211 protein-coding genes, 2 tRNA genes, 1 pseudogene and 2 riboswitches (1 of these 216 only partly in view) are annotated in these 222,133 nt (G+C 70.2%); of the genes and pseudogenes, 90 read left to right on the top strand and 124 right to left on the bottom strand.

Annotated features, from left to right (window positions below):
* Nucleotides 1-29 precede the first annotated feature (29 nt).
* Entirely contained in the window at nucleotides 30-419 is a 390-nt protein-coding gene (locus ACTIFV_RS08295) for a Sec-independent protein translocase TatB (protein ID WP_439592295.1), read from the bottom strand.
* A gap of 72 nt (nucleotides 420-491) precedes the next feature.
* Between ACTIFV_RS08295 and ACTIFV_RS08290 the strand changes: the two genes are divergently transcribed.
* Entirely contained in the window at nucleotides 492-1,127 is a 636-nt protein-coding gene (locus ACTIFV_RS08290) for an O-methyltransferase (protein WP_439592294.1), read from the top strand.
* 56 nt (nucleotides 1,128-1,183) lie between these two features.
* Here ACTIFV_RS08290 and ACTIFV_RS08285 read toward each other — a convergent pair whose 3' ends face one another.
* From ACTIFV_RS08285 to dapE, 3 genes are all read right to left on the bottom strand, one after another.
* Nucleotides 1,184-1,357, bottom strand: a complete 174-nt coding sequence (locus tag ACTIFV_RS08285) for a DUF3117 domain-containing protein (protein ID WP_248152662.1) — start codon at nucleotides 1,355-1,357, stop codon at nucleotides 1,184-1,186.
* Between the two features lie 72 nt (nucleotides 1,358-1,429).
* Nucleotides 1,430-2,665, bottom strand: coding sequence for a hypothetical protein (locus tag ACTIFV_RS08280; protein WP_439592293.1), 1,236 nt, complete (start codon nucleotides 2,663-2,665; stop codon nucleotides 1,430-1,432).
* Complete coding sequence (gene dapE / locus ACTIFV_RS08275) at nucleotides 2,653-3,723, bottom strand: succinyl-diaminopimelate desuccinylase (protein WP_439592292.1); 1,071 nt, start codon at nucleotides 3,721-3,723, stop codon at nucleotides 2,653-2,655. The genes ACTIFV_RS08280 and dapE overlap by 13 nt, the downstream gene beginning before the upstream one ends.
* A gap of 176 nt (nucleotides 3,724-3,899) precedes the next feature.
* Here dapE and dapD point away from each other — a divergent pair, with 176 nt between their 5' ends.
* Genes dapD through ACTIFV_RS08260 form a run of 3 tightly spaced genes read left to right on the top strand, consistent with a single transcriptional unit; the run spans nucleotide 3,900 to nucleotide 6,552 of the window.
* The gene (gene dapD / locus ACTIFV_RS08270; protein WP_439592291.1) at nucleotides 3,900-4,856 is read left to right on the top strand and encodes a 2,3,4,5-tetrahydropyridine-2,6-dicarboxylate N-succinyltransferase; all 957 of its coding nucleotides are present in this window, start codon (nucleotides 3,900-3,902) and stop codon (nucleotides 4,854-4,856) included.
* A gap of 33 nt (nucleotides 4,857-4,889) precedes the next feature.
* Nucleotides 4,890-5,687 carry a polyphosphate kinase 2 gene (ppk2, locus tag ACTIFV_RS08265; RefSeq protein ID WP_439592290.1) on the top strand — a complete coding sequence of 266 codons (798 nt, stop codon included), beginning with the start codon at nucleotides 4,890-4,892 and terminating at the stop codon, nucleotides 5,685-5,687.
* A gap of 25 nt (nucleotides 5,688-5,712) precedes the next feature.
* Complete coding sequence (locus ACTIFV_RS08260) at nucleotides 5,713-6,552, top strand: MerR family transcriptional regulator (RefSeq protein WP_439592289.1); 840 nt, start codon at nucleotides 5,713-5,715, stop codon at nucleotides 6,550-6,552.
* Between the two features lie 3 nt (nucleotides 6,553-6,555).
* On the opposite strand, the gene ddaH is transcribed toward ACTIFV_RS08260, so the two are convergent.
* From ddaH to ACTIFV_RS08215, 9 genes are all read right to left on the bottom strand, one after another.
* On the bottom strand, nucleotides 6,556-7,317 hold the full coding sequence (ddaH, locus tag ACTIFV_RS08255; protein ID WP_439592288.1) for a dimethylargininase: 762 nt from the start codon (nucleotides 7,315-7,317) through the stop codon (nucleotides 6,556-6,558).
* A 15-nt stretch (nucleotides 7,318-7,332) separates the two neighbouring features.
* Nucleotides 7,333-8,628, bottom strand: a complete 1,296-nt coding sequence (locus ACTIFV_RS08250) for a citrate synthase (protein WP_439592287.1) — start codon at nucleotides 8,626-8,628, stop codon at nucleotides 7,333-7,335.
* A gap of 178 nt (nucleotides 8,629-8,806) precedes the next feature.
* Nucleotides 8,807-9,919: a succinyldiaminopimelate transaminase gene (gene dapC / locus ACTIFV_RS08245; protein WP_439592286.1), complete on the bottom strand. Its 1,113-nt coding sequence runs from the start codon at nucleotides 9,917-9,919 to the stop codon at nucleotides 8,807-8,809.
* Between the two features lie 2 nt (nucleotides 9,920-9,921).
* Nucleotides 9,922-10,242 carry a ferredoxin gene (gene fdxA / locus ACTIFV_RS08240; protein WP_439592285.1) on the bottom strand — a complete coding sequence of 107 codons (321 nt, stop codon included), beginning with the start codon at nucleotides 10,240-10,242 and terminating at the stop codon, nucleotides 9,922-9,924.
* A gap of 9 nt (nucleotides 10,243-10,251) precedes the next feature.
* Nucleotides 10,252-10,635 carry a DUF6113 family protein gene (locus ACTIFV_RS08235; protein WP_439592284.1) on the bottom strand — a complete coding sequence of 128 codons (384 nt, stop codon included), beginning with the start codon at nucleotides 10,633-10,635 and terminating at the stop codon, nucleotides 10,252-10,254.
* A 77-nt stretch (nucleotides 10,636-10,712) separates the two neighbouring features.
* Complete coding sequence (locus tag ACTIFV_RS08230; protein ID WP_439592283.1) at nucleotides 10,713-11,027, bottom strand: AzlD domain-containing protein; 315 nt, start codon at nucleotides 11,025-11,027, stop codon at nucleotides 10,713-10,715.
* A complete protein-coding gene (locus ACTIFV_RS08225) occupies nucleotides 11,024-11,788 on the bottom strand; it encodes an AzlC family ABC transporter permease (RefSeq protein ID WP_439592282.1) in 765 nt (254 codons plus the stop codon). The genes ACTIFV_RS08230 and ACTIFV_RS08225 overlap by 4 nt, the downstream gene beginning before the upstream one ends.
* 115 nt (nucleotides 11,789-11,903) lie before the next feature.
* Nucleotides 11,904-13,814: a translational GTPase TypA gene (typA, locus tag ACTIFV_RS08220; RefSeq protein WP_439592281.1), complete on the bottom strand. Its 1,911-nt coding sequence runs from the start codon at nucleotides 13,812-13,814 to the stop codon at nucleotides 11,904-11,906.
* An 83-nt stretch (nucleotides 13,815-13,897) separates the two neighbouring features.
* Complete coding sequence (locus ACTIFV_RS08215) at nucleotides 13,898-15,685, bottom strand: ABC transporter ATP-binding protein (protein ID WP_439592280.1); 1,788 nt, start codon at nucleotides 15,683-15,685, stop codon at nucleotides 13,898-13,900.
* 44 nt (nucleotides 15,686-15,729) lie between these two features.
* Between ACTIFV_RS08215 and ACTIFV_RS08210 the strand changes: the two genes are divergently transcribed.
* Nucleotides 15,730-16,365 carry a PH domain-containing protein gene (locus tag ACTIFV_RS08210; RefSeq protein ID WP_439592279.1) on the top strand — a complete coding sequence of 212 codons (636 nt, stop codon included), beginning with the start codon at nucleotides 15,730-15,732 and terminating at the stop codon, nucleotides 16,363-16,365.
* Nucleotides 16,366-16,388: 23 nt separating this feature from the next.
* Here the strand turns inward: ACTIFV_RS08210 and ACTIFV_RS08205 are convergent, their stop codons facing one another.
* The 3 genes from ACTIFV_RS08205 to ACTIFV_RS08195 form a co-directional block, all read right to left on the bottom strand.
* Nucleotides 16,389-17,516, bottom strand: coding sequence for an ABC transporter permease (locus tag ACTIFV_RS08205; protein WP_439592278.1), 1,128 nt, complete (start codon nucleotides 17,514-17,516; stop codon nucleotides 16,389-16,391).
* A gap of 1 nt (nucleotide 17,517) precedes the next feature.
* On the bottom strand, nucleotides 17,518-19,044 hold the full coding sequence (locus tag ACTIFV_RS08200; protein WP_439592277.1) for an ABC transporter permease: 1,527 nt from the start codon (nucleotides 19,042-19,044) through the stop codon (nucleotides 17,518-17,520).
* A gap of 156 nt (nucleotides 19,045-19,200) precedes the next feature.
* Nucleotides 19,201-21,042 carry an ABC transporter family substrate-binding protein gene (locus ACTIFV_RS08195; protein ID WP_439592276.1) on the bottom strand — a complete coding sequence of 614 codons (1,842 nt, stop codon included), beginning with the start codon at nucleotides 21,040-21,042 and terminating at the stop codon, nucleotides 19,201-19,203.
* Between the two features lie 167 nt (nucleotides 21,043-21,209).
* On the opposite strand from ACTIFV_RS08195, the gene ACTIFV_RS08190 reads away from it, so the two are divergent.
* Nucleotides 21,210-22,043: a CPBP family intramembrane glutamic endopeptidase gene (locus tag ACTIFV_RS08190; protein WP_439592275.1), complete on the top strand. Its 834-nt coding sequence runs from the start codon at nucleotides 21,210-21,212 to the stop codon at nucleotides 22,041-22,043.
* Between the two features lie 140 nt (nucleotides 22,044-22,183).
* On the opposite strand, the gene gcvP is transcribed toward ACTIFV_RS08190, so the two are convergent.
* From gcvP to ACTIFV_RS08170, 4 genes are all read right to left on the bottom strand, one after another.
* On the bottom strand, nucleotides 22,184-25,066 hold the full coding sequence (gene gcvP / locus ACTIFV_RS08185) for an aminomethyl-transferring glycine dehydrogenase (protein WP_439592274.1): 2,883 nt from the start codon (nucleotides 25,064-25,066) through the stop codon (nucleotides 22,184-22,186).
* Nucleotides 25,063-25,446, bottom strand: a complete 384-nt coding sequence (gcvH, locus tag ACTIFV_RS08180; protein WP_439592273.1) for a glycine cleavage system protein GcvH — start codon at nucleotides 25,444-25,446, stop codon at nucleotides 25,063-25,065. Before gcvH ends, gcvP begins: the two co-directional genes overlap by 4 nt.
* Nucleotides 25,443-26,633, bottom strand: a complete 1,191-nt coding sequence (gene gcvT, locus ACTIFV_RS08175; RefSeq protein WP_439592272.1) for a glycine cleavage system aminomethyltransferase GcvT — start codon at nucleotides 26,631-26,633, stop codon at nucleotides 25,443-25,445. Before gcvT ends, gcvH begins: the two co-directional genes overlap by 4 nt.
* A riboswitch (glycine riboswitch) is annotated at nucleotides 26,617-26,707 on the bottom strand. Its footprint overlaps the gene before it by 17 nt.
* Nucleotides 26,708-26,802, bottom strand: a riboswitch (glycine riboswitch). It abuts the riboswitch before it with no gap.
* Nucleotides 26,803-26,858: 56 nt separating this feature from the next.
* Nucleotides 26,859-28,034 (bottom strand): MarP family serine protease, encoded by a 1,176-nt coding sequence (locus ACTIFV_RS08170; RefSeq protein ID WP_439592271.1) that lies wholly within the window; start codon nucleotides 28,032-28,034, stop codon nucleotides 26,859-26,861.
* A gap of 125 nt (nucleotides 28,035-28,159) precedes the next feature.
* Here ACTIFV_RS08170 and ACTIFV_RS08165 point away from each other — a divergent pair, with 125 nt between their 5' ends.
* From ACTIFV_RS08165 to ACTIFV_RS08140, 6 genes are all read left to right on the top strand, one after another.
* Nucleotides 28,160-28,897, top strand: coding sequence for an NUDIX hydrolase (locus ACTIFV_RS08165; protein ID WP_439592270.1), 738 nt, complete (start codon nucleotides 28,160-28,162; stop codon nucleotides 28,895-28,897).
* The gene (gene nadA, locus ACTIFV_RS08160; protein WP_439592269.1) at nucleotides 28,894-30,237 is read left to right on the top strand and encodes a quinolinate synthase NadA; all 1,344 of its coding nucleotides are present in this window, start codon (nucleotides 28,894-28,896) and stop codon (nucleotides 30,235-30,237) included. The genes ACTIFV_RS08165 and nadA overlap by 4 nt, the downstream gene beginning before the upstream one ends.
* Nucleotides 30,234-31,988, top strand: coding sequence for an L-aspartate oxidase (nadB, locus tag ACTIFV_RS08155; protein WP_439592268.1), 1,755 nt, complete (start codon nucleotides 30,234-30,236; stop codon nucleotides 31,986-31,988). Before nadA ends, nadB begins: the two co-directional genes overlap by 4 nt.
* Complete coding sequence (gene nadC / locus ACTIFV_RS08150) at nucleotides 31,988-32,839, top strand: carboxylating nicotinate-nucleotide diphosphorylase (RefSeq protein WP_439592267.1); 852 nt, start codon at nucleotides 31,988-31,990, stop codon at nucleotides 32,837-32,839. The genes nadB and nadC overlap by 1 nt, the downstream gene beginning before the upstream one ends.
* Before the next feature lie 2 nt (nucleotides 32,840-32,841).
* Nucleotides 32,842-33,966: a cysteine desulfurase family protein gene (locus ACTIFV_RS08145; protein ID WP_439592317.1), complete on the top strand. Its 1,125-nt coding sequence runs from the start codon at nucleotides 32,842-32,844 to the stop codon at nucleotides 33,964-33,966.
* 210 nt (nucleotides 33,967-34,176) lie between these two features.
* The gene (locus ACTIFV_RS08140; RefSeq protein WP_439592266.1) at nucleotides 34,177-35,115 is read left to right on the top strand and encodes a glycosyltransferase family 2 protein; all 939 of its coding nucleotides are present in this window, start codon (nucleotides 34,177-34,179) and stop codon (nucleotides 35,113-35,115) included.
* 3 nt (nucleotides 35,116-35,118) lie between these two features.
* Here the strand turns inward: ACTIFV_RS08140 and ACTIFV_RS08135 are convergent, their stop codons facing one another.
* Nucleotides 35,119-37,137, bottom strand: coding sequence for an ABC transporter ATP-binding protein (locus ACTIFV_RS08135; RefSeq protein WP_439592316.1), 2,019 nt, complete (start codon nucleotides 37,135-37,137; stop codon nucleotides 35,119-35,121).
* Nucleotides 37,138-37,190: 53 nt separating this feature from the next.
* Between ACTIFV_RS08135 and ACTIFV_RS08130 the strand changes: the two genes are divergently transcribed.
* On the top strand, nucleotides 37,191-37,406 hold the full coding sequence (locus ACTIFV_RS08130; RefSeq protein ID WP_439592265.1) for a hypothetical protein: 216 nt from the start codon (nucleotides 37,191-37,193) through the stop codon (nucleotides 37,404-37,406).
* A 3-nt stretch (nucleotides 37,407-37,409) separates the two neighbouring features.
* Here ACTIFV_RS08130 and ACTIFV_RS08125 read toward each other — a convergent pair whose 3' ends face one another.
* Nucleotides 37,410-38,051, bottom strand: a complete 642-nt coding sequence (locus ACTIFV_RS08125) for a DUF1345 domain-containing protein (RefSeq protein WP_439592264.1) — start codon at nucleotides 38,049-38,051, stop codon at nucleotides 37,410-37,412.
* A 117-nt stretch (nucleotides 38,052-38,168) separates the two neighbouring features.
* Here ACTIFV_RS08125 and ACTIFV_RS08120 point away from each other — a divergent pair, with 117 nt between their 5' ends.
* Nucleotides 38,169-39,683 (top strand): MDR family MFS transporter, encoded by a 1,515-nt coding sequence (locus ACTIFV_RS08120; protein WP_439592263.1) that lies wholly within the window; start codon nucleotides 38,169-38,171, stop codon nucleotides 39,681-39,683.
* A gap of 22 nt (nucleotides 39,684-39,705) precedes the next feature.
* On the opposite strand, the gene ACTIFV_RS08115 is transcribed toward ACTIFV_RS08120, so the two are convergent.
* Genes ACTIFV_RS08115 through ACTIFV_RS08105 form a run of 3 tightly spaced genes read right to left on the bottom strand, consistent with a single transcriptional unit; the run spans nucleotide 39,706 to nucleotide 41,213 of the window.
* Nucleotides 39,706-40,212 carry a hypothetical protein gene (locus tag ACTIFV_RS08115; RefSeq protein WP_439592262.1) on the bottom strand — a complete coding sequence of 169 codons (507 nt, stop codon included), beginning with the start codon at nucleotides 40,210-40,212 and terminating at the stop codon, nucleotides 39,706-39,708.
* 19 nt (nucleotides 40,213-40,231) lie between these two features.
* Complete coding sequence (locus tag ACTIFV_RS08110) at nucleotides 40,232-40,354, bottom strand: hypothetical protein (protein WP_439592261.1); 123 nt, start codon at nucleotides 40,352-40,354, stop codon at nucleotides 40,232-40,234.
* Between the two features lie 22 nt (nucleotides 40,355-40,376).
* Nucleotides 40,377-41,213 (bottom strand): DNA-formamidopyrimidine glycosylase family protein, encoded by an 837-nt coding sequence (locus tag ACTIFV_RS08105; protein WP_439592260.1) that lies wholly within the window; start codon nucleotides 41,211-41,213, stop codon nucleotides 40,377-40,379.
* A gap of 221 nt (nucleotides 41,214-41,434) precedes the next feature.
* On the opposite strand from ACTIFV_RS08105, the gene ACTIFV_RS08100 reads away from it, so the two are divergent.
* Nucleotides 41,435-41,629: a hypothetical protein gene (locus ACTIFV_RS08100; protein WP_439592259.1), complete on the top strand. Its 195-nt coding sequence runs from the start codon at nucleotides 41,435-41,437 to the stop codon at nucleotides 41,627-41,629.
* Nucleotides 41,629-42,054 carry a VOC family protein gene (locus ACTIFV_RS08095; protein WP_439592258.1) on the top strand — a complete coding sequence of 142 codons (426 nt, stop codon included), beginning with the start codon at nucleotides 41,629-41,631 and terminating at the stop codon, nucleotides 42,052-42,054. The genes ACTIFV_RS08100 and ACTIFV_RS08095 overlap by 1 nt, the downstream gene beginning before the upstream one ends.
* A 7-nt stretch (nucleotides 42,055-42,061) precedes the next feature.
* On the opposite strand, the gene ACTIFV_RS08090 is transcribed toward ACTIFV_RS08095, so the two are convergent.
* From ACTIFV_RS08090 to ACTIFV_RS08075, 4 genes are all read right to left on the bottom strand, one after another.
* Nucleotides 42,062-43,003: a diacylglycerol/lipid kinase family protein gene (locus ACTIFV_RS08090; RefSeq protein ID WP_439592257.1), complete on the bottom strand. Its 942-nt coding sequence runs from the start codon at nucleotides 43,001-43,003 to the stop codon at nucleotides 42,062-42,064.
* 95 nt (nucleotides 43,004-43,098) lie between these two features.
* Nucleotides 43,099-44,559, bottom strand: coding sequence for an aminotransferase class I/II-fold pyridoxal phosphate-dependent enzyme (locus ACTIFV_RS08085; protein WP_439592256.1), 1,461 nt, complete (start codon nucleotides 44,557-44,559; stop codon nucleotides 43,099-43,101).
* Nucleotides 44,556-44,957 (bottom strand): VOC family protein, encoded by a 402-nt coding sequence (locus ACTIFV_RS08080; RefSeq protein ID WP_439592255.1) that lies wholly within the window; start codon nucleotides 44,955-44,957, stop codon nucleotides 44,556-44,558. The genes ACTIFV_RS08085 and ACTIFV_RS08080 overlap by 4 nt, the downstream gene beginning before the upstream one ends.
* 22 nt (nucleotides 44,958-44,979) lie before the next feature.
* The gene (locus ACTIFV_RS08075) at nucleotides 44,980-45,903 is read right to left on the bottom strand and encodes a LysR family transcriptional regulator (RefSeq protein WP_439592254.1); all 924 of its coding nucleotides are present in this window, start codon (nucleotides 45,901-45,903) and stop codon (nucleotides 44,980-44,982) included.
* 70 nt (nucleotides 45,904-45,973) lie between these two features.
* Here ACTIFV_RS08075 and ACTIFV_RS08070 point away from each other — a divergent pair, with 70 nt between their 5' ends.
* Nucleotides 45,974-47,710: an L-aspartate oxidase gene (locus ACTIFV_RS08070; RefSeq protein WP_439592253.1), complete on the top strand. Its 1,737-nt coding sequence runs from the start codon at nucleotides 45,974-45,976 to the stop codon at nucleotides 47,708-47,710.
* 27 nt (nucleotides 47,711-47,737) lie between these two features.
* Here ACTIFV_RS08070 and ACTIFV_RS08065 read toward each other — a convergent pair whose 3' ends face one another.
* Genes ACTIFV_RS08065 through ACTIFV_RS08055 form a run of 3 tightly spaced genes read right to left on the bottom strand, consistent with a single transcriptional unit; the run spans nucleotide 47,738 to nucleotide 50,241 of the window.
* Nucleotides 47,738-48,352, bottom strand: a complete 615-nt coding sequence (locus ACTIFV_RS08065) for a response regulator (RefSeq protein ID WP_439592252.1) — start codon at nucleotides 48,350-48,352, stop codon at nucleotides 47,738-47,740.
* Nucleotides 48,349-49,785 carry a sensor histidine kinase gene (locus ACTIFV_RS08060; RefSeq protein ID WP_439592251.1) on the bottom strand — a complete coding sequence of 479 codons (1,437 nt, stop codon included), beginning with the start codon at nucleotides 49,783-49,785 and terminating at the stop codon, nucleotides 48,349-48,351. The genes ACTIFV_RS08065 and ACTIFV_RS08060 overlap by 4 nt, the downstream gene beginning before the upstream one ends.
* The gene (locus ACTIFV_RS08055) at nucleotides 49,786-50,241 is read right to left on the bottom strand and encodes a hypothetical protein (RefSeq protein WP_439592250.1); all 456 of its coding nucleotides are present in this window, start codon (nucleotides 50,239-50,241) and stop codon (nucleotides 49,786-49,788) included.
* 217 nt (nucleotides 50,242-50,458) lie between these two features.
* Between ACTIFV_RS08055 and ACTIFV_RS08050 the strand changes: the two genes are divergently transcribed.
* The 4 genes from ACTIFV_RS08050 to ACTIFV_RS08035 all read left to right on the top strand — a co-directional run bounded on the left by ACTIFV_RS08050 (nucleotide 50,459) and on the right by ACTIFV_RS08035 (nucleotide 53,440).
* The gene (locus tag ACTIFV_RS08050) at nucleotides 50,459-51,595 is read left to right on the top strand and encodes a 3-oxoacyl-[acyl-carrier-protein] synthase III C-terminal domain-containing protein (protein ID WP_439592249.1); all 1,137 of its coding nucleotides are present in this window, start codon (nucleotides 50,459-50,461) and stop codon (nucleotides 51,593-51,595) included.
* Nucleotides 51,592-52,251 (top strand): iron-containing redox enzyme family protein, encoded by a 660-nt coding sequence (locus tag ACTIFV_RS08045; protein ID WP_439592248.1) that lies wholly within the window; start codon nucleotides 51,592-51,594, stop codon nucleotides 52,249-52,251. The genes ACTIFV_RS08050 and ACTIFV_RS08045 overlap by 4 nt, the downstream gene beginning before the upstream one ends.
* A gap of 1 nt (nucleotide 52,252) precedes the next feature.
* Nucleotides 52,253-53,170, top strand: coding sequence for a DUF6999 family protein (locus ACTIFV_RS08040; RefSeq protein WP_439592247.1), 918 nt, complete (start codon nucleotides 52,253-52,255; stop codon nucleotides 53,168-53,170).
* Nucleotides 53,171-53,242: 72 nt separating this feature from the next.
* Nucleotides 53,243-53,440 carry a hypothetical protein gene (locus ACTIFV_RS08035; RefSeq protein WP_439592246.1) on the top strand — a complete coding sequence of 66 codons (198 nt, stop codon included), beginning with the start codon at nucleotides 53,243-53,245 and terminating at the stop codon, nucleotides 53,438-53,440.
* Between the two features lie 3 nt (nucleotides 53,441-53,443).
* On the opposite strand, the pseudogene ACTIFV_RS08030 reads toward ACTIFV_RS08035, so the two are convergent.
* The 8 genes and pseudogenes from ACTIFV_RS08030 to ACTIFV_RS07995 form a co-directional block, all read right to left on the bottom strand.
* Nucleotides 53,444-55,083 (bottom strand): annotated as a pseudogene (locus ACTIFV_RS08030) (ABC-F family ATP-binding cassette domain-containing protein).
* Between the two features lie 23 nt (nucleotides 55,084-55,106).
* On the bottom strand, nucleotides 55,107-55,937 hold the full coding sequence (locus ACTIFV_RS08025; protein WP_439592245.1) for a glycosyltransferase: 831 nt from the start codon (nucleotides 55,935-55,937) through the stop codon (nucleotides 55,107-55,109).
* Between the two features lie 25 nt (nucleotides 55,938-55,962).
* Entirely contained in the window at nucleotides 55,963-56,520 is a 558-nt protein-coding gene (locus tag ACTIFV_RS08020; RefSeq protein WP_439592244.1) for an alpha/beta fold hydrolase, read from the bottom strand.
* Between the two features lie 127 nt (nucleotides 56,521-56,647).
* Complete coding sequence (locus tag ACTIFV_RS08015; protein WP_439592243.1) at nucleotides 56,648-58,135, bottom strand: DUF222 domain-containing protein; 1,488 nt, start codon at nucleotides 58,133-58,135, stop codon at nucleotides 56,648-56,650.
* An 81-nt stretch (nucleotides 58,136-58,216) separates the two neighbouring features.
* Nucleotides 58,217-58,417: a hypothetical protein gene (locus ACTIFV_RS08010; RefSeq protein WP_439592242.1), complete on the bottom strand. Its 201-nt coding sequence runs from the start codon at nucleotides 58,415-58,417 to the stop codon at nucleotides 58,217-58,219.
* A 7-nt stretch (nucleotides 58,418-58,424) separates the two neighbouring features.
* Nucleotides 58,425-58,715, bottom strand: coding sequence for a hypothetical protein (locus ACTIFV_RS08005; protein ID WP_439592241.1), 291 nt, complete (start codon nucleotides 58,713-58,715; stop codon nucleotides 58,425-58,427).
* A 65-nt stretch (nucleotides 58,716-58,780) separates the two neighbouring features.
* Entirely contained in the window at nucleotides 58,781-59,854 is a 1,074-nt protein-coding gene (gene ychF, locus ACTIFV_RS08000; RefSeq protein WP_439592240.1) for a redox-regulated ATPase YchF, read from the bottom strand.
* A gap of 43 nt (nucleotides 59,855-59,897) precedes the next feature.
* Complete coding sequence (locus ACTIFV_RS07995) at nucleotides 59,898-60,644, bottom strand: class I SAM-dependent methyltransferase (protein WP_439592239.1); 747 nt, start codon at nucleotides 60,642-60,644, stop codon at nucleotides 59,898-59,900.
* A 59-nt stretch (nucleotides 60,645-60,703) separates the two neighbouring features.
* On the opposite strand from ACTIFV_RS07995, the gene ACTIFV_RS07990 reads away from it, so the two are divergent.
* Together ACTIFV_RS07990 and ACTIFV_RS07985 are read left to right on the top strand one after the other, a co-directional pair.
* The gene (locus tag ACTIFV_RS07990) at nucleotides 60,704-61,306 is read left to right on the top strand and encodes a 3'-5' exonuclease (RefSeq protein ID WP_439592238.1); all 603 of its coding nucleotides are present in this window, start codon (nucleotides 60,704-60,706) and stop codon (nucleotides 61,304-61,306) included.
* Nucleotides 61,307-61,340: 34 nt separating this feature from the next.
* On the top strand, nucleotides 61,341-62,666 hold the full coding sequence (locus ACTIFV_RS07985; protein WP_439592237.1) for a DNA recombination protein RmuC: 1,326 nt from the start codon (nucleotides 61,341-61,343) through the stop codon (nucleotides 62,664-62,666).
* 7 nt (nucleotides 62,667-62,673) lie between these two features.
* Here the strand turns inward: ACTIFV_RS07985 and ACTIFV_RS07980 are convergent, their stop codons facing one another.
* Together ACTIFV_RS07980 and glpX are read right to left on the bottom strand one after the other, a co-directional pair.
* The gene (locus tag ACTIFV_RS07980) at nucleotides 62,674-62,925 is read right to left on the bottom strand and encodes a UDP-N-acetylmuramyl pentapeptide phosphotransferase (RefSeq protein ID WP_439592236.1); all 252 of its coding nucleotides are present in this window, start codon (nucleotides 62,923-62,925) and stop codon (nucleotides 62,674-62,676) included.
* Between the two features lie 101 nt (nucleotides 62,926-63,026).
* Nucleotides 63,027-64,016 (bottom strand): class II fructose-bisphosphatase, encoded by a 990-nt coding sequence (gene glpX / locus ACTIFV_RS07975; protein WP_439592235.1) that lies wholly within the window; start codon nucleotides 64,014-64,016, stop codon nucleotides 63,027-63,029.
* A gap of 192 nt (nucleotides 64,017-64,208) precedes the next feature.
* On the opposite strand from glpX, the gene fbaA reads away from it, so the two are divergent.
* On the top strand, nucleotides 64,209-65,237 hold the full coding sequence (gene fbaA, locus ACTIFV_RS07970) for a class II fructose-bisphosphate aldolase (protein WP_439592234.1): 1,029 nt from the start codon (nucleotides 64,209-64,211) through the stop codon (nucleotides 65,235-65,237).
* Between the two features lie 61 nt (nucleotides 65,238-65,298).
* Here fbaA and ACTIFV_RS07965 read toward each other — a convergent pair whose 3' ends face one another.
* Entirely contained in the window at nucleotides 65,299-65,862 is a 564-nt protein-coding gene (locus tag ACTIFV_RS07965) for a DUF6264 family protein (protein ID WP_439592233.1), read from the bottom strand.
* On the bottom strand, nucleotides 65,859-66,899 hold the full coding sequence (locus ACTIFV_RS07960; protein ID WP_439592315.1) for a 4-hydroxy-3-methylbut-2-enyl diphosphate reductase: 1,041 nt from the start codon (nucleotides 66,897-66,899) through the stop codon (nucleotides 65,859-65,861). Before ACTIFV_RS07960 ends, ACTIFV_RS07965 begins: the two co-directional genes overlap by 4 nt.
* 87 nt (nucleotides 66,900-66,986) lie before the next feature.
* Here ACTIFV_RS07960 and xseA point away from each other — a divergent pair, with 87 nt between their 5' ends.
* Genes xseA through ACTIFV_RS07925 form a run of 7 tightly spaced genes read left to right on the top strand, consistent with a single transcriptional unit; the run spans nucleotide 66,987 to nucleotide 73,374 of the window.
* Nucleotides 66,987-68,270 (top strand): exodeoxyribonuclease VII large subunit, encoded by a 1,284-nt coding sequence (gene xseA, locus ACTIFV_RS07955; protein WP_439592232.1) that lies wholly within the window; start codon nucleotides 66,987-66,989, stop codon nucleotides 68,268-68,270.
* Between the two features lie 9 nt (nucleotides 68,271-68,279).
* A complete protein-coding gene (locus ACTIFV_RS07950; protein ID WP_439592231.1) occupies nucleotides 68,280-68,492 on the top strand; it encodes an exodeoxyribonuclease VII small subunit in 213 nt (70 codons plus the stop codon).
* A complete protein-coding gene (locus tag ACTIFV_RS07945) occupies nucleotides 68,492-69,139 on the top strand; it encodes a DUF4245 family protein (RefSeq protein WP_439592230.1) in 648 nt (215 codons plus the stop codon). Before ACTIFV_RS07950 ends, ACTIFV_RS07945 begins: the two co-directional genes overlap by 1 nt.
* 32 nt (nucleotides 69,140-69,171) lie before the next feature.
* Entirely contained in the window at nucleotides 69,172-69,783 is a 612-nt protein-coding gene (locus tag ACTIFV_RS07940) for a carbonic anhydrase (protein ID WP_439592314.1), read from the top strand.
* A gap of 41 nt (nucleotides 69,784-69,824) precedes the next feature.
* The gene (locus tag ACTIFV_RS07935; protein ID WP_439592229.1) at nucleotides 69,825-71,219 is read left to right on the top strand and encodes a class II fumarate hydratase; all 1,395 of its coding nucleotides are present in this window, start codon (nucleotides 69,825-69,827) and stop codon (nucleotides 71,217-71,219) included.
* Between the two features lie 41 nt (nucleotides 71,220-71,260).
* On the top strand, nucleotides 71,261-72,721 hold the full coding sequence (locus ACTIFV_RS07930; protein ID WP_439592228.1) for an ATP-binding protein: 1,461 nt from the start codon (nucleotides 71,261-71,263) through the stop codon (nucleotides 72,719-72,721).
* Complete coding sequence (locus ACTIFV_RS07925) at nucleotides 72,718-73,374, top strand: response regulator transcription factor (RefSeq protein ID WP_439592227.1); 657 nt, start codon at nucleotides 72,718-72,720, stop codon at nucleotides 73,372-73,374. Before ACTIFV_RS07930 ends, ACTIFV_RS07925 begins: the two co-directional genes overlap by 4 nt.
* Nucleotides 73,375-73,463: 89 nt before the next feature.
* Here ACTIFV_RS07925 and ACTIFV_RS07920 read toward each other — a convergent pair whose 3' ends face one another.
* From ACTIFV_RS07920 to ACTIFV_RS07905, 4 genes are all read right to left on the bottom strand, one after another.
* Nucleotides 73,464-74,051, bottom strand: coding sequence for a hypothetical protein (locus ACTIFV_RS07920; RefSeq protein WP_439592226.1), 588 nt, complete (start codon nucleotides 74,049-74,051; stop codon nucleotides 73,464-73,466).
* 173 nt (nucleotides 74,052-74,224) lie between these two features.
* On the bottom strand, nucleotides 74,225-75,577 hold the full coding sequence (locus ACTIFV_RS07915; RefSeq protein ID WP_439592225.1) for a PhoH family protein: 1,353 nt from the start codon (nucleotides 75,575-75,577) through the stop codon (nucleotides 74,225-74,227).
* Between the two features lie 183 nt (nucleotides 75,578-75,760).
* Nucleotides 75,761-76,882 carry an aminotransferase class V-fold PLP-dependent enzyme gene (locus tag ACTIFV_RS07910; protein WP_439592224.1) on the bottom strand — a complete coding sequence of 374 codons (1,122 nt, stop codon included), beginning with the start codon at nucleotides 76,880-76,882 and terminating at the stop codon, nucleotides 75,761-75,763.
* Between the two features lie 19 nt (nucleotides 76,883-76,901).
* Nucleotides 76,902-77,687 carry an isoprenyl transferase gene (locus tag ACTIFV_RS07905; protein ID WP_439592223.1) on the bottom strand — a complete coding sequence of 262 codons (786 nt, stop codon included), beginning with the start codon at nucleotides 77,685-77,687 and terminating at the stop codon, nucleotides 76,902-76,904.
* A gap of 112 nt (nucleotides 77,688-77,799) precedes the next feature.
* On the opposite strand from ACTIFV_RS07905, the gene trhA reads away from it, so the two are divergent.
* Nucleotides 77,800-78,543 carry a PAQR family membrane homeostasis protein TrhA gene (gene trhA, locus ACTIFV_RS07900; RefSeq protein WP_439592222.1) on the top strand — a complete coding sequence of 248 codons (744 nt, stop codon included), beginning with the start codon at nucleotides 77,800-77,802 and terminating at the stop codon, nucleotides 78,541-78,543.
* Nucleotides 78,544-78,545: 2 nt separating this feature from the next.
* On the opposite strand, the gene ACTIFV_RS07895 is transcribed toward trhA, so the two are convergent.
* Nucleotides 78,546-78,833: a hypothetical protein gene (locus ACTIFV_RS07895; RefSeq protein ID WP_439592221.1), complete on the bottom strand. Its 288-nt coding sequence runs from the start codon at nucleotides 78,831-78,833 to the stop codon at nucleotides 78,546-78,548.
* A gap of 77 nt (nucleotides 78,834-78,910) precedes the next feature.
* On the opposite strand from ACTIFV_RS07895, the gene ACTIFV_RS07890 reads away from it, so the two are divergent.
* Together ACTIFV_RS07890 and greA are read left to right on the top strand one after the other, a co-directional pair.
* The gene (locus ACTIFV_RS07890; protein WP_439592220.1) at nucleotides 78,911-79,303 is read left to right on the top strand and encodes a DUF4307 domain-containing protein; all 393 of its coding nucleotides are present in this window, start codon (nucleotides 78,911-78,913) and stop codon (nucleotides 79,301-79,303) included.
* A 72-nt stretch (nucleotides 79,304-79,375) separates the two neighbouring features.
* Nucleotides 79,376-79,867: a transcription elongation factor GreA gene (gene greA / locus ACTIFV_RS07885; protein WP_439592219.1), complete on the top strand. Its 492-nt coding sequence runs from the start codon at nucleotides 79,376-79,378 to the stop codon at nucleotides 79,865-79,867.
* Here the strand turns inward: greA and ilvA are convergent, their stop codons facing one another.
* Nucleotides 79,868-81,118 (bottom strand): threonine ammonia-lyase, encoded by a 1,251-nt coding sequence (gene ilvA / locus ACTIFV_RS07880; RefSeq protein WP_439592218.1) that lies wholly within the window; start codon nucleotides 81,116-81,118, stop codon nucleotides 79,868-79,870.
* A complete protein-coding gene (locus tag ACTIFV_RS07875) occupies nucleotides 81,115-82,308 on the bottom strand; it encodes an AI-2E family transporter (RefSeq protein ID WP_439592217.1) in 1,194 nt (397 codons plus the stop codon). The genes ilvA and ACTIFV_RS07875 overlap by 4 nt, the downstream gene beginning before the upstream one ends.
* A 104-nt stretch (nucleotides 82,309-82,412) precedes the next feature.
* On the opposite strand from ACTIFV_RS07875, the gene ACTIFV_RS07870 reads away from it, so the two are divergent.
* Nucleotides 82,413-83,690, top strand: coding sequence for a winged helix-turn-helix domain-containing protein (locus ACTIFV_RS07870; protein ID WP_439592216.1), 1,278 nt, complete (start codon nucleotides 82,413-82,415; stop codon nucleotides 83,688-83,690).
* Nucleotides 83,691-83,699: 9 nt separating this feature from the next.
* Nucleotides 83,700-84,596, top strand: coding sequence for a hypothetical protein (locus tag ACTIFV_RS07865; RefSeq protein WP_439592215.1), 897 nt, complete (start codon nucleotides 83,700-83,702; stop codon nucleotides 84,594-84,596).
* A 3-nt stretch (nucleotides 84,597-84,599) separates the two neighbouring features.
* Here the strand turns inward: ACTIFV_RS07865 and ACTIFV_RS07860 are convergent, their stop codons facing one another.
* The 13 genes from ACTIFV_RS07860 to ACTIFV_RS07800 form a co-directional block, all read right to left on the bottom strand.
* Nucleotides 84,600-85,697: a DNA glycosylase AlkZ-like family protein gene (locus ACTIFV_RS07860; RefSeq protein ID WP_439592214.1), complete on the bottom strand. Its 1,098-nt coding sequence runs from the start codon at nucleotides 85,695-85,697 to the stop codon at nucleotides 84,600-84,602.
* Between the two features lie 35 nt (nucleotides 85,698-85,732).
* Nucleotides 85,733-86,611 carry a M48 family metalloprotease gene (locus tag ACTIFV_RS07855; protein WP_439592213.1) on the bottom strand — a complete coding sequence of 293 codons (879 nt, stop codon included), beginning with the start codon at nucleotides 86,609-86,611 and terminating at the stop codon, nucleotides 85,733-85,735.
* A gap of 19 nt (nucleotides 86,612-86,630) precedes the next feature.
* The gene (locus ACTIFV_RS07850; protein WP_248151256.1) at nucleotides 86,631-87,200 is read right to left on the bottom strand and encodes a LemA family protein; all 570 of its coding nucleotides are present in this window, start codon (nucleotides 87,198-87,200) and stop codon (nucleotides 86,631-86,633) included.
* Between the two features lie 86 nt (nucleotides 87,201-87,286).
* Complete coding sequence (locus ACTIFV_RS07845) at nucleotides 87,287-88,600, bottom strand: D-arabinono-1,4-lactone oxidase (RefSeq protein ID WP_439592212.1); 1,314 nt, start codon at nucleotides 88,598-88,600, stop codon at nucleotides 87,287-87,289.
* Complete coding sequence (locus ACTIFV_RS07840) at nucleotides 88,597-89,826, bottom strand: alanine racemase (RefSeq protein ID WP_439592211.1); 1,230 nt, start codon at nucleotides 89,824-89,826, stop codon at nucleotides 88,597-88,599. Before ACTIFV_RS07840 ends, ACTIFV_RS07845 begins: the two co-directional genes overlap by 4 nt.
* A gap of 68 nt (nucleotides 89,827-89,894) precedes the next feature.
* The gene (locus tag ACTIFV_RS07835) at nucleotides 89,895-90,209 is read right to left on the bottom strand and encodes a hypothetical protein (RefSeq protein ID WP_439592210.1); all 315 of its coding nucleotides are present in this window, start codon (nucleotides 90,207-90,209) and stop codon (nucleotides 89,895-89,897) included.
* A gap of 102 nt (nucleotides 90,210-90,311) precedes the next feature.
* Nucleotides 90,312-90,384 (bottom strand) — tRNA-Leu (locus ACTIFV_RS07830).
* A 65-nt stretch (nucleotides 90,385-90,449) separates the two neighbouring features.
* Complete coding sequence (locus ACTIFV_RS07825; protein WP_439592209.1) at nucleotides 90,450-91,871, bottom strand: NAD(P)/FAD-dependent oxidoreductase; 1,422 nt, start codon at nucleotides 91,869-91,871, stop codon at nucleotides 90,450-90,452.
* Between the two features lie 21 nt (nucleotides 91,872-91,892).
* Nucleotides 91,893-93,176 carry a S8 family serine peptidase gene (locus tag ACTIFV_RS07820; protein ID WP_439592208.1) on the bottom strand — a complete coding sequence of 428 codons (1,284 nt, stop codon included), beginning with the start codon at nucleotides 93,174-93,176 and terminating at the stop codon, nucleotides 91,893-91,895.
* Nucleotides 93,173-93,691 (bottom strand): DUF501 domain-containing protein, encoded by a 519-nt coding sequence (locus ACTIFV_RS07815; protein WP_439592207.1) that lies wholly within the window; start codon nucleotides 93,689-93,691, stop codon nucleotides 93,173-93,175. The genes ACTIFV_RS07820 and ACTIFV_RS07815 overlap by 4 nt, the downstream gene beginning before the upstream one ends.
* 41 nt (nucleotides 93,692-93,732) lie before the next feature.
* Nucleotides 93,733-94,257, bottom strand: coding sequence for an FtsB family cell division protein (locus ACTIFV_RS07810; protein ID WP_439592206.1), 525 nt, complete (start codon nucleotides 94,255-94,257; stop codon nucleotides 93,733-93,735).
* A 22-nt stretch (nucleotides 94,258-94,279) separates the two neighbouring features.
* Complete coding sequence (eno, locus tag ACTIFV_RS07805) at nucleotides 94,280-95,560, bottom strand: phosphopyruvate hydratase (RefSeq protein WP_439592205.1); 1,281 nt, start codon at nucleotides 95,558-95,560, stop codon at nucleotides 94,280-94,282.
* Nucleotides 95,561-95,667: 107 nt separating this feature from the next.
* Nucleotides 95,668-96,336 (bottom strand): O-methyltransferase, encoded by a 669-nt coding sequence (locus ACTIFV_RS07800; protein WP_439592204.1) that lies wholly within the window; start codon nucleotides 96,334-96,336, stop codon nucleotides 95,668-95,670.
* A gap of 126 nt (nucleotides 96,337-96,462) precedes the next feature.
* Between ACTIFV_RS07800 and ACTIFV_RS07795 the strand changes: the two genes are divergently transcribed.
* Nucleotides 96,463-96,933, top strand: coding sequence for a DUF4442 domain-containing protein (locus ACTIFV_RS07795; protein ID WP_439592203.1), 471 nt, complete (start codon nucleotides 96,463-96,465; stop codon nucleotides 96,931-96,933).
* On the opposite strand, the gene ACTIFV_RS07790 is transcribed toward ACTIFV_RS07795, so the two are convergent.
* The 4 genes from ACTIFV_RS07790 to ACTIFV_RS07775 all read right to left on the bottom strand — a co-directional run bounded on the left by ACTIFV_RS07790 (nucleotide 96,914) and on the right by ACTIFV_RS07775 (nucleotide 101,017).
* On the bottom strand, nucleotides 96,914-97,705 hold the full coding sequence (locus ACTIFV_RS07790) for an SGNH/GDSL hydrolase family protein (protein WP_439592202.1): 792 nt from the start codon (nucleotides 97,703-97,705) through the stop codon (nucleotides 96,914-96,916). The genes ACTIFV_RS07795 and ACTIFV_RS07790 overlap by 20 nt on opposite strands.
* Nucleotides 97,706-97,753: 48 nt before the next feature.
* Nucleotides 97,754-99,010 carry a histidine--tRNA ligase gene (gene hisS / locus ACTIFV_RS07785; protein WP_439592313.1) on the bottom strand — a complete coding sequence of 419 codons (1,257 nt, stop codon included), beginning with the start codon at nucleotides 99,008-99,010 and terminating at the stop codon, nucleotides 97,754-97,756.
* A gap of 118 nt (nucleotides 99,011-99,128) precedes the next feature.
* The gene (locus ACTIFV_RS07780; RefSeq protein WP_439592312.1) at nucleotides 99,129-99,779 is read right to left on the bottom strand and encodes a MazG family protein; all 651 of its coding nucleotides are present in this window, start codon (nucleotides 99,777-99,779) and stop codon (nucleotides 99,129-99,131) included.
* Nucleotides 99,780-99,820: 41 nt separating this feature from the next.
* Nucleotides 99,821-101,017, bottom strand: a complete 1,197-nt coding sequence (locus ACTIFV_RS07775) for a Na+/H+ antiporter NhaA (protein WP_439592201.1) — start codon at nucleotides 101,015-101,017, stop codon at nucleotides 99,821-99,823.
* A 129-nt stretch (nucleotides 101,018-101,146) separates the two neighbouring features.
* On the opposite strand from ACTIFV_RS07775, the gene ACTIFV_RS07770 reads away from it, so the two are divergent.
* Complete coding sequence (locus tag ACTIFV_RS07770; RefSeq protein ID WP_439592200.1) at nucleotides 101,147-103,810, top strand: phosphoenolpyruvate carboxylase; 2,664 nt, start codon at nucleotides 101,147-101,149, stop codon at nucleotides 103,808-103,810.
* Nucleotides 103,811-103,877: 67 nt separating this feature from the next.
* On the opposite strand, the gene ACTIFV_RS07765 is transcribed toward ACTIFV_RS07770, so the two are convergent.
* Nucleotides 103,878-104,477 carry a gamma carbonic anhydrase family protein gene (locus tag ACTIFV_RS07765; RefSeq protein ID WP_439592199.1) on the bottom strand — a complete coding sequence of 200 codons (600 nt, stop codon included), beginning with the start codon at nucleotides 104,475-104,477 and terminating at the stop codon, nucleotides 103,878-103,880.
* Nucleotides 104,478-104,626: 149 nt separating this feature from the next.
* Between ACTIFV_RS07765 and ACTIFV_RS07760 the strand changes: the two genes are divergently transcribed.
* On the top strand, nucleotides 104,627-104,794 hold the full coding sequence (locus ACTIFV_RS07760; protein ID WP_439592198.1) for a hypothetical protein: 168 nt from the start codon (nucleotides 104,627-104,629) through the stop codon (nucleotides 104,792-104,794).
* Between the two features lie 53 nt (nucleotides 104,795-104,847).
* Here ACTIFV_RS07760 and mfd read toward each other — a convergent pair whose 3' ends face one another.
* The gene (gene mfd, locus ACTIFV_RS07755) at nucleotides 104,848-108,462 is read right to left on the bottom strand and encodes a transcription-repair coupling factor (RefSeq protein ID WP_439592197.1); all 3,615 of its coding nucleotides are present in this window, start codon (nucleotides 108,460-108,462) and stop codon (nucleotides 104,848-104,850) included.
* Nucleotides 108,463-108,519: 57 nt separating this feature from the next.
* Between mfd and ACTIFV_RS07750 the strand changes: the two genes are divergently transcribed.
* Nucleotides 108,520-109,254, top strand: coding sequence for a hypothetical protein (locus ACTIFV_RS07750; RefSeq protein ID WP_439592196.1), 735 nt, complete (start codon nucleotides 108,520-108,522; stop codon nucleotides 109,252-109,254).
* Between the two features lie 4 nt (nucleotides 109,255-109,258).
* Here the strand turns inward: ACTIFV_RS07750 and pth are convergent, their stop codons facing one another.
* Nucleotides 109,259-109,843, bottom strand: coding sequence for an aminoacyl-tRNA hydrolase (gene pth, locus ACTIFV_RS07745; RefSeq protein ID WP_439592195.1), 585 nt, complete (start codon nucleotides 109,841-109,843; stop codon nucleotides 109,259-109,261).
* Between the two features lie 100 nt (nucleotides 109,844-109,943).
* Nucleotides 109,944-110,588, bottom strand: a complete 645-nt coding sequence (locus ACTIFV_RS07740; RefSeq protein ID WP_439592194.1) for a 50S ribosomal protein L25/general stress protein Ctc — start codon at nucleotides 110,586-110,588, stop codon at nucleotides 109,944-109,946.
* A 213-nt stretch (nucleotides 110,589-110,801) separates the two neighbouring features.
* Here ACTIFV_RS07740 and ACTIFV_RS07735 point away from each other — a divergent pair, with 213 nt between their 5' ends.
* Together ACTIFV_RS07735 and gndA are read left to right on the top strand one after the other, a co-directional pair.
* Nucleotides 110,802-110,927, top strand: coding sequence for a hypothetical protein (locus tag ACTIFV_RS07735; RefSeq protein WP_439592193.1), 126 nt, complete (start codon nucleotides 110,802-110,804; stop codon nucleotides 110,925-110,927).
* Between the two features lie 93 nt (nucleotides 110,928-111,020).
* Nucleotides 111,021-112,469: an NADP-dependent phosphogluconate dehydrogenase gene (gene gndA / locus ACTIFV_RS07730; RefSeq protein ID WP_439592192.1), complete on the top strand. Its 1,449-nt coding sequence runs from the start codon at nucleotides 111,021-111,023 to the stop codon at nucleotides 112,467-112,469.
* A 55-nt stretch (nucleotides 112,470-112,524) separates the two neighbouring features.
* On the opposite strand, the gene ACTIFV_RS07725 is transcribed toward gndA, so the two are convergent.
* Nucleotides 112,525-113,847: an FAD-binding oxidoreductase gene (locus ACTIFV_RS07725; protein ID WP_439592191.1), complete on the bottom strand. Its 1,323-nt coding sequence runs from the start codon at nucleotides 113,845-113,847 to the stop codon at nucleotides 112,525-112,527.
* Between the two features lie 106 nt (nucleotides 113,848-113,953).
* Here ACTIFV_RS07725 and ACTIFV_RS07720 point away from each other — a divergent pair, with 106 nt between their 5' ends.
* Nucleotides 113,954-114,805, top strand: coding sequence for a dienelactone hydrolase family protein (locus ACTIFV_RS07720; protein ID WP_439592190.1), 852 nt, complete (start codon nucleotides 113,954-113,956; stop codon nucleotides 114,803-114,805).
* Nucleotides 114,806-114,809: 4 nt separating this feature from the next.
* On the opposite strand, the gene ACTIFV_RS07715 is transcribed toward ACTIFV_RS07720, so the two are convergent.
* The gene (locus tag ACTIFV_RS07715) at nucleotides 114,810-115,823 is read right to left on the bottom strand and encodes a magnesium and cobalt transport protein CorA (RefSeq protein ID WP_439592189.1); all 1,014 of its coding nucleotides are present in this window, start codon (nucleotides 115,821-115,823) and stop codon (nucleotides 114,810-114,812) included.
* Nucleotides 115,824-115,861: 38 nt separating this feature from the next.
* Here ACTIFV_RS07715 and ACTIFV_RS07710 point away from each other — a divergent pair, with 38 nt between their 5' ends.
* The gene (locus tag ACTIFV_RS07710) at nucleotides 115,862-116,851 is read left to right on the top strand and encodes an NAD-dependent epimerase/dehydratase family protein (protein ID WP_439592188.1); all 990 of its coding nucleotides are present in this window, start codon (nucleotides 115,862-115,864) and stop codon (nucleotides 116,849-116,851) included.
* Nucleotides 116,852-116,856: 5 nt separating this feature from the next.
* On the opposite strand, the gene ACTIFV_RS07705 is transcribed toward ACTIFV_RS07710, so the two are convergent.
* Together ACTIFV_RS07705 and ACTIFV_RS07700 are read right to left on the bottom strand one after the other, a co-directional pair.
* A complete protein-coding gene (locus ACTIFV_RS07705; protein WP_439592187.1) occupies nucleotides 116,857-117,573 on the bottom strand; it encodes an ABC transporter ATP-binding protein in 717 nt (238 codons plus the stop codon).
* 49 nt (nucleotides 117,574-117,622) lie between these two features.
* Complete coding sequence (locus ACTIFV_RS07700; RefSeq protein WP_439592186.1) at nucleotides 117,623-119,077, bottom strand: ABC transporter permease; 1,455 nt, start codon at nucleotides 119,075-119,077, stop codon at nucleotides 117,623-117,625.
* Between the two features lie 170 nt (nucleotides 119,078-119,247).
* Here ACTIFV_RS07700 and ACTIFV_RS07695 point away from each other — a divergent pair, with 170 nt between their 5' ends.
* Nucleotides 119,248-119,976: a response regulator transcription factor gene (locus ACTIFV_RS07695; protein ID WP_439592185.1), complete on the top strand. Its 729-nt coding sequence runs from the start codon at nucleotides 119,248-119,250 to the stop codon at nucleotides 119,974-119,976.
* Nucleotides 119,977-120,026: 50 nt separating this feature from the next.
* On the top strand, nucleotides 120,027-121,457 hold the full coding sequence (locus ACTIFV_RS07690) for a sensor histidine kinase (RefSeq protein WP_439592184.1): 1,431 nt from the start codon (nucleotides 120,027-120,029) through the stop codon (nucleotides 121,455-121,457).
* Between the two features lie 261 nt (nucleotides 121,458-121,718).
* On the opposite strand, the gene ACTIFV_RS07685 is transcribed toward ACTIFV_RS07690, so the two are convergent.
* The 6 genes from ACTIFV_RS07685 to ACTIFV_RS07660 all read right to left on the bottom strand — a co-directional run bounded on the left by ACTIFV_RS07685 (nucleotide 121,719) and on the right by ACTIFV_RS07660 (nucleotide 127,236).
* Entirely contained in the window at nucleotides 121,719-123,290 is a 1,572-nt protein-coding gene (locus ACTIFV_RS07685; RefSeq protein WP_439592183.1) for an FAD-dependent oxidoreductase, read from the bottom strand.
* Complete coding sequence (locus ACTIFV_RS07680; RefSeq protein ID WP_439592182.1) at nucleotides 123,287-124,138, bottom strand: FAD:protein FMN transferase; 852 nt, start codon at nucleotides 124,136-124,138, stop codon at nucleotides 123,287-123,289. Before ACTIFV_RS07680 ends, ACTIFV_RS07685 begins: the two co-directional genes overlap by 4 nt.
* A gap of 5 nt (nucleotides 124,139-124,143) precedes the next feature.
* Nucleotides 124,144-124,608: an FMN-binding protein gene (locus tag ACTIFV_RS07675; protein WP_439592181.1), complete on the bottom strand. Its 465-nt coding sequence runs from the start codon at nucleotides 124,606-124,608 to the stop codon at nucleotides 124,144-124,146.
* A 79-nt stretch (nucleotides 124,609-124,687) separates the two neighbouring features.
* Nucleotides 124,688-125,722, bottom strand: a complete 1,035-nt coding sequence (locus ACTIFV_RS07670) for a ribose-phosphate diphosphokinase (RefSeq protein ID WP_439592180.1) — start codon at nucleotides 125,720-125,722, stop codon at nucleotides 124,688-124,690.
* Entirely contained in the window at nucleotides 125,697-127,163 is a 1,467-nt protein-coding gene (glmU, locus tag ACTIFV_RS07665) for a bifunctional UDP-N-acetylglucosamine diphosphorylase/glucosamine-1-phosphate N-acetyltransferase GlmU (RefSeq protein ID WP_439592179.1), read from the bottom strand. Before glmU ends, ACTIFV_RS07670 begins: the two co-directional genes overlap by 26 nt.
* A gap of 1 nt (nucleotide 127,164) precedes the next feature.
* Nucleotides 127,165-127,236 (bottom strand) — tRNA-Gln (locus ACTIFV_RS07660).
* A gap of 80 nt (nucleotides 127,237-127,316) precedes the next feature.
* On the opposite strand from ACTIFV_RS07660, the gene ACTIFV_RS07655 reads away from it, so the two are divergent.
* Nucleotides 127,317-127,814, top strand: coding sequence for a MarR family winged helix-turn-helix transcriptional regulator (locus tag ACTIFV_RS07655; protein ID WP_439592178.1), 498 nt, complete (start codon nucleotides 127,317-127,319; stop codon nucleotides 127,812-127,814).
* Complete coding sequence (locus ACTIFV_RS07650; protein ID WP_439592177.1) at nucleotides 127,811-128,314, top strand: hypothetical protein; 504 nt, start codon at nucleotides 127,811-127,813, stop codon at nucleotides 128,312-128,314. Before ACTIFV_RS07655 ends, ACTIFV_RS07650 begins: the two co-directional genes overlap by 4 nt.
* Before the next feature lie 129 nt (nucleotides 128,315-128,443).
* Here the strand turns inward: ACTIFV_RS07650 and ACTIFV_RS07645 are convergent, their stop codons facing one another.
* Genes ACTIFV_RS07645 through ACTIFV_RS07630 form a run of 4 tightly spaced genes read right to left on the bottom strand, consistent with a single transcriptional unit; the run spans nucleotide 128,444 to nucleotide 133,630 of the window.
* Nucleotides 128,444-130,237, bottom strand: a complete 1,794-nt coding sequence (locus ACTIFV_RS07645) for an ABC-F family ATP-binding cassette domain-containing protein (RefSeq protein WP_439592176.1) — start codon at nucleotides 130,235-130,237, stop codon at nucleotides 128,444-128,446.
* Between the two features lie 26 nt (nucleotides 130,238-130,263).
* The gene (locus ACTIFV_RS07640) at nucleotides 130,264-131,574 is read right to left on the bottom strand and encodes a GNAT family N-acetyltransferase (RefSeq protein WP_439592175.1); all 1,311 of its coding nucleotides are present in this window, start codon (nucleotides 131,572-131,574) and stop codon (nucleotides 130,264-130,266) included.
* Between the two features lie 59 nt (nucleotides 131,575-131,633).
* Nucleotides 131,634-132,554, bottom strand: a complete 921-nt coding sequence (locus ACTIFV_RS07635; protein WP_439592174.1) for a 4-(cytidine 5'-diphospho)-2-C-methyl-D-erythritol kinase — start codon at nucleotides 132,552-132,554, stop codon at nucleotides 131,634-131,636.
* Between the two features lie 8 nt (nucleotides 132,555-132,562).
* A complete protein-coding gene (locus ACTIFV_RS07630) occupies nucleotides 132,563-133,630 on the bottom strand; it encodes an aldo/keto reductase (protein WP_439592173.1) in 1,068 nt (355 codons plus the stop codon).
* A gap of 199 nt (nucleotides 133,631-133,829) precedes the next feature.
* Between ACTIFV_RS07630 and ACTIFV_RS07625 the strand changes: the two genes are divergently transcribed.
* Nucleotides 133,830-135,416, top strand: coding sequence for a stealth conserved region 3 domain-containing protein (locus ACTIFV_RS07625; protein ID WP_439592311.1), 1,587 nt, complete (start codon nucleotides 133,830-133,832; stop codon nucleotides 135,414-135,416).
* On the opposite strand, the gene ACTIFV_RS07620 is transcribed toward ACTIFV_RS07625, so the two are convergent.
* Both ACTIFV_RS07620 and rsmA read right to left on the bottom strand, forming a co-directional pair.
* Nucleotides 135,364-136,281 carry a phosphodiesterase gene (locus ACTIFV_RS07620; protein ID WP_439592172.1) on the bottom strand — a complete coding sequence of 306 codons (918 nt, stop codon included), beginning with the start codon at nucleotides 136,279-136,281 and terminating at the stop codon, nucleotides 135,364-135,366. The two genes, ACTIFV_RS07625 and ACTIFV_RS07620, sit on opposite strands and share 53 nt — an antisense overlap.
* A 119-nt stretch (nucleotides 136,282-136,400) precedes the next feature.
* Complete coding sequence (rsmA, locus tag ACTIFV_RS07615; protein ID WP_439592171.1) at nucleotides 136,401-137,243, bottom strand: 16S rRNA (adenine(1518)-N(6)/adenine(1519)-N(6))-dimethyltransferase RsmA; 843 nt, start codon at nucleotides 137,241-137,243, stop codon at nucleotides 136,401-136,403.
* Between the two features lie 71 nt (nucleotides 137,244-137,314).
* Between rsmA and ACTIFV_RS07610 the strand changes: the two genes are divergently transcribed.
* From ACTIFV_RS07610 to ACTIFV_RS07600, 3 genes are read left to right on the top strand one after another with little or no spacing between them, the layout of a single operon-like run.
* Nucleotides 137,315-138,799, top strand: a complete 1,485-nt coding sequence (locus ACTIFV_RS07610; RefSeq protein WP_439592170.1) for a sugar porter family MFS transporter — start codon at nucleotides 137,315-137,317, stop codon at nucleotides 138,797-138,799.
* Nucleotides 138,800-138,808: 9 nt separating this feature from the next.
* Nucleotides 138,809-138,931 (top strand): hypothetical protein, encoded by a 123-nt coding sequence (locus tag ACTIFV_RS07605; protein ID WP_439592169.1) that lies wholly within the window; start codon nucleotides 138,809-138,811, stop codon nucleotides 138,929-138,931.
* Between the two features lie 26 nt (nucleotides 138,932-138,957).
* Nucleotides 138,958-140,253 carry an MFS transporter gene (locus tag ACTIFV_RS07600; RefSeq protein ID WP_439592168.1) on the top strand — a complete coding sequence of 432 codons (1,296 nt, stop codon included), beginning with the start codon at nucleotides 138,958-138,960 and terminating at the stop codon, nucleotides 140,251-140,253.
* A gap of 38 nt (nucleotides 140,254-140,291) precedes the next feature.
* Here ACTIFV_RS07600 and ACTIFV_RS07595 read toward each other — a convergent pair whose 3' ends face one another.
* Nucleotides 140,292-141,176, bottom strand: a complete 885-nt coding sequence (locus tag ACTIFV_RS07595) for a TatD family hydrolase (RefSeq protein WP_439592167.1) — start codon at nucleotides 141,174-141,176, stop codon at nucleotides 140,292-140,294.
* Entirely contained in the window at nucleotides 141,173-142,741 is a 1,569-nt protein-coding gene (gene metG, locus ACTIFV_RS07590) for a methionine--tRNA ligase (RefSeq protein ID WP_439592166.1), read from the bottom strand. Before metG ends, ACTIFV_RS07595 begins: the two co-directional genes overlap by 4 nt.
* A 175-nt stretch (nucleotides 142,742-142,916) precedes the next feature.
* On the opposite strand from metG, the gene ACTIFV_RS07585 reads away from it, so the two are divergent.
* From ACTIFV_RS07585 to ACTIFV_RS07555, 7 genes are all read left to right on the top strand, one after another.
* Nucleotides 142,917-144,122: an ROK family protein gene (locus tag ACTIFV_RS07585; protein ID WP_439592165.1), complete on the top strand. Its 1,206-nt coding sequence runs from the start codon at nucleotides 142,917-142,919 to the stop codon at nucleotides 144,120-144,122.
* On the top strand, nucleotides 144,119-145,069 hold the full coding sequence (locus tag ACTIFV_RS07580) for a carbohydrate ABC transporter permease (RefSeq protein ID WP_439592164.1): 951 nt from the start codon (nucleotides 144,119-144,121) through the stop codon (nucleotides 145,067-145,069). The genes ACTIFV_RS07585 and ACTIFV_RS07580 overlap by 4 nt, the downstream gene beginning before the upstream one ends.
* Entirely contained in the window at nucleotides 145,062-145,925 is an 864-nt protein-coding gene (locus ACTIFV_RS07575; RefSeq protein WP_439592163.1) for a carbohydrate ABC transporter permease, read from the top strand. The genes ACTIFV_RS07580 and ACTIFV_RS07575 overlap by 8 nt, the downstream gene beginning before the upstream one ends.
* 50 nt (nucleotides 145,926-145,975) lie before the next feature.
* Entirely contained in the window at nucleotides 145,976-147,226 is a 1,251-nt protein-coding gene (locus ACTIFV_RS07570) for an ABC transporter substrate-binding protein (protein WP_439592162.1), read from the top strand.
* 63 nt (nucleotides 147,227-147,289) lie between these two features.
* On the top strand, nucleotides 147,290-148,435 hold the full coding sequence (locus ACTIFV_RS07565) for a glycoside hydrolase family 15 protein (protein WP_439592161.1): 1,146 nt from the start codon (nucleotides 147,290-147,292) through the stop codon (nucleotides 148,433-148,435).
* Nucleotides 148,432-150,516, top strand: a complete 2,085-nt coding sequence (locus ACTIFV_RS07560) for a glycoside hydrolase family 31 protein (protein ID WP_439592160.1) — start codon at nucleotides 148,432-148,434, stop codon at nucleotides 150,514-150,516. The genes ACTIFV_RS07565 and ACTIFV_RS07560 overlap by 4 nt, the downstream gene beginning before the upstream one ends.
* On the top strand, nucleotides 150,513-150,677 hold the full coding sequence (locus ACTIFV_RS07555) for a hypothetical protein (protein ID WP_439592159.1): 165 nt from the start codon (nucleotides 150,513-150,515) through the stop codon (nucleotides 150,675-150,677). The genes ACTIFV_RS07560 and ACTIFV_RS07555 overlap by 4 nt, the downstream gene beginning before the upstream one ends.
* A gap of 19 nt (nucleotides 150,678-150,696) precedes the next feature.
* On the opposite strand, the gene rsmI is transcribed toward ACTIFV_RS07555, so the two are convergent.
* Nucleotides 150,697-151,530, bottom strand: a complete 834-nt coding sequence (gene rsmI, locus ACTIFV_RS07550) for a 16S rRNA (cytidine(1402)-2'-O)-methyltransferase (protein WP_439592158.1) — start codon at nucleotides 151,528-151,530, stop codon at nucleotides 150,697-150,699.
* 23 nt (nucleotides 151,531-151,553) lie between these two features.
* Here rsmI and ACTIFV_RS07545 point away from each other — a divergent pair, with 23 nt between their 5' ends.
* Nucleotides 151,554-153,155, top strand: a complete 1,602-nt coding sequence (locus tag ACTIFV_RS07545; RefSeq protein WP_439592157.1) for a dolichyl-phosphate-mannose--protein mannosyltransferase — start codon at nucleotides 151,554-151,556, stop codon at nucleotides 153,153-153,155.
* A gap of 1 nt (nucleotide 153,156) precedes the next feature.
* Here ACTIFV_RS07545 and hemL read toward each other — a convergent pair whose 3' ends face one another.
* The 7 genes from hemL to hemE are packed head-to-tail and all read right to left on the bottom strand — an operon-like array spanning nucleotide 153,157 to nucleotide 160,469.
* Nucleotides 153,157-154,482, bottom strand: coding sequence for a glutamate-1-semialdehyde 2,1-aminomutase (hemL, locus tag ACTIFV_RS07540; RefSeq protein WP_439592156.1), 1,326 nt, complete (start codon nucleotides 154,480-154,482; stop codon nucleotides 153,157-153,159).
* Nucleotides 154,479-155,456, bottom strand: coding sequence for a porphobilinogen synthase (hemB, locus tag ACTIFV_RS07535; protein ID WP_439592155.1), 978 nt, complete (start codon nucleotides 155,454-155,456; stop codon nucleotides 154,479-154,481). The genes hemL and hemB overlap by 4 nt, the downstream gene beginning before the upstream one ends.
* Complete coding sequence (gene hemC / locus ACTIFV_RS07530; protein WP_439592154.1) at nucleotides 155,453-156,361, bottom strand: hydroxymethylbilane synthase; 909 nt, start codon at nucleotides 156,359-156,361, stop codon at nucleotides 155,453-155,455. The genes hemB and hemC overlap by 4 nt, the downstream gene beginning before the upstream one ends.
* Nucleotides 156,358-157,494 (bottom strand): ferrochelatase, encoded by a 1,137-nt coding sequence (locus ACTIFV_RS07525; protein ID WP_439592153.1) that lies wholly within the window; start codon nucleotides 157,492-157,494, stop codon nucleotides 156,358-156,360. Before ACTIFV_RS07525 ends, hemC begins: the two co-directional genes overlap by 4 nt.
* Nucleotides 157,491-158,138: a hydrogen peroxide-dependent heme synthase gene (gene hemQ, locus ACTIFV_RS07520; protein WP_439592152.1), complete on the bottom strand. Its 648-nt coding sequence runs from the start codon at nucleotides 158,136-158,138 to the stop codon at nucleotides 157,491-157,493. Before hemQ ends, ACTIFV_RS07525 begins: the two co-directional genes overlap by 4 nt.
* Before the next feature lie 38 nt (nucleotides 158,139-158,176).
* The gene (locus ACTIFV_RS07515; RefSeq protein WP_439592151.1) at nucleotides 158,177-159,409 is read right to left on the bottom strand and encodes a protoporphyrinogen/coproporphyrinogen oxidase; all 1,233 of its coding nucleotides are present in this window, start codon (nucleotides 159,407-159,409) and stop codon (nucleotides 158,177-158,179) included.
* Nucleotides 159,399-160,469, bottom strand: a complete 1,071-nt coding sequence (hemE, locus tag ACTIFV_RS07510) for a uroporphyrinogen decarboxylase (RefSeq protein WP_439592150.1) — start codon at nucleotides 160,467-160,469, stop codon at nucleotides 159,399-159,401. The genes ACTIFV_RS07515 and hemE overlap by 11 nt, the downstream gene beginning before the upstream one ends.
* Nucleotides 160,470-160,535: 66 nt before the next feature.
* Here hemE and ACTIFV_RS07505 point away from each other — a divergent pair, with 66 nt between their 5' ends.
* On the top strand, nucleotides 160,536-161,777 hold the full coding sequence (locus ACTIFV_RS07505) for a glutamyl-tRNA reductase (protein WP_439592149.1): 1,242 nt from the start codon (nucleotides 160,536-160,538) through the stop codon (nucleotides 161,775-161,777).
* Nucleotides 161,778-161,779: 2 nt separating this feature from the next.
* Here the strand turns inward: ACTIFV_RS07505 and ACTIFV_RS07500 are convergent, their stop codons facing one another.
* From ACTIFV_RS07500 to ACTIFV_RS07485, 4 genes are all read right to left on the bottom strand, one after another.
* Nucleotides 161,780-163,984 (bottom strand): hypothetical protein, encoded by a 2,205-nt coding sequence (locus ACTIFV_RS07500; RefSeq protein WP_439592148.1) that lies wholly within the window; start codon nucleotides 163,982-163,984, stop codon nucleotides 161,780-161,782.
* Between the two features lie 128 nt (nucleotides 163,985-164,112).
* Nucleotides 164,113-165,933, bottom strand: a complete 1,821-nt coding sequence (locus ACTIFV_RS07495) for a thioredoxin domain-containing protein (RefSeq protein ID WP_439592147.1) — start codon at nucleotides 165,931-165,933, stop codon at nucleotides 164,113-164,115.
* 17 nt (nucleotides 165,934-165,950) lie between these two features.
* The gene (gene msuE / locus ACTIFV_RS07490; protein ID WP_439592146.1) at nucleotides 165,951-166,529 is read right to left on the bottom strand and encodes an FMN reductase; all 579 of its coding nucleotides are present in this window, start codon (nucleotides 166,527-166,529) and stop codon (nucleotides 165,951-165,953) included.
* Between the two features lie 63 nt (nucleotides 166,530-166,592).
* Nucleotides 166,593-167,474: an aldo/keto reductase gene (locus ACTIFV_RS07485; protein ID WP_439592145.1), complete on the bottom strand. Its 882-nt coding sequence runs from the start codon at nucleotides 167,472-167,474 to the stop codon at nucleotides 166,593-166,595.
* A gap of 57 nt (nucleotides 167,475-167,531) precedes the next feature.
* Here ACTIFV_RS07485 and hrpA point away from each other — a divergent pair, with 57 nt between their 5' ends.
* Nucleotides 167,532-171,416, top strand: a complete 3,885-nt coding sequence (gene hrpA, locus ACTIFV_RS07480; protein WP_439592144.1) for an ATP-dependent RNA helicase HrpA — start codon at nucleotides 167,532-167,534, stop codon at nucleotides 171,414-171,416.
* Nucleotides 171,417-171,444: 28 nt separating this feature from the next.
* A complete protein-coding gene (locus ACTIFV_RS07475; RefSeq protein WP_439592143.1) occupies nucleotides 171,445-172,392 on the top strand; it encodes a quinone oxidoreductase family protein in 948 nt (315 codons plus the stop codon).
* Between the two features lie 105 nt (nucleotides 172,393-172,497).
* Here the strand turns inward: ACTIFV_RS07475 and ACTIFV_RS07470 are convergent, their stop codons facing one another.
* Nucleotides 172,498-173,826 (bottom strand): M20/M25/M40 family metallo-hydrolase, encoded by a 1,329-nt coding sequence (locus tag ACTIFV_RS07470; protein ID WP_439592142.1) that lies wholly within the window; start codon nucleotides 173,824-173,826, stop codon nucleotides 172,498-172,500.
* Between the two features lie 33 nt (nucleotides 173,827-173,859).
* On the opposite strand from ACTIFV_RS07470, the gene ACTIFV_RS07465 reads away from it, so the two are divergent.
* From ACTIFV_RS07465 to ACTIFV_RS07425, 9 genes are all read left to right on the top strand, one after another.
* Complete coding sequence (locus ACTIFV_RS07465) at nucleotides 173,860-174,843, top strand: Gfo/Idh/MocA family protein (protein WP_439592141.1); 984 nt, start codon at nucleotides 173,860-173,862, stop codon at nucleotides 174,841-174,843.
* Between the two features lies 1 nt (nucleotide 174,844).
* Complete coding sequence (locus ACTIFV_RS07460) at nucleotides 174,845-175,705, top strand: NYN domain-containing protein (protein WP_439592140.1); 861 nt, start codon at nucleotides 174,845-174,847, stop codon at nucleotides 175,703-175,705.
* A 22-nt stretch (nucleotides 175,706-175,727) separates the two neighbouring features.
* Nucleotides 175,728-176,915 (top strand): ROK family transcriptional regulator, encoded by a 1,188-nt coding sequence (locus tag ACTIFV_RS07455; RefSeq protein ID WP_439592139.1) that lies wholly within the window; start codon nucleotides 175,728-175,730, stop codon nucleotides 176,913-176,915.
* Between the two features lie 24 nt (nucleotides 176,916-176,939).
* Nucleotides 176,940-178,004, top strand: a complete 1,065-nt coding sequence (locus tag ACTIFV_RS07450) for a sugar ABC transporter substrate-binding protein (RefSeq protein WP_439592138.1) — start codon at nucleotides 176,940-176,942, stop codon at nucleotides 178,002-178,004.
* A 63-nt stretch (nucleotides 178,005-178,067) separates the two neighbouring features.
* The gene (locus ACTIFV_RS07445; protein WP_439592310.1) at nucleotides 178,068-178,988 is read left to right on the top strand and encodes an ATP-binding cassette domain-containing protein; all 921 of its coding nucleotides are present in this window, start codon (nucleotides 178,068-178,070) and stop codon (nucleotides 178,986-178,988) included.
* Nucleotides 178,989-179,032: 44 nt separating this feature from the next.
* Nucleotides 179,033-180,229 carry a sugar ABC transporter permease gene (locus ACTIFV_RS07440; protein ID WP_439592309.1) on the top strand — a complete coding sequence of 399 codons (1,197 nt, stop codon included), beginning with the start codon at nucleotides 179,033-179,035 and terminating at the stop codon, nucleotides 180,227-180,229.
* 306 nt (nucleotides 180,230-180,535) lie between these two features.
* Nucleotides 180,536-181,615 carry a sugar ABC transporter substrate-binding protein gene (locus ACTIFV_RS07435; protein WP_439592137.1) on the top strand — a complete coding sequence of 360 codons (1,080 nt, stop codon included), beginning with the start codon at nucleotides 180,536-180,538 and terminating at the stop codon, nucleotides 181,613-181,615.
* Nucleotides 181,616-181,748: 133 nt separating this feature from the next.
* Nucleotides 181,749-182,555, top strand: coding sequence for an ATP-binding cassette domain-containing protein (locus tag ACTIFV_RS07430; RefSeq protein ID WP_439592136.1), 807 nt, complete (start codon nucleotides 181,749-181,751; stop codon nucleotides 182,553-182,555).
* Nucleotides 182,552-183,823 (top strand): sugar ABC transporter permease, encoded by a 1,272-nt coding sequence (locus ACTIFV_RS07425; protein WP_439592135.1) that lies wholly within the window; start codon nucleotides 182,552-182,554, stop codon nucleotides 183,821-183,823. Before ACTIFV_RS07430 ends, ACTIFV_RS07425 begins: the two co-directional genes overlap by 4 nt.
* 60 nt (nucleotides 183,824-183,883) lie before the next feature.
* Here the strand turns inward: ACTIFV_RS07425 and ACTIFV_RS07420 are convergent, their stop codons facing one another.
* Genes ACTIFV_RS07420 through ACTIFV_RS07390 form a run of 7 tightly spaced genes read right to left on the bottom strand, consistent with a single transcriptional unit; the run spans nucleotide 183,884 to nucleotide 191,377 of the window.
* Complete coding sequence (locus tag ACTIFV_RS07420) at nucleotides 183,884-184,582, bottom strand: NAD-dependent deacylase (protein WP_439592134.1); 699 nt, start codon at nucleotides 184,580-184,582, stop codon at nucleotides 183,884-183,886.
* Nucleotides 184,579-185,199 carry a hypothetical protein gene (locus ACTIFV_RS07415; protein WP_439592133.1) on the bottom strand — a complete coding sequence of 207 codons (621 nt, stop codon included), beginning with the start codon at nucleotides 185,197-185,199 and terminating at the stop codon, nucleotides 184,579-184,581. Before ACTIFV_RS07415 ends, ACTIFV_RS07420 begins: the two co-directional genes overlap by 4 nt.
* Before the next feature lie 14 nt (nucleotides 185,200-185,213).
* Nucleotides 185,214-186,737 (bottom strand): ATP-dependent DNA ligase, encoded by a 1,524-nt coding sequence (locus tag ACTIFV_RS07410; protein ID WP_439592132.1) that lies wholly within the window; start codon nucleotides 186,735-186,737, stop codon nucleotides 185,214-185,216.
* A gap of 56 nt (nucleotides 186,738-186,793) precedes the next feature.
* On the bottom strand, nucleotides 186,794-187,174 hold the full coding sequence (locus ACTIFV_RS07405; protein WP_439592131.1) for a DoxX family protein: 381 nt from the start codon (nucleotides 187,172-187,174) through the stop codon (nucleotides 186,794-186,796).
* Nucleotides 187,171-187,926, bottom strand: coding sequence for an LLM class flavin-dependent oxidoreductase (locus ACTIFV_RS07400; protein ID WP_439592130.1), 756 nt, complete (start codon nucleotides 187,924-187,926; stop codon nucleotides 187,171-187,173). Before ACTIFV_RS07400 ends, ACTIFV_RS07405 begins: the two co-directional genes overlap by 4 nt.
* Complete coding sequence (locus ACTIFV_RS07395; RefSeq protein WP_439592129.1) at nucleotides 187,923-188,786, bottom strand: LLM class flavin-dependent oxidoreductase; 864 nt, start codon at nucleotides 188,784-188,786, stop codon at nucleotides 187,923-187,925. The genes ACTIFV_RS07400 and ACTIFV_RS07395 overlap by 4 nt, the downstream gene beginning before the upstream one ends.
* A 32-nt stretch (nucleotides 188,787-188,818) precedes the next feature.
* Complete coding sequence (locus ACTIFV_RS07390) at nucleotides 188,819-191,377, bottom strand: ATP-dependent Clp protease ATP-binding subunit (protein WP_439592128.1); 2,559 nt, start codon at nucleotides 191,375-191,377, stop codon at nucleotides 188,819-188,821.
* 177 nt (nucleotides 191,378-191,554) lie between these two features.
* On the opposite strand from ACTIFV_RS07390, the gene ACTIFV_RS07385 reads away from it, so the two are divergent.
* Nucleotides 191,555-191,929, top strand: a complete 375-nt coding sequence (locus ACTIFV_RS07385; protein WP_439592127.1) for a VOC family protein — start codon at nucleotides 191,555-191,557, stop codon at nucleotides 191,927-191,929.
* A 16-nt stretch (nucleotides 191,930-191,945) separates the two neighbouring features.
* Here ACTIFV_RS07385 and ACTIFV_RS07380 read toward each other — a convergent pair whose 3' ends face one another.
* A complete protein-coding gene (locus ACTIFV_RS07380; protein ID WP_439592126.1) occupies nucleotides 191,946-192,410 on the bottom strand; it encodes a DUF3817 domain-containing protein in 465 nt (154 codons plus the stop codon).
* A gap of 72 nt (nucleotides 192,411-192,482) precedes the next feature.
* Here ACTIFV_RS07380 and ACTIFV_RS07375 point away from each other — a divergent pair, with 72 nt between their 5' ends.
* Entirely contained in the window at nucleotides 192,483-193,592 is a 1,110-nt protein-coding gene (locus tag ACTIFV_RS07375; protein WP_439592125.1) for a class I SAM-dependent methyltransferase, read from the top strand.
* On the opposite strand, the gene ACTIFV_RS07370 is transcribed toward ACTIFV_RS07375, so the two are convergent.
* Together ACTIFV_RS07370 and ACTIFV_RS07365 are read right to left on the bottom strand one after the other, a co-directional pair.
* Nucleotides 193,582-193,938, bottom strand: a complete 357-nt coding sequence (locus ACTIFV_RS07370) for a PLDc N-terminal domain-containing protein (protein WP_439592124.1) — start codon at nucleotides 193,936-193,938, stop codon at nucleotides 193,582-193,584. The genes ACTIFV_RS07375 and ACTIFV_RS07370 overlap by 11 nt on opposite strands.
* Nucleotides 193,939-193,948: 10 nt before the next feature.
* Nucleotides 193,949-194,335, bottom strand: coding sequence for a DoxX family protein (locus tag ACTIFV_RS07365; RefSeq protein ID WP_439592123.1), 387 nt, complete (start codon nucleotides 194,333-194,335; stop codon nucleotides 193,949-193,951).
* A gap of 189 nt (nucleotides 194,336-194,524) precedes the next feature.
* Between ACTIFV_RS07365 and ACTIFV_RS07360 the strand changes: the two genes are divergently transcribed.
* A complete protein-coding gene (locus tag ACTIFV_RS07360; RefSeq protein WP_439592122.1) occupies nucleotides 194,525-194,872 on the top strand; it encodes a hypothetical protein in 348 nt (115 codons plus the stop codon).
* A gap of 51 nt (nucleotides 194,873-194,923) precedes the next feature.
* On the opposite strand, the gene nrdF is transcribed toward ACTIFV_RS07360, so the two are convergent.
* The 4 genes from nrdF to nrdH are packed head-to-tail and all read right to left on the bottom strand — an operon-like array spanning nucleotide 194,924 to nucleotide 198,746.
* Entirely contained in the window at nucleotides 194,924-195,898 is a 975-nt protein-coding gene (nrdF, locus tag ACTIFV_RS07355) for a class 1b ribonucleoside-diphosphate reductase subunit beta (RefSeq protein WP_439592121.1), read from the bottom strand.
* 26 nt (nucleotides 195,899-195,924) lie between these two features.
* The gene (gene nrdE / locus ACTIFV_RS07350; protein ID WP_439592120.1) at nucleotides 195,925-198,081 is read right to left on the bottom strand and encodes a class 1b ribonucleoside-diphosphate reductase subunit alpha; all 2,157 of its coding nucleotides are present in this window, start codon (nucleotides 198,079-198,081) and stop codon (nucleotides 195,925-195,927) included.
* Nucleotides 198,063-198,500 carry a class Ib ribonucleoside-diphosphate reductase assembly flavoprotein NrdI gene (gene nrdI / locus ACTIFV_RS07345; protein ID WP_439592119.1) on the bottom strand — a complete coding sequence of 146 codons (438 nt, stop codon included), beginning with the start codon at nucleotides 198,498-198,500 and terminating at the stop codon, nucleotides 198,063-198,065. The genes nrdE and nrdI overlap by 19 nt, the downstream gene beginning before the upstream one ends.
* A 12-nt stretch (nucleotides 198,501-198,512) precedes the next feature.
* Nucleotides 198,513-198,746, bottom strand: a complete 234-nt coding sequence (gene nrdH / locus ACTIFV_RS07340) for a glutaredoxin-like protein NrdH (protein ID WP_439592118.1) — start codon at nucleotides 198,744-198,746, stop codon at nucleotides 198,513-198,515.
* A gap of 439 nt (nucleotides 198,747-199,185) precedes the next feature.
* Here nrdH and ACTIFV_RS07335 point away from each other — a divergent pair, with 439 nt between their 5' ends.
* Both ACTIFV_RS07335 and ACTIFV_RS07330 read left to right on the top strand, forming a co-directional pair.
* A complete protein-coding gene (locus tag ACTIFV_RS07335; RefSeq protein WP_439592308.1) occupies nucleotides 199,186-200,346 on the top strand; it encodes an MFS transporter in 1,161 nt (386 codons plus the stop codon).
* A 54-nt stretch (nucleotides 200,347-200,400) separates the two neighbouring features.
* On the top strand, nucleotides 200,401-201,267 hold the full coding sequence (locus ACTIFV_RS07330) for an intradiol ring-cleavage dioxygenase (protein WP_439592117.1): 867 nt from the start codon (nucleotides 200,401-200,403) through the stop codon (nucleotides 201,265-201,267).
* Here ACTIFV_RS07330 and ACTIFV_RS07325 read toward each other — a convergent pair.
* Nucleotides 201,264-201,668 carry a pilus assembly protein CpaE gene (locus ACTIFV_RS07325; RefSeq protein ID WP_439592116.1) on the bottom strand — a complete coding sequence of 135 codons (405 nt, stop codon included), beginning with the start codon at nucleotides 201,666-201,668 and terminating at the stop codon, nucleotides 201,264-201,266. The genes ACTIFV_RS07330 and ACTIFV_RS07325 overlap by 4 nt on opposite strands.
* A gap of 152 nt (nucleotides 201,669-201,820) precedes the next feature.
* Between ACTIFV_RS07325 and ACTIFV_RS07320 the strand changes: the two genes are divergently transcribed.
* From ACTIFV_RS07320 to ACTIFV_RS07310, 3 genes are read left to right on the top strand one after another with little or no spacing between them, the layout of a single operon-like run.
* Nucleotides 201,821-201,970, top strand: coding sequence for a hypothetical protein (locus ACTIFV_RS07320; protein ID WP_439592115.1), 150 nt, complete (start codon nucleotides 201,821-201,823; stop codon nucleotides 201,968-201,970).
* A 38-nt stretch (nucleotides 201,971-202,008) separates the two neighbouring features.
* On the top strand, nucleotides 202,009-202,764 hold the full coding sequence (locus tag ACTIFV_RS07315; protein ID WP_439592114.1) for an alpha/beta fold hydrolase: 756 nt from the start codon (nucleotides 202,009-202,011) through the stop codon (nucleotides 202,762-202,764).
* A complete protein-coding gene (locus ACTIFV_RS07310; protein ID WP_439592113.1) occupies nucleotides 202,761-203,921 on the top strand; it encodes an acyl-CoA dehydrogenase family protein in 1,161 nt (386 codons plus the stop codon). The genes ACTIFV_RS07315 and ACTIFV_RS07310 overlap by 4 nt, the downstream gene beginning before the upstream one ends.
* A 74-nt stretch (nucleotides 203,922-203,995) precedes the next feature.
* Here the strand turns inward: ACTIFV_RS07310 and ACTIFV_RS07305 are convergent, their stop codons facing one another.
* Nucleotides 203,996-204,808 (bottom strand): type IV toxin-antitoxin system AbiEi family antitoxin domain-containing protein, encoded by an 813-nt coding sequence (locus ACTIFV_RS07305; RefSeq protein WP_439592307.1) that lies wholly within the window; start codon nucleotides 204,806-204,808, stop codon nucleotides 203,996-203,998.
* A gap of 216 nt (nucleotides 204,809-205,024) precedes the next feature.
* On the opposite strand from ACTIFV_RS07305, the gene ACTIFV_RS07300 reads away from it, so the two are divergent.
* The 4 genes from ACTIFV_RS07300 (at nucleotide 205,025) to ACTIFV_RS07285 (ending at nucleotide 208,084) form a co-directional block, all read left to right on the top strand.
* The gene (locus tag ACTIFV_RS07300) at nucleotides 205,025-206,296 is read left to right on the top strand and encodes a DUF445 domain-containing protein (protein ID WP_439592112.1); all 1,272 of its coding nucleotides are present in this window, start codon (nucleotides 205,025-205,027) and stop codon (nucleotides 206,294-206,296) included.
* 78 nt (nucleotides 206,297-206,374) lie between these two features.
* Complete coding sequence (locus tag ACTIFV_RS07295) at nucleotides 206,375-206,716, top strand: gamma-glutamylcyclotransferase family protein (protein WP_439592111.1); 342 nt, start codon at nucleotides 206,375-206,377, stop codon at nucleotides 206,714-206,716.
* A gap of 67 nt (nucleotides 206,717-206,783) precedes the next feature.
* Complete coding sequence (locus ACTIFV_RS07290) at nucleotides 206,784-207,617, top strand: arginase family protein (RefSeq protein WP_439592306.1); 834 nt, start codon at nucleotides 206,784-206,786, stop codon at nucleotides 207,615-207,617.
* On the top strand, nucleotides 207,614-208,084 hold the full coding sequence (locus tag ACTIFV_RS07285) for a SixA phosphatase family protein (RefSeq protein WP_439592110.1): 471 nt from the start codon (nucleotides 207,614-207,616) through the stop codon (nucleotides 208,082-208,084). The genes ACTIFV_RS07290 and ACTIFV_RS07285 overlap by 4 nt, the downstream gene beginning before the upstream one ends.
* Nucleotides 208,085-208,201: 117 nt before the next feature.
* Here the strand turns inward: ACTIFV_RS07285 and hutI are convergent, their stop codons facing one another.
* Genes hutI through hutH form a run of 3 tightly spaced genes read right to left on the bottom strand, consistent with a single transcriptional unit; the run spans nucleotide 208,202 to nucleotide 212,585 of the window.
* A complete protein-coding gene (hutI, locus tag ACTIFV_RS07280) occupies nucleotides 208,202-209,365 on the bottom strand; it encodes an imidazolonepropionase (RefSeq protein WP_439592109.1) in 1,164 nt (387 codons plus the stop codon).
* 14 nt (nucleotides 209,366-209,379) lie between these two features.
* A complete protein-coding gene (gene hutU, locus ACTIFV_RS07275) occupies nucleotides 209,380-211,023 on the bottom strand; it encodes a urocanate hydratase (protein ID WP_439592108.1) in 1,644 nt (547 codons plus the stop codon).
* A complete protein-coding gene (hutH, locus tag ACTIFV_RS07270; protein ID WP_439592107.1) occupies nucleotides 211,020-212,585 on the bottom strand; it encodes a histidine ammonia-lyase in 1,566 nt (521 codons plus the stop codon). The genes hutU and hutH overlap by 4 nt, the downstream gene beginning before the upstream one ends.
* A gap of 61 nt (nucleotides 212,586-212,646) precedes the next feature.
* Between hutH and ACTIFV_RS07265 the strand changes: the two genes are divergently transcribed.
* On the top strand, nucleotides 212,647-213,435 hold the full coding sequence (locus tag ACTIFV_RS07265; RefSeq protein WP_439592106.1) for an IclR family transcriptional regulator: 789 nt from the start codon (nucleotides 212,647-212,649) through the stop codon (nucleotides 213,433-213,435).
* A 42-nt stretch (nucleotides 213,436-213,477) separates the two neighbouring features.
* On the opposite strand, the gene ACTIFV_RS07260 is transcribed toward ACTIFV_RS07265, so the two are convergent.
* Nucleotides 213,478-214,488, bottom strand: a complete 1,011-nt coding sequence (locus ACTIFV_RS07260; protein WP_439592105.1) for a LacI family DNA-binding transcriptional regulator — start codon at nucleotides 214,486-214,488, stop codon at nucleotides 213,478-213,480.
* Nucleotides 214,489-214,665: 177 nt separating this feature from the next.
* On the opposite strand from ACTIFV_RS07260, the gene ACTIFV_RS07255 reads away from it, so the two are divergent.
* Genes ACTIFV_RS07255 through ACTIFV_RS07240 form a run of 4 tightly spaced genes read left to right on the top strand, consistent with a single transcriptional unit; the run spans nucleotide 214,666 to nucleotide 219,881 of the window.
* Nucleotides 214,666-215,928 carry a sugar ABC transporter substrate-binding protein gene (locus ACTIFV_RS07255; RefSeq protein WP_439592104.1) on the top strand — a complete coding sequence of 421 codons (1,263 nt, stop codon included), beginning with the start codon at nucleotides 214,666-214,668 and terminating at the stop codon, nucleotides 215,926-215,928.
* Nucleotides 215,929-215,932: 4 nt separating this feature from the next.
* Nucleotides 215,933-217,057, top strand: a complete 1,125-nt coding sequence (locus tag ACTIFV_RS07250; RefSeq protein WP_439592103.1) for a carbohydrate ABC transporter permease — start codon at nucleotides 215,933-215,935, stop codon at nucleotides 217,055-217,057.
* Nucleotides 217,054-217,971 carry a carbohydrate ABC transporter permease gene (locus tag ACTIFV_RS07245; RefSeq protein WP_439592102.1) on the top strand — a complete coding sequence of 306 codons (918 nt, stop codon included), beginning with the start codon at nucleotides 217,054-217,056 and terminating at the stop codon, nucleotides 217,969-217,971. Before ACTIFV_RS07250 ends, ACTIFV_RS07245 begins: the two co-directional genes overlap by 4 nt.
* Nucleotides 217,968-219,881 (top strand): glycogen debranching N-terminal domain-containing protein, encoded by a 1,914-nt coding sequence (locus ACTIFV_RS07240; RefSeq protein WP_439592101.1) that lies wholly within the window; start codon nucleotides 217,968-217,970, stop codon nucleotides 219,879-219,881. The genes ACTIFV_RS07245 and ACTIFV_RS07240 overlap by 4 nt, the downstream gene beginning before the upstream one ends.
* Here ACTIFV_RS07240 and ACTIFV_RS07235 read toward each other — a convergent pair.
* Nucleotides 219,865-220,341 (bottom strand): YbaK/EbsC family protein, encoded by a 477-nt coding sequence (locus tag ACTIFV_RS07235; protein ID WP_439592100.1) that lies wholly within the window; start codon nucleotides 220,339-220,341, stop codon nucleotides 219,865-219,867. The genes ACTIFV_RS07240 and ACTIFV_RS07235 overlap by 17 nt on opposite strands.
* 56 nt (nucleotides 220,342-220,397) lie before the next feature.
* Between ACTIFV_RS07235 and ACTIFV_RS07230 the strand changes: the two genes are divergently transcribed.
* Nucleotides 220,398-222,133, top strand: partial view of a heavy metal translocating P-type ATPase gene (locus ACTIFV_RS07230; RefSeq protein ID WP_439592099.1) — the 5' portion only. Its footprint extends 163 nt past the window's final position; the window shows 1,736 of its 1,899 coding nt (coding positions 1-1,736); the start codon lies at nucleotides 220,398-220,400; the stop codon falls past the right edge of the window.

The raw sequence follows: 222,133 nt of genomic DNA, 5'->3' as shown, positions 1-222,133 counted from the left end.
CGCGTTCACAACCTCACGGGGAAGAACAGCTAGGTCGCTTCGGAGTCGTACGGCGGCACCGCGCCCGCGCGGAACGGCGACGGCACAGGAGCCTCGAGCGGGGGCGTCGCCACGGCCGGCGCCTTCGTCATCGCGTTCGGCGAGACGGGCTTCACCACGGGCGAATCGTCGAGCAGCGCCTCGCGGATGATGCGGCGCGGGTCGTATTGACGGGGGTCGAGCGTCTTCCAGTCGACGTCGTCGAACTCATCGCCCATCTCGTCGCGCACCCGGGTGCGCGCGGACGAGATCCAGTCGCGCGCGCGCTTCGTGAAGGTGGCGAGCACCTCGGCGTAGCGGGGAAGTCGTTCCGGGCCGATCACGAGCGCTGCGACGAGGCCGATCAGCAGCAGCTTCTCGATCGTGAGCCCGAAGAACATGAAGCAAGGTTACCGCCGCGCCTGAGCGGGAGGCGCACCGGCGACGCCTAGGCTGTGCACGAAGGAGCCACCATGAGCGGACAGGATGCGAACCAGCGGTTCGCCGAAGAGGCGACGATCGAGCCGGAGCACATCTCGAGGGCGCGAACGCACGCCCTCGAGCTCGGCGCGTCGCCGATCAGCCCTGCCGTCGGGGCGCAATGCGCCGTGCTGGCCGCGGCATCCCAGGCCCTCAACATCGTCGAGATCGGCACAGGAGCCGGCGTGTCCGGGCTCTGGCTGCTGCACGGCTCGCCTCGCGCGACCCTCACGACGATCGACAAGGAGCCGGAGCACCTGGGCGCCGCACGCCAGGCGTTCGCCGACGCCAGGATCCCCGCGGCCCGCGCCCGGTTCATCACGGGGCGCGCCGCCGAGGTGCTCCCCCGCATGAACGAAGCGTCGTACGACATCGTGCTCGTGGATGCCGATCCCGAGGGCGTCATCGAGTACGTCGAGCACGGCCTGCGGCTCGTGCGCGCCGGCGGCACGGTGCTCGTTCCGCGGGTGCTCGCCGGCGGCGCGGTCGCAGACCCCGTCCGCCGCGACGCCGTCACGACGGCGTACCGCTCGCTCATCCAGGAGACGCAGTCCTCCCCCGCCGTGATCGGCGCCCTGTCGATCGTCGGCGAAGGGCTGCTGCAGCTGACGACGCTGCCCCGGGACTGACGGAGCATACGCGAAACGGCCGGTCAGATGACCGGCCGTTTCGTGTCGACGACGTCTCAGACGGGAGCGACGACTCCGCCCAGAACGTCGTAGAGCTCCTTGGCCTCAGCGTCGTTCACAGAGACGACGAGACGCCCTCCTCCTTCGAGCGGCACACGCACGATGATGAGGCGGCCCTCCTTGACGGCCTCCATCGGCCCGTCTCCGGTTCTCGGCTTCATGGCTGCCATAGCGGCTCCCTTTCGTCAGGTCTTGACTGACAGTTTACCGAACGCACGGACACGACGAGGCGCTCTTGCCTCTCAGGGGATCTGCCAGTAGGCGTTCGCGAGCGCGTACATGTTGTAGATCCACCACCATTGCAGCGCTATTCCGACGACCAGCACGCCCACCCGCCACGGCCGCGAGCGCGGTATCGCGACCGCTCCCCACAGGGGCGAGAGCGGCACGAGCAGCCGGAACACGCTCGACTGCGGGAAGAACACGAGCAGCAGATACACCAGATAGCTGGCCGACCAGAGCCGGATATCGGGTCCGAGGCGCTTCACGTGCGGCTCGAACAGCAGCAGCGCCGCGAGGCCGAGGACCAGGATGCCCAGCGCGACATACCCCGTGACGGCCGTGAGTCCCCAGGTCTGGAACCAGAATCCCGCGGCGAGCACCCATCCCTCGAACGGGATGAAGTGCGCGGAGGCGTCGCCGATCCAATTGCGCCGCCACGCGAGTTCGGTCGCGAGGTAGGCGCCGGCATCCCCCGTCACGAAGCCCGCGATCAGCTGCCATGAGAAGCCCACGACGACGGCGAGCAGCCCGGCGAGCACGATGTGCACGATCTGCCGGGTCGGCAGAGGCTCGGTGCGTCGCGTGAGCCAGCGATGGATGCCGTGCAGTCCGAGGAACAGGGCGAACGCCAGCACGCCGGGCCGCGTATAGCCCATGAGCGGGATCAGCAGGTACAGCCATGCGTACCGGCGGCGCATCACCGCCAGGATGCTGAGGAACAGCATCAGGAGGAAGAGCGATTCGGCGTAGCCGACCTGGAAGAGCGCGGCGAGGGGCCCGGAGGCGAAGAACAGCACCGCCCAGAGCGCGGATCCCTCGTCGAGGCGCGGCCGCAGCATCCGGAACAGCACGAGGCAGGCGAAGAACCCCGCGACCAGCGAGATGAACACGGCGCCGGCTCCCCACGCACCGAGCGGGATGCCGATCAGCCGAGCGAGATATGCGTAGATCGGCATGAACGCCCACGCGTTCTCGGCGACCTGACCCGCGTCGTTGGTCGGCAGGTCGACGGGGTACCCGTTGACGGCCGCGTACCAGTACCACTGCGCGTCCCAGCCCAGGGCGAGCGAGCCGAGTGTCGCGTTCTCGCCGAAGCGCGACGTGGGCCCGGAGAGCTCGGCCGCGATCAGGAAGAAGCCGGTCGTCACCAGTCGCGAGAGGACGTAGAGGATGCCGATCCGCACCGGGATCGGACTCTCCCTCCACGAGAGGGCGAATCGTCGCCGGGGTGGTGCCGGTTCGATCAGGTCAGCCACGCACGGAGTCCGCGCTCGACGTCCACGATGTGGGCGAGCGGCACGCGTTCCTCGTCGTGATGGGCGAGGTGCGGGTCGCCCGGACCGTAGTTGACCGCGGGGACGCCCATCGCCGAGAAGCGCGCGACGTCGGTCCAGCCGTACTTGGGACGCGGGTCCCCGCCCACGGCCGCGAGGAACTCCTGCGCCAGCGGCGCGTCCAGGCCCGGGCGTGCTCCGGGCGCGATGTCGACGACATCCACCTCGAAGCCGTCGAACACGCTCCGCACGTGGGCGACCGCCTCGTCGGCGGAGCGGCTCGGCGCGAAGCGGTAGTTGACCTCGATCTCGCACAGGTCGGGGATCACGTTGCCCGCGATCCCGCCGTCGATACGGACGGCGTTCATGCCCTCGCGGTACTCGAGACCGTCGACGAGGATCTCGCGCGGGCGGTATTCGGCGAGACGGGTGAGCACGGGAGCGGCCTTGTGGATCGCGTTCTCGCCGATCCAGGCGCGGGCGCTGTGGGCGCGGACGCCGTGCGTGCGCACGATCGCACGGAGATTGCCGTTGCATCCCCCCTCGACGGTGCCGTTCGACGGCTCGCCGAGGATCGCGAAGTCGGCCTCGAAGAGGTCGGGTCGTGTGCGGGCGAGTCGCGTCAGGCCGTTGAGGTCGGCGTCCACCTCCTCGTGGTCGTACCACATCCACGTGAGGTCGACGCGAGGGTCGGAGAGATCGTGCGCGAGCTTGAGCTGCACCGCGACACCGGCCTTCATGTCGACGGTGCCGCGACCCCAGATGAACGGCTCGCCGTCGATCGCGATGTCGCGGGTGGGCACGTTGCCGTTGATCGGCACGGTGTCGATGTGCCCCGCGATCGCGACGCGCTGCGCGCGGCCCAGATTCGTGCGGGCGACGATCGTGTCGCCGTCGCGGTAGACCTCGAGGTGGGGCAGCGCGAGCACGGCCTCGTGGATGAGGTCGGCGAGCGTCGTCTCGTCGTCGGAGACGCTCGGGATGTCGCAGATCGTGCGGGTGAGGTCGATCGAGGGCGCTGTCAGATCGAGCTTCGGCATCCCCCGAGTCTAGTTTTGCCGCCGGCCGTTGCGAACCCACGCTCCTCGCGCGCCCGCACACCGTCGCGAACCCACGCACTTTCCGCGAACCCACGCACATGCGTCGACGAAAGCGAGTGGGTTGGCGACGATCGGGTGGGTTCGGCAGCGGTCAGTCACCCCGGTAGCGTTGAGGCATGAGCGACGAGCGTTGGGTGTGGGGTTTCGGACTCGCGACGAGTGCAGCGGACGGCACCGTGCTCGACACCTGGTTCCCGGCTCCTGCGCTCGGGCGCATCCCGCTCGGACTCGACCCCGCGATCGCCCCCGACGAGCTCGACCGCCTCGCCGTGCCCGACGAGCGTCGGGCGGTCTCGGTCGACGTCGTGCTCATCGAGTCGGACCTGGATGCCGCGCCCGAATCGACGTCGGACGCCTACCTGCGCCTGCAGGCGCTCTCGCACCGGCTCGTGCGACCGAACGACGTCGATCTGACCGGCATCTTCGGCCACCTGCCGAACGTCGCGTGGACGAGCGCGGGCCCGATGCATCCCGACGACCTGACGCGTCTGCGGCCCTTCCTGCAGCGCGACGGCATCCAGGTGCAGGGGCTCGACAAGTTCCCCCGCCTGCTCGACTACGTCACCCCGCCGGGTGTGCGGATCGCCGACGCGAGCCGTGTGCGGCTGGGGGCCTACCTCTCCCCCGGCACGACCGTCATGCACGAGGGCTTCGTCAACTTCAACGCCGGCACGCTCGGCGCCTCGATGGTCGAGGGGCGGATCTCGCAGGGCGTCGTCGTCGGCGACGGCAGCGACATCGGCGGCGGGGCATCCATCATGGGCACGCTCTCGGGCGGCGGATCGCACCGCGTGTCGATCGGCGCGCGCTCGCTGCTCGGGGCGAACGCGGGCGTCGGCATCTCGATCGGCGACGACTGCGTCGTCGAGGCCGGCCTCTACGTCACGGCGGGCTCGAAGATCGTGCTCGCCGACGAGGCTCCACGCGCCGACGGCGCGAAGCCCGTCGTCAAGGGCGCGGAGCTCTCGGGGCGCAACGGCATCCTCTTCCGCCGCAACTCCGTGACGGGCGCGATCGAAGCCGTCCGCCGGGCCGGCGCGGGCGTCACGCTGAACGAGGCGCTCCACGCCTGAGGGCGCAGCGCACACGGGGCCTATGCTCAGGGAATGAGCAAGCGTCTCGACAAGAAGATCTACGAAACCGAGCTGAAGGCCCTGCAGGCGAAGCTCGTCGACATGCAGGCGTGGGTGCAGTCGTCCGGCGCCCGTATCGTCGTGATCTTCGAGGGGCGGGATGCCGCGGGCAAGGGCTCCACGATCAAACGCATCACCGAGTACCTCAACCCCCGTGTCACGCGCATCGCCGCTCTCCCCGCGCCGACCGAGCGCGAGAAGACGCAGTGGTACTTCCAGCGCTACATCGCGCAGCTCCCCGCCGCGGGTGAGATCGTGCTGATGGACCGCTCCTGGTACAACCGGGCGGGCGTCGAGCACGTCATGGGGTACTGCTCGAACGCCGAGTACCACCGCTTCCTGCACCAGGTGCCCATCTTCGAGCGGATGCTCGTCGAGGACGGCATCATCCTGCTGAAGTACTGGTTCAGCGTCTCGGACGTCGAGCAGGAGAACCGGTTCCAGTCCCGCAACGAGGATCCGATGCGCAGGTGGAAGCTGAGCCCGAACGACGTGCTGTCGATCACGAAGTGGGAGGACTACTCCCGCGCGAAGGACACGATGATGGTCCAGACCGACATCCCGGAGGCGCCGTGGTTCGAGGTCGACAACGAGGACAAGCGCCGGGGTCGGATCAACATGATCCATCACCTGCTGTCGAAGATCCCCTACGCCGAGGTCGAGCGTCCCGAGATCGAGATCCCCGAGCGTCCGGAAGCCGGAGGCTACGAACGGCCTCCCCGCGACCGCGGCGAGATCGTGGACGACTACGCGTCGAGCCTCACCGCTTGACCTTCACACGGTGTCAGGGTCGAACGTGGTCTCCATCATGTACACCATCGGAGAGTTCGCCGCCTACGGACGAGTGAGCGCCCGGATGCTGCGCCACTACGACAAGATCGGGCTCCTCGAGCCCCATCGCGTCGACGAGTACACGGGCTACCGCCGCTACGACCCCGCTCAGCTCGCACAGCTGCTGCGGATCGTCGAGCTGCGCGAACTCGGCTGCTCGCTCGACGACGCCGCCGCTGTGCTGGGTGCCGATGACGAGGAGGCGGCCCTGCGGGTCGTCCTGGCTCGCCGCCGGAACGAGCTCGCGGAGGCGGTGGCAGCAGACACCGAACGCATCGCCCGCATCGACGCGCGGCTCTCCCTCACGGAAGGAACCACACCCATGCCCGACATCACCTACACGAGCCTGCCCGCCGTGACCGTCTACGCCGCGACCGCCGTCGCCGGAGGGATGGGACCGCAGTTCGTCTCCCCCGTCGTCGACGAGATCCTGCCGCCGCTCCTGCGCGCGCTGCAGGAGTCCGGCGTCGAGTTCCACGAGCCCGGAACGTTCTGGTACGAGCCGGTCGAGGGCACAGACGGACTCCGGGTGTGGGTCTCCTGGATCGCGGGCGACGAGCCGGTCGAGAACGAGGCCTGGCAGATCGTCGAGCTTCCCGCCGTCGAACACGCGGCGATCTACGACTACCGCGGCGACATGCCCGGCATCGGCGGCGCGTACCACGAGTTCATGACGAGCCTCGCTGAGGCGGGCGTCGAGCTCGCGGGCCCGAGCCGCGAGGTCTACCTCGAGTCCGAGCCGCTGCCGCAGTCCGAGTGGCTCACGCAGCTGCAGCAGCCGATCGTGTCTCCGCCCGCGCGTTGACGCTCAGTCCCTCAGCCGTACCGACAGGCACGTGACGCAGCCCTCGAGCTTCTCGAACTCACTGACATCGGCCGTCACGACCTCGAGGCCGCGCGCGCGATACAGCGCCGCGGTCTCGGGGGCGTCCGACGACATGAGCACCGTGCCCTCGTCGAGCACGACGACCGCCGTGCCGTGCTCTTCGGGGACGCCGAGGAAGACCGGGAACAGCGCCGCGTCGTCGACCAGCGGCTCGAAGCCCACGACCGTCCCGTCCGGCAGAGCCGTCACGCCCGACTTGAGGTGCAGCACTCTCGTGACGGGGATCTCGACGACCGTCCAGCCGCGAGGTGCGAGCAGGTCGCGCAGCTGCGCGATGCCCGCAGCGTTCGTGCGGGATGACGCGCCGACGTAGACCGTGCGCCCGACCTTCAGCACGTCGCCGCCGTCGAGCGTTCCGGGCGCGTCGATGGTGGCGTAAGCGATTCCGGATGCCTCGACCGCCGCCCGCACGGTGGCGGCCTCGCCGCGGCGCGACTCCGCTCCGGCCCGGCACAGGGCCGCGAAGTCGCCGAACACGACCACGGCGTCCTCGACGAAGACGCCGTCCGGGTGCGCATCGGCGGGGTCGACCTCGATGACCTCCCACCCGCGCGAGCGGTAGACGTCGACGTACGCCTCCCACTGCTTCCGGGCGAGCGCAGGATCGACCGCGACGCGATCGAGGTGGGTCAGCTCCCCCTCGGCGAGCAGCGGCGACGGAGGGCGGACGAGAAGTCGGGGCATCCCCCGACCCTAGCGTCAGACGCCCGGGTAGTTCCGCTCGGGAGCGCCCACGTAGAGCTGCTGCGGACGGCCGATCTTGGTCTGCGGGTCGTGCTGCATCTCGCGCCAGTGTGCGAGCCAGCCGGGCAGCCGGCCGATCGCGAAGAGCACCGTGAACATGCGCGTCGGGAAGCCCATCGCCTTGTAGATCACGCCCGTGTAGAAGTCGACGTTCGGGTAGAGGCGACGCTCCTTGAAGTAGTCGTCGTTGAGCGCGATCTCCTCGAGCTCCTTCGCGAGATCGAGGAGCGGATCGCTCACGCCGAGCGCCGAGAGCACCTCGTCGGCGGACTCCTTCACGAGCTTCGCGCGCGGGTCGTAGTTCTTGTAGACCCGGTGTCCGAAGCCCATCAGCTTGACGCCGTCCTCCTTGTTCTTCACGCGCTCGACGAAGCGCTGCACGCTCTCGCCCGAATCGCGGATGCGCGCGAGCATGTCGAGCACGGCTTCGTTGGCGCCGCCGTGGAGCGGGCCGTAGAGGGCGTTGATGCCGGCGGAGATCGAGGAGAACTGATTCGCACCGGTCGATCCGACGAGCCGGACCGTGGACGTCGAGGCGTTCTGCTCGTGGTCCTCGTGCAGGATCAGCAGACGCTCGAGCGCGCGCGACATGACGGGGTCGACCTGATAGACCTCGCTGAGCACGCCGAAGTTGAGCTTGAGGAAGTTGTCGACGAAGCTCAGCGAGTTGTCGGGGTAGAGGAAGGCCTGGCCGATGCTCTTCTTGTGCGCGTACGCCGCGATGACGGGCAGCTTCGCGAGCATGCGGATCGTGTTCAGCTCGACGTGCTCGGGGTTGTGCGGGTCGGACTGGTTCTCGTAGTAGGTCGACAGCGCCGACACGGCCGACGACAGCACCGACATGGGGTGCGCCGTGTGCGGGAGCGCGGAGAAGAAGCGCTTGAGGTCTTCGTGGAGCAGCGTGTGCCGGCGGATCTTCTCGTCGAACTCGCCCAGCTCGTCTGCGGTCGGCAGCTCGCCGTACAGCAGGAGCCACGCGACCTCGAGGTAGCTGGAGTTCTTCGCGAGCTGCTCGATCGGGTACCCGCGGTAGCGCAGGATTCCCTGGTCGCCGTCGATGAAGGTGATCGCCGACTTGGTGGCCGCCGTGTTCACGAACCCGTAGTCGAGGGCCGTATGCCCCGTCTGGCGCGTGAGCGTCGAGACGTCGATGCTCGGCACGCCGTCGGTGCCGCGCAGCACCGGGAACTCGGCCGTGCGATCGCCGACGGTCAGAACGGCCTTGTCGTGCTGGGTGCTCGCGTCGGTCACGCCGCCTCCTCGCGCTGGTGTGGTCTGCGGGGGTGTCGCCCCTCCGGACAGCCGATGACGACCCGGGGGACGGACGCGAGGACACGGGATGCCGCGTCAGCGCGCTATTACAGCCTAACGGGCCGAGGAACCTATCGCGGACACCGCCAAACAGACAGGGGATCGCCTGTAGGAACCCTTAGAGTGCCACTGAACGCAGTCGGTCGGCGGCCGCGTCGATGCGCTCGTCGGTCGCGGTCAACGACAGACGCACGTGCCGCGGATAGTGCGACCCGTAGAAATGCCCTGGTCCTGCCAGGATGCCGAGGGCCGCGAGACGACCCATGCTGTCCCACGCGTCGCGCCCCTCGGTCGCCCACAGGTAGAGTCCGCCCTCGCTGCCGTCGATGCGGAAACCGGCCGCCTCGATGGCGGGCTTCAGCACCTCGCGACGCCGGCGGTACCGCTCCTTCTGCGTCGCGACGTGCTCATCGTCGGCCAGCGCGACCGTCATGGCCCGCTGCACCGGAGCAGGCAGCATGAGCCCCAGGTGCTTGCGTCCGGTGAGCAGTCGCTCGACGATCGCGGGATCGCCGGCGAGGAACGCCGCACGGTACCCGGCGAGATTCGACTGCTTGCTGAGCGAGTACACCGACAGGATGCCGCGCAGCTCGCCGTCCGTGACCCGCGGGTCCAGCACCGACGGAATCGGCTCGGCATCCCACGGGGCATCCCACCCGAGCTCGGCGTAGCACTCGTCGGACGCGATGACGGCGCCGAGCTCGCGTGCCCGGGTCACCGCGGCGCGGAGGGATGCGGCATCCATCACCCGTCCGTCGGGGTTGCCCGGCGAATTGATCCAGACGAGCTTCGTACCCGTGGGCCACTCGGCCGGGTCGTCGGCGGCGAGAGGTGTCGCGCCCACGAGCCGCGCGCCGACCTCGTACGTGGGGTATGCGGCGCGCGGGTGGACGACGACGTCGCCGGATCCGAGGCCGAGGAGGAGCGGCAGCAGAGCGACGAGCTCCTTGGACCCGACCGTCGGCAGAACGTTCTCGGCGCCGAGGCCCGCCACTCCGCGACGACGCGCGTACCAGTCGGCGATCGCGGAACGCAGGGCGGGCGTGCCCATCGTCTGCGGGTAGGCATGGGCATCCGTCCCCGCGGCCAGCGCCTCGGCGATGAGGGCGGGCGTCGCGTCGACAGGTGATCCGATCGACAGATCGACGATGCCGTCCGGGTGCCGGCGCGCCTCCTGCGCGTAGGGAGCGACGGCGTCCCACGGATAGTCGGCGAGGTCGGCGACCCCCACGCTCAGTGCTCCTGCGGAGGGAGGGCCGCGATGATCGGGTGGTCCTTGTGGATCACACCCACCTTCGCAGCGCCGCCGGGCGAGCCCACGTCGTCGAAGAACTCGACGTTGGCCTTGTAGTAGTCCGACCACTCTTCGGGCAGGTCGTCTTCGTAGTAGATCGCCTCGACGGGGCAGACCGGTTCGCACGCACCGCAGTCGACGCACTCGTCGGGGTGGATGTACAGGCTCCGTTCACCCTCGTAGATGCAGTCGACCGGGCATTCGTCGATGCAGGCACGGTCTTTGACATCCACGCACGGGAGGGCGATCACATACGTCACGGGTTCAGTCTAATTCGCTTCGAGGGGCACATCGGCCCGGCGCGGGGGAAGCGCCGGCCAGGCGACCACGAGAAGGACGAGGATGGGGATCGCGATCGTCCACACCTGTCCGAGCACCGAGTCGGGCACGATCACCGAACCGCCCGGCCCACGGCCCGAGAAGACGAGCGTCGCGATCATCATGCCCATCCCGGCCGCGAGCGCCGACCAGCGGTCGGCGGTGAGAAGACGGACGGCGGCGAGGATCGCGGCACAGCCCAGGAGCGACAGGATGAGCCCGAGGGGCAGCCATCCGATCGCGAACGAGTGCGCGATGGTGCCGGCCAGACCGTAGACCGCGCCGACGATGAACGCGATCAGCCATGTGCCCGCGCGCGCCCAGGAGAACTTCACCCGGCAAGCCTACGCCGACGCGTCCTCGCCCGGCTCCGCACGGCCGAGCAGCTCGCTCGGAATGGCCGGGGTCGTCGTCACGCGGCGAACCCCCAGAGCCGCAGGAGCGCCGCGACGCCCGCCGCCGCGATGACGACGACGAGGAACGGCGCGCGCATCATCAGCAGGCCGGCGGCGACGAGGACCGCCGGGATGCGCGCGTCCACGACGATCGCCTGCCCGGCTCCCAGCGTCTGCACCGCGACGAGGGCTGCGAGGAGGGCGACCGTCAGAAGGTCGGCGATGCGCGCCGGGCGCGGCGCCTCGAGCCATCTCGGCGGCACGAGGTAGCCGAGCGTCTTGAGCGCGACGCAGACGATGGATGCCACGAGCACCGCGGTCCACAGGGTCACGGCAGTCCCTCCCGCTCGGGGACGTCGTCCGGCTCTGCGGGCGGCGCGGGGTCGGGCGTGCCGAGCCAGTTGAACCAGCCGACCACGATCGCGACGACGGCCGCGAGCAGCACGGGGAGCCCCGGCATGAGCACGGGCGTCAGCAGCGTCGCGACGGTCGCCGCTGCCAGCCCGACCGCGATCGGCTGCGCGCGCCGCAGGCGCGGCCAGAGCAGCGCCAGGAAGGCGGCGGCGGCAGCGGCATCCAATCCGTACGTCTTCGGGTCGCCCAGCACATCGCCGAGCAGTCCGCCGAGAAGGGTCGACAGGTTCCAGCCGACGTAGATCCCGATGCCCGTGACCCAGAAGCCGAAGAGCCGCGCCCGCCGCGACGTCTGGGCGAGCGATACCGCCGTGGACTCGTCGATCGTGAACTGGGCCGCCGCCGTGCGCTTCCAGAACCCCTCTCCGATGACGGGTGACATGCGCATGCCGTACGCGATGTTGCGGACGCCGAGGAGCGATGCCGACGCGATCGCCGCGGGAGCCGCGGTCAGTCCGCCCGCGCCGATGACTCCCACGAAGGCGAACTGCGAGCCGCCCGTGAACATCAGCAGGCTCAACACGCACGTCTGCCAGATGTCCAGCCCCGCCGCGACCGACAGCGCGCCGAACGAGATGCCGTAGGCGCTCGTCGCGAGCGCGACGCCGAGGCCCTCGCGCACGGCGCGGCGCGACTCCCCCGGCGCGTGCGCGTCGTGGAAGGGCGGATCGGAGCTCACCGATCGAGCCTACCGAGGGGCGCTCACCCGTCCCGCGTGCCGCTCGGTCATCCGTGGACCGATCACTGCCAACGCGAAAGGGCAGGGTCTCCCCTGCCCTTTCTGCGGAATCCGATCAGACGCCGGCGTCCTGGCGCTTGAGGCGCGCGGTCGCGCGGGCGCGCTCCGTCGCATCCAGGTTCACCTTGCGGATGCGCACGATCTCGGGCGTCACCTCGACGCATTCGTCGTCGCGCGCGAATTCGAGGCTCTCCTCGAGCGAGAGCTGGCGCGGAGGGGTCATCGACTCGAACGAATCCGACGTCGAAGAGCGCATGTTGGTGAGCTTCTTCTCCTTCGTGATGTTCACATCCATGTCGTCGGCGCGCGAGTTCTCGCCGATGACCATGCCCTCGTAGACCTCCTGCGTGGGCTGCACGAAGAACGACATGCGCTCCTGCAGCGCGATGATCGCGAAGGGCGTCACGACGCCCGAGCGGTCGGCGACGATCGAGCCGTTCTGGCGCGTCACGATGTGGCCGGCCCACGGCTCGTAGCCGTGCGAGATCGCGTTCGCGATGCCCGTGCCGCGCGTGGTCGTCAGGAACTCGGTGCGGAAGCCGATGAGACCGCGCGAGGGGACGATGAACTCCATGCGCACCCAGCCCGTGCCGTGGTTGGTCATGTTGTCCATGCGGCCCTTGCGGGCCGCGAGCAGCTGCGTGATCGCGCCGAGGTACTCCTCGGGCGCGTCGATCGTGAGGTGCTCGAAGGGCTCGTACGTCTTGCCGTCGACCTTCTTCGTGACGACCTGGGGCTTGCCGACCGTGAGCTCGAAGCCCTCGCGGCGCATGTTCTCGACGAGGATCGCGAGAGCGAGCTCACCGCGGCCCTGGACCTCCCACGCATCCGGACGCCCGATGTCGACGACCTTGAGCGACACGTTGCCGACGAGCTCGCGGTCGAGACGGTCCTTCACCATGCGCGCCGTCAGCTTGTGACCCTTGACCTTGCCCACGAGCGGGCTGGTGTTGGTGCCGATCGTCATCGAGATCGCGGGGTCGTCGACGTGGATCGGCGGAAGCGCCCGCACGTCGTCGGGGTCGGCGATCGTCTCGCCGATCGTGATGTCCTCGAAGCCCGCGATCGCGACGATGTCGCCGGGGCCGGCGCTCTCGGCCGGGTAGCGGTCGAGAGCACGGGTCTTGAGGAGCTCGGTGATGCGGGCGTTGCTCGTGGAGCCGTCGGCGCGCACCCACGCGACCGTCTGGCCCTTCTTGAGCGTGCCGTTGAAGACGCGCAGCAGCGCGAGACGGCCGAGGAAGGGGCTCGAGTCGAGGTTCGTGACCCAGGCCTGCAGCGGCGCCTCGTCGTCGTACTCGGGGGCCGGGACGTGCTCGAGGATCGCGCCGAACAGCGGCTCGAGGTCGTCGTTGTCGGGCAGCGAGCCGTTCTCGGGACGGTTGCGGGATGCCGCGCCCGCGCGACCCGATGCGTAGACGACCGGCACGTCGAGCAGGGCGTCGACGTCGAGGTCGGGCACGTCGTCGTGGAGGTCGGAGGCGAGGCCCAGGAGCAGATCGTGCGCCTCCTCCTCGACCTCGGCGATGCGCGCGTCGGGACGATCGGTCTTGTTGACCAGGAGGATGACGGGAAGCTTCGCCTCGAGCGCCTTGCGCAGCACGAAGCGGGTCTGCGGCAGCGGCCCCTCGGAGGCATCCACGAGCAGCACGACGCCGTCGACCATCGACAGACCGCGCTCGACCTCGCCGCCGAAGTCTGCGTGACCCGGGGTGTCGATGACGTTGATCGTCACGGGGACGTCGGAGTGGGCCCCGCTGTACGTGATCGCCGTGTTCTTGGCGAGGATCGTGATGCCCTTTTCGCGCTCGAGATCGTTCGAGTCCATCGCGCGCTCTTCCATGTGCTCGTGCGAGCCGAACGAGCCGGTCTGGCGGAGCATGGCGTCGACGAGGGTCGTCTTGCCGTGGTCGACGTGAGCGACGATCGCGACGTTGCGGAGGTCGGGACGGAGGGCGCGCGCCATGAATGATCCTTGCGGTGGGGTGGATGCGTCGAGAAGCCGACGTACCAGCCTACCGCAGGGCTCCTGGGAGCCCGCCCTCCGACCTACGCGTGCGGGAGCTGAGGAGGCGGGGTGACCTCGCCCGGCGTCTCGTGCGTGAAGGTCTCGGTCTCGTCGTTGGCGTCGATCTTCTCACCCGAGGACAGCTGTGCATCGAGCACACGGCGTCGTTCTTCGCGACGGACGGCCTGCTCGGCGGGATCGGGCACGGGGATCGCCGCGATGAGGCGCTTCGTGTACGCCTGCTGCGGATTGCGCAGGATCTGGTCGGGCGAGCCCTCTTCGACGAGCTTGCCGTGGTTGAGCACCACGATGCGGTCGGCGAGGCGATCGACGACCGCGAGGTCGTGGCTCACGAACAGGCAGGCGAAGCCGAGCTCCTCCTGAAGCGCCTCGAGCAGATCGAGGACGCGAGCCTGGACAGAGACGTCGAGGGCGCTCGTCGGCTCGTCGGCGACGAGGAGCTTGGGCTTGAGCGCGAGGGCGCGGGCGATGCCGATGCGCTGGCGCTGACCGCCCGAGAGCTCGTGCGGATACCGGTTGCGGAACGACCGGGGCAGCTCCACCTGATCGAGGAGCTCCTCGGTCCGGGTGCTGATCTCCTTCTTGGTGAAGTCGCCGAGGAGCTGCAGGGGCTCTCCGATGGACTCGCCGACGGGCCAGCGCGGGTTGAGCGACGAACCCGGGTCCTGGAACACGATGCCGATGTCCTTGCGGAGCTCGCGCAGCGCGTTCGGCTTGATGCCGACGAGCTCGACGCCGTTGACCTTGGCCGAGCCCTCCTTGAACGGGAGCAGGCCGATCGCTCCGCGAGCGATGGTCGTCTTGCCCGAGCCCGACTCGCCGACGAGGCCGACGATCTCGCCCGGGTGGATCGCGAAGCTCACGTCGTCGACGGCGCGGAACGCCGGCACCCGGCGGCGGCCGGGGTACTCGATCACGGCGTTCTTCAGCTCGAGCACGGGCTCGCCCGTGCGAACCGTCTTGCCCTCGGTGGTGTACCCGAGCTTGGGCACGGCTGCGAGGAGTTCCTTCGTGTAGTCGTTCTGAGGATCGGTGAAGATCTCGTGCACCGATCCGCGCTCGACGACCTCGCCCGTCTTCATGACGATGACGTTGTCGGCGAGGTCTGCCACGACGCCGAGGTCGTGGGTGATGATGATGATCGCGCTGTTGAGGCGCTTGTGGAGGCTGCGCAGCAGATCCAGGATCTCGGCCTGGATCGTGACGTCCAGCGCCGTCGTCGGCTCGTCGGCGATCAGCACGTCGGGGTCGCACGAGATCGACTGCGCGATCATCGCGCGCTGACGCTGCCCACCGGACAGCTGGTGCGGGAAGGAGTTGTACGCCTTCTCGGGATCGGGCATCTCGACGAGCTTCAGCAGCTCGAGCGCGCGCTCCTTGGCCTGCGCCGGCGGCATGTTGCTGTGGACGCGGATCGCCTCGGTGATCTGGAAGCCGATGCGGTACACGGGGTTCAGGGCCGTCATCGGCTCCTGGAAGATCACCGCGATCTTGTTGCCGCGGATCTTGCGCAGCGACTCGACGGGGGCGTTCAGGATCTCGCGACCGTGCAGCTTGACGCTGCCGCGCGAACGGGAGTTCGGCGGGAGGAGTCCGAGGAGCGACATCGAGCTGACCGACTTGCCCGATCCCGACTCGCCGACGATGGCGAGCACCTCGCTCGGGTGGACCTTGTAGTCCATGCCCTTGACGGCGTTGACCCATTCGCCGTTGACCCAGAAGTCGACGGCGAGGCCCTTCGCCTCGATGATGGGGCGGTCGCCGGATGCCTCGGGCGCCGCAGTCGCAGTGGTGTCGACCGTGCTCATGCGAAAGCACCGTCCTCTCGAATGGTTCGTGGAAGCATGGGATCGTGGATCAGCCTGAAATGCCCCGGATCGTCTTCCGCTCCCGCTTCGGAATCGGCCTGACGCTCGTCGTCTGGGCGATCTGCATCGCCGGCATGGTGTCGAGCATCATCGTGGGGGCGGGACTCGCGCCGGTCGTGCTGCTGGCGAGCCTCGGCTGGTTCGTATGGCTCGCCTTCTGGCGTCCGAGCGTCGTCACGGACGCTGAGGGCGTCGAACTGCGCAACCTCGTTCGCGACGTCGAGGTGCCGTACAGCGCCATCGACGACGTCGACACCCGCTACTCGCTCGTCGTGCGCTCGGGCGGCAGGAGCTTCTCCGCGTGGGGCGCTCCCGCACCCGGCGGCGCGTCGTCGCTGCGCGACTCGATGAGCCGCCGCCGCGCGACCAACCGCACCGACTGGAGCGACGCTCCGCATTCCGTCCGCGCCGGCGGGGCGGCGCGGCCCGGTGACACCGTGGATTCGGCCTCGGGCGCTCCCGCGACGGTCATCCGCCGAGAGCTCGCGCGCCGCGAGCACGAAGGCGTTCGCCGCGACACGACGGCACGAGCCGTCGTGACGGTGCGTCCTCTGCTCGTCGCCGTGAGTCTCGTGGCGCTCGCCGCGAGCATCGCGGTGATCGTCTTCCCGGGACTGTGATGCCCGGAGTGTGACGAGCACCACTAGTTCGATTCCTTGCGCAGTTCGTCGTCGGCGTACGTGACCTCGACGACGCCCGGGTTCCGGGCGTCCTCCTGATCCGTGTCGTAACGACCGCCACCGGAGAACCCGCCGAACATCGCGCCGAACGCCTGTCGATACGGACCGCGCTTGCCCGGCATCCGTCGCTGCCGCGGGTCGAAGGCATCCCGAAGGCCGTCGCCGATGAAGTTGACGCAGAGCGCCAGCAGGATGATGAAAAGACCCGGCCACCAGAACAGCCACGGACGCGTCGAGAACGCCCCCTGGTACTGGTTGAGGATCTGGCCGAGCGAGACGTCGGGCGACTGGACGCCGACGCCGAGGAAGCTCAGCGCGGCCTCCGTGAGGATCGCACCCGACATGAGGAGCGAGATCGCGACGATCACGACGCCCATCGCGTTGGGGAGGATGTGGCGGAACAGGATGTGCGGATTGGACGCACCCGCGACCCGCGCCGCGTCGACGAACTCGCGCTCGCGGAGCGAGAGGAACTCGCCGCGGACCAGACGCGCGAGCGCCGTCCAGCCGAAGAGCCCGAGTGCGACGGCCAGCGCGAACGCTCCGAAGTCACCCGTCGCGCGACCGATGACGGCGGCGAGGATGAGGAACGGGACGATGATGATGACGTCCGTGATGCGCATGAGCACGGCATCCACCCACCCGCGGTAGAAGCCCGCGATGGCGCCGACCACGATGCCGAGCACGCCGGCGACGAAGCCGTAGACGACCATGACCGTGATCGACTGCTGGGCGCCGCGCATCACGAGCGCGAAGATGTCGCGGCCGATCTCGTCCTGTCCGAACGGGAACTCGCCGAAGTCGAACGGCAGCACCCATGTGGGCTGACCGCCCGGGAGCGCGACATCGAACCGCTGCAGGTAGGTGTGCGGATACCAGCCCGGCACCTTGATGCCGAAGATGTCGAAGCCGATGGACGAGTAGATCAGGATGAACAGCAGCCCGAGGACGATCATCGCCGAGACGGCACCGCGGTGACGGAAGAAGCGGCGGCGGACGATCGTCGCCTGGCTGAGACCCTCGACCTCCCGCTGCTCGATCGTGAGGACTTCGTTGAGGGACTCGGTGGGAGTCGGTTCTTTGGTTGCCATGTCAGTTCACCCGGATCCGCGGGTCGAGCGCCGAGTACGAGAGGTCGGCGAGGAGGTTGAAGACGAGCGTCACGATCGAGGTGATGAGGAAGACCGCCATCACGGTGTTGAGGTCGACCTGCTGGACGGCCTGGACGAACATGCGTCCGACGCCGTTCCAGCCGAAGACCGTCTCGGTGATCGCCGCGCCGCCGATGATGCCGCCGATCTCGAAGGCGACGAGCGTCGCGATCGGGATCATGGCGTTGCGGAAGGCGTGGCGCATGATGACCGTGCGCTCGCTGAGGCCCTTCGCCCGCGCGGTGCGCACGTAGTCCTGGTTCATCACCTCGAGGAGGCTGCCTCGCGAGTACCGGCTCCACGCGGCGAGCGAGAGGAGCATGAGCGCGATCGTCGGGAGGAGGAGGTGCGTGAAGTTGTCGAGCGTCTGGATCCAGACGCTGCCCTGGAGGTTCGGGGTCGACGATCCGATCGTGGCGATCGGGCGGCCGTTCGTGAGCTGCACGTAGTCGGGCCACGAGGCCATGACGCGATCGACGATGATGAGGATCGACGAGATGATCGCGACGATGACACCCGCGCGGATCGACGAGGGACGCTCGTCCCCGCCGAAGATGAACGCGGCACCGACGGCGATGGCGATCATGACGACGAAGACGACGAGCCAGGACAGGTACCCGGGCACGTAGAAGAACAGGTAGTTGAACGGGTACCACAGAGCCGCGCCCGCGACAGCCGCCACGAGGGCCGTGTAGATGACCTTGCGGTTCGAGAAGCCCGCCGTGATCCAGGTGACCGCGAACGCCGCGGCGAGACCGATGATCAGGATGCCGATGACGCCCAGCGACGGGGCATCGAGCCATCCGGTGTAGAGGATGAAGAAGAGACCGGCCCCCGTCACCACGGTGGCGATGCCGAAGTTGAGGAAGTACTTCTTCGCCGCGCCGCCGACGATGCTCGCCCAGGCGAAGCCGACGACGACAGCCGACACGATCACGATCCATGGGGCTACGACCGGGTCTGCCAAGAAGTTGTTGAACCCGATCGCGACGTACATCTTGAGGATCTGCGCGACCCAGAACACCGGGAGCGAGAAGAAGAGGAACGCGATGAAGGTCACGCTGTAGTCGAAGCCGCTGTACTGGCGCAGGGCCGTCGCCATGCCGATCGCGACGCCGAGCAGGATCGCGAGCACCGTTGCCGCGACGACGAGCTGGACGGTCTGGCCGATGCCGATGCCGACCTGAGCGGCGACCTCCTGGCCCTTGATGTTGTAGCCGAGGTCGATGTTGCCGGTGAAGCCTTTGAGGACGCCGCCGAGCCAGATGAAGTATCTGAGGTAGGGCGGGACGTCGAGGTGCAGCTGCTGCACCTTCGCAGCGATGAGCTGCTCCTTGTTGGGTGCGGTGGAGCCGCGCAGATCTTCCAGGGGGTCGCCGGCGTTGGCGGCCAGGATGTAGATCATGTAGCTCGCCGCGAAGACGATGAGGACGGCTGCGATGAGCCGCCGCACGATATAGCTGAACACGTGGGGGTGTGCCCTCTCTCGCTGGGCTCGTTCGGAGCCACGCGTAAGACACTACGGCACGGGGTAGAAGGCCGCAGTGACCAGGGGAAGGGGGGCGCCGGGCATCCGGCGCCCCCCTCTGACTTGCAGAGCTATCTGCTGGTCATACTCCGTGGATCACTCCGCGGCAGCGTCGACCGGCTTCCAGTCCCAGAAGTTCCAGAAGTAGGTCGGGCTCAGGAAGCCCGGAACCACACCCTCCGTCTGGTCGCTCCACGCGGTGATACCGGGGAACTGGAAGATCGGAACCGACCACGCCTGGGCGCCGACGATCTCCTCGGCCTGCACGCGCAGGTCGGTCTGCTCATCCGGGTCCGACGAGCTCGAGAGCTTGTCGAAGAGTCCGTCGAGCTCTTCGTTCGACCAGCCGTAGAAGTTGTTCAGGCCGGTCGTCTGGTAGTTCGCCGCCGACTCGCCGACGGCGGTCGAGGTGGACTGCCAGCCGAAGAGCGCTGCGTCGTACTCGGTCGTGGCGGCCGAGAGCGCGTTGCTCCAGTCCTGACGCGACGAGTCGACGAGGTTGAAGCCTGCCTCCGCTGCGTAGGGCTGGATGAGCAGGAACTCCTGCTTGCGGCGCTCGTTCGTGTTCGAGAACAGGAAGCGGACCGTGGGGTTGGTGACGCCGGCCTCGGCCAGGAGCGCCTTCGCGCCCTCGACGTCGGGCTCGGTCATCTCGGCGTAGCCGTTGACCTCGGCAGCAGCCTCGGCACCGTCCGTACCCGGGAGGAAGATCTGCGAGTTGCGCAGCTCTGCATCGGGCTGGAGCGGCTGGATGAGCTTCTCGAGGATCTCCTGACGGGGGATGATCTTCAGGAACGCCTGGCGGACCTTGAGAGCCTTCTCCTCGTCGCCACCGTAGGTCGCGGGGTCGAACGGACCGCCGTTGCCGACCTGCAGGTCGATGTGCTCGTACGTGCCCTCGGGCGAGCCCGAGTACTCGACACCCTCGACGCCCGCGCCGAGAAGCGCGGCGATGTCAGCCGTGGGCTGGCCCGACGCGATCGAGATCTCGCCGTTCTCCAGCGCGGTGATCTGCGCCTGCATGTCGGGGATGACGCGAACCGTGATCGATTCGTACTTGGGCGAGGGGCCCCACGTGAAGTCGGGGTTCGCCGTCAGCGTCGTGTAGCCGTCGGTCGCGTTGACCTCGGTGATCGTGTAAGGACCGTTCGAGAGCAGCTGCAGCGGGTTGTCGGGCGTGCCGCTCGAGAACTTGTAGTCCTGGTTGAACGCCTCGGAGACGGGCGCGAGCCACTCGAGGTCGTTGTCCTGGACGGCCTTGACGAAGTCGTCCTTCGCCTTCTGCTCGTCGCCCTCCTTGTACTCGTCGGGGTACGCGAGCATGACGGTGCCGTGGGTCGAGATGCCGGGGCCCGAGAACGCGAGCTCCCAGTCGACGTAGAAGTTGTCGTAGGTGAAGGTGAGCGAGCGGTTGTCGTCGCCGAGCTCGGGAACCTCGGTGACGTTGTCGAGGCCGTAGCCCTCGGTCGCGCCGGTGTTCCAGAAGGTGCCCGTCTGGCCCGTGAGCTCGCCGGTCTCTTCGTCGGCCGTGCCCTCGCCGTCCTGGCGGTGGGTCGTGAACGCCGTCCAGATCAGGAGGAGGTCGGCGCCGTCGACGGCGGTGCCGTCGGTCCACTTGACACCCTCGTTGACGGTGTACTTGACCGTGAGCGGGTCTTCTTCGACGACCTCGTAGGTGCCGAAGTCGGTGTCCTTCACGAGCTCGCTGTCGGCGTTGTAGTGCCAGAAGCCCGACTTCGCCATGTAGTTGACGACGGCGTTGGCCGTCGCGTTCGTGTCGGCGAGGCCGTCGTTGAGGGCGTAGTAGAAGTCGTTCCAGGCAACCGTGATGCTGGTGCCTTCGATGACCTCCGACTCGCGCGGGGGCGTGCATCCGGCCAGGACCATGGCCCCGACCGCAACGACGCCTACGCCCGCTGCCAGACGTGTGATCTTCACTCTTGATTCCTCCTGTGCAGGGATGAGGTTGTGCCAACGACAGCCGGCTACGGCGTCGGGCACGGGTAGGGAAACAATAAGCAGACGTTCATCTTCGATCAAATCAAAGCGGGAAAACGTTACAAGCCCTTTACTCAAAGTCGCTCAGATGTGACATTCTGACAATTGTGAGCACGTCGGAGCCTCTTCCCCCGGAGGGTATCCACAAGCCCGCGTCGAACGCGCGGCTGTGGTGGGAGATCGGGATCGTCCTGGCGCTCTCGGTCGGGCGATCCGCCCTGTATTCGGTGCTCCAGCTCGTCCGCGCACTGCAGCAGGAGCAGTCGCTCGGCGATCAGCAGACCTCCCTCAACCCCGGCGCGAGCGCTGCGGCGTTCTGGGACGTCCTGTACCAGTTCCTCTCGCTGCTGTTCGCTCTGGCTCCCGTGGCCCTGGTGGTCTACCTGCTGTGGGAGCCCGGGATGTCGGCGTTCCGGCGCATCGGCCTCGACTTCCGGCGCTTCGGCGGCGATGTGGGGCGCGGCATCCTGCTCGTCGCCGTCATCGGCATCCCGGGACTCGGGCTCTACGCCCTCGGCCGCGCACTGGGGATCACGGTGCAGGTGGATGCCGCGCCGCTCGATCCCTCCTGGTGGACGATCCCCCTCCTCCTGCTGGCCGCACTGCGGGCCGGGCTCACCGAAGAGGTGATCTTCCTCGGCTACCTGTTCGACCGCCTGCGGCGCATCGGGTGGGGCTGGTGGACGATCATCCTCTCGACGGCCGCCCTGCGGGCGACCTACCACGCCTATCAGGGCTTCGGTCCCATGGTCGGCAACTTCGCGATGGGCGTCGTCTTCGGCTGGTGCTACAAGCGCTGGGGCCGAGTCATGCCGCTCGTGATCGCCCACACGCTGATCGACATCATCGCGTTCGTCGGCTACCCGCTCGCGGCCGCCTGGTGGCCCGGCGTCTTCGCTCCCGCTCCCACCCCCGCCCCAACCCCGACCCCGACGCCCTGACGCACGCGCCCCGGCGCCGAACCCGAGCGATCCCGTCGAACCCGGGCCGTGACGGTGGGGTTCGACGGGATCACTCGGTTTCTACGGCGGACGCGAGGCCGAGGCGCCGATCGACGGGATGACCCGGTCGACGGCGGATGCTAGGCGAAGGCCTCGATCGGCGGGCAGGCGCACACGAGGTTGCGGTCGCCGTACGCCTGGTCGATGCGGCGCACGGGCGGCCAGTACTTCGTGCGCACGAGCGTGTGCACGGGGTAGACGGCCTTCTCGCGGGAGTAGGGGTGGTCCCACTCGCCTTCGATGACCGTCTGCGCCGTATGCGGCGCGTTCACGAGGGGGTTGTCGTCGGCGGGCCACTCCCCTGCCGCGACGGCGTCCGCCTCGGCCTTGATCGCGATCATCGCCTCGATGAAGCGCTCGATCTCGGCGAGGTCCTCGGACTCGGTCGGCTCGACCATGAGCGTGCCCGCGACGGGGAACGACATGGTCGGGGCGTGGAAGCCGTAGTCGATGAGCCGCTTGGCGACATCGTCGACGGTGACGCCCGTGGCCTCGCGCAGGGGCCGCAGGTCGAGGATGCACTCGTGCGCGACGAGTCCGCCCTCGCCCGCGTACAGGACGGGGTAGTGATCCTTCAGCCGGTGCGCGATGTAGTTCGCCGACAGCACGGCGGCGGCCGTGGCATCCCGCAGCCCCGCAGCGCCCATCATGCGGACGTACGCCCACGAGATGGGGAGGATGGATGCCGAGCCGTACGGGGCTGCCGAGATCGGCCCGCCGTCGAAGACGAAGCCGCCGGCGTGGTCGGCGCGCTGCGACAGGGGGTGCGACGGCAGGTAGGGCGCGAGGTGCGCCTTCGCCGCGACCGGTCCGACGCCCGGCCCGCCGCCGCCGTGCGGGATCGCGAACGTCTTGTGCAGATTCAGGTGCGATACGTCGCCCCCGAGGTCGCCGAAGCGTGCGAATCCGAGGAGCGCGTTGAGGTTCGCGCCGTCGACGTAGACCTGTCCTCCCGCGTCGTGCACGGCCTGCGTGATCTCGAGCACGTCGTGCTCGTAGACCCCGTGGGTGGACGGGTACGTGATCATCAGCGCGGACAGCTCGTCGGCGTGGGCCGCGATCTTCGCGCGCAGGTCGTCGAGGTCGACGTTGCCGGCCTCGTCGCACGCGACGACGACGACCTTCATGCCCGCGAGCACGGCGGAGGCCGCGTTCGTGCCGTGCGCCGACGACGGGATGAGGCAGACCGTGCGGTCGAGGTCGCCGTTCGCGCGGTGGTAGCCGCGGATCGCCATGAGCCCCGCGAGCTCGCCCTGCGAGCCGGCGTTCGGCTGCAGGGACACGGCGTCGTAGCCCGTGACCTCGGCGAGCCACGACTCGAGCTGCTCGACGAGCGCGAGGTAGCCGCGCACGTCCGCCTCGGGCGCGAAGGGATGCACGCGCGAGAACTCGGGCCACGAGACGGCGGCCATCTCGGTCGCCGCATTGAGCTTCATGGTGCACGAGCCGAGCGGGATCATCCCGCGGTCGAGTGCGTAGTCGCGATCGGCGAGCTGCTTGAGGTAGCGCATCATGGCGGTCTCGGAGCGGTGCGAGTTGAAGACGGGATGCGTGAGGTACTCGTCCTCGCGGAACAGCCCGACGGAGACGCCCGCAAGCGCCTCGGCATCGGCGAACGGCAGGTCGCGCACATCGTGCTCGTCGGCCGCGGGAAGGCCGAACGCCCACGCGACGGCGGCGAGGTCGTCGGCCGTGGTGGTCTCGTCGACGGAGACCCCCACCGTCGCGTCGTCCACCCAGAAGAGCTGGTAGCCCTTCGAGCGGGCCCGCTCGATGACGCGCTGCGACGGTCCGGGCGTATGCACGCGGATCGTGTCGAAGAACGCGTCGCTCACGAGCGTCAGGTCGTGGTCGCGCAGGCGGGATGCGAGCGCCTCCGCCTTGCGCGCGACGTCGGTCGCGATCGCGCGGAGCCCATCGGGCCCGTGGTAGACGGCGTACATCGCCGCCATGACGGCCAGCAGCACCTGTGCGGTGCAGATGTTCGAGGTCGCCTTCTCGCGCCGGATGTGCTGCTCTCGCGTCTGCAGCGAGAGGCGGTAGGCGGGATGGCCCGCGGCATCCATCGACACTCCCACGAGACGCCCCGGCAGCTGACGCTCGAGTCCCGCGCGCACCGCCATGTAGCCCGCGTGCGGTCCGCCGAAGCCGAGCGGCACTCCGAAGCGCTGCGTCGTGCCCACGGCGACGTCGGCGCCGAGCGAGCCCGGCGAACGCAGCAGCGTGAGCGCGAGCAGGTCGGCCGCGACGACGACGAGGCCGCCCTGGGCCTGGACGGCGCCGATGACCTCCGTCGGGTCCCACACGCGCCCGGAGGCACCGGGGTACTGGATGAACGCGCCGAAGACGTCGATGTCGCTCGGCGGCGGCGAATCGCCGTAGGGCGTGTAGTGCAGCTCGATCCCCACGGCCGCTGCGCGGTGCTCGAGCAGCGCCTTCGTCTGCGGGAGCGTGTCGGCATCGACGAGGAACACGTTCGACGACGACTTCGACGCGCGGCGGGCGACGAGCATGCCCTCGACGACGGCGGTCGACTCGTCGAGCATCGACGCGTTCGCCGTGGCGAGTCCCGTGAGATCGGTGACCATCGTCTGGAAGTTGATGAGCGCCTCGAGCCGGCCCTGCGAGATCTCGGGCTGGTAGGGCGTGTAGGCGGTGTACCACGACGGGTTCTCGAGCACGTTCCGCGCGATGACCGACGGCGTGAAGGTGTCGTAGTAGCCGAGACCGATCATGGGGCGCGCGGTGCGGTTCTGCGACGCGAGTCCGCGGAGCTCGGCGAGCGCCTCGGCCTCGGTCGCGGCGGGCGGGATGTCGCTCGTCTCGCGCGGGCGGACGTGGATGGATGCCGGAACAGCGCGCTCGACGAGCGCGTGGACCGTGTCGTAGCCGAGCGCGGCGAGCATGGTCGCCTGGGCCGCGGCATCCGTCCCGATGTGACGGTCCCGGAACGCGCCCGTCATTCGTCGCCGCCCGTGAGCGCGACGTACGCCTCGCGGTCGAGGAGACCGTCGAGTGCTGCTGCGTCGATCGAGATCTTCACGAGCCAGCCCTCGCCGTACGGGTCGGAGTTGACCAGCGACGGGTCGGCGACGACGGCGTCGTTGACCTCGACGACCTCGCCGTCGAGCGGCGCGTACAGCTCGCCGACGGACTTCGTCGACTCGATCTCGCCGACGACCGTCGACGCGGCGACGCCGGAGCCGACCGACGGCAGCTCGACGAAGACGACGTCGCCGAGCTTGTCGGCCGCGTAATCGGTGATGCCGACGGTCGCGACATCGCCGTCGACGGCGATCCACTCGTGCTCGGCGGTGTACTTGAGGCTGGTGAGATCGGTCATTGCGCGGTCCTCTTGTAGAAGGGAAGGGTGGTGACGGTCGCGGGGATGCGGGTCCCGCGCACGTCGATGGACAGTTCGGTTCCGGGTTCGCTCACACGGGGCGAGACGAAGGCCATGGCGATGGGATGCCCGAGCGTCGGGCTCAGCGCGCCGCTCGTGATCTCGCCGACGCGGGTGTCGCCGTCGAACACCGCGTACCCCGCGCGGCCCGCGCGCTTGCCGTCGGCCACGAGTCCGACGAGGACGGGGGCGTCGGCGGCGATGACGCTCTCGAGCGCCGCGCGGCCGACGAAGTCCGCCTCTTTCGTCTTCAGCGGGACGACGCGCCCGAGCCCCGCCTGCGCGGGGACGATGTCGAGCGACAGTTCGTGACCGTAGAGGGGCATGCCCGCCTCGAGACGAAGGGTGTCGCGTGAGGCCAGACCCGCGGGAGAGAGACCGAACGGCTCGCCGGCGACGGTGATCGCCTGCCACAGCGCCTCGACGGCGTCGGCGTCGACACTGATCTCGAAGCCGTCCTCGCCCGTGTAGCCCGTGCGGCTGACGAGCACGGTGCCGCCGGCGAAGCGCATGCCCATCGCCGTGTAGTACGGAAGCGACGCGAGCGTGTGCCCCATGGCGAGGTCGTCGTCGTGGACGAGTCCGTCGACGGCCTCGAGGATCTCGCGCGCACGCGGGCCCTGGACGGCGATGAGCGCGTCGTCGAGCTCGACGAGCTGCGCGTCGAATCCCTCGAGGCGCTCCTGGAGCGCTTCGCGCACGGGTTCGCGGTTGCCGGCGTTCGCGACGATGAGGAACCGATCCTCGGCGTTGCGGGTCACGATGAGGTCGTCGATGATGCCGCCGCTCGGGGCGAGGATCATCGTGTACTTCGCCTTCGACAGCGCGAGCTTCGACGGATCGAACGCGAGCGCGTAGGCGAGGAACGCCTCCCGATCCGGCCCCGCGACGCCGAACTGCGCCATGTGCGAGATGTCGAAGAGGCCGGCCGCCGTGCGCACCGCGTGGTGCTCGGCGAGATCCGACGTGTAGCGGACGGGCATCATCCATCCGCCGAAGTCGGTGAAGGCGGCGCCCAGTGCTTCGTGACGGGCGCGGAGCGGGGTCGAGCGAGGTTCGGACACGAGTTCTCCCGAGGTCGGCGGGGCGTCGCCGGGACCGGCGACGGTGAACTCCCCCTCTGTCATTGGCCTGAGAGCTTCGCCCGTGCGGGCTTTCACCTTCGGCAGACGCCGCTGAGCGGTGCCTTTTCCAGAGCGGCCGGACGTGTGCGGTACGGGACCTGAGAGATTGGCGGGGAGGCTTGCTCCTTCGGTACTCCGCGGATGGATGCCGGAGTTCTCCCGCACACGTCATGCGGCCTGTCTTCGATTGTGGGTCCAGCATATCGGCGCGCGGCCGTCATCGCGGTGTCAGTCCACGCACGATCCGGAGGACACGGGCTCCGAGAGCGCGGGTGCGCGTTCGGCGACCGGAGCGAGCTCCGCCGTCGTCATGGCGTACCCGCGATCCGGGTCGTCGATCGCGCGCGCGAACACGACGCCTGCGACACGTCCGTCGCCGGTGACGAGAGGGCCGCCCGAGTTGCCGGGCCGCACCGAGGCCTGCAGCGAGTAGACCTCTCGCAGCACCTGGCGCTGCCCGTAGACATCGTCGACGGGCACCGTCGCGAGCGAGAGCACGCCGGCCGGCGAGGAGGTGAACGGGCCGCCGAGGGGATAGCCGAGAGCGACAGCGGCTGCTCCCGGCGCGAGCGTCGGCGCGACGACGAGCGGCGCCACGCCCAGGTCGTCCACCGCGATGACGGCGAGGTCGTCCTCGGGGTCGAAATAGACGATCCGACCCTCGCGAGCGCCGAGCCCCGGGAGCTCCACGACGGGGGCATCGACGCCCGCCACGACGTGCGCGTTGGTGACGATCCGGTCGGGGCTCACGACGAAGCCGCTCCCGGTGAAGCTGCGGCCGCACGAGAAGGCGGTGCCCGACACCCGAGCGACCGATGCGGCCGCCGTCTGGAGCGCGGGGTCGTCGAGGACGACGGGAGGAGACGGCTCGACGGAGGCATCCGGAGCGAGCAGGCCCCCGAGCCGCGGCAGTCCGTCGTCGAGCACGGCCGAGCGCAGCTCGGCGAGCGCCGAATCGACCATCGGGGGCGTGAGCACGTCGATCGTCTGGATCACTCGCGACGACGCGACGGCGGAGGACACCCCGGGCATGCCGATGGCCGTGATCGCGGGGGCGACGAGAACGAGCGACAGCGCCGCGATGACGACGCCGGCGACGCCTCCGAACAGTCGATCGACGACGCCGAGCCGGAGCTTCTGCACTCCCCCGCGCAGAGCCGAGCCGATGGCCGCGCCGATCGCCGCGCCGCCCGCGAGCAGCACGCCGACGGTCACGAGGACGGCGACCGTGCGCCACCCGGGCGAAGGCACCCATGCGCTCACGAGAGGTGTCAGCCAGAAGGCCGCGACACCGCCGGCGATGAGCCCCAGGAGCGTCCCGATGCTCGCGAAGAATCCGCGGGAGAGACCCGAGACGAGCGCGACGACGAGGATGACGATGACGAGCACGTCGACGATCAGCATTCCTCCCCCTCCCTTGTCGGCCGAGCCAGCGTAGAACGCGAACCTATGCGTCCGCGTCGTGTCCGGACACCGGTTTGCCTTCTTGTCGTGATGACTATAAGATCGATTCGACAGTTAGAGTCACCATGACACAAACAACCGCCGCCTCCTCCCTTACCCCAACGCCCGTCGCGGACGACGTCACGCGCGTCGCCGTGTCGACCGTCATCTTCTCGCTCCGACGCGAGCCGGGGAGCGACCGATCGACGGTCGTGCTGCCGCTCGTGCGGCGGACGAGGGATCCGCACGAGGGACGGTGGGCGCTGCCCGGCGGCTGGCTCGACGTCGCCGAGAGCCTGGATGCCGCGGCATCCCGCACCCTCGGCGAGACCACCGGCCTCGCGCCGAGCTACCTCGAGCAGCTGTACGCCTTCGGCGCCACAGACCGTTCGCCGACGCGGGTCGTCTCGATCGTCTACTGGGCGCTCCTGCGGGCTGACGAGGTCGAAGGCTCGAAGGATCTCGAGAACGTCGAGTGGTTCGACGCGGCATCCCTCCCCCGCCTCGCCTTCGACCACAACGAGATCGTCGAGTACGCGCTGTGGCGCCTGCGCAACAAGGTCGGCTACAGCCGCATCGCGCACGGCCTGCTCGCCGACGAATTCACCCTCGCCGAGCTGCGCGAGGTGTACGAGTCGATCCTCGGCCGCCGCCTCGACCCCGCCAACTTCCGCCGGCAGGTCGAAGGATCCGGCACTCTGCTGCCGACCGAGCGCTTCCGCACGGGCAGCCACCGGCCCGCCCGCCTCTACCGCTACAACCGCGACGTCGAGCTCGCCGATCTGGGCCCGCTCGCCGACTCCGCCCGAAAGGGGTCATCATGACCGCCATCGCGCTCCAGCCCCGGCCGACCGATCCGTCCGTCGACCACGCCATCCAGGCGATCGTCGACGGCGCCTCGACGGCCGAGACGTGCAACACCGACCTCGCGCAGGGGCCGTGGACGTTCGACGCACGGCCGGGCTACGGTCCGGGATCCTCCATGGGCGATGTCATCCCCGCGGGCTCACCGCGCCAGGGCGAGCTGCCGCAGTCCTATCGCGACGCTTCGGCCGAGGAGCTCGACGCGCGGATCATCGCGGCGAAGGCGACCCTCGGCGATCGCGTGGTCGTACTGGGGCACTTCTACCAGCGCGAAGAGGTCGTGCGCCACGCGGACTACGTCGGCGACTCGTTCCAGCTCGCGAACGCGGCGCTCGAACACCCCGACGCCGAGGCGATCGTCTTCTGCGGCGTGCACTTCATGGCCGAGACAGCCGATCTGCTGTCGCAGCCGCAGCAGTCGGTCATCCTCCCCAACCTCGCGGCGGGCTGCTCGATGGCCGACATGGCCGACATCGATCAGGTCGAGGAGTGCTGGGAGCAGCTCGAGGACGTCTACGGAGACATGGATGCCGTGGACTCCGACGGACTCGTCCCCGTCATCCCGGTCACGTACATGAACTCGTCGGCGGCCATCAAGGGGTTCGTCGGGCGCCATGGCGGCATCGTGTGCACGTCCTCGAACGCGCGGACCGTGCTCGAGTGGGCGCTCGCGCGCGGCCGCCGCGTGCTGTTCTTCCCCGACCAGCACCTCGGGCGCAACACCGCGAAGGCGATGGGCGTCCCGCTCGAGCAGATGCCGATGTGGAACCCGCGCAAGCCGCTCGGCGGCTCATCGGCGCAGAAGCTCGACGACGCGCGCGTCATCCTGTGGCACGGCTTCTGCTCGGTCCACCGGCGCTTCTCGGTGGGTCAGATCGACAAGGCGCGCGCCGAGCACCTGGGCGTGCGGGTCATCGTGCATCCCGAGTGCCCGATGGACGTCGTGGATGCCGCGGACGAGTCCGGTTCGACCGACTACATCCGCCGGGCGATCGAGGGCGCGACAGAGCCCACCACCTTCGCGATCGGCACCGAGGTCAACCTCGTGCAGCGCCTCGCCGCCGTCAACCCGCAGCACGAGATCTTCTGCCTCGATCCCGTCGTCTGCCCCTGCTCGACGATGTACCGCATCCACCCGGGCTACCTCGCGTGGGTTCTCGAGGGTCTCGTCGAGGGCGAGGTGCGCAACCGCATCGTCGTGACCGACGACGTCGCCGAGCCCGCGCGGCTCGCGCTCGAGCGGATGCTCGCGGCCAAGCCGCCCGAGGCGCGCCCGAGCGATTGGACGCACGCGTCATGACGATCGATGTCGTCGTCGTCGGCTCGGGCATCGCGGGCCTGACCGTCGCGCTTCACGCGCTCGATCACGGGTGTCGCGTGACGCTCGTCACGAAGGACGTCCTCGATCACGCCAACACGCGCTTCGCCCAGGGCGGCATCGCGGGCGTCATGTTCGCCGACGACAAGGCGGAAGACCACATCCGAGACACCCTCGTCGCCGGAGCGGGACTCGGCGATCCCGAGGCCGTGCGCGTGCTCGTCGAGGAGGGTCCCGCGCGCATCCGGGAGCTCGTCGACGTCGGGGTCGCATTCGATCGCGGCGCGGACGGCGCGTACGTCAAGGGCCTCGAGGCGGCGCACTCCTATCCGCGCATCCTCCACGCGGGAGGGGATGCCACGGGCACCGCGATCGAGAAGGCTCTCGTCGCCCGGCTGCGCGCGAGCGACGTCCAGGTCGTCGAGCACGCCTTCCTCGTCGACCTGATCGTGGGGGACGGCGCGACGACGCCGAACCCGAGCGATCCGGTCGAACGACACCGCGAGGGCACCGGTCTCGACGAGAGCGCTGCGGTTCGGCGCGTGCGCGGTGTCGAGCTCCTCGTGGGGGATGCGCCGGGCGTCGCCGGCGTCCGACAGACGGTGGAGGCGGATGCCGTCGTCCTGGCGACGGGCGGTGCGGGCGAACTGTACGCCCACACCACGAATCCGCCCGTCGCGACGGGTGACGGGATCGCCGCTGCACTCCGTGCCGGCGTCGAGGTGCAGGACCTCGAGTTCTTCCAGTTCCACCCCACGATCCTCGGGGTGGGCGACGCCTTCCTCGTCTCCGAGGCCGTGCGCGGCGAGGGCGCGACGCTCATCGACGAGCACGGGCGCCGCTTCGCCTTCGACGCGCATCCCGACGGCGAACTCGCCCCGCGCGATGTCGTCGCCCGTGCGATCGCCCATCAGATGGAGCTCCAGGGCGGACGCCCGGTGTTCCTCGACGCGACGCATCTGCGAGAGACGGAGGCCGAGGCCCGCGCGTTCCTCGCGCGGCGGTTCCCCACGATCGATGCCGCCGTGCGGGCACGCGGACTCGACTGGGCCGCCGATCCGATCCCCGTGACCCCCGCGGCGCACTACCTGATGGGCGGTGTCACGACCGACCTGCACGGACGCACGTCGCTGCCCGGCCTCTACGCCGTGGGCGAGGTGGCGCGCACCGGCGTGCACGGCGCCAACCGGCTCGCCTCCAACTCCCTGCTCGAAGGAGCGGTGTTCGGAGCGCGCGCGGGCGACCGGATCGCGACGGATGCCGCATCCGGAATATGGCCGCGCTTCCCGGCGCGGCCGTCCGCGTCCGCTGCCGTCGAGCCCGGCTGGCGGATGAGCGCCGCCGCGGTGGCGCATTTCACACGAGCGGCCCTTCAGCAGCTGATGTGGGAGTACGCAGGTCTCGTCCGCGACTCCGCCGGACTCCGCACCGCCGCGGCCGTGCTGGACGCGTGGCGCAGGCAGGAGCGGAACCCGCACACGGAGGCCGAGTTCGAAGACGAGAACCTTCTGATCGTCGCGAGTGCGATGGTGGATGCCGCGTATGCGCGGTCGACATCCGCCGGCGCCCACTTCCGCTCCGATGAGAACCCGCCGACGGTGGCCGACGCGATCGCGGGCACCGTCACGATCGACCAGGTGCTCGCAGCCAATCCCTATCCGTCCGGTTCGATGGTCGCCCGCTGGTGGATCGACGACGTGCAGCGGGCGTATTTCGCGAAGGAGAGCGCCTGATGCTCACCCGTGCTGTGATCGACCGCACCGTCGCCGCCGCTCTCGAGGAGGACGCACCGTGGGGCGACCTCACGAGCGAGTACCTCATCCCCGCGACGGCGACCGCGACGGCGGAGCTCGTCGCGCGCGAAGCGGGGATCTTCAGCGGGGGCGAGGTCTTCGCGGCCGCCTTCCGGCTCACCGATCCGCGGGTCGACGTGCAGCTCGTCGCCTCGGACGGCGAGGTCTTCGAGTCGGGAGCCGTGCTGGCGGTCGTGAGCGGTCCGGCCAGATCGGTCCTCACGGCCGAGCGCATCGGGCTGAACTTCGTGCAGCGCATGAGCGGCATCGCGACGCTCACTGCGCGGTACGTCGCCGAAGTCGCGGACACCGGCGCCCGCATCGCCGACACGCGCAAGACGACCCCCGGCCTGCGCGCTTTCGAGCGGCACGCCGTCGTCGACGGCGGCGGCCGCAATCACCGTCACTCGCTGTCCGACGCCGTCATGGCGAAGGACAACCACCTCGCGGTGCTGGGAGGCGCCTCGGTCACGGCCGCTCTGCTCGCGGCGAAGGCCCGCCTCCCCCACACGATCCACATCGAGGTCGAGGTGGACCGCCTCGATCAGATCGAACCCGTGCTCGCGGCCGGGATCGGCACCATCATGCTCGACAACTTCTCCCTCGACGACCTGCGCACCGGCGTCGCGCAGGTCGCAGGACGCGCCGTGGTCGAGGCCTCGGGAGGCGTGAGCCTCGACACCGTGAAGGCCATCGCCGAGACGGGGGTCGACGTCATCTCGGTCGGCGCGCTCACGCATTCGGCGCGGGCACTCGACCTCGGACTCGACGTGCGCATCGACGCGGCATGAGCATGCTCTACCTCGACAGCGCCGCCACGACGCCCGTGCGTCGCGAAGTGCTCGAGGCGATGATGCCGTTCTTCACGACGTGGTTCGGCAACCCGTCGAGCCATCACACCGTGGGCGAAGCGGCGGCGGGGGCGCTGGCCGACGCCCGCGCGCGCGTCGCGAAGGTGCTCGGGATGCGGGCCTCCGATGTCGTCTTCACCTCGGGCGGCACCGAAGCGAACAACCTCGCCGTGAAGGGCATCGCGCTCGCGAGCCGCGGAAAAGGTCACCTCGTCACGACGCCGATCGAGCACGAGTCGATCCTCGAGTCGGCCGACTACCTCGCGCGCCTGCACGGCTACGACGTCACGCTCGCGCCGGTCGACGGCGCCGCGCGGCTCACTCCCGACGCCCTTGCCGGGTCGCTGCGCGACGACACGGCTCTCGTGACGTTCGGCTTCGCGAACAACGAAGTGGGAACGGTTCAGGATGCCGCGGCCCTCGCCGCCGTCGCGCACGAGCGCGGCATCCCGGTCCATCTCGACGCCGTGCAGGCGGCCGGATGGCTCGCGCTGCGCGAGACGGACGCAGATGCGATCTCGATCGCCGGCCACAAGCTCGGAGCGCCGAAGGGCACGGGCGTGCTCGCGGTGCGCGGACGCATCCCCCTCGAGCCGCTCCTGCACGGCGGCGGACAGGAGCGCGGTCGCCGCAGCGGCACCGAGGACGTCGCGGGCGCCGTCGGCCTCGCCGTCGCGCTCGAGCTCGCCGAGGGCGAGCGAGCCGAGGCATCCCATCGCATCTCGGCGCTGCGCGACGGCGTCATCGCCGAAGTGCTCGGGCGTTCGCCGCGCGCGCGCCTCACGGGCGATCCGGTCCACCGCCTGCCGGGTACCGCGAGCTTCACCTTCGCCGGGGTGAGCGGCGAAGCCGTGCTGCTCGAGCTCGAGCGGCGCGGTGTGATCTCGTCGAGCGGCTCAGCCTGCGCCGCCGGGAGCGATGAGCCCTCGCACGTTCTGCTCGCCATGGGTGTTCCGCCCGAGGTGGCGCAGACCGCGGTGCGCTTCACGTTCGCCCATGACGCCGCGTTCGATCCGGCGATGCTGGCGCACGCGGTCGCGGCATCCGTCGACGCGGTGCTCGGCTGAACGCCGGTAGCCCCGCCCGTGGCGCTCGCACGGGACTCGATGCGGGCGGCCCGGCGACACTCCTGAGATGAAGGACGCGCTGCTCGTCTCGGCACAGTCCTTCATCTCAGGAGCCTCTCGAACCAGCGCGCGAGATCCGCACGACCCGACGCGCGAAGCCGCCCGCAACGGCAGGGCCGCGGGGGTCCTGCGCGCTCATAGGATCGCTGTGTGACATCCCCGCCCGCGATCACCGTCATCGTGCCCGGGTTCGATGTCGCCCCCTATGCGGCCGAGGCGATCGAGTCGCTGCGCGCGCAGACCCGCGAGGACTGGACCGCCGTCCTCGTCGACGACGGCTCGACCGACGGCACGGGTGCGATCTTCGACGCGGCCGCCGCCGCAGACGACCGCTTCCATGTCGTGCACCACGACCTGCAGCAGGGCCTGAGCGCGGCGCGCAACACGGGACTCGACCTCGTCACGACGCCGTACGTCGGCTTCCTCGACGCGGACGACGTCATGACGCCCAGCGCGATCGACGCGCTCGTCGGCACGCTCGAGCGCACGGGCAGCGACCTCGTCGCGGGCGCCTACGTGCGGCTGCGGCCCGACGACCGCGGCGGGTACGCTCCGGGCGAGGTGCAGCCGTGGGTGGCCGCGGCGACGGATCCGGCCCGAGATGCCACGACGCTCGCCGAACACCCGGATGCCTCGGGCAACATCGTCGCGTGGTCCAAGGCCTCCCGCGCCGCGCTGTGGCGCGAGGTGCGGTTCCCGCTCGGCAAGGCGTACGAGGACCAGCTCGTCGCGCAGCTGCTGTACACACGGGCCCGCGCGTTCGACGTCATCCCGGACGTCGTCGTCCAGTGGCGCGAACGGGCCGAGGGCACGTCGATCACCCAGCGCAAAGACATCCTGCCCGTCCTGCGCGACTACCTCGAGGCGCTCGACGGCGGCATGGGGATCCTGGATGCCGCGGGCGCGGCGGATGCCGTGGCATCCCGCGTCCGTCTCATCCAGCGACTCGACCTGCCGCCCCTGCTCGCGATCGCGCAGACACATCGGGACCCCGCGTATCGAGCCGAGCTCGGCGCCTTCGTCCGTGCCCTCGCGGCGCGCTCCCCCGACGCGCTCTCGCCGTCGGTCGCGCCCGCGCTCCACTGGTGAGGATCAGGACTCCGGGAGGCCGGGCGGGGTCCAGACGCGCGGCTCGGGGACGGTGATCGGCACGGTCACGGCAGGCTCGGGCGCGGCGCCGGAGGGCGCGCGATCGGCGCGGCGGTCGGGAAGATCCGCCGGCGGATCGGCCTCTTCGACCTCGAGGATGCGGGATGCCGCGAGCTGCTGAGCGGCGAGCTCGGCGTAGAGGCCGCCCTCGGCGAGCAATGAGGAATGCGTGCCCGACTCGACGATGCGTCCCGCCTCGACGACATGGATGACATCGGCGGCGATGATCGTCGAGAGCCGATGCGCGATCGAGAGCGTCGTCCGGCCGCGGGCCGCGGCATCCAGCGCCTCCTGCACGACGCGTTCCGAAACCGTGTCGAGGGCCGAGGTCGCCTCGTCCAGCAGCAGCACGGGCGGGTCTTTGAGCAGCACGCGCGCGATCGCGATGCGCTGCTTCTCGCCGCCCGAGAGGCGATACCCGCGCTCGCCCACGACGGTGTCGTAGCCCTGCTCGAAGCCCTCGATGATGTGATGGATGTTGGCCGCCCGGCACGCGTCCTCGAGCTCGGCGTCCGTCGCCTCGGGCTTGGCGTAGCGCAGGTTCTCGCGGATGGTCGCGTGGAACAGGTAGGTCTCCTGCGACACGATCCCGACGCTGTCGATGATCGACTCCTGCGTCAGGTCGCGCACATCTGCTCCCGCGAACAGCACGGCACCCCCGGACGCCTCGTACATGCGCGGAGTCAGGTAGAGCACGGTCGTCTTGCCCGCGCCCGAAGGCCCGACGAACGCGACGTGCTGACCGGGCTCGGCCGTGAAGCTCACGCCGCGCAGCGTGGGCCGCGCGTCGGCCGAGGCATCCGGATACCGGAAGGACACGTCGCGGAACTCGATGCGCCCGAGCGGACCGGGCGCCTTCGCGACCGGGAAAGCGCGCGGCGAGTCCTGGATCGCCGGCACGAGGTCGAGGTACTCGAAGATGCGGGCGAACAGGGCGGCCGAGGTCTGCAGATCGAGCGCGACGCGCATGAGACCCATGAGCGGCATGAGAAGACGCGCCTGGACGGTCGTGAAGGCGACGATCGTGCCCGCCGTGATCGTGTCGGTGCCGCCCGTGATGAGATACCCCGCCACGAGGTAGATGACAGCCGGCACGCTCGCCATGAGCACCTGCACGACCGCGAAGAACCCCTGGCCGCTCATGGCGCGGCGCACCTGCAGGCGAACCTGGTTGCGGTTCTCGTCCGAGAAGCGGGTGGATTCGGTGCGCTGGCGGTTGAACGACTTCGACAGCAGGATGCCCGACACGCTCAGGGTCTCCTGCGTGATCGAGGTGAGCTCCGAGAGGGACTCCTGCGTCTCCCCCGCGATGCGCGCGCGCACCTGACCCACACGGCGCTGCACGAGCACCAGGAACGGCATCAGCACGACGGCGATGAGGGTCAGGCGCCAGTCGATGATGATCATCGCGACGAGGGACGCGATGACCGTGACGACGTTGCCCAGGATGCTCGTGACGGTGTTGGTCAGCACGCCGGCGACACCGCCGACGTCGTTCTGCAGGCGCGATTGGATGACGCCGGTCTTCGTTCGCGTGAAGAACCCCAGCTCCATCGCCTGCAGGTGGTCGAAGAGCTTCACCCTCAGATCGCCCGTGACCTGGTTGCCCACCGTGGAGGTGAGCCACGTCTGCCCGACGCCCAGCGCCGCTGACAGCAGGAACAGGGCGATCATGACGACGACGAGGCGCCACAGCAGCGGCAGGTCGACGCCGCCTCCATCGGTCGGGAAGAGCGCGTCGTCGAAGATGCGCTGCACGAGAAGGGGCGGGATGACGGCGATCGCCGCGCCCGCGATGACGAGGAAGGCCGTCCAGGCGATGCGCCACCGGTAGGGGCGGAAGAGCACGACGACGCGTCGACCGAGGTGCGGGATCTTCGGCGCCTCGGCGTTGAGCCTCTTCTGCGCGTCGATGTCGACGCCGCGGAATCCGCCTCCCGGCCCGCCTCGTCCGCCGCCCATGCTCATGGCCCGAGCCTACTGAGCCGCCAGGACACCGGGGCTAGGCTGAGGGCATGACCTCCACGCCCGAGAACCCCGCCCACGACGGCAGCGACCTCGCCGAGCTCCGCGAGGAGATCGATGAGCTCCAGGCGATCCCCGAGGACGAGCTGCTCAGCCCCCTCCCGAACGCGGTCGAAGAGCACGAGCCCGAGGCGACGCCGTCCGACGCGATCGGCTCGGAGAAGTGGGACGAGCCCGCCGAGGACGAGTCGCTCGACCAGCAGTGACCCTCAGCCGAGGTCGAGGACGAGGTTGACCACGGTGCCGATGATCACGGCGCCGAACAGATAGGCGATCAGCGCCTGTGCCGTCACCATCCGACGGATCGCGTTCGTCTTCACATTCGTGTCCCCGACCTGGTAGCCCATGCCGACACCCAGCGAGAAGTACAGGAAATCCGAATAGCTCGGCTCCTGCTCATCGTTGAAGTCGATCCCGCCGACAGGGTCCGAGTAATACATCCGCGCGGTGCGCAACGCGTAGTCGACCTGGATGAGACCCCATGACGACGCGACGCTCACGAACGCGATCGCCGCCAGCACGTAGGATTCCAGCTCGGCCTCGATGCCCGTCTGGATGAGCACGATGAACACGGCCGCCAGGCTCGCCGTGCTTCCCGCGAGCGACACGATGCGGGCGACAGATCTGCCCGGGTCCTCGGCGCTCGCGTGAAGGCGGGTCTCGGCGCCGGACATCGGCCAGACGATCGAGAGATTCCAGATGATCAGGATGCCGCAGAACGTCGACCAGCCGGCGAGGAGCCCTGCGGCGAGGCCGAGGATCGGCGAGACGACGAACGCCACCGCGATCGCCGCGACGACGGAGACGATCGATCGCGGAAGAAGCGAGGCGCGGTTCGCTGACCTGGACATAGGCGAATGTTTTCACGGCATCCGGGAATGGGATGTCCCACCCCGCCGTTATCTTGGAAGCTTGCCATCCTCGGGTGGCGCTCTTGCTGCACCACCCGAGCCTCGAGGAGACGACCTATGGCCGCGACCGACATCCATCCCGTGACCGGGAACGTCTCGGTGCCCGCAGGGCCGATCCTCAAGCCCGAAGAGAGTCGCATCATCTGGCTGCTCCTCGGAGCGGCGTTCGTCGCGATCCTCAACGAGACCACGATGGGCGTCGCGATCCCGCACCTGATCGGCGACCTCGGCATCACGGCCGTCGCTGCCCAGTGGCTCACGACGGCGTTCATGCTGACGATGGCCGTCATCATCCCGATCACGGGATTCCTGCTGCGCCGGTTCACGACGCGCGCGATGTTCATCTCCGCGATGTCGCTCTTCTCGGCCGGAACCCTCATCGCCTTCCTCGCCCCCGGTTTCGAGGTGCTGCTCGTCGCCCGCGTCGTGCAGGCCTCGGGCACCGCCATCATGATGCCGCTGCTCATGACGACGCTCATGACGATCGTGCCGCCCTACGCGCGCGGTCGCATGATGGGCCGCGTCTCCATCGTCATGTCGCTCGCCCCCGCGATCGGGCCGACGCTGTCGGGCTTCCTGCTCGACACGGTCGGGTGGCGCTGGATCTTCGGCATCGTCCTGCCGATCGCCCTCGTCGCCCTCGCGGTCGGGGCACGCTGGATCCACAACATCGGCGAGACGACGAAGGCGCCGATCGACGTGCTCTCGGTCATCCTCTCGGCTTTCGGCTTCGGCGGGCTCGTCTTCGGTCTCAGTCAGATCGGCGGCGGTGCGGGGCACGGAACGGGTGCGGATGCCGCGGCGGCGGGAGCCGCGTCGCAGCTGACGCTGATCATCTCGCTGTCGGTGGGCGCCATCGCGCTCGGCCTGTTCATCTGGCGCCAGCTGCGGATGCAGCGCACGGATGACGCGCTGCTCGACCTGCGGGTCTTCCGCTCGGTGAACTTCTCGCTGTCGATCGGGCAGATGACGATCCTCTCGCTCGCCTTCTTCGGCGCGATCACGGTGCTCCCGCTCTACATGCAGCAGGTGCTGCAGGTCTCCGCGCTCGAGACCGGCCTCGTCGTGCTGCCCGGGTCGCTCGCGATGGGCCTCGCCGGGCCCTTCATCGGGCGCATCTACGACCGGTACGGCACACGAGTGCTGCTCATCCCCGGGTCGATCATCACGGTGGGCATGCTGTGGTTCTACACGTCGCTCAACCAGTTCACCCCGGTCTGGGTCATCGCGATCGCACAGACGGTCCTCTCGATCGGACTCGCGCTGTCGTTCACGCCGCTCTTCACCGCGTCGCTGGGCTCGCTCGCGCCGAAGTTCTACTCGTACGGCTCGGCTGTGCTGGGTACGATCCAGCAGGTGGCGGGCGCCGTCGGCATCGCGCTGCTCGTGACGGTCATGTCGAGCGTCGCAGCCAGTGCCGAGGCATCCGGAACCGAGGCCATCGCCGCGGGCGCCCAGGGCGCGCAGACGGCGTTCCTCATCGCGGCGATCATCTCGCTGCCGCTTCTCGTGGGCGCGTTCCTCATCCGCAAGCCGGCGGACTCGATCGAGGGCGCCCCGGCCGGGCACTGATGCCGGGGCGGTGACGCACCGATCAGTGGTGGATGAAGGCCTTCAGCGCGACCAGCACGAAGCCGAAGGCGGACGTGACGAGCGCGCTCACGAATCGCGGCCAAAGCCTCACGGTCCAGCGCGCGACGGCGAACCAGCCCAGCAGGCCGAGCAGGACGGCGTCGAAGATCAGGGCGGTCCAGATGGCGGTGTCGTCTTCGACGGCCTTCGTGGCACCCAGGAGCAGGATGACGAGTGCCGGGATGGTGGCGACGAGCATCCCGAGCGAGTGCACGACCGACGCCCGCACGGACGGCCAGAATCCGGCGGCGCCTTCCGTGGCAGCCATGCGCGCGAGCGTGCCGGCGAACACGTGTGCGCAGAAGAACACGACGACGGTGACGACGACGGTGAGGAGCGCGTTGATCGACGAGCCGGTCGCGCTGCCGCTCACGACGATCATCCCCGAGACGAGGATCAGACCGTAGACGGCCTCTTCGGACTGCAGAACCCTCGTGACGGAGGGCTTGAGAAGCTGCTCGTCGGTCATGACGGGCGCGTGTCGCGGATCAGACGGTGCTGCAGGAGCCCCCGCCGCAGCACGACGAAGAGCTCTCCACGACGGTCAGCAGGTTCTTGTCGTCGCCGACGGGCTGCAGAGTCGTGGGCGTGGTGAGGGGCGAAGTCGTCATACGGGCCATGCTACCCGGGCGTTCACCCGTCGGCGCCCAGCAGCGCGCCGTCGGTCTGACACGTCGGGCAGTACTCGGCCGTCGTGCTGCCGAAGGAGAAGGACCGCACCGTGTCGCCGCACACGGAGCAGACCTCGCCCGCGCGACCGTGCACGCGCATCGACGCGACCTTCGCGGACTTGAGCTGGTCGATCGGGATGCCGCGCCGAGCCGTGATGGCGCCGCGGATCGTCGATGTCGTCGCGTCGAACAGTCGCTCCCGTGCGCGCTCGTCGAGGGCGGCGGCGTGCACGACGGGCGAGAGCTTCGCGAGGTGCAGGATCTCATCGGAGTAGGCGTTGCCGATGCCGGCCAGCGACTCCTGCTCCTGCAGGACCGCTTTGAGCTGCTTGCGGCGGCCCACCGTGACGGCGTCGAGGTCGGCCTGCGCGAATGCGGGATCGGCAGGATCGGGGCCGAGCTTCGCGACCGCAGGCACGTCGCGCGGCTCGTCGACGACGAACAGGCCGAGTGAGACCCAGCTGCCGGCATCCGTCAACGACACCTCGGAGCCGTCGTCGAGAGAGAGAACCGCGAGCGCGGGCGGAGCGCCCTCGGGCGCCGGCTGGTCGGGCCTCGACCACCGCGCCCACCCGTGCCGACCGAGCGAGACGCCCAGGTGCCGGCCGCCGACCGCGAGGTCGAGGTGCTTGCCGAAGCGCTGCGCGCCCGTGATCTCGGAGCCGACGAGCGACTCGGGCGGCGCGGCGCGGGTCTTGATCGTGCGGAACTCGAGCACATCGACACTCGTGATCGTGCGGCCGCTCGCGCGTTCGTTCAGGAACTCGGCGAGCGCCTGCACCTCGGGAGACTCCGGCATGCCGTCATCCTGTCATGCCCTTCCGACGCTCACGAGGTGTGGTGCGGAGGGTGCGTGCGCTCCAGATCCGCGCCTTCGACGTCGACGTTCGGGATGACGCGATCCAGCCCCCGCCCCCCTGCCGCCCGGGTAGCGCAGGGCGCCGACCGCGTCAACGGGCATGCGGGGCGACGATGTCGGGGGCATGCTCGAAGCTGACTCATGAATCGAAGGACGGTCCCATGCGCAAGTTCATCGTCATCCTCCTCATCGTCGGTGCGGCCTCGGCGGCGTACGTCGCGGGCACGAAGGCCGGGCGGTCGAAGTACCGCAAGATCCGCAGCGCTGCCGACGCGGTGTGGAGCGATCCCGAAGTGAAGAAGCTCCGCAAGCGCGTCGAGAAGCGCGTGAAGAAAGCGGTGAGGAGCGTCGGCTGATGGCAGGGCTCGGCAACATCACCTTCTACGCCGACGACCCGGTCGCGCTCGCGCGCTTCTGGTGCGGCGTGTTCGGCTACCCGGAGCAGACGTTCGAAGAGCCGCTCAAGGGCCAGCTGCTTGCGGCGGGACTCACCGAGGCCGATCTGACCAGTCGCGCCCTCGCCGAGGATCCGGAGGGCACGGGCCCGAGGCTCTTCTTTCACCACGCGTCCGAGGGCAAGAGCGGGCGCAACCGCATCCATCTCGACATCAGCTCGACGCCCGGTCGCCGACCGACGCACGAGGAGCTCGAGACGGAGAAGGACCGCCTCGTCTCTCTGGGAGCGAGCGTCGTCCGGCTCGTCGATCAATCGTGGGGACCGTGGCCCGAGCACTACTACCAGATGGCCGATCCCGAGGGAAACGAGTTCTGCCTGCAGTAAGAGGTCGTCAGCGCACGCGCACCGCGGAGGGCTGGATGCTCACCGTGAACGAGCGGGTCTCGCCGATCTCCTCGCCGTCGATCTCGAACGCGCGGGCATCGGGAAGCGTGACCTCGAGCTTCTTGGCACGACCGTGGTTCACGGCATCCGTGCTCGTCGTCTCGGCGTCCTTGTTCAGCATCTTCTTCAGGCCGTTGTCCCACACCATCGTCTTGAGGGTGCCGGCCCACTGCGCCACGCCCTCGGCGCTCAGCACGAGGTAATCCAGCTCACCGTCGGACGGGTCTGCATCGGGCAGGAGGGTGACCCCGCCCTGGATCATGCCGCAGTTGCCGATGAGGAGCGTGTGCCCCTGCTCGTCGCGCGCCGGCTCGTCGTCCTTCGTGATGTGGAAGGGCACGACCTCGCTGGCCTCGAGGGCGCGGCCGAGGGACTCGACATATGCGAGCCAGCCCGCCTTGTCTTTGAGGTCCTCGTCCGTCTCGGCGATCATGTGCGCATCGATTCCGAAGCCGACCATCACCACGAAGGCATGCCGTTCGCTGCCTTCCTCCACGTCGACATCGACCCAGCCGACGTCGATCGGGCGCGCCGGCTCGCCGAGAGCACGAGTGAACGCCCCGGGAACGTCGTTGATCGGCACGCCCAGGTTGCGGGCGAGCAGATTGCCGGTGCCGAGCGGCACGATGGCGAGCTCGACGTCGTTGCGCGCCTCGGCGAGGTACTCCGAGACCGCGCGCACCGTGCCGTCGCCTCCGGCCACGATGAGCAGATTCGCACCGGCGTCGACCGCCTCCTTCGCGACGCCCTGCCCGGGGTCGTCCTCGCTCGTCTCCCACCAGCGCACGCGCGCACCGGCATCGGGATCGGCTGCCGCGGCGAGCCCCTTCTCGAGGGTCTCGCGGTCGGTCTTGGTCGGGTTCCAGATGACTGCGATGTCTGAGTTCACGCCGATCCGTTCTCACGCCCGGAACGTGTGCCCGGCTGCCGTAGACGATACGCGCCCCGCGCGACCGTCGTCCCGCCTTGACAAAGGCCGAGTGCTCAGCCCTCCGCGACGACCACCTGGATCGTCGCGAGCGTCGCGTCCGCGGCGTAGGCGATGCGACCACCGTCGGCCCGCGTCGCACGGAGGGCGTCGAGCGCCTCGCTCGTCACGATCTCGCCCGGCGCGAGCACGGGGACCCCGGGCGGGTACGGCGCGATGAGCTCGGCGCAGACGCGGCCGATCGCGTCGCGCGCGTCGACCGTCTCGTGCCGCGCGAAGAACGCCTCGCGCGGATCGAGCGCCGCCTCGGCGCGCACGCTCCACGCCGCGGAGGCCGTGACGCGACGCGGCTCGCCGCGGTGGCGTTCGAGCACCGCGGCGAGGGTGTCGACGAAGAAGTCGATGGATGCCTCGTCATCCGCGACGGTGACCATGGGAACCAGAACGTCGCGATCGGCCATCTCGAGCGTGATGCCGTGCACGAGGAGTTCCTTCTCGACCTCGTGACCGTGGGCGCCCGTGCCGGCGAGCAGCACGACGAGCTTCGCAGGATCCACGCGCACGTCGCCGTGGTCGGCGAGGATCTCGAGCCCGGAGACCCGCGACAGCCGGTCGCGCGCGCGGTCCACGAGACCGACGAGTCGTCCGACGAGCTCCTCTCCGTCGCGTTCGAGGAGCGCCCGGGATGCATCGATGCTCGCGAGCATGGCGCCCGACGAACTCGTCGTGAGCGAGGCGTCGAACGCGCGCTCGAGTCGGTCGGGATCCAGCAGACCTCCCGATCGCGTCGTGCGGGCGAGGAGGAGCGCGGCCTGACTCCACGCGGGGAGCGACTTGTGCGCACTCGTGATGAGCGCGTCCGCGCCCTCGGCCAGCGCGTGTGCGGGCACGCGCGACGAGAATCCGAAGTACGCCGCCCACGCGGCATCCACCACGAGGGGCACGCCGAAGGTGTGCGCGACGTCGGCGAGCGCGGGGATGTCGGACAGCGTGCCGACGTACGACGGATCGCCGATCAGCACGCCGCAGGCGTCCGGATTCGCCCGGAGCGCGGCCTCGACCTCGTAAGGGTCCACGGCGGACGGGAGCCCGGTCACGGCGTCGATGGCGGGATTGACCCACACCGGTCGCAGCCCCGCGAGCACGATCCCGAGCAGCACCGAGCGGTGGAGCGTGCGCGAGACGACGACGGACTGCCCGGGTCGCCCGAGCGCGAGGACCGACGCCTGGTTCGCGTGGCTCGAACCCCCGACCGAGAAGCGGCACCAGTCCACTCCCCACGCGCGCGCGGCGCGCGCCTCGGCATCCGCGAGCAGTCCGAGGTCCTGCTTCATGGTGTCCAAGCCCGCGAGCATCGGGACGTCGCCCACGATCAGGTCGCCCACGAGGTCCGTGCGGTGCTTGTGGCCCGGGATGCTGAAGGGCCGCATCCGGTCGTCGCGCACGTCGTTCATGTAGCGCAGCCACGCCGCGAAGAGCGGAGCATCGGCGGCGTATCCGCGCGGATCGGCGCTCATGATTCGCGAGGCGGGTTGTGCATGAACTCGAGTCGGATGCCGCTGTCGTCCTCGACGAAGGAGGCGAAGTAGCGCTCGTTGAACCGCGGGAAGACCTGAGGCGGACGCACTTCGGTCCAGCCCGCCGCCAGGGCGATGGCGTGCAGCCGCTCGACCTCGGCGCGTGAGTCGGTCGCGAACGCGAGATGCTGCCAGCCGGCTCTCCCGTGCACGTGCCGCTCGTCCGCCGGTTCGCGCGCCGGGAAGAGGATCAGTTCGACCTCGCCCTCTCGCCACCAGGCGACGGATGCCGCCGCATCCTCACGCCCGAAGCCCAGCGCCTGCATGACGGGGTCGAACTGCGCGATCCCGCGTGCGAGATCGTTGACGGTGATCCCGAGATGATCGAAGACGGTCATGCAACCAGTGTGTCGTGGATCGTCACGCGAGGCGCATGGTTCGACTCATCCGGCCCGCGAGCGCCGTCGCGGTGCGGGTGATCGTGGCCTGCATGGCCTCCGCCGCCGCGCTCGCCTCGATGCCGGCGACGCGGGCGATGCTGATCGTGCGGCTGAGCGTCGGCTCCGACAGCCGCACCGACCGCAGCCCCGGCCGCTCGATGAGCACCATGGCCGGCACGATCGCGACGCCGAGTCCGCGCTCGACGAAGCGCAGCACGGCATCCATCTCCACTCCCTCGACGATGGCGTGCGGCGTGAGCCCCGCTGCGAGGAACGCGGCATCCGTCGTCGCACGAAGGTCGTACGACGGGCTGAAGACGACCTGGGGAAGACGCGCGACATCTTCCAGACGGATGCTGTCCCCCGCCGCGATCGGCGGGGCCGCGCTCGCGGCGATGACGACCAGCTCCTCCACGAGGAGCGGTGCCACGGCGAAGCGATCGGACGACGCGGCGACGGAGGTCGTGATGAGCGCGAGGTCGAGCTCGCCCGCGTCGAGCTCGTCGAGCAGGCGCCGCGACCCGTGCTCGGAGATGTGCAGCTCGACGGCAGGGTGGGCGACGTGGAAGTCGCTGAGCACCTCGGCGACGAGGCTCACGCACAGCGTCGGCGTCGCGCCGAGCCGCACGCGTCCCCGCCGGAGGCCCGCGAGCTCGTCGATCGTGTGCCGCACCGAGTCGGCATCGGCGAGCATGCGCCGAGCGAGCGGCAGGAGCGCTTCGCCCGCTGCCGTGAGGGTGCTGCCCGCGCGCACGCGATCGAACAGCACGGTGCCGAGGTCGTGCTCGAGCGCCGCGATCTGACGGCTCAGGGATGGCTGGGCGAGATAGAGCCGCTCGGCCGCGCGGGTGAAGTTGCCGGTCTCGGCCACCGTGACGAATCCGCGCAGCTGTTCGAGGTTCATGCTTGCAGGCTATCGTAGGCAGGAGAAAGATGCATTGGAGTAATGGAGTGCGCCAACCTACCGTGGAGGGATGACCACTCCCGAGAAGCGCCTGTCCACCTCCGTCCTCGTCATCGGCACCGGTGGGTCGGGGCTGCGCGCCGCCATCGAGCTCGCGGAGGCGGGCGTGGACGTGCTGGCACTCGGCAAGCGCTCCAAGTCCGACGCGCACACGTCGCTCGCGGCGGGCGGCATCAACGCCGCACTCGCGACGATGGATGCCGACGACTCGTGGCAGCAGCACGCCGCCGACACGCTGAAGGAGAGCTACCTCCTCGCCGATCCGCACACGGTCGAGATCGTCACGTCCGGCGCTGCACGCGGAATCGAGGACCTCGAGCGCTACGGCATGCCGTTCGCCCGCGAGGACGACGGGCGCATCTCGCAGCGCTTCTTCGGCGCGCACACCTACCGCCGCACCGCCTTCGCGGGCGACTACACGGGCCTGGAGATCCAGCGCACCCTCGTCAATCGGGCCGCGCAGCTGGGCATCCCGATCCTCGACACCGTCTACGTCACGCGGATCCTCGTCAACGAGGACGGCGCCGTCTTCGGCGCCTACGGCTTCGATCTCGAGGACGGCACGCGGTACCTCATCCACGCGGATGCCGTCATCCTCGCCGCCGGCGGCCACAACCGCATCTGGCGGCGCACGTCCTCGCGCCGCGACGAGAACACCGGCGACTCGTTCCGTCTCGCCGTCGAAGCGGGCGGGCGCCTGCGCGACCCCGAGCTCGTGCAGTTCCACCCGAGCGGCATCATCGAGCCGGAGTCGGCCGCGGGCACCCTCATCTCGGAGGCCGCGCGGGGCGAGGGCGGAATCCTGCGCAACGGCCTCGGCGAGCGCTTCATGCACAAGTACGACCCCGAGCGCCTAGAGCTGTCGACCCGCGACCGGGTCGCGCTCGCCTGCTACACCGAGATCAAAGAGGGGCGCGGCACGCCCAACGGCGGGGTGTGGCTGGATGTCTCGCACCTTCCGCGCGAGACGATCATGACGCGCCTCCCCCGCGTGTACCAGACGATGCTCGAGCTGCAGATGCTCGACATCACGAAGGATCCGATCGAGATCGCACCCACGGCGCATTACTCGATGGGCGGCGTGTGGGTGCGCTCCGAGGATCACTCGACAGACGTTCCCGGGCTCTACGCGATCGGCGAGGCGTCGTCGGGGCTGCACGGCGCGAACCGCCTGGGCGGCAACTCGCTCATCGAGCTGCTCGTGTTCGGCCGCATCGTCGGCCGTGCGGCAGCGGCGTATTCGGCCGGCCTCCCCGCGCAGACGCGCTCGGCCGCGGCGGTCGAGGTCGCTCGCGACGAGATCGCGGCGCTGCTCGCGGCATCCGGACCCGAGAACGTGCGCGCCCTGCAGCGCGCGATCCGCGACACGATGACCGCGCACGCCGGCGTCGTGCGCGACGAGGTCGGCCTGCTGACAGGACTCGTCGAGCTCGATGCGATCGAAGCGCGGATGGCCGACATCGGCGTGCATCCCGACATCGCCGGCTTCCACGACCTCGCGCACGCGTTCGACCTCAAGTCCGCCGCACTCGCCGCGCGCGCGACGCTCGAAGCAGCGCTCGAGCGGCGCGAGACGCGGGGATGCCACAACCGCAGCGACTACCCCGACACCGACCCCGCGCTGCAGGTGAACCTCGTGTGGTCGCCGTCCACGGGGGTCACGCGAGAGGCGATCGCGCCGATCCCCGACGAGATCGCCGCACTCATGCGCGAAGAGGTCTCGGTCGCGGGCAAGCTCGTCGAGTGAGCTGCGGGCGCGAGCGTGCCACGCAATTCACGGCGCCTCGAGATGATCGCGCGCCCACATCGCGGCGCTCGTGCGGTCGGCGACGCCGATCTCGCGGAAGATGCTCCCGAGGTGCGCCTTGACGGTGCGCTCGGCGATCCCCAGCTGCGACGCGATCTGCTTGTTGGCGCGCCCGTCGGCGACCAGTCGCAGCACCTCGACCTCGCGCGCGCTGAGCCGATGGGCGGGCCGGGGCGACGGCAGCAGCACACTCGCTATGCGCGGATCGAGCGGCGCATGCCCCGCCGCCACGGCCCGCACGGCGTCGCGGAGCTCGGCGGGCTCGGCATCCTTCAGCTGGTAGCCCGTCGCGCCGGCCTCGATGGCGCGGCGCACGCGATCACGGTCGGTGAAGGAGGTCAGCACGAGCACCGCGGTCGCGGGCGAGGCATCCCGCACCCCCTGCGTGGCGGCGACGCCGTCCATCACGGGCATCGAGAGGTCCATGACGGCGACGTCGGGGCGGTGCCGCTCAGCGAGCGCGATGCCCTGGGCGCCGTCGCCGGCCGTCGCGACGACCTCGATGTCGCCGTCTGCGGCGAGCAGCGACGCGAGCCCCTCGCGCACCATCGCGTGGTCGTCGACGACGATCGCGCGGATCACGAGCCGGCTCCCGGGATGCGCAGGCACCAGCGGGTGCCGAGGCCCGGACCGCTCGCCACCGACAGCTCCGCTCCGGCGTCGTTCGCGAGATCCATCAGCACGCGCGTGCCGAGGTGACCGTCGGCGGGCTTCTGCGTCAGGATGCCCGCGTCGAATCCCCTGCCGTCGTCGTCGACCGTGAAGACGACGTCGCCGTCGACGCTGCGCAGCAGGACGGTCACGCGGCACGGTGCGGCGTGGGTCGCGGCGTTGCGCAGGGTCTCCTGAGCGACACGGTAGATCAGCTGCTCGTGCGCCCCGGAGAGCGGCAGCGGTTCCTGCACGTCCAGGTCGATCGTGACCTCACGACTGCGCATCGTCGCGGCGAGGTCGTGCAGCGCATGCGCGATGCCGGCGGCGGTGAGGCTGGGCGGGTAGATGTCCATGAGCAGGGACCGCAGCACGCGGATGTTCCCGCGGACGGATGCCGCGACGTCGCGCAGCTGCGACGCCGCCACGTCGTCATCCCGACGTGTCGCAGACTCCGCCGCCGTCTCGGCCGCGAAGCTGGTCGCCACGAGCTCCTGCACGGGGCCGTCGTGAAGGGTGCCGGCGATACGCCGCCGCTCGGCGTCGGAGGCATCCACCGCCCGCTGCAGGAGGTCGGCCCGCGCGCGCTCCTCACCGCGCAGACGCCGCAGCAGGCCCCACACGATCGGGGCGGTGAGCACGACCAGCAACAGGAGACTGCTCGTCGTGACTCCCGCGAATCCGCGCTGCAGGTCGGCTGAGCGCGCCGCGACCGGCTCGTACGGCAGGTAGATCTCGAAGAGCAGCTCGCGCCCGTCGGGCGTCCACACCGGCCGGTACACCTCGAGCAGGCGCCCGCCGGACTCGAAGACGTTCTCGTCCTCGGACAGATCCGACACGGCGGCGCGGGTCGTCGGATTCGCCAGAGCCTCGCGCTGAGCGTCGTCGAGGTCGAACGAGCGCCCGATCAGCTGCTCCTCGTCGGCGTAGAGTACGACTCCCTCGGGACTCCACAGCTTGACGCGTACGACGTCGTCGCCGAGCACCTGGTCCCGGATGACGCGGTCGAACGCGTCGACGGCATCCGGATCCCCGTCGGCGAGCGCGTCCGTCAGGTTCGGCTGCACGACGGCGTTCGCGAGCACGTCGGTCACGTTCGCGGCGTCGTTGACGGCCTCGCGTTCGGCGAGCCACTGCGCTGCGAAGGTCGCGAGGACGCCGACGACGACGAGGACGGCGACGAGACCCGCGGCCAGACGGATGACGATCGCGCGGGTGCTGGCCGGTGGCCTGCGGCTCGGCTCCGGGGCTCGGGCTGCGACCAGCGTCGTCCACGGCGCCCGCGCATCACGGAGCGTGGGCGCGCGCTCGGCCGCACCCGCGGAGTCCGCGGGTGCGGCCGTGCTCGTCTCGCCGGGTCTCACTCAGTCGTCTCCGCCGTGGCCGCTGTCGTCTCCGCCGGAACCCCGCCCGCTCGAGTCGTCCGAACCGCGGCCGGAGTCGTCCGAGCCGCGGCCGCTCGAGTCGTCAGAACCGGAGCGTCGGTCGTCTCCGGGCTCGGTGCGCTGGTCGCGGGGTGTGTCGCCGCCGTGATCGTCGGCACCGCCCTGCGAGGGCGCCGGGGCGGGACTCTGCGTGCCTCCGCCGTTCGCATCGCGATCGTCTCCGGGCTCGGTGCGGTCGTCGCGGGGCGTGTCGCCACCGTGGTCGTCGACGGAGCTCGACGGAGAAGGTGTCGGCGCGGGCGTGGCGATCTGTCCCGACGCGGGCACGCGCACGGGCACCGATTGCGCGAACGACGCATTGCCCCACAGCCCGATCATGGCGGGCACGGCGACGAGCACGAGGGCTCCCGCCCCGAACAGGATCTGCTTCTTCATGGTTCAGCCTTCCGCTCATTCTGTCGTGGGAAGCGCATCCGGCGAAGTCCTCGCCGCGTTCCCGTGTATCCAGAGTCGACGACGCGGATGTTCCGTGCCATCGGACGATGGTCGTACGACCACACGCCGTGCCGACGTATTCCGTCGCGTTCATGGGCTCTTGGAAGATTCCGACAACTCGCAGGTGCACGTCACCGAGGTCGCCTAGTCTCAACGCATGCCCTCGACCGCGACCGCCTATCTGACCGGGTTCGGCAGCTACCTCCCGGGCGATCCGATCGACAACGACGGGATCGTGGCGCGGCTCGGGGGCGAGGATGCCGTGACCGAGCGCATCCGCCGGCGCATCCTCGCCGACAACGGCATCCGGCAGCGCCACTACGCGCTCGACGAGCACGGCGAACCCACCGAGTTGAACGAGGAGCTCGCCGTCAAGGCGCTGCGCGCGGCCCTCGACGATCGCGGGATCGCGCCATCCGACCTCCGCATGCTCGCGTGCGCGACGACGATGGGCGACGTCCTCGTGCCGGGTTTCGGCTCGATGGTGCACGGGCGGCTCGGCGGCGGCCCGATGCAGGTGCTGTCGGCGTCGGGCGTGTGCGCGTCGAGCCTCGCAGCGCTGGATGCCGCGGTCAGCAAGATCCGGCTGGGCGATCACCCGCGCGCCGCCGTCGTCGGCTCCGAGCTGTCCAGTCGCAGTCTCCGGCAGCGTCGATTCGACGGTGTGCGGGCGGGCATGGACGCGCATTTCCTGCGATGGATGCTGTCGGACGGCGCCGGCGCCGTCATCGTCGAGTTCCAGCCCCACCCCTCGCGGCCGTCGCTGCGGGTCGACTGGGTGCGACAGGTGTCGCTCGCCCACGAGCACGACGTGTGCATGCGGGCGGGCATGGCCGGCGATGATCCGGTCGTCGGCGGCACGTGGCAGGACCTCCCGGTCGACGAGGCGCAGGCTGCCGGCATGTTCGTGCTGCGACAGGATGTCGGCGACCTCGATGACCTCGCGCAAGCCGGTATCGCCCAGTTCGAGGAGCTCGTCGACATCGGCCTCGTCGACGTGAAGCACCTCGACCACGTCGTCTGCCATTACAGCACCAACCTCTTCCGCGACGTCGCGTTCGAGGCGCTGCAGCGCCGCATCCCGACCCTCGACACCGACCGCTGGTACTCCAACCTCGAGACGCGCGGCAACACGGGCTCGGCCAGCATCTTCATCGCGCTCGAAGAGGCGTGGCGCACAGGCCGGTTCCAGCCCGGCGAGACGATCCTGCTCGCCGTACCCGAGTCGGGTCGGTTCTCGTTCGCTTTCGCGCATCTCACCGTCGTCGCCCCACCAGAAGGAGCCCCCGTATGAGCACAGCATCCCTCACCGATCGTCTCGCCGAGGTCTGGGCCGACTTCGAGGATCGGCTCACCCGCGTGCCCGTGCTCGAGCGACTCGCCGAGGGCACCGTCACGCTGCACGACTACCAGCGGCTGCTGTTCAACCTCCGCCAGCAGGTCGTCGACGGCTCGCCGTGGATCTCGCGCGCGGCGTCCAACTTCGACATCCCCCACTTCGAGCTGCGCGCGGCGGCGATCCGCCACGCCGAGGAGGAGCACCGCGACTACCTCATGATCGAGCGCGACTACGTGGCGATCGGCGGCTCGCTCGAGGAGCTGCGGGCCGGGCGCAAGAACGTGGGGTCGGAAGCACTCTCGGGCTACATGTTCACCTACGCCGATCGCCCCAACCCCACCGGGCTGCTCGGGGCGATGTTCATCATCGAGGGTCTCGGCGCACGTCGCGCGGCCGGGTGGGCGGCGCGCTTCCAGGAGGTCCTCGGGCTCGCCGACGCCCAGGTGCGGTTCATGACCTACCACCAGGAGGCAGATGCGCAGCACACGGGCGGCCTCGAGACGATCCTCGAATCGGGCATGCTCACCGACGACGACGCCGACGAGGTCGTGCGCTGCGCCGAGGTCGTCGCGCGCCTGTACGCGCTGCAGCTGGAAGAACTGGACCGCTGAGATGCCGTCGTTCCCGAAGCTCCCCGATCTGACGGCGGTGCCCGACAGGGTGACGGAATTCGTGCGCGTGCCCGAGTTCGTGAAGTCCGACCCGAGCATGTGGGAGGCGATCTACTCCGATCCCTCGGTGCCGCTGGACCGCTCCGTCGTCCGCCAGATCATCAACGACCAGCGCCGGCTCTCGCGCCGCTGGATCTACCCGATCGCGCGCGTGCTGTCGCGCGTGCTCGTCGCGATCATCTCGGTCGTCAAGCGCGTGCTCCCGTTCCGGTGGATGACCCTCCACACGATGGACACCCTCTGCGTGTGGTTCCTGCGCACCTTCGTCTCCCCCGACGCCGTCGAGCTGCTCATCCGCCACTTCGTCGTCGAGACGAACCTCGTGAACTTCATCATCCGCAACACCGACACCACGATGGAGCCCGTCACCCTGCGCCCCGAGTCGCTCTCGGGCCTGGGAGACTCCGCCGTGGTCGAGCACGACGTCAATGTGTACGACGTGCTCATCGCGCTCGACGGCGTCGAGCTCAAGCCTCCGACCGTCTTCGACTGGAGCCAGCTCGACATCCCCCGCCTCGACGCCGAGCGGCACCACCGACGGCTCATCCGTCTCGACATCCAGACCGCACTCTGCTTCATGAACATCCCGTTCTCGATGGCGCTCACGGTCGAGGAGTACCGACGCGCCGTGCACAGCATCCGCTTCGACGACTCGTTCCTCGAGATCCTCGCCGTCATCTGCGACGACGACACGTTCCGGCACTGGAAGCTCGCGGGCATGAGCCTGTGGATGGACTCGAACGTCGACGTTCCGCGGATGGTCTATCGGCACGCGCTGGTCTGCGAGTATGCGCATGCGCGCCTGGTGAAGCTCGCGCACGGCGAGTACCCGCGCGCCACGCCTGCGCGCTTCGACTGATCACGGGCTGTCAACCCCTTGGCGCCCGCTCGGCCGTCGGGCGACGCTGGATCATCGACCGAAGGAGATCCCATGCCCGATGAAGACGCCGAGAAGACTCCCGAGACGAAGGATCTCGAGGAGCCCAGCACCGAGAAGGATCCCGGCGAGGAGCCGAAGAAGGCGACCCCGACCGAGGGGTCCGAACCGAGTCACGAAGCGGTCGGCATCGGCGTGATCGGCGGCGAGCTGAACGACGCGATGCCGCACGCCGACCCGCCGCAGGACTGACGCTCAGAGCTCGGTCACGACGCCTGATTCGACGCGCCAGCGGCGGTCGGTGCGGACGGACTGCAGCATCCGGCGATCGTGCGTGACGAGCAGGAGCGTGCCCTCGTAGGAGTCCAGCGCCTGCTCCAGCTGCTCGATCGCGGGCAGGTCGAGGTGGTTGGTCGGCTCGTCGAGCACAAGCACGTTGACGCCCCTCGCCTGCAGCAGTGCGAGGGCGGCGCGTGTGCGCTCTCCGGGCGAGAGGTCGTCGACGGGCCGCAGCACGTGATCGGCTTTCAGCCCGAACTTCGCGAGGAGCGTGCGCACCTCGGCCGCCTCGAGCGCGGGCACGAGGTCTTCGAACGCGGCGGCGAGCGGCCTCGACCCGACGAAGAGAGACCGCGCTTGGTCGATCTCGCCGATCTGCACGTTCACGCCGAGCGACGACGTGCCGGAGTCGGGATGCTGCGTGCCGAGCAGTGCACGTAGAAGCGTGGATTTGCCTGCGCCGTTCGGACCCGTGATGCCGATGCGCTCCCCCGCGTTCACCTGCAACGAGACCGGCCCGAGCGTGAACGAGCCCTGCCGGAAGACGGCCTCGGCGAGGGTCGACACGACGGTGCTCGATCGCGGCGCGGCGCCGATCGTGAACGCGAGCTGCCACTCCTTGCGCGGCTCCTCCACCTCGTCGAGCCGCGCGATGCGGCTCTCCATCTGGCGGACCTTCTGCGCCTGCTTCTCGCTCGACTCCGTCGAGGCCTTGCGCCGGATCTTGTCGTTGTCGGGCGACTTCTTCATCGCATGCGCACGCCCTGGCTCGACCACTCACGTTGCGTGCGGGCGCGCGCCACGAGATCGGCTTTCTTGTCCGCGAATTCGTCGTAGGCCTCGCGCGCATGCCGCCGAACGGTGGCGCGCTCCTCGAGGTACGCGTCGTAGCCGCCGCCGTACACGCGGTTCGTGTGCTGCGCGAGATCGAGTTCGAGCACACGGGTCACCGAGCGCGCGAGGAACTCGCGGTCGTGGCTGACGAGTACGACGCCGCCCCGGATGCCGCGCACGAAGGCCTCGAGTCGCTCGAGCCCGTCGATATCGAGGTCGTTGGTCGGCTCATCCAGCAGCACGATGTCGAAGCGGCTGAGCAGCAGCGCCGCGAGACCCGCTCGCGCGGCTTGGCCGCCCGAGAGCGTCGTCATCAGGGCTTCCCGGCCGACGTCGAGTCCGAGATCGGCGAGCACGACCGGGATGCGCTCGTCGAGGTCGGCCGCGCCGCTCGCGAGCCAGCGGTCCAGCGCCGCCGAGTAGGCGTCGTCGGCTCCGGATGCCGTCGGATCGCCGAGGGCTGTGGCCGCGGCATCCATCTCCGCCGTCGCCTGCGCGCAGCCCGTGCGACGCGCGATGTACGCGGCGACCGTCTCGCCCGCGATGCGCTCGTGCTCCTGCGGAAGCCAGCCCACGAACGCGTCGGCGGGCGCGAGCGAGATCGAACCCTCCTGGGGACGGTCGATGCCGGCGAGCAGCCGGAGGAGCGTCGATTTGCCCGCGCCGTTGGCGCCCACGAGTCCGACGACATCGCCGGGTGCGACCGTGAGGTCGAGCGAATCGAAGAGCGTGCGATGGCCATGGCCGCCGGCGACGCCGCGTGCGACGAGCGTTGCGGTCATGATTCCATTCTCACGCGTCGCCGTCAGTCGGCGAGCGCGTTCCGTCGCTCCTCGATGCGATGCTCGATCTTCCGCTGGACGTGCAGCATCGGGTAGATCCCGAGCAGCACGGCCATCGGCGCGAGAGCGCCCGGATCGTGGATGTCGTGCGCGCGATAGGTGCGCTCGAATCGATCCACGTAGAAGTGGAAGTCGCGCGGCGACGTGTCGAGGCGGCGAGCCGAGATGCCGGCGACCATGCCCGGTGCGTAGCCGACCTTGAGCCCCGCGAGCGCGAGATGGACCGACAGGTCGAGGTCTTCGTGCATGAGATCGGCGCGATCCGGGCACACGGATTCGCGCACGGCAGCCCACGCGTCCGCGCGGAGGGCCATGTTGCTGCCGAACAGGAAGACGTACTTTCCCGCGAGCTTGACGGTGGCCTTGCGCACCGTGTCGTCCGCATGGAGTCCGAACGAGCGCAGCGGCATGTCGTAGTAGTCGACGGGTCCGCTCACGGCCGCGACGTCGGTTGCCGCGAACGCCGCGCGCATCTGCTCGACCCAGTCCGCCTGCACGACCGAGTCGGAGTCGATGCGACCGATCAGATCACCCGTCGCGGCGTCGAAGCCGGCGTTGCGCGTCGGCGTGATGCCCTGTTCGTCGTTCTGACTGAGGAGACGGATGCCGGCATCCGGGAACGCCGTCACCAGTCCTTCGACGATCTCTCGCGTGCGGTCGGTCGAGCGGTTGTCGACGACGATGATCTCCTCCGCCGGGGCGGTCTGCTCGATGAGGGCGACGAGGCAGCGCGCGATGGTGTCCTCTTCGTTGTAGGCGGGGATGACGACCGAGACGGTGGCGGCTGAGCTCATGGCACGACCCTATCGATGGAGCGCGTCAGTCCCAGTCGAGGTACTCCTCGATGAACACTGCGGTGTCCATGATGTGGGTGAGTGGGAAGAGGTGGCCGGCGCCCTCGACCGTGCGGATGGTCGCCCGCTCGGGAGCCGTCGCCTGCAGCCGCTCGGCGTTCGCGACGGGGGTGACGGCGTCGTCCGTCGCCTGCACGATCAGCACCGGGATGACGGGCGGAAGCGGGATGTCGACGTCTTCGACGCCGAGCAGCAGGAGCCCGTTCGCGCGCTCGGGGTGCGCCGCGACCGTCGTGCGGGCGACGGTGCCGCCGAAGCCGTGACCGCCGATCCAGGTGTGGTCGAGCTCGAGGTGATCGATGACGGCCATGACATCCGACGCGCGGTCGTCGAGGGAGCGCTCGCCCGGACCGTAGCCGATGCGGATGATGTGGAACCCCGCCTCTTCGGCGAGGTAGTGGCCGACCACGCCGAGCGCGTCCTGACCCGGCTCGGCGATGAGGACGAGCGGGACGGGACCTTCGCCTTCGACGACGTACGGGATGGCGCGGCCCTCGGGCTCGAAGGTCTGGGTGTCCGTCATCGTCGTGCGTCCTCTCGCGGTGCTGGCTGCTTCCAGCGTATTCGGCCGGTCGTGTTCCCACCCAACCGCGAACACCGGCACCATCACACCGCCTGCGGCGTTGCGCCCGTCGGGCCGCGCCGCGCCATCACGCCGCGCGGAAGCGTCGAGCTGACTTCGACCTCAGCTGGGTCGGCTCAGCGATCTCTCCTGTGACCGGATCGGGCGGGGCGTGCAGCCAGTACGCGTCCAGCCCCGTCATCGGATCGCGAGACCGCGCGATCCGCCAGCCCTGATTGTGGAGCCTCATGTGGCAGTTGCGGCAGAGCGGAACGCCGTCGTCGACGTCGGTGCGCCCGTGATCCGCCCACCAATGAACCGTGTGGTGGAACTCGCACTGCGAGATCGGCGCGACGCACGACGGCCAGACGCACCCGCCATCTCGAATGCCGATCGCGATCCGCTGCGTTCTCGTGAACAGGCGATGCTCGCGCCCCACGTCGAGTGGACGGCCGAACGAGTCCAGCCCGACGGTCACGGCGCCCGCGTCGCAGAGCAGCTTTTCGACGATCCCCGCAGGCACCGCGACCCCGGAGTCTTCGAAGTGCCCCATGCCGGTGACCCGCATCCCGCCGCGCTCGTCGGCGGCCCCGATCGCGGAGGCATCGACGATCACCCTCACGCCCGGCTGTCGGTCGCCGAACGCCTGGCCGGGATCGGCGTTCGCACCCGTGCGCAGGATGGCGAGGAGGGTGTCGTACTGCAGCTGTTCGTTCGAGCGGTCGTCCGCCAGGGCATCCGCGGTCTTCTCCCCCGCACCCGAGCCCACGAATCGCGGGCCTCGCCGCGGGCGGAGCGCGGCTCCGAGGATCGTCTGCACCCACGCGGCCGCCTCGTCATCGAAGGAGATCCGCGCCTGATGCTGGCCGTGTTCATCGACCCACGACCTGAAGGACCGGGCGCGGAATCGCTCCTCGAATCGGAGCGTCACTCCGACCGGGTCCAGACGATCCCGCGCGATGCGCGCCGCGTTCCGCAGCTCTTCCACCGGCATCGACCTCGCCTCGTCGAGGAGGATCTCGACCGCCTCGGCCCAGGCTGCGGGGAGGAATGCCACATCCAGTTCGGGGTACCGATCGACGGGCGGTTCGCCCAAGCCCGCGCGGATCGCGTGGAACACCCCTTGACCCACCTGCCCCGAGGCGAGCGCTTCGCTCAGCAGCACGAGCCACCGCCCAACGGGCGGTGCCGACGCCGCAACGGGAGCGACATCGATCGTCGCGGGCGTAGCAGGGACGAGGTCCTCACCGGCGCGGAGCGCCCTGAAGACGTCGCCGCGCGACTGCCCGGTGATGTTCTGCACCAGCGATGTCACGTTGCGGTGGCCCTTGCGCTGCGCCAAGCCCGAGTACCCCAGTTCGCGCGCCGATCGACGCCCGGCCTCGGCCGACATCGCCGCGAGCAGAACCTCTGCCGCATCGCGGGCGGCCGCGGCATCCCGCATCAGACCCAGCAAACCCTCGTCGTCGAGACCGCCGACGACCTCGGCGAGCATCCGGCCACCGCACACGCCCGCAATCGTCGTCGCCGCGGCACTCAGCCGCACGTCGGGAGACGACGCCGAGGAGATGTTCATAGAACAAAGATACGAATGACTACCGACATTCGAAGGGGAATGAAGACGCCCCGATGATCGCAGAACGATAACGAACGCGAATCAGCGCGCGCGCCGGCGCCGCGCGATCGCCACCACGATCAGCACGAGCCCCATCACGAGCACGATCGGCCCGATCACTGCCCACAGCGATGACCCGCTCATCACGGATCCACCCAGGATGTTGAGCCCCTGCAGCGTCCACACGATCCCGATGACGCTCGCGAGGGCTCCGACGACCAGCAGTACCCAGAAGCCCTTCATGTGTCCTTCATTCGTCGTTGCTGATCTGTTCGACCCAGTCCACGCTCGAGTCGGAGAGATAGCGCAGGTCACCCTCGTCCTCGAGCTCCTCGCCGTCGTCATCGTCATCCGCGGGAGTTGCGGGCACCGCGGGCCCGAGCGCGTCTTCGGCGAGCGCCCAGATATCGTCCGCGCTGACGGCATCCGCCAGGTCATCGATCTCGTCGGCGAAGTCCTTCGGCACAGCGTCGCCGTTGTTGGCTGCGAGCCAGTCCTGCGTTCCGGGAGCGAGTCGATCCCAGATCTCATCCATTCCCATGCACGCGAGTGTCACACACTGCTCCGTCGCTGTCGATGCCGGTCGGCATCCCTCCGCTCAAAGGCCTAGTTGTTGAAGCGGAACTCCACGACGTCGCCGTCCTGCATGACGTAGTCCTTGCCCTCGAGGCGGGCCTTGCCCTTCGAGCGGGCTTCGACCACCGACCCGGTCTCGATGAGGTCGTCGAACGAGATGACCTCGGCCTTGATGAAGCCCTTCTCGAAGTCGGTGTGGATCACACCGGCCGCCTGCGGAGCCTTCCAGCCCTTGCCGATGGTCCACGCTCGCGCTTCCTTCGGACCGGCAGTCAGGTACGTCTGCAGCCCCAGCGTGTCGAAGCCGATGCGCGCGAGCTGGTCGAGGCCCGACTCCTCCTGGCCGGTCGAAGCCAGCAGCTCCGCCGCGTCCTCCGGGTCGAGGTCGATCAGCTCGGACTCGATCTTCGCGTCGAGGAACACCGCCTTCGCCGGGGCGACGAGGGCCTCGAGCTCGGCCTTGCGACCGGCATCCGTCAGCACGGCCTCGTCGACGTTGAAGACGAAGATGAACGGCTTCGCGGTGAGCAGGCCGAGTTCGCGGATGGGGCCGAGATCGATGGAGGATGCCGAGAGCAGCTCGCCGCGCTGGAGCGCATCGCGCGCCTCGATGGCGGTGGAGAGCACGGACGGGTCGAGCTTGCGGCCCTTGACCTCCTTCTCGTACCGCGTGATCGCCTTCTCGAGGGTCTCGAGGTCTGCGAGCTGCAGCTCGGCGTTGATCGTCTCCATGTCGTTGCGCGGATTGACCGCGCCCTCGACGTGGACGACGTCATCGTCGGTGAAGCCCCGCACGACCTGCGCGATGGCGTCCGCCTCGCGGATGTTGGCGAGGAACTTGTTGCCGAGCCCCTCGCCCTCGGACGCGCCGCGCACGATGCCGGCGATGTCGACGAACGACACGGCGGCGGGAAGGATCCGCTCGGAGTGGAACACCTCGGCGAGCTTCTCGAGGCGCGGGTCGGGCAGGTTCACGACGCCGATGTTGGGCTCGATCGTCGCAAACGGGTAGTTCGCCGCGAGCACCGCGTTCTTGGTCAGCGCGTTGAAGAGGGTGGACTTGCCGACGTTGGGCAGGCCGACGATGCCGATAGTGAGAGCCACGTCGGACGAGTCTACGCGGGAAGGATGCAGCGGAACGCGGCGGTCACGGGCGAACCAACCGGAACGCCTCGGTGCGGTAGGGCAGCTCGGCGATGCCGTCGGAGTTGGCGTTCGCGTCGAACAGCGCTTCGACCTCGGCGAAGATGCGCTCGCGATCGGCGGGCTCGGCCGTGATGATGTAGCTGCGCGAGGCGACCATGTCGAGAAGCGCCCCGCGGGTCATCGTGCGCGTCCACGTCCAGGTGCGGGATTCGAGGGCGCCGAACGGCTCCCCTGCCCGCACGCCGTCGCCGGCGAGCATCATCTCGGCGTGACTGCCGTGCATCGCCTGCGTGAGGGCGGCGACCCACGGCACCGATTCGTCGCGGATGTTCCAGATCAGCCCGAGCACGCCCCCGGGACGCAGTACTCGCGCGGCTTCCGCCGCACCGAGCTCGGGATCGACCCAGTGCCACGCCTGGCCGAGCACGACCGCATCGACGGACGCATCCGGCAGCGGCATCCGCTCCGCCGTTCCCACGAAGGTCGGGATGCCGTGCACCGCCGCACGGAGCGACGCGAGCATGACGGGGTCGGGGTCGATCGCGACGGCCTCTCCCCCGGCCTCGACGACGACGCGTGTGAGCTTGCCCGTGCCCGCGCCGACATCGGCGACCCGGAGCGCGTGACCGTCGCGGCGGGCGGGCTCCAGCATCCATTCCACGGCGGCCAGCGGGTAATCGGGCCTTCCCGCCTCGTACGCGCCGGCGGCGGCGCCGAACGAGGTGGACATCTCATCTCGACCGGGCATGCGGCCAGCCTACGGCGTGGCATCCGGGCGATGTCGGGACGCCAGGCGAGAGTGGTGCCGTGCCACTGGACTTCACCGCGATCGACTTCGAGACGGCGAATTCCAGCAATGCGTCGGCCTGCGCCGTCGGCCTCGTCCGGGTGCGCGATGGCGAGATCGTCGCCAAGACGGGCTGGCTCATCCGCCCCCCGGCGGGACACGACCGCTTCTTCGAGCTCAACACGCGCATCCACGGCATCCGCGCCGAGGATGTCGTCGGCGCGATGTCGTGGAGCGAGCAGCTCGTCGAACTCGCGGCCTTCGCGGGCGATGACGTGCTCGTCGCGCACAACGCCGGATTCGACATGGCCGTGCTCAAGCGTGCGTGCGAGGCGACGGGCGACGACTGCCCGCCGTACCGCTACGCGTGCAGCCTGCAGGTCGCCCGGAGCGTCTACCAGCTGGAGTCGTACCGACTGCCGTTCGTCGCGGCCGAGGCGGGCTTCCCCGACTTCCCGCACCACAATGCGACGGCGGATGCCCTGGCCTGCGCCCACGTCATGGTCGACGCCGCCCGGCGGGTCGGTGCCGATGACATCGAGTCGCTCGCTGCCGGAGCGAGCGTACGCGTATCGCAGATCCGGCTCGCGCCCGCGCCCGACACGACGGTCTTCGCAGCCTGACGGCGATGTCGGAGGCGCCGGGCACGATGAGCACATGGATGCACTGACTGTCTCGCTCCTCGTGATCGGCTGCCTCGCGCTCGGCGCGCTCGCCGGCTGGGTCGCCGGTCTCTCCCGGGCCACGACACGAGCCACGCGCGAGCACGCCGAGCTGCGCGCGCGGCTCGCCGCCTCCGATGCCGCGCGCCAGGGCGTGCAGGCCCAGCTCGACCACCAGCACGTGCTCTACCGCGAGCTCGCAGCCCAGACGAGATCGGACCAGGCTCAGCGCGAAGAGCGCGAACGTCGCGAGCAGACGGTGCTGCGCGCCCTCGCGCCCGTGCAGGAGTCGCTCCAGTCGATGCGCGCGAAGGTCGACGAACTCGAGCGCGATCGGCAGGAGCAGTACGGCTCCCTCGCCGAACAGCTCCGCCGTGCGCACGAGTCCGACGAATCCCTGCGCGCCACGACCGAGTCGCTCGCGAGCGCGCTGCGATCGGGCACCACCCGCGGGGTGTGGGGCGAGACGCAGCTGCGCCGGGTGGTCGAGGCGGCCGGGCTCACGAGGTACGTCGACTTCGATCTTCAGCAGGCGGTGTCGACGGATGCCGGAGCCGGCCGCCCCGACATGGTCATCCGCCTCCCCGGCGACAAGGCGATCGCCGTCGACGCCAAGGTGCCGCTCGACGCCTATCTCGAGGCGAGTGCGATCCCGTTCACGGCGCAGGGCGCCGAGGCGTCGCGCCGTCGTTCGCTCCTCGAACGTCATGTGAAGGCCGTGCGCGCGCACGTCGACGCGCTCGCGAAGAAGACCTATTGGGCAGGACTCGCCTCGAGCCCCGAGTTCGTCGTGTGCTTCGTTCCGAGCGAGTCGCTCCTGGCGGCGGCGCTGGAAGAGGATCCGTCGCTGCTCGACTACGCCTTCACCAAGCGCGTCGCGCTCGCCTCACCCGTCAACCTGTGGGCCGTGCTCAAGACCGTCGCGTACACCTGGACGCAACAGGACGTCTCGCAGGAGGCCCGCGCGCTTTTCGATCTCGGCAACCAGCTTTACGAACGCCTCGGCGCCCTCGCAGGGCACGCCGACGACCTCCGCCGCGCCATCGAGCGCACGGTCGACAGCTACAACCGGTTCGCCGGCTCGCTCGAGTCTCGCGTTCTCGTGACGGCGCGCAAGTTCCCGGGCATCGACGAGACGAAGCTCGGCGCGGCAGCAGCTCCCGAAGCGATCGAGAAGTCTCCACGCCGGCTCGTCGCACCCGAACTGCTCGACGCCCTCGCCGAAGAGCCTGAGCCCGGACAGCCCGGCCATCGCGCCGAGATCGGCGATCTGCGCGAGCGGCTCGACGGCCTCGACATCATCGAGGTCCCCGCCGACTGAGCCGCGGTCAGGAGCCGCCGGGCACGAAGCTCAGCAGCGCGATGACAGCGCCGGAGATGAAGACGAAGGCGCCGATCAGCCACCATGCGCTTACCTCGTGCCCCTCGTCGCGCCGGACGCGCAGCAGCACGTCGGGGCGCCGAGCCGGGTCTATCGCGTCGGCGACGACCGCCTGTGCGCCGGTCCTCGCCTCGGGTTCGGCCGAGGTCGGGCTGACCGTCGGCGGAACAGCGGTCGGGCCGCTGGCCGGTGCAGACATCGTCGACCTCCTGGTGCGTGTGAACGTGAGCATCGCCTCTGACACCGTTACCGATTGTGCCAGACGACTGCGCACAGCGCAGGAGGCCGAGCCCCGAAGGGCTAAAGCCACTTGGACGTCAGGTGCTCCGAGGAGATGCGGCGGAGGGTGCCGGATGAGCCGCGCAGCACGACGCTCTCGGTGTAGACGAAGCCGCCTTCGCGGCGGACACCGGCGACGAGCTGTCCATCCGTCACGCCCGTCGCGACGAAGATCGTGTTGCTGCCCTTGACCAGTTCGTCGGCCTCGTAGACGTAGTCGTCGAGCTTGAGCCCGGCATCCAGCCCCTTCTGCTTCTCGTCGTCGTCGCGCGGCCACAGGCGTCCCTGGATGTGCCCGCCGAGCGCCTTGATCGCGCACGCGGTCACGATGCCCTCCGGGCTGCCGCCGACGCCGACGCACATGTCGGTGCGGGCGTTGTGGCGTGCCGCGTTGATCCCGCCCGCGACGTCGCCGTCCGACATGAGGCGCGTGCCCGCTCCCGCCTCGCGGATCTCTTCGATCAGCTGATCGTGGCGGGGGCGATGCAGCACCGACACGACGATCTCGTCGACGGGCTTTCCGAGTGCGGCGGCCAGCAGGCGGATGTTCTCGCCGATGGGGAGCCGGATGTCGACGACGCCGACACCCGCGGGACCGGTCACGAGCTTGTCCATGTAGAAGACGGACGACGCGTCGAGCATCGTGCCGTGCTCGGACACCGCGATGACCGACAGCGCGTTGTTGCGGCCTGCGGCGGTCAGCGACGTGCCGTCGATGGGATCCACGGCGACATCGCACCTCGGTCCGCGGCCGTTGCCCACCTTCTCGCCGTTGAACAGCATGGGGGCTTCGTCCTTCTCGCCCTCGCCGATCACGATCGTGCCGTCGAAGTTGACCGTCGTGAAGAACGCGCGCATCGCGTCGACCGCCGCACCGTCGGCGTCCTCCTTGCGACCGCGGCCGATGAAGGGCACGGCGCGGATGGCCGCGGCCTCCGTCGCCCTGACCAGCTCGAGAGCGAGATTTCGATCGGGATGCAGGGGGCTCATGTCGGCCGTCAGACTCACCATGCGGCAAGCCTAGCCAGCATGCTCCTGCCTGTCCGGGGTTTACCGGTACGGGGAGCGGAAGGAATCGCAGTTCTTTCATGAACGACCAGATCGGGCCGGACGGGAGGGCGGAGCATCGACTCGTCTCCGCTCTCGTCGCGTCGCTTCGCTAGGCTGTGCGGAGACCGCGAGCCTTTGACGTCAGGAGTCCTCATGCCCGTCGCAACCCCCGAGCAGTACGCCGAGATGCTGGACCGCGCGAAGGCCGGTGGCTTCGCGTATCCCGCCATCAACGCTGCGAGCTCGCAGTCCGTCAACGCCGTGCTCCAGGGGCTCACCGAAGCAGGGTCCGACGGCATCCTCCAGGTCACGACCGGCGGCGCCGACTACTTCGCCGGCCACACCGTCAAGGGCCGCGCGACCGGTGCGCTCGCCTTCGCGGCATTCGTGCACGAGGTCGCCAAGAACTACCCCATCACGGTGGCCCTCCACACCGACCACTGCCCGAAGCCCGCCCTCGAGGACTTCGTCCTGCCGCTCATCAAGGCCTCCGAGGCCGTCGTGGCCGACGGCGGCAACCCGATCTTCCAGTCGCACATGTGGGACGGCTCGGCCGTGCCGCTCGCCGAGAACATCGAGATCGCGAAGGAGCTGCTCCCCCGCCTCAAGGCGATCAACGCGATCCTCGAGGTCGAGATCGGCGTCGTCGGCGGCGAAGAGGACGGCGTGCAGCACGAGGGCTCGAACGACGCGCTCTACACGACGACCGCCGACGTCTCGCAGGTGGTCGAGGCCCTCGGTCTCGGCGACCAGGGGCGCTGGATCGCCGCGCTCACGTTCGGCAACGTGCACGGCGTGTACAAGCCGGGCAACGTCAAGCTGCGCCCCGAGCTGCTCGGTGAGATCCAGGAGGGCATCGCGTCGAAGTTCGGCACGGATGCCAAGCCGCTCGACCTGGTGTTCCACGGTGGCAGCGGTTCGACCGACGAGGAGATCGCCCTCGCCGTGAAGAACGGCGTGGTGAAGATGAACATCGACACCGACACGCAGTACGCCTTCACGCGCTCGGTCGCCGGCTTCATGTTCCAGAACTACGACGGCGTGCTGAAGGTCGACGGCGAGGTCGGCAACAAGAAGGCCTACGACCCGCGCGCCTGGGGCAAGATCGCCGAGTCCGCGATGGCCGCCCGCGTCGTCGAGGCGACGCAGCAGCTCGGCTCGGCGGGCAAGTCCGTCTCCTAGTCCGACGACGGATGCCCCGGCCCGCCGTTCGCGGTGGCCGGGGCATCCGTCATTCTCGGCGTCAGCCCGCCATGGAGCGGATGTACTCCTGGAAGGCGGGGTCGCTCGCGAGCGGCACCGAGAGGCAGAGCACGATCAGCACGTAGGCGACGACCGCGCCGACCACGGGGATCCACCACGAGAGCTTGCCCGCGCGCAGCCGACGCCACGCGGCGAGCGCCGTGATGAGGTACGTCGCGAGCAGCAGGACGCCCGCGATCCCGCCCCACATGTCGGCGGCGGGCGTGTTGGTGAACTCACCGGGGATGCCCATGGCGTCGAACGTGCTCGCGAACGCGGCACCCAGATCGAAGAAGCTCGGCACCGAGAAGATGACGTTCACGGCGCCCATCGCGAGCAGCACGATCGTGATGATCCGATCGGCCGGGGGTCGTGTCGCGACCGGCGCCGATGCCGGCGCGACCGATGTCGGCGCGGGCGCGGGCGCAGGGGCGATCCCGGCGGACAGCGCCTCGGTCACATCGGGCTGCTGGATCCTCGACCGCTGCTCTTCGGGGCTCGCATATTCGCCGTAGCGGGGGCGCTGCCGCCCGTCCGGGCCGGACTCGGGCGCGAAATCGCTCACGCGGGGCCTCGGCCACCGAGGGCGCGCGCATCGTGCTTGCCCGCGGCATCCTGTCGCAGCTCCTTCGGCAGCGAGAAGATGAGGTCCTCCTCGGCGGTGCGCACCTCTTCGACATCGAGGTAGCCCGCGTTGGCGAGGTCGGAGAGCACTTCATTGACGAGGACCTCGGGAACGGATGCCCCCGATGTCACGCCCACGGTCCTCACACCGTCGAACCAGGCCTGCTCGATCTCGTCGGCGTAGTCGACGCGGTAGGCGGCCTTCGCGCCGTACTCGAGGGCGACCTCGACGAGGCGCACGCTGTTGGAGGAGTTGGCCGAGCCGACGACGATCACGAGATCGGCGTCCTTGGCCACCTTCTTGATCGCCACCTGGCGGTTCTGGGTCGCGTAGCAGATGTCGTCCGACGGCGGGTCCTGCAGCTGCGGGAACCGGGTGCGCAGGCGCCGCACGGTCTCCATCGTCTCGTCGACCGAGAGCGTCGTCTGCGAGAGCCACACGACCTTGCTCGGGTCGGCGACCTCGACGACGTCGGCGTGCTCGGGCGAGTTCACGACCGTGATGTGCTCGGGCGCCTCGCCGGCCGTGCCCTCGACCTCTTCATGGCCCTCGTGGCCGATGAGGAGGATCTCGAAGTCGTCGCGTGCGAAGCGGACGGCCTCGCGGTGCACCTTCGTGACGAGAGGGCAGGTCGCGTCGATGGCCTGGAGTCCGCGATCGGATGCCGCGCTCACGACGGCCGGCGACACCCCGTGCGCGCTGAAGACGACGTGGGCACCCTCGGGGACCTCGTCGACCTCCTCGACGAAGACGGCGCCCTTGCTCTCGAGCTCGGTCACGACGTGGATGTTGTGGACGATCTGCTTGCGCACGTAGACGGGCGCGCCGAAGCGCTCGAGCGCCTTCTCGACGGCGATGACGGCGCGGTCCACGCCGGCGCAGTAGCCGCGCGGGGATGCGAGCAGCACCCGCTTGTGTCCGTCGACCGGGATATCCTTGAGGCGCTCGCGCCGGCGGGGCACGCGCGGAATTGGCATGCGGACGGCCGGGGCTGCGGGGGCGACACTCACCCTCTGATTCTACGGGGGTGTCCTGAGCAGAGGCCGAGGAGGCACGAACAGCGCATGACGACCTTCCAGCCCGCAGCCGTCGCCGGCGAGGCTCCCCCGCCCGATTCGGTGGCTCCCCGCGATTCGAAGCCGGACGCACCGACGTCGGTCGCGCGGCTCAACGACACGATCCGCGGCTTCGTGCAGAACTGGGGCGTCGTCTGGGTCGAGGGCGAGATCACGCAGTGGAACCTCCGCGGCGGCAACGTCTTCGGTCGCCTCAAAGACCTCGCGACCGACTCGGCGATCTCCTTCCGGCTGTGGTCGTCGACCCGCGATCGCATCCCCGACGACCTCAAGGTCGGCGATCACGTCATCGCGTGCGTGAAGGCCGACTACTTCGTCAAGACCGGCGATTTCACCTTCACGATCTCGGCGATGCGCCACGTCGGTCTCGGCGACCAGCTCGAGAAGCTCGAGCGCCTGCGCGCGCAGCTGCGGTCCGAGGGCCTGTTCGATCCGGCGCGGAAGAAGCCGATCCCGTTCCTCCCCCACCTCATCGGTCTCATCACCGGCGAGAACTCGGATGCCGAGAAGGACGTCCACCGCAACGCCGAGCTGCGCTGGCCGCAGGTGCGATTCCGCACGAAGCACGCCGCGGTGCAGGGCGACCGGTGCGTCCCCGAGACGATCGCAGCGCTGAAGGCGATGGATGCCGATCCCGACGTCGACGTGATCGTGATCGCCCGCGGCGGCGGTGATCCCCAGTCCCTCCTCGGGTTCAGCGACGAGAGGCTGCTGCGGGCGGTGGCCGCGGCATCCACCCCCGTCGTCAGCGCCATCGGCCATGAGAACGACCATCCGCTCCTCGACGACGTCGCCGATCTGCGTGCGTCGACGCCGACGGATGCCGCGAAGCGGGTCGTTCCGGATGTCGCGGAGCAGCGCTCGCTCGTCGGCCAGCTGCGTGCGCGGCTGACCTCGCGCCTCACGCAGCGCGTGAACCACGACATCGCTCAGCTCGAGCAGCTGCGCTCTCGGCCCGTACTGCGGGCGCCCGAGACGCTGCTCACGACGCGCGCGCACGAGGTGTACGTGCTCGCAGGGCGCGGGCGCGAGCGCATCGACCGTGCCCTCGACGTCGCCCACCGCCAGACCGCCGAGCTGCGGGCGACACTGCGCGCCCTGTCGCCCGCATCGACCCTCGCGCGCGGGTACGCCATCGCGCATCTGTCCGACGGCGTGATCGTGCGGGATGCCGCGCAGGCTCCCGCGGGGGCGCAGGTCGTCGTGACGGTCGGCGAGGGGTCCTTCGCGGCCCGGTCGGAGGGGCGGATCGCCGAGGAGCGCCCGACCTAAGATGGAAACATGACCGACGCGGTGGAGACCCTCTCGTTCGAGCAGGCGCGGGACGAACTGGTCCGCGTCGTCGCCGAACTCGAGCAGGGCTCGCCGACCCTCGAGCAGTCGCTCGCACTGTGGGAGCGCGGCGAGGCGCTCGCCGGCCGGTGCGAGGAGTGGCTGCTCGGCGCCAAGAAGCGCCTCGACGCGGCGCGTCCGGCCGCGGGCGGCGAGCAGTGATGGCGGAGCGTCAGCGCGTCGTCGCCGAACTCGGCCGGCCCGAGACGCCCGATGAGACGGCGGCGCGCAAAGCCGAGTCATCCCGCATCTACCGCTCCAGCCAGACGACCCGCAATCTCATCGCGGCGCTCATCGCGACGCTCATCGTGGTCGTGGTGATCATCTTCGCCGTCCCGCGCGGCACGCCGGCTCCGCAGGCTCCGCTCGACGTCGTCGCGGCGGCGGAGCGCGTCTCATCGGCGGAAGGACGCATCGCGATCTCGCCCGAGCTGCCCGCCGAATGGGCCGCCACGCGCGCGACGATCGACGGCGACGGATCGGTGCGAACGTGGCTGATCCTCACGACGCCGACGGACGAGGAGACCCCCGGATTCCTCCGTATCGCGCAGGGCTTCGACGCCGACGAGGCGTGGCCGTCGCGGGTGCTGTCGGGCGCGGCGCCCGAGGGTACCGTCACGATCGACGGGGTGGAGTGGGATCGCTACGACCTCGACCCGTCGCGCACGGGCAACATCTCGGTCGCGCTCGCCACGACGGCCGGCGCCGACACGATCCTCATCTACGGTCAGGCCGACGACGAGACGCTCGAGCTCGTCGCAGGGTCCGTGACCGACCAGGTGCGAGAACTCCGGGAGGCGGCGCAGTGACCGAGAGGACACCTCAGCAGGTCTGGGACGAGATGCGGCGCGGCAACGCGCGGTTCGTGGCCGGCGAGCCGCGGCATCCCCGTCAGGACGTCGAGCGACGGAACGAGCTCGCGGGTGGGCAGCGCCCCACCGCAGCCCTGTTCGGCTGCTCCGACTCGCGGCTCGCGGCCGAGATCATCTTCGACGAGGGCCTCGGCGACCTGTTCGTCGTCCGCAACGCGGGCCAGGTGATCTCCGATTCCGTGATCGGCAGTCTCGAGTACGCCGTGGCGGTGCTCGAGGTCCCGCTCATCGTCATCCTCGGCCACGACGCGTGCGGCGCCGTCAACGCGGCGATCGAGAGCACGCAGCTGGATGCTCCGCCCCTGCCCGCTCTCATCTGGCGCCAGATCGCACCGATCGTGCCGGCGGCGCGTCGTGTCATCCGCGAATCCATGGTCGACGGCGTGCCACCGGCGACGATCGACGCCGAAGCGGTCGGACGCGAGCACCTGCGCGACACGGTCGCGGCGCTCCTGCACTCCTCGGAGCTCATCAGCCAGGCCGTGGCCGAAGGCCGGCTCGGCATCGTCGGGGCGAACTACCGCCTCGCCGAGGGCACCGCAGTGCCCTCCATCAGTCTGGGCGTCGACTCCGCCGCCTGAGAATCCTCACGCCACCGCTACACACGAGAAGGAACGACGACGTGACCGACATCGAGTACCGCATCGAGCACGACACCATGGGTGAAGTCCGCGTCCCCAAGGACGCCCTGTACGCCGCGCAGACGCAGCGCGCCGTCGAGAACTTCCCGATCTCGGGCGACCCGCTCGAGGCGGCCCAGATCGTGGCCCTGGCCCGCATCAAGAAGGCCGCGGCGCTCGCCAACAAGGAGCTCGGCACGCTCGACGGTGCGATCGCCGATGCGATCGCCCGCTCGGCCGACCGCATCATCGCGGGCGAGTTCGTCGACCAGTTCCCGATCGACGTCTACCAGACCGGCAGCGGCACCTCGTCGAACATGAACATGAACGAGGTGCTCGCGACCCTCGCGACCCAGGACCTCGGCGCGAACGTCCACCCGAACGACCACGTCAACGCGTCGCAGTCCTCGAACGACGTCTTCCCGACCTCGGTGCACATCGCCGTCACGCAGGAGCTCATCGACGACCTCATCCCCGCCCTCGACCACCTCGCGGTCGCCTTCGAGAAGAAGGCCGACGAGTGGAAGAGCGTCGTGAAGTCCGGCCGCACCCACCTCATGGATGCGACACCCGTCACGCTCGGCCAGGAGTTCGGGGGCTACGCGCGTCAGATCCGGCTCGGCATCGAGCGGGTGCAGGCCGTGCTGCCCCGCGTCGCCGAGGTGCCGCTCGGGGGCACCGCCGTCGGCACCGGTATCAACACGCCGCTCGGCTTCCCGCAGAAGGTCCTCGAGCTCATCGTCGCCGACACCGAGCTGCCGATCACCGAGGCGAAGGACCACTTCGAAGCACAGGCCAATCGCGACGGGCTGGTCGAGGCATCCGGCGCCCTCCGCACGATCGCCGTCTCGCTCACCAAGATCAACAACGACATCCGCTGGATGGGCTCGGGCCCGAACACGGGGCTCGGCGAACTCCACATCCCCGACCTGCAGCCCGGTTCGTCGATCATGCCCGGCAAGGTCAACCCCGTCGTGCCCGAGGCGACCCTCATGGTCTGCGCCCGGGTCATCGGCAACGATGCGACGATCGCGTGGGCCGGGGCATCGGGCTCGTTCGAGCTCAACGTGGCGATCCCTGTCATGGGATCTGCGCTGCTCGAGTCGATCGAGCTGCTCGCCAACGTGTCGCGCCTGCTCGCCGACAAGACGATCGACGGCCTCGAGGCCAACATCGAGCGCACCTCGGCCCTCGCCGGCATGTCGCCTTCGATCGTGACGCCGCTCAACAAGCTGATCGGCTACGAGGCCGCGGCGAAGATCGCGAAGCACTCGGTCGCGAAGGGCATCACGGTGCGCGAGGCGGTCATCGATCTCGGCTACGTGGACCGCGGCGAGATCACGCTCGAGCAGCTCGACGAGAAGCTCGATCTGCTCTCGATGACGCATCCGGGCTGAGCCTCGCGCGCGAGGGGCCCTGCGGGCGTCATAATCAGTGAGTGGCCCGAACACCTCGCCCGATCTCGGCCCGCGCCCGCATCCTCGCGGCCGTGCTGGCTGTCGCCTGCGTGGGGCTCGCGATCGTCGGCAGCGTGACCTTCCTCGTGCAGCGCGAATGGGTGCTGCGCGAGATCGACGATCGACTCATGACCCAGGTGCAGGTTCTCGAGCAGATCGTCGACGAGATCGACGAGGCGCCCGACAGCGTCGAGGACTTCCTGCGGGATGCCGTGGCCGGCCTCGTTCCGGGCGCCAATGAGGCATCCCTCGCGATCATCGACGGCGCACCGCGATTCATCCCCTCGACGCTCTCGGGGTTCGACATCTCCGACGAGCAGGCGTTCATCGACCGAGTCGTGGCCGAGACGGATGCCACGGGCGAGCCGGTCACGGGAACCGCCGTCACCGACCGCGGTTCGCTGCGCTACATCGCGATCCCCGTCACCATCGAGGGCGATGACGAGACAGGCGTCTACGTGCGAGCGGTCGATCTCGAGGCCGAGCTGGCTCCGGTGTCGGCGGCGATGACGACCTACGGCATCGCGGCGCTGGTCGTGCTCGTCGCGATGGGCGTCGTGGGCTGGTTCGTGACGGGGCGCCTGCTGTCGCCGATCCGGCACCTGCGCGAGACAGCGGATTCGATCACCCTGACCGACCTCTCCCCCCGCTTGAGCGCGGAGGGCAACGACGACATCGCGGATCTGTCGCGAACGGTCAACTCGATGCTCGATCGACTCGAGGGCTCGGTCGACGTCCAGCGCCAGCTCCTGGACGATGTGCGCCACGAGCTCAAGACGCCGATCACGATCGTGCGCGGTCATCTCGAGCTGATGGACCCTGCCGACATCGTCGATGTGCAGAGCGCCCGGGCGCTCGGGATCGCCGAACTCGACCGCATGACGCGCCTGGTGGAGGACATCGATGTCCTCGCTACCGTCGAGGGCGGGTCGTTCGCGACGGATCGTCTCGAACTGCGCGGTCTGACGCATCGCGTGGGCGAGCTCGTCTCGGTCATCCCGGGCCATCGCTGGAGCGTCGAGACCGCCGCCCGTGCTCAGCTCGTCGGCGATTACGACCGGCTCCTCCAGGCCTGGCTGCAGCTCGCCGAGAACGCCGCCAAGTACACGCCCGAAGGCACACCCATCGAGATCGGCAGCGGCTTCGACGGCGACGGCGCGCACCTGTGGGTGCGCGATCACGGTGCCGGCATCCCTCCGGCCGCCCGTCATCGCATCTTCCGCCGCTTCGACCGCGCGCACGGCAAGCGAACGGTCGGCGGGTCGGGCCTGGGGCTGGCCATCGTCGACGCCATCGCGAAGGCGCACGGCGGCCACTGCGGCGTCACCGACACACCGGGCGGCGGAGCGACCTTCACGATCCACCTCCCGGCCGCCACGACGGCGTTCCCCGCGCCCGTTCGCGCCGGCGACGTCGTTCTCCAGAGGGATGCAGCAGGATGAGCCGGATTCTCATCGTCGAGGACGAGCAGCACATCGCTGCGTTCATCAGTCGCGGACTGACGAACGCGGGGTATGAGACGACGATCGCCGAGGACGGCCCGGAGGGTCTCGAGCTCGCCCTGGGCGGCAGCGCCGACCTCGTGCTCCTCGACGTGGGCCTGCCGACGATGGACGGGTTCGAGGTTCTTCGCGAGCTGCGGGCCCGGGACACGCTTCTGCCGGTGATCATGCTGACCGCACGGTCGAGCACGCGCGACACGGTGGAGGGACTCGATGCCGGGGCGAGCGACTACATGGCCAAGCCGTTCACCTTCGAGGAGCTGCTCGCGCGGGTGCGCTCGCGCCTGCGCGAGTCGGGCTCTTCGGCGAGCGTCTCGATCACGCAGGGGGACGTCGTGCTCGATGTGCTCGCGCGGCGGGCGACCGTCGCCGGGGTCGAGATCGAGCTCTCGACGCGCGAGTTCGCGCTCGCGGAGCAGTTCCTGCGCAATCCCGGCGAGGTGCTCACGCGCGAGCTTCTGCTCAGCAGGGTGTGGGGAATGGATTTCGATCCGGGTTCGAACGTCGTCGACGTGTACGTGCGCTATCTGCGCGCGAAGCTGGGCTCGCAGCACATCGTCACGGTGCGCGGCGTGGGCTACCGCTGGGAGTGAGACCGGGGCATCCCGCAGGCACGAAGAAGCCCCCGACGCTGGGGGACGTCGGGGGCTGAGAAGGGCCTGGTTCTGGGGAAACCGGCCGTTCAATCGCGGGGGTCTGGGGTACCGTGCGATCGATTCTTCTTCGATCCGTCACCCGGCGTCGTCGCCTCGGTGTCGGACAGGCCCGCAGAGGCGGGCGTCTGGGGGGTCTTGTGGCTCATCTCGGGGGCGAGCACGTCGCTGCTCCGAGTGAGCTCGTGAGTACTGCTGAAGGTCGAGATCCACTCGTCGACCTGGCCGGCCGACCAGCCGTGCTCCGCCGCCCACTCGTGCACGGCATCGAACGAACCGGTCGCGAGGATCTCGTCCTCGACGGCGACGGGCGGTGCCGCGGCGATCGTCTGCGTGGGGGCGACGACGACGGGCGCGGGCGCGGGAACCGTCTCGGTGACGGGAGGAGCGGATGCCGCGGCAGTCGGCGTGTCGACGACCGATCCGGAGCCACCAGCCACGGGCGCGGAGGCCGGTGTGGTGGAGGGTGCGGGAAGGCGCACGGCGTGCGCACCGATGCGGGCACCCGGTGCGTCGGCGAGAGCGACGGCACTCGTGGCGATGACCGAGGCGACGACGGAGACGCTGACCGCGATCACCGCGGCGCCGCCGAGAGCGAGTCTCGTGCGTGCATCCATGTCACCCTCCCTTCGGTCACCCAGCCGACGTTCCTCCTCAATGTTGACAGATGCCGCGGCCCGAAAAGGGCTCAGGAGATGAGACTCTTCTCATACCTATGCATCGATTCGCGCCCGTTCCGACGCGGAAAACGGGGCCGGATGACGGCATCCGGCCCCGCTTCGAAACCCGCTCAGGCGAGCTCGCCCGCTTCCAGCAGATCCGTCACGAGCGCGGCGATCGCGGACCGCTCCGAGCGCATGAGCGTCACGTGCGCGAACAGGTCGTGCCCCTTGAGCGTCTCGATGACCGACGCGACGCCGTCGTGGCGTCCGACCCGCAGATTGTCACGCTGACCGACGTCGTGCGTGAGGACGACCCGCGAGTTCTGACCGATACGGCTGAGCACCGTCAGAAGAACGTTGCGCTCGAGCGACTGCGCCTCGTCGACGATCACGAACGCATCGTGCAGCGACCGACCGCGGATGTGCGTGAGCGGCAGCACCTCGAGGAGCCCGCGAGCCACGACCTCCTCGACGACGTTGCCCGACACGACCGATCCGAGGGTGTCGAAGATCGCCTGACCCCAAGGGTTCATCTTCTCCTGCGCGTCGCCGGGGAGATAGCCGAGCTCCTGCCCGCCGACGGCGAACAGCGGGCGGAAGACGATGATCTTCTTCTGCTGCTGACGCTCGAGCACGGCATCCAGCGCCGCACACAGCGCGAGCGCCGACTTGCCGGTGCCCGCACGACCGCCGAGCGACACGATTCCGACCTCGGGATCCAGCAGCAGGTCGATCGCGATGCGCTGCTCCGCCGAGCGCCCGTGGAGCCCGAAGACCTCGCGATCACCGCGGACGAGCTTGTACGACCCGTCGCCGGTGACGCGACCCAGGGCCGACCCCCGCTCGGAGTGGATGATGAGGCCCGTGTTGACGGGGAAGCCCCGCACATCGTCACTCGTCGCGATCTCGCTCTCGTAGAGGTCGCTCATGTCGTCGCCCGACACGGCGATGTCGGCGATGCCCGTCCAGCCGGAGTCGATCGCCTGCTCGGCGAGATACTCCTCGGCGATGACTCCGAGCGATGCCGCCTTCACGCGCATCGGGAGGTCCTTGGAGACGACCGTGACCTCCTGCCCGTCCTGCGCGAGATTCATCGCGACGGCCAGGATGCGGGTGTCGTTGTCGCCGAGGCGCATGCCGGCCGGGAGAACACTCGCATCCGTGTTCGTGAGCTCGACGCGCAGTGTGCCGCCCTCGCCGACGGGGACGGGGAAGTCGAGTCGACCGTGCTCGATGCGAAGCTCATCGAGGTGACGCAGGGCCTGGCGGGCGAAATAGCCGATCTCGGGGTCGTGGCGCTTGCCCTCGAGCTCCGTGATCACCACGACGGGGATCACGACGTTGTGCTCGGCGAATCGGAAGAACGCTCGCGGATCGCTCAGGAGGACCGACGTGTCGAGGACGTAGGTGCGCAGATCCTGCTCGACCTCGCCCTCGGTCTCGACCGTGCTGCGCTGATCCGTTGTAGCTCGTGTGGTCACAACCCACTCCCGCCCCGGGTGGGAAACCCGGCAGTCACGAGTCGACCAGGGTCACGAGTCGTGGTCCGTACGGCCGACTCGAACGGGCTCCTTGCCCGATGAGATGAACGTACGTCCGCCCACCGACACCGACCCACTCCGACACGCGGTGCGCGGGTTACGAGTATGTGAACTCCGGATGCCTCACCACACGCGCGACGACGAGAACGCCGCGAGGGCATCGCCGAACAGGCGCAGCGTGTCGGCAGCCGTGCCCACATGCGGCGACACGCGCACGAGTCCGGCGCGCAGGGTGACGGCGAGCCCGTGATTGGCGAGGGATGCCGCGAGCGGCGCCGCATCCTGCGGCGCGGGCGCCAGGGTCACGATCCCGGCGCGCTGCGCCGGCTCCCGCGGAGTGATCACGGGCACCTCGTAGCGGTCGGCGAAGTACATCACGTCGCCCGTGCGCTGTGCGATCTCGCTCTCGATGGCGCCGATCCCGGCATCCCGCACCTCGCGGAGGGCCGTCGCGAGGCGGGCTGCCGCGAGGCTGTCGGTGCGCGACACGGTGAACGCCGCCGACGATGCGGAAGGCACCGGGACCACGCCGAAGGACAGCTCGCCGTCGATGCCGACGTACCCCGAGAGGACGGGGGCGATCCGCTCGAGCGCGCGCTCGCCGAACCACGCGAATCCCGTGCCGCGGCCCGCGCGCAGCCACTTGTAGCCGTTCGAGCACACCACATCCGCCGCCGCGTAGTCGACATCGACAACGCCGAATCCCTGGATGGCGTCGACGATGAGGAGTCGGTCGCCGATCACGTCGCGCAGCGCAGGAAGGTCCGCGCGATAGCCCGTGCGGGCGTCCACGAGGCTGACGGCGAGCGCGGTCGTGTCGTCGGTGAGCGATTCGCGCACGAGGTCGGGAGTGACGAAGCCGTCGTCGGAATCGAGCCACTGGAGGTGGAGGGAGCCCAGTGCATTGCTCGCGCGCGTCGCCGCGACCGTGAGGTTGGGGAATTCGGTGCGCGACAGCATGAGGCCGCCCGCGAGCCCGTAGAACGCCTGCATGATGCCGTAGGTCGTCGACGGCTGCAGCACGACCTCGTCGACCGGGGCGCCGATCAGCTCCGCGACGAGCTCGCGCGCCTCGGCTACGTGCGCGTCGACGAGCTCGATGCTCGAGCGCCTACCCGAGCCCAGCAGCTCCGTGTCCGCCTGGGCTTCGGCCCGCACGGCGGGAGACAGCGGTCCGAACGCGGCCCAGTCCAGGTAGCCGGGTTCGCCGTCGAACGAGGCGTGGAAGCCCTCGAGGTCCGTCACGCTCACATTCTGGCACTGCTCAGCCGCCGAAGCGGCGGTCGCGGTCCGCGAAGGCACGGATCGCACGCAGGAAGTCCACCTCGCGCAGATCCGGCCCGAGCGCTTCTACGAAGTAGAACTCGCTGTGGGCCGACTGCCACAGGAGGAAGTCGCTCAGTCGCTGCTCCCCCGATGTGCGGATCACGAGGTCGGGATCGGGCTGCCCGCCGGTGTAGAGGTGCTCGCCGATCTGCTCGGGCGTGAGGGATGCCGCGAGCTCTTCGAGCGATCCGCCGCCCTCGTCGTGCTGGGCGATGATGCTGCGCACGGCATCCACGATCTCGCCACGGCCGCCGTACCCGACCGCCAGGTTGACGTGCATCCCGGTGTGGTCGCGCGTGCGGTCCTGTGCCGCGACCAGGACGCGCGCGAGCTCGGGCGGGAGGCGGTCGGACCGACCGACGTGCTGCACGCGCCAATCGCGCTCGTGCGAGAGCTGCTCCGCGAGTTCGGCGATGATCTCGATGAGGTCCGAGAGCTCCTGCGAGTCGCGCTTGACCAGGTTGTCGTTGGAGAGCAGGTACAGCGACACCACGCGGATGCCGAGGTCGTCGCACCATTCGAGGAACTCGCGCATCTTGGCCGCCCCCGCGCGGTGACCGTGCGCCGCCGAGTCGTAGCCGAGCTGGCGCGCCCAGCGCCGGTTGCCGTCGATCATCATCGCGAGGTGGCGAGGCACGGCGGCGGGGTCGAGGCGTCGACGCAGCCGATTGATGTAGAGCCGATAGAGGGGTCCCCTGCCCTCGTTCGACGATGCCCGCGCCACACGCCTACGCTACCCGTCCCGCGCCTGTCACGCGGCTGTGAAACTGAGTACCGCTGTCTATGAGACTGAGTATGTACGCCCCCGGGCATGAGGATGGGCCTACCCTGGGGACATGAGCCGCCGCACCCGCCTTCCGAAGGCCCCCGAGGTCCCCGTGCTGCCGCTCATGGAGGTCGCCGACGACGAGGCGGCGGTGCCCGAGATCAAGCCCACGTGGCGAGGCTGGATCCACGCGGCGATCTTCCCCGTCGCGATCGCCGCGGGGATCGTGCTCATCGTCCTCTCCGACGGCGCTCCGGCGAAGTGGGCCGCAGCCGTGTTCATGGCATCCTCGCTCCTGCTCTTCGGCAACTCCGCCGTCTACCACCGGTTCGACTGGGGTCCCAAGACCAAAGCGGTGCTGAAGCGCATCGACCACGCGAACATCCTGCTGCTGATCGCGGGCACGTACACGCCGCTCGCGACACTCGCGCTCCCGCCCGATCAGGGCACCATCCTGCTCGTGGTGGTGTGGTCGGGCGCGCTGCTGGGCATCCTCTTCCGGGTCTTCTGGATCAACGCCCCGCGGTGGCTCTACGTCGCCCTCTACCTGGCGCTGGGCTGGGCCGCCGTGATGTACATGCCCCAGTTGTTCGCCGCGAACTTCGCGATGGTCATCCTCGTCATCGTCGGCGGACTGCTCTATACCGGCGGCGCGATCGTCTACGCCCTGAAGAAGCCCAATCCGTGGCCGGGGCACTTCGGTTTCCACGAGATCTTCCACGTGTGCACGGTGCTGGCGTTCCTGTGCCACTGGACGGCATGTCTGCTCATCGCGCTCCAGCCAGTGAGCCCGTCGCTGGGCCTGCCGGGCTGACCTCAGGCCCTGCGGTCGGGGTCGTCGGCGGGATCGACGTCCTGGTCGTCCACGTCGCTCGCGCGCACGGCATCCGCCGCCTGCTGCTCTGCGAGGAGCTCTTCGCGGATGTCGGCACGCACGCGGCCCCGGCGGATGCGGCGGAGCATGTCCCACACGAGCACGATCACCGCGATCGCGATGAACACGATGAGGGCGAAGCCCCAGAAGCCGGGGGTCACGAGGTTCGGATCGACAGGCGTCCCCGTGGGCGTCGGGGTCTGGAGGCCCGCGAAGAGCGCGTCGTGCATGGGTTCCTTCTTCCGCGCCGAAAGCGCATAGCCTGGAACTCCAGCCTAATCTTCCCGATCCCCCACGACGGACGGCCATGACCACTCAGCAGATGCTCGACGAGCGCTACGGGCGCACCCGCGCCGGCGGGCGCCGCTGGGGTCTGTGGATCGGGATCGCACTCGGTGTCGTGGCCGCGATCGTCGTCGGCTGGATGACCGTCGCGTCGGCGTCGACCGCCGTCGACGCCGACACCACCGGGTTCCGTCTGGTCGACGATCGCACGGTCGAGGTCACGTTCCAGTTCACCTCGCCCCCGGGTCGCGGCGTCGCATGCGCCATCGAGGCGCAGGATGCCGAGCACGGCACCGTGGGCTGGAAAGTCGTGGAGTTCGCGGCGTCCGACGACCACGGTCAGGCCCATCGTGCGACGCTTCCGACGACCGCCGTCGCGGTGACCGGTTTTGTCAACGACTGCTGGGTGACGTAGTCTGGCCGGCAGTGACGCCCCGGCAGGAGCCCGGGGCGTTCGCCGTACCGCCCCCGAACCAAGGAGATCGACGTGTCCAGCGATGCCCCGGTGACCTTCCTCACCCAGGATGCCTTCGACCGTCTCGCATCCGAACTCGAGCACCTCTCGACGACCGGCCGCGAAGAGATCGCGAAGCGCATCGAAGCCGCCCGCGAAGAGGGCGATCTCAAAGAGAACGGCGGCTACCACGCGGCCAAGGACGAGCAGGGCAAGCAGGAGGCCCGCATCCGCACGCTGCAGCACCTGCTGAAGACCGCGACCGTCAGCGAGGCGCCCGAGAGCCACGGCGTCGTCGAGTCGGGCACCGTCATCACGGCCGTCGTCGCCGGTGGCGAGGAGCGCTTCCTGCTGGGCAACCGCGAGATCGCCGTCGGATCCGAGCTCGACGTCTACAGCGAGGCGTCCCCGCTCGGCGCGGCCATCCTCGGTCTGAAAGAGGGCGACAAGACGTCGTACACGGCGCCCAACGGCCGAGAGATCGCCGTCGAGGTCCTCAAGGTCGAGACCTACAACGGTCAGTGATCAGTCCGGCATGACCGTCGGCGCGTAGCCGGCGGCCTCGAGCGTCGCGATGACGTGCGCACGGTGCTCTTCGCCGCGCGTCTCGACGCTGAGCTGCAGGATCACCTCGCTGATCTGCAGGCCCTGCCCGTGCCGCGTGTGCAGCACCTCGATGACGTTCGCGCCCGCCTGAGCGAGCAGCTCGGACACGCGGGCGAGCTGGCCGGGACGGTCGGGCAGCGGGATCTGCAGCGACATGTAGCGTCCGGATGCCGAGAGTCCGTGCGCGACGACGCGCTGCAGCAGCAGCGGGTCGATGTTGCCACCCGACAGCACGCTGACCGTGGGGCCGGAGGCATCCACCTTCCCGGCGAGGATCGCGGCGACGCCGACGGCACCCGCGGGCTCCACGACCTGCTTGGCCCGCTCGAGGAGCATCAGCAGAGCGCGGGCGATGTCGTCGTCGGACACCGTGACGACCTCGTCGACGAGTTCGCGGATGATCTCGAACGGCAGGTTGCCCGGCCGCGCGACCGCGATGCCGTCGGCGATGGTCGGCTTGGTCGCGACGTCGAGCGGGTGCCCCGCTGCCAGGGACGACGGGTACGCGGCCGAGTTCTCGGCCTGGACGCCGATGATCCGGATGCTGCGCCCGTCCGCCGCTGCGCGCGCCTTGAGCGCCGCGGCGACGCCGGCGATGAGCCCGCCGCCGCCGATGCCCAGCACGACGGTCTCGAGGTCGGGCACCTGGTCGTACAGCTCGAGGCCGAGCGTGCCCTGTCCGGCGATGATGTCGGCGTGATCGAAGGGGTGGATGAGCACCGCCCCCGTGCGCTCGGCGAACTCGGCGGCCAGGCGCAGCGGGGTCTCGACCGTCGCCCCTTCGAGCACGACGTCGGCGCCGTAGCCGCGCGTCGCGAGGAGCTTGGGGACGGGCACGCCGAGAGGCATGAAGATCGTCGCCGGGATGCCGAGCTCCTGGGCCGCGAGCGAGACGCCCTGCGCGTGGTTGCCGGCGGATGCCGCCACGACGCCTCGGGCGCGCTCTTCGGCCGTGAGTCGCGAGAGACGGTACGTCGCTCCGCGGATCTTGAAGGAACCCGTGCGCTGCAGATTCTCGAGCTTGAGGTGGACGGGGACGCCGAGCAGATCCGAGAGGTGCTGCGACTGATCGACGGGGGTGCGCGAGATCACGCCGCGCAGGGTGGCGGCGGCATCCTCGATCGCGGCGAGGGACGGGGCGGCGCTGGGACTGCGGGTCTGCGGGGTCACGCGGGGGTCCTTCTCTGACGCGGCACGGTGGTCCAGATGAGATCGCCGCGGGGCGGTGGCGCGCCCGACTCCCAGCCGCGTTCGCTCAGATAGACCGCGACGACATTGACGAACGCGGCCAGCGGCACGGCGAAGAGTGCTCCCGGGATGCCGGCGATCATCGCGCCGCCGGCGACGACGAGCACCACGGCGAGGGGGTGCACCTTGACGGCGGAGCCCATGAGGATCGGCTGGAGCACGTGCCCCTCGAGCTGCTGGACCCCCAGCACGACCACGAGCATCCACAGCGCGATCCACGGGCCGTTGTAGACGAGCGCGAGGAACACCGCGACGGCACCCGTGACGACGGCACCGACGATCGGGACGAACGCCCCGAGGAACACGAGGACCGCGACGGGGATCGCGAGCGGCACCCCGAGGAAGAACGCGCCCAGACCGATGCCGATCGCGTCGATCGTCGCGACGAGCAGCTGCGTGCGGGCGTAGTTGACGACGGTCACCCAGCCTGCCCGGCCCGCACCGTCCACGGCGGGGCGCGCCCTCTTGGGGAAGATGCGCGTCGTCCACTTCCAGATGCCGCCGCCGTCGGCGAGCAGGCAGAGCAGGATGAACAGCGTCAGCACGGCGCCGGTCGCGACATGGCCGAGGGTGGATCCGAGCGCGAGGGCACCGGACCAGAGCAGCTCGGCCTGCTGCTGGATGAGCGTCCAGGCCTGCGCGAGGAGGTCGTCGATCTGACCCGAGGTCAGGTGCAGAGGGCCGTCGATGAGGTACTGCCGGAACTGCTCCACCGCCTCGACCGTGCGCGCCTGCACCGAACTCCACTGACGCGTGACCTGCCAGACGACGAGCCACAGCAGTCCCCCGACGATCGCGAGGGTGCCGATGATGGCGATCACGATCGCGATCCACTTCGGCACGCGGTGGCGCAGGAGCCAGCTGAAGGCGGGCCACAGGAGCGCCGTGATCAGCACGCCGAGCAGCAGCGGGATGACGATGAGCTTGAGCTGGATGACGAGCCAGACGATGATCCCGGCGGCGATGGCGATCGCGATGAGGCGCCAGGAGTATGCGGCGGCGACGCGGAGCCCGCGGGGAATCGAACCGGCGAGATCGGACGACACGACGCGGCTGCGATCGCGGAGCGCGTCGAACAGCGAACCGCGGGGCTTTTCGTCGGAGCCGCTCATCACGCCAGTCTAGAGTCGCCGCATTCCGGGGCGGTCATATGGTCGCGCCCGCGCCCGTCGAGCGGCCGGTCGGGGTGTCGGCGCGCGTGACTAGGCTGACGCGCATGCCACGGCCCTCCACGCTCACGAACGCGCAGGCTCGGCGCATCGCGCTCGCGGCGCAGGGTTTCGCGCGCACCCGGCCCGAGAAGGCCGGCACCCGCCAGCTCACCGCGGCGCTCGCGCGGATGAGCACTCTGCAGATCGATTCCGTCAACGTCTTCGCACGCTCCCACTACATGCCGCTGTTCTCGCGGCTGGGCGCCTACGACACCTCGCTGCTCGACCGGCTGCTGTTCGCGCGCCGGGCGCCCTACGTCGAGTACTGGGCGCACGTCGCCGCCTTCATCCCGGCCGAGGACTGGGGGCTCTTCCGATTCCGGATGGACGACCTGCGAGCGAAGCACGGCACGCCCGAGTGGTACGACGCCCACCGCGCCGTGGTGGACTGGGTGCGCACCGAGCTCTCCGAGCGCGGGCCGCTGCGGCCTGCGGAGATCGAGTACGACATCCCCCGCGGCACCGGCGGCGAGTGGTGGAACTGGGATGCCGTCAAGAACGCCCTCGAGCATCTGTGGCTGTTCGGCGAGGTCGCGATCGCCGGCCGGCGCGGGTTCGAGCGGGTCTACGCCCTCGCCGAGCACGTGATCCCGGCATCCGTCCTCGCAGCGCCCGTTCCACGCGCCGATGCGATCCGCGAGCTCGTGCGCCGAGCCGCACGCGCCCACGGCGTCGCGACGGCGTCCGACATCGCTGACTACTGGCGCATCAAGGACCGCCGCGCGATCATGACTGCCATCGCCGAGCTCGTCGACGCCGGCGAGATCGAAGCCGTCGCCGTGCAGAGGTGGCTGAGCGCCGGGCGCCCCGCCAAGGCCTGGCTCCACACCGAGGCCGCGATGCCCCGGCGTCTCGATGCCGCCGCGATCCTCACCCCCTTCGACCCCGTCGTCTGGTTCCGCGACCGCGCGGTGCGCCTCTTCGACTTCGAGTACCGCATCGAGATCTACACGCCGGCCGCGCAGCGTCGATACGGGTACTACTCGCTGCCCGTGCTCGTCGGCGACGACATCGTCGGGCGGGTCGATCTGAAAGCCGATCGGGCAACCTCGCGACTGCTGGTGCAGTCGGCGTGGTGGGAGCACGGCAGATCGACGGATGCCGCGTCCCGCCTGGCGGGCGAGCTGCGCACGGCCGCGGCCTGGCAGGGGCTGGGCGGGATCTCGATCTCGCGCTGGGGCGATGCCGTCGACGATCTCGCGGCGGAGCTGCCCGAGGCCGCTCGCCACGAGGCCGGCACCGCCGAGCCCGTCGCACTCGCCGACGACGAGCCGGCGGGCTAGCGTGGAGGAGTGAAGCGCGGCGCCGTCATCGGGATCGCGGCCGGCGCCCTGGCGCTCGTCGTGGCCGGTGGCGCGGCCTGGTGGCTGCTGAGCCGGCCTGCGACGGCAGAGCAGACGGCGGAGGCGTACCTGCACGCGCTGTCCACCGGCGACGCCGCGGGCGTTCGCGGGCTGCTCGCGCAGGAGCCCGACGGCTTCGACGCCATCGCGGCGTCGTTCCAAGACGCGGACGCCTACCTCCAGGAGTACGACTTCGAGGTGCAGGACGACGACTCCGTGCGCGCGGAGGGCACGCTGGGCGGCGAGCCGGCCGTGATCGGCTTCACCCTCACCGAGACGGGCGAGGGGTGGCGGGTGGATGCCGACTACCTCGCGACCCTCGACGTCACGACGACGATCGGCGACGCCGTCCGGGTGGGTGGCGCGCTCGTTCCCGCGGGCGCGGTGTCGCTTCTGCCAGCGGTCTACACCGTGGAAGCGGCGCCCGCGGGCCTCGTGGACGGGTCGACGAGCGTCGTCGTGACGAACGCGGCTCCCGCGACGGCCGCGGTCGACGCATCCCTCTCCCCCGACGCCGCCGCGAGCATCCAGGAGCAGCTCGACGCGTACATCGCCTCCTGCACCCAGAGCGCGGCGACCGTGCCCGCGCACTGCGGCATCCGGGTGCCGTGGGCGGCCGACCTCGCGACGCTGGCGTCGGTCTCGTTCCGCGTCGACACCGCGCCGGTCCTCGCACTCGCGCCCGACGCGCGCACGTTCGCTGCGACCGGTGGCGTCCTCGTCGCGACCGCGACCGGCACGACGCGCGACGGATCGCCCGGGACCTTCACCTACCGCGCCGACGACTGGGCGCTGCGCGGCACGGTCGAGATCACCGGCGACACGATGACGCTCGCGGTCGGCTGAACCTCACTCCCCCGCGAGGCCGCGCACGTCGAGACCGAGCCACCGGGCGAGTTCTCGGATCTCGGCGTCGACGTCGGCGGCGACCTCGGCCGAGAACGGCAGATCCTCGTGGATCGCGTGCACCTGCAGCACACCGGCCTTGCGATCCGCCTTCGCATCGAGCTTGCCGACGAAGCGGTCGCCGTGCAGGATCGGGAGCGCGAAGTACCCCCATCGCCGTTTCGCGGCCGGCTTGTACATCTCGAGCAGGTACTCGTAGCCGAACAGGTCGCGCAGGCGGTCGCGATCGAACACGAGGCGGTCGAACGGCGAGATCAGCGCGGTGCGCGGTGCGAAGGAGTCGATGGATGCGAGGGCCCCGGCATCCACCCTCCACTCCCCCTCGACGCCGTCGACGACGGCCGCTTCGCCGACCGTCCCGACATCGACCGGCTCGAAGGGCTGCTTGATGCCCTTCGCCCGCGCGATGCCGAACGCGGCGAGGCGACGTTCCGTGCGCTCGCGGGCGGCGGCTTCGAACGAGACGTCGGGCAGATCGCTCGGATAGACCCGCTCGGCGAGGTCGAACGATCGCCCCTTCGCATCGCGGCCGGAAACGGCGACATCGCCCGTCGTGACGAGGATCTCGAGCATCTGCGAGGAGTTGCGGTTGTTCGTCCACCCGGACGAGCGCCACGAGACCTGCGCCGTGTCGGGCACGTCTGCCGCATGGAGGGGACCCTCGGCGCGCAGGCGATCCATGACATCGGCGCGGAACACGGCGTTCGCGGCGAGCCACTCACGGGCTTCGGCGTAGGCCGGGCGCTGCGCCATCTCGTGCCGCAGCAACGGCAGGTCGGACATCAGGCGGTAGAACCCGCCCCATTCGAAGACGTCGCGGTCGACCTCGACCGCCTGCTTCAGATCGGCCGGCTGATACGGCCAGCCGATCCGGCTCCACAGGATGTGGTCGGCACTCGGCATGATCGCAGCCGTGGGTTCGATGTTGACGACGGTGAGCCCGTAGACCGTCTCGACGATGCTCGTCGGGCGGTCGGCCGTCAGCAGCTGCGCCCGTACGGCGATGCGCCGCGCCTGCTCGCGCGAGAGCTGGTGGACCATTCAGCGAGGGTAGCGCGCGGTCCCGACACCGAGGTTCAGAACGAGCCGCCGATCTCGCGGAGCCGCTCGATGCGATCGGCGATGGGCGGGTGCGTCGAGAAGAGGCGCGCCATCGCCCCGGGCTTGAGGGGGTCGGAGATCCACAGATGCGCCATCGAGGTGTTGGCCTTCTGCAGCGGTCGGCCGTACTCGCCGAGCTTCTGGAGCGCCGAGGCGAGGCCCTCGGGGTCGCGCGTGGTCATCGCGCTCGTCGCATCGGCGAGGTACTCGCGCTGGCGCGAGATCGCCGCCTGCACGGCACCGGCCAGGAGCGGGGCGACCAGGGACGCGACGATCCCGAAGAGCAGGAAGACGACGTTCGACCTGCCACCGCCCCGACCGCCGAAGAACGAGAACCGCAGCACGAGATCAGCGAGGACCCCGACGGCGACGACGAGCCCGAACACGATCAGCGAGACGCGGATGTCGTAGTTGCGGATATGACCGAGCTCGTGGCCGAGCACTCCCTCGAGCTCGCGATCGGTCATCAGCTCGAAGAGTCCCGTCGTGACGGTGATGGATGCCTCTTCCGGCGTCCGCCCCGTCGCGAACGCGTTCGGCGCCGGGTCTTCGACGACGTAGAGCCTCGGCATCGGCGTGCCCGTCGTGATGCAGAGGTTCTCCACCAGGCGGTAGAAGCGCGGAGCGTCCGTCTGCGTCACCGGCACGGCACCGCTCATCGCGATCGCCTCGCGGTCGGCGAAGAAGTACTGGAACGTCGCATAGCCCGCGGCGAAGACGAGGATGAACGCCGTCACCCACCAGTTGTTGCCGGCGAGCCAGCCCGCGAGCAGACCGATCGCGCCGAGGAGGACGACGAAGCCGATCAGGATGAACCACGTGTTGCGCTTGTTGCGCGCGATCGCCGTGTACACCGTCAGGGCATGCGACGTATCAGAACTGCACGCGCGGCGGCTCGCTGATCGCCGCGCCGTCGACGACCTCGAAGAACTCGCGCTCGTGGAAGCCGAGGTTGCGCGCGAACAGGTTGTTCGGGAACACCTTGATCTTGGTGTTCAGCTCGCGCACACCGCCGTTGTAGAACCGGCGGGACGCCTGGATCTTGTCCTCGGTGTCGACGATCGATTGCTGCAGCTGCAGGAAGTTCTGGCTCGCCTGCAGCTGCGGATACGCCTCGGCGACGGCGAACAGCGACTTGAGCGCCTGCTGCATGTGGCCTTCTGCGACACCCGCCTCGGCCGGGCCGCCGGCCGTCAGCGTTTCGGCTCGCGCGCGTGTGACGTTCTCGAAGACCGCCTTCTCGTGCGCCGCGTAGCCCTTGACCGCCTCTATGAGGTTCGGCAGAAGGTCGGCGCGCCGCTTGAGCTGCACCGTGATGTCGCTCCACGCCTCGTCGACGCGCACATTGAGCGCGACGAGGGAGTTGTACGTCGCCCACAGGTAGATGCCGCCGATGATGATGATCGCGACGACGATCAGGACCGGGATCAGCCATTCCCACATAGCGAAGGACTCCGTTCGAGGGGTTGTGCCCTCATCCTACTTACCGCGATACGCCGCGCGTGAGATAAGAGGATTACTCTCAGCCCCTACTCACCGAGGACGCGATCCAGGTAGTCGTTGCGGAACATCCGGTCGGGATCGAGTCGATCGCGCAGCGCCGTGAAGTCGTCGAAGCGCGGATACCGCTCGCGGAGGGTCGCGGCATCCAGCGTGTGCATCTTGCCCCAGTGCGGCCGCCCGCCGTACGACAGCATGATCTCTTCGACGGCCTCGAAGTACTCCGTCGGGTCTTCGCGCCAGTAGCGGTGCACCGCGATGTAGCCGGATGCCCGCCCGTGGGCGGTCGACAGCCACAGGTCGTCGGCGGCCGCGAAGCGCACCTCGACGGGGAACGAGATCTTCCATCCGCGCGCGTCGATGAGGGCGCGCAGCGCGTCGAAGGCGGGCCGCACATTCTCCGCGGGGACGGCGTACTCCATCTCGCGGAAACGCACGGTGCGGCTCTGGGTGAGCACCTTCGTCGACCGGTCGGTGTACTCGCGATCGCCCGTGAGCTTCACCGCCAGCCGCGAGAAGCGAGGGACGATGGCCGGGATGCCGGTGCCCGCGCCGCACGCGACGCGGTATACGCCGTTGGCGAGCAGGGTCTCGTCGATCCACTTGCCGACCTTCGGGAGCGGGTGCCGCACGGCGCTCTCGGGAAGCCGGGTGTCGACCTTCGTGAGCCCGACCTCGGTGTGCGGGAACCAGTAGTACTCGAAGTGATCGGATGCCGCAGCCCACCCATCGAGCGACGGGAGCAGCTCGCTCAATGGCACCGGCTTCTCGACGGCGTGCAGCAGGAACGCCGGCACGCACTGCAGGGTGACCTCGACGAGGATGCCGAGAGCGCCGAGTCCCAGTGCGACGGCCGGCAGCAGCTCGGCGTTCTCGTCCTCGCTCACGGCGATCAGCTCCCCCGAGGCCGTCACGAGCCGCGCGCCGACGACCTGCGTCGAGATGCCCCCGAACTGCGCCCCCGTGCCGTGGGTGCCCGTCGAGATCGCGCCGGAGATCGACTGGCGGTCGATGTCGCCGAGGTTCTGCATCGCGAGGCCGTACGGGGCGAGCAGTGCCGGCACCTGGTGCAGGCGCGTGCCCGCGAGTAGGGTCACCCGCCCGCGGTCCCGATCGACGTCGACGACACCCGTCAGATCGGTGAGATCCAGCAGCAGACCCGGCGCCACCGCGATGCCCGTGAAGCTGTGCCCCGCGCCCACGGCCTTGACCGGCATTCCGCGCTTCGCCGCCGCCGTCACCGCGCGCCGGACCGCCTCGACCGTCCGAGGGAACTCCACCAGCTGGGGGCGGACGCGCTGCGACCGTCCCCAGTTCTGCCACACGCCGCCCGGACGCGTCATAGGAAGGCCTTCCCTTCGCCACGGTAGGTGGGCAGCTCTGCGACGATGCGGTCACCGTCGATCAGCAGATACCGGTCGATGCGCTCTGCGAGCTCTCCCGACTTCGAATGACGGAACCACACGCGGTCGCCGACGCCGAGGCTCCGCGCCGACTCCCCCTGCAGCGGCGTCTGCACCTCGCCCGCCCCCTCGCGGCCGTTGGTCTTGAGACCCGCGGGCCACGACGGCAGAGGCTGGCGGGATGCGACGGGCGGGCCCGAGGCGATCCATCCGCCGCCCAGGACCGTCGCGATGTCGTGCTGCGGCTTGCGCACGACGTCGAGCGCGAACGCCGCAGCCGGTGCGAGGTCGAAGACGCGATAGCCGTCGAAGAGGTGCCCCGCGAGCAGACCGCTGCCCGCCGTGAGCTCGGTGACCGACAGGTCGGATGCCGTGTACTCGAGCGACCCGGTTCCGCCGCCGTTGACGAACTCGAGGGGCGCGATGTCGCGCAGCGCCGCGACGATCGCCGTGCGTCGCTCGAGAAGCTCGTGGCCCGAGCGACGCTGCATCCACCGGATGACGGCATCCGCCGAACCCGTGGCATCGCCCTGCCCGGCGATCTGGGCCTCGTACATCATGAGACCCGTGAGCCGGAACCCGGGGCGCTCCGCGATCGCTCGGGCGAGACTCGCGACCTCCCCCGGCTCGTGCACGGGCGAGCGGTGCACGCCGATGTGGCCGAGGCCCGGGGCCCGCCACGAGGCGTCGGCGTCGATCGCGACGCGGATCTCGGCGCGGGAGCCGGGTGCCGCGACGGCATCGACCAGATCGAGCTGTGCCAGGTCGTCGACCATGAGCGTCACGCGCGACGCGAGCGCCTCGTCGGCGGCGAGCACGGCGATGGCCGCGCGGTCGGCGGTCGGATACCCCAGCACGACATCGTCGTGCGTCTCGGCCAGCCACAGGGCCTCGGGGAGCGTGAACGCGAGGATGCCGGCGTAGCCCGGCAGCGCGAGCGTCGCGTCGATCACCTCGCGCACCCGCACGGACTTGCTCGCGACGCGGATCGGGACACCGCCCGACCGCACGAGCATGTCGAGGGCGTTGTGTCGCAGGGCCGCGAGGTTGATGACGCCGACGGGACCGGAGACGGAGGCGATCGCATCCGTCATCCCGCCCCAGTACGAGGCAGGATCCTGCCACGGCTGCGATGCCGGGGCGGAGGAGAGCAGGTCGAGGCTCATGCGTGCCTCTTCGGGGGGAAAGACATGCGCAACAGCCTACGACCGCGCGGGCGGCGCTGATGACGCCATCAGGCGGTCGGTTCGACCACATCGACGGCGTCGTGGCGCGTTCGCCACAGCTGGTCGACGCCGTGGATGATGGCCGCCCACCCCGCGATCATCACGACGAGGCCGCCCGCCACCCACAGTGCCGGGACGACGAAGACGCTCGCAGGTGCATCGGGCACCGCGTCGCCCAAAAGCAGGCTCCACATTCCCTGCCAGAGCACACCGGCGGGCGCGCGCACCATGCCCATGCCGAACGAGATCGCGAACCCGCTCGAGATCACGACAGCGGCGCCCGCCGCGAGCGCGATGATCCCGCGACGCGCGCGTGTCTTCATCTGGGGACCTCCTGCGATCGATCGCTGACAGCAGGCTTGCATGCGGCGGGGCACACGGATGATTCTTTGTGCGATCTCGACAGCGGACGGCGCGTCCGGACGTACCCCCGCCGGGACTCGAACCCGGACTGAAGCGATTTTAAGTCGCCTGCCTCTGCCATTGGGCTACGGGGGCCAGGTATGCCGAAGGCCCGGGGCCGACAGACGTCGACACCCGGGCCCAGGGTAGCGTGATGCGGCTCAGCCGACCTTCGCAGGCTTCTTCGCGGCGGCGCCGGCGACCGGTGCCTTCTCGCCGGCGACGCTCTTCGGGTCGATGGCGGGAGCCGCCGGGCGCGGGCGTGCCGCGAACTCCTCGAAGACGTAGCGAGGGTTCTGCACCGCCTCGAGGTTGACCAGGTCGCGACCGAGCCAGAGGTTGTTCCACCAGCCCCACAGCACGCGCCACTTGCGCTCCCACGACGGCATCGCGAGACCGTGGTAGCCACGATGCGCGAACCAGGCGATGAGACCCTTGAGCGCGATGTTGCCCGACTGGAAGACGCCGTTGTAGAGCCCGAGTCCCGCGACGGCGCCCATGTTCTTGTGGAAGTACTCGCGCGGCAGCTCACCGCGCAGGACCGCGACGAGGTTCTTCGCGAGCAGCTTGGCCTGGCGCACGGCGTGCTGGGCGTTCGGCACGCAGTAGCCGCCGACACCGCCGCCCGAGAGATCGGGGACGGCCGAGACGTCGCCGGCCGCCCATGCGCCCTCGACGATCTCGTCCTCGGACCCGACGCGCAGGTCGGCGCGCGTGCGGATACGACCGCGCTCCTCGACCGGGAGGTCGCCGCCGCGCACGACGGTGGGGTTCGCCATCACTCCGGCGGTCCAGACGATCAGGTCGGTGGGGATCGTCTCGCCCGTCGAGAGTTCGACATTGCCGTCGACGGCACTCGTCAGCTGCGTGTCGAGGTGCACGGACGCACCGCGCTGGGCCAGGTCCTTGAGCACCCACTCGCTCGTCTTGAGCGACACCTCGGGCATGATGCGCCCCATCGCCTCGATGAGGTGGAAGTGCGTGTCGTCGAACGTGATCGTCGGGTAGTACTTGATGAGCGACGATGCGAGCGAGCGCAGCTCTGCGAAGACCTCGATGCCGGCGAAGCCGCCGCCGACGACGACGACCGTCAGCAGGCGATCGCGCTCGGGCCCGTGCGGCAGCATCGACGCCTTGTCGAAGTTCGACATGAGCTTGTCGCGGATCGCGACGGCCTCTTCGATCGTCTTGAGGCCGATCGCGTTGTCGGCGATGCCGGGGATCGGGAAGGTGCGCGAGACGGCGCCCGCGGTCACGACGATCTGGTCGTACTCCTGCTGGTACGGCTCGCCCGCGATCGGCGTGATCGTCGCCGTCTTGTGCGCGTGGTCGATGCCGGTCACCTTGGCGGCGATGACGGTCGTCTTCTTGAGGTGACGGCGAAGAGCCACCACCGAGTGACGCGCTTCGATGGAACCGGCCGCGACCTCGGGAAGGAAGGGCTGGTAGGTCATGTACGGCAGCGGATCGACGATCATGACGTCGGCCTCGCCCTTGCGGAGGTGCTTCTCGAGCTTCCACGCAGTGTAGAAACCTGCGTAGCCACCACCGACGATGAGGATCTTGGGGACGGTGTTCGTCACGGTTCGGAGTACTCCTACGTGTCAGCGGCTCGGCGAACGCGCCGATCGGATGCGTCGGACAGCAGCAGTGACGCCGAGCGCCACCAGTATAGCCGTGACCGTGAGCATCAGGAGCGGGAGCGTGCCGTACAGGAGGGTGTCCCGCGACGGCAGGAGCGGCGACGCCGCCTGAGGCGCGGGTTCCGCGGCCGGCAGAGGAGCCACCACGACGGGCGCCGACGTCTGCACCGGGGCCGGACCCGAGTCGGCGCGCCGGTACAGGCGGATCCACTCCTCGAGACTGCCCATGGGGTTGGTCGACACGGACGGCACGCTCGTCGAGACGGCGGCCGCGGCATCCACCAGTCCGTATCCGTAGAGCAGGTCGGGGGTCGCCTTCATGGCGGGCGTGGGCTTCGCGGTCTTGATGAGCCGGTTGATGACGTTGTTCGCGTCGAGTTCGGGATGCGCCGACCGCACGAGTGCGGCGATGCCTGCCACGATCGGCGCGGCGCCGCTCGTGCCGCTCCACTGGACGAGCTGCCCGTCGGCCGAGACGCCGAGGAGCTGCTCGCTCGGCGCCGAGACGCCGATCGTGATGCCCTGCGTCGAGGCGTCGATGCTCGCGCGGCCCGACGGATCGACGCCGCCGACGGTCAGCACGCCGGGGATCGTCGCCGGTGCGCCGACGCGGGTCGTGCCGCTGGCGCGGTTGCCGGCCGCGACGATGACGACGACGTCGTTCTCGTAGGCGTAGAGGAAGGCGTCGTCCCAGCTCTCGTCCCAATCGGGCACGTTCGTCGTCAGCGACATGTTGATGATGTCGGCGTCGTTGTCCACGGCCCACCGCACCGCCTCGGCGATCTGCTCCGTGAACGGAACGATCGCGGACGACCCGAAGCCGACCGAGATCGACAGCAGCTCCGCCTCGGGCGCCACCCCGATCATGCCCGTATCGGCGCCCGTGCCGCGGCCGGCGGCGAGCGAGCCCACCCAGCTGCCGTGATTGGAGTCCACAGCGCCGACGGGAGTTCGGCCGTCGGGCGTGCCGGCGCCCGAGACATCCGTTCCGCCGGCGACGGCGCCCGCGAACTCGACCGGACCGCGCGCGATGCCCGTGTCGATCACCGCGATGCGCACGCCGGCGCCGCGCGTCGACTGCCACGCCGTGCGGATGCCGTAGTCGTCGAGCCAGTACTCCGCGGCCCGCACGGGGTCGGCCTCGGTCGTCGACGGCGCGACGGGCGCGGCAGCAGCCGCGGGGGCTGCGACGACCGCGAGGGCGAGCGCGACAGCCGTGCTCGCGAGCGCGGCGCGGCGGATCATCCGCGCGGTCCCGGTTCGGCGCAGACGCAGCGCTCAGGAGACCACGACGACAGCGCGAGCGCACGGTCGCCCATCGGGTTGACTCCGGGGCCCGCGGCGAGCGTGTGGCCGAGTACGGCGTGCAGGCACTTGACGCGCGTGGGCATGCCCCCGGCCGAGATGCCGTCGATCTCGGCGACGTCGCCGTAGGGCGCTCGGTCGGCGAGGTAGGCCTCGTGCGCCCGCGCATACGCGGCGCGGAGCTCCTCGTCGGCGGCGAGCTCCTCGTTCAGCTCCCGCATCACCTGACCTGCCTCGAGCGTCGACATCGCCGCCGTCGCGGCGGGGTGCGTCAGGTAGTAGAACGTCGGGAACGGCGTGCCGTCGGGCAGTCGCGGGGCGGTCGCGACCACCGTGGGGTTGCCGCAGACGCACCGTGCCGCGATGCCGACGACGCCGCGCGAGGGACGGCCGAGCTGTGCACGCAGCACCTCGAGGTCGCGCTCGGTCGCGGGGGCGTAGGGCGGAGTCGGCACGGTTCCAGGCTACCGGGCGGCACCTGAGCGGCGCCTGGCGATCAGGGGCTCGGCGTCGGGTCGGGCACGCCGATCGTCGGCGCCTTGACAGTCTGGGCCAGCCCCGCCTCGGTGACCGATCGCACGAACTGCGACATCCAGTCGGTCTGCGTCTGCTCGACGTCGTCGCTGACCGCCGCCTGTTCCTGCGGGATGTCCTCGATCGGCAGGTCGTTGTCGACGAGATAGACCACCTCGCCGGGCTTGACGTAGTACAGACGCTCGCGGGCCTGCGTCGTGAGGAACGCGGGATCCTTCCAGCGCTCCCGTTCGGCCTCGAGCGCCGCCACGTCCTCTTTGCTCAGCTCGACGGCCTGTTCGAGCGCCGCGATCTGCTGACGCTGGCCCAGGTAGGTGCCGATCGTCGGCACGAGCACGAAGGCCGCCAGCACGACGAGGCCCATCATGATCACCATGAACCCGGAGAGCCGGATGCCGCCGAGCCACTCGCGCACGTCGAGTCGGCGCCGCGGGGCCCTCTGCGACGTGCGCCGGGCACGAGGAGGGGGAGCCGTCGTCTTCGCCACGGCTCCCCCTCTCGACAGGCTTCTACTTCTTGAAGCGCGGGAACGCTCCGCGGCCCGCGAAGACCGCGGCGTCGCCGAGCTCCTCTTCGATGCGCAGAAGCTGATTGTATTTCGCGACGCGCTCGCTGCGAGCGGGCGCGCCGGTCTTGATCTGACCCGCGTTGACGGCCACCGCGAGGTCGGCGATCGTGGTGTCCTCGGTCTCACCCGAACGGTGCGACAGCATCGACCGGTAGCCGTTCTGCGTGGCGAGGGCGATCGCATCCAGCGTCTCGGACAGCGTGCCGATCTGGTTGACCTTGACCAGCAGCGCGTTGGCGACGCCGAGGTCGATGCCCTTCTGCAGGCGCTCCGGGTTCGTGACGAAGAGGTCGTCGCCGACCAGCTGCACCTTCGAGCCGATCTTGTCGGTGAGCGACTTCCAGGCCTCCCAGTCGTCCTCCGCGAGGGCATCCTCGATCGTGACGATCGGGTAGTTGGCGACGAGGTCGGCGAAGTAGTCGGTCAGCTTGTCGGCCGACCACGCGTTGCCCTCGACCGTGTAGACGCCGTCCTTGAAGAACTCGGTGGCCGCGACATCCAGCCCCACCGCGATCTCTTCGCCGGGCTTGAAGCCGGCCTTCTCGATCGCCTGGATGAGGAAGTCGAGGCCCTCGCGGTTGCTCGGCAGATCAGGGGCGAAGCCGCCCTCGTCGCCCAGCGCCGTGTTGAAGCCCGCGGCCTTCAGCTCGCCCTTGAGGACGTGGTAGATCTCGGTGCCCCAGCGCAGCGACTCGGCGTACGTGTCGGCGCCGATCGGCGCGAGGAAGTACTCCTGGAAGTCGATGCCGTTGTCGGCGTGCTCGCCGCCGTTGATGACGTTGAACAGCGGCACCGGCAGAACGTGGGCGTTGGGTCCGCCGAGGTAGCGGAACAGCGGCAGGTCGGCGGCGTCCGCCGCCGCCTTGGCGACGGCGAGCGAGACTCCCAGGATCGCATTCGCGCCGACGCGCGACTTGTTGTCGGTGCCGTCGACCTCGATGAGGATCTCGTCGATGATGCGCTGCTCGCTGGCATCCACACCCTCGATCGCGGGCCCGAGCTCGTCGATGACGGCCGCGACGGCCTTGAGCACGCCCTTGCCGCTGTAACGGGTCTTGTCGCCGTCACGCAGCTCGTACGCCTCGAAAGCGCCGGTCGACGCGCCGGAGGGGACGGCCGCACGCTGGACGATTCCGTCGTCGAGGAGCACCTCCACTTCGACGGTCGGGTTACCGCGCGAGTCGAGGATCTCGCGCGCGCCTACAGCCTCGATCAGTGCCACAGGGGACTCCTTGGTTCGTGGAGAGTGGATCTTGCGGAGCGTCGTCGGTCCGGTGTCGAGCTTAGTGAACCGGATGCCCCGGCACAGGCATCCGGTCCATCCGACGATCAGACGACGAGGGCGATGGCGACACCGTCCCAGCCTTTGCGGTCGAGGGTCTGCAGCGCCGTCGCATCGAAGCGCGGGTCGCGGGCCAGCATCTCGAGGCCGCGCTGCGTGCCGATGACCTGTGGATTCTCGGTGGCGGGGTTCGCGACCTCGCCCCCGCGGCCGATGTTGTCGACCACGACGACCGCACCCGCACGCCCGAGCCGCGCGGCCCAGTCGAGGTAGATCGTGTTGGACTCCTTGTCGGCGTCGATGAAGACGAGGTCGAAGGGCTCGCCGCCCTCGAGCGTCGGCAGCACGTCCGACGCGCGACCGATGCGGATCTCGACCTTGTCGCCGACCCCGGCGCGGTCGAGATTCGCGCGCGCGACCGCCGCGTTGACGGGCTCCGCCTCGATCGTGACGATGCGGCCGTCGTCCGGGATGCCGCGGGCCATCCAGATCGTCGAGTAGGCACCCAGCGTGCCGATCTCGAGCACGCGGCGCGCCCCCGACATCCGGGCGAGCAGGTTCAACAGCTTCCCGTTCACCGGTGCGACCTCGATCGCCGGCATCCCGGCGGCGTTCTGGTCGTGAACCGCGGCCTCGAGCAGCGGGTCGTGCCCGACGAGGGTCTCGGTGAGATACGCGTCGAGGCGGTGCCAGGCATCGGGAGTCGGATCTGTCATATCACCACCCAACAAGTGCGCGGATGCCGCGTCAAGCACAGGCCCTGCGGTGCTCGTGCCGCGTGCGATTGTGGCCGCGCGACAATCGATTCCGGCGCGTTCCGACCGCACCGGCACGATGAAGTCATGCGCGTGACTCCTCGACGTCTGGCCATCGGCATGAGCCTGTGGGCTCCGAACCTGTGGAGCGGCATCCGCGTCCGCCGCTTCGCCGAGGACTGGACGAGCGCGACCGTCGAGCTGCATGTCAACGTCATCACGCGCAATTACGTCAAGACGGCATTCGGCGGCTCGATGTCGGCCATGACGGATCCGTACTTCTTCATGCTCGTGATGCACCAGCTGGGGCGCGACTACGTCGTGTGGGACACCCGTGGCGAGATCGAGTTCGTCAAGCCGGGTCGCGGCGTGCTGACGGCGCATTTCGCTGTGCCGCCCGAGAAGGCGCACGAGCTGCGCGAACGTGCGAAGGACGGCGCGAAGGTGCTCGAGTGGTTCGAGACCGAGATCACGGATGCCGCGGGCGACGTCGTCGCGCGCGTGCGCCGCGAGGTGTACGTGCGCGAGAAGAAGCGGGTCACGGCGTCCGGGCGCTGAACGCGGCGAGAATCGCGGGAAGGAGCGCCTCGGCCGTGCGGCGGTAGCCGAGCGCGCTCGGGTGGAACCGATCGAGGCTGAACATCTCGTCGGGCTGAGAGATGAAGAAGGCGCCCACCGCCGTACGCAGCGATACCGCATGCGCGCCGACGCTCTCGACCGCGTCGGCCTGCGCGGCCGCGAGCAGACGCGACTGCCGCGAGCCCAGGGCGCGCAGCGGCTGCGGAACGGGGCGGAGTGCGCCGAGGTCGGGGCACGTGCCGACGACGACCGCTGCCCCGAGGGCCTGCAGTCGGCGGATCGCGCCGGTCAGATGACGCACGGACTCCGACACGGGGATGCGGTGCGTCACGTCGTTCCCGCCGACGACGATCACGGCGATGTCGGGACGGTAGTCCGGCGGCAGATCGTCGAGCTGTGCGGCCAGCGCGGACGACTCCGCCCCCACGACGGCGGCCGTGCGCAGCCGCACAGGGCGATGCAGGCGCCGAGCCAAGCCTTTCGCGATCCGCCCGCCGAGTGTGTCCTTGCGGCGCCCTGCGCCGAGGCCTGCTGCGATCGAGTCCCCGAGGAGCAGCAGGTCGATCGGTTCGCCCTCGCGCCCCCGCTGCCACACGCGGTCCGCGTCGATCGCGTCCTCGCCGAGGGGCTTGCCGATGCGGCGACGTGCGATCGCGGCCTGACGGGCGAGCACGACCCGGCCCGTCACGGCGAACGCGGTGAATCCCACGACGGCGCCGGAGGCGATGGCGACGGTCCGCACGTGTGCCATGCGTGGGATTCCACACCGCCCGGGTGAACGGCGGCTGACCGTCGGGTGTCAGCCCAGGGGCTTGACCTCGAGGTCCGTACGCGTCGCGCCGGCCGATACCGTCGCGAAGGCCGTGTATCCGTCGGCCTCGGCCCGCTCCAGCAGCGCCTTGAGGTTCTTCGTGCGCTGCTCGAGCCGCACCCGCGATCCTTCCGCCACGAGAGCCGCCTTGACCGCGAGGAGCTCGCCGGTCGGCACGTCGCGGTCGTGGACGAGGACGACGGCGGATGCCGCGGCATCCGCTCCTCCCTCCAGCAGGTCGACGATGCGCTCGAACCCGATCGAGAAGCCCACGGCGGGCACGTCCTGGCCGAGGAATCGGCCGATCATGCCGTCGTAGCGCCCTCCCCCGCCGAGCGAGTACGACACGGACGGGTGCGCGAGCTCGAAGATCGTGCCGGTGTAGTAGCCCATTCCGCGCACGAGGAACGGGTCGAAGACGAGTGGGATGTCGGCGCCGCCGCGGGCCGCGGCCACCGCGTCGCCGATGCCGACGAGGTGGGCGACGATCTCGTCGGGCGCCCCCTCGGGCAGGGCTTTGCGGATCTGGCGCTCGCCGTAGGGGTTGTACTCCATCGTCATCGGCCGGCGCAGGAACGCCGCGAAGGCATCGGCGGCCGCGGCGGTCGCGTTCCGCTCGCGCAGTTCGGCGACGACGCCGTCGGGACCGAGCTTGTCGAGCTTGTCGATCGTGATGAGCACGCTCGGGCGCTCGCTCTCGCCGAAGCCGAAGGACTCGAGCATCCAGTCCAGCACGCGACGGTCGTTGATCCGGATGCTGCCCCCCTCGAGTCCGAGCGCATCGAGTGTGTCGAGGGTCGCGACGGCGAGCTCGGCCTCGGCGCGCGCCGACGCGTCGCCGATGATGTCGATGTCGCACTGCACGAACTGGCGGTAGCGACCCTTCTGCGGGCGCTCGGCGCGCCAGACCGGCGCGATCTGGATCGAGCGGAACACGGTCGGCAGCTGACCGCGGTGCGTCGCGTAGAACCGCGCGAGCGGGACGGTGAGGTCGTAGCGCAGGCCGAGATCGGTGAGCGCCGCGGGATCGTCGGCCGCCGCCCGGATCGCCTCGGCGTCGAGCCCGCGCGCGAGCACGTTGAACGCGAGCTTCTCGTTGTCACCGCCGATGCCGGCGTGCAGACGCGCGTACTCCTCCATGACGGGCGTCTCGATCTCGTCGAAGCCGTGCGCGCGATAGCGCTCGCGGATGACGGCGAGCACGCGCTCGCGACGGGCCTTCTCGGCGGGGAGGAAGTCGCGCATGCCGCGCGGCGGGTTCACGGATGCCACGGGGCTATTGTTCCAGGTCGATCCCCTGCACGACTCCTCGAGCGACGGCGCAGACCTCGACGCGAGGGCCCGGCGACCCAGCCGTCCCGGACTATGCGCGCTCCGCGTCGCGGATGTCGTCCTCGAGCGCGCGCAGGCGCTCGCGCAGCGCGCGCTCGGCATCCCACCCGTGCGCCCGCGAGACCGCGACGAGCGCGAGCAGCGCGTCGCCGAGCTCGCGCTCCGAGCGCGGTGCCCCATCGTGAACACGGGTGATCCCGTCGAACGGCACGTCGCCGGGGTCGGGCTCGACGAGATCGGTGGGGTTCGGCGCACCGATGCTCGCCGCCTTTCCCAGGAGCTTCTGCGCGAGCGCGAGCGACGGCATATGGCGCGACACCCCGTCGAGCACACTCGTGCGGGAGTTCTTCTCGGCCGCCTTGGCCGCATTCCAGTGCACGAGCACCTCTTCGGGCGTCGTGGCGACCGCGCCGGCGAAGACGTGGGGATGCCGGCGCACCATCTTGTCCGTGAGCCCTCGTGCGACGTCGTCGATGTCGAACGGATCCTCGGTGTCGCGCGAGGCGATCTCGGAGTGGAACAGGACCTGCCACAGCAGGTCGCCCAGCTCCTCGCGCAGTTCGTCGCGCGAGCCGTCCTCGACGGCGTCGATGAGCTCGGCGCTCTCCTCGATGAGGTACGGCACGAGAGCGCGATGGTCGATCTGCTGCGTCCAGACGCATCGATCGCGCACGGCCTTCATGGTGTCGGCCGCTTCGCGCAGGGCGTCAGGGTGATCGTGGCTCACGTGATGCGACTCTCGTTCGGATCGGCGTGGACGGGATCGGCGTCGGCGGCGGCGTCACCCCGCCGACGGTAGTACCTCGCGCGCTGCGACACGAGGATCGCCGCGATCACGAGCGACACGGCAGAGCCGGCCAGGACGCCGAGGGTCGCCTCGTCACGGATGAGCGGACTCCCCGCGAAGGCGAGCTCCGACAGCAGGAGGGACACGGTGAAGCCGATGCCGCCGAGCGCGCCCGCCGTCAGAAGATCGGCGATCGACAGATGGGGCGCTGCGCCCCTGTTCCCGATGCGCAGCGACAGCCAGCCGAAGAGCGTGATCCCGACGACCTTGCCGACGGGCAGCGCGACCAGCACGCCCCAGAACGCCGGCGACAGCTGGCCCGCCGAGACGGCGGGTATGACGACGAGCGCCGCCGAGAAGGCGAAGAGCGGCAGCACGATCGCATTCACCCAGGGCTCGAGCGCGTGTCGCGCGCGCAGCGCGGGCTGCTGGGCCATCGCGAGCCCCAGCGCCACTCCGGCGATCGTCGCGTGGACGCCCGAGAGGTAGACGAGCACCCACGCCGTGATGGCGAGCACGACGAGAGCGAGAGAGATCGCGACGCGACCCCGACCGCCGGAGGCGCGACTGAGCACTCCGAACAGTGCCACGGCCACGAGGGCGAGCGCCAGCATCCCGATGTCGACGCCGTCCGTGAACAGCACCGCGATGAACACGATCCCGACGATGTCGTCGAGGATCGCCAGTGCCAGGAGGAAGATCCGGATGCCGGAGGGGAGGCCCTTGCCGAAGACCGCGAGCACGCCGAGGGCGAACGCGATGTCGGTGGCCGTCGGGATCGGCCAGCCGGAGGCCGCGTCGGACCCGGCCGCGAAGGCGAGGTAGACGGCGATGGGGATGACGACACCGCCCGCTGCCGCGATCGCGGGCTGCAGGGCCTTGCGGGCGGAGTTCAGCTCTCCGTTGGTGAGCTCGAACTGCAACTCGACGGCGACCACGAAGAAGAAGATCGCGAGGAGTCCGTCCTGGACCCAGTGCCCCACCGACATCTCGAAGACGCCGGGAACGCCGAGGTAGGTCTCCTTGACCCCGACGATGGCGGCGCCCCACGGAGAATTCGCGAGAAGGAGGGCGAGGATCGCGGCGGCGAGCAGGACGATAGCGGGAAAGCGGGCAGAACGGAGCAGATGCATCCTGTTCCTCTCGTGGGGTCGGGTCGGTGCCGCCGACCAGACTTCCCGGCACTCCGCACACCACTCTAGCGGGGTCCTCCTGCGTCCCCCCGTGACATTGATGTAACACGGCGGCGATACCGTTGACGGATGCGCGAACTGACCCAGACCGAGGCGATCGACCTCGTCGGCCGCTACGAAGCCGAGCAGGAGATCCCCGAGCAGATGCGCTCGGATGTGCGCATGCTCGGGGCGCTTCTCGGCAAGGTGCTCCGGGAGAGCGGCTCGCCGGGTCTGTTCGAAGATGTCGAGAGCCTGCGGGTCGCGACGATCCAGGCCTACACCGACGAGAGCGACGAGGCGTTCGCCCGCGCGGCCGCGATCGCCGACTCGTTCACGATCGCCCGTGCGGACGAGGTCGCGCGCGCGTTCACGGCGTACTTCCACCTCGTCAACCTCGCCGAGGAGCACCAGCGCGTGCGCATCCTGCGCGAGCGCGACGGGCGCCCCGACCGAGAGGAGGCCGGTGACTCGATCGCCGCCGCCTTCGTGCACCTCGCGGCCGAGGTCGGCGACGACACGGCCCTGGCCCGCCTGCAGGCGCTGCGGTTCCACCCCGTCTTCACCGCGCATCCCACCGAGGCTCGTCGCCGAGCCGTGTCGTCCAGCATCCGTCGCCTCGCCGTCCTCCTCGAAGAGCACGACGCGTCTCTGCGAAACGGCGCCGACCAGCGCCGCGCCGAGCGTCGCATGCTCGAGGAGATCGACACGCTGTGGCGCACCGCGCCCTTGCGCCCCGAGAAGCCCGCGCCCACCGACGAGGTGCGCGCCGTCATGGCGATCTTCGACGAGACGCTCTACACCGCCGTGCCGCACGTCTACCGGCGGGTCGACGACGCCCTGCAAGGACCGGCCGCGGGCGGACGCGCCCCCGTCGTCCGGCCGTTCGTGCGGGTCGGGTCGTGGGTCGGCGGCGACCGCGACGGCAATCCTTTCGTGACGGCCTCGGTCACCCGCAAGGCGGCCGGGATCGCCAGCGAGCACGTGCTGCTCGGCCTCGAGCGGACGGCGGCGCGCATCGGGCGGACGCTGACGCTGGATGCCTCGACCACTCCCCCGTCCGCGGCGCTCACCGCTCTGTGGCAGCGGCTCAAGGACGCCGACGAGGATGCCGCCACCGAGATCGCGAAACGCTCGCCGAACGAGCCGCACCGCCGCATCCTGCTCCTCGTCGCTCGCAAGATCGCCGCGACCCGCACGCGCGACGCCGACCTCGCCTACCGCGACCCCGAGCAGCTGATCGCAGATCTGCGGGTCGTGCAGGACTCCCTCATCGCGGCCCGCGCGCCGCGGCAGGCCTACGGGCACCTGCAGCAGCTGATGTGGCAGGTGGAGTCGTTCGGCTTCCACCTCGCCGAGCTCGAGGTCCGCCAGCACTCCGCCGTGCACGCGAAGGTGCTCGCAGAGCTCGACGCCGGCGCGCCGCGCAGCGAGCTCGCCGAAGAGGTGCTCGAGGTCTTCCGCACGATCGTGTTCCTGCAGGAGCGTTACGGCCCCCGCGCAGCCGGGCGCTACATCGTCTCGTTCACGCAGTCCGCCGAAGACCTCGCGAACGTCCACCGCCTCGCGCGCTACGCCGTCGGGCCGGACGGCACCCCTCCCGTGCTCGACGTCATCCCGCTCTTCGAGACCTTCGCCGACCTGCAGGCGGGGCCGGCGATCCTGGCGGAGATCGTGCAGCATCCCCTGTTCGCCGCGCGACTGGATGCCACGGGCCGCCGTCTCGAGGTGATGCTCGGCTACTCGGACTCGTCGAAGGACGTCGGGCCGGTCGCGGCGAACCTCGCGCTCTACGATGCGCAGGCGCAGATCTCGGCGTGGGCACGTGAGAACGCGATCGAGCTGACCCTCTTCCACGGCCGCGGCGGAGCGCTCGGTCGTGGCGGAGGGCCCGCCAACTCGGCGATCCTCGCGCAGCCGCCGCACTCGGTCGACGGGCGGTTCAAGCTCACGGAGCAGGGTGAGGTCATCTTCGCCCGATACGGCGATCCCGCGATCGCGATGCGCCACATCGATCAGGTCGCCGCCGCCGTGCTCCTCGCGTCGGCCCCCTCGATCGAGCGCCGCAACAGCGAGGCCGCGGAGCGCTACGCCGACGTCGCTGCGGCGATGGATGCGGCATCCCGCGCGCGATTCTTCGAACTCGTCAAGGCGCCGGGCTTCGCACCCTGGTTCGCGCAGGTGACGCCCATGGAGGAGCTCGGCCTGCTCGCCCTCGGCTCACGACCCGCGCGGCGCGGCCTGTCGGTCGAGTCGCTCGAGGACCTCCGGGCGATCCCGTGGGTCTTCGCCTGGACGCAGGCGCGCATCAACCTGGCGGGCTGGTTCGGCCTCGGCACGGCGCTCGACGCCGTCGGCGACGAAGAGCGCCTCGTGCGCGCCTACGGCGAGTGGCCGCTCTTCCGCACCCTGATCGACAACGTCGCCATGAGCCTCGCGAAGGCCGACGACCGCATCGCACGGCACTACCTGTCGCTCGGCGATCGCGACGATCTCGCCACCCTGGTGAGCGACGAGATGGCGCTCACGCGCTCGTGGGTCGTGCGCCTGACGGGCGGCACCGAGCTGCTCGGCAACAAGCCCGTGCTCCAGCGCGCGGTGAAGATGCGCAGCCCCTACGTCGATGCCCTGTCGCTCCTGCAGCTGCGGGCGCTGCGGGGCCTGCGGTCGGCCGAGGAGGTCGATCCCGACCTCCAGCGTCTGCTGCTGCTGTCGGTCTCGGGCGTCGCCGCGGGTCTGCAGAACACCGGCTGAGCGACCGCGCCTGCTTCTCGCTTTCGCGCCACAGATCGGCGGCGCGCGAGCGAGAAGCAGGCGCGCGTCAGTCGACCCGGCGGTCGTGCTCGTGGCGGGCGAGACTGCGTCCGTAGCGCTCGGTGAGCTGCACCATGAGGTCGGGCGTCTCGCGATCGAGGCCGAAGACGTAGCCCGGGAAGTCGAGCTCGCGCTGCGCCGCCCAGATCTCCTCATGCCTGTCGGGCGAGAGGAGCTGCACGGGGTCGCCGACGGCGATCCATCCGATCGGCACGGTCGATTCGGGCGGCAGGGTCGTACGCAGGTGCACAACGGCGTTGATGCGCACCTCCGACCGCTCTCCGATGCGCGCGCCGTTGAACACGCGCGTGCCCGTCGCGAGGAAGACCTCCTCCTCGACGACGGCGCCCGAGACGCTCGCCATGGGGCCGACGAGCACGTGGTCGCCGATGTGGACGGGGTTGGTGGCCGTCGCGCGGATCAGAGCGTTCTCCATGACGATGACGTTCTCGCCCAGCGTGATCGCTCCTCCCTCGGCCGTGATGACGGCACCGTGGAGGATCTGGCAGTCGGGGCCGATCTCGACGTCGCCGCTGATCACCGCGGTGGGCGCGACGATGGCCGTCGGATGGATGCGGGGCTCCGCCCCGAGATGCTCGAACCGCACTGTCCCACCTCTCTGCTGGTTGCGGCCAGCGTAGCGCCGGCCGTCAGCCGATGCGCGGGAGCTGCTCGCAGGTCATGCCACGACTGCGGGGCTTGTCGGGGCTGCGTGTCGCGCCGCACCGGCGCGCGAGCCGGGGCTACCGTGACGTCATGGCACGGATCATCGTCGCCGAAGTCTGCCCCGCGTGCGGGTCGCTCGACGTGCAGCCGCGGGAGCGCTGGTTCCACGTCGATGTCGAACGTCGCGACGCGATCGACGAGGGCTGGATCGACGCCCTCGAGTTCGCGTGCCGGGACTGCCTCGCGGTCTGGATCTGACAGGGATCGGATGAACCCGAGGTCTCGACAGAGTCCTCGGCCGGATCCGCGCGTCAGTCGGCGGTCGTGGGCGCGGCGTCCTTCACGGGCCACAGCTGGTCGATGAGCTGGGCGACCCACGCGATGAGATCGGCATCCGCCACCGCCTCGCCCCCCGCCGTCGGCAGCGGCACGACGAGCGCCTCGCCGCCCGCGACGACCTTCGCCTTCGGGTGCAGACGCTGCAGCCGGACACGCATCGAGTCGGGCAGGTTCGCAGGTGCGAGCCGCAGGTTCGGCCCCATCGCGACGACGTCCGCGAGCCCCGCCTTGGCGGCACGACGCCGCAGACGCGCGACGGCGAGCAGGCCGCCGACCTCGGCGGGCGGGTCGCCGTAGCGGTCGGTGAGCTCCTCGATGACGAGGTCGAGGGCGTCGTCCTTGGACGAGATGGATGCCGCGGACGACAGCTTCTGGTACGCCTCGAGCCGCAGGCGCTCGCTGTCGATATAGGAGTCGGGGATGCGAGCCTGCACGGGCAGCTCGAGGCGGAGCTCGGTGGGCCCCTCGATCTCGTCGCCGCGGAATGCCGAGACGGCCTCGCCGATCATGCGGAGGTAGAGGTCGAACCCGACGCCGGCGATGTGCCCGGCCTGCTCGGCGCCGAGCAGATTGCCCGCGCCGCGGATCTCGAGGTCCTTGAGGGCGACCTGCATGCCCGAGCCGAGGTCGTTGTTGACGGCGATCGTCTCGAGACGGTCCGCCGCCGTCTCGGAGAGCGGCTTCATCTCGTCGTAGAGGAAGTATGCGTACGCGCGCTCGCGTGCGCGCCCCACACGGCCGCGCAGCTGGTGCAGCTGCGACAGACCGTACTTGTCGGCGCGGTCGATGACGATCGTGTTTGCGTTCGAGATGTCCAGGCCGGTCTCGACGATCGTCGTGCACACGAGCACGTCGAACCGGCGCTCCCAGAACGCGTCGACGACCTCTTCGAGCGCGTGCTCGCCCATCTGGCCGTGCGCGACCGCGATCCGCGCCTCGGGCACGAGCTCCTGCAGCTCCGCCGCGACCCGCTGGATGGACTGCACACGGTTGTGGACGAAGAAGATCTGCCCCTCGCGCAGCAGTTCGCGACGGATGGCGGCCGCGATCTGCTTGTCGTTGCGCGGGCCGACGAACGAGAGGATGGGATGCCGGTCCTCGGGCGGCGTCTGCAGCGTCGACATCTCGCGGATGCCCGTGACCGCCATCTCGAGCGTGCGAGGGATCGGCGTCGCGCTCATCGCGAGGATGTCCACGTTCGTCTTGAGCTTCTTGAGGGCGTCCTTGTGCTCGACCCCGAAGCGCTGCTCCTCGTCGATGATCATGAGGCCGAGGTCCTTGAAGATCACCTTCTCGGTCAGGATGCGGTGCGTGCCGATCACCATGTCGAGCGTGCCGTCGGCGAGCCCCGCGAGGATCTCGCGCGCCTGCTTGTCGGTCTGGAACCGCGAGAGCGCCTTGACCTTGACCGGGAACCCGGCGAACCGCTCGGTGAAGGTTTCGAGATGCTGCTTGACCAGGAGCGTCGTCGGCACGAGCATCGCGACCTGCTTGCCGTCCTGGATGGCCTTGAACGCGGCGCGCACGGCGACCTCGGTCTTGCCGAAGCCGACATCGCCCGACAGCAGGCGATCCATCGGGATCGGCTTCTCCATGTCGGCTTTGATCTCGTCGATCGTCTGCAGCTGATCGGGCGTCTCGGCGAAGGGGAACGCCTCTTCGAGCTCGCGCTGCCAGGGCGTGTCGGGGCCGAACGCGTAGCCCTTGGCCGCCATGCGCGCCGAATAGAGCTTGACGAGCTCGACCGCGATGTCGCGGACGGCCTTGCGGGCGCGGCCCTTCGCCTGCGCCCAGTCGCTGCCGCCCATCTTCGACAGGGTCGGCGCCTCGCCGCCGACGTAGCGCGAGAGGAGATCGAGCTGATCGGTCGGCACGAAGAGCTTGTCGCCCGGGAACCCGCGCTTGGAGGGCGCGTACTCGAGCACGAGATACTCGCGCGTCGTCTTGACCGGATTGCGGCCGCCGCTCGAGACCTCGCGCTGCGTGAGCTCGACGAAGCGGCCGATGCCGTGCGTCGCGTGCACGACGGTGTCGCCCGCCTTCAGCTGGATCGGGTCGACGACGTTCTTGCGTCGCGACGCGAGCTTCTTGACGACCCTCTGGTCGCCGCCGATCGTGCGGCCGTAGAACTCGGTCTCGGTGAGCACCGCGAGCTTGGCGTCGGCGGACTCGAAGCCCCGCTCGAGGGTCGAGAGGACGACGTGCGCGACGCCCGGTTCGGGGGCTGCGAGCAGATCATCGACCTTGCGCGCCGCGATGCCGCGGTCAGCGAGCACATCGCGTGCGCGCTCGACGAGTCCGATTCCGGATGCCGCGACCACGACCCGCCAGCCGTCGGCGAGCAGCGAGCCGACGTGGCCGATCGCCCCGTCGACGTTGCCCTGGAAGGACGGCACCGCCGCCCCCGGCACGCGGACGACCGCCGCCGCTTCGAGTGCGACATCGATGTCGGCGTCGATGAGGCCTTCAGCGGCGGCATCGGCCGCCCCCGAGTCGAACGCGCTGAGCGTCCACCACACGTCGCCGCGCGCATGCGCGTCGTCGCGCAGCCGGGGCAGGGTCACGAAGTCGCCCGCTCCGAGGTCGATGGGCGTCTCGGCTCCCGCCGTCGCGGCGCTCCACGCCGCCTCGAGGAACTCGCGGTTGGTCTCGCCCAGCGTCATGGCGCGGGTGACGGAGCGCTCCGGGTCGACCAGGGCGACGGCGGAGGACTCGGGCAGATACTCCACGAGCGTCACCAGCCGATCGACGACCGCCGGGAGGAGCGACTCCATCCCCTCGACCGGGATGCCCTCGCTCATCTTCTCGAGCATGCCGCGCAGGCCCGGGAACTCGTCCTTCAGCTGGAGGGCGCGCGCCCGCACCGCCTCGGTGAGGAGCAGCTCGCGGCTCGCGATGAGCTCGACCGCCGGGACGTCGCCGGGCAGCGATCGCTGGTCGGCGACCGAGAAGGCTCGGATCTGGTCGACCTCGTCGCCGAAGAACTCGACGCGGTACGGATGAGGTGCGGTCGGCGAGAAGACGTCGAGGATGCCGCCGCGCACCGCGAACTCGCCGCGGCGCGAGACCATGTCGACACGGTGGTAGGCGAGCTCGACCAGCCGCCGTGCGACGTCGCCGAGGTCGTGGCCGCGGCCGCCCATCTCGAGTGCGATCGGTGCGATGTCCGTGAGACCCGCCGCCAGCGGCTGGATCGCGCCGCGCACCGATGCCGTCACGACGAGCGGCGTCTCGCCATCCCATCTCGCGACACGGCCGAGCACCTCCAGGCGACGGCCCACGATCTCGGCGGACGGGCTCAGCCGCTCGTGCGGCAGGGTCTCCCACGCGGGGAAGTGCAGCACCTCGGCGCCCGGCAGCACGGAGCCGATCGCGGGGCCGAGCGCATCGGCGCGACGCCCGGTCGGTGTCACGACGAGCAGCACACCGGGCTTGCCCGCCCGCCGACGCCGCTCGAGGAGAGCCGCGAGCATCGGGGCGGCGAGCCCCTCGACGAGGGAGAAGTCGGCGTCGATGGATGCCGCAGCCCCGGCATCCTGGAACGAGTCCGCCTGCTCGAGGGCGCGGACGATCCCGGGAACTGTCACCGCAGAAGTCTACGGCGCACCACGGACACCCCGCCGCGTCGCTCATAGGATGAAGCCGTGAGCGATCCCGTCGTGCCGCCCGTGCCGCCTCTTCCCGCGCGCCCGGCCGCGCCCGTGCCTCCGCAGCAGCCGGCAGCTCCCGTCTCCGAGGAGCGGGCGCCGCAGCCCCCTGGCCCCGCCTCGCACGCGAGCGCCGCGCCGGTAGGCCCGCAGGGCTACGCGCCACCGCAGGGCTACGCGCCACCGCAGGGCTACGCGCCACCGCAGGGCTACGCACCTCCCCAGGGGTACGCTCCCCCACCCGGATACGCGGGGCCCGCGCCGGCGTCGTACGCTGCGCCGTACACGTACCCGGGAGGCGCTGCGCGCCCCGCTGACCTCCCCGCGGCGCCGGTCGCGGAGCGGCCCTCCTCCACGCTCGGACTCGTCGCCCTGCTCGCCGCGATCGTCGCCGCCGTCGTCACGCCGATCGTGGCAGCCATCGCCGGCTTCGCCATCGGAACCGGCGCCGGCCGCGAGATCGCGCTGCGCCCCCTCGACGCCGACTTCGACTGGTCGGTGCTGACACCCGTGCGCGATCAGGTCCTCCTCGGCGAGATCGCGTTCTGGGTCGGCACCGCGCTGGGCATCTGGGCGCTCGTGCAGGGCATCATCGCGATCGTCAAGAACCGCGGTCGTGTGCCCGCGATCGTCGCGGTCATCGCCGCGACCCTCGGCCCGATCGTGTTCGCGGTCGCCGTGCAGGCGAGCCTGGCGATGGGCTTCGCGGCAGGGTCGTCGATCGGCGGGTGAGTGCTCAGTCGCGCGGAGCGTGATGCTTCTGCTGCGCCGCCAGAAGCCCCTCGGCGATGAGCTGCTCGACCGCGTCGGCCGCATCGTCGATCAGGATCGGAAGGTTCTTCCGCTCGGCGGCGCCGAACGGGTCGAGCACCCAGTCCGCGGCGTCCTGACGTCCCATCGGGCGCCCGATGCCGACCCGCACGCGCGGGAACTCCGGGGTGTCGAGGGCCTTCGCGACATCCCGTACGCCGTTGTGGCCGCCGTGCCCGCCCCCGGTCTTGAGCTTGATGGTGTCGAAGGGGATGTCGAGCTCATCGTGCACGACGATGATGTGGTCGGGGTCGACGCCGTAGAACTTCGCGAGCCCCGCGACGGGCCCACCCGAGACGTTCATGAACGAATTCGGCTTCGCGAGGACGATCTTCGCGCCGCCGGGGCGCAGCCACGTCTCTGCGACGCGCGCGTGCGCCTTGTGGGCCTTGAAGCCCTCGCCGCGACGCGCAGCGAGCTCGTCGACGACCATCTGACCGATGTTGTGCCGGGTCGCCTCGTAGCGGGGACCAGGATTGCCCAGCCCGACGACGATCCACGTCTCAGCCATGCATCCATCCTTTCAGAGCGGCACCGCCGCAGACGACGGATGCCGCGCCGCCCCGGTGACCGGTGACGACGCGGCATCCGCGCGGTGTCTGCTGCTGAGATTACTCGGCGGCCTCTTCGGCGGCCTCGGCCGACTCCTCGGACTGCTCGGCCGCGACCTCGGCGTCAGCCTCGGCGATCTCGTCCTCGGCGGCGAGCGTCGCAGCCGGGACCGAGATGGCGACGATGAGCAGCTCGGCGTCGGCGACGAGGGACGCGCCCTTCGGGAGCTTCAGGTCGCCGGCGGTGATGTGCGTGCCGTCCTCGAGGCCCTCGACGTCGACCTCGATGTTCTCGGGGATGTGCGTGGCCTCGACCTCGAGCGCGACGGTCGCGTTGTCGAGGTTGGCGATCGTGCCGGCGAACGGCTCGCCCAGGACGACGATCGGGACGTCGACCTGGACCTTCTCGCCCTTCTTCACGACGAGGAGGTCGATGTGCTCGATGATCTGGTGCACGGGGTCCTTCTGGACGTCCTTGACCAGCGTGAGCTGCTCGGTGCCGTTGACGTCGAGCTCGAGCACGACGTTCGCCTTGCGGATCAGCAGGGCGACCTGGTGACCGGGGAGGGCGACGTGCACGGGGTCGGTGCCGTGCCCGTAGATGACGGCGGGGATCTGGCCGGTCGCGCGCAGGCGGCGGGCGAAGCCCTTGCCGAAGTTCTCGCGGAGTTCGGCGTGGACCTTGGTGTCGGTCTCAGTCGACATGGTGTTCTCCTTGCAGGGTTGTGAGGTCTGGTTTCGACTCGAACGCGCACGCGTGAGGAAAGCCGTGAAGCCTGCAACACCGCGTCGATCACGGATGCTCCGAGCCGGCCGATGCGGCGGCTCGAGCGATCCCTCGCCGAAGTTCAGCGTCAAGTCTACCAGCGGCCCCGCTACGATGAGGAACGCACCCTGTACGCCCCACGGAGGACTCCCATGATCGACAGCCAGCTCGCATCGAACCTGCTCCTGGGCGTCATCGGTCTCATCACGCTCGTCGGCTTCTTCGGCGTCGTCGGAGCCTTCTGGTCGATGGGCCGCTCGGGCTACCGCCAGGACTGACCGCCGCCGTTCTGTGACGCGCCGCCCGGCGCCCCCGCGGACGAACCTCTAGGCTGGGGGCATCCCCCGAACACAGCGTCTTGAGGAGTGCACGTGACCGAGCAGGCAGCGAACATCGGAGTCGTCGGGCTCGCGGTGATGGGGTCGAACCTCGCCCGCAATCTCGCGAGTCGTGAGGGCAACACGGTCGCCGTGTACAACCGCACACACGCCAAGACCGAGGAGCTCGTCACGGAGCATCCCGAAGCCGGCTTCGTTTCCACCGCTTCGTACGAGGAGTTCGCCGCATCGCTCGTCAAGCCGCGCACGGCGATCATCATGGTCAAGGCCGGGGGCCCGACCGATGCCGTGATCGACGAGCTCGTCCGCGTCTTCGAGCCGGGCGACATCATCGTCGACGGCGGCAACAGCCTGTTCACCGACACCATCCGACGTGAGAAGGCCGTCCGCGAGACGGGTATCAACTACGTCGGCATGGGCGTCTCGGGCGGCGAGGAGGGCGCCCTGCTCGGCCCCTCGCTCATGCCCGGCGGCTCCGACGAGTCGTGGGTCACGCTCGGCCCGATCCTGCGCTCGATCGCGGCGATCGCCGAGGGCGAGCCGTGCGTCACGCACGTCGGCCACGACGGCGCGGGCCACTTCGTCAAGATGGTGCACAACGGCATCGAGTACGCCGACATGCAGCTCATCGCCGAGGCGTACGACCTCATCCGCCGCGGCACGGGGAAGACGCCGGCCGAGATCGCCGAGGTCTTCGCCGAGTGGAACAAGGGCGAGCTCGAGTCGTACCTGATCGAGATCACCGCCGAAGTTCTCAGGCAGGTGGATGCCGCGACCGGCCGGCCCCTCGTCGACGTCATCCTCGACCAGGCCGGGGCGAAGGGCACGGGCGCCTGGACGGTGCAGACCGCGCTGTCGCTCGGCACCCCGGTCTCGGGCATCGCCGAGGCGACCTTCGCCCGCTCGCTGTCGTCGCACCCGGAGCAACGCGAGATCTCGCGCGACCTGCCCGGCCCGACGGAGGGCTTCACGGCGGAGGATCCCGACGCGTTCATCGAGCAGGTGCGCCTCGCGCTCTACGCGTCGAAGATCGTCGCCTACTCGCAGGGTTTCGACGAGATCCGCGCCGGCGCCGCCGAGTACGACTGGAACATCGACCTCGGCAAGATCGCCGCGATCTGGCGCGGAGGCTGCATCATCCGCGCCCGGTTCCTGAACCGCATCACCGACGCCTACGCCGAGACTCCCGACCTTCCCGTCCTGCTCACCGCGCCGTTCTTCGTCGACGTGTTCACGCGCGCGCAGGACGCGTGGCGCGAGATCGTCGCGACATCGGCGAAGGTCGGCATCCCGGCGCCCGCGTTCTCGTCGTCGCTCGCGTACTACGACGGCCTGCGCGCCGAGCGGCTGCCCGCCGCCCTCATCCAGGGGCAGCGCGACTTCTTCGGCGCCCACACGTACAAGCGCATCGACAAGCCCGGCACGTTCCACACCCTGTGGTCGGGCGACCGCACCGAGGTCGAGGCGGAAGACACCCACTGAGGCTGTTCTTCGCCCGCCGCGCACGTCTGCGCGCGGCGAGCGAAGCGCCGTCCGGTCATGGGCAGATGTTGTGGTTCCGTGAGAAGAGGTTCTCGGGATCCCACGCGCGCTTGATCCCGGTCAGGCGGGAGAGCGTCGCGGGCGGATACATCCGCGGCACCCAATCGGGATCGATCGACGTCGTGAAGTTTCCGTAGACGCCCACACCCAGGGGCTCGATGGCATCCCACTCGGCGACCGCCGCCGCGCGCTCGTCGTCGTCGAGCATGCCCGGGATGTCGAAGGCGCCGGCCATCGCGAACCATGTCGCATCGCGCGCGGCGAAGGCCGTGGAATCCTGGGCCGCATCGCCGTAGGCGCCGCCGAGCGACCGCAGGAACAGCACCGAGGCGGGATGCGCTTCGCGGAAGGCGACGAGGCGGTCGATCGCGTCGTCACCGAGGTCGGCGATGAGCGCGTTGCCGCCGACGAACCCCGGCATCGGCTGAGCGGGGTCGAAGTCGGGAGCGTCGAGGAGGATGTCGGGGTACGCCCGGACACCGAGATCGATCTCGGTCACGCCCTCGAGCGCGAGGAGCGGAAGGAGCGCCGCACGCGCGGCGATCTCGTCGGGGCCGATCCAGCACGCCGTGATCGTCGCCCCCTCGGGCGCGCTCGGGTCCATCGGCGGGACATCCATGAACGTGACCGTGAGGTCGCGCGGCGCGTCTGAGAGAGCGTCGCGCATCGCGCGCAGGACGGGGCGCGCGTCGCCCGAGACGCCGAGCGTGGCGAAGACGACCGAGGGCAGAGCGTGCGCGCGGAAGTCGAACCGCGTGACGACGCCGACGTTGCCGCCGCCACCGCGCAGGGCCCAGAGGAGATCGGGATGCGAGGCATCCGTCGCCTCGACGACCTCACCTGCCGCCGTCACCAGCTGCGCGCTCTCGAGCTGATCGGATGCGAGGCCCCACGCACGCACCATCCAGCCGATCCCGCCGCCGAGGGTGAGACCGCCGACGCCGACCGAGGCCGTGTCACCGGAGCTGACGCCGAGGCCGTGCGCGGCGAGTTCATGCGCGACCGCGCCCCACGTCGCACCGCCGCCGACGCTCACGAGGCTGCCGTCGACGGCGACGTCGGCGAGCGCCGAGAGATCGATCGTGAGTCCGCCGGGCACACTCCCCCACGCACTGTGCCCGCCGCCCCGGACCATGACCGGCGCACCGACCGCCGACGCCCAGCGCACCGCGGCCTGCACGTCGGCGACCGATCGAGCGCGCACGACGGCGTCGGGCTCGCCGATGCCGGAGTGGAAGAGTCGGGCGGCGTCCCAGCCGTCGTCGCCGGGCGCGACGACGGCCGAGGGCAGGGCGGAGCGGAGACCTTCGACGTTCATGTGCGCCACCATAGCGAGCGCAGCCGACATCGGCGGCGCCGCTACCGAATCGCTCCGGCGCGGGCAAGCCCTTTCGACGGCGCGCGGCTCGACCTACGATCGCGGCATGAACCGCACCGCGAAGCTGGCAGGCGCCGCCGTCGTCGCCGCCGCACTCCTCCTCGCCCCCGCGGCCGCGTCCGCACAGACCGGGCTCGCGTCACCTGCCGCCGTGTCAGCCGTCGTCGCCGGGCTCCCGGTCGCGACCACCACGGTCACGGTCTCAGAGAACGGCCGCCGCTTCTCGGCACGCCTCGTCCAGCCCACGGCTCCGGGCGTCTATCCGGTCATCGGGTTCGGCCACGGCTTCACGCAGTCGGCCAGCCGCTACCAGTCGACGCTCGCAGCGCTCGCCTCCAGCGGCTACATCGTCATCGCTCCCAACACGCAGACGGGGCTCCTGCCCAGCCACTCGTCGTTCGCGGACGACCTCACCGTGGCGATCACGTGGGCTCAGCGCACGCTGCCGAACGCCGATCGCGCGCTGGACGCCGTCGCCGGGCACTCCATGGGCGGCGGTGCCGCGGTCCTCGCGGCATCCCGCGCGCCCGGCATCGACGCCGTGGCGACGCTCGCGGCCGCCGACACCCGGCCCTCGGCCGTCGCTGCGGCGCCCGGCATCGCCGCCCCGTCGCTCTTCGTCGTCGGTTCCTCCGACACGGTCGTGCGCCCCGCATCCACGCGCTCGATCTTCGCCGCCGCTCCCTCGCCGTCGGCCTTCGTGTCGATCACCGGCGGGTACCACTGCGGCTTCCTCGACTCGTCGTCGTTCTTCGGATTGGGCTGCGACCGCGGCGCCATCCCGCGGGGAGCGCAGCTCGCGCTGTCGAACGGACTGCTCGTGAGGTGGCTCGACGCGACGCTGAAGGGCGGACCCGCGCTCGCGTTCCCGCCGGGGACGACCGGCGAGACGAAGTAGCGCCCTACAGCCAGTCCTTGCGCTTGAAGACGATGTAGAGCGTGACGCTCGTCGCGACCATGAGGCCGAGTGCGACGTAGTAACCGTACGTCCAGTGGAGCTCAGGCATGTTGTCGAAGTTCATGCCGTAGATCGTGCCGACGAGCGTCGGGGCGAACAGGATGGCCGCCCACGACGAGATCTTCTTGACCTGGTCGTTCTGCTGCAGCCCGAACTCCGTCATCCGGCGCATCTCCTCGTTGCTCTGCTGGTCGACGAGGCTCGCGTGCACCGTCAGCGCGTTGTCGAGCGTCTGCCGCAGGCCGTGCACCTTGTCGATCACGTGCCGGGCGCGGTCGTCGAGATCATGGAAGGCGGGCGCGGCGGCGGTGTGCGTCGATGCGCGCACGACGTCCTGGAGGCGGTCGAGCATGTCGCGCAGAGGGTCGGTCGCGTGCTGCAGATCGATGACCTCGCGCTGGAGACTGAAGATGCGTCGAGACACCTTGGGCTTGTCGGAGAAGATCTCCTCCTCGATCTCGTCGATGTCGTTCTCGACGCCGTCGAGCACCGGCGCGTATCCGCCGATCACCGCCGACATGATCGCCCACACGATGCCGAAGGTCCCCTTGCGGAGCACTTCGGGGTGGTCTTCGAGATCATCGCGCATGCGCGCCGGGTCGATGAGGTCGTCACTCTGGACCGTGACGACGTAGTCCGGGCCGACGAACAGATCGACCTCGGAGCACTCGAGACGTTCGGTCTCGTCGATGTAGCGCGCCGGCTGCAGGACGAGGAAGACCATGTCGCCGAATTCCTCGAGCTTGGAGCGCTCGTGGCCGCGGAGGGCGTCGCGGACGGCGAGGGGATGCAGCGCCAACGGCTCGACGAGGGATTCGAGCTCGGCGGGCTCGGGCGAGCGAAGGCCGATCCACACGATCCCGCCGCGCGCGCGGGCGTCGGCGATCGCCTCGGCCGGACTCGCACCGCGGGTGACTGCGGCGCCCTCGACGTAGACGGCGGTGTCGATGACGGACATGGCGTTCAGCCTACGGTCGGCACCGTATCGTGAGGGTCATGACGAGCATCCTCTACCTCGGCGGAACCGGAACCATCAGCGCGGCGAGCGTGCGCCGATCGCTCGAACGCGGTCACGACGTGACGGTCCTGAACCGCGGCACGGCACGCCGGCCCGTCCCCGACGGCGTGCGCGAGGTCGTCGCCGACGTGCGCGATCCCGCAGGGCTTCGCGAGGCGCTCGGCGGCGGAGAGTTCGATGTCGTCGCGGACTTCCTGTCGTTCGTGCCCGAACACGTCGAGAACATGCTCGGCGTCTTCGAGGGTCGCACAGGCCAGTACCTCTTCGTGAGCTCCGCGTCGGCGTACGAGAAGCCGCCGTCGCACCTGCCCGTCACCGAGCGGACACCGCTCGTGAACCCGTTCTGGCAGTACTCGCGCGACAAGATCGCCTGCGAGGACCTGCTGTTCCGGGCGCACGCCGAACGGGATCTGCCGGTCACCGTCATCCGCCCGTCGCACACCTACGACCGGCAGTTGCTCCCGACGATGGGTCACTGGACCGACATCGCCCGCATGCGGGCGGGCAAGCCCGTCGTCGTGCACGGAGACGGCACGACGCAGTGGACGATCACGCACGCCGACGACGTCGCGGTCGCCGTGACGGGGCTTCTCGGCAACCCCGCCGCGATCGGCGAGGCGTTCACCATCACGGGCGACCACGCCCCGACCTGGAACAGCATCTACGGGTGGCTGGCGGATGCCGCGGGCGTCGCCGACCCCGATCTCGTCCACGTCACGAGCGACGCGATCGCCGCCTTCCGCCCCGAGCTCGGCCCGACGCTTCTCGGAGACAAGGCGCACTCGATGGTGTTCGACAACGCCAAGGTGCGCGCACTCGTGCCCGAGTTCGAGACGACCGTGACCTTCGACGAGGGCGCGCGCGGCATCCTGGCGTACTACGACGGCCATCCGGACGCGCAGGTCGTCGACGAGGATCTCGACGCCGCGTTCGACCGGATGGCCGCCTTCGCCCGCTCCGCGGGCTGACGCGCTCAGCGCGTGATGTCGCGCACGGTCCCCTTCTCGAGTCGCAGCCGGCGCGACGCGCGGCGGGCGACCGCCGAGTCGTGCGTGACGACGATGAGGGTGAGCCCCTCGGCGTTGAGCCCCTCCAGGAGCGCCAGGATCTCGTCGCGCATGCTCTCGTCGAGGTTGCCCGTCGGCTCGTCGGCCAGAAGGACGCGCGGGCGCTTGACGATCGCGCGCGCGATCGCGACGCGCTGCTGCTGACCGCCCGACAGCTCGCCCGGCCGGTGATCGGCACGATCGGCGAGCCCGACGTGCGCGAGGGCCTCGGCGACGCGCTCCGCGCGCTCGGTCCGAGCCAGACCGAGCGGTTCGAGCGCCATGTCGACGTTCTCGGCGGCTGTCAGGGTCGGAATGAGGTTGAACCCCTGGAAGACGAAGCCGATCTCGCTCGCGCGGATGCGCCCGAGCTCGGCGTTGGATGCCGTCGCGATGTCGATCTCGCCGAGCTGCACGGCGCCCGTGCTCGGGCGGTCGAGAGCGCCGAGCAGCTGCAGGAGCGTCGACTTGCCGCCGCCCGTCGGCCCTTGGATCGTGACGAACTCGCCTGCCGCGATCTCGAGGTCGACGCCGGCGAGCGCCTTCACGACGCGATCCTTCTGCCGATAGGTGCGCGTGACGTCTGCGAGTCGGTAGAGGCGGGCGAGCGGCGCCTCCACGGGCGGCTGCTGGGTCTGGGTCATGGACACGGTGTCTCCTTCACGGATGATGTTCTGACTGGTCATGGATGCCTCACCCCACCGATCGGAGGGCTTCGGCCGGGCTGAGCCGCGCTGCGCGCCAGCCGCCGAACGCGCCGGCGATGAGGCCGGCCGCCACGGCGAGTCCGACCGCCGCGACGACGACCCACAGGGTGAACGGCGCGTTGAGCACGACGTCCGCGGATACCTGAGCGGTGCCGCCCAGGAAGCCGGGGCCCCCGCCCTGCGTCATGCCGCCCGGCCCGCCCGGCATCGTCTCGGCCGCAGGAGCGGTCGAGATCGTCGGCGAGACGAGATTGATCGCCCAGATGCCCGCGAGGCCGATCACGAGGCCGACGGCACCGCCGATGAGGCCCTGGACGAGGGATTCGCCGGCGACCTGGCCGACGACGCGGCCGTTGGACCAGCCGATCGCCTTGAGCGTGCCGAACTCCCGCGTGCGGCGCGAGACGCCCGAGATCGTGAAGAGCACGGCGAGCAGCACCGCGACGGCGAGCACGATGATCGACAGCCACGTGCCGAGACTCGTGATGAGCGACGAGGCGCTCGAGAGCGAGCCCGACACCGTCGAGGCGAGGTCCGACTGCGAGCTGACCGTGGCATCCGGAACCGCGTCCTCGATCGCCGCCTGGACGGTCGCGATGCCGTCGGCGGACGCCGCCTGCACGTACACGGTCGAGAGCACGTCGCCGGCGCCCGAGAGCTCCTGCGCCACGTCGAGGGGGATGTACGCGTTCGACGCGGTGTCCGCGCTGCTCGACGTGGACGAGACGACACCGACGATCTCGAACGAGGTTCCGCCGAGCTCGATCGTGTCGCCGACGCCGAGGTCCGCCGTCGTGGCGTAGGTGGCGTCGAGCACGGCGACGAAGGCGCCGTCGTCCGACGACTCCAGAGCGCGGCCGTCGTCGACCGACACGGCCGACAGGGGCCCCACCGCGTCCGCCGCGGGGTCGATGCCGAGCACCGTGACGGAGTCGACGCCGAACGACCCGCCGCCGAATCCGCCCTGCGCCCCGCCCTCCGGCGGCGCCTGCTGCGTCTGGTCGGTGCCCTCGGCGGGGCGCTGCGGCAGCTCGCCCGAGAACGTCATGTTGGTGAGGCTGAGGGCGCCGGATGCCGCGGCCACCCCGTCGACGCCGGACACGGTGTCGAGGATCGACGCATCGAGGGTCGAGCGCATCGGCTCGGTCATGAGACGCGACTGGCTGAGCTCGGTCGAGCCGTCCTCGCCCGTCGTCCCGGCGTCCTCTCCGAAGTCGAATCGCTGCCCGCCCTGACCGGGCTCGGCCTGAGCGCCCGTCACGGTGAGGTCGGTGCCCACCCCGTAGACCGACGCGAGCGCCTGGGCTTGGGCATCCCGCACCCCTGCGGCCAGCGAGTTGACGATGATGACGAGGGCGATCGCGACCGCGAGGCCCGCGGCCACGATGATCGTCTGCTTCTTGCGGCCGGCGAGCTCGCGCCGGAGATACGTGCCGTACATGCGGCTCCTTCCAGGCCCGCCTCGGGCCGTCGACACCGAAGCTAGGGACGCCGTCGATGCGACGGATCAGCGGAGCCTATGAACCGCTGATGGATGCCGCGGCACGGACTCACAGCGAGCGCATAGCCCGCTCCATAGGAACCGCATAGGAACACGGGCATCATGTGATCATGACGACGCCCGCCACCGCCCTCACCCGTCCCGACGGCACCCCCCTGCGCGTGCTCGTGGTCGACGACGAGCAGATGCTCACCGACCTGCTGTCGATGGCGCTGCGCATGGAGGGGTGGGAGGTCAAGACCGCGGCATCCGGCTTCCAGGCGCTGCAGACGGCTCGCGAGTTCGCCCCCGACGCCATGGTGCTCGACATCATGATGCCCGACCTCGACGGCATGGCCGTGCTGCAGCGGCTGCGTCAGTCCGGCGACGACGTGCCCGTGCTGTTCCTGACGGCGAAGGATGCCGTGAGCGACCGCGTGGCAGGACTCACGGCCGGCGGCGACGACTACGTCACGAAGCCGTTCAGCCTCGAAGAGGTCGTCGCACGCTTGCGCGGCCTCATGCGCCGCGCGGGCACGGCGTATGCGAGCGGCGCCGAGCCGATCCTGCGGGTCGCCGACCTCACCCTCAACGAGGACAGTCACGAGGTCGAGCGGTCGGGAGCCGAGATCGAGCTGACGGCGACGGAATTCGAGCTGCTGCGCTTCCTCATGCGCAACCAGCGCCGAGTGGTCTCGAAGGCGCAGATCCTCGACCGCGTCTGGAACTACGACTTCGGCGGTCGCTCGTCGGTCGTCGAGCTGTACATCTCGTACCTGCGCAAGAAGATCGACGCGGGTCGTGAGCCGCTCATCCACACCGTCCGCGGCGTCGGGTACATGATCAAGGCCCCGCAGTGACGTCCGACGCTGCTCCACGACGGAGGCGGTGGAGCCTCCAGTCGCGTCTCATGGTCACGATCATCGGGATCGTGACGTTCATCATCGTCGCGATCGCCTTCGCGACGAGCGCGATCCTCGGTCAGATCCTGCAGACGAATCTCGACGCGAAGCTGCGGTCGACCGCGACAGAGACGGCGCAGAGCCTCTTGCGCCAGTTCCCGCCGACGGGTGAGGAGCTCACGGCGCAGGATGTCCTCGATCAGGGATGGCAGGAGCGGGGCACCGTGCTCGTCCTGCAGTCGTCGTCTTTGAACACGACCGGCGCCTTCGTCGCTGAGCCGGGCGATGTGCGCGAGCTCTCGGCTGACCAGCTGCAGGAGGTCGTGGACGCCTTCACCGCGCCAGGCCCCTCCCCCGTTTCGATCTCGATCTCGGCGCTCGGCTCGTACCGCGTGACGGGCGTACCGTCCCAGAGCTACTACGCCGTCGTCGGCGTCTCGCTGGGCGAGGTCCAGTCGACCGTCGCGCAGATCATCACGACCGTGGCCCTCGTGACGGCCGGCGGCCTGCTGCTCCTCGCGGCGACGATCGCCTTCGTCGTGCGCTCGGGACTGCGCCCCCTGCGCAGTGTCGCCGACACCGCCGAGCGGGTCGCGACGATGCCGCTGGATCAGGGCGAGGTCACGATCACGGAGCGGGTTCCGGATGCCGAGACCGACGACCGCACCGAGATCGGCCGCGTCGGGCTCGCGCTCAACACTCTGCTCGATCATGTCGGGACATCCCTCGACGCGCGCCAGCGCAACGAGGAGCGCATGCGACGCTTCGTCGCCGACGCGAGCCACGAGCTGCGCACGCCGCTCGCCTCGATCCGCGGGTACTCGGAGCTCTCGCTGCGCGACCGCTCGCTGAGCGAGACGACCGAGTCGTCGCTCGAGCGCATCCAGGCGCAGTCGCTGCGGATGACGTCGCTCGTCGAGGACCTGCTGCTCCTGGCACGGCTCGACGAGGGTCAGGAGCTCGTCTACGGATCCGTCGATCTCTCTCGTCTGTCGATCGAGGCGGTCGGCGATGCGCAGGCCGCGGGACTCGACCACGAGTGGGTGCTCGAGCTCGACGACGAGCCGGTCGTCGTCGCGGGCGACTCCGGGCGCCTCACGCAGGTGCTCGCGAACCTGCTCGCGAACGCGCGGGTGCACACGCCCGAGGGCACGACCGTGACCGTGAGCGTCGCGCATGAGGCCGACGAGGCCGTCGTGCGCGTGCACGACGACGGCCCCGGCATCGATCCCGACCTCGCCGACGAGCTGTTCGAGCGCTTCGCGCGCGCCGACCGCTCCCGAGCGCGCAAGACCGGGGGCACGGGACTCGGACTCTCGATCGCCCGCGCGATCGCCGAGGCGCACGACGGGTCGCTCTCGGTCGTCAGCGAACCGGGCGACACGACGTTCGAGCTGCGGCTTCCGGCCGTCAAGCCGGCGCAGCCCGCGGCATCCTGAGCTCCCCACGCTCTGCGCGTCATCTCGGTTCGGGCGGCCGCCATGTCCCCTTTCCAGCGCTACGTGTCCCACTTCACATCGGAATGAGCCTCGCATAGCGGCGTGTCGTGGGACACGCCGGAGCAGCAGCCTGACCTCGTGGCACCGGAGCCAGGCATGTCCCAGTTCATGCCGGAATCGACTGCCGGTAGCGGCGTGTCGTGGGACACGCCCCGGAGATGCCCGACCGCAATTGGCCCGCGCGAATAGCGCGGAAAGCGCTCAGTAGCCGCTGAAGGCGTCGGTCGTGATCGACCGCGCGCGCTCCAGCGCCGGCGCGAGGTCGGCGATGAGGCCGGGCGGGCCCGAGATGTAGGCGTGGCGGGCCGAGAGGTCGGGCACGACGCGCAGCAGGCCGTCGGCGTCGAGTCGGACGCCCTGCGCCCAGACCCAGTGCCGCGGCAGATCGGCGGGCCGATCGCGCGTGAACACGATCGTCGGCACACCGGTCGCCTCGAGTTCTGCGCGATACACGAGCTCGGACGACTCGGATGCGACGTACACGAGCACGATGTCGCGGTCCTCGCGCGCCGCCTGCGCCTGCCGCAGCTGCGACACGAACGGCGTGACGCCGATCCCCGCGGCGACCATGAGCAGCGGAGCGGCCGTGCGCTTGGGCAGCACGAAGTCTCCCCAGACACCCGTCACCGGCAGTCCTGCGCCGGGTTCGACCAGCGCGAGGGCGCGCTTGAACGAGCTCTGCGGCTTCGCCCCGGGCCCGGATGCCTCGCGGAACGCGACCTTCACGAGCGGAAGATCCTCGGGCGCCGACGAGATGCTGAACTCTCGCCGCGTGCCCCGCGCGTCGGGGTGGCGGTGCGGCACCTCGATCTCGAGATACTGCCCCGGAACGAACTTCAGCGGCCGCCGTGCCCGGAAAGTGAGCTCGCGCACGGTCGGCGTCAGGTCGGTGCGCGACTCGAGCGTCAGGCGCACCGCCGAACGGACGGCGAAGGCGAACGCGACGAGGTTGCCGATGATGAGCGCGCGCTCCTGGCCGAGACTGATGGCGCCGAGGTCGATGGGCCATCCGGCGAGCACGCCGACGACGCCCGCGACGGTGAACTGCTGCCAGCGGCGCGGCGGGAGCGTGAGCGGCTCGGACAGCATGAACGCACCGAGGAAGAGGAAGGGCGACGACCACAGGATCGGCCAGAAGACGTCGCCGATCGGGACGGAGACTCCTGCGGCCTGGTACTGCGCGGTCGTGCGCAGGACGGCGACCGCGACCGCTGCGACGAGGAACACCGCCACGACACGGAGCTTCTCGGTGCGCCAGAGGACGGCGATGCCGAGCAGGATGACGGGTCCGGCCATCGCCGGCGTGCCGACCCACCAGGACGGCGCGCCGAGAGCGGGCGCCGCGAGACTCACCAGCGTGAGGACGGTCGCGCCGACGGCGGCGGGGTTGAGGATGTGTCGTCCCTGCCATGCGATGACGTACTTCGAGAGGGAGGCCACGGCGCCCGCGAGCGCGATGCCCGCGATCCCGGCGAGGTCGAGCGTCGGGCGCAGCACGAACAGCAGGATGTGCGCCGTGATGAGCGACGACTCGATGCGCCAGGGCAGTTTCAGGACGCGCTGGGCCGCGGCATCCACTCCCGAGCACACGATCGACAGGACGACGAGCGTCACGACCAGCTCGAGGGGGCCGGGCGCGACGAGCCCGAAGAACGAGAGCACCAGCGCGATGACGGCCAGCGTGCCGAGCGAGAGCAGCACGAGACGGTACATCGAGACGCGGCCGAGCACCGCGAACACGCGGTTCCACAGGGCGGTGAGGGATCCGATCACGTGAACAACTCTGCCTTACTCCCGGGCGACCACTCGACGCGACCGTCTGTCGTCATGCGCACCCATGAGACTCCCCAGTCGTGCGCGAGGCACTCTCCGCCGTCGAAGAAGAGCGCCGTCGCGATCGCGTCGGCGCGCATCGCGGTGGGCGCCACGGCCCACGTCGCCGCGATCGTGCGCACCGGCTCCCCCGTGCGCGCATCGAGCACGTGGTGGAGGCCATCGCCCCACGCGCGCCGATTCGTCGCCGAGGCGCACAGCGCGGCATCCCGGATCTCCCACACGCCGATCGCGCGACGCGGATCGAAGGGGTGCTCCAGCCCGATCCGCTGGGTCCCGCCGCGCACGGCGAGGTCACCGCTCGCATCGACCACGACGTCGTCGCTCCCGACGGCATCGAGCACGAGGTCGACGAGGCGTCCCTTGCCGAGCGCGCCGACGTCGATGACCGATGGATGCCGCAGCCGCAGCCGTTCGTCGTCCCACGCGAGCAGCGACCGCCAGTCCGGCGACGGCTCGGCTCCGCGATCGACGAGCGAGAGCCCCGCGTCGTAGCCCCGGCGCGCGAGCGCCCAGCCGATGAGCGGATTGACGGCGCCATCTGTGGCCGCGGACAGCTCGGCGTAGGCCTCGAGCATCGGGGCCGCGTCGGCCGGTGCCGCGACCTCGCCGCCGTCACGGGCCAGCTGCGAGACGAGCGAGTCCGGCCGGAAGCGCGACCACTCCGCGTCGAAGTGCTCGATGACGGCCTCGACGGCGCGCCGCGCGATCACATCGAGCGGCTCGGGCGTCTCGATCTGCCACGGCACCCCGATCGCGTCGAAGCGCCAGACGGCGGGACCCGCCATCGTGATCAGGCGGCCGCTTCGGACTTGATCGTCTCGATCGCCTGGTTGAAGCCGCCGCTCGTGAGCGACGAGCCCGCCACACGGCTCACCGAGATGTCGTCGATGGACTTGCCGACCACCTCGTCCGAGATGCCGCCGATGAACTTCGCCTGATACTGCTCCGACTCGGCCTTCTGCGGGTCGCCCTCGACGTCGACCGCCGTCACGACGCCGTCGGCGAGCGTGACGGTGACCGAGATCGTCTCGACCGACTCAGGAGTCTGGTACGTGCCGTCGGCGGTATACGTGCCGTCGGTGTAGGTCGTGGTGGACGAGCCGGAATCGGTGCCGGTGTCCGTCCCGGCATCCGTCCCCGAACCCGTCGTGGCCGGTGACGTGCAGCCAGCGAGTGCGATCGCGCCGGCGAAGCCGACGGCCGCGACCGTGCCGAAACGGACGGCGGTGCGGGATGCTGCGGTGGTGCGGATCATGATGGTCCTCCTTCTGCGAGCGTCCCACCATCCTCACGGACGACTCTATGAACGACCTTTGAAGCAGTGACGAGCCGGCTCAGGCATCCCCGCCGAACATGCTCGTCACCGAGCCGTCCTCGAACACCTCGCGGATCGCGCGCGCGAGCAGCGGCGCGATCGGAAGGATCGTGAGCGTCGAGAAGCGCTTCTCCTCGGGGACCGGGATCGTGTCGGTGACGACGACCTCGTCGATCGCATCGCTCTGCAGGCGCGTCGCGGCGGGATCGCTGAAGATCGCGTGGGTCGCCGCGACGATGACGCGCTCGGCGCCGTTGGCCTTGAGCGCCTCGGCCGCCTTCACGATCGTGCCGCCGGTGTCGATCATGTCGTCGACGAGCAGGCACACGCGTCCGTCCACGTGTCCGACGATCTCGTTGACGGTCACCTGGTTGGCGACGTTCGGGTCGCGGCGCTTGTGGATGATGGCGAGCGGCGCATCGAGGCTGTCGGACCACTGGTCGGCGACGCGCACACGACCCGTGTCGGGCGAGACCACCGTGAGCTTCTCGCGGTCGGCCGCGCTCAGGTTGTCGCGGAAGTACTCCAGCAGCACGGGCTTGGCGAACAGGTGGTCGACGGGTCCGTCGAAGAACCCCTGGATCTGCGCCGCGTGCAGGTCGACGCTCATGACGCGGTCGGCGCCCGCGGTCTTGAGCAGATCGGCCACCAGGCGTGCGCTGATCGGCTCGCGGCCGCGGCCTTTCTTGTCCTGACGCGAGTAGGGGTAGTAGGGAGCGACGACGGTGATGCGCTTCGCCGACGCGCGCTTGGCCGCGTCGAGCATGATGAGCGTCTCCATGAGCCATTCGTTGACGGGCGGACCGAAGCTCTGGATCAGGAAGAAGTCGCACCCGCGGATCGACACCTCGAACCGCGTGAGGATCTCTCCCGACGCGAACGTGCGGTACTCGGTCGGCACGAGCTCGGTGCCCAGGTGCCCGGCGACTTCGATCGCGAGCTCCGGGTGCGAGCTGCCGCGAGCGACGACGAGGCGCTTCTTGGTCTTGGCGACGAGCCCGGGTGCGATGTCGTGTTCGCGATCGAGTTCAATCGTCTTGTTCTTGCGACCCATCGTCCGCCTTCGTTGCGGACCGGGCCTTGGCCGCGGCATCCGCAGCACCCGTGCCCGGTCGGTTGGTCTCGACCCACCCCTCGACGTTGCGCTGAGGGGCCACGCTCAGGGCCAGGGCACCTGCGGGGACGTCCTTTCGGACGACTGCCCCCGCCCCGGTCTTCGCTCCGTCTCCGATCCTAACGGGCGCGACGAACACGTTGTGCGACCCCGTGTGCACCTCGTCGCCGATCTCGGTGCGGTGCTTGGCGATGTCGTCGTAGTTGGCCGTGATGGCGCCGGCTCCGATGTTGACGTGGGCGCCGATCGTGGTGTCGCCGATGTACGACAGGTGCGGGACCTTGCTGCCCTCGCCGATCGTGGAGTTCTTCGTCTCGACGAACGTGCCGATCTTGCCCCCGGCCGCGAGATAGGTGCCGGGCCGCAGGTACGAGAACGGTCCGACGGATGCTCCGGCGCCGATGACGGCGAGGGTGCCGTCGGTGCGCTTGACCGAGGCATCCGGTCCCACCTCGCAGTCGACGAGGGTCGTGTCGGGACCGATGACGGCGCCGGACTCGACGACCGTCGCACGCAGCAGCTGCGTGTTCGGGAGGATGGTGACGTCGGGCGCGAGCGTGGCCGTCACATCGATCCACGTCGTCGCGGGGTCGACGATCGTGACACCTTCGAGCTGCCAGCGGCGCACCGTGCGGGCGTTCAGCAGACGCCCGGCCTCGGACAGCTGGACGCGGTCGTTGACGCCGAGCGCGGCCGCGGCATCCGGAGCCGCCGACGCCGCGACGGACTCGCTCGCGCTCCGCAGCAGTCCGACGACGTCGGTGAGGTACTTCTCGCCCTGCGCGTTCGCCGTGCCGACGAGCGCTATCTGGGTGCGGAGGGCCGGCGCGCGGAAGACGTAGACGCCCGCGTTGATCTCGGTGACGGCCGCCTCGTCGGGGGTGGCGTCCTTCTGCTCGACGATCCGCAGCACCGCGCCCGAGGCATCCCGGATCACGCGTCCGTACCCGTGCGCGTCGTCGACGACGGCGCTCAGCACGGTCGCGGCGGCCGCCGACGCACGGTGCGCGGCGATGAGCGCACCGAGCGTCTCGGCCTCGAGGAGGGGCACGTCGCCGCTCAGCACGAGCACGTCGCCCTCGAAGCCGGGCAGCGCGGCGAGCGCGATCTCCACCGCACGACCCGTGCCGGGGATCTCGTCCTGGTCGACGACGACCGCTGCGGGCTCCTGGTCGACGACCGCGGCCGCGACCCGGTCGCGCTCGTGCCGCACCACGACGACGACCGACTCCGGCGCGAGTGCGCGGGCCGTCGCGAGGACGTGACCGACGAGCGGGCGACCCCCGATGGGGTGCAGGACCTTCGGCATCGTGGACTTCATGCGCGTGCCCTGCCCGGCGGCGAGGACGACGACGGCGAGGGGGGTGTTTGTGTGGGACATGCTCCGCCGCCAGGATTCGAACCTGGGCCTCACAGCTCCAAAGGCTGTCGTGCTGCCGTTACACCACGGCGGACCGGCCGCGTGCGCGACCCCGTCAAGTCTGCCAGACGGGGTATCGCACGCCGATCCGCCCCGACCGGCAGAATGGCAGACATGCCGCACGAGTCCGACGAAGTCGACAGGATCGTCGAGGCGTGGACCCGCCAGCGGCCAGACCTCGACTTCTCCCCCCTCGAGGTGCTCTCGCGGGTCGATCGGCTGTCGCGGCATCTGGACCGCGCGCGCAAGGACGCCTTCCGCCGCAGCGACCTCGAATCCTGGGAGTGGGACGTCCTGTCGGCGCTGCGCCGCGCGGGCGAGCCCTTCCAGCTGAGCCCCAAGCAGCTCCTCCAGCAGACGCTCGTCTCGAGCGGCACCATGACCAACCGCATCGACCGACTCGTCGCGCGGCGTCTCGTGCGGCGCGAGGCCGATCCGGGCGACGGTCGCAGCGTGCTCGTGACGCTGACGGAGGATGGCCAGTTGAGGGTGGATGCCGCGATCACCCGCCTCGTGGACGCCGAGGCCGTGCTGCTCGGCGCTGTGTCGCGCGGCGATCGCGAGCGCCTCGCCGGCCTGCTGCGCAAGCTGAGCCTGGGGTTCGACGCGTGACCGAGCCGGCACCGGAGAAGACCCGTTGGGGTGCGTGGCTGGACGCGCGTTTCCGCAGCCCCGCGGCGATCTACGGACTCATCGTGTTCGCCGCGTTCGTCACGATCTCGTCCGACCACGCCGACGACGCATGGGAGATGCTCAACACCGCCGCCTGGACCCTGATCGTCTTCTTCATCGCCCACGTCTTCGCGCACACGCTGACCGATCACGGGGAGCGGGGGCTTCGAGCATCCATCGCCCACTCCGTCTCGCACGCCGCGGGCATGCTGTGGGCCGCGCTGCCGGCCACGATCGCGCTGATCGTCTGCGGGATCAACGGCCTCAGCGCCGACGACGCCTACGAGGCGACCATGTGGGTCACCTGGGTCGTGCTGGCCGTCCTCGGGTACGTCGCGTACTGGCGTCGCGGCGCGCACATCGTGATCCGACTGCTCGGCGCAGCGGGAACGGCGGCACTCGGCATCGCGATCGTCCTGCTCGAGTACGCCGTGCACTGATGCGCCTCGGCGATCGCCGACCGTGCGCGCGCGAGCCAAGGAGACAATGCCGAGGTAAGGAGGATCGCGGCGTCCGGCTCCTTGTCTCGCGGCATTCCCCTTACGTCACGGCACTCGAAGCGCTGAACCTCAGCCGATCTGCTCGGTGAGGGCGAACCAGCGCTCCTCGACGTCGTCGCGCTCCGTCTCGAGCGTGCCGATCCGCGCCATCTCGACGCCGATGCCCGCGTAGTCGGACTGATCGTGGTCGGCGAGCGCCGCCTTCGCGCCGGCGATCTGCTTCTCGAGCTTCTCGAGCCGGCGCTCGAGCGCCGCGAGCTCCTTCTGCGCCGCGCGGAGGTCGGCTCCCGACAGACCCGGTGCAGAGACGGGGGCGGATGCCGCGACCGCTGTCGCGGGGGCGTCCCGCTCCCTCGTCCGCAGGCGGAGGTACTCGTCCACGCCTCCCGGAAGGTGCCGCAGGTGGCCGCCGAGGATCGCGTACTGCTGATCCGTCACGCGCTCGATGAAGTAGCGATCGTGCGAGACGACGAGCAGCGTGCCCGGCCACGTGTCGAGGAGGTCCTCCATCGCGGCGAGCATGTCGGTGTCGAGGTCGTTGGTCGGCTCGTCGAGGATCAGCACGTTCGGCTGCTCGAGCAGGATCATGAGCAGCTGCAGCCGACGCTTCTGACCACCGGAGAGGTCCTTCACGGGTGTCGACAGCTGCGCGCTCGAGAACCCCATGCGCTCGAGCAGCTGTCCCGGCGTGAGCTCTGCCGCCTTCGACCCGGTACCGAAGGTGTAGGTCGTGCGCAGACCCGCGATCACGACCCGCACCGGATCGTCGAGGTGATCTTCGAGCTCGTCGAGCCGCTGCGTGAGGGTGGCGACCTGCACGGTCTTGCCGCGCTTGACGCGGCCCGTCGTGGGTTCCACGGTGCCCGAGACGAGCCCCAGGAGCGTCGACTTGCCGGCGCCGTTGACGCCGAGGATGCCGGTGCGCTCGCCGGGCGCGATGCGCCACTCGACGTCCTTCAGCACGGCGCGGTCGCCGTACGCCACGGAGGCGTCGAGCAGATCGACGACATCCTTGCCGAGGCGTGTCACGGCGAGCGACTGCAGCTCGGTCTTGTCGCGGATCTCGGGAACGTCGGCGATCAGCTCGTTGGCCGCATCGATGCGGAACTTCGGCTTGGACGTGCGGGCCGGCGCACCCCGCCGCAGCCACGCGAGCTCCTTGCGCGCGAGGTTCTGCCGGCGCGCCTCGATCGACGCCGCCTGCCGATCGCGCTCGACGCGCTGCAGGATGTAGGCCGCGTATCCGCCTTCGAAGGGCTCGACGATCTGGTCGTGCACCTCCCACGTCGTGTTGCACACCTCGTCCAGGAACCACCGGTCGTGGGTGACCACGAGCAGACCGCCCTGGCTCGCGGGCCAGCGCCGCTTGAGGTGCTCGGCGAGCCACGCGATCGCCTCGACGTCGAGGTGGTTGGTCGGCTCATCGAGGAACACGACGTCCCAATCGTCGATGAGCAGGTGCGCGAGCGCGACGCGACGTCGCTGCCCGCCGCTGAGCCCCGCGAGAGGGGCGTCCCACGGGATGTCGGACAGCAGGCCGGCGATGACGTCGCGCACGCGGGCCGACCCGGCCCACTCGTGCTCGGGCAGGTCGCCGACGACGGCCTCGGCCACCGTCCCGACGTCGCCGATCGTGTCGGCCTGGTCGAGCACCCCGACGCGGACGCCGCCCCTGACCGTCACGCGCCCGCTGTCGGGCTCCAGGCGACCCGCGAGCATCGCGAGCAGGGAGGACTTGCCGTCGCCGTTGCGGCCGACGACGCCGATGCGATCACCCTCGTCGATGCCGAGGGAGACGCCGTCGAAGACGACGCGCGTGGGGAACTCGAGATGCAGGGCTTCCGCCCCGAGAAGATGCGCCATGTCTCCTCAAGGCTAGGCGACCCGGGTCAGTACCAGATGCTCAGGCGCGGCGGCACGTGCCAGCTGAAGACGCGGGATGCCGCGGCGACATCGCTCGACGACACGCGGCCCGCGGCGGCGAGAGTCGCGAGCGAGACTCCGCCGAGGTACACCGCCGACAGCTCCTCGATGCCGAGTGCCACCTCGACGGCATCGGCGGGCGCCGCACCGTCGAGAGCGGCGACAGAGCCGTGGCCCGCGGCATCCACCGTCAGCAGCCATCGCCCTCGCGCGAAACCGAGCGGATCGGTCACGTCGAGGGCGAGGACGCCCGAGGCACCGTAGCGGCGGGCCTCGAGCGCGACCGGCACATCGAGGATGCGCACGTACTGGTGATCGGTCACCGTCACCGTCGCCGCGCGCTGGTCCGCGATCATCCACAGGAGCGGCTCGGCGACCGACAGCAGTTCCGCATGCACCTCGGCGATGAGGTCGAGTTCGAGGAAGAAGCGCCAGAGCGCGGCGTAGGCGTCGTCGGTCACGGCCGCGAGGTAGCCGATCGAGACCGTCGACTTCGTGAAGTCGTCGTGGTTCTCGCGCACGGTGTACACCGCCACCCCGCGCACTTCGCCGGTCGCGTCGGCGTACCTCACGGCACGCTTGGCGCCCGCGTGCTCCGCGCCGGGCCGCAGACCCGTGAAGCCGTCCCACCATGCCGGATCGAGACCGATCTCGCCCGCGGCGCTCCCGCGCACGCCGGGGTGCAGCTGCGCCAGCAGTTCGCGCGCCGTCTCGCGCGTGACGAAGTCGAGCCGGCCCTCGGGCCGCGGGCCGATCCAGGCGGCCCGTTTGGTCTCGATCTTCCACGTCGCCGCGGCGGCCGCCGGTGCGAAGCCGTACCGTCCGTAGAGCGTCGACTCGCTCACCGTCAGCATCGCGACGGGCACCCCGGCGGAGGACGCGGCCCGCAGCTCGCCCTCGAGCATGGCCCGCGCCACCCCGCGACGCCGATGGGTCGGCGCCACCGTGACGGCCGAGATCGCGCACGAGGGGATGCTCGACCCGCCCGGTACCGTCAGCTCGGCGACCCACGAAGCGATCGACGCGACGGGCGAGTCCGCCATCGGGCCGGAGGCGTCGTAGACCCCCGTCGTGCGCCGATAGCCGCTGCGCTCCTGAGCAGCCGCGATCTGCTCGTCGGTGCTCTCGGGATCGAGGAAGCCGCGCGCGACCACCTGCAGCCACCGCGGATAGTCCTCGGATGCGACGTCGACGAGTCGGTAGTCGAGCCCGCCGTCGGCGAGGCGCGACCGCGAGGTCTCGTCGACGGGGATGGTGCGGAAGTCGTCGGAGCTCATGACGAGAGCCTAGGGAAGCGGGCGGACACCGTCATCCGGGCGCACGGCGCACGACGCCTTCACGACGAGAGGATGCGGGCGCCCGCGACCGGGCCGTGCACGTGCAGCGCCTCGTACCCCTCGGCGGACAGCGTCACCTGCAGATCGAGTGCCGACTCGGGATCCGCGGCGAGGAACGCGATCGTCGGACCCGAGCCGGAGACGATGCCCGCGAGCGCCGACGGCCGCGCATCCCCGCGCTCGAGCAGGTCGCGCAGGTCGGGGCGCAGCGACAGCGCGGCGGCCTGCAGATCGTTGCGCAGCGCCTCGGCGAGACTCACGGGGTCGCCCGCGCGCAGCGCGTGCAGCACCCCGGGGTCGACATCGGGCACGCGGACGGCGGGCCGGATGTCGGGATGCGCGCGCAGCTCGTCGAGGTGCGCGTACACCTCGGGTGTCGAGAGCCCCTCGTCGGACGGCACGACGACCCAGTCGAAGCGCCCCTTGGCCAGAGCGGGGCTCAGCTGATCACCGCGGCCGGTGCCGATCGCCGTGCCGCCGAGGAGCGAGAACGGCACGTCGGCGCCGAGGCGCGCCGCGAGCCGATGCAGCTCCGCCGGCCCGAGGTCGGTGCCCCACAGCGCGTCGCACGCGACGAGTGCGGCCGCGGCATCCGCCGATCCCCCGCCCATCCCCCCGGCGACCGGGACGTGCTTGACGATGTCGAGGTGCACTCCCCCGCCGAAGCCCGCCTTCTTCGCGACGAGACGGGCGGCGCGCAGCGCGAGGTTGCGATCGTCGGCGGGCACCCCCGACACGTCGACGGTGCCGGACACGGCGATCGTGAACTCGTCGGACGGCGTCGCCCAGACGTCCTCGTAGAGCGATACGGCCTGATAGGCCGACGCGACGTCGTGGTACCCGTCGTCCTGGACCCCGCCGACCTCGAAGAAGAGGTTCAGCTTTCCAGGCGCGCGCACGTGCACGCGGTCGACGGACACCGAGCGACTCACAGCTGCGTCGACTCCGCCCAGAGGTCGACGTCGACGCCGTCGGACAGGGCGTCGATCCGCTCGAGCTCCTCGGTCGTGAAGGCGGGGCCGTCGAGCGCGGCGATGTTCTCGTCGATCTGCTCGGTGCGCGACGCGCCGATCAGCGCCGAGGTGACCACGGGGTCGCGCAGCACCCACTGGATCGCCAGCTGGGCGAGCGACTGACCGCGCTCCTTCGCGATGACATCCAGGCCCCGGAGCGTGGCCAGACCCTTCGCGGACAGGGCCTCCTGCGGCAGCGACGAGCGCTTCTGGGCGCGATCGGCGGTGCCGTCGCCGAGGTACTTGTCGGTGAGGAGTCCCTGCGCGAGCGGAGTGAACGCGATCGCGCCGAGGCCCTCCTGCCTCAGGACGCCCGTCAGGCCGTCCTCGACCCAGCGATTGAGGATCGAGTAGGCGGGCTGATGGATGACGAGCGGCGTGCCCAGGCTGCGCGCGACGGCCGCGGCCTCGGCGGTGCGTTCGGCCGAGTACGACGAGATGCCGACGTAGAGCGCCTTGCCCTGGCGCACGAGCGTGTCGAGTGCGCCGATCGTCTCCTCCACCGGCGTCACGGGGTCGAACCGGTGCGAGTAGAAGATGTCGACGTAGTCCAGGCCCATGCGCGTGAGCGACTGCTCGGCGCTCGAGAGCAGGTACTTGCGCGAGCCGAACTCGCCGTACGGACCCGGCCACATGTCCCAGCCGGCCTTCGACGAGATGACGAGCTCGTCGCGGTACGGGCGGAAGTCCTCGGCGAAGATGCGGCCGAAGTTCTTCTCGGCCGAGCCGTAGGGCGGGCCGTAGTTGTTCGCGAGGTCGAAGTGCGTGATGCCCTTGTCGAACGCGTGGCGCAGCAGGGCCCGCTGGCTGTCGATCGGGAAGTTGTCGCCGAAGTTCCACCACAGGCCGAGCGAGAGGGGCGGCAGATAGAGGCCGGATGCCCCGACCTGGCGGTACTCCGCGACGCGGTAGCGGTCGTCGGCGGCGACGTACGGGCGGTGGGTGTCGGGCATGTCGGTGCGGAACCGCGGCGCTTCGGTCATGCGTCCAACGCTATCGCGCAGGCCGGGTGCGCGCAGGGCGGAGTCCACGTGGAGACTGCACGCGACGAGACCGTTGTCAAGAGACGGGCCACGAAACGTCCGGGAAACGATCGTCGCCTATGGTGACGAGACCGGGTCCCCCGCCGGCCGAGCCATCGCCCGCGCCACGAGGCATCCGCAGAGGAGGAACATGACGTCGATCGCCGCGCTCTCCGCGCTCCCCCCGCAGGGTCCCGACTGGACGGACCTCCTGCTGCGCGCGGACACCGTGCTCGACGACGGCGTCATCCATCTCGTCCACGACACCGTCACGCCCGACGAGGCGCGCACGGCGGATCTGCTCCTCGTGGCGGATGCGCTCGAGAGCGCCGGCGTGGGGATCTCCCTCGTGCGCCACAGCCGCGGCATCCACGCCCTCGCGATCGACGTCGCCCAGCGTCGCCTCGCGATGGCCGCGCTCGCGGCGCTCGGCTCGCACGAGCCGGTCTACATCAAGGCGAAGCGCCGGGTACCCGTGCCTGCGCCCGAAGCCGTCGACCCCGGCGCGGACCCCAGCACGCTGCGTGTCTACCGCCCCCGCATCAGCCGCCGCGGAACCCTCCGCTACGGGGCGTCCCTGGGCGCCCGGGTGGAGTTCTGGCGCTTCGACGAGCGCCTCGTCGAAGCACCCTCCGACAACGCGCTCACGCGCCGCCGCATCGCGACCGAAGACCTCGAGTGGACGACCGTCGAGCGCTTCGGTCGCTCGTGGCGGACGATCGACGGCATGTTCGCACCGCAGCCGCACGAGTTCACCGAGGACGTCGACATCGTGTTCTCGTGGGTCGACGGCTCGTCGAGCGAGTTCCAGCGTCAGCGCGCGGCCCAGCTCGAGCAGTACGTCGTGGGGGAAGGGGATGCCGGCCCCGCCCGCTATCGGCACGTCGACGAGCTGCGCTACGCCCTGCGCAGCGTGCACCAGCACGCGCCGTGGGTGCGGCGCATCTTCATCGCGACCGACTCTCCCGCGCCCGCGTGGCTGCTCGACCACCCGAAGGTCACGATCGTGCGCAGCGAGGACTTCTTCGCCGACCCGTCGACCCTCCCGACCCACAACTCGCACGCCGTCGAGGCGCAGCTGCACCGCATCCCCGGGCTCGCCGAGCACTTCCTCTACTCGAACGACGACATGTTCTTCGGCCGTGCCGTCGAGCCCGAGCTCTTCTTCACGCCGTCGGGCATCACGAAGTTCGTCGAGTGCGACGTGCGCATCGGGATCGGGGCGCCCGACGTCTCGCGCAGCGGCCACGACAACGGCCTCCGCGTGAACCGGGAGCTCCTGCGCGAGCGGTTCGGGCGCACGATCGCGCGCGATCTCGAGCACTGCGCGACCCCGCTGCGCCGCAGCGTGCTGGCCGAGCTCGAGCAGACCTTCCCCGACGACTTCGCGCGGACCGCGGCATCCCGCTTCCGCTCGTCGTCGGACATCTCGGTGACCAACAGCCTCTACCACTACTACGCCCTCATGACGGGCCGTGCGGTCGCGACGAAGGAGCCCCGCACGCGCTACGTGCAGACGACGATGACCTCGGGGCTGCGGCGCATGGCGCGAATCGCCGCGCGGCCCGACGTCGACATGTTCTGCCTGAACGACGGCGGCGAGACCGAAGTGCCCGAGGCCGTGCGCGTGCAGACGCTGCGGGCGACGCTGGAGCGGATGTTCCCGATCGCGGCGCCGTGGGAGCGCGTCGAGCTCAGCGCAGCAGAGGAATCGGCTCGGTCGGCGCATCCCGCCGGTCGGCGCTGAGGGGCACGACCCCGGCCTCGGCGAGGCGGCGGCGTGCCTCGTCAGCATCGATGTACTCGAGCGTGCGCGGCACGTCGATCGGCACGACCGAGTGCACGACCGTGTCGTCGTAGAGGTGGATGAGGTTGTAGGACTGCGCGCCGTCCTGCGGTCGCGTGCCGCCGACGGGGACGGTGAGGTCCTGCGCGTAGCAGGTCGACGAGGCGACCGAGACCGGGATGCCGGCGAACGTCGCGAACGTCGAGTAGTGCAGGTGCCCCGCGATGATCGCCCGCACGTCGGTGCCGCGGAGCACGCGCGCGAGGCGCTGCTGGTCGCGCAGCTCGACCGACGCCGCGAGCGGCAGCACGCTCGGCACGGGCGGGTGGTGCATCGCGAGGATCGTTCCGAGGGGCGCCGGAGTCGACAGGATGCCGGCGAGCCACGCGAGCTGGGCGTCCGAGACCTCGCCGTGGTGCGCGCCGGGGACGCTCGAGTCGAGCGTCACGATGCGCAGGCCGTCCAGCTCGTCGACGCGGTCGATCGGGGCGAGCTCGGGAGCCTCGTCGAGCAGCTGAGCGCGGAACGACCCGCGGTCGTCGTGGTTGCCCATGACCCACAGGATGCGTGCGCCCAGCTCGGCCGCGAAGGGCTCCACGAGCGCTCGCAGATCGCGATAGGCGTCGGCCTCTCCGAGGTCGGCCAGATCGCCCGTGAGGATGATCGCGTCGGGGCGGATCCCGCTCGCCGCGATGACGTCGAGGGTCCGGCCGAGGCGGTCGGTGCCGTCGACCAGATCGAAGAGCCGGGATCCGCGCGCACGCAGGTGCGTGTCGCTCAGGTGGAGCAGGATCTGCTCAGGAGCCGGATACTCCGCCGTGCGCATGATGTGCCTCGTTCTCGGAATGCGAAGGCCCCCGGAGGTGGCGAGGCTCGCCGAAATGTTACCGGCATGTTTCGTGCGAACCTGGGACGACGCGGTGAACGCGGAGAGAACAGCGTGGGTCAGAGCTGGTGCGCGATGCGTGCGAAGTCGTCGATCGAGAGCTCCTCGCCGCGCGCCGTCGGGGCGACGCCGGCGCGTTCGAGCACGGACGAGGCCTCGGCGGAAGACCCGCCGAGCACCGCCGACAGCGCCTGACGGAGCATCTTGCGACGCTGCTGGAACGCGGCGTCCACGATCCGGAACGTCGCGAGGCGCTCCGACTCGGTGCCGCGCGGCGACGTGTCGCGCTCGAAGGCGACGAGGACGCTGTCGACATTCGGCACGGGCCAGAACACCTGGCGCGACACGGTGCCGGCGAGCCGCCACGACCCGTACCACGCGGCCTTCGCGCTCGGAGCGCCGTACGTCTTCGAGCCCGGCGGGGCGGCGAGGCGCTCTCCGACCTCGGCCTGCACCATGACGACGCCGCGCTGGAGGCTCGGGAACGTCTCCATGAAGTGCAGCAGCACGGGCACGCTGACGTTGTAGGGCAGGTTCGCGACGAGCACCTCGGGATCGCCGGGCAGCTCCGTGATGCGGAGGGCATCGGCATCCACCACCGTCAGCGCGCCGTCCCGGACGCCGTGCGCCGCCGCGGTCGACGGCAGACGCTCGGCGAGGCGGTGGTCGATCTCGACGGCGGTCACGGATGCCCCGGCCTCGAGGATCGCGAGGGTGAGCGATCCGAGTCCCGGCCCCACCTCGACGACCCGATCGCCCGACACGACCCGCGCGACGTGCACGATCTTGCGCACCGTGTTGGCGTCGACGACGAAGTTCTGCCCGAGCTTCTTGGTCGGAGTGACATCGAGCTCTGCGGCCAGCGCGCGGATCTCCGCGGCGCCGAGGAGGGTCACGGGCATGCGTACACCCTATCGAGCGTCCTCCGAAAGGCCCCTCCCCCTCGCGCGCGCGGAGCGATAGCGTGACGAGCATGAGCACCCCAGACTCGATCCCCACGGGCTCCTTCAGCCTCAAGAGTCCGTACGGCAAGCGAGCGATCGGCCTCGCCGTCGCGGCCGCCGTCGGCGGATTCCTCTTCGGCTTCGACTCGTCCGTCATCAACGGAGCCGTCGACTCCATCGACCAGAACTTCGAGCTCGGCAGCGTCCTGACGGGCTTCGTCGTCGCCGTCGCCCTGCTGGGCTGCGCCGTCGGCGCGGTGCTGGCCGGCAACCTCTCGGATCGATGGGGCCGCCTGAAGGTCATGATGCTCGGCTCGGGGCTCTTCCTCGTGAGCTCGATCGGCGCGGGTCTCACCTTCAGCGTGCCGGACCTCATCCTGTGGCGCGTCCTGGGCGGCCTCGGCATCGGCATCGCCTCGGTCGTCGCTCCCGCCTACATCGCCGAGATCGCGCCGCGGCAGATCCGCGGCGGCCTCGCCTCCCTCCAGCAGCTCGCCATCACGCTCGGCATCTTCGTCGCACTGCTGAGCGACGCCCTGCTCGCGTGGGGCGCGGGCGGCGCGTCGCAGGACCTGTGGCTCGGACTCGAGGCGTGGAGATGGATGTTCCTCGTCGGTGTCATCCCCGCCGCGGTCTACGGCATCCTCGCGTTCACGATGCCGGAATCGCCGCGCTATCTCATCGCGAAGGGGCGCGTCGACGAGGCGAAGGTGATCTTCGCGACGCTCGTGCCGCCCGCCGACCTCGACAAGACGGTGAACGAGCTCGTCCACACGATCGACGAGGACCGCAAGAACGCCGGCGTCTCGCTCAAGGGGCCGGTGTTCGGCCTGCAGGGCATCGTGTGGGTCGGCATCATCCTGTCGGTGTTCCAGCAGTTCGTGGGCATCAACGTGATCTTCTACTACTCGACGAGCCTGTGGCAGTCGGTCGGATTCCCCGAGTCCGCATCCCTCGGGATCAGCGTCGTGACGTCCATCACGAACGTGCTCGTCACCCTGGTCGCGATCTTCCTCGTCGACCGCGTCGGACGTAAGCCGATCCTCCTGACGGGGTCGGTGATCATGACCCTGTCGCTCGCCGCGATGGCGGTGTGCTTCATGTTCTCGACGACCGACGCCGAGGGGGCGGTCTCGCTCCCCGCGCCGTGGGGACCCATCGCGCTCGTCGCGGCCAACCTCTTCGTCATCGGCTTCGGCGCCTCGTGGGGTCCCCTCGTGTGGGTGCTGCTGGGCGAGATCTTCCCGAGCCGCATCCGCGGCAAGGCGCTCGGCGTCGCGGCCGGTGCGCAGTGGCTCGCGAACTTCCTCATCACCGTGTCGTTCCCCGCGATGTCGGCCTGGTCGCTCCCGCTCACCTACGGCATGTACGCCGCGTTCGCGGCGCTGTCGTTCATCTACGTCGCGTGGAAGATCCCCGAGACGAAGGGCATGGACATCGAGCAGACCGAGACGCTCTTCACGAAGCGCAACGCCTACAGGGATCGGGATGCCGCGCAGCGGGCGGGCTCCTAGGATCGGGCCATGACGAACAACTCGAAGTCGCACGAGAAGATCCGCGAAGAGCGCGAAGACGCTCAGAAGGAGAAGGACCGCCTGGCGGCCGCCGAAGAGCGTCGCCTGGACGACGAGGACCGCGCGGAGTAGTCCCACCCCCGTCCTAGGATGACGGGATGCCCTCTCTCGGCGAACTGATCGCACCACGCCGCCTCGGGAGGGACTTCCGGTGGCTGCTCGCGTCGTCGTGGACGAGCAATCTCGGTGACGGGATCGCCCTGTCGGCCGCCCCGCTGCTGATCGCGTCGCTGACGTCGTCGCCGCTGCTCGTGGCATCCGGCGCCATGATGCAGTTCCTGCCGTGGCTGCTGTTCGGCCTGCTCGCGGGGTCCGTCGCCGACCATCACGACCGGCGCCGCCTCGTCATGATCGCGAACGGATCGCGAGCCGTCGTCGTGACGGCGCTCGTGGTGTTCCTCGTGACGGGGCACGTGACGGTCTGGATCGTGCTCGCGGCGGCGTTCCTCTACGGCACGGCCGAGGTGTTCGCCGACTCGGCCGGTGCGACGCTCCTGCCGATGCTCGTGCGGCCCGTCGACCTGGGCATCGGCAATGCGCGGCTGCAGGCGGGGTTCCTCGTCGGCAATCAGCTCGCCGGTCCGCCGCTCGGAGCCTTCCTCTTCGCCGTCGGCTCGTTCTGGCCCTTCCTCGTGCAGATCCTGTGCGTGAGCCTCGCCGTCATCCTCATCTCGCGCATCGCGCGCACGCCGGTGCCCGCGCAGGAGCCGCGCCACGAGGGCGTGAGAGCGCGTCCCATCCGCGAAGGTCTGCACTGGCTGCGGCACAACGCGCCCGTGCGCACGCTCGTCATCATCATCCTGGTCTTCAACGTCACGTGGGCGGCGCCGTGGGGCATCCTCGTCCTCTACGCCACAGAGCATCTGCACATGGGCGCCGTCGGCTACGGGCTGCTGACGACGGCGTCGGCCCTCGGCGGACTCGTGTCGACGGGATGCTTCGGCTGGCTCGAACGGCACGTGTCGTTCGCGACGCTGATGCGCGTGTGCCTGTCCCTCGAGGTGCTCATGCACCTCGGATTCGCCCTGACGACGTCCCCCGTCGTCGCGCTGGTCATCATGTTCGGCTTCGGCGCGTACGCGTTCATCTGGGGCACGATCTCGACGACCGTGCGACAGCGCCTCGTGCCGCTGCACCTCCAGGGCCGCATCGCCTCGGTCAACATGGTCGGCGTCTTCGGGGGTCTCGTGATCGGCCAGCTCCTCGGGGGCCTCATCGCGCAGACGTGGGGCCTCACGGCGCCGTGGTGGTTCGCGTTCGGGGGGTCCGCGATCACCCTCCTGCTCGTGTGGCGCTCGATCTCGCACATCGCCGCGGCCAAGCCCGTCATCGCCGACGACGAGACCGAGGCCGGCGGCGAGCCGGGCGATGGGGGCGCGCCGCTGCGGGACTGACGGTCAGCCGACCTCGCCGCCGCAGGGGCGGGCGCTCGTCACTCGAACGACCCGTAGACCTCGAGCGTGTTGGCGGCGAGCTGGGCGCAGAACTCGTCGACGTCGACGCCGAGCTCCTCGGCCATGAACCGGACCGTGACGGGGATCAGGTACGGCGCATTCGGGCGACCGCGGTGCGGCGTCGGCGTGAGGAACGGCGCATCCGTCTCGACGAGGATCCGCTCGCGCGGTGTCACGGCGAGCGCATCGCGGAGGTTCTGGGCGTTCTTGAACGTCACGTTGCCCGCGAAGGAGAGGTGGTACCCGCGGTCGGCGGCGATCCGCGCCATCGCCTCGTCGCCCGAGAAGCAGTGGAACACCGTACGCTCGGGGGCGCCGACCCGTTCGAGCGTCTCGAGCACGGCGTCGTGCGCGTCGCGGTCGTGGATCTGCATCGCGATGCCGTGCTTCTTCGCGAGCGCGATGTGCGCCTCGAAGCTCTCGAACTGCGCCGGGAGCCCGGCCTCGTCGGTGCGGAAGAAGTCGAGCCCCGTCTCGCCGATCGCCCGCACGCGCGGCTGGGCCGCGAGCTCGTCGACGACGGCGATCGCCTCGTCGAGCCGCCCGGCATCCTTGTACGCCGGCGCTTCGTTCGGATGGATCGCGACCGCCGCGAGCACGCAGGGGTGGGTGGACGCCGCCCACGCCGACCAGCGGCTCGACTCGATGTCGCCCCCCGCCTGCACGACCCCGATCACGCCGACGTCTCCAGCGCGCTGGAGCTGGTCGTCGAGCGACAGCCCCATCTCGCCGTCCTCGATCTCGAGGTGCGCGTGGTTGTCGTACACCGGCACGGCGAGCGGCTCGGGTGCCGCGGGCCAGCGCACGTCGCCGCGGCCTTCCTGCGACCGCGACCGCACGTACTGCGAGGGGTCGTCGTTCATACGCTCTGTTCGACACGCGGGAAGAGCGGCGCCAGGCCGTTGACCGACGAGCCGGGCGCGAGCACGCCCCACTCCCCTGCCTCACGGATCGGCTGATCGACGAGTCGGCCGGTCGCGCCCAGGGCGACCCAGAGCTTCTCGGTCGCGACGGGCATCACGGGCGAGAGCAGCACGGCGAGCGCGCGCAGCCCTTCAGCGGCCGTGTAGAGCACGGTGCCCAGGCGCGCGCGCTGGGCGTCGTCCTTCGCGAGCGCCCACGGCTCGTTCTCGGTGATGTAGAGGTTCAGGTCGTCGACGATCGTCCAGATCGACGAGATCGCCTCGTCGATGCGGAAGCGCTCGATCGCCGCGTCGGCGACGGATGCGGCATCCCGAACGATCTTCTGCACCCGCAGGTCGCGCTCGGAGTACTCCACCGGCGGCGGCACGACGCCCTCGAAGTACCGCTCGATCATCGCGGTCGTGCGCGATGCGAGGTTGCCGAAGCCGTTGGCGAGCTCCGCCTGGTAGCGGGCCGAGAGGTCCTCCCACGAGAACGAGCCATCCTGCCCGAACGCGATGGCCGAGAGGAAGTAGAAGCGATAGGCGTCGGATCCGAAGACATCGGTGATCTCGGTCGGCGCGATGCCCGTGAGCTTCGACTTCGACATCTTCTCGCCGCCGACGAGGAGCCAGCCGTGCGCGAAGACGCCGCGCGGCACCTCGAGACCGGCGGCCATCAGCATCGCCGGCCAGATCACGGCGTGGAACCGCAGGATGTCCTTGCCGACGACATGGAACGCCGGCCAGCGGCGCGCGAACTCGTCCGCGTCGGCGCCGTAGCCGACGGCCGTCGCATAGTTCAGGAGCGCGTCGACCCACACGTAGATGACGTGGCTCTCGTCCCACGGCACCGTGATGCCCCAGTCGAACGCCGAGCGCGAGATCGAGAGGTCTTTCAGGCCGTTCCTGACGAACGACACGACCTCGTTGCGCGCCGACTCGGGGCGGATGAAGTCGGGCACGCTCGAGTAGAGCTCGAGCAGCTTGTCCTGGAACTCCGAGAGCTTGAAGAAGTAGTTCTTCTCCTGCAGCAGCTCGAGCGGCTTCGAGTGGATCGCGCAGACCTTGAGCCCCTCGAACGCCCCCGTGCCGTCGACGATCTCGGACTCGGGCTTGAACTCCTCGCAGCCGACGCAGTAGAGCGCCTCGTACTCGCCCGCGTAGATGTAGCCGCGGTCGAAGATCGCCTGGACGAACTGCTTCACACGCTCCTCGTGACGCGGCTGCGTCGTGCGGATGAAGTCGTCGTTCGCCACGTCGAGCGTCTCGAGCAGGGGGAACCACGCCTCGGTGACGAGCTTGTCGACCCACTCCTGCGGCGTCACGCCGTTCGCCGAGGCCGCGCGCAGCATCTTCTGCCCGTGCTCGTCGGTGCCCGTCAGCATCCAGGTGTCGTCGCCAGCCTGGCGGTGCCAGCGCGCCAGGGTGTCGACCGCCACGGTCGTGTACCCGTGGCCGATGTGGGGCACGTCGCTCGGATAGTAGATCGGCGTCGTGATGTAGAAGCTGCGGCCGTGTGTCACTCGTGAATTCTAGTTCGGGTGGATGCCGCGCCCGGCCGTGTGACGAGGGCCGCGCGATCGGCACCTCGGGAGCATCGCTTCGTCACATTCCGCGTCGGCGGGTCAGCGACCCGACTGTTGACATCGCTCCGAGCTTAGTTCTAATGTTTATTTAGTCCTGAACTAAGGGGAATCAATGGCGCTCACCCCGTCCGCTCGCACCGACGTCAACCGCTCGGCGATCCTGGCGCGCCTCGGCGCGACAGGCCCCGCGTCGCGCGCCGAACTCGCCCGCACTCTCGGTGTGTCGCCGGCCCTCATGACACAGCTCACACGCGATCTCATCGCCGACGGTCTCGTCGTCGAGGTCGAGCACGCACCGTCCAGCGGAGGGCGGCCCGCTCAGCTCCTCGGCCTCGCCGAGACGGCCGGTCACGCCATCGGCGTCAAGGTCGTCGCCGGCCACGTCGCGCTGGTGGAGATGGCGATCGACGGTCGGGTCGTGCGATCCGCATCCGAGCCCTTCGATGCCTCGGCATCCACTTTCCTCGCCGAGCTCGTCGGCCGCGTGCGGCACTTCGTGGCGGGCGGGGCCGGCGAACGGCTGCTGGGGGTCGGGGTCGGAGTGCCCGGCACCGTCGACTCCCCCGGCAGCGGCGTCGTCGACGCCATGACCCTGGGCTGGCAGCAGGTGGCGGTCGGCGAGACGCTGCGCCGGGCCCTCGCGCTCCCGGTGATCGTCGAGAACAACGTCAACGCGCTCGCGACCGCCGAGCGCCTGTACGGGCTCGGGCGCAGCAGCGAGGACTTCCTGGTCGTGACGATCGGAACGGGAATCGGGGCCGGCATCGTCATGGACGGCTCGATCGTGCGCGCGGCGGGCGGCGCCGGCGAGATCGGGCACATCCCGGTGACGGATGACGGGCCGGTGTGCCTGTGCGGGAACGCCGGATGCCTCGAAGCGCTCATCGGCGAGGCGGCGCTCGTCCGCAGCGCGCGCGAGCAGGGCATCCTGTCCGCCGGCGGGGGGATCGACGCGCTGCGCGCCGCGGCCGACGCGGGCGACGAGCGCGCCGTGGCCGTCTTCAGCGCCGCCGGGCACGTCCTCGGACGCACGCTCGCCGGCGTCGTGCACATCCTCGACCCCTCGCTCGTCATCGTCGCAGGCGAGGGGACGCTGGACTGGCGGCACTGGTCCTTCGGCTTCGAACCGGCCTTCCGCGCACACCTCATGGCCCATCGGCGGGGCATCCCGGTCGAGGTCGAGCAGTGGCGCGACGACGCGTGGGCGCAGGGCGCCGCGGCCCTCGTGCTGGCCACGCCGTTCGACGCGGGCGACGGCGCCGGCGACCAGGGGCGACTCATCCGCGAGCGGATGACCGGTCGATCGGGACGCCCATGACACAGCTCGCCGCGCCGCTCGTCGGCGCCTCCGCCGGAGCGCGGGTCCCCGAACCCCCGCGCCGCGCACGCCGATCCAGCCGCGTGCGCTACGCACTGGTGGTCGCGGCATTCCTGCTGCCGAGCGCCATCCCGATCGCGGTCTTCGTCCTGCTGCCGATGATCCAGGCCGCGTGGATCAGCATGACCGAGTGGAATCTGCTCACGCCGCCGGAGTGGGTGGGCCTGAGCAACTACGCGACGCTCCTCACCGACCCCGAGACGGGCGAGATCTTCCTGCACACGGTGTACTACATCGTCGGCTACCTGCCCCTCGTCTACGTCGGGGGACTCGGCATCGCGCTGGCCCTCAACACCGCGCTGAAGGGTCGATCGCTCCTGCGCGGCGTCTACTTCCTGCCGGTCGTGACGAGCTGGATCGTCGTCGCCCTCGTCTGGCGCTGGCTGCTGAACCCCTCGAACGGCGTCGTCAACACCGCGCTCTCGTGGTTCGGCATCGACGGCCCGGGGTGGTGGACGGATCCGGCCTGGGCGATGCCCTCGATCATCCTGGCGTCCGCGTGGAAGGACCTCGGCTTCGTCATGGTGATCCTGCTCGCCGGCCTGCAGGCCATCCCGCAGGAGCTCATCGACGCCGCGAAGGTCGACGGCGCGGGGTGGTGGCGCAGGCTTCGCTCCGTCACGCTTCCGCTGCTGTCGCCGTCGACGTTCTTCGTCGTCGTCATCTCGCTCATCAACGGCTTCCAGGTCTTCGACCAGGTGTACGCGATGACGGGCGGAGGCCCGGGCGGGGCGACGACCGTGGTCGTGCAGCAGATCTACGACCTCACGTTCCGCTACGGCAGAGCCGGCGAGGCGTCCGCGCTGTCGTGGCTGCTGTTCCTCGTGATCCTCGCGGTGACCCTGGTGCAGGTGCGCGGGCAGAGGAGGTGGGTGAACTATGGCTGAGACGGTCACCGCCGGCATCGGCGCCTCCCGGCCCGTCCCGACGGCCGCGCGCGCCCGCAGCATCCTGCTGCACGTCGTCATCGTCGTCGGCGCCCTCGCGATGTTCTTCCCGTTCTACTGGACGGTCGTGACCTCGCTCACCCCCGGCACGGGACTGACGGCGGCGCCCGCGCTGTGGCCCGCCGAGCCCAGCATCGCCGCGTACCTCCAGCTCTTCTCGGAGCTGCCCTTCGCGCGCGTCGTCGGCAACAGCATGCTGCTGGCCGCCGTGACCACGATCGCGCAGCTGTTCACCAGCGCGACGGCCGCGTACGTCTTCAGCCGGCTGCCGTTCCGCGGACGCTCCGCCGTGTTCGCGGTGTACCTCGCGACGATGATGATCCCGCTCCAGGTGCTGGTCGTGCCGCTCTTCGCACAGCTGAAGTCGTTCGGACTCATCGACACGTACCTCGGTGCGCTCCTGCCCACCCTCGCTTCGGCGTTCGGGATCTTCCTGCTCCGCCAGGCGATGAACCAGGTGCCGCCCGAGCTCGACGAGGCTGCCACGCTCGACGGGGCCGGCCACTTCCGGATCTTCTGGCACGTCATGCTGCCGAACATCCGCCCCGCACTCGCGACGCTCACCGTCTTCGCCTTCATGGGCAGCTGGAACAGCTTCCTCTGGCCGCTCATCGTCCTGCGCTCCCCCGAGCTGCAGACGCTGCCCGTCACCCTGGCCGGACTGCAGGGTCAGTACACGACCCAGTGGGACATCGTCATGGCGGGCTCGGTCGTCAGCATCCTGCCGATGCTCGCGATCTACATCTTCGCCCAGAAGTACGTCATCCAGGGCGTCGCCAGCACCGGGCTCAAGTGATCCCGGCTCCACCCGCAACACCTCGCATCGAATCGAAGGAGATACCCACCATGCGACACACAGCACTGTCCGCCGCCGCCCTCACCGGGGCCGCGATCCTCGTCCTCGCCGGCTGCTCCGCCGGCGAAGGAGGAGGAAGCGGAGGCGACGAGAAGGTCACCATCACGTACTCCAACTTCATCTCCAACGGCGGCAATGAGGAGAACCTCCAGAAGATCGTCGCGGCGTTCGAGGAGGAGAACCCCGACATCACGGTGGATGTCACGACCCTCCCCTACGGCGACTACGGCACGGCGCTCCAGACCGATCTCGCCGCCGGCACCGCGGCCGACGTGTTCGATCTCGAGTACGCGCAGTACGCGCAGTTCCAGTCGTCGGGCGTGCTGGCGCCGCTCGAGCTGAGCGACCCGGCGGTCTACCGCCCGTCGGTGCTCGAGGCCTACCAGACCGACGGTGTGAACTACGCCGCGCCGACGTCGTTCTCAACGGTCGTGCTCTACTACAACAAGCGCCTGTTCGACGAGGCGGGCCTCGACTACCCGACCGACGACTGGCGGTGGAGCGACGTGCAGGACGCGGGCGAGGCCCTGACGGACACCGCCGCGGGCGTGTGGGGTGTGCACCAGCCGGTGAGCTTCTACGAGTTCTACAAGGTGCTGGCCCAGAACGGCGGCGAGTTCCTCGACGACAGCGGCACCAAGGTCGCCTTCAACAGCCCCGAAGGCCTCGAAGCGGCATCCTGGCTCGTCGACAAGAGCGGCACGATCATGCCGACGATCGAGGACGGTCAGGGCACGCCCGACTTCGACACCAACCTCTTCAAGGACGGCAAGCTCGGCATGATGTACTCCGGCATCTGGGTGTTCGGGGCACTGGCCGACATGGCCGACGAGTGGGACATCGCCGTCGACCCGTGGAACACGGATCAGGCCAGCGCCCTGTTCTCCAACGCGGTGGGGGTGAACGCCGACTCCGACAAGATCGCCGCCGCCACCAAGTGGGTCGAATTCCTCACCTCGAGCGACGTCATGGTGCAGACGCGCCTCGACGCCGGATGGGAGCTCCCGCCGATCGCGGACGACGCCGAGCTCGGCGCCTACCTCGACAAGGGCGATCCCGCCAACCGCCAGGCGGTCTTCGACTCGCTCGACGGCGTGGCGCTGCCTCCCGTGGTCGAGAAGGGCCAGCAGGAGATGCAGGACATCATGACCGAGGAGCTCGTCGAGGCGCAGGCCGGCCGCAAGACCGTCGAGCAGGCACTCACGGATGCCGAGAGCCGCATCAACGCGGCCATCGGCTGATGTGCCGGGGCCGGCCGGACGGCCGGCCCCACCCCCCTCCCGACTCCACCCGGATTGCGAGCCATGACGACTCCCACCCCCCTCACCGACACCGACCTGCAGCGCCTCGCCGTGACGAGTCTTCGTGTCATCCTGACGCTTCAGCACTCGGGCGGCGCGTACCCCGCGAGCCCCGACTTCTCGGCTTACGTCGGCTACAGCTGGTTCCGTGACGGCTCCTTCATCGCAGACGCCGCCTCCGCGGCCGGAGCGGTGGACTCGGCGGAGCGCTTCCACGACTGGTGCGCCGAGATCATCCGCGAACGTGCCGCGCGCATCGACGAGATCGTCCGGCGCGCGGACAGCGGCGACCCTGTCCCCGATCAGGACATGCTCGCGACCCGCTTCACGTTCGACGGGCGCGAGGGCACCGACGAGTGGTGGGACTTCCAGCTCGACGGCTACGGCACATGGCTGTGGGCTCTCGGCGCGCACGCGGACCGACACGGCGCCGGGACGGCGCAGTGGTCCGACGCGATCGAGCTCTGCGCCGCGTACATCGCGTCGTCGTGGCGGCGCCCGTGCTTCGACTGGTGGGAGGAGCACCGCGATCAGGTGCACGTGTCGACTCTCGGATGCATCGCGGCGGGCCTTCGGGCTGCTCTCGCGCTCGGCACGCTGTCCCCCTCCACCGCGCACGCTGCGCGGACTGCCGAGCGCGAGATCAGCACGATCCTCGAGACCGGCGCCGTCGCGGACGGCCATCTGTCGAAATGGATCGGCTCGTCCGCCGTCGACGGGAGTCTCGGCGCGCTCGTCGGGGTGCTCGGAGTCGTGGATGCCGCGTCACGGATCGGCGCCGACACGATCACCGCACTCGAGCACGACCTCGTCCGCGATGCGGGCAGCTTCCGCTACCTCGGCGACACCTTCTTCGGCGGCGGTCAGTGGCCGCTCCTGAGCTGCATGCTCGGCCAGGCGCACTTGGCGGCCGGCGATCCCACCCGCGCCCGCGAACTCCTCCTCTGGGCCGCCTCGACGGCGGATGCCGAGGGCATGATGCCCGAACAGGTGGATCGGCACGTGAACGACGCATCGTTCATCGACGTCTGGATCGATCGCTGGGGACCCGTGGCCCGTCCGCTCGTATGGAGTCACGCGATGTTCCTGCGTCTCGCACTCGACCTGGGCCTCGTGCGGCCGACCGATCTCGCGGAGGCCGCACGATGATCCGCCACCGTCCTTTCGGATCCGGCCACCCCTACTCGGTCGACACCGATCAGCGCGCGCCGATCGATCCCGTCGCGGGCGAGCCGCTCACGCTGGGTGCGCGGACCACCGCCGACGTGACCGCAGTCGACCTCGAGCTGGTCTCGACCGCACCCGACGGCTCGGAGCGACGGGAGAGCATGCCCCTCGCGAGCGTCACCCGGCGCTCGCGCGGCGAGACGGTCGACGGCGGCCATCTCGCGTCCGCGCAGGCTCGACTCGCCCGCTCGAGCGGGGGCTGGGCGACGACGCTCGTCGCGCCGCCCGCGGGAACACGTCTGCGCTATCGATTCGTCTCGCGGACGACCGCGTCGGCCGAGGGCTCGACGCGCTGGTTCGAGACGACCTCGCACGCCTGGCGCGCAGACGCGGAAGGCGTCGGGGTCGTAGGCGAGGATCGCATCGCGCCGGGGACGGTCTCCGTCCTGACGGACGGCACCGCCGTCGCTCGGGTCCGTTTCGCGCTGGACCTCGCCGAGGGCGAGCACGTCGTCGGGTTCGGCGAGCGCTACGACCGGCTCGACCAGCGCGGGACGAGCCTGGACTCCGTCGTCTTCGAGCAGTACAAGTCCCAGGGCGCCGAGCGCAAGACCTACCTGCCCATGCCGTTCGCGCACGTCGTCGGCGGCGACGGGTGGGGCTTCCACATCCGCACGAGTCGCCGCGTCTGGTTCGACATCGGCGAGTCCGATCCGGCACGCCTGTGGATCGAGGCCGAGGTGCAGGCCTCCGACGACGGATCGGCGGTGATCGACGTGGACTTCTTCCGCGGCTCCCCCACCGACGTGCTCCGCGCCTTCCTCGACGATGTCGGCACGGCGCAGGAGCTGCCGCCCTGGGTGTTCCGGCTGTGGGCGAGCGGCAACGAGTGGAACACCCAGGCAGAGGTCCTGCGGCAGGCCGAGCTGCACGACGCGCACGGCATCCCCGTCGGGTCGATCGTCATCGAGGCCTGGAGCGACGAATCCACATTCACCGCCTTCCGCGACGCGCAGTACGCACCCACGCCCGACGGCGCCCCCCACCGCCTCTCGGACTTCACCTTCCCGCCCGACGGCGCGTGGCCCGACCCCAAGGGCATGGTCGACGATCTCCACGAGCGCGACATCCGCGTTCACCTCTGGCAGATCCCGCTTCTGAAGGCGCGACCGCATCCGACCGGGCAGGCGAAGGCGGATGCCGCGGCCGCGGTGCGCGAAGGTGTGCTCATCCGCGAGCCCGACGCCCGCGGCGGGCTGCGGCCCTACCGCAATCGCGGCTGGTGGTTCCCCCTCTCGCTCATGCCGGACCTGACGGACGAACGGGCGGCCCGGTGGTGGACCGAGAAGCGGCGCTATCTCGTGGACGAAGTGGGCATCGACGGCTTCAAGACGGACGGCGGAGAGCACGCGTGGGGCCGCGAGCTGGTCTACCTCGACGGACGACGCGGCGACGAGAAGAACGCGACGTCCCCCGTCGCCTACGCCCAGGCGTACGGCGATCTCCTGCGGTCCTCGGGCAAAGCGCCGGTCACCTTCAGCCGCGCGGGCTTCACCGGCTCGCAGACACACGGCGCATTCTGGGCCGGCGACGAGAACTCGACGTGGGACGCGTTCCGCTGGTCGCTCTATGCGGGCCTCAACGCCGCGGCGAGCGGGATCGTGTACTGGGGCTGGGACATCGCCGGGTTCTCGGGAGACCTGCCGTCTGCAGAGCTGTACCTGCGCGCGATGGCCGCCTCGGCATTCGTGCCGATCATGCAGTACCACTCCGAGTTCAACCATCACCGCTCGCCCTCGCGGGACCGCACGCCGTGGAACATGGCCGAGCAGACGGGCGATGATCGCATCATCCCGGCCACGCGACGCATCGTCCGGCTTCGCGAGCGCCTCGTGCCCTACCTCGCGCGCGAAGCGCGTCACACCATCGCGACAGGATCGCCGCTCATGAGGCCGGTGTGGTTCGATCACCCCGCACTCGAGAGCGCGTGGACGGACCCGCTCCAGTGGTTCCTCGGTCGCGATCTGTTCGTCTCACCCGTCGTCAAGGACGGGGAAAGGTGACGCACGTCGTGGCGCTCCCGCCCGGCGAGTGGATCCACGCCGCGACGGGCCGCGCCGTCTGGGGGGCTCACGAGGTGCACGTTCCGCTCGACGACGTCCCGGTCTACGTGCGGGCGGGGGCGGAGCCCGACCTCCTCGCCGTCCTCGCGGGGGGTGAGTGAGCGGGTCGCCGCGGTCTGCTCAGGAACCGTCGGGATTCGCGCGCCGCGCGAGCGCCGACTGGTAGAGCTCGCGCGAGGAGTGCCCGGTGTGCGCCGACACCTCGGCCGCGGCATCCTTCAGCCTCGTTCCGGCGCGCACCTGCTCGAGCACCTGCGTCACGGCGTCGGGGAACGCGACCTCCTGCGCCGCCGCACCGCCGACGACGATGACGAGCTCGCCGCGCACCCCGCCCGAAGCCCACGTCGCGAGCTCGGCCAGCGGGCCGCGCACGACCTCTTCGTGGAGCTTCGTGAGCTCGCGGCACACCGCGGCCGCCCGCTCGTCGCCGAAGACCGCGGCCATGTCGGCGAGGGTGGCTGCGACGCGCGAGGGCGCCTCGAAGAAGACCATCGTCCGCTGCTCGTTGGCGAGCGTGCGGAACGCGGAGAGCCGCTCCCCCTGCTTGCGCGGGGTGAACCCCTCGAACGTGAACCGGTCGGTCGGCAGCCCTGAGACGGCGAGCGCCGTCAGCACGGCGCTCGGCCCCGGGATCGCGGTCACGGTGACGCCGGCCGCGGCGGCGGCCGCGACGAGCCCGTAGCCGGGGTCCGAGACGGTGGGCATGCCGGCATCCGACAGCACCAGCACATCGGACTCGCGTGCGAGCTCTACGATCTCGGGCGCGCGGTCCTTCTCGTTGTGGTCGTGCAGAGCGAGCAGGCGCGGCCGGTTCGCGACACCGAGCGCGGCGAGCAGCCGCTGCGTCGTGCGGGTGTCCTCGGCGGCGACGACCGTCGCCGACTCGAGCGCTTCGATGAGGCGCCGGGAGGCATCGCCGAGATTGCCGATCGGCGTCGCCGCGAGGATGATCACGCGGCCCAGCTTAGGCTTGTCCGGTGACCGAGACCCCGCAGCAGCACCAGCCGCCCGCGCCGCTGCTGCCCGCGCCGGCCCCGCGCGCGGAGCGCCCGACGCTCTACGACGGCTGGGTGGTCCGCGTCACGAGCGACCCGCGGCTCATGCGGCTGTGGCGCTGGCTCGCCCCGACGGTCATCACGGTCGTCGCCGGCATCCTGCGCCTGTGGAATCTCGGGACGCCGCACGAGCTGGCGTTCGACGAGACGTACTACGTGAAGGATGCCTGGAGCCAGTGGAACCTCGGCTTCGCCTCGACGTGGCCCGAGGGCGCCGACGAGAGCTTCGAAGCGGGTGACACAGACATCTTCACGGGCACCGGAAGCTTCGTCGTGCATCCGCCCCTCGGCAAGATGCTGATCGGAGCCGGAATGGCGCTGTTCGGCGCAGATTCCGCGTTCGGCTGGCGGTTCGCGACCGCCGTCTTCGGCACGGTGCTCGTGCTGCTGCTCTACGTGGTCGCCAAGACCCTCACGAACTCCCTGCCGTTCGCCGTCGTCGCGTCGGGGCTGATGGCGATCGACGGCCTCGCGATCGTCATGAGCCGCATGGCGCTCCTCGACGTGTTCCTCGCGTTCTTCGTGCTCCTCGCGTTCTGGTTCGTGCTGCTCGATCGCGGACGATTCCTCGCACGGCTGGATGCCGCGGTCGAGGCGCGCACCACCGACGACGGGCCGCCCGACTGGGGACCCGTGCTGTGGAACCGGCCGTGGATCATCGCGGCCGGAGCCGCGGCCGGCGCGGCGACCGCCGTGAAGTGGTCGGGCCTGTACGTCGCCGCCGCGCTCGGGGTCTACCTCGTCGTGACGGATGCCCTCGCCCGTCGCCGGGCCGGGGTGCATCAGTGGCCGATGGATGCCGCGCGCCAGGCGTGCGCGACGTTCGTCCTGCTCGTGCCGGTCGCCTTCGTCGTCTACCTCGCCTCGTGGACGAGCTGGCTCGTGACCGACGGCGGCTACGGACGCCACGCGATCACCGAGGCGGGCGACGGCTTCTGGTCGTGGGTGCCGCTGCCGCTGCAGAACCTGTGGAAGTACCACGAGGCGATGTACAGCTTCCACGTCGGCCTCACGGCGCCGCACGGCTACGCGAGCCCCGCATGGCAGTGGCCGCTGCTCTGGCGACCGACCTCGATGTACTTCCACCGCGACGACGCGCTGAACGGCGCCGTTCAGAACGTCTACAGCATGCCGAACCCGTTCATCTGGTGGGGCGCGGTGGCCGCCGTGATCTACCTCATGTGGCGGTTCGTCGTGCGCCCCGATTGGCGGTACGCGTTCGTGCTGACGGGAGTCGTGGCGACCTACGTGCCGTGGCTGCTCTACCCCGAGCGCACGATCTTCCAGTTCTACACGATCGCGATCCTGCCGTTCATGCTGCTCGCCCTCACCTTCGCGCTGCGCGACCTCGCCGGCCGGCGCGCGAAGGACGACTACCGGCGCCGGACCGGCCAGCACCTCGTGTGGCTGTACCTGGGTTTCGTGCTGGCGCTGTCGATCTTCTGGTACCCGGTGCTGACCGCCACCCCCGTGCCGTGGTGGTTCTACCAGATCCACAACTGGCTGCAGCCCGGCTGGGTCTAGCTCACGCCGGTGCCGTGGCGGATGCCGCGGCACGCGCGGCGGCGGGGAGCGCCGCGAGGACGCGGTCGATCGCCGCATCGTCGTGCGCGGCGGTGAGGAACCACGCCTCGAAGACGCTCGGCGGCAGCGAGACGCCCTGGTCGAGCATCGAGTGGAAGAACGGCGCGTACCGCCACGACTCCTGAGCCCGGGCGTCGTCGTAATCGCGGATCGGCTGCGCGCGGAAGGCAACCGAGAACAGACTCCCGGCGTGCGAGACGACGTGCGCGACGCCGGCGGCCGAGAGCGCGTCGTCCAGGGCTGACGAGACGATGGATGCCGCGGCATCCACCCTCGCGTAGACCTCGTCGTCCGCGAGCCGAAGGGTCGCGACGCCGGCGGCGACGGCGAGCGGATTGCCGCTCAGCGTGCCGGCCTGATAGACGGGCCCGAGGGGTGCGAGCAGCTCCATGAGATCGCGCCGACCGCCGATCGCGGCCAGCGGCATGCCCCCGCCGATGACCTTGCCGAACGTCACGAGGTCGGGCGTCCATCCCGCTCCCCCGGTGCGCTCGAGGCCCCACCAGCCCGCGGGACCCACGCGGAACCCCGTGAGCACCTCGTCGAGGATGAGCAGCGCGCCGTGCGCGTGCGCCGTCTCGGCGAGGAAGGCGTTGAAGCCGGGCTCGGGAGCGAGGATGCCGGCGTTGGCGCCCGCGGCCTCTGTGATGATCGCGGCGATGCGGCCCTGATGCGCCGCGAACGCCGCGCGCACGGCCTCGCGATCGTTGTACGGCAGCACGAGCGTGAGCGCGGCGATCTCGGCGGGGACGCCGGCGGAGCCCGGCAGACCCAGCGTCGCGACGCCCGACCCCGACTCGGCGAGCAGGCCGTCGGAGTGGCCGTGGTAGTGACCCGCGAACTTGATGAGGATGTCGCGCCCCGTCGCGCCGCGCGCGATGCGGATCGCCGTCATGGTCGCCTCGGTGCCGGTCGAGACGAGCCGGAGGCGCTCGATCCCGCGCACACCCTCGACCGTCAGACGTGCGATGACGGCCTCGGCGAGCTCGCTCTCGGCCGGCGTCGACGCACCGTACGAGAGGCCGCGGGATGCGGCATCCTGCACCGCCGAGACGACCTCGGGATGCGCGTGGCCGAGCAGCGCCGGACCCCAGGATGCGACGAGGTCGACGTACTCGTTCCCCTCGACGTCGCGGACGGTCGCGCCCTTGGCCGAGACGATCGAGAGCGGGGTGCCGCCGACCGATCCGAACGCCCGCACCGGGGAGTTGACTCCGCCGGGGATGACGTTCCGGGCGCGGGCTGCTGCTTCGTCGTTCGTGGTCATGAGCGCGCGGCCCTTTCGGCGGCCTCGACGGCCCAGTAGGTGAGCACGGCGTCGGCCCCCGCGCGCACGATGCTCGTGAGCGACTCGTCGATCGCGCGTTCGCGGTCGATCCAGCCGTGAGCCGCGGCGGCCTCGATCATCGCGTACTCGCCCGACACCTGATACGCCCACACAGGCACGGGCGACATCGCCGCCGTGTCGGCGAGGACGTCGAGGTAGCTCATGGCGGGCTTTACCATCACGATGTCGGCGCCCTCGGCGAGGTCGAGCTCGACCTCGCGCGCCCCCTCGCGGCGGTTCGCGGGATCGAGCTGATACGTGCGGCGATCGCCCTGCAGCGACGACTGCACCGCTTCGCGGAACGGGCCGTAGAAGGCCGAGGCGTACTTCGCGGCGTAGGCGAGGATCGCGAGATCGCCGCGCCCCGCGTCGTCGAGGGCGGAACGCACGGCCGCGACCTGGCCGTCCATCATGCCCGAGAGCCCCAGGAGCTGAGACCCCGCGTCGGCCTGCGCGAGCGCCATGTCGCGGTAGCGCACGAGGGTCGCGTCGTTGTCCACCGCGCCGTTCGCGTCGAGCACGCCGCAATGGCCGTGATCGGTGAACTCGTCGAGGCACAGATCGGTCTGGACGACGAGCGCGTCGCCGACCTCGGCCACGGCGACGCGGGTCGCGACGTTCAGGATGCCGTCGGCATCGGTCGCGCCGGAGCCATCGGCGTCCTTGTGCTCGGGCACGCCGAACAGCATGACTCCCCCGACGCCCGCGGCGGCCGCGCGGTGCAGCCCTGCCTTGAGCGAATCGAGGGAGTGCTGCACCACGCCCGGCATCGACGAGATCGGAATCGGCTCGGCGACCCCTTCGCGCACGAAGATCGGGAGCACGAGCTGCGCGGGGCTCACGCGGCTCTCGCTCGTCAGGCGACGCCAGGCGGGAGTCGCGCGCAGGCGGCGAGGGCGGATCGGCAGGTTCATTCGGATGCTCCGAGCGGGGCGAGCTCGGCGGCCCCCGAGGCGAGCAGCTCGTCGGCGACGCGCGCCGCCATCTCGTCGGCGGTCGTGTCGTCGAGGTAGGCCGCGTGGGAGCTCGTGACCCGCGCGCCGCCGTCGGGTCGGTACACGCGCGCCGACAGGAACAGCATCCCGTCGTCGACGAAGGCGTGCGCGCCGATCGGCGCGGCGCAGCCGGCCTCGAGTCGGGCGAGCACTCCGCGCTCGGCGTCGGCCGCGAGACGCGAGAGCCTGTGGTCGATGCGCTTCGCGAGGCGCTCGTCTCCGCTGCGGGTCTCGACGGCGAGGGCGCCCTGCGCCGGTGCGGTCGGCCAGCCGTCGATGCCGAGGATCTCGGTCGCCGCGCCCAGGCGTCCGAGGCGCTCCAGCCCGGCGGCGGCGAGCACGACCGCGTCGAGCGCGCGCTCGTCGGTCGCGTCGAGGGCGAGGCGACCGAGGCGGGTGTCGACGTTCCCGCGGATGTCGACCAGCTCGAGGTCCGGGCGCTTCGCGGCGAGCTGCGCACGACGACGCGGCGAGCCGGTGCCCACGCGGGCCCCCTCGGGCAGCGTGTCGAGCGTGAACCCGTCGCGGGCGCACAGCGCGTCGCGGGCGTCCGCGCGCTTCGGCACGGCCGCGATGGAGAGTCCGGGCTCGGGAGCGACGGGGAGATCCTTGTACGAGTGGACGACGGCATCCACCTCACCCGCGAGCAGCGCGTCGCGCAGGGCCTTCGCGAAGACGCCCGTGCCGCCCAGCGACGCGAGCGACGCCGTCGAGGTGTCGCCCTCGGAGGAGATGACGACGAGCTCGCCGTCGAGTGCCGCAGCCACCGTTCCGGCCTGCGCGAGCGCGAGGGCGCTGCCGCGCGTGCCGATCCTGAGGGTCATGGCGCGAGCCCGGCGACGGCGGGCTTGAAGCCGAGACGGATGTTCTCGCAGCATCCCGGCCGGCACACGTCGAACCACGGTCCGAGCGGCGTCAGGGCCGGGCGCTCGGCGGTGGGCACGCCGTCACGGCGCTCGAGGACGAGGTCGACCAGTCCGCTCACGAACGCCGCGTGGACGCCGGGGGTCGGCACCCGGACGGCGAGCATGCCGTTCTCTTGGGCGGTCTCGAGGGCCTCGGTGTCGAGGTCCCACTTGACCTCCATGTGGTCGGAGATGAAGCCGAGCGGGACGATGACCAGGCCGGTGACGCCCTCGGCCGCGAGCTCCTCGATGCGGTCGTTGATGTCCGGCTCCAGCCAGGGCTGGGTGGGCGGACCCGAGCGCGACTGGTACACGAGGTCCCACCCGATGCCGGGGTGGTCGCTCATGATGACCTCGGCGACGGCGAGGTGCTGCGCGGAATACGCACCGCCCTCGCCGAAGTCCCGATCGCGGGGACCCGAGCGCACGGCGTCGTCGGTCGGCACGGAGTGCGTCGCGAACAGCACATGCACCTTCGAGGCCTCCGCGACCTCCGCGAGCCCCGCGTTCACTCCGTCGATGAACGGCTGCACGAAGCCCGGGTGGTCGAAGAACTGGCGCACCTTGTCGATCTCGATGACGCCTTCGAGGCCCGTCTCGGCGAGCGCCATCGCGTAGTCCTCGCGGTACTGACGGCAGCTCGAGTACGACGAGTAGGCGCTCGTGCCGATCGCGAGGAGCTTGGTGTAGCCGCGCTCGTTCGCTTCGCGCAGGGCGTCCGAGAGGTACGGGTCCCAGTTGCGGTTGCCCCACAGGACGGGCAGATCGATGTCGCGCGCGGCGAGCTCCGCCTCGAGGGCGGCCTTGAGCTCGCGGTTCTGGTCGTTGATGGGACTCACGCCCCCGAAGGCGCGGTAGTGGTGCGCGACCTCCTCGAGTCGTTCCTCCGGGATGCCGCGGCCGCGGGTGACGTTCCGAAGGAACGGGATGACGTCATCCTGTCCTTCGGGTCCGCCGAAGCTCGCGAGCAGGATCGCGTCGTAGGCGACCGGGGTCTCGACGTGCTCGGGGCCGTCAGCGGCAGCCGGCGTGGCGGCGCGCACGGCGGTCACGAGAGCACCTCCGCGACCTCGTCGAAGCCGATGAGCCGGCCCGTGAAGAACGGGACCTCTTCTCGCACATGGCGACGGGCCTCGGTCGCGCGCAGGTGCCTCATGAGGTCGACGAGATCGACCGGGTCGTCGGCTTCGAGTGCGAGCAGCCACTCGTAGTCGCCGAGCGCGAAGCTCGCGACGGTGTTCGACTGCACCTGCGGGTACTCGCGACCCTTCAGGCCGTGGTCGGCGAGCATCGCGCCGCGCTCGGCGGCGGGCAGGATGTACCACTCGTAGCTGCGCACGAACGGGTACACCGTCACCCAGCCCTTCGGGCCGAGTCCCTGCGAGAAGGCGGGCGCGTGGTCGCGGCTGAACTCCGCGTCGCGGTGGACGCCGAGGGCGTTCCACGTCGGAAGGAGGGGCGCGAGCTCGGCGCTGCGTCGCAGGGAGCGGAGGTCGGCCTGCAGCCCCTCGGCCGTGTGACCCGTGAGCCACAGCAGCAGGTCGGCGTCGGCGCGCAGGCCCGAGACGTCGTAGACGCCCCGCAGGCTCTCGACGCGGGCTGCCGCGTCGGCGAGCGACGGGCCGTCGGATGCGACGGCGTGCGGGTCGCGCCGGAGCACGGCGAACAGGGTGAAATGATCTGTCGCGGAAGTCACCCCTCCATCCTCCCCCGGATCTCGAGGTCGAGGCGAACTCAGGGCGTCTCGAGCAGCCCGGCGGCGATCCGTTCGGCGTGCGCGACGACCGCGGCGAGCCCCGTTCCGGATGCGCCCTCTCCGACCTCGGCGACGTCGTCGCCGTATGGACGCACCCCGCGGGCCCACGTGCGCACGGCCGAATCGAGGACCGCGCCGACACGGACGCCGAGAAGGGCTTCGGCATCCTTCGTCGCCTGCTCCACCGGATCCCGGGGATCGCCGTCGTACGACAGACGGACGGCGTGCCGATCCGGCAGCGCCTCGGCGATCCAGGCCCACTTCGCGCTGAGATGGGTGAGGGCGCGCGCCCTGACGCCGGGCGCCCCGGCGGCGACGAGCAGCCCCGTGCCGCGCGGCACCGCGTCGAGCGCCGGCGCGTCGACCACGAGCGTCACGAGGGTGAGTCGGCGCTGATCGCGGGCGGGCTCCGCGAAGGCGCGGACGACAGCGCCGTCGATGCGCTCCCCGTCGGCGACGACCCCGTCGGGCCGCATCGGTCCGACATCGACTCCCGTGCGGATGTCGACCCCGAGCCGGCCGGCATCCTGCACGAGCGCCGTCACGAGCCGATGCATGCCGCCACGCAGGCCGCCCACCTGCGACCCGGCGGGAGCCTGGGCGTGGAGCGCGCGCACGGCGCCGGCGAGGGAGCCTCGGGCCGCGAGCTCCGACCGCAGGCGCGGAGACGCGGTGTCGACGGGAAGATCGCGGGGCTCCTTCGAGTGCACGCCGCGCACGATCGGAGCGACGAGCCCCTCGGCGACGCCCGCGCCCATGCGGGTGCGCACGAGATCGTCGAGGGAGGCGGCATCGCGCCCCACCCGCGCCGGCAGCAGGCGGTCCGCCCACGCGCGCAGTGCGCCACGACGGCCGATGGCGCGGACGACGTCGGCGGCGAGGGGATGCCCCGGGATGCCGAGCACGCCGGTCGCGGGGAGCGGAACCGCGGTGCCGTCGGCGCGGTGCAGCCACGCGGACGCCCGCGAGGGGACGACGAGATCCGCGCCGAGCCCGAGCTCCTGCGCGAGGGCCGCGACCGCTCCTCCGCGGGTCGCATAGGACTCCGCGGCCGCGTCGAGCTCGATTCCCGCGATCGGCAGCGGCACGACCTGGCCGCCGAGGTGGTCGGCACGTTCGAGCAGCACGACCCGCGCGCCGCCGAGCGCGAGGCGACGCGCCGCGACCAGACCCGCGACGCCCCCGCCGACGACGATCGCGTCAGAGGCCATGCACGAGCTCGACGATGCGCGTCAGGGCATCGGGGTCGGTCTCGGGCGGCACGCCGTGACCGAGGTTCAGGATGTGCGCGGGCGCCTCCGCGCCGCGCGCGACGACGTCGAGAACGTGCTTCTCGAGAACGCGCCACGGCGCGCCGAGGAGGGCGGGATCGATGTTGCCCTGCAGCGGCTTGGTTCCGCCGAGCCGTCGGCTTGCCTCGTCGAGCGGCAGGCGCCAGTCGACCCCGACCACATCCGCACCGACGGTGGCCGCGGCATCGAGCATGTCGCCCATTCCGAGACCGAAGTGGATGCGGGGCACGTCGAGTCCGCGCAGGTGATCGAACGCGCGGCGCGAGTGCGGCGCGACGCGGCGGATGTAGTCGTCGCGGGACAGCGAGCCCGCCCACGAGTCGAAGAGCTGCACGACGCTCGCCCCGGCGAGCACCTGGGCTTTGAGGAACGCGCCCGTGACGTCGGCACACCAGTTGAGCAGCGTCGCCCAGGTCTGCGGATCCGTGCGCATGAGGGCACGAGCCCGCAGCTGCTCCTTCGACGGGCCGCCCTCGATGAGGTAGCTCGCGAGCGTGTACGGGGCTCCGCCGAAGCCGATGAGCGGCGTCGGGCCGAGCTCGGCCACCGTGAGCGCGACCGCCTCGGTGATCGGGGCGAGCGCGTCCGGATCCATCGGGCGCAGCGCCAGGACATCGGAAGCGGTGCGGATCGGGCTGTCGATCACGGGGCCTCGACCGGCCACGATGCGCACGTCGACGCCCGCCAGCAGGACCGGGACGACGATGTCGCTGAAGAAGACCGCGGCATCCACACCGTGCCGGCGCACCGGCTGCAGCGTGATCTCGGACGCGAGCTCGGGCGTCAGGCAGGAGTCCAGCATCTCGGTCCCGGCCCGGCTCGCACGGTACTCGGGCAGCGAACGCCCGGCCTGCCGCATGAACCAGACGGGCGGCGAGCTCTGCCGCTCTCCCGTCGCGGCGCGCACGAGGGGTGCGGAGGTCGTCCGACCGTCGCGCAGCGGGTGGGTCTCGGGCAGGGCGATCACGTCGGGAAGCACTCCACCAGGCTACGACGCGCGGCGCACCCGGCGACCGCCCTCGGAGGCTCCGGGTAGACTCGGCGGGTGCTGTTCTGTCTGACGGCGAATCATCGCAACACCGAGTTCGACGTTCTCGACCGCATCTCGCGGGTCGCGACGTCGACCGCCGCAGACCTCACGAACACTCACTCCTTCGTCCGCGGAGCCGTCGTGCTGGCGACCTGCAACCGCTTCGAGGCCTACCTCGAGATCGACGAGCCTCTCACCGGCGGTGCGGCTCTCGCGCGAGAAGCCGTCCTCGATGTCCTGCGGGGTCCCGCGGGCGACGACGCCGACGCGCTGCGCGCATCGGCGGTGAGCCTCGCCGGCGATGACGTCGTGCGCCATCTCTTCGCCGTGAGCTCGGGCCTCGAGTCGATGGTGGTGGGCGAAGAGGAGATCAGCGGCCAGGTGCAGCGCGCGCTCGTCGCGGCGCGCGAGGTCGGCACGACGAGCACCGAGCTGGAGCGGGTCTTCCAGCGCGCGGCGCATGCGACGCGCTCGGTCCGCGCGAAGGCGGACGTCGCCGCGGCGGGTCGCTCGCTCGCGCGGATCGCCCTCGACCTCGCGGACTCGCGCGTGACCGACTGGGCCACCGTCCGCGTGCTGCTCGTCGGCACGGGTCAGTATGCGGCGACCACGATCGCGGCCCTCCGCGCACGGGGCGCCGGCGACGTCCGCGTCTACTCGTCGACGGGCCGCGCCGAGCAGTTCGCCGCGAAGTACGGCATCCGTCCGCAGCGCGACCTGCGCGAGGCGATCGGCGACGCCGACATCGTCATGACCTGCACGGCGCGGTACACCGTGACCCCCGACGACATCCCCGACACCGCTCGGCGCCTGATCATCGACCTCGGCCTGCCCCGCAACGTCGACCCTCGCGTGGCCGACGTCCCGGGTGTCGAGCTGCTTGACCTCGAGCTCATCGGTCGCCACGCATCCCTCCCCGAACTCGGCCCCGGCCTGCACGAAGTGGTCGGCTCGGCCGCCGCCGTGTTCACCGCGGAGCGGGATGCCGCACCCGCCATCGTCGCGCTGCGCGCACACATCCAGTCGGCGCTGGATGCCGAGCTCGACCGCGTGCGCGCCCGCGGCGGCGACGCGCGGACCGAGGCATCCCTGCGTCATCTCGCCGGCGTGCTGTCGCACACCCCGTCCGTCCGCGCACGCGAAGCGGCAGCCGACGGACGCCTGCGCGAGTTCGAAGCCGCCCTCGAGACGGTGTTCGGCGTCGAGGTCGACACCTCCTCCGCCGAGGACGGCTTCGAGGGGCTCGCGGCGGTCTGAGGTCAGACCCTGGCCCGGCGGATCACGATCGCGCCGGCTGCGAGCAGCAGGCCCGCACCGATCATGGCCCAGATCGACCCGATGCCGTCCCCGCCGGTGAGCGGCAACTCCGGGATCCCGGGCTTCTCGGGAACGCTGGGCACCTCGACGATCGTCGTCTCGTGCGCGAGTCCGCACTCGCCCTGATCGAGCAGGATCGCCTCCGCCGAGGCATCCGCCCGCCACCAGAGGTACTCGATGCTGTAGTGAGCGCCTGCGGACACCGGACGGATGCCGGGCGAGACGTACTCGCCGGCCGCCGCGACCGCGACGGGCTCGGTCGAGGTGTCGCCGACGAGCGTGTCAGCCGTGCACGACCCGATCGGCTCGACGCCGGGCAGCGCCTCGTACAGCTCGAACGTGACGAACGTCTCGCCGATCGCAGGCACGGGTCCCGAGACGATCGCGACGTCGTGGACGAGCTCGCCGAGGACGATCGTCTCGGGTGCCCGCGAATCCACCGTCGGCGCGGGGGCGCTCGTGAGCTCGCTCGCGATGCCGCACTCGCTCGTCATGATCTCGGCTCCATCGACGTCGAACGCGCGGTGCTGCCACGCGTACTCGCCGAACGCGGGCACCGAGGGCGCCGTGAAGATGTAGCGGCCGACGGCGTCGATGCGCATCGCGTCGCTCCCCCACACGAGGTTGTCGGCGATGCACGCGCCGACGACCTCGGTGCCGTCCGGCACGCGGTAGAGCGCGGTGGAGATGTCGGCGCCGCCCAGCGGCAGGACGTCCGCGACGATGACGGCGTCGGTCGCCGCACCCCCGACCTGGGCGATCTTCTGGGCTTCGGACGTGATGTTCGGCACCATCGTCATCTGCGTCTTCTCACCGAAGAGCTCCTGCCGGTGAAACGCCGCCCCGCCGTCCAGCAGTGCGACCGTCGACGCGGCCTGGTCGGCGCCGTCGATCGTCCACACAGCCGTGTAGTGGCCGGGGCCGGGCAGCTCCCAGTCCGACGCGACGCGGTAGGGCTGCGCCGGCCCGATCGCGGGGTCGCTCGTGAGGGTGAGGGCGCCCACCGGCTCGGCGTCGGCAGGAACGTCCGGCGTCGCGGACGCGGGCTGCTGCGCCGTGCGATAGACGACGGCGGATGCCTCGACGACGGCGTACGAGCCGTCCTGGGATCGCGGCCACTCGTTCTTGGACGTCGCGAAGGTCACGTGGTCGACGAAAGCGCCACCGGGGCTGTAGCGCTGCTCGACCTGCGTGGTGATGTACGGCGCGAAAGACGTCGATCGCGGCGCCGCGTCGGCGCCCTTCGCGGTGAAGGTGCCGCCGCCGCCCGGGCCGACGGTGGCCTGCTGGCCCGGCGTCTCCCACAGGTGGAGCTGCGCCGCGTAGCCCGCGCCGAAGGTCCCGGAGCCGCTGATGCGATAGCCGGACCCGTCGGAGGTCGGCGGCACGCCTCGCACGGGGTACGCGACACCCTGTCGCATTCCGGCGAGGGAGGCGCTGCCGTTCGCGGCGAAGACGCCGTTCGTGAGGGTGACCGTCCCCGTCGCGGCCGTCCCGTTCATCCGCACGGTGCCGAGGAAGTCGTTCGCGGGATCGGTCGTGAACGCCAGCGCGCCGCTGCCGCTGGAGTTGCCGGCCGTGACCCCCGCGACGGAGTTCACCAGATACCGTGCGTGACCCTGGACCTCCGCGACGACCGCCGGGCCGACCAGTCCGACGAGCTTGTAGTTGATGAAGCCCTCGAGATCCACGGTGCCGTTCCATCCGCTGGAGCGATACAGCGCGCCCGGATTCGCGAGGTGCTTCACCGCGAACGACACACCCGACGCGACGGCGTTGTTCGACGTCTGGCCGTTGAGAGTGACGATTCGATTGATCTTGGCAGCGATGTCCGCCGTGATGACGGCGTGTCCGAACGGGCTCAGCGAGCCGATGACGGAGTGGAATCCCGCCGATGTCGTGGCGCCCGTCGGATTCGCCGCACCCGGGACGATGCAGTAGACGAGCGAGCCGTCCGGCGCGACGAACGCGCCCTCCCAGCCGATCTCGCTGCCCGGCCAGCTGCCGTATCCCGGCCCCTGCATCGCGGCCTGCGCACCCTGCGGCCCCATGACGACGGCGCCGACCGACACGATCGCCGCTGCCATCACCGCCCCGATCACGCGCAGCATCCATCGCCGGATGCCTCCGATCCGATCCCCCTGCATGACTTCTTCCCTTCGTCGTCTTCTCGGATCGACGGTAGGAAGGGACGGACAGGCGACCGCGCCCCCGGCGGCGCAGGCAGTATGGGAAGGCCGGGACTTGCGTACTCCCGGCCGCCGTCTCCGTGGCTTCAGGCCGTGGCGCGCGCAGCCGCCAGCACCTGCGGATCCGTCGTCGGCAGGCGGCAGGCGAAGTCCCGGCAGTCGTACGCCACCGCGAGATCGCCGTGCATGGTCTTGAGCGCGAAGAGCTCGAAGCCCCGATCCGACCACGCGTCCGCCTGCGCGGGGGTCGCCACGACGACGACGTCGGCGTCGAGGCCGACGGCGGTCCGGGCGAGAGGATCGTCCCGGTCGGTCGCGATCACGACGACCTGGCGCGGCGGGGTGATGAGCTGCGCCGCGGTCCGCAGCAGCGCTCCGTGCGCGAACGGCTGTGCGAGTGCGCCCGCCGTGTGCGCGGCCACGAGCCGTTCCGCGCGGGCCCGGTACGGCTCTCCTGCACCCAGTCTCCACAGCGCCAGGGCGGCGTCGGCGAGAGCCGCCGGACCCGAGGGCTCGTCACCGTCGGATGCGGCATCGGGCGCACCGACGCCCTGCGCCGCGAGGACGGGATCGCCGCCTCCCGGCGGACCCTCGTCCGTGCAGGCGTCGACGAGTTCGCGCGCTCGGGCGGCATAGGCGACCTCGCCGGTCGCGACGGCCAGCGCCACCAGCCCTCCCGCGAACTGGCCGTAGTCGGCCAGCGTCGCGACGGCACGCGAGGGGATCTCGTCGAGCGATGCGCGCACGAGGACGCCGTCGCCCGTCGTGTTCGCTTCGATCACGGCATCCGCCGCCCAGCGCGCCGACTCGATCCAGCCGGGTGCGCCGAGCCGCACGCCGGCACGCGCGAGCGCTCCGATCGCGAGGCCATTCCACCCGGTGACGATCTTGGCGTCGACAGCGGGCGGCTCCAAGCCCTCGCGATCGCGCCTTCGGTAGTAGCCGCCTTCACTGCGCTCACCGTCGATCCACGACTCCGAGTCCTGCGCCGCACCGAATCCACCCGACGGCTGCTGGAGCACCTCTATGAGGAACCCTGCGATTCCGCGGGCCGACTCCTCGTCGGCCTCGGCGACGGCGACCTCGAGAAGCTGCGCGTTGTCGGTCAGCATCCGCTCGTAGTGCGGCACGGTCCAGTCCCGGCGCGTCGCGTAGCGGAAGAAGCCGCCCTCGACCGGGTCGCGCAGCTCCGAGGCGGCCATCGCCGCGAGCGCCCGCCGTGCGACGAGCGATGCGTCGCCGGCGACGCTCGTCTGCAGGAAGCGGAGCGCCGTCGCAACGGGGAACTTCGGCCCGTCCGTCGCGCCGAAGCCCCCGAATTCGCGATCCTCGCGGTCGGCGATGGCAGCGGCAGCGGTCGCGAGCTCGTCGGGGGTGGGGATCGTGCGGACCGGGGATGCCGCGGCCCGCACCTCGGCGAGCGCGTCGAGGATCGCCGCCCCCGTGCCGTCGACCTGGTCGCGGCGCTCGGTCCACGCCTCGCGCACGGCCGCGAGCACCTGCCGGAAGGCGGGGATGCCGCCGCGCGGCTCGGGCGGGAAGTACGTGCCCGCGAAGAACGGGCGCCCTTCCGGTGTCGTGAAGACCGTGAGCGGCCAGCCCAGGCTCGGAGTGAACGCGGCCGCCGCTGCGAGGTACGCGGCGTCCACCTCGGGATGCTCCTCCCGGTCGACCTTGATCGCGACGAAGCCGGCGTCGATCTCGGCGGCGGTCGCGGCGTCGGCGAACGACTCGCGCGCCATGACGTGGCACCAGTGGCACGTCGAGTAGCCGATCGAGACGAGCACGGGCACGTCGCGCCGCCGTGCTTCGGCGAACGCCTCGGCACCCCACGCGAACCACGCGACGGGGTTGCCCGCGTGAGCGCGCAGGTACGGACTCGAGGATGCCGCGAGACGCTCGTTCACGCGTCCCACGCTACGGCCTACCAGGTCGCGACGTACTCCGACGACCGGACCGCGGATGCCTGCTCGACGAGCGGGAGCGACCGCGAGACGGCCTGGTCGATGCGGGCGCGCACGGCTTCGGAGGTCAGGACGCCGGCGGTGAAGTCGGTGTCGGACGCGTACACGCCGACGGGGAGCGTCAGCGCCTGGAAGAAGCCGAACAGCGGACGCAGCTGGTGCTCGAGGATGAGCGCGTGGCGCTCGCCGCCGCCGGTCGCCGCCAGGATCACGGGCGTGCCGACGAGTGCGTACTGGCCGACGAAGTCGAAGAGGTGCTTGAACAGGCCGGTGAACGACGCCCGGTAGACGGGGCTCGCGGCGATGAGCAGATCCGCCGACTCGATCGCCTGCAGCGCATCCTCGACCTCCGGTCCCGCGTCTTCGCGGCGCAGGGCGCCCGCGAAGCCGGGACCGAGAGCCGTCAGCTCGATGAGACGGGCATCGACCTCGGTGCGGCCGGCGACCTCGTCGATGAGCTCTCGCACGAGGGCCGTCGTCTTGCTCGGCTCATGGAGAGAGCCCGAGACTCCGACGACGCGCAGCGGTGTGGTGGCCATGCTCCGAGGCTAGGCGCGCTGCCCGGCCCCGCGCCGGTGAACCGACACGGGGCGTCATACGCGTCAGTTCACTTCGGTGGGGTGTGCGCTCACACGACCGGAACCGTCGCCCGGGTCGAGCGCGTCTATGGCGGCCATCTCGGCGTCCGACAGCGTGAAGTCGAAGATCTCGAGGTTCTCCTTCAGTCGATCGCGGTTGACCGACTTCGGGAACACGATGTTGCCCTTCTGGATGTGCCAGCGCAGCACCGCCTGGGCCGGGGTCTTGCGGTGCGCGGCTGCGGCGTCGTGCACGGCGGGGGTGCCGAAGAGGTCGTACTTGCCCTGTCCGAGAGGGCCCCATGCCTCGATGTGCACGCCCTTGTCGGTGCACCACTCGACGATGTCGCGCTGCTGGTACGCGGGGTGCAGCTCGATCTGGTTGACCGCGGGCAGCTTCCCCGTCTCGGCCTCGAGCCGCTCGAGATGCTCGACGAGGAAGTTCGAGACGCCGATGGAGCGGATGGATGCCGTGTCGCCGAGCGCGATGAGCTGCTTCCACGCGTTGACGAACTGGTCGTTCGCGGGAGCGGGCCAGTGGATGAGGTACAGATCGACGAACTCGAGCTGCAGCTTGGTCAGGCTCTCTTCGAGCGCCGTCGCCACCTCGGCCTGCCGGTCGTTCCACACCTTGGTGGTGATGAAGAGCTCGTGACGCGGGATGCCGCTCGCCGCGATCGCGCGGCCCACGCCCTCCTCGTTGCCGTAGATGGCGGCCGTGTCGATGTGGCGGTAGCCGAGCTCGAGAGCTTCGGTCACGACCCTCTCGGTATCGGCGGGCGGCACCTTGAAGACGCCGTAGCCGAGCTGCGGGATGTCGTAGCCGGAGTTGAGGGCGATGCGCGGAACGTCGGAGAGGTGCTCCGCCTTGACGTCCGCCCGGTGGTCTGCGTGGTGCTCTGCCATGCGTCAAGCCTAGAACCCGCCGCCTCCCGGGGGCGCGGCGGGATACGATCGAAGGCTATGTCTGCGATCGAACCCGTCATCTCGTACCCGCCGGAGCTGCCCGTCAGCGCCGCGCGCGACGAGATCGCCGACGCGATCGCGCATCACCAGGTCGTGATCGTCGCGGGCGCGACGGGGTCGGGCAAGACGACGCAGCTTCCGAAGATCTGCCTCGAGCTCGGTCGCACGAGCATCGCGCACACGCAGCCGCGCCGCATCGCGGCGCGCACGATCGCCGAGCGCATCGCGGAAGAGGTCCAGGTGCCGCTCGGCTCGGCCGTCGGCTACAAGGTGCGCTTCACCGACAAGGTGTCCGCCGATACGCGGGTCGCGCTCATGACCGACGGCATCCTCCTCAACGAGATCCACCGCGACCGGCTCCTGCGTCGCTACGACACGATCATCGTCGACGAGGCCCATGAGCGATCGCTCAACGTCGACTTCCTCCTCGGGTACCTCCACCGCATCCTGCCGAAGCGTCCCGACCTCAAGCTCATCATCACGAGCGCGACGATCGACCCCGAGAGCTTCGCGCAGCACTTCTCGGACCGCGACGGCCGGCCGGCGCCGATCGTCGAGGTGTCGGGGCGCACCTACCCCGTCGAGATCCGCTACCGCTCGTCGGTCGTCGACCAGGGCGACGGCGAGGCGAGACGCGGCGCGCGGGTCGACGACACCGACGACGTCGACGGCATCACCGCCGCCCTGCGCGAGCTCGATCGCGAGCCCGCGGGCGACGTGCTCGTCTTCCTTCCGGGCGAGGCCGAGATCCGGGATGCCGCGGATGCCGTGCGCGGCATGTACGCGAAGGATGCCGCACCCACCGAGGTCCTGCCGCTCTACGGGCGGCTGAGCGCCGCCGAGCAGCACCGCGTCTTCGAGCGATCGAGCGTCCCGGGCGTGCGACGGCGCGTCATCCTCGCCACGAACGTCGCCGAGACGAGCCTGACCGTGCCGGGCATCCGCTACGTCGTCGACACCGGCACCGCGCGCATCTCCCGCTACAGCAACCGCACCAAGATCCAGCAGCTGCCGATCGAACCGGTGTCGCAGGCATCGGCGCAGCAGCGCTCGGGGCGCGCGGGCCGCACGAGCGACGGCATCGCCATCCGCCTGTACTCCGAAGAGGACTTCGCCGGCCGACCGGAGTTCACCGAGCCGGAGATCCTGCGCACGAGCCTGGCCGCCGTGATCCTGCAGATGCTGTCGCTCGGGTTCGGCGAGATCGCGGAGTTCCCGTTCCTCACCAAGCCCGACTCGCGCGGTGTGAAGGCGGCGTTCGACCTGCTCGTCGAACTGGGCGCCGTCGACGGCTCGAGGCTGACCGACCTCGGGCGCGAGATCGCCCGTCTGCCGATCGACCCCCGTTTCGCACGGATGCTCGTCGAGGCCCGGCGCACGGGCGTCCTGCGAGACGTCCTCGCGATCATCGCCGGGATGTCGATCCAGGACGTACGGGAGCGCCCCTCCGCCGACGACCCGAAGGGCCGCGAGGCGGCGGATCGCCTGCACGCGCGCTTCGCCGACCCGACGAGCGACTTCCTCGGCATCCTGAATCTCTGGAACCATCTGCAGGAGCAGCAGGGCGAGCTCGGTTCGAGCGCGTTCCGGCGGCTCTGCCGCGCCGAGCACCTCAACTACGTGCGCGTGCGGGAATGGACCGATGTGCACCGCCAGCTCTCGCAGCTGCTCGGTCGCCCGAAGCACGACGACGGCACCGCGGATCCCGACGCGATCCACAAGGCGATCCTGTCGGGCCTGCTCTCTCACATCGGCATCCTCGACGAGCGATCGACCGCGAAGCGCGACCCGAAGCGCCCTCCCGCGGCGGAGTACCTCGGCGCGCGCGGCGCGCGGTTCTCGATCTTCCCCGGTTCCGCGCTCAAGAAGAAGCGCCCGACCGCCGTCATGGCCGCCGAGCTCGTCGAGACGAGTCGCCTGTTCGCCCGCACGGTCGCGATCATCGACCCGGCGTGGGCGGAGCCCCTGGCAGGCGACCTCGCGAAGCGCTCGCTCAGCGAGCCGCACTGGTCCAAGTCATCGGGCGCGGCATCCGTCTACGAGAAGATCACGCTCTTCGGCGTCGACATCGTGCCCCGCCGTCGCGTGCAGCTCGCGCGCTTCGACCGCCCCTTCGCGCGCGAGCTGTTCGTGCGACACGCGCTGGTCGAGGGCGAGTGGGACGTCTCGCATCTCGACAAGCGCGTGACGGCGTTCGAACGGCGCAATCTCGAGCTCCGCCGCCGTCTCGAGAAGGTCGAGGAGCGCGAGCGCCGCCGCGACATCCTCGTCGGCGACGAGGCCGTGTACCGGTTCTACGACGCGCGCATCCCGCGGGACGTCTTCGATCTGCGGTCGTTCGAGACGTGGTGGAAGGATGCCGCGGCCAAGACCCCGCGCCTGCTCGACATGTCGGAGGCCGACCTCGTCGACGAGGCGTCGCGCGGCGACGAGCGCGACTTCCCCGCGCGATGGACCCAGGGCGACCAGGTGCTGTCGCTCGCCTACCGCTTCGAGCCGGGCGCGCCCGATGACGGCGTCACCGCCGTCGTGCCCGTCGCTCTGCTCGCGCAGCTGCGCCCAGACGGCTTCGACTGGCAGGTGCCCGGCATGCGCGACGAGCTCATCACGGCCCTCCTGCGCTCGCTTCCCAAGGCGATCCGTCGCCACGTCGTGCCGGCGGCGGATTGGGCCGCGACGCTCGCGGAAGAGCTCGTGGGCCAGGGTCCCGAGTCGCACGATGGGCTCCCGCCCTCATCGCTGCTCGACGCGCTCGCCGCGCGCATCCAGCGCGTCGCCCATCAGCGGGTGTCGGCAGCGGACTTCGAGCTCGAACGCGTGCCCGGGCATCTGCTCGTGTCGTTCCGCGCCGTCGACGAGCGCGGCCGGGCGATCGGGTCGGGACGAGATCTCGCGGCCCTCCAGGCGAAGCTCGCAGACCGGTCGCGGACCGCCGTCTCGCGCTCGCTGACCGACCGCCGGGAGCCGAGACGCGGCCCCGCGGACGTCTCCCCCCGCCCGACGGCCGACGCCGGATTCGCGGAGCGGTCGGGACTCACCGACTGGTCGTTCGGCGATCTCCCCGAGGTCGTCGACTCGCGCGTCGCCGGCGGCATCGTGCGCGGCTATCCCGCGATCGTCGACGAGGGGTCCACGGTGGCCGTGCGGATCGAGGCGACACCGGATGCCGCGGCGTCCGCCACGCTCGCGGGTGCGCGCCGTCTCGTGCTCCTCGCCGTGCCATCCCCCTCCGCCTACGTGCTCGACCACCTCACGGCTCCCGAGAAGCTCGCACTCGCCGCCTCGCCGTACCCCTCGGCGCGGGCGCTCGTCGAGGACGCCCGCGTCGCCGTCGCGGACGACGTCATCGCGCGCACGGTCCCCCGCGGCATCCGCACGCGCGCGGACTTCGACGCCGCGCGCGACGCGCTGTCGGCCGTCGTCGTGGACGAGCTGTTCCGGACCGTCTCGCTGTGCGCGCGCATCCTCACCGCTGCGCGCGACGTCGAGCGCGCCGTGCGGGATCAGAACTCGCTCACACTGCTCGGTGCGCTCAACGACATCAAGGGACAGGTCGCGGGGCTCGTGCACCCGGGGTTCGTCGCGCGCACGGGTACGGCGCGCCTGGCGCAGCTCCCCCGGTATCTGCGGGGCGCGCTCGACCGCACGCGGCTCCTCGCCGACAACCCCGGCCGCGATCGCCAGAGGATGACGGAGTTCGAGCGCGCCGCGGCGCTGTACGCCGACGCGGGAGGAGTCATCCCGGTCGCGGCGGGAGCCCCGGCATCCCTCGTCCACACCCGATGGCTGCTCGAGGAGTACCGCATCAGCCTCTTCGCGCAGACCCTCGGCACGGCCGAGCCCGTCTCGCTCCAGCGCATCCAGAAGGCGCTGCGGGAATAGCCGACACGCGCGCGGTACTTTCGTCAGCATGGCTCAAGCGATCGTCTACACCGAGTTCGGCGGACCCGAGGTCCTGCACCTGACCGAGATCCCCGCCCCCGTCCCCGGCACCGGCGAAGTGGCGATCCGCGTCGAGGCGGCGGGCGTCAATCCGATCGATGCGAAGCTCCGCAAGGGCCTGCGCGCATCCGACCCCATCACGGCGCCGCGACGCGTGGGGGCGGACGGCGCCGGTGTCGTGACCGCCGTCGGCGAGGGCGTCGACGGCTTCCGCGCCGGTGACGCGGTCGCATTCTCCGGCGCCTCGGGCGCGTACGCGACCGACATCGCCATCGCGGCGGACAGGGTGCATCCCCTTCTTCCGGGCGTGACGTCCGCGCAGGGCGCGGCCCTGGGCATCCCGATCGGCACGGCATACCAGGTGCTGCGCTCGCTCGACGTGGGCAGCGGCGACACGGTGCTGCTGCACGGCGGTTCGGGCTCGGTCGGCCAAGCGGCGATCCAGTTCGCCGTCCTCTGGGGTGCGACAGTCGTCGCGACGACGTCCGAGCGGCGTGCGGATCGCGTCCGCGAGCTCGGTGCGATCGCCGTGCCCTACGGCGACGGACTCGCCGACCGCGTGCGCGCCGCCGCGCCGCAGGGTGTGACCGTCGCCGTCGATGCCGCCGGCACCGACGAGGCCATCCACACCTCGCTCGAACTCGTGGCCGACAAGGCGCGGATCGCGACTCTCGTGCGTGGGCGGGATGCCGCGGGCTTCGGCATCCGCGCCTTCTCCGGCGGCGGACCGAAGCCCCTGACGGCGCAGGAGCTCGCCTGGCGCGCGGAGGCCGTCCCCGTCACGCTCGCGCTGCTGGCGGTCGGACGCTTCTCGATCGAGCTCGGCGCGTCGTACGCGCTGGCCGACGCCGCCGAAGCGCACGCGGCCGTCGAGGCCGGGGCGGACGGCAAGGTCACCCTGACGCCGACCGCGTAGGCGGGGGCCCGGGTTCGATTCGACGCCCGCGCGTCAGCTCGCCGAGAGCCCCGCGCGTCAGCTCGCCGAGAGCCCTGCGCGTCAGCTCGCCGAGAGCCCTGCGCGTCAGCTTGCCGAGAGCAGCGTCCGGTAGAAGCCGATTCCGCGCAGCCACACGTCGACGCGGATGCGCTCGTTGTGCGAGTGCAGCGCGTCGCGCTCGGCGCGCGTGAGGTGGAACGGCGTGAAGCGGTAGACGTGGTCCGAGATCGCGGTGAAGTAGCGGCTGTCGCTCGCCCCGAGCTGCAGGTAGGGGGTCGTGACGACGTCGTCGCCCAGCGACGACGACACCGCGGTGGCGATCCGCCGCCACGCCTCGCCCTTCCACGGCGACACCGGCGACGGGTCCGAGCCGTGCCGCACCTCGAGCTCGATCTCGGGATCCGCGATGACGCGGCGCGCTCGATCGGTCGCCGATGCGACCGAGTCGCCCGTCAGCAGCCGGATGTTGACGGCGGCCTTGGCAGTCGTCGCGAGCACGTTCTCGCCGGGCGCGCCGGACAGCTGCGTCGCGACGGCTGTCGTGCGCACGATCGCGTTTATCTCCGGGCCGAGCTTCGCGAAGACGGCCGTGAGCAGCGGGCCGGTGAGCGCCAGGTTCTGGAAGACGGCGCGCAGCGGCTGCGGCGCGTGGGGCGCGATCGTGGTGAGCATGGCCCGGACGGGCGCCGCGATGCGGCGGGGGAACGGATGCCGGTGCAGTCGGTCGATCGCGCGCGCGAGCCGCGCCGTCGCGGGCACGGCCGGCGGCGTCGACGCGTGACCGCCGCCTTCGCGCGCCGTGAGCCACAGCGTCATGACCCCGCGCTCGGCGACGCCGACCATGGCGGTGGGCACCGCGACCCCCGGGATGACGCCGTCGACGACCGCGCCGCCCTCGTCGAGCACGAGGGACGGGCGGATGCCGCGGCTCCTCAGCGCGTCCACCATCGCCCGCGCTCCGCCGCCGGCGGTCTCCTCGTTGTGCCCGAAGGCCAGGTAGACGTCGTGCGCGGGCTCGAAGCCCTCGGCGGCGAGCGCTTCGACGGCCTCGAGGATCGCGACGAGCGAGCCCTTGTCGTCGATCGCGCCGCGCGCGTGGATCGCGGCATCCGTCCCCTCGCCCACGATGAGCGCCTCGAACGGCGGGTGCTCCCATTCCGATTCGACGATCGGCACGACGTCCTGGTGGGCCATCAGCACGAGCGGGGACGCCCCGTCCTTCCCCTTCCAGCGGTAGAGCAGCGAGTGGCCGTCGACGAGCTCGCGCTCGAGCACGCGGTGCGTGTGCGGGTAGAGGCGCTCGAGCGCCGCGCGGAACTCCGAGAACCGCACCCAGTCGACCTCCGCCTCGTCGGCGTGCGAGACGGTCGGAATGCGCAGGAGCTCGCGGAAGCGATCGACGGGCGATGTCACCCGACGAGCCTACGTCGGCGCTAGCCTCGGAGGATGACTGGACTTCGATGGGGCATCCTCGGCCCCGGTGGCATCGCCCGAGCCTTCGCGAGCGACCTGCGGACCGCAGGACTCGACCTCGTCGCCGTGGGATCCCGCAGCGCCGACACGGCGAGCGCCTTCGCCGCCGAGTTTGACGTGCCGCACGTGCACGACTCGTACGAGAAGCTCGTCGCCGACCCTGAGGTCGACATCGTGTACATCGCGACGCCGCATCCGTTCCATGCCGAGCAGGCGGTCCTCGCGCTCGAAGCCGGCAAGCACGTGCTCGTCGAGAAGCCGTTCACGATCAACGCGGAGGAAGCGGCGCGCGTCCGCGACGTCGCCCGCGCGAAGGGCCTCCTGGCGATGGAGGCGATGTGGACGCGGTACCTGCCGATGATGGTCCGCGTGCGCGAGATCATCGACGAGGGCACTCTCGGCGACATCCGCGCCGTGACGGCCGACCATACGCAGAAGATCTCCCGCGATCCGGGCCACCGCCTCAACGCCCTCGAGCTCGGCGGAGGTGCCCTCCTCGACCTCGGCATCTATCCCGTCTCCTTCGCGTGGGACGTCCTGGGCGAGCCGGCCTCGGTCTCGGCCGCAGCGGTGCTCGGCGAGACGGGCGCCGACGCCGAAGTCGCGACGATCTTCACGTACGCCTCCGGCGCGATCGCGACGACGCTGTCGGCCGCCCACTCGGCGGGCCCCAACACGGCGCACGTGATCGGGACCGAGGCGCGCATCGACATCGACCGCGTCTGGTACAACCAGACGTCGTTCCGGGTCGTCGCCCCCGACGGCTCGGTGCTCGAGTCCTACGACGCGAAGATCGACGGGCGCGGGATGCAGTACCAGGCCCTGGCCGCCGAGCGGTACGTCCTCGACGGATCGCTCGACAGCGGCATCCTCCCCCTCGACGAGACCGTCGCCATCATGAAGACCCTCGACGACGTGCGCGCGATCATCGGCGTGCGCTACCCGACGGAGGGCTGAGATGCCCGATCTGCAGAATCCGCGCGTCGCCGTCTACCTCGACTTCGACAACATCGTCATGAGCTGGTACGACCGCGTCCACGGGCGCAATTCGTACTCGCGCGATCGGCAGCGGATCGCCGAGAGCCCCGACGACCCCGAGATCGTCGAGCGCCTCTCGGCCGCGACGATCGACGTGGGCGCGATCATCGACTTCGCGGCGTCGTTCGGCACGCTCGTGCTGACCCGCGCCTACGCCGACTGGTCGTCTCCCGTGAACGCCGTCTACCGCTCACAGCTCGTGGCGCGCGCCGTCGATCTCGTGCAGCTCTTCCCGGCCGCCGCCTATGCGAAGAACGGCGCCGACATCCGTCTCGCCGTCGACACGGTCGAGGACATGTTCCGCCTCCCCGACCTGACGCACGTCGTCATCGTCGCGGGAGACAGCGACTACGTGCCGCTCGCGCAGCGATGCAAGCGGCTCGGCCGGTTCGTCGTCGGTGTCGGCGTCGCCGGCTCGACGGCGAAGTCGCTCGCCGCCGCATGCGATCAGTTCGACGCGTACGACGCTCTCCCGGGCGTCAAGATGCCCGCACAGGCGAAGGTCGAGACGCCCACGCGGTCGCGCTCGCGCAAGAAGACGGCCGACCCCGAGGCCGAGCTGCTCGATCGCGCGCTGCGCCTCGAGAGCGACAAAGAAGGTGGCGACTGGCAGCACGCGTCGGCGGTCAAGAGCCTGATCCGCCGCCTGGATCCGTCGTTCAGCGAGAAGGCGCTCGGATTCAAGAGCTTCACCGACTTCGTCAAGGCGCACCCGGGCGTCGCCGAGGTCGACGAATCGACGAACATCGTGCTGATCAGGCTGGTCCCCGCACAGCGGTAGCGACGTCAAGTACCATGGCGCCATGGCACGCCGCCTCTCCCAGCCGGGCTCGCAGACCTCGCTCCGCGAGGCGAACCGCGCGCGCGTCGTCGAGTCGCTCAAGCGCCACGGCCGGCTGACGCAGGTCGAGCTCGCCGGCAGCACGGGCCTGTCGCCCGCGACGGTGTCCAACATCGTGAAGGAGCTCACGGCATCCGGACTCCTCCACACGTCCTTCACGTCGCGCAGCGGTCGGCGCGCGACCCTCGTCTCCCTCGCGCGGCAGCTCGGTCTCGTGGCCGGCGTCCACTACAGCGCACGACAGCTGCGGATCGCGATCGCCGACGCGACGCGCACCGTCGTGACCCAGACATCCCTCCCGCTCCCCCTCGATCACCGGCACGACGCCGAGCTCGATCGCCTCAGCATCCTGCTCGCCGACCTCATGGAGTCTCTCGGCGGCAGCGTCGCCGACCTGCTCGCGGTGGGTCTGGCCCTCCCCGCGCCGATCGATCCGCGCACGGGCATGGTGTCGACTCCGGGTCTGCTGCGCGGCTGGGAGGGGGTGGATGTCGCGGCGAGTCTCACCGCGCGCATCAACCGGCCCGTCCACGTCGACAGCGAAGCCAACCTCGGCGGCCTCGCCGAGGCGCGCGAGGGCAGCGCCCGGGCCGTGTCGTCGTCGGTCTACATCCGGGTCGGACACTCGATCAGCGCCGGACTGGTGGTCCGCGGCGACCTCTTCCACGGCGTCAACGGCAAGGCCGGCCAGATCGGCCACGTGACGCTCGACGAGAACGGCCCGATCTGCCGCTGCAGCAACCGCGGCTGCCTCGAGTCCTACGCGGGCGGGCCCGCGCTCCTCTCGCTCTTCCCGCCGCAGGACGGCATGCGCCGCATCGGCGACCTCCTGCAGTCCGCAGAGGCCGGCGACGGCAGCTCGCGCCGCGTGATCGCCGACGCAGGTCGGCACATCGGCGTCGCCGCCGCGAGCCTGTGCAACCTCTTCGACCCGGAGCTCATCGTCGTCGGCGGCGAGCTGGGCCTCGCGGGCGAGATCCTCATGGCGCCCATGCGGCACTCGCTCGAGCGCTCGGCCCTCGCCGGTCCGGGCGGACTCCCCGAGATCGTCGGAGCGTCGTTCGGCGAATGGGCCGAGACCCGCGGCGCGATCGCGGTCGCCCTCGAACACGTGACCGTCGAAGCCGACGCGCTCTCGCACACGGCGTAGGTCGCCGTGGCACTCTCGGCGTCGATGCGACGCTTCCTCCGGCGGGCGACCGCGACGCTCACGGCGCTCGGGCTCCTGGCGAGCGCGCTGACCGCGTGCACGACCACCCCCACCGGCACCGAGGGCACGATCGCCCTCCTCCTGCCCGACGCCAAGACCGCCCGCTACGAGACGTTCGACCGGCCGTTCTTCGAGGCCCGCGTCGCCGAGCTCGGCGACTACCGCGTGCTGTACTCGAATGCCGATCAGGATGCCGCGAAGCAGCAGCAGCAGGCGGAGTCCGCTCTGACCTCGGGCGCCGGCGTGCTGGTGCTCGATCCGGTCGACGTCGCGGCGGCCGTGTCCATCGTGACGGCGGCGAACGAGAGAGACGTGCCGGTCGTGTCGTACGACCGTCTCGTCGCGGGGGGAGAGCTCGCCTACTACGTCTCCTTCGACAACGAGAAGGTCGGCGTCCTGCAGGCGACGGCCTTCACCGAGGCGCTCGACGCGCGCGGAGACCGCACGGGCGGCATCCTGATGGTCAACGGATCGCCCACCGACAGCAACGCGACGAGCTTCGCCGTCGGCGCGCACAGCGTGCTCGACGAGACGAGGCTCCGGATCCTCGCGGAGTACGCGACACCCGATTGGAGCCCCGACAAGGCGCAGTCCTGGGTCGCCGGCCAGATCGCGCAGTACGGCGACGAGATCGTGGGCGTGTACGCCGCGAACGACGGCACCGCCAGCGGAGTCGTATCGGCGCTGAAGGCGGCGAACGTCGATCCGTGGCCGATCGTGACGGGACAGGATGCCGAGCTCACGGCGATCCAGCGGATCCTCACCGGCGACCAGTACATGACCGTCTACAAGGCGATGAAGCCGCAGGCGGAGCTCGCGGCGGAGGTCGCCGTCGCCCTCCTGCACGGCGAAGAGGTCACGGCCCCGATGGAGATCGAGGGGACGCCGACGACCCTGCTCGATCCGGTGGCCGTCACGATAGACAACATCCTCGAGACGGTCGTCGCGGACGGCTTCTGGACGATCGACGACATCTGCACGCCCGACTACCGCGACGCGTGCATCACCGCCGGCCTGCTGGACGAGTGACGACGGTCGTGCGAGCGCCGGGTATCGTCGATGCGGACGACCGCCGAGGATGAGGACGTGACGATGTCGATGCCCGCACCCCGCACGGGTCGCGCACGCGAGCGCGTGCTGACGATGCGCGGCATCGGCAAGCACTTCGGCGCGGTCAAGGCGCTCTCGGGCGTCGATTTCTGGGTCGACGAGGGCGAGGTGGTCGCGCTCGTCGGCGACAACGGCGCGGGCAAGTCGACGCTCGTCAAGGTGCTGTCCGGGGTCCACGCACCCGATGCCGGCACGATCGAGTTCGACGGCGATGCGGTGGAGATCCACGCCCCCGCCGACGCGCAGGAGCTCGGCATCGCGACGGTGTTCCAGGACCTCGCACTGTGCGACAACCTCGACGTCGTGGCGAATCTGTGGCTCGGGCGCGAGCTCGTGGCCGAGGGGATGCTCGACGAGGTCGGCATGGAGGAGCGCACGTGGACGCTCCTGCGCGAGCTCTCGGCGAAGGTGCCGTCGGTGCGGATCCCCGTGGCATCCCTGTCGGGCGGGCAGCGCCAGACCGTCGCGATCGCACGCTCGCTCATCGGCGACCCGCGCGTCATCATCCTCGACGAGCCGACCGCCGCTCTCGGCGTCGCCCAGACCGCGGAGCTGCTGAACCTCATCGAGCGCCTGCGCGAGCGCGGCCACGGGGTCGTCCTCATCAGCCACAACATGGCCGACGTCATGGCCGTCGCCGACCGCGTCGTCGTGCTCCGGCTCGGCCGCAACAACGGCGAGTACAACGTCGCCGACATCACGAGCGAGACGCTCATCGCGGCGATCACGGGGGCGACCGACATCACGATGCGGCGGATGGTGGAGGATGCCGCGCGCAAGCATCCCGCTCCCCTCCCCGAGCCGGCGCCCGACGACACCCCCGCCGGGATCATCCGGCTGACCGACGGCAGGTCGAAGGACGGACGCGCCAGACGCGCTCCTCGCGGACGGGGCGACGCGTGACGGGCCGAGAGACGGGCACGATTCCGACGGACCCCGAGCAGAGTCTGCTGAGCCCCGAGGGCATCCGGGCATCGTTCGCCCTCCTCGTCGCGCGCGTCCGTGGCGGCGATCTCGGCTCGCTTCCGGTCGCCGGAGGGCTCGTCGTCATCTGGGCGGTCTTCCAGATCCTCAATCCCGTGTTCCTGTCGGCTCAGAACCTCGTGAACCTCACGATGCAGTGCGCCGCCGTCGGCACGATCGCCCTCGGAGTCGTGCTCGTGCTTCTCGTCGGCGAGATCGACCTCTCGGTCGGATCGGTATCGGGGCTCGCGTCCGCCGTCCTCGCGGTGACGTTCGTGCAGTTGCGGTGGAGCCTCGAACTCGCCCTCCTCGCCGCGATCGCGATCGGCTGCGCCGTGGGATTGCTGTACGGCTTCCTGTACAACCGTTTCGGCGTGCCGAGCTTCGTCATCACCCTCGCGGGTCTTCTCGGGTTCCTCGGGCTCCAGCTGTGGGTGCTCGGCGCGACGGGCTCGATCAACCTGCCCGAGTCGTCGTGGATCGTCTACTTCGCCCGGCAGCTCTACCTGCCCGCGTGGGCGTCCTACGCGATCATCGTGGTGGGGGTGGCGGCGTATGCGTGGATGCGCGTGCGACAGGCCCGGCGGCGCGCTCGCGCCAACCTCGTGAGCCAGGGCTACGTCGAGATCGGTGTGCGCGCGGGCGTCCTCCTGATCGTGCTGCTCGGCATCGCGTGGTACCTCAACCTCGACCGAGGCGTCGGCGTCATGTTCCTCTTCTTCGTCGCGCTCGTCATCGTGGCCAACGCCGCGCTCACACGCACGCGGTGGGGCCGTGCCGTCTACGCCGTCGGCGGGTCGGTCGAGGCGGCCCGGCGGGCCGGCATCCGCGTCGACCGCATCTACCTCTCCGTCTTCGCGCTGTGCTCGACCCTCGCAGCGACGGGCGGGATCCTCGCCGCTGCCAGGCTCGCGGCGGCGAACCAGAGCTCGGGCGGAGGCGACATCAACCTCAACGCGATCGCCGCGGCCGTCATCGGCGGAGCGAGCCTGTTCGGCGGTCGCGGCACGGCCTTCGCCGCGCTGCTGGGCATCTTCGTCATCCAGTCGATCTCGTCGGGGCTCGCGCTGCTCACCCTCGGCTCGTCGGTGCAGTTCATGGTGACGGGCGTCGTGCTGGTCCTCGCGGTCATCATCGATTCGCTCTCGCGCCGCAAGCGCGCAGCCTCCGGCCGCGCCTGACGTCGCTTCGCCCCGGCGTGTCGTCGCTGGCTTCATTTACCGAACGCGCTCGACGGCCTCGCCGGTGGCGAAACGATTCGAGTGATCACTGTGCGCTACGTGAGCGATCCTTGCACTGCACAATGCGCATCCGACGGGCAGGACCGACCGAACCATGAGGCCGGTTCGCGAACCCAAACCCTGCGTTGCAAAAGCGTTACGTTCAAGACTTGACGACAAGCGATCCGCTGAGCATGATCGTTGACAGCGCGATGCCGCGTCAGGGCAGACCTGGGGCTCGCATGTTCAAAGACGAAAGGCGAAACGATGAAGAAGTCTTCACTCCTCGCCGCTGCAGCCCTCACGGGTGCGGCGGCGATGCTGCTGGCCGGGTGTTCCGGATCACCCAGCACCACTCCGACCGGTGGCGGCGAGGGATCCGGCGAAGCCGGCCGCGCGTGCGTCATCCTCCCCGACGCGGCGTCCTCGCCCCGCTGGGAGAACTTCGACCGCAAGTACCTCCAGGAGGGCCTGGAGGGCGCCGGCTTCGAGGTCGACATCCAGAACGCACAGGGTGACGTCAACAAGTACTCGACGATCGCCGACCAGCAGCTCACGCAGGGCTGCGGCGTCATGCTGCTCGTGGACTACCAGGGCGCCGCCGAGGCGGTCGCCACCAAGGCCAAGGCCGAGGGCATCCCCGTCATCGCCTACGACCGTCCGTTCTCGGGCGCCGACTACTACGTCTCCTTCGACAACGTGAAGGTCGGCGAGCTCGAGGGCCAGACCGTCCTCGACGGCCTCGAGGCCGCCGGCAAGGACCCGGCGACCGCCACGGTCGTCTACATGGGTGGAGACCCGACCGACGGCAACGCCGCGATGTTCAAGGAGGGCGCCGCCAAGGTGATGGAAGCCGCAGGCATCAAGCCGGCGGCCGAGCCCACGGGCGTCTGGGACCAGGCGAAGTCGCAGACCAACTTCGAGCAGGCCCTGACGAGCCTGGGCGGCAAGGTCGACGGCGTCTGGGTCGCGAACGACACCAACGCCGCGGGCGTCATCAAGGTCCTGCAGGACAACAACCTGACCGGCGTGGCCGTGTCGGGTCAGGACGCCAACGTCGCGGGTCTGCAGAACATCCTGCTCGGCTGGCAGACCGCCACGGTCTACAAGCCGGTCAAGGACGAGGCCACGGCCGCCGTCGAGACGGCGATCGCGCTGCTCAAGGGCGAGGACGTCTCGACCGACGCGAAGCTGGACGACGGCACGCCGTACATCCAGGTCACGCCGATCCTGATCACCCAGGACAAGGTCAACGACGTCGTCGCCGCCGGCGACGCCGCCTACGACGACGTCTGCACGCCCGATGTCATGGCTGCGTGCGAGGAGTTCGGCGTCGTCGCGCCGTAATCCGCATCCGTGAGGGGGCGCCGCGTCCACGTGACGCGGCGCCCCTTTCCCACGCGAGACATCCCTCCTGCCCCACCGGGTCACCCGGGTCTACGATTCCCGTAGATCGAACCCAGATCGCAAGGAAGCGAGCATGCCAGACACGATCATCGAAACCCAGCCGATCATCCAATTGGTCGGAGTCAAGAAGTCCTTCGGCCCCGTCAGCGTCCTCAAGGGCGTCGATCTCAAGGTCTACCCCGGCAAGGTGACCGCCCTCGTGGGCGACAACGGCGCCGGCAAGTCCACCCTCATCAAGGGTCTCGCCGGCGTCCAGCCGTACGACGAGGGCGAAGTCCTCATCGACGGCGAGCACCGCGACCTGCACGCACCCCGCGACGCGTCGGGCCTCGGCATCGAGGTCGTGTACCAGGACCTCGCACTGTGCGACAACCTCGACATCGTCCAGAACATGTTCCTCGGGCGCGAGGAGCTGTCGGCCGGCACGTTCGACGAGGGCCGCATGGAGAAGGATGCCTCCGACACGCTCCGCTCGCTGTCGGTGCGGACCGTCAAGTCGGTGCGTCAGAAGGTCTCGTCGCTGTCCGGCGGCCAGCGCCAGACGGTCGCGATCGCGCGCGCCGTGCTCAAGAAGGCGCGCGTGGTGATCCTCGACGAGCCGACCGCGGCACTCGGCGTCGCACAGACCGAGCAGGTGCTCAACCTCGTGCAGCGCCTGAAGGAGCAGGGCGTCGCGGTCATCCTGATCAGCCACAACCTGGCCGACGTGTTCCAGGTCGCCGACGACATCGCCGTCCTCTACCTCGGTCAGATGGTCGCGCAGATCGATGTCGCCGACACGACCCGCGACGACGTCGTCGGGTACATCACGGGCACCAAGACCCTCGGAGGCGTCGAGCACATCGGCACGACCAACCTCCCGACTGGAGGAGCGGAATGAGCACCAACGCACCCCGCAGCAGCGCCGCCCCCGATCCGGCCGCGAGCGACCTCATCGGCAGCGGCGTCGAGGGCGGCCTCGTCGATCAGATGCGGGCGTGGTGGTCGCGCGTCCGCGGCGGCGACATGGGTGCCCTGCCGGCCATCGGCGGTCTCGTGGTGCTCGGCGTCATGTTCTCGATCCTGAGCCCGTTCTTCCTCACGGAGCGCAACTTCGCGAACCTGATGAACCAGGCCGCGACGCTCGTCGTCCTCGGCATGGCTCTCGTGTTCGTGCTGCTGCTCGGTGAGATCGACCTGTCGGCGGGTGTCACGGGCGGCGTGGGCATGGCGCTGTTCGTCATCCTCTTCGCCAAGTTCGGACTCCCCTGGCCGCTGGCCCTCCTCATCGGATTCGGGTTCGGATTCGCCACGGGCGCGCTCATAGGCTTCTTCGTCGCGAGGATCGGAATCCCGTCCTTCGTCGTGACGTTGGGTCTGTTCCTCGGATACCAGGGTCTCGCGCTGCTCATCATCGGCGACGGCGGCCTCTACCGCATCGAGGTGCCCGAGCTCATCGCGATCCAGAACGGCAACCTGCCGCCCTGGGGCGGGTGGGTCATGGTCGCGATCATGCTGATCATCTCGGCGGCGACGTCGTTCTGGGACCGCGCACGGCGCACCCGGGCGGGCGTGCCGAACCGCGCGATCTCGCTCGTGTACATCAAGCTCGCCGTCATCGCGATCCTCGGCGGCGGGGTGGTCTACATCCTCAACCAGAACCGCGGTCAGTCCGTCGTGGCGGTCGAGGGCGTGCCCATCATCGTGCCGATCGTCCTGGTGATCATCTGGCTGGGCACCTTCCTGCTCGACCGCACGAAGTTCGGCCGCTACGTCTACGCGATCGGCGGCAACGCCGAGGCAGCCCGTCGTTCCGGCGTCAAGGTCCGCTGGATCAAGTGGTGGGCGTTCGTCATCTGCTCGAGCCTCGCGGTGTTCGCGATGCTGCTCAGCGTCTCGCGCGTCGGGACGGTGGATGCCACGGTCGGCCGCGACATCGTGCTGTCGGGCGTCGCGGCGGCGGTCGTCGGCGGTGTCAGCCTGTTCGGCGGCCGCGGTCGACTCGTCCACGCGGCGATCGGCGCGCTCGTCATCGCGACGATCACGAACGGGCTCGGCCTGCTCAACCTCGGCGGCGGCATCAACCTCATGGTCACCGGCGGCGTCCTGATCCTCGCCGCGACCGTGGACGCCCTCTCGCGGCTGCGCGGCGGCGGAGCACGCACCTAGGGGCCACGGTCCCGTTCCCGTAGAACCGCCCGGTGGCGCAGTGAGCGCGGCCGGGCGGTTCTACGTCGCGGCGAGGATCTCGTCCACCCACTCGGGCACGAGGATGCTCGCAGGGCCGATCCGCACGTCGTCGAACGGCACGGCGGCCTCCGACGGCACCAGGTTGAGCTCGACCGTCCGTGCGCCGAAGGCGGTCGCGAGCGCGACGTAGCCGGCCGCCGGATAGACCTCCCCCGATGTGCCGACCGAGACGAAGACTTCGCACTCGATGACGGCCTGCTCGATCAGGTCGAGACCATAGGGCATCTCGCCGAACCACACGACATCGGGTCGCAGGGTGCGTTCGCCGCAGCGTGGGCAGGCGGGCCGGTCGAGCAGGTCGACGGACCACTCGGGCCGGGCGGCGCACGACGTGCACAGCGCGCGCCGGAGCTCGCCGTGCATGTGCACGAGGTGCCGCGTCCCCGCGCGCTCGTGCAGATCGTCGACGTTCTGGGTGACCACGAGCAGATCGGCGCCGATCACGGATTCGAGACGCGCGAGCGCCGCGTGGGCGGCGTTCGGTGCGACGGATGCCACGGCCCGCCGCCGATCGTCGTAGAACCGCAGCACGGTGTCGGGGTCGCGGGCGAAGCCTTCGGGCGTCGCGACGTCCTCGATGTCGTGCCCCTCCCACAGCCCACCGGCGTCGCGGAACGTCGCCACGCCGCTCTCGGCCGAGATGCCGGCACCGGTGAGGACGACGATCCGCGTCGTCACCGACCGGTTCCCGGAGCGCAGAAGGACAGCACGCGCGTCCAGACATCGCCGAGCGACAGCCGCGGATCGCCCTCGCGCGTCGACGGCACCATCTCGACGCGCGCGTCGGGGAGGTGATCGCGGTGCCAGGATGCCGCGGCGGCCGCGGCATCCGGATCCTTCTGTCCGTTGAGGAGCAGGGTCTTCGCCGTCACCGTCTCGAAGAGGCCTTCGGCGAGGTCGCGCTGAGCGGCCGTGTCGGGAAGGGGCACGGCGATCAGGACCAGACGGTCGACGAGGCCCGGCGACTCGGCGGCGACGCGAGCCGCCACCGCGCCGACGGCTCCGACGCCGACGAGCGCGACCGCGACATCGGGCGACTGCGCCCGGATGAGCTCGATCACGGAAGCGGTGGCGGTCTCAGCGGGCGTCTCACCGCGGTAGGCGGCGGGATCGTCGAGCTCGGCCTCGCTCAGGCCGACGGCGAGCACCCGCACATCCCGACGGGCGGTGTCGGCGGGACTCGGATCGCTCTTCGCGGTGGCGCCGTGGCGCAGCACGACGATCGTGCGGGTCGCCCCGGGCGAGCCGAAGGTCGCGGCATCCAGTGGCTCCTGCGGACTCTGCGCGCGTGTCACGTGCTCATCCTCTCTCAGCCGCGCAGGAGAGCGCGCAGCGTCTGGATCGTGTCGGCGTCGGCGGGCGGCTTGTCGGGCCGGTAGCCCTTGACGCGGGCGAACCGGAGGGCGACGCCACCGGGATAGCGGGTCGAGCGCTGCACGCCGTCGATCGCGATCTCGACGACGGTCTCGGGACGCACGTGCACGGCGTGGGCGCTGCGGTGCGTCTCGATCGTCGGGAAGTGCTCGGTCTGCCACCGCAGCAGCGCATCGGTGAGCCCCTTGAACGTCTTGCCGACCATGACGAACTCGCCGGGTGCGCCGAACTCGCCCGCGGCATCGAGTGCGCCCAGGTGCAGATTCGAGAGCTGGCCCGAGCGCCGGCCGGACCCCCATTCGACGGCGAGCACGACGAGATCGTAGGTGAGGACGGGTTTGACCTTGATCCAGGACTTCCCGCGCCGGCCCGCCGTGTAGGTCGACGCGACGCCCTTCACGACGACCCCCTCGTGGCCGGCGGCGAGCGCGTCGCGAGACAGCTGCTCCGCTGCGGCGGGATCGCCCGTCACGATCCCCGGCATGCGCCACTCCCCCGCGATGCGCTCGAGCTCGGCCAGACGCCGCGTCAGCGGCTCGTCGACGAGGTCGCGCCCTCCCGCGTGGAGGATGTCGAAGAACCACGGCTTGAGCGCGAGCTCGCGCGGCGAGTCCGCCCCGAATCGCGACATGGTGTCTTGGAACGGCCGCGGACCGCCGTCCTCGTCGAGGGCGAGGGTCTCGCCGTCGAGGATGAGATCGCCGCCGGGGAACCCGCGCACCACCTCGACGATCTCGGGCACGCGGTGCGTGATGTCGGCGAGATTGCGCGTGTACACCCCGACGTCGTCGCCCCGCCGGTGCACCTGGATGCGCGCGCCGTCCAGCTTGTACTCGACGGACGCCTCACCCGCGACCTCGATGGCCTCGGCGACGGATGCCGCGGTCGACGCGAGCATCGGAAGCACGGGGCGCCCCACCACGAGCCCCACGGCGTCGAGGTCTTCGGGCGGTGCGCCGAGCGCGATGACGGCGGTCTCGCCGAGATCGCCCGAGAGCATCGCCGCGCGGCGGACCGCGGCCACGGGGCGGCCCGAGGCCTTCGCGATCGCGTCGAGCAGCACGCCCTCGAGGGCGCCCGTGCGCATCTCGCCCATCATGACGCGCGAGAGGAAGTCCCACTCCTCGGTCGTGGCCGCACTCGCGAGCGACTCGAGCTCGCCGCGCCGCGCGGCGACCGAGCCTGCGCCCTCGGTCGTCGCGAGTCGCGTGAGCGCCGCGTCGACGTCGGCGACGGAGAGGGTGGATGCCGCGGCGTGATCGACCCCGAGGCTCGACAGACGGCGCCAGCCGATCCCGATCCGGCCCTGGCGCGGCTTCGCCAGAAGCAGGCCTACAGCCGGCGCGATCTCCCCCGCATCGAGCGACCGCAGGGCTGCAGCGAGGGCATCGACCTTGGCGAGCCTCGAACTCGTCGCGGCCGCGGCATCCGTCGCCGTGACGAGTTCGTGGAGCAGCATGCCTCCATCATCCCCCCGGCCACCGACGTCGCCCACGATGTCGCAAGGAGTTGCAGCTATCCGCGCGTGGACCACCATGCCCACGCGACGAGCAGGGGCTGCAGCAGGAGCCGGACGAACCTCCTGGCGTCGGTGTCGAGCATCGGCGCCGACCGCTTCGTGCGCCACTGGTGGACGTTGCCGGGGAACACCGCGATGAAGAACGCCGCGACGAGCGCGCCGATGCGGGAGCGGTCGCGGGGCAGGGCGACGACCGCTGCCCCGAGCATGATCTCGACCGCTCCCGACGCGACGACGATCATGTCCTTGTCGGTGCGCAGGAGCTTCGTCGCCCAGTCGGGCACGACGATGCGGTACCCGCGGCGACCCCACGTGAGATGCGAGACTCCCGCGACGAGCAGCAGAGCGGCGAGCGCGTACCGCGCGACGGCCCTCACGCCGGCACCGCCTCGACGAAGCGCAGGTAGTCCGCAGCGGTGTCGCCCGCCGTGATGGCGCGGAGCACGACCTCGTCGGCGCAGGAACGGTAGGCGGCGAGCCGGTCGTGTTCGGGCTCGATGACCGTGTCGAGCGGTCCGATGCCGAGACGGGCGAAGTTGGCGGCGTACGCGGGGTACGACCCGTAGCGCGCGGACTCCGTGCGAAGCCGCGGGACGGATGCCGCATCCATCGCCGTCCGCACGTACAGCGCCACGTGCGCGTCGCGCGACAGCTGGTGCGCTTCCTCGCTCTGGGCGGCGGCGTCGTCGGGAGTCAGCCAGCTGAGCAGGAGTCCGTCGGATGCCTCGGCGCCGAGCGCGCGCATCTTCGGACCCAGAGCGCCGACGACGATCCGGGCGGTCGTGCCCGCGCGCAGCGACCTGGCCGCGTCGCGCACGCGGTCGAGCGCCCCCTTCGCCTGCTGACCCGCGCCGATGCCGAGCACGAGCCGGTCGACGGGAAGCCCGAACGTCTCGACGCGCGTCAGGATCTCGTCGGCCGAGCGACGGTCGACGGGCAGGACCCCGGTCGCGAGCACGAGCCGATCGCTCGCCCGCGCGGCCGCTGCGAGCACATGGAGCGCGTCGGCATCGGGAGTGTCGTTGACCCAGAGCGCATGGAATCCGCGCTCCTCGAGTTCGGGCGCGAGCGCCCGGGCGACGTCCGGCCCGGCGGCCGCCGCGATGCCGATCGAGAGCTTCGCCGTCATGCGATCACCCGGGCGACCTCGCCCGCGTAGCGGTAGAACCCGAGGAGATCGGGCTCGTCCGCTGCCGGCAGGAGCACGACGCTGTCGACGCCCGCGGCGGCGAACGCCTCGGCGCCTCGCGCGACGTCGTCGACCGACCCCACGAGCGCCCGGCCCTCGGCGGAACGATCGGGAGCGTTCGCGGCGAAGTCGGCCCGCACGCGTTCCTCGGCGTCGTCGCCGAACGCGGCCACGACGAAGGCGACGACATCCCGTGGCGCCGAAGCGGCGCCCTGGCGGATTCCGGAGATCTTCTCCGCGACCTCGGCCGGTGAGCGGCGGCTGTCGAGCACGGTCCCGTCGGCGACCTCGCCGCTGAGCACCAGAGTCTTGGGTCCCTCCGCCGCCGCGTAGACGCGCGGCGGCACGGCGGGCGGCCAGGCCAGCTGCACGTCGTCGAGCTGCACGTAGCGCCCCGCGAGCGTCACGCTCTCACCGTCGACCAGCCGCCGCACCGCCGGCACGTACTCGCGCATCAGGGTCAGCGGCGAGGCGACCTTGACGCCCGCCTGCGACATCCACGCCTGGACGCCGTGCCCGAGACCCGGTAGGAACCGACCGGGGAAGGTGCGCGCGATCGTCGCGATCTCCATCGCCGTGAGGGCGGCGTTGCGCAGCGGCATCGGCGCGATGCCGATCCCGATGTGCAGGCGCTCGGTCCACGCGAGCGCCGCCGCGGCGGGCGCGAACCCCGATTGGCGGAAGCAGTCCTCCCACAGCCAGAGCTCGGCGAGCCCCGCGTCCTCAGCCGCGAGCACCGCGTCTCGGAAGGTCTCGGGAGGATTGGGGTACGGACTGAAGATCGCGCCGATACGGGTCATGCCTCCAGCGTGGCATGACCCGTATCGATCCGTCAGGCGGCGAGCGGGACCGAGACCCCGGATGCCACGACGATGGCGCCCGCAGCGGCATCCACCGTCACCGATCCGCCGTCGACGAGCGCACCCGTCACGAACAGCTCGGCGATGCGGTCATCCACCTCCCGCTGGATGAGGCGGCGCAGCGGACGCGCCCCGTACTCGGGCTCGTAGCCGTTCTCGGCGAGCCATTCGGTCGCCGCATCGGTCACGACGAGGTCCACCTCGCGCCGTGCCAGGCGGGACTCGGTCGCGTGCAGCAGCAGCGACACGATCTCGGTCAGCTGCGGCTTCTCCAGCTTGCGGAACAGCACGATGTCGTCGATCCGGTTGAGGAACTCGGGCCGCATCGCCTCGCGGAGCTTGCCCATGACGCGGTCGCGGAGGTCCTTCTCGGAGCCGAAGCCCGTGGATCCGCCGCCGGCGGCGAGGAAGCCGATGGCTCCACCGCGCGACGCGAGGAACTCCGAACCGAGGTTCGACGTCATGACGATCACCGTGTTGCGGAAGTCGACCGTGCGCCCCTGACCGTCGGTCAGCCGCCCGTCGTCGAGCACCTGCAGCAGCAGGTTGAACACGTCGGGGTGCGCCTTCTCGATCTCGTCGAACAGCACGACCGCGTAGGGGTTGCGCCGCACGCGCTCGGTGAGCTGCCCGGCCTCGTCGTAGCCGACGTATCCCGGAGGGGCGCCGACGAGCCGCGACACCGTGTGCCGCTCGCCGAACTCGCTCATGTCGAAACGGATCACGGCGGAGTCGTCGTCGTCGAAGAGGGAGGATGCCAGGGCCTTCGCGAGCTCGGTCTTGCCGACGCCCGTGGGGCCGAGGAACAGGAAGGAGCCGACGGGGCGGTGGGCGTCGCCCATGCCCGTGCGGTTGCGACGGACAGCCTTCGCGACGGCGGTCACGGCGTCGTCCTGCCCGATCACGCGGGCGTGCAGTTCGTCCTCGAGGGACGAGAGGCGCTCGCGCTCCGTCTCGGTGAGACGGTTGACCGGGATGCCGGTCGCCCGGCTGATGACGGCCGCGATCTCGGGCTCGTCGACGACGGCGAGGGCATCCCCGGCCGGGCGGGAGGTCGCCTCGTCCAGCCGCGTCTGCACGGTCGCGATCTCGTCGCGCAGGCGCATGGCGTCCTCGTAGTGCTCGGCCGACACGGCGGCGTTCTTGTCCGCCTCGAGCGTCGCGAGCTGCTCGACGAGTGCGCTGACGTCCACCTTCGCGCCCAGGCGCAGCCGCAGCCGCGCACCGGCCTGGTCGATCAGGTCGATCGCCTTGTCGGGCAGGACGCGCTCCGACAGGTAGCGGTCGCTGAGCTCGACGGCGGCGCGGATGGCGTCGTCGGTGTAGACGATGCCGTGGTGCTCCTCGTACGCGGTCTTCAGGCCGCGGAGGATCAGCACGGCGTCCTCGACCGAGGGCTCGCCGACGCGCACGGGCTGGAACCGCCGCTCGAGGGCGGGGTCCTTCTCGATCGTCCGGTACTCCTTGAGGGTCGTCGCGCCCACGAGGTGCAGCTCGCCGCGCGCGAGACGCGGCTTCAGGATGTTGCCGGCATCCATCGCCCCCTCGCCTGCGCCGCCGGCACCCACGACGGTGTGCACCTCGTCGATGAAGACGATGAGGTCGTCCTTCAGCGTCGCGATCTCGTCCATCGTGCTGGTGAGGCGCTCTTCGAAGTCGCCGCGGTAGCGCGTGCCCGCGAGCATCGCCGGCAGGTCGAGCGAGACGACGCGGCGGCCGAGCAGCTGCTCGGGCACATCGCCCGCGACGATCGCCCGCGCGAGCCCCTCGACGATCGCGGTCTTGCCGACGCCCGCCTCGCCGACCAGGACGGGGTTGTTCTTCGTGCGGCGGCTCAGGATCTCGATCGTCTGCTCGATCTCGTCGGTGCGGCCGATGACGGGGTCGAGCTCGCCCGCAGTGGCGCGTGCCGTCAGATCCGTGCCGAATCGATCGAGCATGGGGGTGGTGGATGCTGCGGCGCTCTCCTCGGCGATGGGCCCTCCGGTCGGTGCGACGGTCTCGCGCGCGCTCTGCGTGAGCGCCTCGGCCGTCACGCCCGCACGGGCGAGCACCTGGCCGGCGGGGGTGTCCTGCGCCAGGACGAGGGCGAAGAAGAGGTGCTCGGGGTCGACGTAGGTGGACCCCGACGAGCGCGCGACCTGGAACGCGTGGAACAGCGCGCGCTGCACAGACGGGGTGATGACGGCGCCGTCGACATCGGCCGCCGCCGTGGCAGTGGGCAGCCGGTCCTCGGCGGCACGGACGATCGCCACCGGATCGGCGCCGATCCGCGCGACCGCGTCCTTCGCGGGCGCCTCGGCGGCGAGGACGCGCAGCACGTGAAGCGCGTCGAGCTCGCGCTGGCCGCGACCGAGCGCGTAGGCGCCGGCGCGCTGCAGGATCTCCTGGGTGCGGGCGCCGAGGAAGCGGCTGAGATCGATCGAGCGCTCGGCACGGGCGCGTTCGCCCGCCAGATAGCGGGCGAGGAACTCGTCGAACGAGCCGTCGTTCTCGCCGGACGAGGCTGCGGGGGTGAAGTCTTCGGGCATTCCGACTCTCCTGGAAGTTGAGTTGAGGACTGTCAAGTCTACGAACTTGAGCACAGTCGTATCAACTTCAACGGCAGGGATGCGGGTCTATTCCCAGGGGCTCGTTCGCGGACAGCGGATGTCCGCGGTCGGGCGTAACGTCGCTCTCAACGGGGAGAACTTCGAGGAGGAGAGCCCATGGACTGGAAGATCGAACTCATCCACGTGCCGGTGAGCGACGTCGATCGCGCGAAGGACTTCTACGTCAAGATCGGCTTCCACGCCGATCACGACCAGGTCCCGTTCGAGGGGCTGCGGTTCGTGCAGATGACTCCCCCGGGCTCGGCGTGCTCGATCGCGTTCGGCACGGGGCTGGGCACGACGCTCGAGCCCGGTCAGCAGAACACCATCCAGGTCGTCGTGCCCGACGCCGACGAAGCCCTCGCGCACCTGCGCGGACTCGGCGTCGAGGCCCAGGGCGTCGACGAGCAGGCGTGGGGTCGCTTCGTGTCGTTCGACGACCCCGACGGCAACACGTGGACGCTGCAGCAGCTTCCGGACTACGGCGGCTAGGCCGACCGCACGTCCGTCAGTCGCGGCCTCCCGGCGGACCGAGGATCAGCAGCACGACGAAGATCGCGACCACGGCGAGCACGAGCAGGATCGCGAGCACCCACGGGCGGTTCAGGAACCAGCGCATGAGCCGGTCATGCCACGCGCCGTCGCGCGGGTCATCGGTCTGCGCGAGTCGCCACGCGCCGTCGAGCCTTCCGGAGCGATGCAGCCAGAGCTCGGTCGGGATCGTCGCGTACGGCACGATCGCGCTGCCGATCGCGACGACCGTCGGACCGGCACCCCAGCGCTGGTTCTTCGCGACGAGGATCGCCGTCGCGCCGTAGGCGAGGAACACGAACCCATGGATCCCGCCGCCGATCGTGACCGCGATCGCGAGGTCGCTCGTAGCCCGCAGGATGAGTCCCCCGATGAGGAGGGTCCACGTGATCGCCTCCACGACGGCGAGCGTGCGGAAGAGGTTCAAGGGCGTGCGGAACACGGGTCTCCTTCGGGGCCGGGTCTTCCAGCGTATGCGGACGGATCGACCGCGTCGGACGGCTAGCGTGGAGCGGTGACCTTCTCGCCCGATGCGCTGCGGCGCTGGCCCGACGTCGAGGGCGACGGGCTGGTGGCGATGGATGCCGCGGACCGCCTGATCCTCGATGAATCGGCCCACGCCCGGTCGGGCGCGGCCTCCGGCGGCCTCGTCGTGATCGGCGATGCGTACGGGGCCCTCACGCTCGCCGCGGCGGACGGCGGAGCCCGCGGCATCCGGGTCCATCAGGATCCGCTGACCGCAGAACGCGCACTGGAAGCGAACGCCGTCGTCACGGGCCTCGAAGGCACTTTCACGTCCCTGCCGTTCGCGGCGGAGCTCGTGCGCGACGCGACGATCGTGCTGCTGCGACTGCCGCGCGCGCTGGATGCCCTCCGCGACATCGCGGCGCTCGTCGCGGCGCACGCCTCGCCCGAGGTCGTGGTCTTCGCCGGCGGGCGGCTCAAGCACATGACTCCCACCATGAACGACGTGCTGCGAGCGCACTTCACGCGGGTGGACGTCACGCACGCGCGGCAGAAGTCCCGGGTTCTCGTCGCGCGCGGTCCGCACGACGGCCATGATCCCGCGCCCGCGCAGGCCGAGGTCGACGGCGTCGCGGTGTGCGCATACGGCGGGGTGTTCGCCGGGGCGTCCGTCGACATCGGCACGCGACTGCTCCTCGATCATCTGCCGACCCAGGCGCCCGGAGGCGGCATGGTCATCGACTTCGCGTGCGGCACGGGCGTGATCGCCGCAGCGCTCGCGACGAGGCATCCCGGACTCGACGTCTACGCCACCGATCAGTCCGCCGCCGCCGTGGCCTCGGCGCGCGCCACCGCCGCGGCGAACGGCGTCGCCGACCGGGTGAGCGTCGTGCGCGACGACCTCCTCTCACGCGTTCCCGACACGAGCGCGTCGTTCATCGCGCTCAATCCTCCGTTCCACACCGGAGCGGCCGTGACTCCCGACATCGCGCCGCGCTTCTTCGCCGATGCGGCGCGCTCCCTGACTCCCGGCGGTGAGCTGTGGACGGTCTGGAACTCGGCGCTGCGGTACCGACCCGCACTCGAGCGGCTCGTCGGACCGACGCGTCAGATCGCGCGCACCGCGAAGTTCACCGTTACGGCGTCGGTCAAGAACTAGGGTTCTCGCGCTGCCGCCGACGCAGTTCGTCGCGCAGGCGGTCCTCTTCGATCTCGCGCTCGAGGTCTGCCAGCTGCTGCTCGGTCGAGCGGGTGTCTCGCGCGTAGGTCGGCGCCGGTGCGGGTGCGGTCGTCGCCGTGCGCGGGGGCCTCGGCATCCGCGGTCCGTCCTCGGGATACACGCGGCCGAGGGTGAACCACAGGACCGAGCCGATGAGCGGCAGCAGGATCACGATGATGATCCAGAACGTCTTCGGCAGGTGCTTCACCTGGAAGTCGTCGCGGCGGATGATGTCGACGAGCGAGAAGACCATCACGCCGATGACGAGGAGCGAGAGAAGAGGCATCGACGACAGCCTATGCAGAACCCTTCGGCCTCGTCGAGAAGATCGCCCACGCGACGAGGACCGGCTGGAAGAACAGGCGCGCGAAGCGCTTCTCGTCGGTGTCGAGGCCGAAGCCGCTGCGCTTCTTCGCCCACTGCTCGAGGTTGCCGGGGAAGATCGCGGTGAAGAACGCCGCCAGGATCCAGCCGATCGTGCCGCGCGACTTCGGCAGAGCGACGAGCGACGCGCCGAGCATGATCTCGACGACGCCGGATGCCACGACCACGGCGTCTTTGTCCATCACCTCGCCCGCGAAATCGGGCACCTGCGCCTGGAACTCCTTGCGCGCCCAGAACAGATGGCTGAGCCCCGCGAACACCATCGAGCCGGCGAGCAGCCAGCGAAGGAGAGTCCTCATGCGATCAGACAACCAGATGTCGGATGCCTCGGCACGGGCTTGACAGCGCGTCATCCGGTCCCGTCGGCGCCGAGGCAGACCCTGAGCGAGAACTGAGTTCTCGTGCCGGTGCTGTTAACCGGGCATTGAGATCGACGCGACAGGCTGGGGCATGTCGGCGAAAGGCGCCGCGGAGGGACCACCGGCACCATGGCGAACTACACCGTCACCGAAGAGGGCATCTATTTCGACGCACCGATCGAGGCGCACGGCCGCGTCGACGTCCGCTGGCAGAGCGGCTCGAAGGGCGTGCACTTCAGCCCCGACGACAGCCAGCCCGGCAGCGCCTGGATCGGCAAGGACTTCATGCCGTGGTCGGCCTTCGACGTGCCCGACGGCGCGCGGATCGAATGGGCGCGGTACAGCGGTTCGGACGACTGCTACGGCGAACGGTCGTATCCCGCGACCGATGTGCGCGCGGCTTCGCTGGCCGGCGGAATCGGCGTGTTGTGGGTCACGGCCGCGCCCGCAGGGAGCCGTCGCATCGTCTGCGTGTGAAGAAGGGGCGGGATGCCGCGGCATCCACGCCCCCTCGTCAGATGACCCCTGTCAGAAGTCCCAGTCCTCGTCCTCGGTCGCTTCGGCCTTGCCGATGACGTACGACGAGCCGGAGCCCGAGAAGAAGTCGTGGTTCTCGTCGGCGTTCGGTGAGAGCGCCGAGAGGATCGCGGGGTTCACGTCGGTCGTCGTCGACGGGAACATCGCTTCGTAGCCGAGGTTCATCAGCGCCTTGTTGGCGTTGTAGTGCAGGAACTTCTTGACGTCCTCGGTCAGGCCGACGCCGTCGTAGAGGTCCTGCGTGTACTGGACCTCGTTGTCGTAGAGCTCGTAGAGCAGCGAGAAGGTGTAGTCCTTGATGTCGTCGCGCTCGGCCTGGCCGACCTTCTCGAGACCCTTCTGGAACTTGTACCCGATGTAGTACCCGTGCACGGCCTCGTCGCGGATGATGAGGCGGATGAGGTCGGCCGTGTTGGTGAGCTTCGCCCGCGACGACCAGTGCATCGGCAGGTAGAACCCGGAGTAGAACAGGAAGCTCTCGAGCAGGGTCGAGGCGACCTTGCGCTTGAGCGGGCTGTCGCCCTGGTAGTACTCCATGACGATCTGAGCCTTCTTCTGAAGGTTCGGGTTCTCGACCGACCAACGGAAGGCCTCGTCGATCTCCTTCGTCGAGCACAGCGTCGAGAAGATCGACGAGTACGACTTGGCGTGCACCGACTCCATGAAGGCGATGTTCGTGTACACCGCCTCTTCATGGGGCGTGATCGCATCGGGGATCAGCGACACCGCGCCCACCGTGCCCTGGATCGTGTCGAGGAGCGTGAGCCCGGTGAACACCCGCATCGTCAGCAGCTGCTCGTCGGGGGTCAGGGTGTTCCACGACTGGATGTCGTTCGACAGCGGGATCTTCTCGGGCAGCCAGAAGTTGTTCACGAGGCGGTTCCACACCTCGACGTCCTTCTCGTCCTGGATGCGGTTCCAGTTGATCGCCTGAACGTGGTTCAGCAGTTGCAGCTTCTCAGCCATCTCGGTTCTCTCTCGGTCTCAGAAGGTCACAGCATGCACGAGACGCACTCGGACATGTCCGTGCCCTCGAGCGCGAGCTGACGCAGGCGGATGTAGTAGATCGTCTTGATCCCCTTCTTCCACGCGTAGATCTGCGCCTTGTTGATGTCGCGGGTCGTCGCGGTGTCCTTGAAGAACAGCGTGAGCGACAGCCCCTGGTCGACGTGCTGCGTCGCCGCGGCATACGTGTCGATGACCTTCTCGTAGCCGATCTCGTACGCGTCCTGGTAGTACTCCAGGTTGTCGTTCGTCATGAACGGCGCCGGGTAGTAGACGCGACCGAGCTTGCCTTCCTTGCGGATCTCGATCTTCGACGCGATCGGGTGGATCGACGACGTGGAGTTGTTGATGTACGAGATCGATCCCGTGGGCGGCACGGCCTGCAGGTTCTGGTTGTAGATCCCGTGCTCCTGGATGGAGGCCTTGAGGGCCGTCCAGTCCTCCTGCGTCGGGATCGGGATGCCGGCGAACAGCTCCTTGACCTTCTCGGTCTGCGGCTCCCACGCGGCATCCGTGTACTTGTCGAAGAACGTCCCCGACGCGTAGGTCGAGTCGGCGAAGCCGTCGAACGCCTCGCCCTTCTCGATCGCGAGGTTGTTCGACGCGCGCAGCGCGTGGAACAGCACCGTGTAGAAGTAGATGTTCGTGAAGTCGAGACCCTCTTCGGAGCCGTAGTGCACGTGCTCGCGGGCGAGGTAGCCGTGCAGGTTCATCTGCCCGAGGCCGATCGCGTGGGAGCGGTCGTTGCCGTCCTCGATCGAGCGCACCGACGAGATGTGGCTCTGCTCGCTCACGGCGCTGAGCGCACGGATCGCGGTCTCGACCGTGCGACCGAGGTCTCCGCCGTCCATCGCGAGGGCGATGTTCATCGAGCCGAGATTGCACGAGATGTCCTTGCCGATCTCGGCGTACGAGAGGTCCTCGTTGTAGGTCGTGGGCGTGTTGACCTGCAGGATCTCCGAGCACAGGTTCGACATGTTGATCCGGCCCTTGATGGGGTTGGCCGCGTTCACCGTGTCTTCGAACATGATGTACGGGTAGCCCGACTCGAACTGGATCTCGGCGAGGGTCTGGAAGAACTCGCGCGCGTTGATCTTCGTCTTCTTGATGCGCGGGTCGTCGACCATCTCGCGGTACTTCTCGGTGACCGAGATGTCGCCGAACGGCACGCCGTAGACGCGCTCGACGTCGTAGGGCGAGAAGAGGTACATGTCCTCGCCGTTCTTGGCCAGCTCGAACGTGATGTCGGGGATCACGACACCGAGCGACAGCGTCTTGATGCGGATCTTCTCGTCGGCGTTCTCGCGCTTGGTGTCGAGGAAGCGCAGGATGTCGGGGTGGTGCGCCGACAGGTACACGGCGCCCGCGCCCTGGCGTGCGCCGAGCTGGTTGGCGTAGCTGAAGCTGTCTTCGAGGAGCTTCATGACCGGGATGATGCCCGAGGACTGGTTCTCGATCTGCTTGATCGGAGCGCCGGACTCGCGGATGTTCGACAGCAGCAGTGCGACACCGCCGCCGCGCTTGGAGAGCTGCAGCGACGAGTTGATGCCGCGCGAGATCGACTCCATGTTGTCCTCGATGCGCAGGAGGAAGCACGACACGAGCTCGCCGCGCTGCGCCTTGCCGGTGTTGAGGAACGTCGGCGTCGCGGGCTGGAAGCGGCCGGCGATGATCTCGTCGACGAGCTCGTTCGCGAGCTTCTCGTCGCCGTCGGCGAGGCCGAGCGCCGTCATGACGACGCGGTCTTCGAAGCGCTCGAGGTAGCGCTTGCCGTCGAAGGTCTTGAGCGTGTAGCTCGTGTAGTACTTGAACGCGCCCAGGAAGGTCTCGAAGCGGAACTTCTTGCCGTACGCGCGGTCGTTGAGCTGCTGGATGAAGTCGTCCGAGTACTTCGCGAGCACTTCGGGCTCGTAGTACTCCTTCTCGACGAGGTAGTCCAGGCGCTCCTTGAGCGAGTGGAAGAACACCGTGTTCTGGTTGACGTGCTGGAGGAAGTACTCCCGCGCCGCCCGCTTGTCGGCGTCGAACTGGATCCGCCCGTTCGCGTCGTAGAGGTTGAGCATCGCGTTGAGGGAGTGGTAATCCATCCCCTCGAAGCGCACCTCGGTCTTGAAGTCCTTCTCGGTCACTGCAGCTTCCACCATCGTTCCAATCCCTCGCTCACGCGATCCACATCTTCTGGCGTGCCGAACAGTTCGAGCCGATACAAGTGCGGCACGTCGCACTTGCGGCTGATGATCTCGCCGGCGAGGCAGAAGTGCTCGCCGAAGTTGGTGTTCCCCGCGGAGATGACTCCGCGGATCAGGCGCCGGTTCCGCTCGTCGTTGAGGAATCGGATCACCTGACGGGGAACGGCCCCCTTCTCTTCACCCCGGCCCTGGCCCCCGCCGTAGGTGGGGGTGACCAGCACGAACGGCTCATCGATCTCGAGCGGCTCGTCGGTGGGGTGGAGGGGGATGCGGGCTGCGCGCAGCCCGAGCTTCTCGACGAATCGGGCGGTGTTGCCCGAGACGCTCGAGAAGTAGACCAGCAGCGGCGCTCGCGTCGCGGTCGCCGTGCTCATGGGAGACCGGCTCTACGCGAGGCGCGAAGCGAGTTCGTCGATCTTGTCGGGACGGAAGCCCGACCAGTGGTCCTCATCGGTGATGACGACCGGCGCCTGGAGGTAGCCCAGCGCCTTGACCTGCTCGAGTGCCGAAGCATCCTCGGAGAGGTCGAGAACCTCGTATTCGATGCCCTTGGAATCCAGAGCGCGGTAGGTCGCCGTGCACTGCACGCAAGAAGGCTTCGTGTAGACCGTGATCGTCATGGTGACGAGTTTCTCCCCTCAAAACGGTGTTCATTCCGGTAGACCCCCCACCGGGAGTCCAATACTACATATGGGTACCGACATCCGATAGCACCACAAGGGCTAGTAGTTACATCCGTGTAGTTTTCCACCGCTCTCAACAGATACAACACAGGTTGTCCACCGATTCATCCACAGGCGACGATCGATTCGCGAACCTGGAAACTCCCTGAAAGACGCCGGTTTCGGATGCCTCGCTGGCATCCATCCACAGGCGCCACGCTAGGCAGGGCCACCGACATCGAATCCGCCTGTGGAAACTCGTCTCGGCGTGTCGCGGCGTGTCGCGGACGCTCGGGAAGTCCCGTCGATCGGAGTGCGCACCGCGCGCTAGCGTGGACGCGTGGCAGGAGGCAACGCGGGATACAGGGAGCTGCTGCGCACGCCCGGCGTCGGCCGCATCATCGCGGCGCAGCTGACCGCGCGATTCCCGAACGGGATGACGAGCCTCGCCATCCTGCTGCACATCGAGCACGTCACGGGCTCGTACGGTGCGGCCGGACTCGTGCTGGCGGCGACGTCCATCGGCCAGGCGGTCGCCGGGCCGGTCACGAGCCGCTGGATGGGCCGCTGGGGCATGCGGCGCGTGCTCACCATCACCCTCGTCATCTGCGCGCTGTCCATCACCGGGATCGCGCTGCTCTCGCTCCCCCTGCCCGGCTACATGGCCTTCGGTCTCATCGCCGGCCTGTCGACACCGCCGGTCCAGTCCGCCGTGCGCACCATCTATCCCAAGATGGTCACGTCGAGGCAGCTCACGCCGCTGTTCTCGCTCGACGCGTCGCTGCAGGAGATCATCTGGATCGTCGCCCCCGTGCTCATCACGTTCGTCGCGACGCAGGTCGGCACGGTCCCCGCGCTGCTGGTGATCGTCGTGATCCTCGTCGGCGGCGGATCGTGGTTCATCCTCTCCCCCGAGGTCGGACGGGTGCGCATCCCCCGCAGCCGCCGCGGGATCGGCAAGGTGCTCACCAAGCCCGCCGTGCTGCTGGCGACCGTCGTAGGCTTCCTCCTGATCGGCGCGTGCTCCGCGGTCGAGGCCGGCGTCGTCGCGACGTTCGACCACGGCGGCCTAGAAGCGGGCCTCGTGCTCGCCGTCTTCTCGGTCGGCAGCCTGGCGGGTGGCCTGGTCTCGGGCCGCATCCCGATCAGCCGCTGGGCGATGGCCCGGCGGCTGGCCATCGTGACCGTCGGCCTCTCGCTCACGATGGTCTCGCTCAACGTGTGGTGGCTCGGCGGGACCCTCGTGCTGGCGGGGATCGGCATCGCGCCCGCCCTCGCCGTGCTGTTCGCCATGACATCGGCGAGCGTGAAGTTCAGCGACACCGCCGAGGCGTTCGGCTGGGTCGGCACGGGCCAGCTCATCGGGGCTGCGGCGGGCTCGGCGATCGCCGGCTTCCTCATCGACGACATCGGCCCGCAGGGTGCGTACCTCGCCGCGACCGGCTTCGCCGCGGCGGGTCTGGTCGTCGCGATCGTCTTCGTCCGGGGCTTCCCCGACCTGCGCTACCGCGACGCGAGCCCGATCCCCGACACCGAGCCGGTGCCCACCATCCGATGAGACCGCATAGCCCGGTCATAGCGGAGTCATAGTCTCGTTCGCTTTCGTGGTCGCATGACACGAGACGACGACCGCTGGCTCGACGACAACGGCGAGCCGATCGACGAGGACCACCGCGGCCTCGTCTACGACATCCGCACGCTCATCGACCGCCGGGGCGCGCTGGGCATCTTCGGCGGGGTCGCCCTGACATCTCTCCTGGCCGCGTGCACGCCGCGGGCCGAGGCATCCTCCTCCCCCAGCGCGACTGCGACGGCGACACCCACCCCGAGCGCGTCGGCGAGCGCCTCCGAGTCGCTGAGCGAGGTGCCCGACGAGACAGGCGGGCCGTATCCCGCCGACGGCTCCAACGGCGTCAACGTGCTCGACGACTCGGGCATCGTGCGCTCCGACATCCGCTCGTCGTTCGGCTCCTCGACGACGGTGGCCGACGGCGTCCCGCTCACGATCGCGCTGACGGTGCGGGACGCCGCGACCGGCGCCGCGCTCGCAGGCCGCGGCGTGTACCTCTGGCACTGCGACCGGCACGGCAGCTATTCGCTCTACAGCCAGGGCGTCGAGAACGAGAACTACCTCCGCGGCGTGCAGGAGACCGATGCGAACGGCACGGTGACCTTCACCTCGATCTACCCCGCGTGCTATTCGGGCCGGTGGCCGCACATCCACTTCGAGGTCTACGAGGACGTCGCGACGGCCGTGGCATCCGGTCCCATCGTCAAGACGAGCCAGATCGCGCTGCCGGCCGAGACGAACGACGTCGTCTACACGACGAGCGGATACGAGCAGAGCGTCCGCAACGCCGCGCAGGTGTCGCTGCAGAGCGACAACGTGTTCGGCGACGACGGCGGCATCCATCAGATCGCGACGATGGCGGGCTCGGTGACCGCGGGCTACACCGCCTCGCTCGCGATCGGCGTCTAGCGCAGGCGGCCGAGCACCTCGAGCAGCGCGAGCGCGTACGCGTCGGCGGGTTCGGGATGCGAGAACACGAGCGTTTCGCCGCGCAGCTCGATCGACACCTCGTACGTGTCGGCGAGCCGCCGCAGCGACCGGAAGGCGTTCTGCAGCAGCTCGCGCAGCTGGGCCTCGTGCGGCAGCCACAGCGCGTCTTCGAGCGCGACGGAATCGAGCGCCCACTCGGTGGTGCCGTTGAACGACAGGATGCGGCCCGTCGAGTACTCGCGCGGCTCGATCGTCATCTCGCTCACGGTGAAGACGTCGGCTTCGAACTCGGGCTCGTCGAGCTGGAACCGGTCACCGGAGCGCGGGTGCCACACGAGGCCCGCGTCGCGCAGGGCGATGGCGGATTCGGTCGAGATCACTGTTCCATTCTGAGGGCGTTCGTGACCGTCGCGGCGATGTGCGCCGATCATCGCTCCCGCGGGACGGCGCCGTTCGGAATCATGCCGGCGATGTATGCGGGTCCTTCCCCCGACTGATCCGGTGCTCGGGTCCGATCCGTACCGTCGGAAGCGTGTCCGACACCGCCGCATCCAAAGCCCTCGCCCTCCTGCTCGCGATCCTCGGCAACGTCCTGATCCTCGTGATCCTCGTGCTCGCGGGCGCGGTGGTTCTCGGGCTCGTGGCGTTCTTCGTCGCCCCGGCGATCATGAAGCTCGTCTGACGGCCGGCGAGGGCATCCGGATCCGTAGCATTGACGGTATGCCTGCTCCCGTGACCCTCCCCCGCATCTCGTGGGGCGATCCCGCCGCATCCCGGCGTGCGCTGCTCGTGCACGGCCTCGGGTCCAATGGGCCGCTCATGTGGCGCTATGGCACGGCTCTCGCCGACGACGGATGGCGGGTGGATGCCGTCGACCTCCGCGGTCATGGCACGGCGCCGCGCGCGCTCGACTACACGATCGCCGCGTATGCGGCGGACCTCCTCGCGACGCGCCCCGACGCGGGCGACGCCTGGGACCTCGTCGTCGGCCACTCCCTGGGCGGCGCGGCATCGACGTCCGCCGCTGCGGACCACCCCGGCTGGACGCGCCGGCTCGTGCTCGTCGACCCCGCGATCCACCTCGCCGAGCGCGATCGGCAGATCGTGCGCGACAGCCAGTCGCGCGCGTTCGCCGATCCGACGCAGGCCGCCGTACGAGCCGAGCACCCGACGTGGCACGAGCAGGACATCGAGCTCAAGGCGCTCTCGGCGCAGCAGGCGAGCCGCTGGGCCGTCGAGCAGACGAGCATCCAGAATCCGGAGTGGGACGAGCGGGTCGCGGCATCCCGTCTCACGATCCCGACGCATGTCATCGCGTCCGACCCCAAGGTGTACTCGATCTTCAAGGGCCGGCTCGTCGACGAGGTCACGGCGAACCCGAACGTCACGGTCTCGATCGTCGTCGGCGCCGGACACTCGCCGCATCGCGACAAGCCCGACGAGACGGTCCGGCAGCTGCGGGCGGTGCTCGCATGAGCGCCTTCGACCCGGGCGAGATCCTGCCCGATGAGCTGCTCGAGCGCTTCCGCGAGCGCGCCGTCGTCCACGACCGCGAGAACACCTTCCCCGACGACGATCTGGCGGATCTGAAGGATGCCGGCTACCTCGCGATCCTCGTGCCCTCCGCGCTCGGCGGACGCGGTCTCGGGCTCGCCGAGGCATCCCTTCTCCAGCAGCGCCTCGCGACGGCTGCGCCGGCGACGGCACTGGCGATCAACATGCACCTCGTCTGGACGGGTGTCGCCAAGGTCCTCGCCGACCGCGGCATCGACGATCTGCGGTTCGTGCAGGAGGGCGCGGTGGCCGGCGAGGTCTTCGCCTTCGGCATCAGCGAGGCGGGCAACGACCTCGTGCTGTTCGGGAGCGACACGGATGCCGTGCCCCTGCCCGACGGCGGCTACGTCTTCACGGGCACGAAGATCTTCACGTCGCTCGCCCCCGTCTGGACGCAGCTGGGCCTGCACGGTCTCGACACGACGAGCCCGGACGGGCCACGGATGGTCTACGCGTTCGTTCCGCGCAGCGACGCGATCACCACGAAGGACGATTGGGACACGCTCGGGATGCGGGGCACGCAGTCCCGCACGACGGTCATCGACGGGGCCGTCGCTGCGCCCGACCGGGTCGTGCGGCGCGTGGACCCGGGGCCGAACCCCGACCCGATCGTGTTCGGCATCTTCAGCGTCTTCGAGCTGCTCCTCGCCTCGGTGTACACCGGCATCGCCCGACGGGCGCTGGATCTCGCGGTCGAGACGGCGCACCGGCGCACGTCGAAGAAGACCGGCCGCACTTACGCGCAGGACCCCGACATCCGCGGTCGCATCGCCGACATGGCGCTCGCCTACGATGCCCTGCCGCCGCAGATCGCGGCACTGTGCCGCGCATTGGACGATCTCACTCCGCCCGATGCGAAGTGGTTCTCGTACATGAGCGGCGTCAAGCACCGCGCCGTGACGATGGCCAAGGACGTCGTCGACGAGGCCGTGCTCGTCGCGGGCGGATCGTCGTACTTCACGCGCTCCGAGCTCAGCCGGCTGTACCGCGACGTGCTCGCGGGGCTCTTCCATCCCTCGGATCCCGAGTCGGCCCGCTCGACGGTCGCGTCGGCCTGGCTCGGCCCCGTCGAGGACTGATTCCGCGCCGGATAACTCAGGGGCGATCGCGGTTCGTGCGCTTCCGAGGCGGACGATGGCGTGCCCATCCTGACTTATCGCGCGCGTCTCTTCGGAGCCCGCGCCAGCAGTCCCGCGAGCGCTGCGCGCAGAGCCGCCGGGCGGTAGAGGATGTCCTCTGCGATCGGGCGGAACACGACGTAGCCCTGCGCCGCGAGTTCCTGGTCGCGGCGGACGTCTCGGCGTCGGGCGTCCCAGGAGCCGTGATACGCCTGGCTGTCGCACTCGATGACGAGCCATCCGTCGACGACGAGATCGACCCGCCCCACGCCGGCGATCCGAACCTGGACCTCCGCCTGATGGCCCAGTTCATGCAGCATGAGCCGGACGAGCGACTCCGGCCCGGACTCCGCTCGACCGTCGAGGCGATCGCGCCACCGGCGCAGTCGCGTCGGCAACAGCCTGAAGGCGTCCTCGACATCGTCCGGGCGGAGCAGCCCCCTCTGCAGTGCTGAGTCGAAAGATGCGACGAGCGAACGCGGCTCTTGGCACGCAGCCGACTGTACAAGAGCGTCCATGATCTCCACGGCGCCGTCTCCGGGGCGGGGCTGCCGCGCCAGTGGCGCCCAGTGGATCCGAGCAGCGATGCCGCCGCGAAGCCGGGCAGCGTTCCCCGGCACGTGCACATGGAGTTCACGGGGGACCACATGGACGAAGACGCCGGCGCGCGCCAGTTCCGACACGCAGCACAACCGGCCGCCCACCCGGACGGCATCGACGACACTGCGTGTCGAGTCGGCCCGCAGGTAGGCGCCTCGCCTCGCGCGCACGAGCACCCCCTCGCGGACCAGTCGGTCCATAGCGTGATCAGATATTCCCAGCGCATGCAGGTCGGCGCGTCCCAGCACACGGTCGGGGGCAATGGCAGAGAGGTCGATCACAAGCACGAGCCTGCGTGCGGGCCGCGTGCTCGGCGCCTCCCACGTGACAGCGGTGGGAAGTCCGCCCTCGGCAGGCGGCTGTGTAGGAGCCCGATTATTCAGGGCGGGAAGCCCTGGTGCGGGGGATCTGAGCCGAGACGCATCGCTGATCCTGAATTATCCGTACCGTGCGAGGATGACGGCATGGCGCGCACCCCGACAGCCCTCCTGAGTCCGGCTGATCAGGAGCGCCGTCGCGGGCTCCGGCTCATGAAGGGCGTCGCGCTCGGCGCGCTCGTGTTCATGGCGGTCGTGTTCGTCGTCGCGTTCGCGTTCCAGCAGCAGGTGCCCGCTCTGGCCTACGTGCGAGCGGCGGCCGAAGGCGGCATGGTCGGAGCGCTCGCGGACTGGTTCGCCGTCACGGCGCTGTTCCGGCATCCCCTCGGCATCCCGATCCCGCACACGGCGATCATCCCGAACCGCAAGGACGAGATCGGCCAGAACCTCGGCGAGTTCGTCGAGACCGAGTTCCTGCGCGGCGACGTCGTGCGCGCCAAGCTCGAGCACACCGCGATCGCCGCGCGCCTCGGCGAGTGGCTCGCGGAGCCCGCCCATGCGGAGAGGGTCGCTGCCGAAGCATCCGTCATGGCCTCCGGCGTGCTCAGGGCGCTCAGCGACGACGACGTGCAGTCGCTCATCGAAGACCTCGCGCGCGAGCACCTCATCGCCCCCGAGTGGGGTCCGCCGCTCGGCGAGTGGCTGTCGCGCATCGTGGATGCCGGGGCCCACCACGGTGCCGTCGACCTCGGCGTCGACAGCATCGCGACGTGGCTCGAGAACAACCACGCCGCCTTCACGGGGCTCGTCTCGCGCCGCCTGCCGTCGTGGGTGCCCGGGATCGCGCACCGGCTCGTCGACGACACCGTCTACAACGAGGCGGTGAAGTTCGTCCACGCGGTGCAGTCCGATCCGGCGCATCCCGCACGCAAGGCGATCGACGACTACCTCGGGCGGCTCTCGGACAACATGCAGCACGACCCCACGACGATCGGCCGCTTCGAGGACGCCAAGTCGGCCGTGTTCGACAGTCCCCGCGTGCGCGAGCTCGCCGGCCAGGCCTGGAACACCGCCAAGGCCGGCCTGCTGACCTCGCTCGCCGATCCGCAGAGCGGCCTGCGGAAGCGGATGGCGTCCGCCCTCGCCGAGATCGGACACCGGCTCACCACCGACGCGTCGCTGCAGCAGCGCGTCGACGGGTTCGTGACGGATGCCGCCGTCTTCCTCGTGGACCGCTACCGGCACGACATCGCCTCGATCATCACCGACACCGTCGAGAAGTGGGACGCCGACGAGACGACCGAGAAGATCGAACTCATGGTGGGACGGGATCTGCAGTACATCCGGCTCAACGGCACGTTCGTCGGCGCGCTCGCGGGACTCGTGATCTTCACGATCGCGCATGCGCTTCTCGGCTGACGCCCTCGCGTGCATCGGCGGGGCGGTTGTGACGCCCGCCCGCTGGCAGCGGGGTCGGAGGGCGGTTAGCCTGGGCGGGTGGCCGCCGACCAGCTCCTCTTCAGCTACGGGACGCTCCAACACCCCGACGTACAGCTCGACACGTTCGGGCGCCTGCTCGAGGGCGATGACGACGTCCTCCCCGGCTACACGCTCGACTACGCCGAGATCGAGGATCCTCGTGTGGTCGACCTGTCGGGCGCATCCGTGCATCCGATCGTGCGCGAGACCGGCAGCCCGCTCGACAAGATCGTCGGCAAGGCGTTCCGGGTGACCGAGGACGAGCTCGAGGCCTCGGACGAGTACGAAGTCGCCCTCTACCGTCGGATCGCCGTCGTGCTCGCCAGCGGTCACGACGCGTGGGTCTACGTGGGCAACTGACGTGGCGCTCTCCTACGATCCGCTGTGGCCCCGCGCCGGGGACTGGCCCGCCTTCGACGGCACGCGCGTGGATGCCGCGATCCTCGGCGTCCCCGCGCATCGGACGTCCCTGTCGCCGACGGGGGCGGATGCCACGCCCGCCGCGATCCGCGAAGCGCTGCGCCGGTACAGCCCGACCCTGATCGGCCCGCCACCCGTCGATCTCTCGGCGCGACTGCGGATCGTGGATGCCGGCGACGTCGCCGATCCCGACGGCCCCGAGGGCGAAGCCGAGGTGCGCGCCCGCGTCGCGGCGCTCGACGCGGGTCTGGTGATCGCGCTCGGCGGCGACAACTCGCTCACCTACGCGGTGGCGCAGGGCGCTCGGGCGCAGGGGCTCATCACGCTCGACGCCCACTACGACCTGCGCGACGGCGTCTCGAACGGCTCGCCGGTGCGGCGTCTCGTCGAAGACGGACTGGACCCGACGCGCATCGTGCAGATCGGCATAGCCGACTTCGCCAATTCCGCCGCCTATGCGCAGCGCGCGCTCGATCTCGGCATCACGGTCATCACGCTCGACGCGGTGCGGCGACGCGGTGTGGACGACGTCGTGGCGCACGCGCTCCAGGTCGCGGGAGCGGGCGGCGGCGGCATCCATCTCGACGTCGACGTCGATGTGTGCGATCGCTCGGTCGCGCCGGGGTGCCCCGCGTCCGTCCCCGGCGGGCTCGAAGCCTGGGAGCTGCGCGCGCTCGTGCGCGGGATCGCGACGGATGCGCGCCTCGCGAGCGCCGACATCGCGGAGGTGGATGCCACGGCCGACGCGCCCGACGGGCGCACCGTGCGCCTCGCGGCCCTGTGCGTACTCGAGCTTCTGGCGGCCCGGGCGGCGCCACGACCATCAGAGGGGACGACATGATCCGGCTCGTCCTCGTGCGGCATGCGAAGTCCGATTGGGGCGATCCGCAGCTCGACGACCACGATCGACCGCTCAACGAGCGCGGCCTCCGTGATGCCCCCGCCATGGCGGGACGACTCGCCGCGACCGGATTCCGCGCCGATGCGGTGCTGTCGAGCACGGCGCTGCGCGCGGTGACGACCGCCGACTTCTTCAGCGGAGCGCTCGGCGTCCCCGTCGAGCAGCAGGAGCGGCTCTACGGCGCCCCGGCCGCGCTGCTGCTGCGCGCCGCAGCGGAGCGCGACGTGAACGCGGTCGTCGTGGTCGCCCACGATCCGGGGATGAGCGTGCTCGCCGAGCGCCTCTCGGATGGCGCGATCACCCACATGCCGACGTGCGCCGTCGCGACGTTCGAGTGGGACGTGGACGACTGGGACGTCGCGACATCCATCGACCCCGACCGCTGGGATCAGCAGACTCCGCGCTAGAGAACGACGAAGCGCTGTCGCGAACCCACCTTCTTTCGACGAACCCACTCGATTCGGTCGACGAAACTGCGTGGGCTCGCGCGAAGCGGGTGGGTTCGGCAATCGCGGCGCGTGCAGCTACAGCGCGACGCCGTCCTTCCAGACCGTGTCGATGATCGGCACGCCGGCGCGATAGGCCAGGTGCACGCGCGTCGGTGCGTCCAGCAGCACGAGATCCGCTCGCATGCCGGGAGCGATCGATCCCACGTCGTCGCGGTGGAGCGCACGCGCTCCACCGGCCGTCGCCGCCCACACCGCTTCGGCGGGCGTCATGCCCATCTCACGCACCGCGAGGGCGATCATGAGCGGCATCGAGCTCGTGAAGCTCGAACCGGGATTGCAGTCGCTCGCGATCGCGACGATGACGCCCGCGTCGATCAGCCGCCGTGCGTCGGGATACGGCTGCCGGGTCGAGAACTCGACGCCGGGCAGGAGCGTCGCGACGGTGTCGGATGCCGCGAGGGCCGCGACATCCTCATCCGACAGGTAGGTGCAGTGGTCGACCGACCACGCGCCGAACTCGACCGCGATCTGCACCCCTTCGCCGTAGGCGAGCTGGTTGCCGTGGAGGCGCGGCAGCAGGTCTGCCCCGACGCCCGCGAGCAGGATGCGACGCGTCTCGTCCGGCGTGAACGCCCCCTTCTCGCAGAAGACGTCGAACCACTTCGCGTGCGGTGCGACGGCGTCGAGCATCTCGCCGCACACGAGGTCGACGTAGGCCTCGCGGTCGTCGGCGTACTCCGCGGGCACGACATGGGCGCCGAGATAGGTGACCTCGGGGGTGACCTCGGACGCGAGGCGCGCGAGGCGCGCCTCTCCCTCGACGGTGAGGTCGTACCCCGTCTTGATCTCGAACGTCGTCGTCCCCTGCGCGTGCAGCTCGTCGACGAAGCCCGCGAGGCGCGCACGCAGCTCGTCGTCGGTCGCGGCGCGCGTCGCGGTGACCGTGCGGCGTATGCCGCCGGCGGCATAAGGCACCCCCGTCATGCGCGCCTCGAACTCGTCGGCGCGGTCGCCGCCGAAGACGAGGTGCGTGTGACTGTCGACGAAGCCCGGCAGCACCGCCCGGCCGCCGGCATCCACGACGTCGTCGGCCGCCGGCGCATCGGCGGTCGAGCCGATCCAGGCGATGCGACCGCCGTCGATCATCACGGCTGCGTCATGGAGCGTGCCGAAGCGGTCATCCGGCGACGCGACGTTCGTCGTCAGCTCGCCGATGCCCGTGATCAGGGTGGTCGTCACAGGAGCGGAGTCCTTCACAGCATCGGCACCTTCAGGCCGCGCTCGGCCGCGACCTCCTTGGCGCGATCGTAGCCCGCATCCACGTGCCGCATGACGCCCGTGCCGGGGTCGTTCACGAGCACGCGAGCGAGCTTCTCGGCGGCGAGGGGCGTGCCGTCGGCGACGGTGACCTGCCCGGCGTGGATGCTGCGGCCGATGCCCACGCCCCCGCCGTGGTGGATCGACACCCACGAGGCGCCCGATGCGGTGTTGAGCAGCGCGTTCAGCAGCGGCCAGTCGGCGATCGCGTCGGAGCCGTCGGCCATCGCCTCGGTCTCGCGGTAGGGGGATGCCACGGACCCCGCGTCGAGGTGGTCGCGACCGATCACGATGGGCGCCGACAGCTCGCCCGACGCGACCATCTCGTTGAACTTCAGCCCCGCGAGGTGCCTCTCCTGGTAGCCGAGCCAGCAGATGCGCGCGGGGAGGCCCTCGAAGTGCACGGCGTCGCCGGCCTTCTCGAGCCAGCGGACGAGCCCGACGTCATCGGGGAACAGCGCCTTGACCGCTTCGTCGGTCTTGCGGATGTCTTCGGGGTCGCCGCTCAGCGCGACCCACCGGAACGGGCCGCGCCCCTCCGCGAACTGCGGGCGGATGTACGCCGGGACGAATCCGGGGAACGCGAAGGCGTTCTCGAACCCGCCGAGCTTCGCCTCGGCGCGGATCGAGTTGCCGTAGTCGAAGACCTCGGCTCCGGCATCCTGGAACCCGACCATCGCAGCGACCTGCTTCGCCATCGAACCCCGCGCGCGGGCCGTGAACCCTTCGGGATCGCGCTCGGCCTCTGCGCGCCAGCGGTCGAAGGGCACGCCGACGGGCAGATAGGCGAGGGGATCGTGCGCAGACGTCTGATCGGTCACGATGTCGATCGGCGTGCCGCGCAGCAGCAGGTCGCCGAACACCTCGGCGGCGTTGCCGACGACCCCGACCGACAGCGCCTCGCCCGCGCTCTTCGCGGCCACGACGCGGTCGATCGCCGCGTCGAGATCGGTCGTGTACTCGTCGAGATAGCCGTGCTCGACCCGGCGCGCGAGGCGCGACTCGTCGACGTCGACGATCAGCACGGCCCCGCCGTTCAGGGTCACGGCGAGCGGCTGGGCGCCGCCCATGCCGCCGCATCCGCCCGTCAAGGTCAGCGTCCCGCTCAGGTCGGAGCGACCGAGCGACCGCGCCACGGCGGCGAACGTCTCGTACGTGCCCTGCAGGATGCCCTGCGTGCCGATGTAGATCCACGAACCCGCCGTCATCTGGCCGTACATGGTGAGACCGAGGTCCTCGAGCCTGCGGAACTCGGGCCACGTCGCCCAGTCCCCCACGAGGTTCGAGTTGGCGATGAGCACGCGCGGGGCCCACTCGTGCGTGCGGAACACGCCGACCGGCTTGCCCGACTGCACGAGGAGGGTCTCGTCGGGCTCGAGCTCGTCGAGGGTGCGCACGATCGCGTCGTAGGCCTCCCAGCTCCGCGCAGCCTTGCCCGTGCCGCCGTAGACCACGAGATCTTCGGGATGCTCGGCGACCTCGGCGTCGAGGTTGTTCATGAGCATGCGCTTGGCGGCTTCGGCGCCCCAGCTCTTAGCGGTGCGCTCGTTGCCGCGCGCCGCGCGGATGTCACGGGTCATCGGACTGCTCCTTCGGTGGTGTCGAATTCGCGCAGCGACGCCGTCGCCGCGCGGATGATCTCGCCCGAGATGACGAGGTCGGTCGCCGCCTCGAGATCCGGTGAGAGGAAACGGTCGGGGCCGGGCCCGGCGACGACGGTGCGGAGGCGCTCGCGCACGGCGCCGGTCACCGGCGCGGGATCGAGCGGGGCCCGCAGGTCGAGCGCACGGGCCGCGGTGACGATCTCGATCGCGAGCACGCGCGCGAGTCCGTCGATGCCGCGGCGCAGCTTGCGCGCGGCGGCCCAGCCCATCGAGACGTGGTCCTCCTGCATCGCCGACGACGGGATCGAGTCGACGGATGCCGGCACGGCGAGCCGCTTGAGCTCCGACACGATCCCGGCGGCGGCGTACTGCGCGATCATGAGACCCGAGTCGACACCGACCTCGTGCGCGAGGAACGGCGGAAGCCCGTGGCTGCGCGCGGGGTCGAGCGCCCGATCGGTGCGGCGCTCCGAGATGCTCGCCACATCCGCCACCGCGATCGCGAGGAAGTCGAGCACGTACGCGACGGGAGCGCCGTGGAAGTTGCCGTTGGATTCGACGCGACCGTCGAGGGTCACGACCGGATTGTCGACCGTCGAGGCGAGCTCGCGGGATGCGACGAGCGCCGCGTGATCGGCGGTGTCGCGCGCGGCGCCGTGCACCTGGGGCGTGCAGCGGAGCGAGTAGGCGTCCTGCACGCGCGTGCAGACGGCCGGGTCGCGATGCGACGCCATGATCGCGGAGCCCGCGAGGAAGCCGCGCAGGTTCGCGGCCGACGCGGACTGTCCGTGCTGCGGGCGCAGGGCCATGAGGTCGGCGGCGAAGACGGCATCGGTGCCGAGCTGCGATTCGATCGACATCGCGGCAGCGACGTCAGCCGTCTCGAGGAGCACGCCGAGGTCGTGCAGCGCGATCAGCAGCATCCCGAGCATTCCGTCGGTGCCGTTGATGAGGGCGAGCCCCTCCTTCTCCTGCAGCTCGAGGGGGACGATCGACGCCGCGGCCAGCGCGTCCGCCGCGGGGACGAGCTCGCCGCCCACACGCACCGAGCCCTCGCCGATGGCGGCGAGGGCGACATGCGACAGCGGAGCGAGATCGCCCGAGCAGCCGAGGGAGCCGTACTCCCGCACGACGGGGGTGATGCCCGCGTTGAGCATCGCCGCGTAGGTCTCCACCACGACGGGCCGCACGCCGGTGCGTCCGCTCGCGAGCGTCTGGAGCCGCAGGAGCTGCAGTGCGCGCACGACCACGACCTCGACCTCGGCGCCCGTGCCCGCCGCGTGCGAGCGGATGAGGCTCAGCTGCAGCTGGCGTCGACGCTCGGGCGCGATGAAGGTCGTCGCGAGCGCGCCGAAGCCGGTCGAAACTCCGTAGTGGGGCTCGGGGTCGTCGGCGAGGCCTTCGATGAGGGCGCGGGATGTCGCGACCCGCTTCATCGCGGCCGGGTCGAGCTCGACCCGGGCTCCGCGACGGGCGACCGCGACGACGTCTTCTGGACGGAGGGGCGCGGCGCCGACGATGACGGGAGGTGTGCTCATGCCTCGATTCCACACCGCGGGAGTGGCCGCGGACAGGGGGACGTGGCATCCTGTGTCTGATATGCCAGACAAACTCGTCCGCTCCCGACCGCAGGTGCCGGCAGCGGATCAGACGCTCCGCATCCTCGCTCATCTCGCCGAGCAGCGCGGGCCGGTCGCGGCGAGCGCGCTCGCGACGGCACTCGGCATCCCGCGATCGACCGTGTACTTCCTGCTCGCGACGCTCGAGGAGCACGGCTTCGTCGTGCACGTCCCGGGCGAGCGCCGGTGGGGACTCGGCACCGCTGCGTTCGAGCTCGCCGGCGGCTTCGCACGTCAGCAGCCGCTCGCGCGGCTCGGTCGACCGCTCGTCGCGGCTCTGGCCGACCGCACCGGCGAGAGCGCGCACCTCGCCGTCATGACCGGCCGCGACGTGCTGTACCTCGTCGAGGAGCGCGCTCCGCGCCGGCCCGCGCTCGTCACCGACGTGGGTGTGCGCCTGCCCGCGCACCTGACCGCGACGGGTCGCGCGATGCTGGCCGCCCTGCCCCGCGAGCAGGTGCGGGCGCTGTACCCGGATGCGTCGGCCTTCGCCGATCGCACGGGCCGAGGACCCGGCTCGCCGCGCGAGCTGCGCGACCTGCTGCGCGGCGTGCGCTCCCGAGGCTTCGCGGAGGAGGACGGCGAGGTCACGCTCGGCCTGCGTTCGGTCGGGACCGCGGTGCTCGACCACGCGCGATGGCCGAGCGCCGCGGTCGCCGTCACGTTCGAGAGCGATGCGCCCGTCGATGCCGAGGCCCTCGCCGAGGTCGTGGAGGCGACGGCCGCCGAGCTCGCTCGACGCATCGGAGGCACGCGAGCCGGACGCTGAGCGCCGCTCCCCCGCGCGGTCAGCGGACGCGCCTGCGCCCGGTCAGCGCACGACGAGGCGCGGTTCGACCAGCACGTGGGCCGTTCCGGCGACGGGGATGCGCGGGTCGACCGATCGGCCGGTCGGACCCATCAGCTCGAGGACCCCCGCGGCGACCTTCTCGGGCAGCTGCTCGACGGAGCTGAGTCCGAGGGCCTCGATCGCGGGCGTGTTGTCGAAGCCGAACACCGGAAGATCCGCGCGTCCCGCGGCGGTCGCGGCCAGGTGCGCCCCGATCGCGAGCGAGTCGCTCGCGCACACGATGGCGTCGAGACGAGGATGCGACGACGCGAGCGCCGCGGCGACGACCGATCGGGCATGGCCGACGTTCTCGTCGGAGGTCAGGCGCGGCGCATCGTCGCCGCGGGCATCCATCTCGTTCCGCCATCCCCGTTCGCGATCGTCACCCGTGCCCGAACCCGACGGCCACCCGAGGAATGCGATGCGGGATCCCGCCGTCGACTGGGCATGGCGGGTCGCCGCCGCCGTGCCCGCCGCTCCGTCCACGTCGACCCAGAGGTGCGCGGGGTCGGCGACGTCGTCCTCGCCCCACGGGCGGCCGAACGACACGAAGGGCACTCCGCGATCGACCAGCCAGTCCGTGCGCGGGTCGCCGTGGAACGTGCCGGTGATGACGACCGCGTCGATCTCGCCGCCGTCGACGAGCTCGCCCATGCGCCCGATCTCCTCGGTCGGGCTCCGCGCCGCGTAGAGCTGGATCCGCATGCCCCGGTCGCCGGCGCGCTCGGTGAGGGCGTGCACGAACCGGTCGAGCACGACGCCCGAGATCCCCCCGGCGTAGGGATCGAGATGGATGCCGATGGTCGAGCTGCGCCGCGTGCGCAGCTGTCGCGCCGCGGCCGAGCGGCGATAGCCGAGCTCTGCGATGGCCTGCTCGACGCGCTCGCGCGTGGAGGTCTTGACGACCGAGGGGGCGTTCAGCACGTTCGACACCGTCTGGCGCGAGACGCCGGCGGCGAGCGCGACGTCCTCGACGGTGGGCGGCTTCACCATCGGACCTCCTCTCGCCGGTGGGCTCGTTCCGACAGGCTAGCGCGGGGGTTGACACCCTGCATGCTCGACGCTTAGTTTGACAGCAGGAATTTGATCGTTCAAAGTTTGATCGATCAAATCGCACCGATAGGGGCGCCGATAGATTCGGCACGCACGACTCATCGAAGGAGAGAGTTCATGGCACATCGCACAGCACGGATGCTCGTGGGGGTGGGCGCCCTCACGATCACGACGGCACTCGTCCTCACCGGATGCGGTTCGGGCTTCAGCGGAGGCGACGAGGGCGGCGCCGCGGACGGCGAGCTCACCTCGTCCGACGACGCGCTCGAGATCCTCATCGGCTCGTCGGGAGACGCCGAGACGGATGCCGTCAACGCCGCCGTCGCCGCGTGGTCGGAGGACTCCGGCATCGACGTGAAGGTCACCGCCGCGAGCGACCTGTCGCAGGAGCTCGCGCAGGGGTTCGCCGCCGGATCCCCGCCCGACCTGTTCTACCTCGCCCCCGAGGCGCTCGCGGGGTACGCGAGCAACGGCTCGCTCGTCGCCTACGGCGACATGCTCGAGAACAAGGACGACTTCTACCCGTCTCTCGTGCAGAACTTCACCTATGACGGCGACTTCTACTGCGCTCCGAAGGACTTCTCGACGCTGCAGCTCATCATCAACAAGGGACTGTGGGATGCGGCGGGCCTGACCGATGCCGACATCCCCACGACGTGGGACGACCTGGCGACGGTCGCGACGACGCTCACCAAGGACGGCGTGACGGGTCTCGCATTCGGCGCGGAGTATCAGCGTCTCGGCGCCTTCATGGCGCAGGCGGGCGGAGCGCTCGTGAGCGACGACGGCACCGAGGCGACGGCGAACAGCCCCGAGAACGTCGAGGCGCTCACGTACGTCAAGGACAACATGGATGCCGGCTCGTTCGCGTACGCGACGATCGACCTGGGCGCGGGCTGGGGCGGCGAGGCGTTCGGCAAGCAGCAGGCCGCGATGGTCATCGAGGGCAACTGGATCACCGGTGCGATGGCGAACGACTTCCCCGATGTCGACTACGTCGTCGCGGAGCTCCCCGCCGGCCCCGCGGGTCAGGGCACGCTGCAGTTCACGAACTGCTGGGGCATGGCTGCCGACAGCCCCAACCAGCAGGCCGCGCTCGACCTCGTCGAGTACCTGACGTCGACCGACCAGCTCCTGGCGTTCTCGAAGGCCTTCGGCCCGATGCCGCCGGTCGCCTCGGCCGCCGACGCGTGGACGAGCGAGAACCCCGACCTCGCGGCCTTCCTGGCCGGTGCGGACTATGCCAAGAGCGTGCCGACGAACGACGGCATCGCCGCCGTGATCTCGGACTTCAACGCATCGCTCGAGTCGCTCAAGACCAGCGACCCGCAGGAGATCCTCGACACGGTGCAGTCCAACACCGAGGCAGTCGTCGGCTGATCCGATGACGACCACCGCCGCAGCACCTTCCCGCGACCGGATGCCCCGCACGGGCATCCGGCGCGGGGAGGCGCTCGCCGGCTGGGTGTTCACCCTGCCGGTACTGCTCATCCTCGGGGTGTTCCTCCTCGTCCCCGTCGTCATGGCGCTCTGGGTCAGCGTCTCGGACTGGTCCGGCCGCGGCAGCCCCTTCTCGGGCAACGTGGGTTTCGTCGGGCTCGACAACTACGCCGCCATCACCACCGACGGCGGTCTGGCCACCCGTGACTTCGGCACGGCTCTACGCAACAACGCCTGGTACGTCCTGCTCGTCGTGCCGCTGCAGACCGCGCTCGCACTCTTTCTCGCTGTGCTCGTCAACCGCGCGGTGCTGCGCGGTCGGGGTGTCTTCCGCACGGCCTTTTACTTCCCTTCCGTCACCAGTTCGGTGGCGATCACGGTGCTGTGGCTGTTCCTCTTCTCGGCGACCGGGGTGGTCAACGAGATCCTGTCGTGGGTCGGCATCAACGGCCCCAACTGGTTCAACGATCCGTCCGGCATCGTGCACAACGCGCTCGCAGGACTCGGCATCACGAGCGGCCCGCCTGCTCTCACCGACAACGACTTCCTCGGCCTCTCATGGTGGAACTGGCTCGCGGGCCCGTCCGTCGCGATGTCGGCCCTCATGCTCATGGCGATCTTCACGACGAGCGGCACGTTCATGCTGCTGTTCATCGCGGCACTGCAGAACGTCGGTGTCGAGACGACCGAAGCCGCCCTGATGGACGGCGCGAACGCCTGGCAGCGTTTCTGGTTCGTGACGCTCCCCCAGCTCAAGCCCACGCTCTTCACGGTGCTGACGCTCGGCCTCATCGGCTGCTGGCAGGTGTTCGACCAGATCTACACGGGAACGCAGGGCGCTCCCGGAAAGACCACCGTGACCCCCGCCTACCTGTCCTACTCGTCGGCGTTCCTCGGCCAGGACTGGGGACAGGGCGCCGCGATCGCGTTCATCCTCTTCGGGATCATCGTCTTCTTCACGATCGTCCAGCGGTGGGTGCTGCGTGACCGTCCTGTCTCGCGGCGCCGAGCGCGCCGCTACGAGGTGTCGGCTCCGAAGGCCCGCACGACCGGAGGTGACGCACGATGAGCGGCACGACGCTTCCCGAGGCCGAGATCATCGCGGCCGAGCGAGGGACCCCGAAGTGGCAGAAGCCCACACGGCAGCGCTGGCACACCCGCACCCTGACGTGGCAGATCATTCTCTACGCCGTGCTCATCGTGCTCGCGCTCATCTACATCTACCCGTTCCTCGTCCAGGTCGCGACATCCTTCAAGTCGGATGCCGAGGCGACGTCCGACCCCATCGGACTCATCCCGCAGACCTGGACTCTCGCGGCGTACGAGCGCCTGTTCCTGCGCAGCGACTTCCCGGTGTGGTTCGCCAACTCGGCGGTCGTGACGATCTGCGTGACGCTCGGGCGCGTGTTCTTCTGCTCGCTCGCCGGCTACGCGCTCGCCCGCCTGCACTTCCGCGGGCGCGGGGTCGTCTTCGCCGCCGTCATCGCCGTCATGGCCGTGCCTTCGGTCGTGCTGCTCATCCCGAAGTTCCTCGTGATCAACCAGCTCGGGATGTACGACTCCTACGCGGGCATGATCGTTCCGCTGCTCGTGGACGCGGCGGGGGTGTTCATCATGAAGAACTTCTTCGAGTCCATCCCGGTGTCCATCGAGGAGCAGGCGCGGATCGACGGCGCCGGCACGTTCCGCATCTTCTGGTCCGTCGTGCTGCCGATGGCGCGTCCCGCGCTCATCACGATCATCATCCTGTCGTTCCAGGGCTCGTGGAACGAGCTCTCGCACTTCATCGTGTCGACGCAGTCGCCCGAGCTCACGACGCTCACGAAGGGCGTGGCCCGCCTGGCATCCGGCCAGCTGTCGCAGGGCAACCAGTTCCCGCTCAAGCTCGCCGCCGCCGCCATCATGACGATTCCCGTCGCCATCATGTTCTTCGTCTTCCAGAAGCGCATCATGAACACCGCTCAAGGAGCACTCAAGGAATGACCGACGTACCCCGGCCGCTGCCCCTGCAGCCCCTCCTCGACGACGCCGTGATCGCGCTGCGCGCCCCCACCCAGGTCTGGTCGGGCGCGGGTGGCGACATCGGCGGTGCGCCCATCGACGGCGTCTACCACGGCGACGTCCGGCACATCCGTGCGCTGTCGGCCTCGTGCGCCGACTCGCCGATCGAGTGGATCTCGGTCGCGCCGGGCGCGGCATCCCGCGTCGTCTTCGGCGGGCTGCTGCGCGGCGTCGACGACCGCTGGCCCGATCCCAAGGTGCGGCTCACGCGCGAGCGCCGTGTCGACGCGGGCCTGGTCGCCGAGACGTGGACGGTCTCGTCGCATGTCGCCGAGCCTGTCTCGACGACGCTCGAGCTGCGGGTAGAGCCCGAGTTCTCGCTCCTGCACGAAGTGAAGTCCGGCATCGCCGACGCGCGCGCCTTCGACGTGTCGGTGCGGGATGCCGCGGCCGCCGTCACTGCAGGGCATCAGCGGTTCACGCTCGACGCCCCCGGCGCCGAGGTCGACGCGGAGGGCGCCGTCATCGTCGCCCGCTGGCGCATCGACGTTCCACCTCGGGGCCGGGCCGACGTGTCGTTCTCGCTGCGGCTCGCAGACGACTCGCTCGTCGTGCGGGCCGGCGGTGACGGGTCCCCGTGGGATGCGGCATCCGTCGTCGCACGCGCGCGCCCCTTCGAACAGCGGCTCGCGCGCTGGCTCGACACGGCCCTGGGCGACCTCGACGCGCTCCGGCTCGCGATGCCCGACGCGCCATCGGACGAGTTCTACGCGGCGGGTGCGCCGTGGTTCTTCACGCTCTTCGGCCGGGACTCGATCTGGGCGGCGCGGCTCGCGCTCCCCCTCGACGTCGGGATGGCGGCATCCACGCTCCGCGTGCTCGCGCGCCTGCAGGGCGCCGACGACGACCCCGCGTCCGCGCAGGAGCCCGGCAAGATCCTCCACGAGCTGCGCTCGACCGTTCTCGAGCTGCCCCACGAAGGCATCGCACTGCCGCCGCTGTACTTCGGCAGCGTCGATTCGACGCCGCTGTGGGTCTGCCTGCTCGCCGATGCGTGGCATGCGGGCATGCACGACGACGAGGTGCGCGAGCTGCTGCCGGCCCTGCGCCGTGCGCTCGCGTGGATCATGGAGCACGGCGACAGCGACGGCGATGGATTCCTCGACTACATCGACCGCACCGGTCGGGGTCTTGCCAACCAGGGCTGGAAGGACTCGGGCGACTCGATCCAGTGGCGCGACGGGCGCCTCGCCGAGGGTCCGATCGCCCTGTGCGAAGTGCAGGGCTACGCGTACGAGGCCGTGCTCGCAGGCGCCGATCTGCTCGACGCCTTCGCAGACGACGACACGTCCGCTCTGCGCGCATGGGCCGCGGATCTTCGCGAACGGTTCGCGGCGTCCTACTGGGTCGAAACGCCCGAGGGGCGCTATCCGGCCGTCGCGCTCGATCGCGACAAGAAGCCCGTCGACACCCTGACGAGCAACATCGGCCACCTCCTGGGCACCGGCATCCTCGACCCCGCCGAGGAGTCGCACATCGCGGGACTGCTGGTGGGACCGTCGATGTCGAGCGGCTACGGCATCCGTACGATGTCGACGGATGCCGCGGGGTACTGGCCGCTCTCGTACCACGGCGGCAGCGTCTGGATGCACGACACCGCGATCGCCGTCCGCGGCATGATGCGCGCGGGCCTGGACGCCGAGGCGCGCACGATCGTCGACGGCATGCTCGCCGCGGCCGAGGGCTTCGACTTCCGGGTGCCCGAGCTGCACTCGGGCGACGCGCTGGACTCGTCTTCACGACCGACGCCCTACCCGGCGGCGTGTCGCCCGCAGGCGTGGTCGGCGGCCGCCGCCGTCGTCGCGCTGGATCTGCTCAGTCGACCTTCGTGACCGTGCCGCCCGTCAGCGCGACGAGCTGGTCGTAGGTCATCGGGAAGACCGTGTGCGGCGTGCCCCCGGCCGCCCAGATCTCGTCGTACTGCGCCAGATCCTCGTCGACGACCGTGGTGAGACGAGACGGATGCCCGGCCGGCGCGACACCGCCGATCGCCTGCCCCGTCGCCTCGCGCACCTGCTCGGCGGTCGCGCGGACGATGTCACCGCGGCCGAGCCGAGCTGCCAGAGCAGTCGTGTCGACGCGGTGCGCGCCGCTGGTCATGACCAGGAGCGGCGCGCCGTCCGACCAGAAGACGAGGCTGTTGGCGATCGCGCCGACCTCGACCCCGAGGGCGGCGGCCGCGAGGGGTGCGGTGGATGCCGCATCCGGCAGCACGACGATGTCGCCCTCGATTCCCGCCGCACGGATGGCGTCGTGGACGAGGCGGCTTCGCGGGTGCAGGTTCTCCGTCATCGCCCCAGAATAGAACGGGCCTGTTCACCGCCGTCTCTGCGCGCCAGTCTTGTCGCATGAGGATCCTCCGAGCGCTGACCCGGTATCCGGTCATCACGGCCACCGTGGTCGTGGGCATCACGGTCCTCGTGCTCGATGTCGCCGGGTACGACCGCACGAGCCGATGGATCGCGACGGTCTACGTCTCGCTCGTGATCGCCTGGACGCTCGTCGGGATGATCCGCGACGTCGTGCGCGGACACGTGGGCCTCGACGTCCTGGCGGTGGTGGCCATGATCGCGACGCTCGCCGTCGGCGAGTACGTGGCATCCCTCATCATCGTGCTCATGCTCTCGGGCGGCGAGGCTCTGGAGGACTTCGCGGCGCGGCGCGCGAAGCGCGAGCTGACGGCGCTGCTCGATCGTGCGCCGCGCATCGCGCACGTCATCGTGCATCCGTCGGATGCCGATTCCGACGAGACGCAGGACGCCGCGGCCGACGACGTCGCGATCGGCGACGTGCTGCTGGTGCGCCCATCAGAGGTCGTGCCGGTCGACGGCGAGCTGCTCACCGAATCGGCGTCCTTCGACGAATCGTCGATCACGGGCGAGAGCCTTCCCGTCGAACGCGCGCGCGGCGACGAGATCCTGTCGGGCTCGGTCAACGGCACGCGCGCCGTGCGCGTGCGCGCGACGCGGCGCAGCGCCGACAGCCAATACCAGCAGATCGTCGCGCTCGTTCAGGAGGCCGAGGACTCCCGTGCACCGGTCGTCCGCCTCGCCGACCGCTTCGCCATCCCGTTCACGGCCGTCTCGCTCGTCATCGCGGGGGCGGCGTGGGGGATCTCGGGGGATGCGACCAGATTCGCCGAAGTGCTCGTGCTCGCGACCCCGTGCCCCCTCCTCATCGCGGCGCCCGTGGCGTTCCTGGGCGGGCTGTCCCGCGCGGCCAAGGCGGGCATCATCATCAAAGGCGGCGCGGTCATCGAGCAGCTCGCACGCGTACGCTCGGCCGCGTTCGACAAGACGGGCACGCTCACCGCCGGCCGACCGGTGCTCGTCGAGGTGCGGCCCGCCCCGGGCTTCGACGGCGACGAGCTCTTGGTGCTCGCGGCATCGGCCGAGCAGTACTCCAGTCACGTGCTCGCGGAGGGCATCCGTCGCGCGGCGCGCGACCGGGGGCTGGCCTTCGTCGGGGCGAGCGAGGCGCGGGAGGTGGCGACGAACGGGGTGAGCGCCGTCATCGGCGGGCGCACGGTCGTCGTGGGCAAGCCCGCCTACATCGCCGCGATCGCTCCCGACACCGCGCGGGTCGAGCTCACCGCGGGTCACGCGGCGGCGTACGTCGCCGTCGACGGATGCTTCGCGGGAGCGCTGGTGCTGGCCGACCACGCCCGGCCCGAGGCTCGGGCGGTCGTCACCTGGCTCCGCTCGCAGGGGGTCGAACGCATCGTCATGCTGACCGGTGACGCACGCCCCACGGCGGACGCCATCGCCGCGGGCGTCGGCATCACCGACGTGCACGCCGAACTGCTCCCCCGCGAGAAGGTCCATCTCGCCGCGCAGATGCGGCCGCGACCCGTTCTGATGGTCGGCGACGGCGTCAACGACGCACCCGTCCTCGCCGCGGCGGACGTCGGGATCGCCATGGGCGCGAAGGGGTCGACGGCAGCCGGCGACGCCGCCGACGCCGTCATCCTGAAGGACTCCCTGTCGCGGGTCGCCGACGCGGCATCGATCGGTCGCGACACCCTGCGCGTCGCCTACACGGCCATCTGGATCGGCATCTCCCTGAGCATCGCCCTCATGCTGGT

This window comes from Microbacterium sp. (genome assembly GCF_051860965.1).
Lineage (GTDB): Bacteria > Actinomycetota > Actinomycetes > Actinomycetales > Microbacteriaceae > Microbacterium.
The sequence above is the reverse complement of the archived record's forward strand: the minus strand, read 5'-3'. Positions and strand labels throughout refer to the sequence as shown.

Coding starts and splice junctions, on each gene's coding strand:
- ACTIFV_RS08295 (WP_439592295.1), bottom strand. CDS start 419: ATGTTCTTCGGGCTCACGATCGAGAAGCTGCTGCTGATCGGCCTCGTC.
- ACTIFV_RS08290 (WP_439592294.1), top strand. CDS start 492: ATGAGCGGACAGGATGCGAACCAGCGGTTCGCCGAAGAGGCGACGATC.
- ACTIFV_RS08285 (WP_248152662.1), bottom strand. CDS start 1,357: ATGGCAGCCATGAAGCCGAGAACCGGAGACGGGCCGATGGAGGCCGTC.
- dapE (WP_439592292.1), bottom strand. CDS start 3,723: ATGCCGAAGCTCGATCTGACAGCGCCCTCGATCGACCTCACCCGCACG.
- dapD (WP_439592291.1), top strand. CDS start 3,900: ATGAGCGACGAGCGTTGGGTGTGGGGTTTCGGACTCGCGACGAGTGCA.
- ppk2 (WP_439592290.1), top strand. CDS start 4,890: ATGAGCAAGCGTCTCGACAAGAAGATCTACGAAACCGAGCTGAAGGCC.
- ddaH (WP_439592288.1), bottom strand. CDS start 7,317: ATGCCCCGACTTCTCGTCCGCCCTCCGTCGCCGCTGCTCGCCGAGGGG.
- typA (WP_439592281.1), bottom strand. CDS start 13,814: ATGGCGCGCGCCCTCCGTCCCGACCTCCGCAACGTCGCGATCGTCGCT.
- ACTIFV_RS08215 (WP_439592280.1), bottom strand. CDS start 15,685: ATGAGCACGGTCGACACCACTGCGACTGCGGCGCCCGAGGCATCCGGC.
- ACTIFV_RS08205 (WP_439592278.1), bottom strand. CDS start 17,516: ATGGCAACCAAAGAACCGACTCCCACCGAGTCCCTCAACGAAGTCCTC.
- gcvP (WP_439592274.1), bottom strand. CDS start 25,066: ATGACGGGCGCGTTCCGGGACCGTCACATCGGGACGGATGCCGCGGCC.
- gcvH (WP_439592273.1), bottom strand. CDS start 25,446: ATGACCGATCTCACCAGCCTCAAGTACACCGCCGAGCACGAGTGGATC.
- gcvT (WP_439592272.1), bottom strand. CDS start 26,633: ATGACAGAGGGGGAGTTCACCGTCGCCGGTCCCGGCGACGCCCCGCCG.
- ACTIFV_RS08170 (WP_439592271.1), bottom strand. CDS start 28,034: ATGCTGATCGTCGACGTGCTCGTCATCGTCATCCTCGTCGTCGCGCTC.
- ACTIFV_RS08165 (WP_439592270.1), top strand. CDS start 28,160: ATGACACAAACAACCGCCGCCTCCTCCCTTACCCCAACGCCCGTCGCG.
- nadA (WP_439592269.1), top strand. CDS start 28,894: ATGACCGCCATCGCGCTCCAGCCCCGGCCGACCGATCCGTCCGTCGAC.
- nadB (WP_439592268.1), top strand. CDS start 30,234: ATGACGATCGATGTCGTCGTCGTCGGCTCGGGCATCGCGGGCCTGACC.
- nadC (WP_439592267.1), top strand. CDS start 31,988: ATGCTCACCCGTGCTGTGATCGACCGCACCGTCGCCGCCGCTCTCGAG.
- ACTIFV_RS08145 (WP_439592317.1), top strand. CDS start 32,842: ATGCTCTACCTCGACAGCGCCGCCACGACGCCCGTGCGTCGCGAAGTG.
- ACTIFV_RS08135 (WP_439592316.1), bottom strand. CDS start 37,137: ATGGGCGGCGGACGAGGCGGGCCGGGAGGCGGATTCCGCGGCGTCGAC.
- ACTIFV_RS08130 (WP_439592265.1), top strand. CDS start 37,191: ATGACCTCCACGCCCGAGAACCCCGCCCACGACGGCAGCGACCTCGCC.
- ACTIFV_RS08125 (WP_439592264.1), bottom strand. CDS start 38,051: ATGTCCAGGTCAGCGAACCGCGCCTCGCTTCTTCCGCGATCGATCGTC.
- ACTIFV_RS08120 (WP_439592263.1), top strand. CDS start 38,169: ATGGCCGCGACCGACATCCATCCCGTGACCGGGAACGTCTCGGTGCCC.
- ACTIFV_RS08115 (WP_439592262.1), bottom strand. CDS start 40,212: ATGACCGACGAGCAGCTTCTCAAGCCCTCCGTCACGAGGGTTCTGCAG.
- ACTIFV_RS08110 (WP_439592261.1), bottom strand. CDS start 40,354: ATGACGACTTCGCCCCTCACCACGCCCACGACTCTGCAGCCCGTCGGC.
- ACTIFV_RS08105 (WP_439592260.1), bottom strand. CDS start 41,213: ATGCCGGAGTCTCCCGAGGTGCAGGCGCTCGCCGAGTTCCTGAACGAA.
- ACTIFV_RS08100 (WP_439592259.1), top strand. CDS start 41,435: ATGCGCAAGTTCATCGTCATCCTCCTCATCGTCGGTGCGGCCTCGGCG.
- ACTIFV_RS08095 (WP_439592258.1), top strand. CDS start 41,629: ATGGCAGGGCTCGGCAACATCACCTTCTACGCCGACGACCCGGTCGCG.
- ACTIFV_RS08085 (WP_439592256.1), bottom strand. CDS start 44,559: ATGAGCGCCGATCCGCGCGGATACGCCGCCGATGCTCCGCTCTTCGCG.
- ACTIFV_RS08080 (WP_439592255.1), bottom strand. CDS start 44,957: ATGACCGTCTTCGATCATCTCGGGATCACCGTCAACGATCTCGCACGC.
- ACTIFV_RS08075 (WP_439592254.1), bottom strand. CDS start 45,903: ATGAACCTCGAACAGCTGCGCGGATTCGTCACGGTGGCCGAGACCGGC.
- ACTIFV_RS08070 (WP_439592253.1), top strand. CDS start 45,974: ATGACCACTCCCGAGAAGCGCCTGTCCACCTCCGTCCTCGTCATCGGC.
- ACTIFV_RS08055 (WP_439592250.1), bottom strand. CDS start 50,241: ATGAAGAAGCAGATCCTGTTCGGGGCGGGAGCCCTCGTGCTCGTCGCC.
- ACTIFV_RS08050 (WP_439592249.1), top strand. CDS start 50,459: ATGCCCTCGACCGCGACCGCCTATCTGACCGGGTTCGGCAGCTACCTC.
- ACTIFV_RS08045 (WP_439592248.1), top strand. CDS start 51,592: ATGAGCACAGCATCCCTCACCGATCGTCTCGCCGAGGTCTGGGCCGAC.
- ACTIFV_RS08040 (WP_439592247.1), top strand. CDS start 52,253: ATGCCGTCGTTCCCGAAGCTCCCCGATCTGACGGCGGTGCCCGACAGG.
- ACTIFV_RS08035 (WP_439592246.1), top strand. CDS start 53,243: ATGCCCGATGAAGACGCCGAGAAGACTCCCGAGACGAAGGATCTCGAG.
- ACTIFV_RS08025 (WP_439592245.1), bottom strand. CDS start 55,937: ATGAGCTCAGCCGCCACCGTCTCGGTCGTCATCCCCGCCTACAACGAA.
- ACTIFV_RS08020 (WP_439592244.1), bottom strand. CDS start 56,520: ATGACGGACACCCAGACCTTCGAGCCCGAGGGCCGCGCCATCCCGTAC.
- ACTIFV_RS08015 (WP_439592243.1), bottom strand. CDS start 58,135: ATGAACATCTCCTCGGCGTCGTCTCCCGACGTGCGGCTGAGTGCCGCG.
- ACTIFV_RS08010 (WP_439592242.1), bottom strand. CDS start 58,417: ATGAAGGGCTTCTGGGTACTGCTGGTCGTCGGAGCCCTCGCGAGCGTC.
- ACTIFV_RS08005 (WP_439592241.1), bottom strand. CDS start 58,715: ATGGGAATGGATGAGATCTGGGATCGACTCGCTCCCGGAACGCAGGAC.
- ACTIFV_RS07995 (WP_439592239.1), bottom strand. CDS start 60,644: ATGCCCGGTCGAGATGAGATGTCCACCTCGTTCGGCGCCGCCGCCGGC.
- ACTIFV_RS07985 (WP_439592237.1), top strand. CDS start 61,341: ATGGATGCACTGACTGTCTCGCTCCTCGTGATCGGCTGCCTCGCGCTC.
- ACTIFV_RS07980 (WP_439592236.1), bottom strand. CDS start 62,925: ATGTCTGCACCGGCCAGCGGCCCGACCGCTGTTCCGCCGACGGTCAGC.
- glpX (WP_439592235.1), bottom strand. CDS start 64,016: ATGGTGAGTCTGACGGCCGACATGAGCCCCCTGCATCCCGATCGAAAT.
- fbaA (WP_439592234.1), top strand. CDS start 64,209: ATGCCCGTCGCAACCCCCGAGCAGTACGCCGAGATGCTGGACCGCGCG.
- ACTIFV_RS07960 (WP_439592315.1), bottom strand. CDS start 66,899: ATGCCAATTCCGCGCGTGCCCCGCCGGCGCGAGCGCCTCAAGGATATC.
- xseA (WP_439592232.1), top strand. CDS start 66,987: ATGACGACCTTCCAGCCCGCAGCCGTCGCCGGCGAGGCTCCCCCGCCC.
- ACTIFV_RS07950 (WP_439592231.1), top strand. CDS start 68,280: ATGACCGACGCGGTGGAGACCCTCTCGTTCGAGCAGGCGCGGGACGAA.
- ACTIFV_RS07945 (WP_439592230.1), top strand. CDS start 68,492: ATGGCGGAGCGTCAGCGCGTCGTCGCCGAACTCGGCCGGCCCGAGACG.
- ACTIFV_RS07940 (WP_439592314.1), top strand. CDS start 69,172: ATGCGGCGCGGCAACGCGCGGTTCGTGGCCGGCGAGCCGCGGCATCCC.
- ACTIFV_RS07925 (WP_439592227.1), top strand. CDS start 72,718: ATGAGCCGGATTCTCATCGTCGAGGACGAGCAGCACATCGCTGCGTTC.
- ACTIFV_RS07920 (WP_439592226.1), bottom strand. CDS start 74,051: ATGGATGCACGCACGAGACTCGCTCTCGGCGGCGCCGCGGTGATCGCG.
- trhA (WP_439592222.1), top strand. CDS start 77,800: ATGAGCCGCCGCACCCGCCTTCCGAAGGCCCCCGAGGTCCCCGTGCTG.
- ACTIFV_RS07895 (WP_439592221.1), bottom strand. CDS start 78,833: ATGCACGACGCGCTCTTCGCGGGCCTCCAGACCCCGACGCCCACGGGG.
- ACTIFV_RS07890 (WP_439592220.1), top strand. CDS start 78,911: ATGACCACTCAGCAGATGCTCGACGAGCGCTACGGGCGCACCCGCGCC.
- ACTIFV_RS07875 (WP_439592217.1), bottom strand. CDS start 82,308: ATGAGCGGCTCCGACGAAAAGCCCCGCGGTTCGCTGTTCGACGCGCTC.
- ACTIFV_RS07870 (WP_439592216.1), top strand. CDS start 82,413: ATGCCACGGCCCTCCACGCTCACGAACGCGCAGGCTCGGCGCATCGCG.
- ACTIFV_RS07860 (WP_439592214.1), bottom strand. CDS start 85,697: ATGGTCCACCAGCTCTCGCGCGAGCAGGCGCGGCGCATCGCCGTACGG.
- ACTIFV_RS07850 (WP_248151256.1), bottom strand. CDS start 87,200: ATGTGGGAATGGCTGATCCCGGTCCTGATCGTCGTCGCGATCATCATC.
- ACTIFV_RS07845 (WP_439592212.1), bottom strand. CDS start 88,600: ATGACGCGTCCGGGCGGCGTGTGGCAGAACTGGGGACGGTCGCAGCGC.
- ACTIFV_RS07840 (WP_439592211.1), bottom strand. CDS start 89,826: ATGAGCCTCGACCTGCTCTCCTCCGCCCCGGCATCGCAGCCGTGGCAG.
- ACTIFV_RS07835 (WP_439592210.1), bottom strand. CDS start 90,209: ATGAAGACACGCGCGCGTCGCGGGATCATCGCGCTCGCGGCGGGCGCC.
- ACTIFV_RS07820 (WP_439592208.1), bottom strand. CDS start 93,176: ATGATCCGCCGCGCCGCGCTCGCGAGCACGGCTGTCGCGCTCGCCCTC.
- ACTIFV_RS07800 (WP_439592204.1), bottom strand. CDS start 96,336: ATGACAGATCCGACTCCCGATGCCTGGCACCGCCTCGACGCGTATCTC.
- ACTIFV_RS07795 (WP_439592203.1), top strand. CDS start 96,463: ATGCGCGTGACTCCTCGACGTCTGGCCATCGGCATGAGCCTGTGGGCT.
- ACTIFV_RS07790 (WP_439592202.1), bottom strand. CDS start 97,705: ATGGCACACGTGCGGACCGTCGCCATCGCCTCCGGCGCCGTCGTGGGA.
- hisS (WP_439592313.1), bottom strand. CDS start 99,010: ATGCGCGACTTCCTCCCCGCCGAGAAGGCCCGTCGCGAGCGCGTGCTC.
- ACTIFV_RS07780 (WP_439592312.1), bottom strand. CDS start 99,779: ATGAAGGCCGTGCGCGATCGATGCGTCTGGACGCAGCAGATCGACCAT.
- ACTIFV_RS07775 (WP_439592201.1), bottom strand. CDS start 101,017: ATGCATCTGCTCCGTTCTGCCCGCTTTCCCGCTATCGTCCTGCTCGCC.
- ACTIFV_RS07770 (WP_439592200.1), top strand. CDS start 101,147: ATGCGCGAACTGACCCAGACCGAGGCGATCGACCTCGTCGGCCGCTAC.
- ACTIFV_RS07760 (WP_439592198.1), top strand. CDS start 104,627: ATGGCACGGATCATCGTCGCCGAAGTCTGCCCCGCGTGCGGGTCGCTC.
- pth (WP_439592195.1), bottom strand. CDS start 109,843: ATGGCTGAGACGTGGATCGTCGTCGGGCTGGGCAATCCTGGTCCCCGC.
- ACTIFV_RS07740 (WP_439592194.1), bottom strand. CDS start 110,588: ATGTCGACTGAGACCGACACCAAGGTCCACGCCGAACTCCGCGAGAAC.
- ACTIFV_RS07735 (WP_439592193.1), top strand. CDS start 110,802: ATGATCGACAGCCAGCTCGCATCGAACCTGCTCCTGGGCGTCATCGGT.
- ACTIFV_RS07725 (WP_439592191.1), bottom strand. CDS start 113,847: ATGAACGTCGAAGGTCTCCGCTCCGCCCTGCCCTCGGCCGTCGTCGCG.
- ACTIFV_RS07720 (WP_439592190.1), top strand. CDS start 113,954: ATGAACCGCACCGCGAAGCTGGCAGGCGCCGCCGTCGTCGCCGCCGCA.
- ACTIFV_RS07715 (WP_439592189.1), bottom strand. CDS start 115,823: ATGTCCGTCATCGACACCGCCGTCTACGTCGAGGGCGCCGCAGTCACC.
- ACTIFV_RS07710 (WP_439592188.1), top strand. CDS start 115,862: ATGACGAGCATCCTCTACCTCGGCGGAACCGGAACCATCAGCGCGGCG.
- ACTIFV_RS07705 (WP_439592187.1), bottom strand. CDS start 117,573: ATGACCCAGACCCAGCAGCCGCCCGTGGAGGCGCCGCTCGCCCGCCTC.
- ACTIFV_RS07700 (WP_439592186.1), bottom strand. CDS start 119,077: ATGTACGGCACGTATCTCCGGCGCGAGCTCGCCGGCCGCAAGAAGCAG.
- ACTIFV_RS07695 (WP_439592185.1), top strand. CDS start 119,248: ATGACGACGCCCGCCACCGCCCTCACCCGTCCCGACGGCACCCCCCTG.
- ACTIFV_RS07690 (WP_439592184.1), top strand. CDS start 120,027: ATGGTCACGATCATCGGGATCGTGACGTTCATCATCGTCGCGATCGCC.
- ACTIFV_RS07680 (WP_439592182.1), bottom strand. CDS start 124,138: ATGGCGGGTCCCGCCGTCTGGCGCTTCGACGCGATCGGGGTGCCGTGG.
- ACTIFV_RS07675 (WP_439592181.1), bottom strand. CDS start 124,608: ATGATCCGCACCACCGCAGCATCCCGCACCGCCGTCCGTTTCGGCACG.
- ACTIFV_RS07670 (WP_439592180.1), bottom strand. CDS start 125,722: ATGGGTCGCAAGAACAAGACGATTGAACTCGATCGCGAACACGACATC.
- glmU (WP_439592179.1), bottom strand. CDS start 127,163: ATGTCCCACACAAACACCCCCCTCGCCGTCGTCGTCCTCGCCGCCGGG.
- ACTIFV_RS07655 (WP_439592178.1), top strand. CDS start 127,317: ATGCCGCACGAGTCCGACGAAGTCGACAGGATCGTCGAGGCGTGGACC.
- ACTIFV_RS07645 (WP_439592176.1), bottom strand. CDS start 130,237: ATGGCGCATCTTCTCGGGGCGGAAGCCCTGCATCTCGAGTTCCCCACG.
- ACTIFV_RS07640 (WP_439592175.1), bottom strand. CDS start 131,574: ATGAGCTCCGACGACTTCCGCACCATCCCCGTCGACGAGACCTCGCGG.
- ACTIFV_RS07630 (WP_439592173.1), bottom strand. CDS start 133,630: ATGACCGAAGCGCCGCGGTTCCGCACCGACATGCCCGACACCCACCGC.
- ACTIFV_RS07620 (WP_439592172.1), bottom strand. CDS start 136,281: ATGCGCACGGCGGAGTATCCGGCTCCTGAGCAGATCCTGCTCCACCTG.
- rsmA (WP_439592171.1), bottom strand. CDS start 137,243: ATGCCCGTGACCCTCCTCGGCGCCGCGGAGATCCGCGCGCTGGCCGCA.
- ACTIFV_RS07610 (WP_439592170.1), top strand. CDS start 137,315: ATGAGCACCCCAGACTCGATCCCCACGGGCTCCTTCAGCCTCAAGAGT.
- ACTIFV_RS07605 (WP_439592169.1), top strand. CDS start 138,809: ATGACGAACAACTCGAAGTCGCACGAGAAGATCCGCGAAGAGCGCGAA.
- ACTIFV_RS07600 (WP_439592168.1), top strand. CDS start 138,958: ATGCCCTCTCTCGGCGAACTGATCGCACCACGCCGCCTCGGGAGGGAC.
- ACTIFV_RS07595 (WP_439592167.1), bottom strand. CDS start 141,176: ATGAACGACGACCCCTCGCAGTACGTGCGGTCGCGGTCGCAGGAAGGC.
- ACTIFV_RS07585 (WP_439592165.1), top strand. CDS start 142,917: ATGGCGCTCACCCCGTCCGCTCGCACCGACGTCAACCGCTCGGCGATC.
- ACTIFV_RS07580 (WP_439592164.1), top strand. CDS start 144,119: ATGACACAGCTCGCCGCGCCGCTCGTCGGCGCCTCCGCCGGAGCGCGG.
- ACTIFV_RS07575 (WP_439592163.1), top strand. CDS start 145,062: ATGGCTGAGACGGTCACCGCCGGCATCGGCGCCTCCCGGCCCGTCCCG.
- ACTIFV_RS07570 (WP_439592162.1), top strand. CDS start 145,976: ATGCGACACACAGCACTGTCCGCCGCCGCCCTCACCGGGGCCGCGATC.
- ACTIFV_RS07565 (WP_439592161.1), top strand. CDS start 147,290: ATGACGACTCCCACCCCCCTCACCGACACCGACCTGCAGCGCCTCGCC.
- ACTIFV_RS07560 (WP_439592160.1), top strand. CDS start 148,432: ATGATCCGCCACCGTCCTTTCGGATCCGGCCACCCCTACTCGGTCGAC.
- hemL (WP_439592156.1), bottom strand. CDS start 154,482: ATGACCACGAACGACGAAGCAGCAGCCCGCGCCCGGAACGTCATCCCC.
- hemB (WP_439592155.1), bottom strand. CDS start 155,456: ATGAACCTGCCGATCCGCCCTCGCCGCCTGCGCGCGACTCCCGCCTGG.
- hemC (WP_439592154.1), bottom strand. CDS start 156,361: ATGACCCTCAGGATCGGCACGCGCGGCAGCGCCCTCGCGCTCGCGCAG.
- ACTIFV_RS07515 (WP_439592151.1), bottom strand. CDS start 159,409: ATGGCCTCTGACGCGATCGTCGTCGGCGGGGGCGTCGCGGGTCTGGTC.
- ACTIFV_RS07500 (WP_439592148.1), bottom strand. CDS start 163,984: ATGCAGGGGGATCGGATCGGAGGCATCCGGCGATGGATGCTGCGCGTG.
- msuE (WP_439592146.1), bottom strand. CDS start 166,529: ATGGCCACCACACCGCTGCGCGTCGTCGGAGTCTCGGGCTCTCTCCAT.
- ACTIFV_RS07485 (WP_439592145.1), bottom strand. CDS start 167,474: ATGGCAGAGCACCACGCAGACCACCGGGCGGACGTCAAGGCGGAGCAC.
- hrpA (WP_439592144.1), top strand. CDS start 167,532: ATGTCTGCGATCGAACCCGTCATCTCGTACCCGCCGGAGCTGCCCGTC.
- ACTIFV_RS07475 (WP_439592143.1), top strand. CDS start 171,445: ATGGCTCAAGCGATCGTCTACACCGAGTTCGGCGGACCCGAGGTCCTG.
- ACTIFV_RS07465 (WP_439592141.1), top strand. CDS start 173,860: ATGACTGGACTTCGATGGGGCATCCTCGGCCCCGGTGGCATCGCCCGA.
- ACTIFV_RS07460 (WP_439592140.1), top strand. CDS start 174,845: ATGCCCGATCTGCAGAATCCGCGCGTCGCCGTCTACCTCGACTTCGAC.
- ACTIFV_RS07455 (WP_439592139.1), top strand. CDS start 175,728: ATGGCACGCCGCCTCTCCCAGCCGGGCTCGCAGACCTCGCTCCGCGAG.
- ACTIFV_RS07450 (WP_439592138.1), top strand. CDS start 176,940: ATGCGACGCTTCCTCCGGCGGGCGACCGCGACGCTCACGGCGCTCGGG.
- ACTIFV_RS07445 (WP_439592310.1), top strand. CDS start 178,068: ATGTCGATGCCCGCACCCCGCACGGGTCGCGCACGCGAGCGCGTGCTG.
- ACTIFV_RS07435 (WP_439592137.1), top strand. CDS start 180,536: ATGAAGAAGTCTTCACTCCTCGCCGCTGCAGCCCTCACGGGTGCGGCG.
- ACTIFV_RS07430 (WP_439592136.1), top strand. CDS start 181,749: ATGCCAGACACGATCATCGAAACCCAGCCGATCATCCAATTGGTCGGA.
- ACTIFV_RS07425 (WP_439592135.1), top strand. CDS start 182,552: ATGAGCACCAACGCACCCCGCAGCAGCGCCGCCCCCGATCCGGCCGCG.
- ACTIFV_RS07410 (WP_439592132.1), bottom strand. CDS start 186,737: ATGCTGCTCCACGAACTCGTCACGGCGACGGATGCCGCGGCCGCGACG.
- ACTIFV_RS07400 (WP_439592130.1), bottom strand. CDS start 187,926: ATGACGGCGAAGCTCTCGATCGGCATCGCGGCGGCCGCCGGGCCGGAC.
- ACTIFV_RS07395 (WP_439592129.1), bottom strand. CDS start 188,786: ATGACCCGTATCGGCGCGATCTTCAGTCCGTACCCCAATCCTCCCGAG.
- ACTIFV_RS07390 (WP_439592128.1), bottom strand. CDS start 191,377: ATGCCCGAAGACTTCACCCCCGCAGCCTCGTCCGGCGAGAACGACGGC.
- ACTIFV_RS07385 (WP_439592127.1), top strand. CDS start 191,555: ATGGACTGGAAGATCGAACTCATCCACGTGCCGGTGAGCGACGTCGAT.
- ACTIFV_RS07370 (WP_439592124.1), bottom strand. CDS start 193,938: ATGCCTCTTCTCTCGCTCCTCGTCATCGGCGTGATGGTCTTCTCGCTC.
- ACTIFV_RS07365 (WP_439592123.1), bottom strand. CDS start 194,335: ATGAGGACTCTCCTTCGCTGGCTGCTCGCCGGCTCGATGGTGTTCGCG.
- ACTIFV_RS07360 (WP_439592122.1), top strand. CDS start 194,525: ATGGCGAACTACACCGTCACCGAAGAGGGCATCTATTTCGACGCACCG.
- nrdF (WP_439592121.1), bottom strand. CDS start 195,898: ATGGCTGAGAAGCTGCAACTGCTGAACCACGTTCAGGCGATCAACTGG.
- nrdE (WP_439592120.1), bottom strand. CDS start 198,081: ATGGTGGAAGCTGCAGTGACCGAGAAGGACTTCAAGACCGAGGTGCGC.
- nrdI (WP_439592119.1), bottom strand. CDS start 198,500: ATGAGCACGGCGACCGCGACGCGAGCGCCGCTGCTGGTCTACTTCTCG.
- nrdH (WP_439592118.1), bottom strand. CDS start 198,746: ATGACGATCACGGTCTACACGAAGCCTTCTTGCGTGCAGTGCACGGCG.
- ACTIFV_RS07330 (WP_439592117.1), top strand. CDS start 200,401: ATGACACGAGACGACGACCGCTGGCTCGACGACAACGGCGAGCCGATC.
- ACTIFV_RS07315 (WP_439592114.1), top strand. CDS start 202,009: ATGCCTGCTCCCGTGACCCTCCCCCGCATCTCGTGGGGCGATCCCGCC.
- ACTIFV_RS07310 (WP_439592113.1), top strand. CDS start 202,761: ATGAGCGCCTTCGACCCGGGCGAGATCCTGCCCGATGAGCTGCTCGAG.
- ACTIFV_RS07300 (WP_439592112.1), top strand. CDS start 205,025: ATGGCGCGCACCCCGACAGCCCTCCTGAGTCCGGCTGATCAGGAGCGC.
- ACTIFV_RS07285 (WP_439592110.1), top strand. CDS start 207,614: ATGATCCGGCTCGTCCTCGTGCGGCATGCGAAGTCCGATTGGGGCGAT.
- hutU (WP_439592108.1), bottom strand. CDS start 211,023: ATGACCCGTGACATCCGCGCGGCGCGCGGCAACGAGCGCACCGCTAAG.
- hutH (WP_439592107.1), bottom strand. CDS start 212,585: ATGAGCACACCTCCCGTCATCGTCGGCGCCGCGCCCCTCCGTCCAGAA.
- ACTIFV_RS07265 (WP_439592106.1), top strand. CDS start 212,647: ATGCCAGACAAACTCGTCCGCTCCCGACCGCAGGTGCCGGCAGCGGAT.
- ACTIFV_RS07260 (WP_439592105.1), bottom strand. CDS start 214,488: ATGGTGAAGCCGCCCACCGTCGAGGACGTCGCGCTCGCCGCCGGCGTC.
- ACTIFV_RS07255 (WP_439592104.1), top strand. CDS start 214,666: ATGGCACATCGCACAGCACGGATGCTCGTGGGGGTGGGCGCCCTCACG.
- ACTIFV_RS07250 (WP_439592103.1), top strand. CDS start 215,933: ATGACGACCACCGCCGCAGCACCTTCCCGCGACCGGATGCCCCGCACG.
- ACTIFV_RS07245 (WP_439592102.1), top strand. CDS start 217,054: ATGAGCGGCACGACGCTTCCCGAGGCCGAGATCATCGCGGCCGAGCGA.
- ACTIFV_RS07240 (WP_439592101.1), top strand. CDS start 217,968: ATGACCGACGTACCCCGGCCGCTGCCCCTGCAGCCCCTCCTCGACGAC.
- ACTIFV_RS07235 (WP_439592100.1), bottom strand. CDS start 220,341: ATGACGGAGAACCTGCACCCGCGAAGCCGCCTCGTCCACGACGCCATC.